The sequence below is a fragment of the Bacteroides intestinalis DSM 17393 genome (assembly GCF_000172175.1).
GTDB classification, from domain to species: domain Bacteria; phylum Bacteroidota; class Bacteroidia; order Bacteroidales; family Bacteroidaceae; genus Bacteroides; species Bacteroides intestinalis.
This window is the reverse complement of record NZ_ABJL02000008.1, coordinates 171,610-402,295: the sequence shown is the minus strand read 5'-3', so window position 1 is coordinate 402,295 and position 230,686 is coordinate 171,610. Positions and strand designations below refer to the sequence as shown.

214 protein-coding genes, 2 tRNA genes, 3 pseudogenes and 1 riboswitch (2 of these 220 running past the window's edge) are annotated in these 230,686 nt (G+C 41.7%); of the genes and pseudogenes, 114 read left to right on the top strand and 105 right to left on the bottom strand.

The window, feature by feature from the left end; all coding sequences use genetic code 11:
- The 5 genes from BACINT_RS11135 to BACINT_RS11115 all read left to right on the top strand — a co-directional run.
- Positions 1 to 345, top strand: partial view of a phenylacetate--CoA ligase family protein gene (locus BACINT_RS11135; protein ID WP_007663047.1) — the 3' portion only. Its footprint begins 954 nt before the window's first position; only the last 345 of its 1,299 coding nucleotides appear in the window; its start codon lies beyond the left edge, outside the window; the stop codon is at positions 343 to 345.
- Between the two features lie 96 nt (positions 346 to 441).
- Entirely contained in the window at positions 442 to 867 is a 426-nt protein-coding gene (locus BACINT_RS11130) for an amino acid-binding protein (RefSeq protein ID WP_007663046.1), read from the top strand.
- Positions 868 to 1,018: 151 nt separating this feature from the next.
- Positions 1,019 to 1,843, top strand: coding sequence for an outer membrane protein assembly factor BamD (locus tag BACINT_RS11125; RefSeq protein ID WP_007663045.1), 825 nt, complete (start codon positions 1,019 to 1,021; stop codon positions 1,841 to 1,843).
- 17 nt (positions 1,844 to 1,860) lie between these two features.
- Positions 1,861 to 2,196 (top strand): DNA-directed RNA polymerase subunit omega, encoded by a 336-nt coding sequence (locus BACINT_RS11120; protein ID WP_007663044.1) that lies wholly within the window; start codon positions 1,861 to 1,863, stop codon positions 2,194 to 2,196.
- Between the two features lie 77 nt (positions 2,197 to 2,273).
- Entirely contained in the window at positions 2,274 to 2,732 is a 459-nt protein-coding gene (locus BACINT_RS11115; RefSeq protein WP_007663043.1) for a DUF4293 domain-containing protein, read from the top strand.
- A gap of 78 nt (positions 2,733 to 2,810) precedes the next feature.
- On the opposite strand, the gene BACINT_RS11110 is transcribed toward BACINT_RS11115, so the two are convergent.
- Together BACINT_RS11110 and BACINT_RS11105 are read right to left on the bottom strand one after the other, a co-directional pair.
- Positions 2,811 to 3,491, bottom strand: a complete 681-nt coding sequence (locus tag BACINT_RS11110; protein WP_007663042.1) for a porin family protein — start codon at positions 3,489 to 3,491, stop codon at positions 2,811 to 2,813.
- A gap of 27 nt (positions 3,492 to 3,518) precedes the next feature.
- A complete protein-coding gene (locus tag BACINT_RS11105) occupies positions 3,519 to 5,297 on the bottom strand; it encodes a LysM peptidoglycan-binding domain-containing protein (RefSeq protein WP_007663041.1) in 1,779 nt (592 codons plus the stop codon).
- A gap of 56 nt (positions 5,298 to 5,353) precedes the next feature.
- On the opposite strand from BACINT_RS11105, the gene BACINT_RS11100 reads away from it, so the two are divergent.
- The 4 genes from BACINT_RS11100 to BACINT_RS11085 all read left to right on the top strand — a co-directional run bounded on the left by BACINT_RS11100 (position 5,354) and on the right by BACINT_RS11085 (position 11,156).
- Positions 5,354 to 6,187 (top strand): gliding motility-associated C-terminal domain-containing protein, encoded by an 834-nt coding sequence (locus tag BACINT_RS11100; protein ID WP_007663028.1) that lies wholly within the window; start codon positions 5,354 to 5,356, stop codon positions 6,185 to 6,187.
- Positions 6,188 to 9,016 (top strand): excinuclease ABC subunit UvrA, encoded by a 2,829-nt coding sequence (uvrA, locus tag BACINT_RS11095; protein ID WP_007663027.1) that lies wholly within the window; start codon positions 6,188 to 6,190, stop codon positions 9,014 to 9,016.
- Positions 9,017 to 9,019: 3 nt separating this feature from the next.
- Positions 9,020 to 9,499 (top strand): Cys-tRNA(Pro) deacylase, encoded by a 480-nt coding sequence (gene ybaK / locus BACINT_RS11090; protein ID WP_007663026.1) that lies wholly within the window; start codon positions 9,020 to 9,022, stop codon positions 9,497 to 9,499.
- A gap of 94 nt (positions 9,500 to 9,593) precedes the next feature.
- Entirely contained in the window at positions 9,594 to 11,156 is a 1,563-nt protein-coding gene (locus tag BACINT_RS11085) for a peptide MFS transporter (RefSeq protein ID WP_007663025.1), read from the top strand.
- A 71-nt stretch (positions 11,157 to 11,227) separates the two neighbouring features.
- Here the strand turns inward: BACINT_RS11085 and BACINT_RS11080 are convergent, their stop codons facing one another.
- Positions 11,228 to 11,728 (bottom strand): GNAT family N-acetyltransferase, encoded by a 501-nt coding sequence (locus BACINT_RS11080; protein WP_007663024.1) that lies wholly within the window; start codon positions 11,726 to 11,728, stop codon positions 11,228 to 11,230.
- A 246-nt stretch (positions 11,729 to 11,974) separates the two neighbouring features.
- On the opposite strand from BACINT_RS11080, the gene BACINT_RS11075 reads away from it, so the two are divergent.
- The 3 genes from BACINT_RS11075 to BACINT_RS11065 all read left to right on the top strand — a co-directional run bounded on the left by BACINT_RS11075 (position 11,975) and on the right by BACINT_RS11065 (position 14,629).
- Entirely contained in the window at positions 11,975 to 12,301 is a 327-nt protein-coding gene (locus BACINT_RS11075; RefSeq protein ID WP_007218263.1) for a PadR family transcriptional regulator, read from the top strand.
- 52 nt (positions 12,302 to 12,353) lie between these two features.
- On the top strand, positions 12,354 to 13,475 hold the full coding sequence (locus tag BACINT_RS11070) for a PspC domain-containing protein (protein ID WP_007663023.1): 1,122 nt from the start codon (positions 12,354 to 12,356) through the stop codon (positions 13,473 to 13,475).
- A gap of 86 nt (positions 13,476 to 13,561) precedes the next feature.
- Positions 13,562 to 14,629, top strand: a complete 1,068-nt coding sequence (locus BACINT_RS11065; protein WP_081450316.1) for an acyltransferase family protein — start codon at positions 13,562 to 13,564, stop codon at positions 14,627 to 14,629.
- A gap of 56 nt (positions 14,630 to 14,685) precedes the next feature.
- Here the strand turns inward: BACINT_RS11065 and BACINT_RS11060 are convergent, their stop codons facing one another.
- From BACINT_RS11060 to BACINT_RS11035, 6 genes are all read right to left on the bottom strand, one after another.
- Positions 14,686 to 15,471 carry an N-acetylmuramoyl-L-alanine amidase-like domain-containing protein gene (locus BACINT_RS11060; protein WP_007663021.1) on the bottom strand — a complete coding sequence of 262 codons (786 nt, stop codon included), beginning with the start codon at positions 15,469 to 15,471 and terminating at the stop codon, positions 14,686 to 14,688.
- An 88-nt stretch (positions 15,472 to 15,559) separates the two neighbouring features.
- The gene (locus tag BACINT_RS11055; protein WP_007663020.1) at positions 15,560 to 18,775 is read right to left on the bottom strand and encodes a glycoside hydrolase family 2 TIM barrel-domain containing protein; all 3,216 of its coding nucleotides are present in this window, start codon (positions 18,773 to 18,775) and stop codon (positions 15,560 to 15,562) included.
- An 11-nt stretch (positions 18,776 to 18,786) separates the two neighbouring features.
- Positions 18,787 to 19,659, bottom strand: coding sequence for an alpha/beta hydrolase (locus tag BACINT_RS11050; RefSeq protein ID WP_007663019.1), 873 nt, complete (start codon positions 19,657 to 19,659; stop codon positions 18,787 to 18,789).
- Between the two features lie 10 nt (positions 19,660 to 19,669).
- A complete protein-coding gene (locus BACINT_RS11045; RefSeq protein WP_007663018.1) occupies positions 19,670 to 21,661 on the bottom strand; it encodes an OPT family oligopeptide transporter in 1,992 nt (663 codons plus the stop codon).
- A gap of 135 nt (positions 21,662 to 21,796) precedes the next feature.
- Entirely contained in the window at positions 21,797 to 22,192 is a 396-nt protein-coding gene (locus tag BACINT_RS11040) for a DUF1573 domain-containing protein (protein WP_007213899.1), read from the bottom strand.
- 92 nt (positions 22,193 to 22,284) lie between these two features.
- Positions 22,285 to 22,995 (bottom strand): precorrin-2 C(20)-methyltransferase, encoded by a 711-nt coding sequence (locus tag BACINT_RS11035; RefSeq protein WP_007663014.1) that lies wholly within the window; start codon positions 22,993 to 22,995, stop codon positions 22,285 to 22,287.
- A 708-nt stretch (positions 22,996 to 23,703) separates the two neighbouring features.
- Here BACINT_RS11035 and BACINT_RS23685 point away from each other — a divergent pair.
- The 8 genes from BACINT_RS23685 to BACINT_RS11000 all read left to right on the top strand — a co-directional run bounded on the left by BACINT_RS23685 (position 23,704) and on the right by BACINT_RS11000 (position 31,717).
- Complete coding sequence (locus tag BACINT_RS23685; RefSeq protein WP_007663012.1) at positions 23,704 to 23,973, top strand: branched-chain amino acid transporter permease; 270 nt, start codon at positions 23,704 to 23,706, stop codon at positions 23,971 to 23,973.
- Between the two features lie 157 nt (positions 23,974 to 24,130).
- Positions 24,131 to 24,979 carry an AraC family transcriptional regulator gene (locus tag BACINT_RS11030; protein ID WP_171032214.1) on the top strand — a complete coding sequence of 283 codons (849 nt, stop codon included), beginning with the start codon at positions 24,131 to 24,133 and terminating at the stop codon, positions 24,977 to 24,979.
- An 86-nt stretch (positions 24,980 to 25,065) separates the two neighbouring features.
- Positions 25,066 to 25,656, top strand: a complete 591-nt coding sequence (locus BACINT_RS11025) for a DUF417 family protein (RefSeq protein ID WP_007663008.1) — start codon at positions 25,066 to 25,068, stop codon at positions 25,654 to 25,656.
- 4 nt (positions 25,657 to 25,660) lie between these two features.
- Complete coding sequence (locus BACINT_RS11020) at positions 25,661 to 27,016, top strand: FAD-dependent oxidoreductase (protein WP_007663006.1); 1,356 nt, start codon at positions 25,661 to 25,663, stop codon at positions 27,014 to 27,016.
- Between the two features lie 116 nt (positions 27,017 to 27,132).
- Positions 27,133 to 28,287: an ABC transporter substrate-binding protein gene (locus BACINT_RS11015; RefSeq protein WP_007663005.1), complete on the top strand. Its 1,155-nt coding sequence runs from the start codon at positions 27,133 to 27,135 to the stop codon at positions 28,285 to 28,287.
- The gene (locus BACINT_RS11010; RefSeq protein ID WP_007663004.1) at positions 28,284 to 29,321 is read left to right on the top strand and encodes an iron ABC transporter permease; all 1,038 of its coding nucleotides are present in this window, start codon (positions 28,284 to 28,286) and stop codon (positions 29,319 to 29,321) included. Before BACINT_RS11015 ends, BACINT_RS11010 begins: the two co-directional genes overlap by 4 nt.
- Positions 29,322 to 29,345: 24 nt before the next feature.
- Positions 29,346 to 30,359: an ABC transporter ATP-binding protein gene (locus BACINT_RS11005; RefSeq protein WP_044155208.1), complete on the top strand. Its 1,014-nt coding sequence runs from the start codon at positions 29,346 to 29,348 to the stop codon at positions 30,357 to 30,359.
- Entirely contained in the window at positions 30,356 to 31,717 is a 1,362-nt protein-coding gene (locus tag BACINT_RS11000; protein ID WP_007663002.1) for an MATE family efflux transporter, read from the top strand. Before BACINT_RS11005 ends, BACINT_RS11000 begins: the two co-directional genes overlap by 4 nt.
- Before the next feature lies 1 nt (position 31,718).
- Here BACINT_RS11000 and BACINT_RS10995 read toward each other — a convergent pair whose 3' ends face one another.
- From BACINT_RS10995 to BACINT_RS10955, 10 genes are all read right to left on the bottom strand, one after another.
- Positions 31,719 to 32,396 carry a porin family protein gene (locus BACINT_RS10995; RefSeq protein ID WP_007663001.1) on the bottom strand — a complete coding sequence of 226 codons (678 nt, stop codon included), beginning with the start codon at positions 32,394 to 32,396 and terminating at the stop codon, positions 31,719 to 31,721.
- 128 nt (positions 32,397 to 32,524) lie between these two features.
- Positions 32,525 to 32,827, bottom strand: coding sequence for a type II toxin-antitoxin system RelE/ParE family toxin (locus BACINT_RS10990; protein ID WP_007663000.1), 303 nt, complete (start codon positions 32,825 to 32,827; stop codon positions 32,525 to 32,527).
- Between the two features lie 89 nt (positions 32,828 to 32,916).
- Complete coding sequence (locus BACINT_RS10985) at positions 32,917 to 33,093, bottom strand: hypothetical protein (RefSeq protein ID WP_007662999.1); 177 nt, start codon at positions 33,091 to 33,093, stop codon at positions 32,917 to 32,919.
- 107 nt (positions 33,094 to 33,200) lie between these two features.
- Entirely contained in the window at positions 33,201 to 34,004 is an 804-nt protein-coding gene (gene kdsR / locus BACINT_RS10980; protein ID WP_007662998.1) for a 3-ketodihydrosphingosine reductase, read from the bottom strand.
- Between the two features lie 105 nt (positions 34,005 to 34,109).
- Positions 34,110 to 36,005 carry a cobalt-precorrin-5B (C(1))-methyltransferase CbiD gene (gene cbiD / locus BACINT_RS10975; RefSeq protein WP_007662997.1) on the bottom strand — a complete coding sequence of 632 codons (1,896 nt, stop codon included), beginning with the start codon at positions 36,003 to 36,005 and terminating at the stop codon, positions 34,110 to 34,112.
- A 107-nt stretch (positions 36,006 to 36,112) separates the two neighbouring features.
- On the bottom strand, positions 36,113 to 38,179 hold the full coding sequence (cobM, locus tag BACINT_RS10970) for a precorrin-4 C(11)-methyltransferase (RefSeq protein WP_007662996.1): 2,067 nt from the start codon (positions 38,177 to 38,179) through the stop codon (positions 36,113 to 36,115).
- Positions 38,176 to 39,444, bottom strand: a complete 1,269-nt coding sequence (locus tag BACINT_RS10965; protein ID WP_007662995.1) for a bifunctional cobalt-precorrin-7 (C(5))-methyltransferase/cobalt-precorrin-6B (C(15))-methyltransferase — start codon at positions 39,442 to 39,444, stop codon at positions 38,176 to 38,178. The genes cobM and BACINT_RS10965 overlap by 4 nt, the downstream gene beginning before the upstream one ends.
- 11 nt (positions 39,445 to 39,455) lie before the next feature.
- Positions 39,456 to 40,874, bottom strand: coding sequence for a precorrin-3B C(17)-methyltransferase (gene cobJ, locus BACINT_RS10960; protein ID WP_007662994.1), 1,419 nt, complete (start codon positions 40,872 to 40,874; stop codon positions 39,456 to 39,458).
- 144 nt (positions 40,875 to 41,018) lie between these two features.
- On the bottom strand, positions 41,019 to 41,267 hold the full coding sequence (locus tag BACINT_RS23680) for a sirohydrochlorin cobaltochelatase (RefSeq protein ID WP_227100593.1): 249 nt from the start codon (positions 41,265 to 41,267) through the stop codon (positions 41,019 to 41,021).
- A 13-nt stretch (positions 41,268 to 41,280) separates the two neighbouring features.
- The gene (locus BACINT_RS10955) at positions 41,281 to 43,323 is read right to left on the bottom strand and encodes a TonB-dependent receptor plug domain-containing protein (protein ID WP_007662992.1); all 2,043 of its coding nucleotides are present in this window, start codon (positions 43,321 to 43,323) and stop codon (positions 41,281 to 41,283) included.
- Positions 43,324 to 43,374: 51 nt separating this feature from the next.
- Positions 43,375 to 43,625, bottom strand: a riboswitch (cobalamin riboswitch).
- A 133-nt stretch (positions 43,626 to 43,758) separates the two neighbouring features.
- Here BACINT_RS10955 and BACINT_RS10950 point away from each other — a divergent pair.
- Positions 43,759 to 43,992: a hypothetical protein gene (locus BACINT_RS10950; RefSeq protein ID WP_007662991.1), complete on the top strand. Its 234-nt coding sequence runs from the start codon at positions 43,759 to 43,761 to the stop codon at positions 43,990 to 43,992.
- 119 nt (positions 43,993 to 44,111) lie between these two features.
- Here the strand turns inward: BACINT_RS10950 and BACINT_RS10945 are convergent, their stop codons facing one another.
- Both BACINT_RS10945 and BACINT_RS10940 read right to left on the bottom strand, forming a co-directional pair.
- Positions 44,112 to 44,690 carry a DUF4251 domain-containing protein gene (locus tag BACINT_RS10945; protein WP_007662990.1) on the bottom strand — a complete coding sequence of 193 codons (579 nt, stop codon included), beginning with the start codon at positions 44,688 to 44,690 and terminating at the stop codon, positions 44,112 to 44,114.
- Positions 44,691 to 44,896: 206 nt separating this feature from the next.
- Positions 44,897 to 46,780, bottom strand: a complete 1,884-nt coding sequence (locus tag BACINT_RS10940) for a mucoidy inhibitor MuiA family protein (protein ID WP_370807800.1) — start codon at positions 46,778 to 46,780, stop codon at positions 44,897 to 44,899.
- Positions 46,781 to 46,924: 144 nt separating this feature from the next.
- Here BACINT_RS10940 and BACINT_RS10935 point away from each other — a divergent pair, with 144 nt between their 5' ends.
- A complete protein-coding gene (locus tag BACINT_RS10935; RefSeq protein WP_007662988.1) occupies positions 46,925 to 47,914 on the top strand; it encodes a DUF4369 domain-containing protein in 990 nt (329 codons plus the stop codon).
- Here BACINT_RS10935 and BACINT_RS10930 read toward each other — a convergent pair.
- Together BACINT_RS10930 and BACINT_RS10925 are read right to left on the bottom strand one after the other, a co-directional pair.
- The gene (locus BACINT_RS10930) at positions 47,909 to 48,649 is read right to left on the bottom strand and encodes a nucleotidyltransferase family protein (protein WP_007662987.1); all 741 of its coding nucleotides are present in this window, start codon (positions 48,647 to 48,649) and stop codon (positions 47,909 to 47,911) included. The two genes, BACINT_RS10935 and BACINT_RS10930, sit on opposite strands and share 6 nt — an antisense overlap.
- Positions 48,650 to 48,709: 60 nt before the next feature.
- Positions 48,710 to 50,140: a RapZ C-terminal domain-containing protein gene (locus BACINT_RS10925; RefSeq protein ID WP_007662986.1), complete on the bottom strand. Its 1,431-nt coding sequence runs from the start codon at positions 50,138 to 50,140 to the stop codon at positions 48,710 to 48,712.
- A gap of 82 nt (positions 50,141 to 50,222) precedes the next feature.
- Here BACINT_RS10925 and BACINT_RS10920 point away from each other — a divergent pair, with 82 nt between their 5' ends.
- Together BACINT_RS10920 and BACINT_RS10915 are read left to right on the top strand one after the other, a co-directional pair.
- On the top strand, positions 50,223 to 51,560 hold the full coding sequence (locus tag BACINT_RS10920; protein WP_007662985.1) for a cobyrinate a,c-diamide synthase: 1,338 nt from the start codon (positions 50,223 to 50,225) through the stop codon (positions 51,558 to 51,560).
- Positions 51,561 to 51,586: 26 nt separating this feature from the next.
- Positions 51,587 to 52,183, top strand: a complete 597-nt coding sequence (locus tag BACINT_RS10915; RefSeq protein WP_007662984.1) for a cob(I)yrinic acid a,c-diamide adenosyltransferase — start codon at positions 51,587 to 51,589, stop codon at positions 52,181 to 52,183.
- Here the strand turns inward: BACINT_RS10915 and BACINT_RS10910 are convergent.
- The 3 genes from BACINT_RS10910 to BACINT_RS10900 are packed head-to-tail and all read right to left on the bottom strand — an operon-like array spanning position 52,165 to position 56,969.
- A complete protein-coding gene (locus tag BACINT_RS10910) occupies positions 52,165 to 54,534 on the bottom strand; it encodes an ABC transporter permease (RefSeq protein ID WP_044155207.1) in 2,370 nt (789 codons plus the stop codon). The two genes, BACINT_RS10915 and BACINT_RS10910, sit on opposite strands and share 19 nt — an antisense overlap.
- A gap of 19 nt (positions 54,535 to 54,553) precedes the next feature.
- Positions 54,554 to 55,543, bottom strand: coding sequence for an HlyD family secretion protein (locus BACINT_RS10905; protein ID WP_007662982.1), 990 nt, complete (start codon positions 55,541 to 55,543; stop codon positions 54,554 to 54,556).
- Positions 55,544 to 55,571: 28 nt separating this feature from the next.
- Positions 55,572 to 56,969 carry a TolC family protein gene (locus tag BACINT_RS10900; RefSeq protein ID WP_007662981.1) on the bottom strand — a complete coding sequence of 466 codons (1,398 nt, stop codon included), beginning with the start codon at positions 56,967 to 56,969 and terminating at the stop codon, positions 55,572 to 55,574.
- Positions 56,970 to 57,127: 158 nt separating this feature from the next.
- On the opposite strand from BACINT_RS10900, the gene BACINT_RS10895 reads away from it, so the two are divergent.
- From BACINT_RS10895 to BACINT_RS10870, 6 genes are all read left to right on the top strand, one after another.
- Entirely contained in the window at positions 57,128 to 57,529 is a 402-nt protein-coding gene (locus BACINT_RS10895) for a ribosomal maturation YjgA family protein (protein WP_007662980.1), read from the top strand.
- Entirely contained in the window at positions 57,526 to 59,019 is a 1,494-nt protein-coding gene (locus BACINT_RS10890; protein WP_007662979.1) for a cobyric acid synthase, read from the top strand. Before BACINT_RS10895 ends, BACINT_RS10890 begins: the two co-directional genes overlap by 4 nt.
- Positions 59,012 to 60,046: a threonine-phosphate decarboxylase gene (locus tag BACINT_RS10885; RefSeq protein ID WP_007662978.1), complete on the top strand. Its 1,035-nt coding sequence runs from the start codon at positions 59,012 to 59,014 to the stop codon at positions 60,044 to 60,046. Before BACINT_RS10890 ends, BACINT_RS10885 begins: the two co-directional genes overlap by 8 nt.
- 8 nt (positions 60,047 to 60,054) lie before the next feature.
- A complete protein-coding gene (gene cbiB / locus BACINT_RS10880) occupies positions 60,055 to 61,032 on the top strand; it encodes an adenosylcobinamide-phosphate synthase CbiB (RefSeq protein ID WP_007662977.1) in 978 nt (325 codons plus the stop codon).
- A 102-nt stretch (positions 61,033 to 61,134) separates the two neighbouring features.
- Positions 61,135 to 63,006 carry a sensor histidine kinase gene (locus BACINT_RS10875; protein ID WP_007662976.1) on the top strand — a complete coding sequence of 624 codons (1,872 nt, stop codon included), beginning with the start codon at positions 61,135 to 61,137 and terminating at the stop codon, positions 63,004 to 63,006.
- On the top strand, positions 63,003 to 64,967 hold the full coding sequence (locus BACINT_RS10870) for a sensor histidine kinase (protein ID WP_007662975.1): 1,965 nt from the start codon (positions 63,003 to 63,005) through the stop codon (positions 64,965 to 64,967). The genes BACINT_RS10875 and BACINT_RS10870 overlap by 4 nt, the downstream gene beginning before the upstream one ends.
- On the opposite strand, the gene cobC is transcribed toward BACINT_RS10870, so the two are convergent.
- From cobC to cobU, 4 genes are read right to left on the bottom strand one after another with little or no spacing between them, the layout of a single operon-like run.
- Positions 64,964 to 65,506, bottom strand: coding sequence for an alpha-ribazole phosphatase (gene cobC, locus BACINT_RS10865; protein ID WP_007662974.1), 543 nt, complete (start codon positions 65,504 to 65,506; stop codon positions 64,964 to 64,966). The two genes, BACINT_RS10870 and cobC, sit on opposite strands and share 4 nt — an antisense overlap.
- Before the next feature lie 7 nt (positions 65,507 to 65,513).
- Positions 65,514 to 66,302 carry an adenosylcobinamide-GDP ribazoletransferase gene (locus BACINT_RS10860; RefSeq protein WP_007662973.1) on the bottom strand — a complete coding sequence of 263 codons (789 nt, stop codon included), beginning with the start codon at positions 66,300 to 66,302 and terminating at the stop codon, positions 65,514 to 65,516.
- A 4-nt stretch (positions 66,303 to 66,306) separates the two neighbouring features.
- Entirely contained in the window at positions 66,307 to 67,344 is a 1,038-nt protein-coding gene (gene cobT / locus BACINT_RS10855; RefSeq protein ID WP_007662972.1) for a nicotinate-nucleotide--dimethylbenzimidazole phosphoribosyltransferase, read from the bottom strand.
- Between the two features lie 47 nt (positions 67,345 to 67,391).
- The gene (gene cobU, locus BACINT_RS10850; protein ID WP_044155001.1) at positions 67,392 to 67,901 is read right to left on the bottom strand and encodes a bifunctional adenosylcobinamide kinase/adenosylcobinamide-phosphate guanylyltransferase; all 510 of its coding nucleotides are present in this window, start codon (positions 67,899 to 67,901) and stop codon (positions 67,392 to 67,394) included.
- A 94-nt stretch (positions 67,902 to 67,995) separates the two neighbouring features.
- On the opposite strand from cobU, the gene BACINT_RS10845 reads away from it, so the two are divergent.
- Positions 67,996 to 68,068, top strand: a tRNA-Gly gene (locus tag BACINT_RS10845).
- 444 nt (positions 68,069 to 68,512) lie between these two features.
- Positions 68,513 to 68,857, top strand: a complete 345-nt coding sequence (locus BACINT_RS10840; protein ID WP_007662970.1) for a cupin domain-containing protein — start codon at positions 68,513 to 68,515, stop codon at positions 68,855 to 68,857.
- A gap of 156 nt (positions 68,858 to 69,013) precedes the next feature.
- Here the strand turns inward: BACINT_RS10840 and BACINT_RS23320 are convergent, their stop codons facing one another.
- From BACINT_RS23320 to BACINT_RS10825, 5 genes are all read right to left on the bottom strand, one after another.
- Positions 69,014 to 69,391 carry a phage tail sheath subtilisin-like domain-containing protein gene (locus tag BACINT_RS23320; RefSeq protein ID WP_232288759.1) on the bottom strand — a complete coding sequence of 126 codons (378 nt, stop codon included), beginning with the start codon at positions 69,389 to 69,391 and terminating at the stop codon, positions 69,014 to 69,016.
- Between the two features lie 81 nt (positions 69,392 to 69,472).
- On the bottom strand, positions 69,473 to 70,168 hold the full coding sequence (locus BACINT_RS23315; protein ID WP_007662968.1) for a hypothetical protein: 696 nt from the start codon (positions 70,166 to 70,168) through the stop codon (positions 69,473 to 69,475).
- 39 nt (positions 70,169 to 70,207) lie between these two features.
- Positions 70,208 to 70,651, bottom strand: a complete 444-nt coding sequence (locus BACINT_RS10830; RefSeq protein ID WP_007662967.1) for an N-acetylmuramoyl-L-alanine amidase — start codon at positions 70,649 to 70,651, stop codon at positions 70,208 to 70,210.
- A gap of 3 nt (positions 70,652 to 70,654) precedes the next feature.
- Entirely contained in the window at positions 70,655 to 70,759 is a 105-nt protein-coding gene (locus BACINT_RS24180; protein WP_021967359.1) for a smalltalk protein, read from the bottom strand.
- A 95-nt stretch (positions 70,760 to 70,854) separates the two neighbouring features.
- A complete protein-coding gene (locus tag BACINT_RS10825; protein ID WP_007662966.1) occupies positions 70,855 to 71,397 on the bottom strand; it encodes an HU family DNA-binding protein in 543 nt (180 codons plus the stop codon).
- Positions 71,398 to 71,640: 243 nt separating this feature from the next.
- On the opposite strand from BACINT_RS10825, the gene BACINT_RS10820 reads away from it, so the two are divergent.
- Positions 71,641 to 71,892, top strand: a complete 252-nt coding sequence (locus BACINT_RS10820) for a DUF4248 domain-containing protein (RefSeq protein ID WP_021967357.1) — start codon at positions 71,641 to 71,643, stop codon at positions 71,890 to 71,892.
- A gap of 77 nt (positions 71,893 to 71,969) precedes the next feature.
- Here the strand turns inward: BACINT_RS10820 and BACINT_RS10815 are convergent, their stop codons facing one another.
- From BACINT_RS10815 to BACINT_RS10805, 3 genes are all read right to left on the bottom strand, one after another.
- Positions 71,970 to 73,601, bottom strand: a complete 1,632-nt coding sequence (locus BACINT_RS10815) for a phospholipase B family protein (protein ID WP_007662964.1) — start codon at positions 73,599 to 73,601, stop codon at positions 71,970 to 71,972.
- Positions 73,602 to 74,046: 445 nt separating this feature from the next.
- Positions 74,047 to 76,227, bottom strand: coding sequence for a VapE domain-containing protein (locus BACINT_RS10810; protein ID WP_044155000.1), 2,181 nt, complete (start codon positions 76,225 to 76,227; stop codon positions 74,047 to 74,049).
- A gap of 115 nt (positions 76,228 to 76,342) precedes the next feature.
- Positions 76,343 to 76,702, bottom strand: a complete 360-nt coding sequence (locus BACINT_RS10805; RefSeq protein ID WP_007662962.1) for a hypothetical protein — start codon at positions 76,700 to 76,702, stop codon at positions 76,343 to 76,345.
- A gap of 761 nt (positions 76,703 to 77,463) precedes the next feature.
- On the opposite strand from BACINT_RS10805, the gene BACINT_RS10800 reads away from it, so the two are divergent.
- The 22 genes from BACINT_RS10800 to proS all read left to right on the top strand — a co-directional run bounded on the left by BACINT_RS10800 (position 77,464) and on the right by proS (position 98,940).
- Complete coding sequence (locus BACINT_RS10800) at positions 77,464 to 77,997, top strand: UpxY family transcription antiterminator (RefSeq protein WP_007662961.1); 534 nt, start codon at positions 77,464 to 77,466, stop codon at positions 77,995 to 77,997.
- A gap of 28 nt (positions 77,998 to 78,025) precedes the next feature.
- On the top strand, positions 78,026 to 78,511 hold the full coding sequence (locus tag BACINT_RS10795; RefSeq protein ID WP_007662960.1) for a UpxZ family transcription anti-terminator antagonist: 486 nt from the start codon (positions 78,026 to 78,028) through the stop codon (positions 78,509 to 78,511).
- Between the two features lie 11 nt (positions 78,512 to 78,522).
- Positions 78,523 to 79,968 carry a lipopolysaccharide biosynthesis protein gene (locus BACINT_RS10790; protein ID WP_007662959.1) on the top strand — a complete coding sequence of 482 codons (1,446 nt, stop codon included), beginning with the start codon at positions 78,523 to 78,525 and terminating at the stop codon, positions 79,966 to 79,968.
- 29 nt (positions 79,969 to 79,997) lie between these two features.
- Positions 79,998 to 81,107 (top strand): DegT/DnrJ/EryC1/StrS family aminotransferase, encoded by a 1,110-nt coding sequence (locus tag BACINT_RS10785; RefSeq protein ID WP_007662958.1) that lies wholly within the window; start codon positions 79,998 to 80,000, stop codon positions 81,105 to 81,107.
- Positions 81,104 to 82,312 (top strand): ATP-grasp domain-containing protein, encoded by a 1,209-nt coding sequence (locus BACINT_RS10780; protein ID WP_007662957.1) that lies wholly within the window; start codon positions 81,104 to 81,106, stop codon positions 82,310 to 82,312. Before BACINT_RS10785 ends, BACINT_RS10780 begins: the two co-directional genes overlap by 4 nt.
- Positions 82,313 to 82,314: 2 nt before the next feature.
- Positions 82,315 to 83,619 carry a polysaccharide pyruvyl transferase family protein gene (locus BACINT_RS10775; protein WP_007662956.1) on the top strand — a complete coding sequence of 435 codons (1,305 nt, stop codon included), beginning with the start codon at positions 82,315 to 82,317 and terminating at the stop codon, positions 83,617 to 83,619.
- 157 nt (positions 83,620 to 83,776) lie between these two features.
- Positions 83,777 to 85,135 (top strand): GNAT family N-acetyltransferase, encoded by a 1,359-nt coding sequence (locus BACINT_RS10770; RefSeq protein ID WP_181996168.1) that lies wholly within the window; start codon positions 83,777 to 83,779, stop codon positions 85,133 to 85,135.
- On the top strand, positions 85,132 to 86,430 hold the full coding sequence (locus BACINT_RS10765; RefSeq protein WP_044154998.1) for an O-antigen polymerase: 1,299 nt from the start codon (positions 85,132 to 85,134) through the stop codon (positions 86,428 to 86,430). Before BACINT_RS10770 ends, BACINT_RS10765 begins: the two co-directional genes overlap by 4 nt.
- A 3-nt stretch (positions 86,431 to 86,433) precedes the next feature.
- Complete coding sequence (locus tag BACINT_RS10760; protein WP_007662953.1) at positions 86,434 to 87,351, top strand: glycosyltransferase family 2 protein; 918 nt, start codon at positions 86,434 to 86,436, stop codon at positions 87,349 to 87,351.
- A 97-nt stretch (positions 87,352 to 87,448) separates the two neighbouring features.
- Positions 87,449 to 88,396 carry an acyltransferase family protein gene (locus BACINT_RS10755; RefSeq protein WP_007662952.1) on the top strand — a complete coding sequence of 316 codons (948 nt, stop codon included), beginning with the start codon at positions 87,449 to 87,451 and terminating at the stop codon, positions 88,394 to 88,396.
- Between the two features lie 172 nt (positions 88,397 to 88,568).
- A complete protein-coding gene (locus BACINT_RS10750; RefSeq protein WP_007662951.1) occupies positions 88,569 to 89,399 on the top strand; it encodes an alpha-1,2-fucosyltransferase in 831 nt (276 codons plus the stop codon).
- 5 nt (positions 89,400 to 89,404) lie between these two features.
- Positions 89,405 to 90,256 (top strand): glycosyltransferase family 2 protein, encoded by an 852-nt coding sequence (locus BACINT_RS10745; protein WP_007662950.1) that lies wholly within the window; start codon positions 89,405 to 89,407, stop codon positions 90,254 to 90,256.
- Positions 90,257 to 90,261: 5 nt separating this feature from the next.
- The gene (locus tag BACINT_RS10740; protein WP_007662949.1) at positions 90,262 to 91,398 is read left to right on the top strand and encodes a glycosyltransferase family 4 protein; all 1,137 of its coding nucleotides are present in this window, start codon (positions 90,262 to 90,264) and stop codon (positions 91,396 to 91,398) included.
- A 16-nt stretch (positions 91,399 to 91,414) separates the two neighbouring features.
- Positions 91,415 to 92,497: a GDP-mannose 4,6-dehydratase gene (gmd, locus tag BACINT_RS10735; RefSeq protein ID WP_007662948.1), complete on the top strand. Its 1,083-nt coding sequence runs from the start codon at positions 91,415 to 91,417 to the stop codon at positions 92,495 to 92,497.
- 52 nt (positions 92,498 to 92,549) lie between these two features.
- Positions 92,550 to 92,774, top strand: a complete 225-nt coding sequence (locus BACINT_RS10730) for a hypothetical protein (protein ID WP_021967342.1) — start codon at positions 92,550 to 92,552, stop codon at positions 92,772 to 92,774.
- A 339-nt stretch (positions 92,775 to 93,113) separates the two neighbouring features.
- The gene (locus BACINT_RS10725) at positions 93,114 to 94,094 is read left to right on the top strand and encodes an NAD-dependent epimerase/dehydratase family protein (protein WP_007662944.1); all 981 of its coding nucleotides are present in this window, start codon (positions 93,114 to 93,116) and stop codon (positions 94,092 to 94,094) included.
- Positions 94,095 to 94,130: 36 nt separating this feature from the next.
- Complete coding sequence (locus tag BACINT_RS10720) at positions 94,131 to 95,096, top strand: MraY family glycosyltransferase (RefSeq protein WP_007662943.1); 966 nt, start codon at positions 94,131 to 94,133, stop codon at positions 95,094 to 95,096.
- Positions 95,097 to 95,308: 212 nt separating this feature from the next.
- Positions 95,309 to 95,614 (top strand): hypothetical protein, encoded by a 306-nt coding sequence (locus BACINT_RS10715; protein ID WP_007662942.1) that lies wholly within the window; start codon positions 95,309 to 95,311, stop codon positions 95,612 to 95,614.
- A 529-nt stretch (positions 95,615 to 96,143) separates the two neighbouring features.
- Entirely contained in the window at positions 96,144 to 96,293 is a 150-nt protein-coding gene (locus tag BACINT_RS24365) for a hypothetical protein (protein ID WP_007662940.1), read from the top strand.
- A 285-nt stretch (positions 96,294 to 96,578) separates the two neighbouring features.
- Positions 96,579 to 96,827 carry a type II toxin-antitoxin system VapB15 family antitoxin gene (gene vap15 / locus BACINT_RS10710; protein WP_044155203.1) on the top strand — a complete coding sequence of 83 codons (249 nt, stop codon included), beginning with the start codon at positions 96,579 to 96,581 and terminating at the stop codon, positions 96,825 to 96,827.
- On the top strand, positions 96,811 to 97,278 hold the full coding sequence (locus BACINT_RS10705) for a putative toxin-antitoxin system toxin component, PIN family (protein WP_007662925.1): 468 nt from the start codon (positions 96,811 to 96,813) through the stop codon (positions 97,276 to 97,278). Before vap15 ends, BACINT_RS10705 begins: the two co-directional genes overlap by 17 nt.
- A 168-nt stretch (positions 97,279 to 97,446) precedes the next feature.
- Positions 97,447 to 98,940, top strand: coding sequence for a proline--tRNA ligase (gene proS / locus BACINT_RS10700; protein WP_007662924.1), 1,494 nt, complete (start codon positions 97,447 to 97,449; stop codon positions 98,938 to 98,940).
- A gap of 66 nt (positions 98,941 to 99,006) precedes the next feature.
- Here the strand turns inward: proS and BACINT_RS10695 are convergent, their stop codons facing one another.
- Complete coding sequence (locus BACINT_RS10695) at positions 99,007 to 99,777, bottom strand: hypothetical protein (protein ID WP_007662923.1); 771 nt, start codon at positions 99,775 to 99,777, stop codon at positions 99,007 to 99,009.
- Complete coding sequence (locus BACINT_RS10690; RefSeq protein ID WP_007662922.1) at positions 99,752 to 100,558, bottom strand: metallophosphoesterase family protein; 807 nt, start codon at positions 100,556 to 100,558, stop codon at positions 99,752 to 99,754. Before BACINT_RS10690 ends, BACINT_RS10695 begins: the two co-directional genes overlap by 26 nt.
- Before the next feature lie 333 nt (positions 100,559 to 100,891).
- On the opposite strand from BACINT_RS10690, the gene BACINT_RS10685 reads away from it, so the two are divergent.
- Genes BACINT_RS10685 through BACINT_RS10670 form a run of 4 tightly spaced genes read left to right on the top strand, consistent with a single transcriptional unit; the run spans position 100,892 to position 108,568 of the window.
- Positions 100,892 to 101,575: an ABC transporter ATP-binding protein gene (locus BACINT_RS10685; RefSeq protein WP_007662920.1), complete on the top strand. Its 684-nt coding sequence runs from the start codon at positions 100,892 to 100,894 to the stop codon at positions 101,573 to 101,575.
- 25 nt (positions 101,576 to 101,600) lie between these two features.
- Entirely contained in the window at positions 101,601 to 103,910 is a 2,310-nt protein-coding gene (locus BACINT_RS10680) for an ABC transporter permease (RefSeq protein ID WP_007662918.1), read from the top strand.
- 4 nt (positions 103,911 to 103,914) lie between these two features.
- Complete coding sequence (locus BACINT_RS10675) at positions 103,915 to 106,239, top strand: FtsX-like permease family protein (protein WP_007662916.1); 2,325 nt, start codon at positions 103,915 to 103,917, stop codon at positions 106,237 to 106,239.
- Between the two features lie 28 nt (positions 106,240 to 106,267).
- Positions 106,268 to 108,568: an ABC transporter permease gene (locus BACINT_RS10670; protein WP_044154996.1), complete on the top strand. Its 2,301-nt coding sequence runs from the start codon at positions 106,268 to 106,270 to the stop codon at positions 108,566 to 108,568.
- On the opposite strand, the gene BACINT_RS10665 is transcribed toward BACINT_RS10670, so the two are convergent.
- Positions 108,555 to 109,916, bottom strand: coding sequence for an MATE family efflux transporter (locus BACINT_RS10665; RefSeq protein ID WP_007662912.1), 1,362 nt, complete (start codon positions 109,914 to 109,916; stop codon positions 108,555 to 108,557). The two genes, BACINT_RS10670 and BACINT_RS10665, sit on opposite strands and share 14 nt — an antisense overlap.
- Before the next feature lie 174 nt (positions 109,917 to 110,090).
- On the opposite strand from BACINT_RS10665, the gene BACINT_RS10660 reads away from it, so the two are divergent.
- From BACINT_RS10660 to BACINT_RS10650, 3 genes are all read left to right on the top strand, one after another.
- The gene (locus BACINT_RS10660; RefSeq protein ID WP_007662910.1) at positions 110,091 to 110,738 is read left to right on the top strand and encodes an HAD family hydrolase; all 648 of its coding nucleotides are present in this window, start codon (positions 110,091 to 110,093) and stop codon (positions 110,736 to 110,738) included.
- A gap of 129 nt (positions 110,739 to 110,867) precedes the next feature.
- Positions 110,868 to 111,689 (top strand): 3-methyl-2-oxobutanoate hydroxymethyltransferase, encoded by an 822-nt coding sequence (gene panB, locus BACINT_RS10655; protein ID WP_007662906.1) that lies wholly within the window; start codon positions 110,868 to 110,870, stop codon positions 111,687 to 111,689.
- Positions 111,670 to 112,713 carry an MFS transporter gene (locus BACINT_RS10650; protein ID WP_007662905.1) on the top strand — a complete coding sequence of 348 codons (1,044 nt, stop codon included), beginning with the start codon at positions 111,670 to 111,672 and terminating at the stop codon, positions 112,711 to 112,713. The genes panB and BACINT_RS10650 overlap by 20 nt, the downstream gene beginning before the upstream one ends.
- Positions 112,714 to 112,720: 7 nt before the next feature.
- Here the strand turns inward: BACINT_RS10650 and BACINT_RS10645 are convergent, their stop codons facing one another.
- Together BACINT_RS10645 and BACINT_RS10640 are read right to left on the bottom strand one after the other, a co-directional pair.
- A complete protein-coding gene (locus tag BACINT_RS10645) occupies positions 112,721 to 113,080 on the bottom strand; it encodes a diacylglycerol kinase family protein (RefSeq protein ID WP_007662904.1) in 360 nt (119 codons plus the stop codon).
- Positions 113,081 to 113,082: 2 nt separating this feature from the next.
- The gene (locus BACINT_RS10640; protein ID WP_007662903.1) at positions 113,083 to 115,305 is read right to left on the bottom strand and encodes a RelA/SpoT family protein; all 2,223 of its coding nucleotides are present in this window, start codon (positions 115,303 to 115,305) and stop codon (positions 113,083 to 113,085) included.
- 104 nt (positions 115,306 to 115,409) lie between these two features.
- Between BACINT_RS10640 and BACINT_RS10635 the strand changes: the two genes are divergently transcribed.
- A complete protein-coding gene (locus BACINT_RS10635; RefSeq protein WP_007662902.1) occupies positions 115,410 to 116,927 on the top strand; it encodes a DUF4301 family protein in 1,518 nt (505 codons plus the stop codon).
- Positions 116,928 to 117,043: 116 nt separating this feature from the next.
- Here BACINT_RS10635 and BACINT_RS10630 read toward each other — a convergent pair whose 3' ends face one another.
- The 3 genes from BACINT_RS10630 to BACINT_RS10620 all read right to left on the bottom strand — a co-directional run bounded on the left by BACINT_RS10630 (position 117,044) and on the right by BACINT_RS10620 (position 120,378).
- Entirely contained in the window at positions 117,044 to 119,413 is a 2,370-nt protein-coding gene (locus BACINT_RS10630) for a TonB-dependent receptor (protein WP_232288758.1), read from the bottom strand.
- Between the two features lie 106 nt (positions 119,414 to 119,519).
- A complete protein-coding gene (locus BACINT_RS10625) occupies positions 119,520 to 119,906 on the bottom strand; it encodes an RNA recognition motif domain-containing protein (RefSeq protein WP_007662898.1) in 387 nt (128 codons plus the stop codon).
- 22 nt (positions 119,907 to 119,928) lie between these two features.
- The gene (locus tag BACINT_RS10620) at positions 119,929 to 120,378 is read right to left on the bottom strand and encodes a cold-shock protein (protein WP_007662897.1); all 450 of its coding nucleotides are present in this window, start codon (positions 120,376 to 120,378) and stop codon (positions 119,929 to 119,931) included.
- A 331-nt stretch (positions 120,379 to 120,709) separates the two neighbouring features.
- On the opposite strand from BACINT_RS10620, the gene purT reads away from it, so the two are divergent.
- Positions 120,710 to 121,876 (top strand): formate-dependent phosphoribosylglycinamide formyltransferase, encoded by a 1,167-nt coding sequence (gene purT / locus BACINT_RS10615; RefSeq protein ID WP_007662891.1) that lies wholly within the window; start codon positions 120,710 to 120,712, stop codon positions 121,874 to 121,876.
- 58 nt (positions 121,877 to 121,934) lie between these two features.
- Here purT and rpiA read toward each other — a convergent pair whose 3' ends face one another.
- From rpiA to BACINT_RS10605, 3 genes are all read right to left on the bottom strand, one after another.
- Positions 121,935 to 122,636: a ribose 5-phosphate isomerase A gene (gene rpiA / locus BACINT_RS10610; protein WP_007662889.1), complete on the bottom strand. Its 702-nt coding sequence runs from the start codon at positions 122,634 to 122,636 to the stop codon at positions 121,935 to 121,937.
- 10 nt (positions 122,637 to 122,646) lie between these two features.
- A complete protein-coding gene (locus BACINT_RS24360) occupies positions 122,647 to 122,817 on the bottom strand; it encodes a hypothetical protein (protein ID WP_007662887.1) in 171 nt (56 codons plus the stop codon).
- Positions 122,818 to 122,897: 80 nt separating this feature from the next.
- A complete protein-coding gene (locus BACINT_RS10605) occupies positions 122,898 to 123,383 on the bottom strand; it encodes a PepSY-like domain-containing protein (protein WP_007662886.1) in 486 nt (161 codons plus the stop codon).
- 146 nt (positions 123,384 to 123,529) lie between these two features.
- Between BACINT_RS10605 and BACINT_RS10600 the strand changes: the two genes are divergently transcribed.
- A complete protein-coding gene (locus BACINT_RS10600; RefSeq protein ID WP_007662884.1) occupies positions 123,530 to 124,996 on the top strand; it encodes a RimK family protein in 1,467 nt (488 codons plus the stop codon).
- A 5-nt stretch (positions 124,997 to 125,001) separates the two neighbouring features.
- On the top strand, positions 125,002 to 125,460 hold the full coding sequence (locus BACINT_RS10595; protein ID WP_007662882.1) for a GNAT family N-acetyltransferase: 459 nt from the start codon (positions 125,002 to 125,004) through the stop codon (positions 125,458 to 125,460).
- A 298-nt stretch (positions 125,461 to 125,758) separates the two neighbouring features.
- Here BACINT_RS10595 and BACINT_RS10590 read toward each other — a convergent pair whose 3' ends face one another.
- Positions 125,759 to 126,703, bottom strand: a complete 945-nt coding sequence (locus tag BACINT_RS10590) for a Dyp-type peroxidase (protein ID WP_044154995.1) — start codon at positions 126,701 to 126,703, stop codon at positions 125,759 to 125,761.
- A 379-nt stretch (positions 126,704 to 127,082) separates the two neighbouring features.
- Here BACINT_RS10590 and atpD point away from each other — a divergent pair, with 379 nt between their 5' ends.
- From atpD to BACINT_RS10540, 10 genes are all read left to right on the top strand, one after another.
- The gene (gene atpD, locus BACINT_RS10585) at positions 127,083 to 128,603 is read left to right on the top strand and encodes a F0F1 ATP synthase subunit beta (RefSeq protein WP_007662878.1); all 1,521 of its coding nucleotides are present in this window, start codon (positions 127,083 to 127,085) and stop codon (positions 128,601 to 128,603) included.
- Between the two features lie 24 nt (positions 128,604 to 128,627).
- Positions 128,628 to 128,873, top strand: coding sequence for an ATP synthase F1 subunit epsilon (atpC, locus tag BACINT_RS10580; protein ID WP_007662876.1), 246 nt, complete (start codon positions 128,628 to 128,630; stop codon positions 128,871 to 128,873).
- A gap of 50 nt (positions 128,874 to 128,923) precedes the next feature.
- Complete coding sequence (locus BACINT_RS10575) at positions 128,924 to 129,349, top strand: hypothetical protein (RefSeq protein WP_007662874.1); 426 nt, start codon at positions 128,924 to 128,926, stop codon at positions 129,347 to 129,349.
- The gene (gene atpB, locus BACINT_RS10570) at positions 129,333 to 130,484 is read left to right on the top strand and encodes a F0F1 ATP synthase subunit A (protein WP_007662872.1); all 1,152 of its coding nucleotides are present in this window, start codon (positions 129,333 to 129,335) and stop codon (positions 130,482 to 130,484) included. The genes BACINT_RS10575 and atpB overlap by 17 nt, the downstream gene beginning before the upstream one ends.
- Positions 130,485 to 130,511: 27 nt before the next feature.
- A complete protein-coding gene (gene atpE, locus BACINT_RS10565) occupies positions 130,512 to 130,769 on the top strand; it encodes an ATP synthase F0 subunit C (RefSeq protein ID WP_007662871.1) in 258 nt (85 codons plus the stop codon).
- An 18-nt stretch (positions 130,770 to 130,787) separates the two neighbouring features.
- The gene (gene atpF, locus BACINT_RS10560; protein WP_007213987.1) at positions 130,788 to 131,294 is read left to right on the top strand and encodes a F0F1 ATP synthase subunit B; all 507 of its coding nucleotides are present in this window, start codon (positions 130,788 to 130,790) and stop codon (positions 131,292 to 131,294) included.
- A 77-nt stretch (positions 131,295 to 131,371) separates the two neighbouring features.
- Positions 131,372 to 131,932, top strand: a complete 561-nt coding sequence (locus BACINT_RS10555; RefSeq protein ID WP_007662870.1) for a F0F1 ATP synthase subunit delta — start codon at positions 131,372 to 131,374, stop codon at positions 131,930 to 131,932.
- A 27-nt stretch (positions 131,933 to 131,959) separates the two neighbouring features.
- Positions 131,960 to 133,546 (top strand): F0F1 ATP synthase subunit alpha, encoded by a 1,587-nt coding sequence (atpA, locus tag BACINT_RS10550; RefSeq protein ID WP_007662869.1) that lies wholly within the window; start codon positions 131,960 to 131,962, stop codon positions 133,544 to 133,546.
- A 90-nt stretch (positions 133,547 to 133,636) separates the two neighbouring features.
- On the top strand, positions 133,637 to 134,524 hold the full coding sequence (locus BACINT_RS10545; RefSeq protein WP_007662868.1) for a F0F1 ATP synthase subunit gamma: 888 nt from the start codon (positions 133,637 to 133,639) through the stop codon (positions 134,522 to 134,524).
- A gap of 172 nt (positions 134,525 to 134,696) precedes the next feature.
- Complete coding sequence (locus BACINT_RS10540) at positions 134,697 to 136,916, top strand: HRDC domain-containing protein (protein WP_007662867.1); 2,220 nt, start codon at positions 134,697 to 134,699, stop codon at positions 136,914 to 136,916.
- Between the two features lie 53 nt (positions 136,917 to 136,969).
- Here BACINT_RS10540 and BACINT_RS10535 read toward each other — a convergent pair whose 3' ends face one another.
- The 4 genes from BACINT_RS10535 to BACINT_RS10520 form a co-directional block, all read right to left on the bottom strand.
- Positions 136,970 to 137,869, bottom strand: a complete 900-nt coding sequence (locus BACINT_RS10535) for an SDR family oxidoreductase (protein ID WP_044155201.1) — start codon at positions 137,867 to 137,869, stop codon at positions 136,970 to 136,972.
- A gap of 13 nt (positions 137,870 to 137,882) precedes the next feature.
- Entirely contained in the window at positions 137,883 to 138,428 is a 546-nt protein-coding gene (locus tag BACINT_RS10530; protein WP_007662861.1) for a hypothetical protein, read from the bottom strand.
- 244 nt (positions 138,429 to 138,672) lie between these two features.
- On the bottom strand, positions 138,673 to 139,368 hold the full coding sequence (locus tag BACINT_RS10525; protein WP_044154994.1) for a response regulator transcription factor: 696 nt from the start codon (positions 139,366 to 139,368) through the stop codon (positions 138,673 to 138,675).
- Positions 139,369 to 139,423: 55 nt separating this feature from the next.
- A complete protein-coding gene (locus BACINT_RS10520; RefSeq protein WP_007662857.1) occupies positions 139,424 to 141,061 on the bottom strand; it encodes a sensor histidine kinase in 1,638 nt (545 codons plus the stop codon).
- Between the two features lie 377 nt (positions 141,062 to 141,438).
- Between BACINT_RS10520 and BACINT_RS10515 the strand changes: the two genes are divergently transcribed.
- Positions 141,439 to 143,592 (top strand): outer membrane beta-barrel family protein, encoded by a 2,154-nt coding sequence (locus BACINT_RS10515; protein WP_044155200.1) that lies wholly within the window; start codon positions 141,439 to 141,441, stop codon positions 143,590 to 143,592.
- 343 nt (positions 143,593 to 143,935) lie between these two features.
- Here BACINT_RS10515 and BACINT_RS10510 read toward each other — a convergent pair whose 3' ends face one another.
- Positions 143,936 to 144,220, bottom strand: a complete 285-nt coding sequence (locus tag BACINT_RS10510) for a hypothetical protein (protein ID WP_007662853.1) — start codon at positions 144,218 to 144,220, stop codon at positions 143,936 to 143,938.
- A 255-nt stretch (positions 144,221 to 144,475) separates the two neighbouring features.
- On the opposite strand from BACINT_RS10510, the gene fucO reads away from it, so the two are divergent.
- Positions 144,476 to 145,630, top strand: coding sequence for a lactaldehyde reductase (gene fucO / locus BACINT_RS10505; protein WP_044155199.1), 1,155 nt, complete (start codon positions 144,476 to 144,478; stop codon positions 145,628 to 145,630).
- Between the two features lie 69 nt (positions 145,631 to 145,699).
- On the opposite strand, the gene BACINT_RS10500 is transcribed toward fucO, so the two are convergent.
- Both BACINT_RS10500 and BACINT_RS10495 read right to left on the bottom strand, forming a co-directional pair.
- Complete coding sequence (locus BACINT_RS10500; RefSeq protein ID WP_007662847.1) at positions 145,700 to 147,019, bottom strand: sensor histidine kinase; 1,320 nt, start codon at positions 147,017 to 147,019, stop codon at positions 145,700 to 145,702.
- Positions 147,016 to 148,401 (bottom strand): sigma-54-dependent transcriptional regulator, encoded by a 1,386-nt coding sequence (locus tag BACINT_RS10495; protein WP_044154992.1) that lies wholly within the window; start codon positions 148,399 to 148,401, stop codon positions 147,016 to 147,018. The genes BACINT_RS10500 and BACINT_RS10495 overlap by 4 nt, the downstream gene beginning before the upstream one ends.
- A 234-nt stretch (positions 148,402 to 148,635) precedes the next feature.
- Between BACINT_RS10495 and BACINT_RS10490 the strand changes: the two genes are divergently transcribed.
- The 4 genes from BACINT_RS10490 (at position 148,636) to BACINT_RS10475 (ending at position 155,291) form a co-directional block, all read left to right on the top strand.
- Positions 148,636 to 151,077: an FtsX-like permease family protein gene (locus BACINT_RS10490; protein ID WP_044155198.1), complete on the top strand. Its 2,442-nt coding sequence runs from the start codon at positions 148,636 to 148,638 to the stop codon at positions 151,075 to 151,077.
- 78 nt (positions 151,078 to 151,155) lie between these two features.
- Positions 151,156 to 151,848, top strand: coding sequence for an ABC transporter ATP-binding protein (locus BACINT_RS10485; RefSeq protein ID WP_044155197.1), 693 nt, complete (start codon positions 151,156 to 151,158; stop codon positions 151,846 to 151,848).
- A 111-nt stretch (positions 151,849 to 151,959) separates the two neighbouring features.
- The gene (locus tag BACINT_RS10480; RefSeq protein ID WP_007662843.1) at positions 151,960 to 153,519 is read left to right on the top strand and encodes a TlpA disulfide reductase family protein; all 1,560 of its coding nucleotides are present in this window, start codon (positions 151,960 to 151,962) and stop codon (positions 153,517 to 153,519) included.
- A 101-nt stretch (positions 153,520 to 153,620) separates the two neighbouring features.
- The gene (locus BACINT_RS10475) at positions 153,621 to 155,291 is read left to right on the top strand and encodes a formate--tetrahydrofolate ligase (protein ID WP_007662842.1); all 1,671 of its coding nucleotides are present in this window, start codon (positions 153,621 to 153,623) and stop codon (positions 155,289 to 155,291) included.
- 82 nt (positions 155,292 to 155,373) lie between these two features.
- On the opposite strand, the gene glyA is transcribed toward BACINT_RS10475, so the two are convergent.
- The 5 genes from glyA to pyrB form a co-directional block, all read right to left on the bottom strand.
- Complete coding sequence (gene glyA / locus BACINT_RS10470; protein WP_007662840.1) at positions 155,374 to 156,654, bottom strand: serine hydroxymethyltransferase; 1,281 nt, start codon at positions 156,652 to 156,654, stop codon at positions 155,374 to 155,376.
- 104 nt (positions 156,655 to 156,758) lie between these two features.
- The gene (locus BACINT_RS10465; protein WP_007662838.1) at positions 156,759 to 157,511 is read right to left on the bottom strand and encodes a porin family protein; all 753 of its coding nucleotides are present in this window, start codon (positions 157,509 to 157,511) and stop codon (positions 156,759 to 156,761) included.
- A gap of 29 nt (positions 157,512 to 157,540) precedes the next feature.
- Complete coding sequence (locus BACINT_RS10460; RefSeq protein ID WP_007662836.1) at positions 157,541 to 158,107, bottom strand: flavin reductase family protein; 567 nt, start codon at positions 158,105 to 158,107, stop codon at positions 157,541 to 157,543.
- Positions 158,108 to 158,131: 24 nt separating this feature from the next.
- Complete coding sequence (pyrI, locus tag BACINT_RS10455; protein WP_007214025.1) at positions 158,132 to 158,593, bottom strand: aspartate carbamoyltransferase regulatory subunit; 462 nt, start codon at positions 158,591 to 158,593, stop codon at positions 158,132 to 158,134.
- 37 nt (positions 158,594 to 158,630) lie between these two features.
- Positions 158,631 to 159,560 carry an aspartate carbamoyltransferase gene (pyrB, locus tag BACINT_RS10450; protein WP_007214026.1) on the bottom strand — a complete coding sequence of 310 codons (930 nt, stop codon included), beginning with the start codon at positions 159,558 to 159,560 and terminating at the stop codon, positions 158,631 to 158,633.
- 637 nt (positions 159,561 to 160,197) lie between these two features.
- Between pyrB and BACINT_RS10445 the strand changes: the two genes are divergently transcribed.
- The 5 genes from BACINT_RS10445 (at position 160,198) to BACINT_RS10425 (ending at position 166,317) form a co-directional block, all read left to right on the top strand.
- Positions 160,198 to 162,519, top strand: coding sequence for a transglycosylase domain-containing protein (locus tag BACINT_RS10445; RefSeq protein ID WP_007662831.1), 2,322 nt, complete (start codon positions 160,198 to 160,200; stop codon positions 162,517 to 162,519).
- A gap of 35 nt (positions 162,520 to 162,554) precedes the next feature.
- Complete coding sequence (locus BACINT_RS10440; protein ID WP_007662829.1) at positions 162,555 to 162,920, top strand: 2-amino-4-hydroxy-6-hydroxymethyldihydropteridine diphosphokinase; 366 nt, start codon at positions 162,555 to 162,557, stop codon at positions 162,918 to 162,920.
- Positions 162,921 to 163,001: 81 nt separating this feature from the next.
- Positions 163,002 to 163,751, top strand: coding sequence for a 3-deoxy-manno-octulosonate cytidylyltransferase (kdsB, locus tag BACINT_RS10435; protein ID WP_044155196.1), 750 nt, complete (start codon positions 163,002 to 163,004; stop codon positions 163,749 to 163,751).
- Positions 163,745 to 165,034 (top strand): M16 family metallopeptidase, encoded by a 1,290-nt coding sequence (locus tag BACINT_RS10430; protein WP_007662825.1) that lies wholly within the window; start codon positions 163,745 to 163,747, stop codon positions 165,032 to 165,034. Before kdsB ends, BACINT_RS10430 begins: the two co-directional genes overlap by 7 nt.
- A 125-nt stretch (positions 165,035 to 165,159) precedes the next feature.
- Positions 165,160 to 166,317: an MORN repeat-containing protein gene (locus BACINT_RS10425; protein ID WP_007662823.1), complete on the top strand. Its 1,158-nt coding sequence runs from the start codon at positions 165,160 to 165,162 to the stop codon at positions 166,315 to 166,317.
- Between the two features lie 88 nt (positions 166,318 to 166,405).
- Here the strand turns inward: BACINT_RS10425 and BACINT_RS10420 are convergent, their stop codons facing one another.
- Positions 166,406 to 167,344: a ribose-phosphate pyrophosphokinase gene (locus tag BACINT_RS10420; protein WP_007214035.1), complete on the bottom strand. Its 939-nt coding sequence runs from the start codon at positions 167,342 to 167,344 to the stop codon at positions 166,406 to 166,408.
- 178 nt (positions 167,345 to 167,522) lie between these two features.
- Here BACINT_RS10420 and BACINT_RS10415 point away from each other — a divergent pair, with 178 nt between their 5' ends.
- From BACINT_RS10415 to BACINT_RS10400, 4 genes are all read left to right on the top strand, one after another.
- A complete protein-coding gene (locus tag BACINT_RS10415) occupies positions 167,523 to 171,869 on the top strand; it encodes a DUF5113 domain-containing protein (protein ID WP_007662821.1) in 4,347 nt (1,448 codons plus the stop codon).
- An 11-nt stretch (positions 171,870 to 171,880) separates the two neighbouring features.
- Positions 171,881 to 172,609, top strand: coding sequence for a DUF5932 domain-containing protein (locus tag BACINT_RS10410; RefSeq protein ID WP_007214038.1), 729 nt, complete (start codon positions 171,881 to 171,883; stop codon positions 172,607 to 172,609).
- The gene (locus tag BACINT_RS10405) at positions 172,602 to 174,056 is read left to right on the top strand and encodes an AbgT family transporter (RefSeq protein WP_085930035.1); all 1,455 of its coding nucleotides are present in this window, start codon (positions 172,602 to 172,604) and stop codon (positions 174,054 to 174,056) included. Before BACINT_RS10410 ends, BACINT_RS10405 begins: the two co-directional genes overlap by 8 nt.
- A 100-nt stretch (positions 174,057 to 174,156) precedes the next feature.
- Positions 174,157 to 174,230: transfer RNA gene (locus BACINT_RS10400), tRNA-Arg, on the top strand.
- A 442-nt stretch (positions 174,231 to 174,672) separates the two neighbouring features.
- On the opposite strand, the gene BACINT_RS10395 is transcribed toward BACINT_RS10400, so the two are convergent.
- The 6 genes from BACINT_RS10395 to BACINT_RS10370 form a co-directional block, all read right to left on the bottom strand.
- Positions 174,673 to 175,071 carry a hypothetical protein gene (locus tag BACINT_RS10395; protein WP_002560348.1) on the bottom strand — a complete coding sequence of 133 codons (399 nt, stop codon included), beginning with the start codon at positions 175,069 to 175,071 and terminating at the stop codon, positions 174,673 to 174,675.
- Between the two features lie 63 nt (positions 175,072 to 175,134).
- Positions 175,135 to 175,350 carry a hypothetical protein gene (locus BACINT_RS10390; protein ID WP_002560347.1) on the bottom strand — a complete coding sequence of 72 codons (216 nt, stop codon included), beginning with the start codon at positions 175,348 to 175,350 and terminating at the stop codon, positions 175,135 to 175,137.
- Positions 175,343 to 175,480 carry a hypothetical protein gene (locus BACINT_RS24355; RefSeq protein ID WP_002560346.1) on the bottom strand — a complete coding sequence of 46 codons (138 nt, stop codon included), beginning with the start codon at positions 175,478 to 175,480 and terminating at the stop codon, positions 175,343 to 175,345. Before BACINT_RS24355 ends, BACINT_RS10390 begins: the two co-directional genes overlap by 8 nt.
- 204 nt (positions 175,481 to 175,684) lie before the next feature.
- Positions 175,685 to 175,972 carry a hypothetical protein gene (locus BACINT_RS10380; protein WP_007662813.1) on the bottom strand — a complete coding sequence of 96 codons (288 nt, stop codon included), beginning with the start codon at positions 175,970 to 175,972 and terminating at the stop codon, positions 175,685 to 175,687.
- 52 nt (positions 175,973 to 176,024) lie between these two features.
- Positions 176,025 to 176,354 (bottom strand): SH3 beta-barrel fold-containing protein, encoded by a 330-nt coding sequence (locus tag BACINT_RS10375; RefSeq protein WP_002560342.1) that lies wholly within the window; start codon positions 176,352 to 176,354, stop codon positions 176,025 to 176,027.
- A 14-nt stretch (positions 176,355 to 176,368) separates the two neighbouring features.
- Positions 176,369 to 176,533, bottom strand: coding sequence for a hypothetical protein (locus BACINT_RS10370; protein WP_002560341.1), 165 nt, complete (start codon positions 176,531 to 176,533; stop codon positions 176,369 to 176,371).
- Positions 176,534 to 176,706: 173 nt separating this feature from the next.
- Between BACINT_RS10370 and BACINT_RS10365 the strand changes: the two genes are divergently transcribed.
- The 4 genes from BACINT_RS10365 to BACINT_RS10350 are packed head-to-tail and all read left to right on the top strand — an operon-like array spanning position 176,707 to position 179,115.
- Positions 176,707 to 176,964 (top strand): helix-turn-helix domain-containing protein, encoded by a 258-nt coding sequence (locus BACINT_RS10365; protein WP_002560340.1) that lies wholly within the window; start codon positions 176,707 to 176,709, stop codon positions 176,962 to 176,964.
- 2 nt (positions 176,965 to 176,966) lie between these two features.
- The gene (gene fic / locus BACINT_RS10360; RefSeq protein WP_007662810.1) at positions 176,967 to 177,518 is read left to right on the top strand and encodes a protein adenylyltransferase Fic; all 552 of its coding nucleotides are present in this window, start codon (positions 176,967 to 176,969) and stop codon (positions 177,516 to 177,518) included.
- A gap of 35 nt (positions 177,519 to 177,553) precedes the next feature.
- Positions 177,554 to 178,288: a hypothetical protein gene (locus tag BACINT_RS10355; protein WP_007662808.1), complete on the top strand. Its 735-nt coding sequence runs from the start codon at positions 177,554 to 177,556 to the stop codon at positions 178,286 to 178,288.
- 2 nt (positions 178,289 to 178,290) lie between these two features.
- A complete protein-coding gene (locus BACINT_RS10350; RefSeq protein WP_007662806.1) occupies positions 178,291 to 179,115 on the top strand; it encodes a hypothetical protein in 825 nt (274 codons plus the stop codon).
- A 272-nt stretch (positions 179,116 to 179,387) separates the two neighbouring features.
- On the opposite strand, the gene BACINT_RS10345 is transcribed toward BACINT_RS10350, so the two are convergent.
- The 10 genes from BACINT_RS10345 to BACINT_RS10300 all read right to left on the bottom strand — a co-directional run bounded on the left by BACINT_RS10345 (position 179,388) and on the right by BACINT_RS10300 (position 187,017).
- Positions 179,388 to 179,801 (bottom strand): hypothetical protein, encoded by a 414-nt coding sequence (locus BACINT_RS10345; protein ID WP_007662804.1) that lies wholly within the window; start codon positions 179,799 to 179,801, stop codon positions 179,388 to 179,390.
- A complete protein-coding gene (locus tag BACINT_RS10340) occupies positions 179,798 to 180,097 on the bottom strand; it encodes a hypothetical protein (protein ID WP_002560337.1) in 300 nt (99 codons plus the stop codon). The genes BACINT_RS10345 and BACINT_RS10340 overlap by 4 nt, the downstream gene beginning before the upstream one ends.
- A gap of 81 nt (positions 180,098 to 180,178) precedes the next feature.
- Positions 180,179 to 180,421, bottom strand: a complete 243-nt coding sequence (locus BACINT_RS10335; RefSeq protein WP_002560336.1) for a VRR-NUC domain-containing protein — start codon at positions 180,419 to 180,421, stop codon at positions 180,179 to 180,181.
- A 2-nt stretch (positions 180,422 to 180,423) separates the two neighbouring features.
- Positions 180,424 to 181,650, bottom strand: a complete 1,227-nt coding sequence (locus tag BACINT_RS10330; protein ID WP_007662800.1) for a DEAD/DEAH box helicase — start codon at positions 181,648 to 181,650, stop codon at positions 180,424 to 180,426.
- On the bottom strand, positions 181,647 to 182,696 hold the full coding sequence (locus BACINT_RS10325; RefSeq protein ID WP_002560334.1) for a DUF6371 domain-containing protein: 1,050 nt from the start codon (positions 182,694 to 182,696) through the stop codon (positions 181,647 to 181,649). Before BACINT_RS10325 ends, BACINT_RS10330 begins: the two co-directional genes overlap by 4 nt.
- A 165-nt stretch (positions 182,697 to 182,861) precedes the next feature.
- The gene (locus BACINT_RS10320) at positions 182,862 to 183,896 is read right to left on the bottom strand and encodes an AAA family ATPase (RefSeq protein ID WP_007662798.1); all 1,035 of its coding nucleotides are present in this window, start codon (positions 183,894 to 183,896) and stop codon (positions 182,862 to 182,864) included.
- Positions 183,889 to 184,155 (bottom strand): hypothetical protein, encoded by a 267-nt coding sequence (locus BACINT_RS10315; RefSeq protein WP_007662797.1) that lies wholly within the window; start codon positions 184,153 to 184,155, stop codon positions 183,889 to 183,891. The genes BACINT_RS10320 and BACINT_RS10315 overlap by 8 nt, the downstream gene beginning before the upstream one ends.
- Positions 184,156 to 184,170: 15 nt before the next feature.
- Positions 184,171 to 184,464, bottom strand: coding sequence for a helix-turn-helix domain-containing protein (locus BACINT_RS10310; RefSeq protein WP_002560331.1), 294 nt, complete (start codon positions 184,462 to 184,464; stop codon positions 184,171 to 184,173).
- Between the two features lie 174 nt (positions 184,465 to 184,638).
- A complete protein-coding gene (locus BACINT_RS10305; protein ID WP_002560330.1) occupies positions 184,639 to 185,583 on the bottom strand; it encodes a hypothetical protein in 945 nt (314 codons plus the stop codon).
- Between the two features lie 42 nt (positions 185,584 to 185,625).
- Entirely contained in the window at positions 185,626 to 187,017 is a 1,392-nt protein-coding gene (locus tag BACINT_RS10300) for a site-specific integrase (RefSeq protein WP_002560329.1), read from the bottom strand.
- 480 nt (positions 187,018 to 187,497) lie between these two features.
- On the opposite strand from BACINT_RS10300, the gene BACINT_RS10295 reads away from it, so the two are divergent.
- Entirely contained in the window at positions 187,498 to 188,253 is a 756-nt protein-coding gene (locus BACINT_RS10295) for a tetratricopeptide repeat protein (protein ID WP_007218411.1), read from the top strand.
- 73 nt (positions 188,254 to 188,326) lie between these two features.
- Here BACINT_RS10295 and BACINT_RS10290 read toward each other — a convergent pair whose 3' ends face one another.
- Genes BACINT_RS10290 through BACINT_RS10280 form a run of 3 tightly spaced genes read right to left on the bottom strand, consistent with a single transcriptional unit; the run spans position 188,327 to position 191,517 of the window.
- Positions 188,327 to 190,336, bottom strand: a complete 2,010-nt coding sequence (locus tag BACINT_RS10290; RefSeq protein ID WP_007662791.1) for an alpha amylase C-terminal domain-containing protein — start codon at positions 190,334 to 190,336, stop codon at positions 188,327 to 188,329.
- 29 nt (positions 190,337 to 190,365) lie between these two features.
- The gene (locus BACINT_RS10285; protein WP_007214042.1) at positions 190,366 to 190,812 is read right to left on the bottom strand and encodes a YhcH/YjgK/YiaL family protein; all 447 of its coding nucleotides are present in this window, start codon (positions 190,810 to 190,812) and stop codon (positions 190,366 to 190,368) included.
- A 39-nt stretch (positions 190,813 to 190,851) separates the two neighbouring features.
- On the bottom strand, positions 190,852 to 191,517 hold the full coding sequence (locus BACINT_RS10280) for a DUF2461 domain-containing protein (RefSeq protein ID WP_021967626.1): 666 nt from the start codon (positions 191,515 to 191,517) through the stop codon (positions 190,852 to 190,854).
- A gap of 300 nt (positions 191,518 to 191,817) precedes the next feature.
- Here BACINT_RS10280 and BACINT_RS10275 point away from each other — a divergent pair, with 300 nt between their 5' ends.
- Complete coding sequence (locus BACINT_RS10275) at positions 191,818 to 192,054, top strand: DUF6965 family protein (RefSeq protein ID WP_007662788.1); 237 nt, start codon at positions 191,818 to 191,820, stop codon at positions 192,052 to 192,054.
- A gap of 26 nt (positions 192,055 to 192,080) precedes the next feature.
- Here BACINT_RS10275 and BACINT_RS10270 read toward each other — a convergent pair whose 3' ends face one another.
- The 7 genes from BACINT_RS10270 to BACINT_RS10240 all read right to left on the bottom strand — a co-directional run bounded on the left by BACINT_RS10270 (position 192,081) and on the right by BACINT_RS10240 (position 199,506).
- Complete coding sequence (locus BACINT_RS10270) at positions 192,081 to 193,778, bottom strand: alpha-amylase family protein (protein ID WP_007662785.1); 1,698 nt, start codon at positions 193,776 to 193,778, stop codon at positions 192,081 to 192,083.
- 7 nt (positions 193,779 to 193,785) lie between these two features.
- The gene (locus tag BACINT_RS10265) at positions 193,786 to 194,619 is read right to left on the bottom strand and encodes a patatin-like phospholipase family protein (RefSeq protein ID WP_007662783.1); all 834 of its coding nucleotides are present in this window, start codon (positions 194,617 to 194,619) and stop codon (positions 193,786 to 193,788) included.
- Between the two features lie 163 nt (positions 194,620 to 194,782).
- Positions 194,783 to 196,300: a 4Fe-4S dicluster domain-containing protein gene (locus BACINT_RS10260; protein ID WP_007662781.1), complete on the bottom strand. Its 1,518-nt coding sequence runs from the start codon at positions 196,298 to 196,300 to the stop codon at positions 194,783 to 194,785.
- Positions 196,301 to 196,327: 27 nt separating this feature from the next.
- A complete protein-coding gene (locus BACINT_RS10255) occupies positions 196,328 to 197,263 on the bottom strand; it encodes a DUF362 domain-containing protein (RefSeq protein ID WP_007662779.1) in 936 nt (311 codons plus the stop codon).
- Between the two features lie 39 nt (positions 197,264 to 197,302).
- Positions 197,303 to 197,698 (bottom strand): phosphoribosyltransferase, encoded by a 396-nt coding sequence (locus tag BACINT_RS10250; RefSeq protein ID WP_007662777.1) that lies wholly within the window; start codon positions 197,696 to 197,698, stop codon positions 197,303 to 197,305.
- Positions 197,699 to 197,722: 24 nt separating this feature from the next.
- Positions 197,723 to 198,232, bottom strand: coding sequence for a hypothetical protein (locus BACINT_RS10245; RefSeq protein WP_007662775.1), 510 nt, complete (start codon positions 198,230 to 198,232; stop codon positions 197,723 to 197,725).
- A 152-nt stretch (positions 198,233 to 198,384) separates the two neighbouring features.
- Positions 198,385 to 199,506 carry a DUF362 domain-containing protein gene (locus BACINT_RS10240; RefSeq protein ID WP_007662772.1) on the bottom strand — a complete coding sequence of 374 codons (1,122 nt, stop codon included), beginning with the start codon at positions 199,504 to 199,506 and terminating at the stop codon, positions 198,385 to 198,387.
- Positions 199,507 to 199,696: 190 nt separating this feature from the next.
- Here BACINT_RS10240 and BACINT_RS10235 point away from each other — a divergent pair.
- A pseudogene (locus tag BACINT_RS10235) lies at positions 199,697 to 201,354 on the top strand (IS1182 family transposase).
- 69 nt (positions 201,355 to 201,423) lie between these two features.
- Here the strand turns inward: BACINT_RS10235 and BACINT_RS10230 are convergent.
- The gene (locus BACINT_RS10230) at positions 201,424 to 201,906 is read right to left on the bottom strand and encodes an HU family DNA-binding protein (protein ID WP_007662768.1); all 483 of its coding nucleotides are present in this window, start codon (positions 201,904 to 201,906) and stop codon (positions 201,424 to 201,426) included.
- Positions 201,907 to 202,136: 230 nt separating this feature from the next.
- Positions 202,137 to 203,027 (bottom strand): EamA family transporter, encoded by an 891-nt coding sequence (locus BACINT_RS10225; protein WP_007662767.1) that lies wholly within the window; start codon positions 203,025 to 203,027, stop codon positions 202,137 to 202,139.
- A gap of 297 nt (positions 203,028 to 203,324) precedes the next feature.
- Between BACINT_RS10225 and BACINT_RS10220 the strand changes: the two genes are divergently transcribed.
- Together BACINT_RS10220 and BACINT_RS10215 are read left to right on the top strand one after the other, a co-directional pair.
- Entirely contained in the window at positions 203,325 to 204,077 is a 753-nt protein-coding gene (locus BACINT_RS10220) for a class I SAM-dependent methyltransferase (protein WP_007662766.1), read from the top strand.
- Positions 204,078 to 204,118: 41 nt separating this feature from the next.
- Positions 204,119 to 204,838, top strand: a pseudogene (locus BACINT_RS10215) (class I SAM-dependent methyltransferase); the annotation flags it as partial.
- A gap of 30 nt (positions 204,839 to 204,868) precedes the next feature.
- On the opposite strand, the gene BACINT_RS10210 reads toward BACINT_RS10215, so the two are convergent.
- The gene (locus BACINT_RS10210; RefSeq protein ID WP_044154990.1) at positions 204,869 to 205,615 is read right to left on the bottom strand and encodes a DUF1349 domain-containing protein; all 747 of its coding nucleotides are present in this window, start codon (positions 205,613 to 205,615) and stop codon (positions 204,869 to 204,871) included.
- A 297-nt stretch (positions 205,616 to 205,912) separates the two neighbouring features.
- On the opposite strand from BACINT_RS10210, the gene BACINT_RS10205 reads away from it, so the two are divergent.
- Positions 205,913 to 206,641 carry a nitroreductase family protein gene (locus BACINT_RS10205; RefSeq protein WP_044155192.1) on the top strand — a complete coding sequence of 243 codons (729 nt, stop codon included), beginning with the start codon at positions 205,913 to 205,915 and terminating at the stop codon, positions 206,639 to 206,641.
- A 302-nt stretch (positions 206,642 to 206,943) separates the two neighbouring features.
- Here BACINT_RS10205 and BACINT_RS10200 read toward each other — a convergent pair whose 3' ends face one another.
- Positions 206,944 to 207,168: a DUF4248 domain-containing protein gene (locus BACINT_RS10200; RefSeq protein ID WP_007214061.1), complete on the bottom strand. Its 225-nt coding sequence runs from the start codon at positions 207,166 to 207,168 to the stop codon at positions 206,944 to 206,946.
- Positions 207,169 to 207,376: 208 nt separating this feature from the next.
- Between BACINT_RS10200 and BACINT_RS10195 the strand changes: the two genes are divergently transcribed.
- Positions 207,377 to 208,474 carry a 6-bladed beta-propeller gene (locus BACINT_RS10195; protein ID WP_007662761.1) on the top strand — a complete coding sequence of 366 codons (1,098 nt, stop codon included), beginning with the start codon at positions 207,377 to 207,379 and terminating at the stop codon, positions 208,472 to 208,474.
- Here BACINT_RS10195 and BACINT_RS10190 read toward each other — a convergent pair.
- The 4 genes from BACINT_RS10190 to BACINT_RS10175 are packed head-to-tail and all read right to left on the bottom strand — an operon-like array spanning position 208,463 to position 210,165.
- Positions 208,463 to 208,786 (bottom strand): hypothetical protein, encoded by a 324-nt coding sequence (locus BACINT_RS10190; RefSeq protein WP_007662760.1) that lies wholly within the window; start codon positions 208,784 to 208,786, stop codon positions 208,463 to 208,465. The two genes, BACINT_RS10195 and BACINT_RS10190, sit on opposite strands and share 12 nt — an antisense overlap.
- An 8-nt stretch (positions 208,787 to 208,794) precedes the next feature.
- Positions 208,795 to 209,508, bottom strand: a complete 714-nt coding sequence (locus BACINT_RS10185) for an RNA polymerase sigma factor (protein ID WP_007662759.1) — start codon at positions 209,506 to 209,508, stop codon at positions 208,795 to 208,797.
- Positions 209,509 to 209,552: 44 nt separating this feature from the next.
- Entirely contained in the window at positions 209,553 to 209,891 is a 339-nt protein-coding gene (locus tag BACINT_RS10180) for a type II toxin-antitoxin system HicB family antitoxin (RefSeq protein ID WP_007662757.1), read from the bottom strand.
- Positions 209,892 to 209,907: 16 nt separating this feature from the next.
- The gene (locus BACINT_RS10175; RefSeq protein ID WP_007662748.1) at positions 209,908 to 210,165 is read right to left on the bottom strand and encodes a type II toxin-antitoxin system HicA family toxin; all 258 of its coding nucleotides are present in this window, start codon (positions 210,163 to 210,165) and stop codon (positions 209,908 to 209,910) included.
- Positions 210,166 to 210,393: 228 nt separating this feature from the next.
- Here BACINT_RS10175 and BACINT_RS10170 point away from each other — a divergent pair, with 228 nt between their 5' ends.
- The gene (locus BACINT_RS10170; RefSeq protein ID WP_007662747.1) at positions 210,394 to 210,930 is read left to right on the top strand and encodes a flavodoxin; all 537 of its coding nucleotides are present in this window, start codon (positions 210,394 to 210,396) and stop codon (positions 210,928 to 210,930) included.
- Between the two features lie 6 nt (positions 210,931 to 210,936).
- A complete protein-coding gene (locus tag BACINT_RS10165) occupies positions 210,937 to 211,497 on the top strand; it encodes a flavin reductase family protein (protein WP_007662745.1) in 561 nt (186 codons plus the stop codon).
- A 93-nt stretch (positions 211,498 to 211,590) separates the two neighbouring features.
- Here BACINT_RS10165 and BACINT_RS10160 read toward each other — a convergent pair whose 3' ends face one another.
- Positions 211,591 to 212,187, bottom strand: coding sequence for a sugar O-acetyltransferase (locus tag BACINT_RS10160; protein WP_007662744.1), 597 nt, complete (start codon positions 212,185 to 212,187; stop codon positions 211,591 to 211,593).
- Positions 212,188 to 212,427: 240 nt separating this feature from the next.
- Here BACINT_RS10160 and BACINT_RS10155 point away from each other — a divergent pair, with 240 nt between their 5' ends.
- A complete protein-coding gene (locus BACINT_RS10155; RefSeq protein WP_007662743.1) occupies positions 212,428 to 213,093 on the top strand; it encodes a DUF4476 domain-containing protein in 666 nt (221 codons plus the stop codon).
- A gap of 118 nt (positions 213,094 to 213,211) precedes the next feature.
- On the opposite strand, the gene BACINT_RS10150 is transcribed toward BACINT_RS10155, so the two are convergent.
- Positions 213,212 to 213,784 carry a DNA-3-methyladenine glycosylase I gene (locus BACINT_RS10150; protein ID WP_007662741.1) on the bottom strand — a complete coding sequence of 191 codons (573 nt, stop codon included), beginning with the start codon at positions 213,782 to 213,784 and terminating at the stop codon, positions 213,212 to 213,214.
- Positions 213,785 to 214,009: 225 nt separating this feature from the next.
- Between BACINT_RS10150 and BACINT_RS24550 the strand changes: the two are divergent.
- From BACINT_RS24550 to BACINT_RS10140, 3 genes and pseudogenes are all read left to right on the top strand, one after another.
- A pseudogene (locus BACINT_RS24550) lies at positions 214,010 to 214,123 on the top strand (WG repeat-containing protein); the annotation flags it as partial.
- A gap of 80 nt (positions 214,124 to 214,203) precedes the next feature.
- Positions 214,204 to 214,314 (top strand): WG repeat-containing protein, encoded by a 111-nt coding sequence (locus BACINT_RS24545; RefSeq protein WP_316929394.1) that lies wholly within the window; start codon positions 214,204 to 214,206, stop codon positions 214,312 to 214,314.
- Between the two features lie 24 nt (positions 214,315 to 214,338).
- Positions 214,339 to 214,860, top strand: a complete 522-nt coding sequence (locus tag BACINT_RS10140) for a GNAT family N-acetyltransferase (protein ID WP_007662737.1) — start codon at positions 214,339 to 214,341, stop codon at positions 214,858 to 214,860.
- Positions 214,861 to 215,704: 844 nt separating this feature from the next.
- Here BACINT_RS10140 and BACINT_RS10135 read toward each other — a convergent pair.
- Positions 215,705 to 216,232: a hypothetical protein gene (locus BACINT_RS10135; protein ID WP_044155190.1), complete on the bottom strand. Its 528-nt coding sequence runs from the start codon at positions 216,230 to 216,232 to the stop codon at positions 215,705 to 215,707.
- A 178-nt stretch (positions 216,233 to 216,410) separates the two neighbouring features.
- The gene (fabD, locus tag BACINT_RS10130; protein WP_007662734.1) at positions 216,411 to 217,298 is read right to left on the bottom strand and encodes an ACP S-malonyltransferase; all 888 of its coding nucleotides are present in this window, start codon (positions 217,296 to 217,298) and stop codon (positions 216,411 to 216,413) included.
- Positions 217,299 to 217,763: 465 nt separating this feature from the next.
- Here fabD and BACINT_RS10125 point away from each other — a divergent pair, with 465 nt between their 5' ends.
- From BACINT_RS10125 to BACINT_RS10105, 5 genes are all read left to right on the top strand, one after another.
- Positions 217,764 to 218,495 carry an NUDIX hydrolase gene (locus BACINT_RS10125; protein WP_044155189.1) on the top strand — a complete coding sequence of 244 codons (732 nt, stop codon included), beginning with the start codon at positions 217,764 to 217,766 and terminating at the stop codon, positions 218,493 to 218,495.
- 44 nt (positions 218,496 to 218,539) lie between these two features.
- Positions 218,540 to 220,030, top strand: coding sequence for a xylulokinase (locus tag BACINT_RS10120; protein WP_007662731.1), 1,491 nt, complete (start codon positions 218,540 to 218,542; stop codon positions 220,028 to 220,030).
- A 93-nt stretch (positions 220,031 to 220,123) separates the two neighbouring features.
- Entirely contained in the window at positions 220,124 to 221,440 is a 1,317-nt protein-coding gene (gene xylA / locus BACINT_RS10115; RefSeq protein WP_007214097.1) for a xylose isomerase, read from the top strand.
- Positions 221,441 to 221,564: 124 nt separating this feature from the next.
- Entirely contained in the window at positions 221,565 to 223,016 is a 1,452-nt protein-coding gene (xylE, locus tag BACINT_RS10110) for a D-xylose transporter XylE (RefSeq protein WP_007662728.1), read from the top strand.
- A gap of 153 nt (positions 223,017 to 223,169) precedes the next feature.
- Positions 223,170 to 224,831 carry an IS1182 family transposase gene (locus tag BACINT_RS10105; protein WP_007662726.1) on the top strand — a complete coding sequence of 554 codons (1,662 nt, stop codon included), beginning with the start codon at positions 223,170 to 223,172 and terminating at the stop codon, positions 224,829 to 224,831.
- 99 nt (positions 224,832 to 224,930) lie between these two features.
- Here the strand turns inward: BACINT_RS10105 and BACINT_RS10100 are convergent, their stop codons facing one another.
- Entirely contained in the window at positions 224,931 to 228,206 is a 3,276-nt protein-coding gene (locus tag BACINT_RS10100) for a TonB-dependent receptor (protein ID WP_007662725.1), read from the bottom strand.
- A 217-nt stretch (positions 228,207 to 228,423) separates the two neighbouring features.
- Between BACINT_RS10100 and BACINT_RS10095 the strand changes: the two genes are divergently transcribed.
- Positions 228,424 to 229,956, top strand: a complete 1,533-nt coding sequence (locus BACINT_RS10095; RefSeq protein WP_007662724.1) for a carbon-nitrogen hydrolase family protein — start codon at positions 228,424 to 228,426, stop codon at positions 229,954 to 229,956.
- Positions 229,957 to 229,966: 10 nt separating this feature from the next.
- On the opposite strand, the gene BACINT_RS10090 is transcribed toward BACINT_RS10095, so the two are convergent.
- From BACINT_RS10090 to BACINT_RS10080, 3 genes are all read right to left on the bottom strand, one after another.
- Positions 229,967 to 230,257, bottom strand: a complete 291-nt coding sequence (locus BACINT_RS10090; protein ID WP_007662723.1) for a type II toxin-antitoxin system RelE/ParE family toxin — start codon at positions 230,255 to 230,257, stop codon at positions 229,967 to 229,969.
- Complete coding sequence (locus BACINT_RS10085; protein WP_007662722.1) at positions 230,239 to 230,610, bottom strand: hypothetical protein; 372 nt, start codon at positions 230,608 to 230,610, stop codon at positions 230,239 to 230,241. The genes BACINT_RS10090 and BACINT_RS10085 overlap by 19 nt, the downstream gene beginning before the upstream one ends.
- Before the next feature lie 68 nt (positions 230,611 to 230,678).
- A protein-coding gene (locus tag BACINT_RS10080) for an SIMPL domain-containing protein (RefSeq protein WP_007662721.1) crosses the window boundary here: on the bottom strand, positions 230,679 to 230,686 show its end. Its footprint extends 694 nt past the window's final position; the window shows 8 of its 702 coding nt (coding positions 695-702); the start codon falls outside the window, past its right edge; the stop codon is at positions 230,679 to 230,681.

Genomic DNA, 230,686 nt, shown 5'->3' with positions numbered 1-230,686 from the left:
ATGGATCGCATCCTTGGTCGTAGTGATGATATGCTTATCATTCGTGGAGTCAATGTATTCCCGACTCAGATAGAATCCGTTATCCTTGAAATGCCGGAATTTGAGCCGCATTACCTTCTGATTGTAGACCGTAAGAACAATACTGATACTATGGAGTTGCAGGTTGAAGTACGCCCGGAATACTATTCGGATGAAATTAACAAGATGCTGGCGTTAAAGAAGAAATTAGCAGCTCGCCTGCAAAGCGTGCTTGGGCTGGGAGTAGATGTACGCCTAGTAGAACCTCGCAGCATTGAACGCAGTGTTGGTAAAGCTAAACGGGTGATTGATAATCGGAAACTTTAATTAATTATAAATTATGAATTATAAATTATTAATTTCCTGTGGGATGTCCGTAATTTATCATTCATCATTCATCATTCATCATTAATAATTAAGATCATGGTAGCAAAACAACTTTCTATTTTCCTTGAAAACAAGTCTGGCCGTCTGACCGAAGTGACTGAAGTGCTTGCGAAAGAAGGTGTCAATCTTTCCGCTCTCTGTATTGCCGAGAATGCTGATTTTGGTATTCTTCGTGGCATTGTATCTGAACCGGATAAGGCATATAAAGCATTGAAAGATAATCATTTTGCAGTGAATGTGACGGATGTGGTAGGCATTAGTTGTCCCAATATTCCGGGATCATTGTCAAAAGTCCTGCGCTTCTTGTCCGATGAAGGTGTTTTCATCGAATACATGTATTCGTTTGCTAATGGTAACACTGCTAATGTTATTATCCGTCCCAATGACATGGAGAACTGCATCCGTGTGCTGACTGAAAAGAAAGTGGACTTGCTTGCAGCAAGTGATTTGTATAAATTATAATGACCGTTATTTTCGACCGTTCATTATCCCGTTTTGTCGTGAATAGACGGGCGTTTGTCGGTCAATGTCTGGTTTTTGAAAAATTAAGGTTCGTATCGTTGCTTTATTCGATGCGAACCTTTATCTTTGCACATTATTTGAAAAGCTAAGAATGAAGAAGAATATCTTAATAACTTTGCTTGCAGCAATATTGCTCTCCTCGTGTGGAGAGTACAATAAACTGTTAAAAAGCACCGATTATGAATATAAGTATGAGGCGGCAAAGAACTACTTCGCAAAAGGGCAGTACAACCGTGCAGCAACGTTGCTTAATGAGTTAATTGCTATCCTCAAGGGTACAGACAAAGCAGAGGAATCCCTCTACATGCTGGGTATGAGCTATTATAACCAGAAAGACTACCAAACGGCAGCTCAGAGTTTTGTCCAATATTATAATGTATATCCCCGTGGTACGTTTGCAGAATTGGCACGTTTTCATGCAGGTAAGGCATTGTATCTGGATACCCCGGAACCTCGTCTCGACCAGTCTGGTACTTACAGTGCTATTCAGCAGTTGCAGATGTTCATGGAATACTTCCCACAGAGTTCAAAGAAAGATGAAGCTCAGGATATGATATTTAAATTGCAGGATAAGTTGGTAATGAAAGAGTATCTCTCAGCTAGAATGTATTACAATTTGGGTAACTATTTGGGAAATAACTATCAGTCTTGTGTGATTACTGCGCAAAATGCTTTGAAGGATTATCCTTATACGAATCTTCGCGAAGATCTGTCTATTCTTATTCTGCGTGCCAAATATGAAATGGCCATTTATAGTGTGGAAGATAAGAGAGCAGAGCGCTATCGTGAAACGGTGGATGAATATTATGCTTTCAAGAATGAGTTTCCTGAAAGTAAATATATGAAGGAAGCCGAGAAGATATTTAAGGATTCCGAGAAGATGTTGAATGAGGATAAGCAAACAGATATAGGATAATATTAATTTAGATATTTATGGATTATAAGAAGACAAATGCTCCTGGCACCACGGTTACCCGTGACATGATGGAGTTGTGTGCAGATACCGGTAACGTGTATGAAACCGTAGCTATTATAGGTAAGCGTGCAAATCAGATCAGTGTAGAGATCAAGAATGATCTTTCTAAGAAACTGGCAGAGTTTGCTTCCTATAATGACAATCTGGAAGAAGTGTTCGAGAATCGGGAGCAGATTGAAATTTCACGCTACTATGAGAAATTGCCGAAACCGACATTGATTGCAACGCAGGAGTACGTTGAAGGTAAGATCTACTATCGTAACCCGGCTAAGGAAAAAGAAAAATTACAGTAAATGAAATTACTACGGAGGTGTGTTCAGGTAAAGTTTGCTTGGGCACACCTCTGTTGTTTTAATCAAGGAAAAGAACAATGATACAACGTATTCAATCTATTTATTTATTAATAGTGACAGGCTTGCTGATAGCTGCCATGTGTTTGCCTGTAGGACAGTTTATTGCTTCAGACGGAGTGACTGCATATATTTTTAAGCCGTTGGGTGTGACGCTGACGGAAGATACCTTTCAATCTACGTGGGGCTTATTCGGAATTTTATTCTTAAGTACAGTCGTGGCATTCTGTACTATCTTTCTCTTTCGTAACCGAATGCTGCAGGTTCGTATGACGGTATTTAATAGTATTTTATTGATCGGGTATTATGCAGCATTTTTTGTATTTATGTTTATGCTGAAAGATGATTTGGATGCAATGACTTTCCAGTTAGGTTGGGCACTTTGCCTTCCTGCTATTTCTGTCATTTTAAATTATCTGTCTTTCCGTGCTATCTATCGTGATGAGGTAATGGTGAAAGCAGCTGACCGATTGAGATAAAAGATATAAATAACAGAAAGCGCCCCGGGACTTTTATATAAAAGTTCCGGGGCGCTTTCTGTTATTTATATCTTAGAATTATTTCTTGAGATCGAACAGGTAAGTTATCTTAGTCACTATAGTGCCATGTGCCGAACGTGAGAAATAGTCTTTCTTGGTACTCTTATAAAAGTCGGATAAGGCATAATAATATCTTCCTTCCACGAGGAAATTTCCGGCTTTAGTACGTAGCTCCAGTCCTGCCCCTCCCGTAATACCATAATCGAATTTATTTTCCACATCCTTATCATGCTGTTCCGGGGTTGTGAAATTTTCCCACGCATCGTTTTTCTTTCTGGTATCGCTAATAAAGAAGCCTATTTGTGGACCTGCATGGATAAAAAATTGTACTCCACGGTCTTTACCAAAAGCCAAATGTGCCAGAAGCGGGATTTCCACATAATTCATTGTACGCGTATATTCCAGTTCAGGGTGATCTTCATCAAATTCGCTCCAGCCATGTTGTGAGAAATTTAATTCCACTTGCGCACCGCAAATCATACTGAAGTACTTTTCAGAGATATAGCGCATTGTCAGACCGCCATTGATGCCCATCAGGTTTTTTTGCCGGACAGTAGGAGAGAAGCTGACGCTATTGATATTGATACCGCCGTTGAAACCTACTGCTAAGTTATGGCGTTGTTCGCCTATCTGTGCACTGCCGGGCAAAGCCCATACGGTAAGTAGCAGGACGGCTCCTATAATGCTTTTTATCTTCATTGTCTTTGAGTTTAAAACCTTCTGTTATCAATCATAATCCAGTTTCACCAATTCATAATTTTTGGTGAAGCGTACAAAGAATACTTTCTTGTTGATGAAGCCACCCCAATTGTTTACGCGTTGGAACTTGAATCCGGTTTGAATAGGCACCAGATCCATGAGTTGCATATTTTTCTCTAACTCGGAACCATAGCGTGATAAGCCTTTCAGGAAGAAATAACCGGTATCAAAGCCTAACATTCCATATTTGGGGTAACGCTCATCCATCTCTTTACCATACCATCTGCGGTAGTTCTTGGTGAAGCTGATAGCCGCAGGTAACAAATTGTTGGTATAGAATGATGAATAGAAGTAAGTATCCAGTTCAAAGAAGGTTTCTAAGTGATCCTTGGTGTAGGTTTGCCATTCCGGATAACCAAACAGATGGATGTTACTTTCCGGATTCTCACGAACCAATAGGGTGAGTTGAGGTAGTATTTTTATCAGAGTCACATTGCTTCCCGATGTAGGGATGAATATATTTTCCCGATCAGAGCGTAACACTGTTTTCAGGGATTCTACCGTTGCATCCTCTTTCAGGGATTTCATTGGGATAGAGCGATTCTTTAGTTCATCCTTTAATCCTTTGATAAATTCGGCTTTATCTTTTGTGCCTGTACTGGCCTCTATAAAGATGACATTGGCATTCGGGAATTGGCGAACGAAGTGGTCATATACTTCTGAGTAAAGATATGACTGGGGAGTGTTAATCTGATAGATGGCAGGGTTGCGGAATACACTGTTATCTTTTGATGAGAATGGTACCACGAGCCGAATATCATTTTTCTGGGCGAAATCAGCCAGTGGCTTGACTTGTTGTGGATATAACGGACCGAAAATAATATCCATATCCTTCATCTCCTTTTTGGAGAGGATCGGATTCAGAGAAGCATTTTCAGGACCGGAATTATAAGCGTACAAATCAATGGAAACTCCGCTGCGTTTCAAACTGTCTACTGCCATGAGGAAGCCTTCATAATATTCTATCACACGGGCAGCCTCGCTCTTGGAAACATCCAGGAAAGGAAGAATCAAGGCAGCTTTAATCGTACTGAAACGTTCTGTTGTTTTCTTGTTCTCACTGAATAATTGGGTGTCACTGGGCACTACCTGTGGCTGGGTAGGCTTCTCTACTTGCGCAGTAGGATAAGGAATACAGAGGAAAGTACCTTTCTTTATTTTGTTTTCACCTTTCAATTCCGGATTGGCTGCTATCAGTTCTGCTTCGGAAATACCATACTCACGACTGATACTGTAAACAGTTTCTTTCCGCTTAACTTTGTGCATATCCCGGCAACGAGATTGTACAGGTCCCTGAATTAAGGGAATTGCAGGCTCATTAACGGTTTCCGTAGTAATTATACCTGCTTCGCTGACGGAAGGTATGCGTATTACCTGTCCGATGCGAAAATTCTCAGCACTCAGTCCGGGGTTGGCATCACAAATAGCTTTGGCGGATATACCATATTTAACGGTCAGCCTATACAAGGTTTCACCTTGGGCTATAGTATGGAAAGTTTCTGTCTGAGTATTGGCAGCGGTGCGTGGAATGCGTAAAGTGCGTCCTACAAATATTTTTTCATCGCTTCCTGGATTCAACTTCACGATGTCCGACTGTGTGACACCGTACATACTGGATATGGAATAAAGGCTTTGCCCTTTTTCAATGGTATGCAGAAAATATGACTGGTTCTCTTGTGCAATTGCTCCGAGACTGCATGCACCGGCGAGCAGTAAGGAGCAGAAAATCCGGTTAATCGTTCTCATTCGATATCGTTGGTTTACGTTTACAATTTCCCAAAGTAGCTGCAAAGGTAAGGATTTTGCCTAAATTTAACGAAAGGAATGCGTTAAGAAATAATATTGTGCATTTTAAAACTGAAAAATCTTATGTATCCGCTGATATTCGCTGGGAAACCGTTATTTTTGCAGGTATTATGCGATGCGGATTGTTTTCATATATCGGTTGTGTGGCGATACTGTTGCTCGGGTATTTACCGGTGTGGGCTGACGGGGGAAGGACAGGACTCTTGGCAGTGTCTCCCGTGGCTATTTTGCTTTCCGAAAACGGAGCAGCTTCGGAAGAGAACGTTTCTATCTCTCCGGATGATACCTATACGGGTGCCGCTCCTCTTGAATTTCGTTTTATGTGGAGAGATGAAGACTCCGGGGAGCCATCGGATGAGACTGCAAACTTCCGTTATGAATGGAACTTCTCTCGCGACGCAGCTTTCAATGATATTTTCCTGACGCGCTTTGATGCTGAAACTATTTATAGTTTTCAGGAATCCGGTATGTTTTATGTCCGTTTGACTATGACGGATGTTGAGACAGAAGCAACGAATACCTCCGGTACTTTTATGATTCGTATTACTGAATCGGAGCTTAAAGTGCCGAATGCTTTTTCGCCTAATGGCGACGGAGTGAATGATGTGTTTCGTGTAAAGCACAAGTCGCTGGTTCGCTTCAATGCGTATGTTTTCAATCGCTGGGGACAGGAACTTTACCGCTGGGGATTGCAGAATATTGATGCAGGATGGGACGGTACTGCGCATGGAAAGAATGTTCCTGAAGGTGTTTATTTTATAGTGGTAGAAGCGGTGGGAGCAGATGGAGTTAATTACAAGATTAAAAGTGATATTAATATATTAAGATAAATGACAGAAGAAACAGAATACATCAATGTATATGGTGCGCGCGTGCACAATCTAAAAAATATCGATGCGGAAATTCCCCGTAACAGTCTTACCGTTATTACGGGACTAAGCGGAAGCGGCAAGTCGTCGTTGGCATTCGACACGATTTTTGCCGAAGGACAGCGTCGGTATATCGAAACATTTTCTGCGTATGCCCGCAATTTCCTGGGAAATCTGGAACGTCCCGATGTCGATAAAATTACGGGATTAAGTCCGGTTATTTCTATTGAACAAAAAACGACGAATAAGAATCCCCGTTCTACAGTCGGCACTACAACGGAAATTTATGATTATTTGCGTTTGCTTTATGCACGTGCCGGTATAGCCTATTCTTATCTTTCGGGTGAGAGAATGGTGAAATATACTGAAGAGCAAATCCTTTATTTAATCCTGAATGATTATAAAGGCAAGAAAATTTATATTTTGGCTCCATTAGTTCGTACTCGCAAGGGACATTATAAGGAACTGTTCGAACAGGTGCGTAAGAAGGGGTATCTCTATGTTCGTGTAGACGGTGAAATCAAGGAGGCATTACCCGGCATGAAGTTGGATCGTTATAAGAATCATGATATAGAAGTAGTTATTGATAAGCTGGTTGTGACGGATAAAGATGACGTGCGTCTGAAAAACAGTGTGGCTACCGCAATGCAACAAGGTGACGGGTTGTTGATGATACTTGATTTACAGTCCGAAAATGTACGTCATTATAGCAAGCGGTTAATGTGCCCTGTTACCGGGTTGTCCTACCGTGAGCCGGCACCCCACAATTTTTCATTCAACTCTCCTCAAGGTGCTTGCCCTAAATGTAAGGGATTGGGAGTTGTGAATCAGATTGATGTGGAAAAAGTGATTCCGGATCGGGAACTTTCTATATACGAAGGAGCTGTCATTCCATTAGGTAAGTACAAGAATAGCATGATTTTCTGGCAGATTGCCGCTTTATTGGAAAAATATGAAGCTACCTTGAAGACTCCTGTTAAGGAGTTGCCGGATGAAGCCATTGATGAAATTCTCTACGGTTCGGATGAACGTATTAAGATTAAAAGCTCTCTTATCGGCACTTCCTCCGATTACTTTGTAACGTTTGAGGGAGTAGTGAAGTATATTCAGATGTTACAGGAAAAGGATGCTTCCGCCACTGCACAAAAGTGGGCGGAACAGTTTGCTAAAACTACTGTATGCCCTGAATGTAAAGGAGCGAGATTGAATAAAGAAGCCCTTCATTTCCGTATCCATGATAAGAATATCTATGAACTGTCTTGTATGGATATCAATGAGCTTTACGACTGGCTGATGAATGTCGATCAGTATCTGGATAATAAACAGAAACAAATTGCTGTCGAGATATTGAAAGAAATCCGCACCCGTTTGAAATTCCTGTTGGATGTCGGATTAGATTATCTTGCTCTTGACCGTGGTTCTGTAACCCTTTCCGGTGGTGAGAGCCAGCGTATTCGTTTGGCTACCCAAATCGGTTCACAATTGGTGAATGTACTTTATATCCTTGATGAGCCTAGTATTGGCTTGCATCAGCGGGATAATCAGCGGCTTATTCATTCTCTGAAGGAGCTGAGGGATATCGGTAACTCCGTCATTGTTGTGGAGCATGATAAGGATATGATGATGGCTGCCGATTATGTGATTGATATGGGCCCGAAAGCCGGACGCTTGGGTGGTGAGGTTGTTTTTGCAGGAACTCCGAAAGAAATGTTAGAGACACATACGCTGACATCACAATATCTTAATGGTGAACGTGAGATAGAAATACCCCAAAAACGTCGTGAAGGTAATGGACATAGCCTTTGGCTACGTGGTGCACGGGGGAATAACCTGAAAGGGGTGGATGTGGAATTTCCTCTTGGTAAGTTGATTTGTGTCACCGGTGTATCCGGTAGTGGAAAATCTACGCTTATCAACGAAACATTGCAACCTATTCTTTCGCAGAAGTTCTATCGCTCGCTTCAGGATCCCCTGGAATACGATACCATCGAAGGATTGGAAAACATCGATAAGGTTGTAAATGTGGATCAGTCTCCGCTGGGACGTACGCCGCGTTCTAATCCGGCCACTTATACGGGAGTTTTTTCTGATATTCGTAATTTGTTTGTAGGATTACCGGAAGCCAAGATACGCGGTTATAAGCCGGGGCGCTTCTCCTTTAATGTGAGTGGCGGACGTTGTGAAGCATGCCAGGGAAATGGTTACAAAACAATTGAAATGAACTTCCTGCCCGATGTATATGTACCCTGTGAAGTCTGTCATGGCAAACGCTATAATCGTGAGACATTGGAAGTGCGCTTCAAGGGAAAATCTATTGCTGATGTACTGGATATGACCATTAACCGTGCAGTGGAGTTCTTTGAAAATGTGCCGCAGATTCTGAATAAGATTAAGGTGATACAGGAAGTCGGTCTGGGATATATAAAGTTGGGGCAATCTTCCACCACACTTTCCGGTGGTGAAAGCCAACGTGTGAAATTGGCCACGGAACTTTCTAAGCGAGATACAGGAAAAACCCTTTATATCCTTGATGAGCCTACTACCGGACTTCACTTTGAGGACATTCGTGTACTGATGAATGTACTTAATAAACTGGTGGACAAAGGTAACACAGTGATTGTCATCGAGCACAATCTGGATGTTATCAAGATGGCTGATTATATCATCGATATGGGACCTGATGGTGGTAAGGGTGGGGGGCAACTCCTCAGCTGCGGCACACCGGAAGAAGTGGCTAAAAGTAAGAAGGGATATACTCCTAAATTCCTGAAAGAAGAATTGAAAGGATAAATTATGAAAATTAATAAAACAAATGCAGCAAGGCTTTTGGACAAAGCCAAAATTGCATACGAACTGATTCCCTATGAAGTGGATGAAAATGATTTGAGTGCTATTCATGTGGCTGATAGCTTGGGGGAGAATATCGAGCAGGTATTCAAAACCCTTGTACTGCATGGTGACAAGAATGGTCATTTTGTTTGCGTCATTCCTGGCGAACATGAAGTGGACCTGAAGTTGGCTGCTAAGGCTTCCGGTAATAAGAAGTGTGATCTTATTCCGATGAAAGAATTACTTCCTTTGACGGGATATATTCGTGGGGGATGTACTCCTATCGGCATGAAGAAAACTTTTTCTACATACATTCATGAATCTTGTCTCAATTATCCTTATATCTACATAAGTGCAGGTCAGCGTGGCCTGCAGCTTAAACTTGATCCAAATGATTTAATTAAGGAGGTTCATGCTGAAGTTTGCATCCTTTTTCATGACTAATTTCACTTTTTTACAGGTTATTTCAGCAAAATGTATATATTTGCATTTAATAAACGAAAATCAATCTAATTACTAATTTAAAAAACTTATATCTATGTTCAAGAATCATCCTAAAGGTCTGTTGGCAGCTGCTATCTCCAATATGGGCGAAAGGTTCGGCTACTACATCATGAATGCCGTACTGGTACTGTTCCTCTGCTCCAAATTCGGCCTGAGTGACGAAACCAGTTCCATTATCTACTCAGTCTTTTATTGTGGTATCTATGTACTGAGTTTGGTAGGCGGTATTATTGCCGATAGGACGCAAAACTATAAAGGAACAATCATGTCAGGATTGATAGTGATGTCATTGGGTTATGTCATTCTATCTATTCCTGTACTGTCCACTGCTGAAAATATTGGTTGGTTGCTTCCTTTGACTTGTGTCTCTTTGTTTTTCATTGCTTTCGGTAACGGACTTTTTAAAGGAAACTTACAGGCTATCGTAGGCCAGATGTACGACAACCTTGAGAAAGAAGCTGAGAAAAAAGGACCTGAAGCCTTGAAGTTGGCTAAGAGCCGTCGTGATTCCGGCTTTCAGATATTCTATGTATTTATCAATATTGGTGGGTTGATTGCGCCTTTTGTTGCTCCCTTGCTTAGAGAATGGTGGCTGAAGGTTCATAGCATGATGTATAATGCTGATCTGCCTGCATTGTGCCATCAATATATTAAGGAAGGTGGCAATATGGCTTCTGATAATCTCTCTAATCTGAATGAACTGGTTGTCAAAGTAGGAGGTACGGTAACAAGTGATTTGAGTGTTTTCTGTACCCAATATCTTGACGTATTTAATACAGGTATCCACTATTCATTCATAGCTTCGGTAGTAGCTATGCTTATTTCTCTCTTTATTTTCATTGCTTGTCGGAAGGTATTCCCTACACCGGGCAAGAAGGAAAAACAGGAATCGGTGACTTATACACCTGCCGAGAAAGCAGCTATGGCAAAAGAGATAAAGCAACGTTTATATGCACTGTTTGCAGTATTAGGTATCGTGATTTTCTTCTGGTTCTCATTCCACCAGAACGGACAGTCGCTTTCACTTTTTGCCCGCGACTTCGTAGTAACCGATAGTATTGCACCCGAAATTTGGCAAGCTGTGAATCCGTTCTTTGTGATAGTACTTACTCCGCTCATCATGCTCTTCTTTGGTACATTGGCTCGTCGTGGTCAGCAAATCTCTACTCCTAAGAAGATTGCCATCGGTATGGGGATTGCAGGACTTGCATTCTTATTCCTTACCATTTATTCGGCAATGCAAGGTTACCCGTCAGGTACTGAATTTAAGGCAATGGCGGATTCTGCCAAAGCTGGGTTGAAAGCCGGACCATGGGTATTGATAGTGGTTTATTTCTTCTTGACTGTAGCTGAACTTTTCATTTCACCATTGGGGCTTTCATTTGTTTCTAAGGTAGCTCCCAAACATATTCAGGGCTTGTGTCAAGGCTTGTGGTTGGGTGCAACAGCAATAGGAAATCTCTTCTTATTCCTTGGTCCTATGATGTATAATAAGATTCCTATCTGGCAGTGCTGGACTGTGTTCTTTGTTATTTGTCTTGTGTCAATGGGCGTTATGTTTGGCATGGTAAAATGGTTAGAACGAGTAACGGAATAATTAGAAATTAAAAATTAAAGGCTGCGCAGTTCAAAAGAGAACCTTGCGCAGCCTTTAATTTTTTCATTCTTTCATTGAATCTCAAGCCCCATTATAAAGTCATTCATATAATATCCGTTTCCTATCGGAAAATCCCCTTCCCTCAATTTCTTCATTCCCATACGTTCATAGAAATTCAGCGCTTTATTGTTACGGTTCACATTCAACTCCATTAGGCATGGACCAGGATGTACTTCCTTGATGTATTTGACGGCTTCATGAAATAAGAAGCTACCGCAATGTGATCCTTGAAAGGAGGGGAGTACATATATTTTCTGTAAGTGAAATAGATCTTCACCTTGTTGTTGCACAGATACATAACCACACACTTCTTTGTTCTTGTATCCAATGAAATATACATGTCCTTCTTCTTCCATTTGCTTGCGGATGTTCTCTATGGAGTACATCCATTCCATCATGTAATCGTTTTGCTCCGGTGAAAGTATGTCCTTGTAAGTTTCCGGAAATATCTGCCATGCAAGTTTATGAATCAGCTCACAATCGGCTGTAGTTGCTTTTCTGATAATTAACATAGTTCGTTGTATTTATATCTTTTCCGCAAAGATACATTTTTCTCTTATATGTTATTCTCTCCCTTGGTGCTTTATTAATAAGGTGTGAATAGAGAATAATGTTAATTAAATAAAACATAAGGTACTTTGTATTACATAGTACTAAGATAATGCATATATTTGTGTCATACAAAGAAAAGCTCTATTTCAATCAGTTGCTATCTTTGCTGTAAAATAGAAAATTGTCGAATCGTAAACCAATAAGAGATGGACGTAAATAATGTAAAGTCGCAAATGCGTAAGGGCATGTTAGAGTATTGCATCATGCTACTGCTTCACAAAGAACCGGCCTACGCTTCGGATATCATCCAGAAACTAAAGGAAGCCAAGCTGATCGTAGTGGAAGGAACGCTTTACCCGCTGCTCACTCGTCTGAAGAATGACGATCTATTAAGTTACGAATGGATAGAGTCCACACAAGGACCACCACGTAAATATTACAAGCTCACTCCGAAAGGGGAAGTTTTTCTTGGAGAGTTGGAAGTCTCTTGGCGTGAGTTGAATGAAACAGTGAATCATATAGCCAACTATTAGATTCAGGATATTAAAAACCTCGTATCAGTATAAATTTTAAAAACAAATAGCAATGAAAAAGACATTAACAGTAAATTTGGGCGGAACTGTTTTCCACATTGATGAAGACGCCTATCGCCTTTTGGATAACTATCTATGCAATCTGAAACTGCACTTTAGAAGACAAGCCGGTGCTGACGAGATTGTAAATGACATCGAACTCCGCATCTCTGAACTTTTTTTAGAGAAGCTGACTGCTGGCTCTCAGGTTATCACTATAACTGATGTAGAAGAAGTAATCAATCGTATGGGGAAACCTGAAGAGATGGAAACAGGGACTGAGGAGAATGCTGCTTCCGGTTCCGGAAATACGAAGGGTGCCTCCGGTGAAAGTTATGGTTCCGGTTCCTGGAATGGTGATAATAATTCTTCTTATACTTCAACCCGTCGCCGTTTGTATCGCAATCCGGACGATAAAATGCTGGGTGGCGTGATAGGGGGACTTAGTGTTTATTTAGGTTGGGATTCTACTTGGTTCCGTTTGATTTTTGTTCTTTGTGCAATCTTTGGTTTCAAGTTTTTACTTCCTCTCTATATCATTTGCTGGATAGTGATTCCCGAAGCTCGTACAGCAGCTGAGAAGTTGAACATGCGTGGTGAAGCTGTTACGGTAGAGAACATAGGAAAGACTGTGACTGATGGTTTTGAGAGAGTTACCAATAATGTAAACGATTATATGAAGTCTGATAAACCTCGTACTTCTATGCAAAGGACTGGTGATACATTATTAATGATTGTCGGTTGGTTCCTGAAGATTTGTCTGGTTATTGTGGCTATCATTTGCAGTCCGGTACTGTTTGTTTTCGGTATTGTATTTGTGGCTTTGCTCTTTGCCGCTATTGCAGTTGCTATTGGTGGTGGTGCAGCGTTGATGTCTTGGTTCCCGGCTATTGATTTTGTATTACCTACATCTCCTTTGTCAGCCATCGTACTATATATTGCAGGTATCCTCGTAGTGGGTATTCCTCTGGTTAGCCTTGTCTTCGCAATCTTCCGTCCGGTGTTCAATTGGCAACCTATGGTTTCCGGGTTGAAGTGGACATTGCTTATTCTGTGGATTGTTAGTGCTACCATCTTCTTTATCTGCTATACCATGCAAGGATTTACATTCCCGGAATTGCTGATGCGAGGGTAACAAGTTGTTATTAAGTTTTTTGGGGGCTTGGAGATATTCTTTAAAATATCTCCAAGCTATTTTAATTAACCATAAATATAAATACTATGAATCGGACGCGTTTTTATTATCTTGACTTATTACGGGTTTTCCTGACTATGCTGGTGTTTTATCATCATTCTGCGGTTGCTTTCGGAGCTTCCGGTGGATGGTATTACATATCGAAGGAAACAACTACTGGCCTAACTCAAGGATTGCTCTCAGCATCTATGGGCATTGACCAATCCTATTTTATGAGTCTTTTCTTTTTTATCTCTGCCTATTTGATGCCCTTTTCTTTTGATCGTAAAGGAATGAAATCTTTTATATACGATCGTCTCAACCGTTTGGGTATTCCTCTTTTGATTTATAGTTTTCTAGTTAATCCTCTATTAATATATTGGATATACGGTGTATGGGGTAGACCGGGTTTTGGACCGATGTGGTTTGTATTTACACTGTTGATTTTTGAATTGAGTTATGCTGTTTATCGCCATTTTTGTACAAAGCGGTTGGCACTGAATTGGAAATATCCTGCAATAATGGGTATTCTTCTATTTATGATAGTGACAGGTGCCGCAGCATTCCTCATTCGGCTTTATGTTCCTGTAGGAAGTGAAGTTTTAGGATTGCAGCTGGGGTTCTTTCCTTTATATATAGGTATGTATTTGTTGGGAATTGTGGCGCATCGTAATCATTGGCTGGATAAAATCTGTGTGAAGAATGCACTTCCTTGGTTTCTTACAGCAATTCTTTGTGGCATTCCTTCTTTATTGATTGTAATGGGTAGTTTTTCAGAACAGATGGATTTATTCTCGGGTGGATGGAATTTGCAGGCTTTATTTTATGCTCTTTGGGAACCTGTTATGTGTGTGGGTATTTGCTATTTTCTGTTAGCATACGGGAAAGCTCATTGGAACAAACCGATGCCTTTGGTTCAGAAATTGTCCACTGATAGTTATGCGGCTTATTTTATTCATCCTGTTGTTGTGGTAGGTTGCATATTTGTTATGGAACTTTTGCTGGTCTCTCCATTGATGCGATTGGCATTGGTTTGTGTGGTGGGCATTCCGTGTTGTTTTATTGCGGCAAGAGGAATGAGGTTAGTGCTGGGAACGGTTGGCGTGAAGATGTAACAAAAAAAGGGAGTTCGAAAAAATCGGAACTCCCTTTGTGTATAATCATCTCTGATTTATTTCTTCATCCTTAGTACTCTGATTCCTGTCCAGTTATCATTATTCTGTAGCATTTGCCCTAAAGCCACTTTCGAAACAACCACTTTCTTTTCTTTAGAAGAAGCATGCAGCAGACTTAATTTGCCGTTTACATAGAAAGCAATACCCATATGAGCTACATCCAATCCCGGAGTATTCGTTGTAATAGCAATGATATCACCATTCTTTATCCAAGGCAGACCATTAAACGGTAGCTTATCCTTGGGAACATAATGAAATTCCTGACCATTCAATGACTTCTCGATCTCTTTCATTTTTGCTACATTCTCCGGAGATTTACTCAACTGCTTGTACAGTTCCGGATGAGAAGACATGTAGGAAAGAGAAACTTTCTGGGTATATGGGCTGTAAGCTGTTGTTACGTCTTCCAGGAAACCGTTACGAACACCATTGTTTACCCAGTCTGCAATGTAGTGCAGGCGTGAAGGATAACCGTTGATTTTTCCATCACGGTAACGGATCTTTTGCAGATTGGTAGCAAAATCGCCTTCAGCTACCTGTCCGTCTTCGGTAGGAGAGAGGGCCATAGCAAGAGTATATTCTACAAAGGTGGTGCAATCTACTTCATCACAATTGATGATAAGTTCTTCTTCGCCATCAGTAACGTCCAACGTATGTGCTACGTAAGGAATATCCAGAAAATTTATTCCATTGTTCAGCATGGCGTTGTCTTTTTCATCTGTCTGAGCACTGACAGTAGCTACACAAAGCGCACTGAACAGGAGGGTAATCATTGTTTTCATTGTTCTTTCGTTTATTAATATAAATAAAAAAGGATGTCGCAAAAGTACGACATCCTTTTCATAAATCCTTAATTTGGACAGATTAAATTTAATATTGATAGATTAAATTTTTGTAATCCGCCTTTTTGTCAAATGGTACGATGGAGAAGCCGTATTCAATGGTATTTTCTACACCGGGCCGAATCAGATACGGTTCGTGTGCTATAGCTCCCCAACTATTATCACCACCTACACCCATCATACGATAGTCGATAAACATATCTACCTGTTTTACAGGTTGTGGGTCGGTGAGGTGACGGTGATTCGTTTCGTTGGTACGTGGAGCACCATTGTCGATGGTTTCGCCGCTATCCAGACTTCCAAGCAGATAGTTGGAAGCATTCAGTTCAAACGTACGGTCGGCAATGAAGAGTAAACCGGCTTTTTGTTTAGTGGTGAGTGCACACCAGTAAATATCCGTATGATGCTCATTTTCTTGCGGACGGATGTACGGTTCGTACAAGTCCTTTATCGGAGTAGTATATTCTCCGATAAACTGGGAAGTGCGACGATCACGATAGTTCTCTTCCGGACCACGGCCGTAGTAAGTAAGGTCGTTTAATATTTCCGATAATTGCATGCGCAAACCTACACGGGGTATCATTGGAGTTTCCGTACCTTCGGCTACAAAGCGATTATCCACTTTGATAATGCCATTGGCAAAGACTTTATAGGTAATTTCCCACTGCGCATCTACCTGCGGAAAACGATAGGTAACTTTTACAATGGACTTGTCACCATCTTTAGAAACATTGAACGATTCTGCCTTAGGTGTCTGGTAACTGGCCTCGCGCCATGCTTTCAGGCGAGTGGGAAGCTTTGCTCCGTAATCATTATCGGTAGGTGCACGCCAGAAGAAAGGTTGCGGACCTTGACCGTTATGGATATACTCTTGTTTCTTATAGATATAAGAGGTCAGCAAGCCACTTTGTTTATCAAATGTAGCTTTGAAATCATCACCGCTGAAAACAACCTGTGAAAAGACTTCATCTACTTTAGCGGGATCCATGCGTACCACTTCTTTCTTAAAGAACGGATGAACATAAGTTTGTTCACGTGCGATTACCGTACCAACCGGTAAGAAAGGTTCTGCATTACGTATGGTTGCATAGAACTCGATGCGTACATCTCCCGTAGTATTCTTTTCTTTAGGAATACCTTGCAGGAATGCACTGGTAGCTGTCTTGCCCGGAGCAGCATTGATATTGTCCATCTGACCTTTATAAATCTCTTTTCCATGATCGCGAACGACATAATGGAAATCATATTTATTTAGATCAGTAAATGAGAAGTCATTGCGTATCTGCACCGTGCAGGTTTGCGGATCGAACTTAATGAATTTTATGTTCTGATAAACCTTACCCATTTCAATAGTCTGGGGCTTTATACTGCGGTCGGGATAAACTACACCATTGATGCAGAAGTTGCCATCGGAAGGAGTTCCGGTATCGCCATAGTCACCACCATAATTCCAATATTTGCGTCCGTCACTGGTTTTGGCGGCAAAGCCTTGATCTACCCAGTCCCAGATGCAACCACCCTGTAATATCGGATATTTCTCAATCACATCCCAATAATCCTGGAAGTTGCCAAGACTGTTACCCATAGCATGAGCATATTCACACAGGATAAGCGGACGAGTCATTTCCTTATTCTGGGCATACTTTTCAATAGATTGGGGAGAAGAGTACATCGGACAATAAATATCCGTATTCCATTCTAATCCGGCACGTTCGTACTGGATAGGACGGCTATCGAGCATCTTCAGACTATTATAGGTAACGTAGAAGTTCAGTCCGTTTCCAGCTTCATTACCCAGTGACCAGATGATTACAGATGGATGATTCTTATCACGTTCGTACATATTCATGGTACGGTCGAGGTGAGCATTCATGAATAACGGATTGTTACCTAAAGTACCACCTACATTGAGATTATAACCCATACCGTGGCTTTCAATATTTGCTTCATCAATTACGTATATACCATATTGGTCGCAAAGTTCGTAGAAACGTTCCTGTTGCGGGTAGTGGCAAGTACGTACGGTGTTCACATTATATTTTTTCCAGAGTTCGAAATCCTTGATCATAAGATCTTCCGGAACGTAATGTCCTGTGTATTCATTATGTTCATGTACATTCACACCTTTCACAAGGATAGGCACGCCATTCACAAGCAGTTGCTTATCCTTAATCTCTATCGTGCGGAAACCTACCTTGCAACTGGTGGCTTCTATTATTTCGCCATTGGTGCGCTTCAGGCTGATGACGAGTGTATAAAGATTAGGTGTTTCAGCTGTCCAATGCTTTACACCACGGAGGGTTTTCTTCGTGAATTCTACTTCGGTCTGATCACCTTCCACACGGGTAGAGGACTGGGTTACTTGCTGATCCTGGTCATCGAGTAAACGATAGGAAACTACATAAGGAGACTTTATATCACTTTCGTTCGTAAGCTTCACTTTCAGTTGCAGGATACCGTCCTTGTAATAAGGATCCAACGGAGTCTCTACCTTGAAGTCTGCAATATGGATTTTGGGTGTGGCATAAAGATAGATATCGCGCTCTATACCGCTGATGCGCCAAAAGTCCTGACATTCCAGATAATTGGCATCCGAGAAACGGTGTACCTGAATGGCAATCATATTCTTGCCTTTTTTAACCATGGCGGTAACGTTGAAGCGGGCAGGAGTTTTGGCATCCTTGCTCATACCTACAAACTTGCCATTCATGTAATAGAAAGCAGCACCGCGTACACCGTCCGCACTGAGGAAGATTTCTTTTCCATCCCAGTCATTACCTACAACGAAATCACGGCGATATGTTCCTGTCGGATTCCAGTCTTTGGGTACATAAGGCGGATTAGGCTTGTCCCAATAAGGTTCGTAACCCTTAGAACAGAACTCGTAAGGCTGGTTGACGTAGATCGGAGTACCGAAGCCCTGCAGCTCCCAGTTACCCGGCACATTGATGTCCGGCCAACGGTTCACATCAGTACGCACATTCATGAAGTCTGTGGGACGGTCGGCAAAGTTTTCCACATAGTTGAACTTCCATTTCCCGTTGAGGGATAGGCGGCTGGCTCCGTTCGTCCGGTCGTTGACGATAGCATCTTCTTCGGTGGCATAAGAAGTGAATGTACTTCGGGGAGCCTCTTTGTTGATACTGGTCAACTTCGGATTGGTCAACTGGTCGTAACGGTCTTCCTGTGCCTGAAGGGCGAGGGGTAGTAATACGAGACAGGTGATAAAAGTCAATTTTTTCATGAGTTGATATATTAGTTATTTTTCTCGAATTTCACCCCGTCACGCAACCACTTCTCCAGTTCTTCTGTCCACTGGCGTTTGTAAGTGAAGTTATCGCGAAAGCCCCAGCCATGTCCGCCAATGGGGTAGATGTGCATGGATACGGGAACTTTCTGTTGGTTGAGAGCAAGAAAGTAGCCGATACTATTCATGGGTGGCACAGCGCCATCATCAGCAGAAAGTACGATGAAAGCTTGTGGAGAGCGGGGAGATACACGACGTTCCAGAGAATACGCATCTTCCAGTTCCTTGGTCGGGTTGTCGCCAAGAAGGTTCTTGCGGGAACCTCCATGGGTGATACCCGGTACCATAGAGATTACCGGATAAAGCAATATCTGAAAGTCTGGACGCGTTTCATCGCTACTGTAAAGTGTAGAGAGAGAAGCAGCCAGATGTCCGCCTGCCGATGCACCCATAACGCCTACCTGATTCGGATTGATACCCCATTCTTTGGCATGCTGGCGAATAATGCGGATGGCCTGTTCTGCATCTGAGAGGGGCACTTCGCGATTCCCGTTCGGCATACGATATTTCAGGACGGCATACGTGATTCCCTGTGTGTTGAACCAGGATGCCATGTCATGGCCTTCGTGATTCATTGCCAGGCGGGCATATCCGCCGCCCGGACACATCAAGATAGTCATGCCGTTTGGCTTTGCCGGACGATAAACCGTGATGGTGGGATTAACAACATTGGCCACACGGCCGCCGTTCAAATCTTCCTGATCTCCTGTCAGGCCATTCGTATTAGGAGCACCGTTGGGCCACAAGGGTATCTCAACGGGCTTCTGAGCAGATAGCAGAGTTGACATAAACAATGCTGTGATAAATAAAATTGTTCTCATTGTATATCTATTATTTGGTTTTCATTGAAGCTTTAATGAAGTAAATTATCAGTAATGCGTATGCACCCAATGCTAGTACCTCGGACCATGTATTGTTTACCCAGGCGTCATTTACCAGATTGATACCTCCGAAACGCATTGCTGCACTGACTACACCCATAAGCGCACCACCGGCAATGAAACCGGATGCCAGCAACGTACCTTTTTCACCGCGTTCAGTATTAAGGGTGGCATCTTTGCTGCGGCTTGTCACATACCAGTTGATGGCACCACCCACTACAAGAGGAATGTTCAGCTGTAACGGAATGAACATACCCAGTGCAAATGCCAATGCGGGAATCTTGAATGCATTCAGCACGATAGCCAGTACTGCACCAATGCCATAAAGCAACCAGGGGGCACCCACGCCATTCATTAACGGTTCAATAACTGCCGCCATCGCATTAGCTTGCGGAGCAGCCAGTTGTCCGCTGGTAAATCCGTATGTCTTATTCAGGATAATCATTACACCACCTACGGTTGCAGCTGAAACAATCGTTCCAAGAAACTTCCAGGCTTCCTGTTTAGCGGGTGTACTACCCAACCAATAACCGATTTTCAAGTCAGTAATGAAACCACCTGCCATAGACAGTGCCGTACACACAACGCCACCCATTACCAATGCGGCTACCATTCCCTCCGGACCTTTCAAGCCAACAGATACCATCACTACCGATGCCAGAATCAATGTCATCAGCGTCATGCCGGAAACCGGATTCGTACCTACGATTGCAATGGCATTGGCAGCCACAGTCGTAAACAGGAAAGCGATACCTGCCACCAGCAGAATAGCTACCACAGTATGCAGCAAACTGCCTTGCATCACATCGAAGTAGAAGAATAAGAATACCAGCAACAGTGTTATAATAGAACCGATAGCGATAATCTTCATCGAAATATCACGTTGAGTGCGCTTCATGCTGGCTTCTACATTGGATTTTCCACCCATCTCCTTAGCTGCCAGTCCTACGGCACTTTTGATGATACCCCATGACTTGATGATACCGATGATACCTGCCATAGCAATACCGCCGATACCGATGCTCTTGGCATAATAATTAAAAATTTCTTCGGGAGCCATGCTGCCTACGGTAGCCACAATTGACGGATTCCACTGGTTCAGCACGCTGTCGCCCCAGATCATGGACATTCCCGGAATGATAATCCACCATACAGCCAGTGAACCGGCACAAATGATAGAAGCATATTTTAGTCCCACAATATAGCCCAAACCGAGTACGGCCGCACCTGTATTCACTTTGAATACCAGTTTTGCTTTATCGGCCAGCATCTCACCAAAGCCGCATACACGTGTGGTGAAGTTTTCGTTCCACCAGCCGAATGTAGCAACGATGAAGTCGTACAGACCTCCGATAATGCCGGCCAGCAATAACGGTTTTGCCTGACTTCCGCCTTTTTCGCCCGATACCAGTACCTGTGTGGTAGCTGTTGCTTCGGGGAAAGGATACTTGCCATGCATATCACTTACAAAATATTTACGGAATGGGATGAGGAAGAGAATACCCAATACGCCTCCCAGCAATGAACTGATGAATACCTGAGTAAAAGTAACCGTGATTTCCGCCGGATAAGTTTCTTGTAGAATGTATAAGGCGGGCAGGGTAAAAATGGCACCTGCCACAATAACGCCGGAACTGGCTCCGATAGATTGGATAATGACATTTTCTCCTAACGCATTCTTACGTTTGGCAGCGCCTGATACGCCTACGGCAATAATTGCAATAGGAATGGCTGCTTCGAACACTTGTCCTACTTTTAATCCCAGATAGGCTGCCGCAGCCGAAAAGAGGATAGCCATGGCGATACCCCATAATACAGACCAGAGGTTAACTTCCGGGTACTTCTTGTTAGGGCTCATCAACGGGTTGTAGACCTCGCCCGGTTTCAGTTCACGGAATGCATTTTCCGGCAGACCGGTCAATTTCTCTTCTTCTTGTTTCATAGTTTCTTAATTGCTTTTATGTTTTATAGTTATTATGCCGTCAATTAATTGTTTATTTTATCCAAATCAGCTTCAAAGAAAGCAAAAAAAAAGGAGAATTGAAAAATTCTCCTTTATTCTTATATATAAAGATGCTTATTTTGCATCTTTCGGTGTCATATCTCCTTCTACAAAGAGTCGCATCATTTCTGTTTTGGCATTCGTGCGCAAAGTGATGGACTTTTTGAAGTGTCCCGGATACTTGCCTGTTCCGTTGTAAGTAATCTTAACGGTTCCGGTTTTGCCCGGCAATACGGGTTCCTGGGTATATTCGGGAACTGTACATCCACAGGAAGCTACGGCTTGATGTATAACCAGCGGAGCATCGCCCACATTGGTGAATGTGAATACACAACTTACTACCGGATCATTTTCAGAAAACGTACCGAAGTTATGTGAGGTTTTATCAAACTTAATATCAGCTTTCCCCTGTGCCGAAACGTAACCAATGCTCAGTACGAGCATAAACATATACAATGTAAGTCTTTTCATGTCTATAAATCTTTTGTATTACACAGTGGGCAAAGGTAAGGCATTTTTGTGAAAATTAATCCAATGATGTGCGAAATAGTATTAAATGCGCCTCAGAAGGTGCTGTGGCGTATGATTAATAGTGAAAAATAAGGGAAAGAGAGTGCCGAAATCAGCTCTGTATCATGCAGGTATTTCTCTTTTTCCATGCCTATATTCTCGAAATAATGATAGTTATATTCGGGATGGAGATGGATGCAACGGTGAACTTCTTCGATACATTGAGAAAGTTTCATGATGACAATGGTAGTCTTTTCCTCCATATATTTCTCTATTTCTTCGGCGGTAATGATACCGGGAATGACGGTCAGGCGTTCCTCTTGGCTGGCAATATGAAGTCCTGCACAGGCACCTGCTGCAATGAAGGCGGGGATACCGGCAATGTGTTGCACAGGAATATTGTCGGCTTGTAGTTTTTCAAAGATATAGTGTATGGAAGAATAGAAACCTGCGTCTCCTTCGGCAACGATACAGACTTTTTTATTTTCTTTGTGAAGAAGGGAAGCTTCGCTATACACTTTATCGTAAGCTGCGAAAGCCTGTTCCCGGTTCTTACTCATAGGCAATGCAAAGCGGGAGAGGGTGGTATCCGGAATATCCAGCGCGTGCAGTATGCCGGCAGCCCGCGAGAATATCTGTCCGCTTATGGTGCGAGTTTCAGGACAAAAGATACAATCGGCATTTTGCAGGGCTTTCAAGCCTTTCAGGGTGATAAGGTCCGGTTCTCCGGGACCGAGGGATACGAATATGACGGGGTTGGACATTTTGTTAGTGATTAATGGTTAGTGTTTAGTGATAAGCACCCTCATAATAACTTTTATGGGGAGTGCAAAATTGGGGATTTTCTGAATATAAAACAAAATAAAACCCGATTTCTTGTTTATCTACCTTTTCTTGCTTACTAAAGTCAAACGCTCTGGTGCAACGGTACTTTTTAATGAACCGAATGCAATAATAGCTTGCTTGCCAACTTGATGCTATCAATATACTTGTCTGCCGTTCAATGAAGCAAAGATCTGTACGAGAAAAGGTTAGCATGTAAAGTCTGAAAACAGTTGGAAAAAACGGCTGAAAGACTTGACTTCGCCTTCCTGATGTAGTATATTTGTAGGGCTTTGAAGAGAACATAACTTTAATAGTAAACCTAAAAAACTTAGCAAATGACAAAATCTAATCTTTCTTTTCCGGACTTTGGCGGATATGTATTATTACTGCCGGTTTTCTTGTTTTTAGTAATATAATTTTATTGTTGAGAATTGGGGATATCCGTTCTTGGAATAATAACATACGAAAAACGGTAAAGGCGATACTTCCTCATAAGGATTATCGCCTTTTTTGTTTGTATTTATCGCTTTTTGCTTTTAAGTACCCCTTTTACGTTTTTAATAAACGTTGGGTACATTCTTTAAAAACGTTTCTGTTATTCTTTAAAAACGCTGTTTGTCGTTATTAATGGGGTAGTTGATTTTGTTGTGATTTTTACCCGTTGGATTCCTTTCTGGGTTTTCAGGTCTTCGGCGCATACTCCCCAATATGTAAACTATTTAGGTAGAGTACTACCTCCGGTTATATTCGGTATGTTGGTAGTTTATTGCTATAAAGATATAGATTTTCTATCACCTTCATACGGCACTCCGGAAATACTATCGGGTATCTGTGTAGTCGTTATTCAAATGCTTTTTAAGAATATGGCTTGCTCTATTTTATTAGGGACTGGATTGTATATTCTACTCATAAACTAAAATATAGTTATAACGAAATATGACCTTACATGGGGTAGGGCATTACGAAAAGCGGAGATGATGAAATAGATTGCTTCTTTTATTTGCATTAGCTTCCGGAATAGCGTATATTTGTATTTCGGCATACGACAAAGAACTCTAACTTTTTAACATCATGATAGATTATCAATTAAATACCCGCCTGAACGGGAACTTGGCAATGACCTTTTGTTTCCACGAAAATAAAGCACTGCAACAGGATACTACTTTATATAAGTTCATTTGGGTGCGGAGTGGAAACTTGACTCTGGAGATAGACCATATTCCCATACAGTTGGAACAGGACGAAATCATAAGTCTTACTCCTTTGCAACATATTGAAATTAAATCGGTGGAGGGAGAGTACCTCACTTTTCTGTTCAACAGCAATTTCTACTGTATATTCGGTCATGATGACGAAGTATCCTGTAACGGTTTCCTTTTTCATGGTTCTTCCCAAGTGATGAAACTGAAACTTTCGCCGGAACAATCCGCCAACCTGAATGACATTATTCGTATCTTCCGGCAGGAGTCCGCCGTTCGCGATAATCTGCAAGAGGAAATGCTACGTATCATTCTCAAACGTTTTATCATCACCTGTACCCGCATTGCCCGTGAAAAGTGTGGCGTCACGCCGGAACAGGAAAAAGCCTTTGATATCGTCCGCCGTTTTTATATTCTGGTTGACCAGCACTTCCGCGAAAAGAAGCAGGTACAGGATTATGCCGACCTGTTATTCCGTTCCCCAAAGACACTCTCCAATCTGTTTGCCTCCTGCGGAGTACCTTCCCCGCTGCGTATTATCCATGAACGGATAGAGTCGGAGGCCAAGAGATTATTGCTCTATACCCCTAAAAGTGCCAAGGAAATCAGCGAACTGCTGGGCTTTGAAGATTTGTCCACTTTCAGCCGTTTTTTCAAGAAAATGACCGGTGAAAGTGTATCTGATTTCCGTAAATCGAACACAACGGGAAATATTGCCAACTGATACGGTGGAATTGCCATTTCACACCCCGACATAAACCCCGATTTTTGCATCAGAAAAACAAAACAATTCATTAATGCAATAATCGTATGGAAACAAAATTAAAATCTATGTTCGTAGCAGCCCTGACACTGGCTGCATCTACTCAAAAGTTAGGTATCAATCTTATCCGTGTGGCAATTCTGGTTATTTTCGTTTGGATCGGCGGATTGAAGTTCTGGAATTATGAAGCGGAAGGCATCGTACCTTTTGTGGCAAACAGCCCTTTCATGAGCTTCTTCTATACACACGATGTTCCCGACTATAAAGAGTATAAGCTGAAAGAAGGAGAATTTGATGCCGCGAAGCATGAGTGGCACAAGGAGAATAATACGTATGGTTTTTCTCACGGATTGGGTATTCTTATTATGAGCATCGGTATCCTTACATTCCTCGGCATATTTTGGCCGAAAGTAGGACTGGTAGGTGCGGGACTTGCTATTATCATGACTCTCGGAACGCTTTCTTTCCTTGTCACCACCCCCGAAGTATGGGTGCCCAACCTGGGCAGTGGAGAGTTTGGTTTCCCTTTATTGACCGGTGCAGGAAGATTAGTTATAAAAGATACAGCCATTTTGGCCGGTGCAATTGTTATATTAGCAGACAGTGCGAAGAGTGTACTGGAACATTTAAAAAAATAAAGATATGAAAAAGTATGATGCCATTATCATTGGTTTCGGCAAGGGTGGGAAGACCCTGGCTGCCGAATTTGCAAAACGTCAGAAGACGGTTGCCATAGTAGAACGTTCAGATCGTATGTATGGAGGCACGTGTATCAATATCGGCTGTATTCCTACAAAGACGTTGGTACATCTGGCTAAGGAAACTCCGGTAAAGGCTACGTGGGAAGAGAAGAAGGATTATTATCGTCAGGCCATTGGTCGTAAAGAAGAGGTGACTTCCTTCCTGCGGAATAAGAACTATCATAATCTGGCTGATAATCCTAATGTGACGGTGTATACAGGTGTCGGATCGTTTGCTGGTCCTGATGTGGTAGAAGTGCGGACGGAGACAGAAGTAATTGAATTGCAGTCTTCTCAGATCTTTATAAATACCGGTGCGGAAACCATTGTACCACCTATTGATGGAATAAAAGAGAATCCCCGCGTATACACCAGCACTTCCATCATGGAACTGGAAGAACTTCCCGAACGGCTGGTAATCGTGGGTGGAGGTTATATCGGCTTGGAATTTGCTTCCATGTATGCTTCTTTCGGTTCGAAGGTGACGGTACTCGAAGGGTATCCCGAACTGATTGAGCGCGAAGACAGGGATATTGCCGCCAGCGTACAGACCGTATTGGAAAAGAAAGGTATTGTATTCCATCTCAACGCAAAGGTACAATCCGTGGACGGTGCAACAGTGATTTATGAGGATGCTGTAACTCATGAAATCCATCACCTGGAAGGAGATGCTATCTTATTGGCAACAGGGCGTCGTCCGAACATCTCGGGACTGAACCTGGAAGTTGCCGGCGTGAAAGTGAATGAACGGGGAGCCATTATTGTAGATGAATGGTTGCGTACTACTAATCCGGCCATCCGTGCCATTGGCGACGTAAAAGGCGGATTACAATTCACCTATATTTCATTGGACGATTACCGCATTATCCGTGAGGATTTGTTTGGTGCAGGAGAACGGCGTACGGACGACCGTGAGCCTGTGAGTTATTCGGTATTTATGGACCCTCCTTTGGCACGTGTGGGGCTGAGTGAGACGGAAGCCCGTAAGAAAGGACTGAACATAAAGGTGAATACACTTCCCGTAGCAGCCATTCCGCGGGCACGTACTTTAGGTGAGACTGACGGATTGTTTAAGGTAGTAGTGGATGCCGATACAAATAAGATTCTGGGCTGTTCCCTGTTTGGACCGGAAACAAGTGAGATCATTAATATCGTATCTATTGTAATGAAAACGGGACAGGAATATACTTTCTTGCGTGATTATATATTTACACATCCAAGTATGAGCGAAGCATTGAATGATCTGATGAATTTTTAGACATTCTTATATAAGAGGTGTTCGGGCACAAATTCGGTTAAATTACAGGACGGGTATTTGCGTATCTCCCCAAAAATGACGAATATTGTGCTCGAATTCTATACCTTTTTATTGTCATGAAACGAACTACTGCAATAACTGTCTCCCTTTTAAGTATTTTATGTGTGGCTTGTGGCCCGAAAAACAAACAAAACTCTATTGATTTACAGGCTATCACAGCCTCCGTATCAGCCACAGACTCTATTTATCCGGTTTATGCCCAAGGGTTTGAAGTGAAATATCTCCCCAATCATGTCCGCTTGGTGGACTTGCGTGATCCTCAAAATGAAAGTAGTAATACTTTCCATTATGCATTGGTGCCCCGGGGGACGAAACCCGAAAGGATTCCTTCTGATTATACGGTGATCGAAACACCGGTACGCAGTGTCATTTGCATGACTTCTTTACAATTATCCAATTTCATCAAACTGGAAGCTTGCGATAAGGTGGTGGGTATAACCAGTACACGCCACTTGTTCAACAAAGAAATGAATGAGCGCCTGAAGTCGGGTAAGACTGCCAAAATAGGAATTGAAGGTAATTTTGATAATGAAGTGATCATGAGTGTGAATCCGGATGTCATTTTTATCTCCCCTTTCAAGCGTGGCGGATATGATACGATGCGTGAAATCGGAATACTTTTGGTTCCGCACCTGGGATATAAGGAAATGACTCCGCTGGGACAGGCGGAATGGATTAAATTCATCGGCTTGTTTATTGGACAGGAAAAGGAGGCAAATGAAAAATTTGCTGCAATAGAAAAGCATTATAACGATCTGAAACAACTGGCTGCTGATGTAAAGAAGCGTCCGGTAGTATTCAGCGGTGAAATACGTGGAGGAAACTGGTATGCAGTAGGCGGTAAGAGCTTCCTGGCCGAACTGTTCCGTGATGCGGGAGCCGATTACTTCTTGAAAGACGATCCCCGTTCCGGTGGCGTTACACTAGATTTTGAAACAGTATACAGCCAGGCGGAGAGTGCCGATTACTGGCGTATTGTGAATAGTTACGACGGCACATTCTCTTATGACGCTTTGAAATCCCTTGATCCCCGTTATGCCGACTTCCGTGCATTCCGTGACAAAGGCGTTATTTATTGCAATATGCGCGAGCAACCTTTCTACGAAAGTATGCCGATGGAACCGGAAATAGTGCTGGAAGATCTGATCCATGCGTTCCACCCCGATTTATTACCTGATTACCAACCGAAATACTACGTACGTTTGCAATGAAAAGGCCGACACTGCTCCTGATGTTGGTGATACTGGCATCTATATTCCTGTTTTTCTTACTGAACCTGCTGTTAGGCTCTGTCCATATTCCTTTTCGTTCCGTCTGGAACATCTTATGGGGGAATACAGATGAGTCCATTATCTGGCAGAATATCATTTGGAAATCCCGTGTGCCGCAGGCATTGACGGCATTGGTGGCGGGAGCGGGGCTATCGGTGAGTGGTTTGCAGATGCAGACGGTTTTCCGGAATCCGCTGGCAGGACCGTCAGTGTTGGGTATCAGTTCGGGTGCCAGCCTGGGAGTAGCCTGTGTGGTATTGCTATCGGGAGCGATGGGCGGTGTGGCATTGAGCAAGCTCGGATATATGGGAGAAGTGGCGTTGTCCATTGCAGCGATTATCGGAGCACTGTCCGTGATGGCGCTTATCGTATACGTTTCACAGAAAGTAAAGGGAAATGTGACGCTGCTGATTATCGGTGTGATGATCGGTTATGTGGCAAGTGCCATTATCGGCGTATTGAAATATTTCAGTGTGGAGGAAGATATTCGTGCATACGTCATTTGGGGACTGGGTAGTTTTGCCCGTGTGTCGGGGGATCAGATGATACTGTTTGTCTGTATCATGGTGGTCTTGTTGCCACTCTCGTTTCTGCTGATAAAGACGATGAACTTGTTGCTGCTGGGCGATGGATATGCCCGGAATCTGGGGCTGAACATCAAGCGGGCACGCCTGTTGGTGATCTCCTGTTCAGGTGTACTGGTAGCGATTGTGACGGCATATTGCGGTCCGATTATGTTTATCGGTCTGGCTGTTCCCCATCTTTGCCGGGCTATATTCCATACATCCGACCATCGGATACTGATGCCTGCCACTTTGTTGGTAGGGGCTTCGTTGGCGTTGGTGTGTAACCTCATAGCCCGCATGCCGGGATTTGAAGGAGCTTTGCCGGTGAACTCGGTGACAGCTTTGGTAGGTGCTCCGGTGGTGGCATCTGTGCTCTTCAGGAAGCGTAAAGGGGAACTGGAAGAATAATTGAGAATTGAAAATAAAGAGGTCTTGAAACAGGAAACTATACATATTGAGAAACTATCCATTGGCTATCCTGGTAAAGGAGATGTGAAAGTCGTGGCAAGCGATATTTGTGCCGGAATCAATAGTGGGGAGTTGACTTGTCTGCTGGGTGCCAACGGGGTGGGGAAGTCTACATTGTTGCGTACACTTTCTGCATTTCAACCGAAGTTATCCGGTGAAATACGTATACAGGGAAAAGAGATTGGCTCTTATACGGACAAACAGCTTTCAAAAGTGATCAGTGTAGTCCTGACTGAAAAGTGCGACATCCGCAATATGACTTCTGTGGAACTTATCGGTCTGGGACGCAGTCCATATACCGGTTTCTGGGGAACACTCTCCAAAGAAGATAAAGAGGTAGTGGATCATGCTATCAACCTGGTCGGAATATCTCACTTGGCACATCGCATGGTACATACACTGAGTGATGGTGAACGACAAAAAGTGATGATTGCCAAGGCACTGGCTCAGGAAACTCCGGTGATTTTCCTGGATGAGCCCACTGCCTTTCTTGATTTCCCGAGTAAAGTGGAAATGATGCAATTGCTCCATCAGCTGAGCCGGCAGACGGATAAGACTATTTTCCTGTCTACACATGACCTGGAACTTGCCTTGCAGATTGCGGATAAAATCTGGTTGATGGATAAGGTGAACGGGGTGACTATCGGAACTCCCGAAGACCTTTCACTGGATGGAACCCTCAGTGGTTTCTTTGCCCGTAAAGGAATTGTGTTTGATCTGGAGACAGGATTATTCCGGGTGAACAATGAGTATACTTCCCATATCCGTATTGTCGGGCACGGACAAAAATACGCTATGGTGCGGAAAGCTTTGCAAAGAAATGGTATTCTGGCAAACCGAAACGTGGAGTCGGACGTTTATATTGAAACGGGAGATTTGAAAGGGGACGGTACTTTTGTACTACACTCGGTAAACGGCGAAGCGGTGACTGTGCAAACCATTGGTGAACTGCTTGCAGAGATTGTGAAAATTCTATGAGACATTCGACAAAAGATAATTATCTCTATCTGACTACCACCCCGGTGCCCCGTCTGATAGTATCATTGGCTGTACCTACGATTATCAGTATGTTGGTTACGTCATTCTATAATATGGCGGATACGTACTTTGTGGGGAAGATCAATACTCAGTCGACGGCGGCTGTAGGTATTGTGTTCTCAGTCATGTCCATTATTCAGGCGGTGGGCTTTTTCTTCGGACATGGTTCGGGGAACTATATTTCGCGGAAACTCGGTGCGCAGGAGACTGGGAATGCAGAGAAGATGGCGGCTACCGGTTTCTTCTGGGCATTGTTTATGGGTATATTTCTGGCAGTAGTGGGACTTATCTTCCTTACCCCGTTGTCGTTAGCATTGGGTTCTACACCTACTATCCTGCCTTATACGGAGAAATACCTAGGCATCATATTGCTGGGTGCCCCTTTCATGACTGCTTCGTTAGTACTGAACAATCAGATTCGTTTCCAAGGAAATGCAGCGTATGCGATGGTAGGAATCGTATCGGGTGCGGTGATTAATGTGATACTGGACCCTATCTTGATTTTTGTTTTTGATATGGGGATATCGGGTGCTGCGCTGGCTACAGTCATCAGTCAGATATGTAGCTTCTCCCTGTTGTTGTATATGGGTAGAAAGGGAGGCAATATCCGTATCCGTTTCAAGAACTTCACGCCCTCACTGGCTTTCATAAAGGAAATTATCGGTGGTGGTACTCCTTCGCTTGCCCGTCAGGGGCTGGCGAGTGTAGCTACTATTTTGCTGAATGTGGCTGCCGGGGCTTATGGAGATGCGGCTATTGCGGGCATGTCTATTGTTACCCGTATCGCAATGTTCATTAATGCATTTCTGATAGGTTTTGGGCAAGGTTTTCAGCCGGTATGCGGTTTCAATTATGGTGCAGGATTGTATGCGCGTGTTCGTCAGGGATTCTGGTTTTGTGTAAAGGTGGGATTCATTTTCTTACTGGTGTGTGCGCTGGCAGGCATGGGATTTGCAGAAGAGATTGTTTCTCTGTTCCGTAAGGGAGACCCGGATGTAATTGCAGTAGGTGCTGCTGCCTTGCGTTGGCAGTTCATTACTTTTCCGTTGGGTTCATGGATTGTGATGAGTAATATGATGTTGCAGACGATTCGTAAACCGGTAAAGGCTACCATTATTTCTTCTGCCCGCCAAGGATTGTTCTTTATTCCGCTGATTTTTATCCTGTCTCATTATCTGGGTTTGCAGGGTGTGGAAATGTGTCAGGCTGTTGCTGACCTTCTTACGTTCATTCTTGCCATACCGTTGACATGCAGTGTACTGAATGAAATGAAACGAAAGCAGGCGGAGCAGTTGTAAATCAGAAACGGTATCCTACGGTGAAGAACGAAGCGAGATTCTTGGGAGAGAATTTCTCAATGCCGGATGATTGCAATAGATTATCCAGCTGGTCGTTTACCTTGATCATTCCTAATTGAAGTTCTGCTCCGAATATGAATTTGTGATATTCGATGTTGAGGCCGAACATAAGGCCGGCGTCAAAGCGTTTGTTTCCCATTTTGTCATCTATCCGGTTACCGAAAGTATCTATACGGAATCTGTAGCTTCTGTTAGGATTGTATTCACTACTGTAATCATATTCCTCCATCTCGCCGGATGTCTTTCCGCCTACGCCATAGGCAATATACGGGCCGGCACTCAAGGAAGCACTGTAATTCTTTCCAAGGTTGAGGCGGGCGGCCATCATGATGGGGAGCTGGATATACAACTCGTTCATATTCACTTTGCCTACGTATTCCACTTCTTCACGGGCACCTATTGATACGAAGTTCAGTGATGGTTGAAACACCCATGTGCGGTTGAGCTCATAGTTCATGCCGACACCTACTTTGTAGGCGATACGTGTATCACTTTCTACATTTTCTCCATAGAAGTTGGAGGTACCGACTCCGGCTTTTACCTGAAAGGAGATAGGGGATTGGGCACTTGCTCCCAATGCTATGATTGCAAAGAAAATAGTGAGAATAGTCTGTTTCATTACTTGAACCTTGTAAGGGGTTGATGTTTATTTGCTCGCAAAGATATAAATTATATGATTACATACAATTCCTGTTGGGGGAATATTATAAGCTACGAGCTACAAGCTACGGGTTACGAGTGGTTGTGCTATATTTCGTGGGGCTCACGACGGGTATCCCATACATCTACGATATAAATTATGCCCGCAGTTTCATCTATGCGATATATTACCTTACAATATTTATGAATGAGTAATCCTCGGTAAACATACTCCCGATTTACTAATAAAGGCTCTATTGGAGCCATATAAGAATTGGAAGAAAGACGTTTTTTGTTTCTCTGATAGGTTTCAATCAACCTGTGTGCAATCTCAATGCTCCATTGCTGTTTACAAAAAGCGGCAATCTTGCGTAGCTCCTGAGTAGTTTCAGGATAAGTCTTTATTTTCATAGTGTGCGCATGAAATCTGCTAATTGGGCGTCTTCTGTTTTAGAATCAATTACATTTCCTTCGATGATCGCTTTTTCTGCTTTATCAATTCACTCATGTAATTCATCCATTGTATACGGAATCATGTCTTCATGTGCTACATCTTTTGTTGATGTAGAATTACGCAAACGACGTATATAACGACTTATACGGCGCATCGCCGCTTCATCATCCATCAATGCGTTGATATATTGTAAAATACTACGTTTTAATTCAAAAGTTGTCATACATCCTCCTTTTTGAATGGGTATGCCACAAAGGTAGTGTTTTGGAAAGAACACACAAAATGTTATTCTATAAAGTTTTGCCCAAAGGGGATGAGCTACACAGCTAATTAATAGAATTTCCTGATCAGCCAATCTACCAGACTAAACGGCAGCATAGGTTTGATGCGGGCAAAGAATACTTGCTCCCACGGACCGACCTTTGTGCGGAAAGTAGGGCGGCGGCTATTTACCAGTTTGCAGATTGCTTTGCCTAACTTTTCCGGTCGGCAACCATTGTTTTCAGACAACTCTACATTTTGCATGGCTTTTGCAAAACTCTCTTCGTATTGTGGATGGGAGAGAGTGGTCTGGCTCACTTGCCGCTGCGCTGTGAAACCAGTTTGGAAATCTCCCGGTTCGACTACGCAAACTTGTATACCCAGTGGTTTTACTTCCTGGTAAAGTGCTTCACTATATCCTTCAATCGCAAACTTTGATGCACTGTAGAAAGCCTGAAAGGGAACGGCAAGGACGCCTGCAATGGAACTGATATTTATGATTCGTCCGTGTCCGGCTTCGCGCATGAAAGGCAGTACTGCTGCACACATACGGACGGCACCCGTAAAATTCGTATTCATCTGGCGCTGTATCTCTTCCTCGGTAGTGAGTTCGATAGCTCCGCTGATACCCATCCCGGCATTGTTGACAAGTACATCAATGCTACCTTGCTCTTTCAGAATTGTCGATATGGCATTGGATACTGATGCAGGATCAGTAATATCCAATTGCAACATTGTGAAGCCGGGATTATCGGATACTGCTTTCCGACTGGAGCCATAAACGATATGCCCTTGTGCAGCCAACTGCGTAGCAATGACTCTTCCAAAACCGGAAGAAGCACCGGTGACGAGGATTATTTGAGGGTGTTTCATATTTGAGGTTTTTAATTTAAGTTTCGCATATAACCTGAAGGGCTTTTATTATATAGCGTAGGACTTTCAGTCTGATAGACTACATGTAAAACTTGTTTTTTTATTCTATGTAATTATTTTCCCTTCTTCGCTGATGAGCAGAATCGTTAGCTCTCCTTCAGGTAGCAACGGGTCACAATATTGATGACACAGTTCGAGTAAACGGGAACAAAAAGCTTGCAAATCTTCAGCAGAGAGCAATGTCCATAACTCACGGGCTAATGTTATCTTTTCGATAACAGCAAGTGTTTCCCCGCCGCATCCGGTAGAAAGTGCTACTTCACGTAGGAAATCCTTATTCATCGTCACCTGTTTGCTGTGCGTATCCAGATTGCCTTCTGCCAACTTCACGGCTTTTCCTATCATGATACCCAAAGTCACCGCTTTGATTTCCAAATCTGCGGCAATCTTTATCGTATCTCCAATGAAGTTTCCGTAATGAATAAATGCCTGTACAGGCAGTTCGGGATAATACCCTCGGACATACTTTTCACTCTTTGCACCGGAATTAAGGACGATGCGCGGGCTTCCTGTTGCTCGACCTACTTCCATAGATTTGCGGATGGAATCTATAAATGCTTCGGAAGAAAAAGGTTTCACGATACCCGAAGTTCCGATGATAGAAATACCACCCTCTATACCCAGACGGGGATTAAAAGTCCGCCGGGCTATCTCTTCGCCACCCGGCACGGAAATAGTGACGGCAAAAGGATTGGGTTGTTTGGAAATGCCAAGTCGTTGAAGGCATGCCTTTACATTGTTTTCAATCATTTTGCGGGGAGTAACGTTGATGGCAGGTCCTCCCACTTCCAGTCCTAAACCCGATAGGGTAACAATGCCTACACCTTCGCCTCCACAGACAATAACGGTATAATCATCAGCACCAAGTTCTGCGGGTGTTGGATCGTCAAAACGGAAAGGCACGGCAACATTGGCCTTGATTTGCATGCCATTGGTTACATCGGGGTCATCACCTGCATCTTTGATGACAGTGGCATCTGCCTCCAGCCTCCAGTCATCGTTTACACAGCTGGGATGCGGGTAGAGTTCTTGCTCTTCGACGGGAACATAAATGGTTTCTCCGTTAGGGAGAATAACAGGGAATTCTTCGGGTCGGGGCTGGCGTTGAACATTGAAAATATCCCAGGTTGCAGCTACAGCGGCCGCGGCTGCACAGATACCCGTAGTCAGACCACTACGCAAAGGGTAAAAATCGGGCAGATGCTTTTCAATCATCCGGCGTAGGCCATGTTCACCGTTCACTATCATAAAACTTCCGGGCATTGGCGGACGACGGATTGCAAAAATGCGGATACCTTCCTGAAGGGCAGCTTCCACTTTTTCATTGAATCCTCCGGAAAGTCCGCTTTCCTTTATCAATATGGCTTCGGGGTGAAGTCGCTGTAACAGGATGCGTTCGTCTTCGCCTGCATGGTAGTAATGCAGATATTTTTTGGGAAAACCTTCACGTTCGGCCAGGCGGCGGGAGCTCTCACGGTTAAGGATACGAAAGTAGCAACAGGCACTTTCCTGCCAGAGGGGCTTTAGCTTGGCAATGCTTTGTACCCCTGTCAGTGCCAGGAGGGTGAAGATATCTTCTTTCCTGATTTGCCGGATGGCATCTTCAAAATCATCGCACCAGGTGATGTGCTCTTCATCGCGTGGCGGATAAATACGTTCGAATCGGATGACAAGCAGGTTCAGGGTATGGGCTACTTTCTCTACGGTCTGGTGTAGTTGTATGGCAAAGGGGTGGGCAGCGTCTACCAGTAATTGAATGTTATGTTCCCGGCAACAGCGCTCCAAGTCCAGTTTATCCATGGCACCATGCAGGCGGATACCGTGGTGCATAGTTACTTCCTGCTCGTCTCCTTTGGTAGAGTAGTAGAATGGTTTTCCGGCTTCTTCAAGGGTACGGGCAGCGATGCGTCCTTCGGTGGTTCCACCTAATATTAATATCATTACTTTTAGGTTTTAGTTGAACAAAAAGTGATAGGGTGATAAAGTGATAACACTCCGTGATATATAATACAGATACTTTATCACCCTATCACCTTATCACTCCCTTCTTATTTACGGAAGAGATGTTTGAACTCATGGGCGTAGAGCCGGGAAAGGCCTTCGCGGTTGTCGATGGCTTCACCTACGACAATCATGGTGGTGAGCGTTAGGTTGTTCTCTTTCACAATCTTTGCAAGGTTCTTCAACTCTCCACGATAGATGCGCTCGTCTTTCCAGGTAAGGTGGTAGCAAACGGCAACAGGGGTGGTTTCGGGATATTCCTGTAAGAGCTCTTCCTGCACCTGTTCGGCAATGCCGGCGCTGAGGAAGATACACATGGTGCTTTGCGAGCGTGCCAGCAGGTGGAGTTGTTCGCGTTCCGGCATGGGGGTGCGTCCTTCGCCGCGGGTAAGGATGATACTCTGCACTTTCTCAGGAATGGTAAACTGAGACTTCAGCGCAGCGGCAGCAGCCTGGAAGGAAGAAATGCCCGGTGTGATGTGATAACTCATGTGATGCTGGTCGAAATAGTTCATCTGTTCCTGAATGGCACCGTAGATGCAGGGATCGCCCGTATGCAGGCGGACGATGAATTTGTCTTCATCATAGAATTTCTTCATCAGTGCAAATTGTTCTTCCAAGTCCATAGAGGCTGAGTTGCGGACGGTAGCACCCGGTTTGGCACAGAATGTCAGTTCGCGGGGGACGAGACTGCCGGCGTAGAGGATAAGATCTGCCTTCTCCAGCATTTGCCTTCCACATACGGAGATAAGGTCGGGATTACCCGGACCGGCACCGACGATTTCGATGTGCCCTTGACGCAGGTATCCGTTCTCGATGGCGATGGCGAAGGTGGATTTATTGCTGAGGCCTTTGAATTTCTCGGCATATAGCACACCGTGATGCGATGAGAGTATGGCCGCTGCTTCGCATACACTGGGCGTGCCCATGTACTTTTGTACGGTGGTGCTGGGATTGGGAACTTCTACCTGGCTCAGTTCTTCGGCCGTATAGAAGCGGACGTCGACCAGTTTCTGTAATTTTTTTATCACTTCTACGTTGCGTTTCACATCGATGGTGGCTACTTCTTTGATGGCTTGCCCGCAGATGTTTTTACCGGGTGCGCCTACAACGAGATTGACGAATAGTTCTTCGAATTCGGGGGGATCGAGTGCGAGTCCGAGGCCGACATGCAATATTTTAGGAATATACTGTATGTGGGCTATTGCGGGGTCGAAGAACATAAAGGGACTGACGATAATCAGCAGTTTGTACTGGCTGAGATCCATGTCGCTGCGATGGTAATAGACGTCGACGTGTTGGGGTCGGGTACGTTCCAGGTAGTCAGTACCTTCATCGCGGATTTCAAGTAACAGGGCGGTACGGTATTTGTTGACGAAGAGGTTAATGATGACGTTGAATTCCTTGGTTCTCTCGTTGTAATTGGTACCGTCCCTCATTTGAAGTATGATACTGTTATCATCCTCAATTTCATCCTCATCTTCATCGTACTCTTCATCCTCATCCTCATCGTACTCTTCATCCTCATCCTCGTCGTACTCTTCATCCTCATCCTCGTCGTACTCTTCATTCTCATCTTCGCCGTACTCTTCTTCTTCATTGTACTCTTCCCCCTCATCGCTTTCTTCTTCGTCGTCGAGGAGTTCTATATTTTTATAGTATGCGTGCGACATACCTACCAAAACCTCCCAACCGAACTCTTGTCCGAGGGTGTCAAGAGCCCATAATCCGCTATTGTCGCTCAAGGTACTGATGACGGGATTCGCCCCTAAAATGTGGGCGACATCTTGGGTGATTTTATTGGCTTGCCCGATGTGACCGGACAATACGGATATGGCATTGCGCCCCATACTGTCCACGCAGATCACGGCTGGGTCGGTGTGCTTATCTTTTACATGGGGGGCAATGGTGCGGACACAAATGCCCATGGCACAAATGAAGATGAATGCATCATATTCGTCGAAATTCTCTTCTATGAAATCGGAAAGGGATGAGATATAAGTGCAACCGGGAAAATGTTCGAGTGTGAATATTTCGGAGTCGTTCATTTCTTGGTGCAGTGTCTCGGCCAGGCTGAGGCTGTTGCCTGTTACTAAAAGGATAGCTGTTTTCATATCGTTGCTTTCATTATTTCTATAGGGTTAAAATTGTTGATGATGATACGCAGAGAGGAATGTAAGGTCATTCCTGCAGCATGAACTCCTTGACGAAATAGCTCCTTACTACTTTCGGACACGGAGTTGAAGACGATGCAACCGTTGGGCTGCAATACTTCTTTCAGGCGTACCAGTATATTTTCTAATTTTCCACCGTGTCCGCCGATAAAGACAGCGTCGGGGCGGGGGAGAGCTTCCAGGTCAGTTTGCAGGAAATCTCCGATTAAGGCTGTGATTCCCGGCGCACCGAAACGTCGGGAGTTGATGCGCATCAGTTCTTCTCCTTCGGGACGTATCTCGAACGAAACAATCGTAAGATGCGGGAATTGCAGGCGGGCTTCGATGGAGACAGAGCCTGTGCAGAAACCTATGTCCCAAAAAACACGGCGGCGATTCAGTTCCAATACCTGCAAGGTAAGGAGGCGGATCGGAGCTTTGGTAATCATGCGGGCACGTCCGTCCAAATGGGCAAATTGTTCGTCGGGAAGACCGAAGGGGCGGGTGAGGTGATTCCTGAACTCTGATAGATCAGTACAGGGTGTCTGCATAGATTTGTATGAGGTGTCTGCATAGAGCAGCAGGTTGTTGGGGTGCTCGAAGACCTCTTCTGAGGCTTCTTCAAGGCTCAGTTGCCGGATGCGTTCGCGTTCGGGATTACCGAGGTGCTCACCGATGTACATCGTGTAATCGGTGTATCCGTATTCCAACATCCGCGCGGCGATAGTAGCAGGGGTATGCTCCCGATCTGTCAGTACGCCTATTTTGTGGGCACGTTCTATGAGTGCTTTGTCCAGTTCCTGCCACGGACGTCCTGTCAGAGAGACGGTACGCATATCGTCGTAGGGCATCACCAGCCTGTGTGCTAATGTTTGCAGGGAATTGAAAGCCGGGTAGAGGCGTATCTTTGCATCGGGCAGTTTTCGTTTTACCGTATTGGCGAAGCCGAAAAACAGGGGATCTCCGGATGCAAATACGACAATCGATGCATCGGAAGCCTTCTTCTCAAAGTCTGCAAAAATGTTTTCGTATTGGGCAAAGACGTTATCCAGTGGAACTGTTATGGAAATCCACTCCGCACCTTCCGGAAGTAACTTCTCTACAATTTCCCGATGCCGCAAGCCACCGGAGAAAACTTTTCCTTCCCGGATATGTCGCAGCACTTCGGGCGGGAAGAAAGGTTCCCGGTTGTCGTCCATACCTATGATGATAAAGTTTCGTATCATAGCGTATTTATTTACACATCCCGTCCCGGCCTTAACTGTTCCGCATCATTGTAGCACAAGATTGCATTCACCAGCGTTGCAGCCAAATTACTTCCTCCTTTTCGTCCCTCCACTATCAATTTGGGTATTTCCATGAACGGCTTCACCATGTGTTTGGATTCCTGTACATGTACAAAACCCACAGGCGCGGCAATAATACCGCTTGGTACAGCCTTTCCTTTACGTACCAGATCACAAAGTTCCATCAAAGCCGTTGGCGCATTACCGAATACGAACAAGGCATCCGGATGTTCCTCCACCGCCAGACGTATACCGGCTTGTGTACGGGTGATCCCTTTTTCCGCTGCCATTGCTGCTACCCGTTCATCGGAAAGATAACATTTCACTTCTACCCCCAGCCGTTGTAAAGCTCCTTTACGGATACCACTGGCAGCCATCGTCACATCCGTAACAATCGTTTTCAACCGGCCGTCCGCTATTCTCTGATAAAGCTTTTCCACAGCACCTTTGTCCGTATATAGCAGCTTTTCCATTTCAAAATCAGCCGTGGTGTGGATGGCGTGCAGCAAAGCCCATTTATGATCCAGAGGAATATTCTTATTCTTTAGTTCCGACTCAATGGTCCGGAAGCTTTGTATCATGATGTTTTGACCTATCCCCTTAGTCGGTTGTTCATCCTTATCCGGACGGTTATAGTATCCCCGGGGAGTAATGAACTTGTCGTTCCACGCATAAGACTGCGAGTTACCGATCAGGATGACCGTAAACATATCCACTTCTTCGGGATTGAAATCAGCGAGTGTCGTCAGATGCACTTCCTGTTCCTCCCGTCCGGCTTGGCGTACATAACCTACCGGAGTCTCCGGAGCGCGTCCTTCTGCGAGAAACAGCTCTTTCAGTCGATAGAGTTGCCAATACCGCCCTTCGCTTTTCGGATTGTATACAGCCGTTACGAAATCAGCCATGGCTGCCGCACGGATGCGACGCTCAATCCGTTCCCACGGTGTCATCAGATCGGAAAGAGAAATCACACAGAAATCATGTCCCACAGGAGCACCCAGCAGTGAAGCCGCTTTCTGAAAAGCACTGATACCCGGAAAGGCAATCACTTCGACGTTGCTGTTCCGTTCCCGCTTCATCTCGTAAATCAGCGGAGTCATTCCATAAATCCCCGCGTCACCGGAACTGATGACACAAACCGTTTTTCCCTGTTCCGCCAATTCAAATGCCTGTTCCGCACGAGTGCGTTCCCGCTTCATGCCCGTATCTATACATTCTGTTTCAGGGTGGAGATAAGGCTGGATAAAACGGAAATAATATTTATATCCCACTACTACATCCGCTTCGCGAACCGCATTCAGAACTGCGGGCGTGATGTCTTGTTCGCTGCCCGGACCGATGCCGGCAACTATTATCTTTGGCTGTTTCATATCGCTTTTATTTCTACGGCGCAAAGATACGCTCTATTCTTTAAACTTCGGGCATAAAAGGCTGTAAAAAGGGCTACACCCTTTACCCGGAATGGTGTAGCCATCCGAGGCAAAGGGTGTAGCCCTGAGAAGGAAAGGGTGTAGCTATTTCAGCAACGCCTCAATGTGTTCCATATATAACTTCCGGATAGCGGGTTGTTCGCCCAGTCCCTGCATGCGGACATTGGCCTGATAACCTGCCTTTTCCATTTCCGGCTTCCATACTCCGACGATGTCTTCTTTCGTATGATTACCGCATACCAGCAACAACGGTATCAGTGTTACTTGTTTCGGGCGTGTCTCTTTCAACTGTGCCAGTGTAGCGTCCAGTGTAGGATAACCCTCCTCATAAATAGATATTGTGGGATTATTTTTTGAAACGTAATAAAAGGCTTACATAGAATGTGCGTCCCGGTGTAAGAGAGGCCAGATGGGATGCATCCGGACGGCGGTCGCTGTAATCGAAAATATTGCTGATTCCTACGCCCGGTTCTATGGTAAAGTATTTTAAGCCGTCAAAAGTATGTCTTGTGCTGATATTCCATAAACCAAATCCGGGAGCGGATTCGTCAATCCATTCATCACTTTTTAAAGTCTCATGGATGCGTTTGCTTTGTACACGACCATTCAGGTTGATATTTAGCCGATAGCTCTTCCAAGCATGCGCATAGTTTGCGTTTACATTACCCGAGTGGCGAACACTGCGCTCTATTTTGTGCCAGCCGGTTTCACTGTCTTTAGTTCTGGCGTCGGCAAAGGTATAATTACCGCCTAAAGAGAAACCATAACCCAGATTTGCATTCAGATTCACTTCAAATCCTTTGATTAACGCTTTATCGTTGTTAACGTAGTTTTGGATATTACCCAGCTTGGCATTGCCACCATATAATTCGTTTGCGATTTCCTGGAAAGCTGCTTGTTCAGCCTCTGAAAATTCGGATAGTTTAACGGTACGCGCTACAATCATATCGCGTAACTCGTTGATATATCCGGTTACTCCCACTGTTAACCATTTCTTATTGAACTCTAAATTGATGGAGCCATAGTTGCTTTTCTCTGCATCCAGATTCTTGTTTCCGGCACTTAATGTTCCTGCTCTGGTTCCTCTTTGAGAATAAGAGTATTTGTATAGCTCATCAAGTCCTGGGGCACGGAATCCTGCCGAATATTGTCCGCGAATGGTAAAATCGCCCAAACGATACATTACGGCAAGTTTGGGTGTAACGTTACTCTTGGCTGTTTCGTGATATACATAGCGCAATCCTGCCTGTATCTGTAAGTTCTTAAACAAAGTGATTTCTTCTTGTGCATAGGTAGCCCAAGTGTATGCGCGTTCATCAACGTTGAATGAAGGTCGATCCAGAGTTTCCTGTATATATTCCACTCCGAATATGGTACGGGTATTTTCCGTAAAGCGGAATAATGACTTCAGGTTTCCGCTATAATAGTGCTGCCGTTTCTGACGCACTTCGTCTCCAACCTTGTTATCTCCATCCTCATTGGTGTACAGATAATTGGTATCGTAATTATCATTCTTAATATCAAACTGGATATAAGAACGTTTGTTGAAATTATATTTAGCTCCTGCTCCTAAACTGTATGCATCGTATGTCAGATTGTATTTCAGGTATTCGGGCTGACGTTTAACTGTACGGTCATAATAACTACCTTCAACATACATTGACAGTTTGTCGTTCGGTGTAAATTGAAACATCTGGGTATAATTGTCCGTATAGAAAGCGTTAGCATCATGTTGGTCTCTCGCTTCACCATCTGCATCTACACGTGTGAGAGTCCAACCATCGGCCTGACGACGTTGATAAGAAGTATAAGAAGCAAACTTCTCTGTTTTGATGTCTACGTTGGCAGTCTGGGTGAATTGTCCACGCTCTTCTACCTTTGTATTGCTGGTAACTGTTATGTCATTTATCGGTTGGTTTGTAATGATATTGATTACACCACCAATAGCATCACTACCATAAAGAGCGGAACCGGCACCCTTCAGGACTTCAATACGTTTTACGTTACTCATGTCAATGCGGTTCAGGTCGATGTTGTTACTGCTGTCTCCTGTTAGCTTTTTGCCATTAATAAGTATAAGCACATACTTGTTCGACAGTCCGTTTAGCATAAGGTAGTCTCCCATTGAGTTGGTAGAGAAAGACAGCGACGGAACCAAAGCAGTCATCGCCTCACGGAAATCTGTAATTCCAGCCTTTTTAATGTCGTTCGCTGTTACTACTTCCACTGGTGTTGGGGTGTCTTTCAGTCTGTGATGCGTACCTGTACCTGTTACTACAACGGGATTAAGTTCTACACTCAGGTCTTGACTCTGTTTTGTCTCTTGTGCAGATGCACTCATTGCTACACATCCTCCCATGAGGATGAACAGCCAATTCTGTTTCTTCATTGATTGATAAATAAGAATTAATACTTGCCTTCTTGACCCCGAGACGGCGTTAATTATGTGATTACCCAGGCAGGTTTCCTGACTCAGCCTTTACGGAAAGTAACCTTCCCATCCTTGGTTTCCCATTTGTTGGACAGTGGTTTCTGGAAGTTCTTCAATGAATACTTCCCGTTTTTTGTTTCGCGTTATCTGAAACAAAATTAAGGCTTTACAGTAGCGGGCACTGTTCCGGTTTCTCACCGGATTCCCTTTTATGTGGAGTGTTGAACACACTTCACATCACCTAAGCGGGTACAAAGATAAACATATCTTTAGATAAGGAAAAGTATTTTAGGCTTTTATGTTTAGGAAAGCAGAAGTATGTATAAAAACATCGAAAGGATGAATCATAAATAAAAACTCTATATTTGTAGTATGTAATTAATACGGTACTTTATGACGACAGGAGAACGTAAACAACTTTTGTTTCAACGCCTAATGGCGGTAAACGATGAACGGCTATTAGAAGACATTGAGGCATTATTAAATAATCGTTGTCCGGATGATGTTCTATACTTTTCTTTTGAACTGCGTGATAAGATTGATAATGCTTTGGAACAGATGCAGTGTAAAGAGGTTGTGTCTACTGAAGAAGTGGAAAATAGATTAAGTCGATGGAGCGGAAAGTAAGAGTACTGTAACTCTCATAAAAAAACACTTGCGGCTGCGAGAGCCTGCGCTTGTACAAGTGTGAACATTCATTTGTACAAGCGCAGGCTCTTGCAGCCGCAAGTGTTCAATTACAATAATTAGAACGACCGTCCTTTAAATATATTCGACTCGGACAATGGAACGAGTTTACCGTCCAGTGTTAATCTATTCGAGTTGAAATTAGGATTTACTGTGGCAGATACATTGTTGCGGCCACGAGTGAGCCTGATAGAGACTTGTGCTGAGATTCCTACACCTGTCACACTAAAATTGCAAGTTACATTCCCCTTTTTGTCGGTGGTGGTTTTTACTTCACCTACAGTGCCATCCACTGTAACACCTCCAATTCCGTTAGGACCTGCAAAGGCGCCATTGAAAGCAATCTGTACGGATGCCCGGTCACCATTTAAAAGGATAAAATTGGTATTGGATGTAACAAAAGCACTACGGCCTCTTTTGAATGTTACACGATCCGCTTCCAATACAAACTTTCTCTCCTTTATGGCTTGTACTGCATCAGTGTATGCTCGTTCTTCTTCTATTTTCTCCCGAGCTTTTTCTGCATCACGTTGTGCTTTACGTTCAGCACGACGACTTTCACTTTTACTTTCCTGTGCATAGATTGTTGTAGATGCACCTATGAAAACCAACATCAATAATACGATAATCTTTTTCATAACTTCTTCTTTCTTTTGTTAGAATAAACAATCAAAAAATGAAAAGGATGCATGTGATCTATATTAATATTATATGAATTAATATTTATTATAAGTAATACACTGTTATGTTATTTCTTTCTTGAATACATTTCTGTTGCATAGACCATCTGCCTGTATGGAGCAGATGGTCTATCAACTTGTCTTTAGATTAATTAAGAAAAGCATTATTCTATTATTAAGTTTCGCCCTTTAGGGTACTTCACTTTATAACGTAAAGCTAAATCACGTTGTTCGCCGGGTTGTAAGGTTATTTGCCAGGTGATGATACCTTTCGCTTCATCCAGACTGCCGCCGCTGATTTCTTCTGCTGTTACGGTAATGTTATTGTTGCGTGATACGGGTAGTTGGTCGTAAAGCGTAAGGGTGACAGGCTCTGGACGCGTATTGCGGACAGAAAGTTTCCATGCAATGGATTGCGTCTGATAGGAACCCATAAACTTGCGTGAGGTATATTCGTTCTCTTTCGTACGCTGTATCATGATACGTTTATCACGACCTAAAGAGAAGGATAGTGTGTCGTTCTGTTGGGTGACATTCATAATGGACTTGCCAATGAAAGTATTCTCAAAATAAACATTTGCTTCGCCTTCAAGTAAGTTCAGCTTTTCCCAATCGGTTACCTGGGCAATCAGGAAAGCATCTTTATCTATCTTCGGAGTACTTTGGTAAGTATAAGAAGCGGGTAATTCGTAATGACCGATTTCAGCAACTACAGGCTTGTTATCAGAAGGAATGGTGTAGGGCACTTTTATTTCAAATTCGTAGCCCATCTGTCCCTGGCTTTGTTCAACGTCAAGGGCCATGCTGGCTTCTTCTTCGTATTGAATATCTTTTTTATGGTTTACCTTAAGACCGGAGACAGCACCTGCCATAAGAGGTTTCTTTTCAGCGCCGTAACCTACTACCACTACTTCATCCAAAGCCTGTGTATCTTCCTGAAGGGTAACATTCATAATATTCCCTTGTATATCTCTGGTCTGAGTCTGATAGCCAATATATGAAAATTGAAGTTTGTTTTGTCCATTGGGAATAGTTATAGAATACTTACCGCTTATGTCGGTTATGGCTCCTATCGTAGTCCCCGGAATGGTAACGGTAGCACCTATTACGGGCGTACGTTCATTATCAAGAACGATTCCTGAAACAGTGTTTCCATTGAGATTCAAATTGTAGCGTGGTGCTGCAAGTCCGTAATCCAACCAGTAAGTAGACAGAGTGGGGGCTACGCTTCCGGTGGAAGGATTAGAGGAGGAAAGGGATAATTCTACGTTCTTCCACTCTTCCTTGGTATTCTGAAAGATATTGGCTTTGTAGATGATGGAGATAGGCTCGGCCAAGCTACCGGAACGAACATCATAGGAAGGGAACCAACCGGCATTTTTTACATAATAGTTCAGGGTGAATGTAGCTTTGCAAGCTGCTGGCGCATTTACATTGACCTTAATTTCACTCATAGGGGTTAGAGATTTACCACTTAGTTGTGCCAGTTCAGAGCTCAGTTGCCCCTGTTTGATGGCAAGTTCGGCTATCTGTTCATTGATAGCCAGTTCTTTTGTTTTCAGAGTTTTCAATTGTCCGGAGTAATATTGATTCACTTCTTTGATAGTGGCCAGAGAAGTAGCGGTATTCTTATTGCTGACGGAGCAATTTGTTTTCAGCATTTCATATTCGGCATTGATAAGTCCAAGCTCGGCATTTTGTTCTTTCTGCTGTTTCTCTATTTTTTTAAGCTCCTTTTGCAGGCTTTGTTGTTTTTCGCTGACGGCAAGGCTGTCTATATAGTTGTATTGCCGGTTGACTGCCGTAACGGTGAGTTTTCCCTTTGCGCTGACCTGCATACTTTGTGCATCCATATAGGGAGATAATCCGGTAAAGATGAGCGTTGAATTTCCTGCCGGAATATCTACTTGTTTGGTACGCGTCACTTGGGCGCCGTCAATGAACAGCATTACCTTTTCGGCAGTAGTTTTCACCTTGTTTTGTCCCATAAGGGTGGTGGCTGCACAAAAGCAGAAACATGCCCATAGTCCTAATCTCAGTCGTTTCATAGTCAGTCTTTTTAATGTTATGTCACAAATATATGGATATTTCATTAACAATTGCTTTTATATATTGTCTTTTTTGCTTGCATCTTTACTGAAAAGATTGTTCTTTTGTACAATGTGTTTGTTTACTTAATCTATCTGGGCTTTATGAAAATCAATCAATGGATATTTTACTCTTTGTTTCTGGGACTCATCAGTTGCCAATCGCAAGAACAGACTTTTATTGTGCATTGCACCGGACTGGACGCTTACGAAGGAGATACGGTCTACCTGTGGCGATATGGTGCTGACCGTATGACGGGTGACCGTGATTATGGGAAAGCTCCCCTGGACTTCGCTATTATCAGAAACGGGGAAGTTTCATTTTCCGGAAAAGAAGATACGTTGCATATCTATGGAATGGAGCATTCCGGCAGTATGAATTTCTTTTATCCCGAGGGAGGGAAACTGACGTTGACAAATGTAGTCCCACCGGCAATGCCTGTACCGTACAAAAGTACCAATCCCCATTCACAAAACGTACGTCTTTGGAAGCTTTGGCATGAAGATCTTTTTCCGCTGGAAGCTACGCGGCAATTTGTATTCGACAATGCCCGGAACGCAATAGGATGGATGGTGTTTGATCGTTGGGCAGCAATCTATCCGGATGAACTGGAGACATTGTACCAGAAAACTCCTTTACAAATGCGAGACAGTACATCTGTATTGATAGGACTGAAACGGATGCTGGATGCTACCCGCAGCCTGAAGCCGGGAGATCGTTTTGTTGATTTCAAACAGGTGGAATATGCAGAGAAAGACAGTTTGCTCTTTTCAGACATTGCAGGGCAGGGATATCCCGTGTGTTTACTCTTTTTTCTGAAGCCCGATGAAAAAGGTACTGTTCGTGCAGAAATCAAAAATCTGCGAGAACAATATCCTGATATACGTATTATTGTTCCCACTTATAGATATCAAGATCCGGAATTCAAAGAGTTCATTCATGAATTGGAAACCGAATATCAGGCGACCATCCTGGATGACAGTCGCCGTTTTGAGAAAAGTGCCCGTTGGAAGTATCGTATTTACGGTTCCTTCAACTACGAATACTTATTTGATGCCCAAGGACAGTTGGTGAAGATGAAACCTGTTTTATAAAGACGCATAATAGGCTTCTGCCTTTGCAAGTGTCTCTGGTTTGCCCACATCAAACCAGTTTTCGCTGTCTATAGGAAATCCCTGAATGCATGCTTTCGGGCAGATATCCACATAAAATGGAATAATGGAAAATTTTCCTGTCCAGCGTTCGCCTTCCATATAGCGGAAAATAGAGGGAGAAAGAACATGGATGCAGCCAAAGGCCTGCAACTGATAATGATCGCTGGGATAATTGAGTTCTTTGGGGAGTACTTCGCCTGTAGAAAGATTTGTCCAACCACAAAGGCGGTTATCTTGATTCATCAACAAATAACGGGATGTTTTCCGGTGATTAGTGAGCAGAGTGGCATCTGCATCACTTTCCAGATGGTGGTGGTAGAAAGCATTGAGATCCAGGTCCGTCAGGATATCGGCATTATGTATAAGGAAAGGCTCATTGCTCTCCAGCAGAGGACGGGCTTTTTTAATACCACCACCGGTATCCAGCAGTTCACCCCGTTCGTCACTGATATGAATATCCACACCGAAGTTCTGGTTTGCGCGGAGGAAGTCTATAATCTGACTTCCAAAATGGTGGATGTTTATGGTGATATCATGGAAGCTGGCATCTTTTAGCTTTAAGATGACACGCTCCAGCATCGTTTTGCCTGCTACGGGGACAAGTGCTTTGGGCATATTGTCTGTCAGTGGGCGCAGGCGGGTGCCGAGGCCTGCGGCAAATATCATTGCTTTCATTCTTTTTATTTCTTGAATTATCGAAAGTTTAGACCAATATTCTTATCCTCTACTTATTCTTTAGTTTTTCGCTTTAAAAGTCTGTTCAATATTCTGTTCCCTGTGCATCAGATTTACCTGTACTCCGAATTTCTGGTTCAGATGTTCTGCCAGGTGTTGTGCTGAATAAACCGAACGGTGTTGTCCGCCAGTGCATCCGAAACAAATGGAAAGGTTCGTAAATCCACGTTCCATGTATCGTTTCACGGAAGCATCTACCAGACCGTATACATGTTCGAGGAACGTGGTTATTTCTCCATCGTCTTCTAGGAAGCGAATAACAGGTTCATCCAGTCCGGTGAAGGGTTTATAACGGTCGTACTTACCGGGGTTGTTTACGGCACGGCAGTCGAATACAAAGCCACCACCGTTGCCACTTGAATCCTCAGGTATACCCTTTTTATATGCAAAACTGGTGACTTTTACTACAAGACGGCGCTTCTGGAGGTCGTCAGTAAATTGTTTCAGCTCAGTAAGCTCTTTCAGCACATGACAGAGGTACGGATATTCGGGATAGGGTTCCTGCAATAGCTGTCGCAGGTTTTCAATAGCAAAGGGGACGCTTTGGATGAAATGGGGTTTCTTCTCGAAATAGCCACGGAAGCCATAAGCACCCAGCACTTGCATGGTACGGAACAATACGAAATGACGTAATTGAGCATAGAAATATTTCTCGTCCACAGGCTGGTATTTACACAGAGAGTCCAGATATTCCTTTAAAAGCTCTTTGCGAAGGCTCTCAGGATAATTGGCCTTGGCTTGCCACAGGAAGGAAGCCACATCATAATAAACAGGCCCCTTACGTCCGCCTTGGAAGTCGATGAGCCATGGTTCACCTTCTTTAATCATAACGTTCCGGCTCTGGAAATCACGATACATGAATGTGGCCGAACTACTGCGCATCAACACGTCTGCCATTTTCAGGAAATCATCTTCCAGACGGTCTTCCTGAAACTCCATTCCGGTAGCTTTCAGAAAACAGTATTTGAAGTAATTCAAATCCCATAAGATGCTGCGACTGTTGAATTCTGACTGTGGGTAGCAATATGAGAAGTTCATTCCGTCTGCACCGGAGAACTGTACGGCAGGCAACAGACGCATTGTCTTGCGCAGAAGTTGCTTCTCTTCTTCATCAAAAACACTGGTCTTGCGTCCTTTTTCGATGGCATTGAACAGGAGAGTGTCTCCCAAGTCTTCCTGCAGATAAAATGCATCGTTATCACTCTTTGCTACGACTTGTGGCACGGGTAGTCCTTTCTTGCGGAAATGGTCTGCCATATAGAGGAAAGCCTGATTCTCTTCGAGGGAAGTCCCGCTGACACCGATAAGGGTAGGGGTGCCCGTAAGGCGGAAGTAACGACGGTTGGAGCCGGATGAAGGAAGTTCTTCAATAGTTCCCGGCTCGTGTCCGGTATACGTACAATATAATTTCTTGAGTTCTTCAGTAATCATAGTAATTTACTTTTATTTGGGCAGCTAAGGTAAGAGTTTTAGGGAATATATACTACCTTTGCGGGAAATAAATCTGTGCGGTATGATAAGAAATATTCCCCAATTTCTGATAGCGGCGCCTACTTCGGGCATTGGAAAAACCACTGTCAGTCGATTGTTGATGACGTTATTGACGCAGAAAAAACTACGTGTACAGCCCTATAAGTGCGGGCCGGATTATATCGACACGAAGTATCATGAAAAAGCTTGCGGAATTCCATCTTACAATCTGGATCCTTTTATGGCTTCCGAACAACATATGCATGAAGTGTATGTTTCACATGCCAAAGATGCGGATGTCTGTATCGTAGAAGGTATGATGGGCATGTTCGACGGATACGACCGTAGTAAAGGTTCATCGGCAGAGATTGCAAAGATTTTGAATCTTCCTGTTGTGTTGGTGGTAAATGCTAAGTCGGCTGCTTATTCACTGGCAGCAATGATTAAAGGTTATTTGGATTTTGATCCGCAAGTGGAAGTTGCAGGCGTTATTTTCAATCAGGTGGGGAGCGACCGCCATGAGGAAATGTTGCGTGAGATTTGCGATGATCTGAATGTGCCTTGTTTGGGTTGCTTGCGGAAATTCGATGCTTTGAAAGAGGAAAGCAGGCATTTGGGACTGGATTTCAGTCGTAAAGATGAAGATGGTATCACTGAGACACTGCTGAAGCAGCTAGACGCACAATTGAATCTTGATCTCTTGTTGCAGATCACACGCCGGGAGGTGGATGTCACCACAGAAGTCAAAAAGAATGTCTCTCTATCCGGAAATATATGGGTGGCATGCAATAAGGAAAGTTTCTCCTTTATCTATGCTGAACATCTTGATTATCTGAATCAGTTTGGTACGGTTACTTTCTTCGATCCGGAAGATAACAGTGCGGTAGTACCGGATAATGTGGATTTGCTCTATCTGCCCGGAGGTTATCCGGAAAATCGTGCGCTTCAATTGAGTGCCGCCCCCCGTGTAATAGATTCAGTCAAGGCTCATATTGAGCGGGGAGGAAAAACAATTGCTGAATGTGGTGGTATGATGTATCTGGCTTCGGAACTGGTGATGTGCAAAGATCCCTATACAGCTTTCAAAATGGTAGACGCATTACCTATGAAAGTTTCCGCTTGTAAGGATGATATGCGTTTGGCAATGGGGTATAGAAGCTTTGATTTTCGTGGGGTGAAGTTGCGTGGACATGAGTTTCATTATTCACGGATCATTGAGCAGGATGAGAAGCTTGCTTCGGCTGTGCAAGTTTATAATGCTAAAGGACACCCCGTGAATACAGCCGTGTTTTGTTATAAAAACCTGATAGCGAGTTATACGCATTTGTATTGGGGAGAAACGGGAATTTGGTCATTATTTGAACAAGTTCCGGGAAAGTGAAATAATGTAAGATATACCTGTAATTTATGAGAAGGATTTATACTAAAACAGGAGATAAAGGAATGACAGGCATCCACGGTGGAGAGCGTGTTCCGAAAGATGATATCCGCATTGAAGCTAATGGTTGCATTGATGAACTGAATACGGTGATAGGAATTGTCAGGTCGTTGCTTCCGGTGAAAGATGTATGGCAGGAATTACTCCATGATATACAACGTGAGTTGATGGTGGTGATGAGCCATGTTGCAACCCCTTCCGGCTTACGGGATGCAGATCCGGAGAGGCCGGGTAGTGGCAATCCCAACGAACTTCATGCTGTGGAAATGACAGTGCGGTGCGAACAGGCTATGGACGCAATGATGCTTCAGCTTGAAGACAACGGCTATTTCCTGCTACCGGGTGGAACGCAGGTGTCGGCTCAATTACAGTTTGCCCGTGCCGTAGCCCGTCGTGCCGAACGCAGGCTTTGGACGCTGAATCGGGAAGATCTTGTACCGGAAGATATATTGCGTTTTATCAATCGACTTTCCGACCTGTTTTTTGTCATGGCCCGTATGGAAATGCAGCGCCAGGGATGGGATGAGGAACGGTGGCAATCATTTGCTTATAAACGAAAACGATAATGCTTATGCTTGAATACCCATAAACTCAGCAAGAAGTACACTACCACTTGTACCCACAGGGTGATCATTTCCGGACGGATATCTGCCATATCTCCTCCCATTGAATTCAGTTTGACGAAAGCAAGCACGGCAGGTGCTGCCGGAACTACGTAGTGTGCTGCCTGCCAATACCATGGCATCAGTTCAAGTGGATAAGAGACACCGGACAGGAAGATATAGCCTACGGAGAAGAAGGCGATCATTAGTAAAGGTGCTTCAGAGTCTGTGAAGTAACGTGATGCAGCCAGTCCGAAGAAACTCGTTCCTATCAGGAAGGGAATCATCATTGTGATAATGTCTCTGCCGTTTCCAATATTAGGGATACTGAAAAAATGGGGGAGTAAGCCTAATAAAAATAAGGCAAAGATGAAATAAAGCATAACGTAAACGAAGGTTCTTCCGGAAACATTATATAATGCTTGGCGCCAGGTAAGATTCATATTGAGTTGAGATTGTTTCGAGAAAATAGGGCGTCTGTTTCGTTCTGCCTCTTCTCCCGTCACCATTCCTATCACCATTAATAAAGTCTGAAAGATAATGATAATCATAACTGCCGGAATAAGATATGAACCATATCCTTCCGTATAATTATATAGGGCTGTGCCCGCTACATTGACAGGTGCGGATGAGGCTACTGCCAGTAATCCCTGTGGTGGCAAGAATACGGCACCCTCTGCACGGTGTGCATCGTTTACGGCAAGCATCACGCGGGAAGAAGCCTCTTGCAGATTCTTGAAATTCAGGAAAGCATCCGTTGCGGCGTAAACACTAAAGACCGATTGTTCCCCACGGCCTACACGGGCGTCGAAATCGGCGGGAAGATATAGGATACCGTCTACTTTGCTCTGTTTCAGCCACTCTTTTGCTTCAAGGTAATTGGGTGTCAGTGCGTAGACTGAGGCTTGTGGAGTTGCATTGAGTAGCCGGATATATTCGCGGCTGAGAGCCGAATGAGAATTGTCGACAACTGCAACCGGAGTTTTCCGTACAAGGTTGGGAGCATACATCAGGTTATAGAGAAGACCGTAAGCAAAGATTCCGCCTATTAATACCAGGAGGATTGCTGCATTGGTGCTGATGGCACGCCATTCCCTGAAAATGATAGTGGCTATTGAGGAGGAATATGCCGTACTGTGGATAGGGGCTGAATCTTCTTCTACTGCATCTTTCAAAATCCAGTGTCTCAATCTCGGCAGTATCAATAATGCCAGTAGTGGAAAAAGCAAAAGTATAGCTGCTGATTGCCAGTAATACCCGAAACCTGAGTCAAAATAAATCATCGACTGTGAGATTTCGGTGAAGTGCCGGACGGGAAACAGATAGGATGCTGCGTGTACCGGAGGATACATACTTGTTACGGGGAAGGTGACACCTGAAAGAGTAGCACCCAATGAACCGATCATGGATACGATACTGATAATGTATGCTATCCGTGGGAAGATGGAAAATATAAACACTGCGAGTGCTTGCGTGGCGATGATAAAAATCAGTGTCATGAGGTTCATCATCAGCAAGCTACCGTGGAAAGGAATGTGTACTACTCCATAAAGGATATAATTTGCCAATATACCGATTACTGAGAAGATGAATGTATAAGGCAATAGTTTACCGATGACGGCAGTCAGAATATTCCCTCGTGCTGTGGTCAGCCATTCCTGTGCTGTATTGAACTTGATTTCGCTGCCAATGGCATATACTGTCATCAACAGGATGAGTATCTGGAACAGGACATAGAAAAAAGGTTGGCTCAGATAAACAGAATAATCCAGGTCGGGATTATAAAGAGGGTGCATACTGGCTTGTACAGGCAGGAGGAATGTGGTTATCTGTTCCTGATTGAGCCCTAATGATATAGCTTCCATGGCAATGGGAGAGAGAGCGACAGGTGCCAGCGCGGTTTCGAAAGCTGCCATCAACTCGCTACCTACGGAGAGGAGAGCATAATGGTAGTAGTAAGAAAGCGTGGCATCCATTCCTGTCGTAGCATGCTGTTCAAAGCCGGTAGGAATAGACAGGTAACCATATATTTCTTTGCGTTGCACGGCTTGCCGGGCGGCGGCTTCGTCGGTAAAATGCCGTGTGACACTGAAAGTAGGTACGGCAGATATATTTCGTGCGATTTGCCGGGATGTGGCAGTATTGTCCTGATCGACAATGCCAATAGGAATGTTCTCCATTTGTCCGCTACCGAAAATGGTTGCCATGAAGAATAAGCAGAATAGGGGCAGTACGAGGCATACGCCGAGGTATAACCTGCGGGAGGTCATACGGCAAAGTTCGCGGTGGAGTACATTGTATAACGGACTTTTCATCATTCACACAGATTATCGGTTAATCATTAATAGTAAGCAGCACCGACATTCCCGGACGCAACCCTTCTACCGTTTGTGTGGGACGGGCATGTATTTCAAAGGTCTGCATATCATAGCTTCCCGTCTGTTTGGTTGATTTCCAAGTGGCGAAGCTACCCAGCGGACTGATGTAATAAATACGGAACTCTACGTTCTTTTTACCGATGGCAGGGACATCTGCGTGGAATATACTGTCCATCTTGAATTGTGGCATCAGGTCTTCGCGTACATTGAGTACAACATGAGCGTCATTCATAACGACAAGGTTCATGATAGGTGTGCCTGGTACAACAAGCTCTCCACGCTTGGGAAATATAGTTGAAATCTGTCCTGCCTCCGGTGCTGTCAGACGTGCATCGACAAGGAGGGCGGACACCTCATCTACTGTACTGCGTGCAGCATCTACCATGCTGCGTGCCGATGCGCGGTCTTCGCTTTGTGCTCCGTCTACGGCCATTTGGTATTGTTCGTAAGCGGCGCGCTCAGCAGCTTGTGCGGCACGGTACATGGCCTCTACTTCATCTTTCCGTTGGGAGGTGACGACACTGTCTTTATAAAGTGTCAGGATGCGCCCGTAAGTTGTTTGTGCCAGGGTCAGGTCACTCTTGGTTTTGTTCCAGAGTTGCTGGGCGGTGGCGATGATCTGCCGGCGTGTACCGGCATCGATTTTTTTGTTCTGTTCTTGGGCTACTTGCTCGAGGGCATTTACTTGCCGGTATTTGGCTTCTATCGTCGGACTGTTGATGACGACAAGTGTATCGCCTGCCTTTACCCAGTCTCCTTCACGGACAAGAAATGAATCCACTCGTCCCGGTAATTTACCACTGATACGGATTTCCGTTGTTTCTATTTGTCCCTGAAGAACGAGGGGCTGATGACTCATAAGGACCATTCCCAGGATAGAGACAAGTATGGTGATTGCCAATATGATGACAAATGTGGTGCTGATGCTTTTTTTTGTTAGTTCCATATTGCTATAAATTTATAATTGTCAACTGTCAATTGTTGAAGTTTTTAAACTGCTCCGGCGTACCACAGAGAGCCAGTAGATTCATGAGTGTTACATCGTATTCGTAATAAGCGGCCAGACGGGCTACTTTGACGGTAGCAAGCATGGTCTCGGCATCCACTACCTCGGTACTGGTTGCCATACCTTCTGCAAAGGATTTCTTGCGGATACGTACAAGTTCTTCACTCAGGGCAATGGTCGAGTTCAGTGCACGTACGTTGTCCTGGGCTTTTTGTAATCCGGTGTATAGTTTGTCTATGCCTACAGAAAGATCATCCTGTGCTTTCTCTTTACCCAATGCAAGAGTTTGCTCGGCAATTCGTGACTGGCGGATGCGTTTCTCGCGTGCCAGCCCGTCGAAAAGATTCCAGGTAAAGCCTATGCCGATCATTGTACGCGGAACAAGGTTGCTTTGTATGCCGTGGGCATATAGCGTTTGTTTACCGAACAAGGCGATGTCCGGCAGATAACCGCTTTGGTCTATCCGTAGCTGCTGCTTGGCGATACTCTGCTGAATGGATAGCTGGTTCAGCATGGGGTTGCCGGCACGCATGGTTTGCACGAATTCTTCTTTGAGCGGAAGCGTGGAGTTGATGAACAGAGGGGAGGTAGGTTCAATCTTGCAACTGTCTTCCAGATTGAGCAGGGTGCACAGGGCGCTTTCTACCACGGTGACTTCTTTCTGTGCTGCTTCCAGTGCTCTTTGTGCTTCGTCCATATTGACTTGGGCAAAAAGGCGTCCGGCTTTATCAATCATTCCGGCAGCCTCCAGTTTGAGAGCATTTTCGTAATGTTGCTTCAAACCATTATAGGTATCCCGGCGTACTGCTGCGACTTCGCGGGCAAGGCTGAGACCATAATAACTTTCGGCAAGCAGGGTTCGTTGGGTTGCGTCAGTTTGAGCACGGTTTTCACGGGCGAGGTCAATCATCCGGTTTCCGATTTTACCGGCTCGCACACGCTTACCGCCGGAGAAGACGATCCATTCGGCTGTAAGGCCTACGGTGGTGAGGTTGCGGGGAGCGAGGGGGAAGACGAGGGTATGGGCGCCTATCTGGTCCAGTATCCCGCTGATGAACTGGTCGTCGGGGATGATGTCATGTACAAAATCCTTTGCGGGATCGGTGAACTGGGATAGAGGTTGTTTTACTTCTATCTTTTCGGACATATGGACGTAGGTACCGGCTCCCTGCAGGCTGGGATACCACAGAGCATTGAGCTTGTCCCGTTCTGTGCGGGCGGCTTCAATGCCTTTGTCGGCGATCTTGAGGCTTTGATTGCCTTTCTGCAACATTTGTAAGGCGTCGTCGTAGCTGAGGGAGAGGTTCGTTTGTGCCGACACGGCTAAGTTTGCTCCCAACAGAACGATACATAAAATTAGTTTCATACGTCAAGTTGTTGGTTTAGGTTCGTTTATCTCAAACACTCTTTTTTTTCTATTGTTCAATTTAGCTGTCATTTTACTGAAAAATCATTTCTGTATAGGGAATTTGTACCGGCTATCCATTAAATTTTATAAATTTGCATCCTAAAAAATATTGCGGTGTGAAAAACGAGCGTTGTATTTATCTGGCTGTCACTTTCGCTATTATGGTGTTAGGGCTTGCTTCCCGAAAATATGATGATGTATTGCCTGAGTTTATAGCAGAGTATTCGGGTGATACGCTTTGGGCAGCTATGGTATATTGGGGAATCCGTTTTCTTTTCCCATCGATATCTATAGTTAAATCTGTTGTAATCTCTTTGTTGTTTTCTTATTGTATAGAGATCAGTCAATTATATCAGGCAGATTGGGCAAACATCGTACGAAGTACTACGCTTGGAGCATTAATTTTTGGACATGGTTTTCTCTGGTCGGATATGATATGCTATACTGTTGGAGGACTGCTATCTGCCGCTATAGATTCAAGAAAAGTTATTTTGTTTCCGCTAAAAAAATATATATGAAGAAACTTCATCCAGTTATGTTTGCCGGAACCGGTAGTGATGTAGGAAAAAGCATTATAGCCGCTGCCTTTTGCCGCATCTTCCGTCAGGATGGTTATCATCCGGCACCGTTTAAGGCACAAAATATGGCACTTAATTCCTATGCTACTCCCGAGGGGCTGGAAATAGGCCGTGCACAGGCTGTCCAAGCCGAAGCAGCAGGTGTACCCTGTCATACAGATATGAATCCGCTGTTGTTGAAACCCTCCTCTGACCATACCTCACAAGTGGTGCTCAATGGACGCCCTATCGGCAACCGCAATGCTTACGACTATTTCCGCGTGGAAGGGCGCGAAGAACTCCGTCGTGAAGTCTGCTCTGCCTATGACCGTCTTGCCACTCGTTATAATCCTATTGTATTGGAAGGTGCTGGAAGCATTTCAGAAATAAATCTCCGGGATACGGATTTGGTGAATCTGCCTATGGCTCTACATGCCGGGGCAGATGTAATCCTTGTAGGAGATATTGATCGAGGCGGAGTCTTTGCCAGTGTCTATGGCTCGTTGATGCTGCTTCGTCCTCATGAAAGGGAACGTATTAAAGGTATCCTTATCAATAAATTCCGTGGAGATATCCGTCTTTTCGAACCGGGAATCAAGATGCTCGAAGATCTTTGTGGCATACCCGTGGTAGGAGTAGTACCTTACTATCGCGATATTTATATCGAAGAAGAAGACTCCCTGGCTCTTGCCACGAAATCTGTACAGGCGGAACAAGGTAAAGTCAATATCGCTGTCATTCTCCTGCGACATCTCAGTAACTTCACTGATTTTAATGTTCTCGAACGCGATCCGCGTGTTCATCTTTTTTATACTAATAATACCGATGAAATAGCTAAAGCTGACATCATTCTGTTGCCAGGTAGTAAAAGTACGCTTGCCGACTTGCATGAACTGCGCCGTAACGGTGTAGCACAAGCCGTCATCCGGGCACACCGTGAAGGCGCCACCGTCATGGGTATCTGTGGTGGTTATCAACTGATGGGCCAGGAAGTTTGTGACCCCAATCATGTAGAAGGAGAAATAGAACGTTTACCCGGCCTCGGCCTTCTGCCCGTCAGCACCCATATGACGGGAGAAAAAGTTACCCGACAAGTCAAATTTCAATTAACAATTGACAATGGACAATTGCTAAAGGGTTATGAAATTCACATGGGCACTACCATTCCTACCCATGATGCTCCGGTTTCCCCGCTGAATCTTTTGGAAGACGGTCGTACGGATGGTTATTATGTCAACCGTACTTGTATGGGAACCTATATCCATGGTATCCTTGACAACCCTGCGTTTATAGACTTCCTTCTCGAACCTTTTGCAGATAAGCTCGCTGATACCGGAACGGCTTTTGATTATCAACAATTCAAAGAAGAACAATATGATAAACTCGCCGATCATGTGCGTCGTCACATCAATCTGCCGCTTATCTACCAAATACTGACCACTCATGATTGAAGGACACGGAGACGATGCATATAAATATAAACGCCCGATAGAGGTTAATTTCAGTTCCAATGTATATGGCCGTGTGGATTTGTCTGGCCTTCAGGCACATCTTTGCCATCATATCAGTGGAATTTCTTCTTATCCCGAACCGGAGCCTTATACATTGGAAGGTCGTTTGGCAGAGAAACACCATCTTCCTTCCGCTTCCGTTTGTGTAACGAATGGTGCCACGGAAGCCATTTACCTGATAGCGCAAACATTTAGGGGTACTAATACCGCTATTTTTCAGCCTACATTCAGTGAGTATGCAGATGCTTGCCGTATGCATGGGCATCGGGTAGCATCAATGTATAAACTTCCTACGGCTGAAGATAATTATCTCTTGCCACCTGACATCCGCATGTTTTGGCTTTGTAATCCTAACAATCCTACAGGTGCAGTAATAGAAAAAGCATATCTGAAAGAATTAATAGAACATAATCCACAAGTTTGCTTTGTAATTGACCAGTCTTATGAGTTTTTTACTCTGCAACCTCTGTTTTCATCGGTTGAAGCTGCCCATTTTTCAAATGTTCTGTTGCTTCATTCTATGACGAAGCGTTACGCAGTTCCCGGTTTGCGTCTGGGCTATATAACTGCTCATGAAGGTTTGCTTAGCCGTTTGCGTACCCACCGTATGCCTTGGTCGGTAAATCAACTGGCTATTGAAGCTGGTCTTTATTTGCTTGAATATGACGTTCCTAATCCATTGAATATATCTGCTTATTTACAGGAGACAGCTCGTTTACGCAATGCATTGGAACAGACAGGTGGTCTTGAGGTATGGGCTACGGAAACTCATTTTATGTTGGTTCACCTTCGTTTTGGTAAGGCTTCCGCATTGAAGGATTATCTTGCCAACGAACATGGTATTCTTATTCGGGACGCTTCTAACTTTGAAGGTCTGGATGAACGCTTTTTCCGTATTGCTACTCAGACACCGGAGGAGAATGACCGCCTTGTACAGGCGATAGGGCAGTGGTTTGAAACTTATTAATAACAGATATGATGGAAGATATCCTTCTCATACTGGGTACCGTTTTTACCCTTAGCCTGCCTTTGCTTACCGCCTGGCTGCTCGATCGCTGGCTTGGTGACCCCGTTTGGTTGCCCCATCCCGTCGTCGCATTCGGAAAGATGATCTCATTTTCTGAACATCTGTTGAATAAAGGACAGAACCGAAAGTTGAAAGGTGCACTTGCTGCTATCGTTCTCGTTCTTGCTATCTATTTTGTTGCTTCCTACTTGTTTCGTTGGGTAGCATCATCTTCTCCGGGGGGATTTCTGACGTTGCAGATACTTGCCATCTTTTTCTGTTTGGCGGGCACTACACTTGTTCGTGAAGTCCGTATGGTATTCGAAGCTGTAGACCGTTCGTTAGAAGAAGGAAGAAAGCAGGTGGCCCGCATTGTCGGCCGTGATACTTCGGAACTTTCTGCCCAAGAAGTACGTACTGCTGCTCTTGAAACTCTTGCAGAGAATCTGAGTGACGGAGTGATCGCGCCTTTATTCTGGTATATATTGTTGGGTGTCCCCGGTATGCTTGCCTATAAGATGGTGAATACCCTCGATTCTATGATTGGGTATCGTAACGAACGTTACCGGGACTTTGGTTGTTTTGCTGCCCGTTTGGATGATGTTGCTAATTACATACCTGCTCGTCTGACAGCTTTCCTTATGATACTTGCTTTTCCACGCGGTGGGTTCTGGAATCTATTAAAATTTGTCGGTATGTATGGTAATCAGCACGCCAGCCCTAATTCCGGGTATCCTGAAGCTGCTCTTGCCGGCATTCTGAATTGCCGTTTCGGAGGCCCGCATAATTATTTTGGTGAGGAAGTATGGAAGCCTTACATTGGAAGTAATGGTCGCCTCCTGACTACAGAAGATATGAAAATTGCAGTTAGTGTCAACCGTCGTGCAGAAGGAATAATGATAATAATCCTGATAATAACGATTACTTTGGTCTCTTTTTTCATTTAGGTATTCACAATTTTTTGCTTTTCGGAAAATATTGAATATATTTGCCAACGTATGCGGTGAATGACAACACAAACACCACACAGCACGAAACAAACAAACTTCATGAGAAACTTACTGAAATATCTGCTTCTTCATATCGTATGCTTTGGGGGCTTTTTTTCTCTATCTGCAGGAGAGAATGCACCTCACGAGGATAAATACAATATACAGGATGAAATAATATACTCCTTTCATACCAGTATGGGATTCGATTATCTCACCAAAGAAGAGAGTGATATGATTCCTACAGACAGTATACTCGACTATCTGGAAGCAAGCAAACAATACAAAACTTATTTTGAGTTAGAGCGTGTTATTATTAAATCATTTCTCTTTCGGGGAGAAATTCGTTTTGCTATTGCACAAAGTGAACAGATGTATTCTAAGGCAAGTGTATGGTCCGATCATCTGGGGATGGCTCTTGCCCTGAATGCTATGGGGGAAGTTTATTCTTATACAGGACGTATAAAAGAAGCCGGTGACACTTATGCACAAGCTTTGGAACTGTTCGACCGGTTACATGGTGAAGATATACACATCCGTATGTTGTTGGTCGAATTAGTAGAATACAATTTACGTATCCGGAATTATGCCCAGGCTGCTCGCTTCATGACCCGCCTGAATCGTTATCCGGCAGAGAGGCTATCTGTACAGGAACAGGCTGTCCGTCATATCTTCAATGCCTATTGCCAACTGCTGAATGGTTCAATAAAGATAGCCCGTCAACATTTGGATGAAGTGGAGCCGTTGCGTGAAGAACTGGTTCCCGGCATCCTGCAACATCTTTTGATAGCAGATGCCTTGTATTGGGAGAAAAAAGGTGAATATGAGAAAGCTCTGGAAGCTTATGATACATTCTTCCATACGGATTATGCTAAAATAAACAGCAGTCTGTATAAAGAAACGATGATGAATAAGGCGAATCTGCTTGTAAAGATGGGACGGAAAGAAGAAGCCTACGTACAGTATGGTGCAGTCTTTTCGTACATAAAATCATCTTTCGAGAAAAACTACCCTAAGGAAATCGACCAGTTGACTACCCATTTCCAGGCAGACCAGTTGACTTATCAGAATGAGCAAGACCGGTTGTTTTCATATCGCTTTTATCTGGGTGGCATTATTATCTGTACGCTTGCTTTGTTTCTTTTCCTTTATTTCAGTTGGAAAAAAATATTCCGTTTGAAGGAGTCGAAACGTTCACAGGAATGTATGATACAGAAGGCAGAACGGGCTATAAAAAAGAAAAATATGTTCCTCTCCAATATGAGCCATGAAGTGCGTACGCCGCTTAATGCCATAGTAGGATTCTCCGCTGTATTGTCATCAGACGATGATTCATTTGATGAAGATTCCCGCAAAGAATTCTGTGAAATCATCAAAGTCAATTCTTTCCAGTTATTGAAATTGATTAATGACATCCTTGATTTTTCTGATTTTGAAAATGATAATATCACATTCAACATACGTCCGTATGATGCGGTGAAGTTATGTAAAGAAGTGGTGGAAACAGTATCTGCTTCCCGCAAGCTTGAAGTGGAGTTACGCTTCGATACTGAACTTTCCGACTTAGTAATGGATACGGATGATGCCCGGCTTCGTCAGGTTTTGATTAACTTATTGGTGAATGCCACTAAATTTACCAAGGAAGGTTCCATTGTACTGAAGCTGGAAATGTCCGATCGTAATACAGCTTTCTTTTCTGTCACCGATACAGGATGTGGCATTCCGCTTGAAAAGCAGGATCTGATTTTTGAACGTTTTGAAAAGCTGAATGACTTTGCACAGGGAAGCGGCTTGGGACTTTCTATCTGTAAACTGATTGTTACTTACATGAAGGGACGGTTGTGGGTAGACTCTAACTATACACAAGGTGCACGTTTCTGCTTTACACATCCGTTGAAGTTTCAATCTAAAATGGAGGATACCGCTTTATGAAACATACTATAATCATATTGCTTTGTTTTTTGTGTGGACATGCTTACACGTTGCAGGCGGAAGATGCCAATGCGCAGCAGTATCAGGATAGTATTCTGAAAGTGGCGCAGGCTATGCCGAGTACGTCCGACAAGCTTGAGTATCTGCGTGATATCGTTTATAAGCACCAGTATGCACCTTATAACAAGCCTTTTTCTACGGCTTTGTATCAAGAAGCTTGTGCGCAAAAGAATGTGCCTTATGAGAATCTGGGAGCCTATTACCTTGCCGCCTGTTACGATAAATTGCATGAACCGGATACTCTGGCGTACTGGGTGGATAAACTGAAAAGTTATGTTACTGAAGTGGGCACTTATGACTATTACCTGGAACAGAAAGCCGCTATCAGTCGCGCATTAGCTTCGAAAAGGCAGATAGAAAAGGCCATATATGTGGCTAAAGAAACTTTGCAGGAATCTTTGGAACATCATTCAAATAATGGGGAAATTGCTGCCTATAACAGTCTGGCATGTGCTTATAATGTGTCCAGTAGAGGCGATGAAGCTCTGAAGATTCTCCTGAAGGCTTATCAGAATTTTACACCTCAGACTAAGCCTTTTTTGCGTATCGACATTCTTTCACGCATTGCCCAGGTATATGGTAATGCAGGTCAGGATAGTTTAAAGCGTCCTTATCTGGCACAGATGGATGAAACTTTGCGGGACGTTGTTTCCCGCGAACCTGAAACACGTAAGAATTGGAGCAATTTGAGAATTGACTGCGAGGTAAAACATGTACTTCACTTTATGAACCGTGGGAAGATGGTCGAAGCGCAAGAACATATAGATAAAGCAAAAGCACTGCTGGAAGATCATGTGGATCCGGTATTCTGGCTGAATGTCCAGCTTGTGCAATTACAATATTATTCCCGTACGAAAGAGTATGATAAGAGTATTGCTTTGATTGATGAAGTAACACCTATAGTGTTGAATCATTATGTATCCACGTTTGCCACACTCATCAATTACAAAGCATCCACTCAGATTGATAAAGGTGATGTCGACGGAGCTATTGAAACACGCCGTTATCTGATTGCAGCACAAGATTCACTGGACAATGCTTTCTCGGCCAATCAGTTGCAACAGGTGAAGGAGATTTATCATATTGATGAGCTTTTGCTGGAGAAGCAGAAAATAAAAGATACCAATTATAAGCAAGGTTTCTTATTCTTGATGACTCTATTGGTTTTGATGCTTCTGTTTTATCTATATACCCGCTATCTGTCCCGGAAAATAGCTGTGGCGGAGAAAGTAACAGCGGATGCGGCGATGCAGGCAGAAGCGGATAATGTCACTAAAGATCGCCTGCAATCGGAGATTAGTCATGATATACGTACCCCGTTGAATGTAGTGGTAGGTTTTGCCGAGCTATTGACAGAGTCGAAAGAACTGGCTCCTGAGGCTAAGGTGGAATATGGCAAGATGATACAGGAGAATGCAGAGAATTTGCTGAAGTATGTCAATAGTATCCTGGAACTTTCCCGTTTGGAATCCGGTAAAACAAAATATAAGCATGAAGGATGTGAAGTCATGTCGTTGTGCCGCAAGGGAGTTGAATTTGCCAGACAAGTAGGAAACGGACGCCTTGCCATCCGATTAGATACGAATATCCAGAGTCAGATGATATGTACGGATGAAAACTGGTTCTCTACATTGCTTTCCAGTCTGCTGGTGCCTGCAGAGAACGATAAAAACTCTTACAACATTGTTGTCCGCATCCGTTATGATAAAGAAAAAGGTATCGTAACCTTTAAAATAATCGGTACGCCTCTTGCTAAGTCACGCTTTGAAAATAAAACGACTTTGATTCGTCATGAAATCAATGCGCACTTTATTCATGCTTTCGGAGGTATTTACAAGGTACAGTCAGACACACATGAAGGACCGCTGGTCATCTTCACATGGCCGAAAACGGGTGATTAGATTTTCAGTTGAATGATTCCTCCATAAGGTGTCAGGGCACTGAATGCCTCTTCCGGTTTGACGGTTCCTGCATAGAGTTGTGCACAAATCAGTACGCCACCGTGTGCGAAGATGGCAACTTGTGCGTACTCTTTTTCTTTCAGCTCATCCAGGAAACTGGCAACACGTTGATATTGCATGGCGAATGACTCTCCGTTTGTTGCGGGTACATTCATATAATCGGTATACCACTCTTTCAATCTCGGATCACTTATTTCATCAAACTTCTGCATTTCCCAATCTCCGAAGTTTATTTCCATAATTCGTTTGTCATGTTCTGCATCCGGGTATCCACAATAGGTCGCGAGGCGTACGCAACGAGATAAAGGACTGGTATATACGTGATCGAAATCCCTGCCTTGCGGACGGTAAGTCTTCAAATTCTCAGAAGTAATGGCAGCTTCCTGCTCAAAACTGTCACGCAAGGGGACATCTGATTGTCCGTAGCATACTCCGGGAGGGACGTCGACCGAAGTGTGTCTGATAAATGTAACTTCCATAGGATGACTATTTTAAATAAGCATTGATAAAGTCTGGATTACCGTACCTGATATGTGCATATAGCAAGATAGCGGCACCCAGATAGAATGATAGTTCACAAAGCAGGAATGTAGCTCCGCAGCAGTCTCCCGTATAACCTTGAAGACGATGTTTCATCAATCGGTACAGGAAGATAAATGTGAGAATCGGGCAAATTGTAACGAGCCAGAAATCTATCGGCAGGAATAATACGATGGGGAAAAGTCCACAGATGAATCCTGTCAGCAATTCTTGCCAGGTCATACGGTCGTACACAACTTTAGCCTTGCTGTCTTCCTCTTTTCGTGCATAAGGCAAATAGTTGATAATTTGAGATGCACAGAATTTAGACCAGCAATCGCCGCAAATGACAAGGGCGCAGATTAACTTTAACGGTAGATTTTCCAAGAGTAAAAACAATAATAGGAAATAACCTATCAATCCTATGACTCCATAGCTTCCTATCTGAGAGTCTTTCATGATGGCAAGTGTGCGCTCTTTGGTTGTTCCTCCACCGAAGCCGTCGAAAAAGTCGGCCAATCCATCTTCGTGCAGGCAACCTGTGATGAGCAGACGTGATAGGATAGCGAGCAACCATGCGATAGATATGGGCAGCACCTGGGCAGTCACCCATAGAACACCGACCATGATACCGCCCGTTAACCATCCGGCTAATGGCCAGTAGGGAACGATACGCTTGAAGTACTTTGCCGGGACTTCTTTGATCCTCCAGAAAGGAAGGCGCGTGAAAAATATGAGTGCTGCGAGGATTTTCATATAGTTAAAAATACTTTGTTATGGATGCATGTGCAAAGTTATCCATTTCGTTAATCATCAGGATGGCGGATTCTACAATAGGATAGGCGCAAATAGCACCTGTTCCTTCGCCCAGACGCAATCCAAGATTCAGCAATGGTTTTACTTCCATGTTGTCGAGCAACAATTTATGTCCGGTTTCATCTCCACAATGCCCGAAGATGGCATAATTCATTACTTCGGGATATAGTTTGGCAGCAGCCAGAATACAGTTTGTCATGATGAAACCATCTACCAGGATAATTATGCCTAGTTCGGCTGCCTGTAGCATGGCACCTACTGCCATAACCATTTCCAGTCCGCCGAAGTAACGGATGATATCACGCGGTGATCCGTCTCCTTTATAGTGATCGAGCGATTGTTTCAGCACTTCGTATTTATGGCGGATACCCGCATTATCCAGTCCGCTACCTGCTCCTACACATTGTTCTAAAGGTATTCCGGTGAAACAGGTCATCCACATGGACGAAGAAGAAGTATTTCCTATACCCATTTCTCCAAAACTGAGCACATTACTGCCTTCTTCATGGCAGCGGCGTACCACTTCTGCACCGCGTTCCAAGCAAAGCTCCATTTCTTCTTCCGTCATGGCTGCCTCATACAGATAGTTCCGTGTACTTTTTCGTACTTTCATATTGATAATACCCTTGTCGTATGGTAAATCATAATCTACACCGGCATCTACTATTTTCAGGGTAAATCCATGTTGGCGACAAAGGAAGTTCACTCCTGCACCTCCATGTAGGAAGTTACTGATCTGTTGCCAGGTAATTTCTTTGGGTGAAAGGCTGACCTTTTCTTCTACTATGCCATGATCGGCAGCAAAAATAATATTCTGCGGATGTCGCAGGGTGGGGGACAGGGTTTGTTGTATCCAGCCTATCTGCAAAGCCAACTCTTCAAGAGTGCCCAATGAACCTTTCGGTTTAGTTAAATTATTGATTTTATCAATCAATGCCGGGCGGATACTCTCGTCCGGTCGTACGATTTTAAATGTTTTCATCTGTTTATTGTTTTATCACTCTATCACTTTACTACTCTATTGCTCTCTCATTTTACCTTCACCTCTATCCCTGATACCATCAGCCATACCTCGTTTGCATGTTCGGCAATATATTGGTTCATCCATCCCTGCATATCTGTAAATTTACGCTGGATTTCATTATCCGAAGTAGCTCCCATACCAATTTCATTGGTGACAAAGATAAAAGTGGCATCTTGCTTTGTAAAGCGGTCGAATTCTTCCTTGGCAGCTTCCAAGGCACTGTCAGTATCTGCATTTACATCAAAAAAGAAGTTTGTACACCATAAGGTTACGCAGTCTATCAATACAGTTCGCCCGGATAATTGATGACGGCTTAGCTGTTTTTCTTCCTCGATATTTGTCCATTCCGGTCCACGTCTTTGCTGATGGCGGATGACGCGTTGCCGGAATTCTTCGTCCCAGATGCGTGCAGTAGCAAGGTAAACAGGATTAGGAGAAAGGCTTAGTGCCAGTTTTTCTGCATGGCTACTTTTACCTGAGCGTGCCCCTCCGGTGATTAGTATGATTCGTTTCATGGATTTTTCACTTTTGTGGCTGTAAAAGTACATTTTTATTTTTGAATATAAAAAAACTTCTTTTACCTTTGCACCGTCTTTGAATGGGATAAATGCGGAAGTAGCTCAGTTGGTAGAGCATCAGCTTCCCAAGCTGAGGGTCGCGGGTTCGATCCCCGTTTTCCGCTCTTTTGAAAATCAAGCAGTTACAAGGGATGTAATTGCTTTTTTTTGTGCTATTTATATAATTCTAAATAAGGAAATGAGATACATTTTTCACCGTTTACTTTTTGGTATAATGGTATCTCATAGAGAAGACGTATATTTCAATTGTATCCTCATGAACTGAATAGATGATTCGATGTTCTGAATTTGCAACTCGCTTACACTGCCAAATCTGAATTACGTTCCGGAAGAAACAATGCGCATAAAGTGTTGTTTTCATTATTGATATAATGTTGTATTAGAGCAGAAATAGAAATGAACCATGTATTTGTTGTTTTTGTTTTGCAACATAATAGTTATCTATATTAAAAGATAAGGATATTTGTGATACCTTGTAACATTTGTTACAAATTCTATTTTAGAATAGCACTAAATTTGCATTAATCAATTTAAAAAATAAATGAGATATGAAAACTAATACAACATTTGCGTATGCAACAGTATTTAATATCGCTGGAGAGGTAGACTATGCCAGTGGTGGAATAGTTAGTAAACAGATTATTAAAAATCAGGCAGGAAATGTAACTCTATTCTCTTTCGATAAAGAACAGGGGTTAAGTGAACATACTGCACCTTTTGATGCTCTGGTACAAATTCTTGATGGGGAAGTTGAAATACATGTCGGAGGTATCCCTCACAGACTAAAGGCAGGTGAGATAATCATTATGCCGGCTAATGTCCCCCACGCATTACATGCAGTTGAACGTTTCAAGATGTTATTAACTATGATAAAAGGAGAAAACAATGAGTGAATTGATCAATAGTTCAAAAGGAAAGACTTACTCAATACCTGATCCTTTAATTGTATAATGATGAAGCGCCTGAACAAGTGAAAGAAGGCTTGAAGGAACTTTTTATAGGCACTACCCACAATTCTATGTAAATAGTAGATAGTGCCTTAACTAAATTTAGCTAGCTCTTCTGCATTTTGCATCATTAGGTTCGAATACATAGGCATGAACTGCATTTTTGACGGATTCTTCCAGGAAAATCATGGTACGGCGCACGTTAATATATCGCCAATCCAGTGAATTGCTATCCAATGTACGGGCGCTCCAGATTTTTATGCCTTCGCCGATAAAGGAACGTATTGCATTAATTGCCTTGCCATTTACAGGTACATTTAGATCCTCTTGTTCCCTGTTATTGATGTTTACCTCCGGTCTGTTAACGTAATTGACTGAAACATTTGCAGGTGCTTTCCATACACCGCGCGTATTATCCACCATGGTGTAGATACCTGCCATGGCTGCGGAAGGTGGCAGTAAATTAAGGGATGCCTTCACAGTCTTTATCATCGACTGATATATGCTCCAGTTCTGCAATAAAACTTGATGAAATTCATTCTTTTTATTATCCGGCGTTTCCTAGTTCTTTATGATTTCATCAATTGTTGCATTTGCATAATTCAAAATGCCGGAATCTTTGGGAAAGAATGCCTTGAAATCAAGCTCACTCTCAGCAGACCAAGAAAACATATCGGTTGTAATATCTTTATCTCCCAGTATTGTTGTCTCAAGCCACGGATAGTAGGCTGCTCCATATGACAGGCCATTGTTGCCGATATTGGTCTGGAACTCTTTTACTTGCTCCATCATAGTCTGATTCTCCGAACTTTTGGCTTGAACATCAAGAATAGCAAAACGATTCTGCATTTTACTGCAATGATCCAGAACCATCGTTTGAATATTTGCACAATCCGGAGAATGCACTGCTTCGGGGATCACAACCATTGTTATTTCCCGCTCTTTTTCAAGAGCATTGATCGCATTGCTCATCATATTCTTGTTCAGCAGTTGGTTGTCTTTATAGTTTCCTGCTGAAAGAACATAGCAAGTACCGCCTCCATTAGCAAAGAACATCAACATCTGATAGTAGAGAGTGAAGCGTTTTTTTTCTTTTCTCTGGGCTGTAAATATATACTTTGTGGTTGTTGTATCAGTTTTGGTATACTCCTTCTCATACGTAAACAGGCAGTCTGTAATAGTGCTATTCGACTTTTTAATACTTAGGATAAACTTTTCTTCGGGGCCTTGACCGAAATAGTTCATATATTCCGCCATAGAGGAAATTCTCCATGGTTTACCTTTAGTATCAGGAGCTTAAAGCCCCCGATATTGCCCTTTTGCATCAAAGCACGGACACGCCTTGTGTATGGAATTACTGAGCTGATAATGTCCCAATATGCTGGCTTGCGGATAATCTGTTTTCAGTTGTCGCAGCAAATCGAGTAGGGAACATTTCTGGGCATACGTCCTTGTATCCGCCGGTCGGCCGCATTCATCCAGTCCGCCTTCGTAGCAGATGCCGATGCTCTTGTCATTCCATCCTGTAGCATGTGCTCCGATCTGGTGAACCGGACGACAGATGTGTACTTCACCGTCACGTGTGATGTAGAAATGATATCCGATGCTTGCAAAGCCTCTTGCCAAATGACATCTTCGAAGAGCTTCTACGGAGAAATTCTTGTTACAGCGTGTTGCTGAACAATGAACTACCAGGAGTTTTACCTCCCGATAGTTCTGATAAAAACTTCCTGCTCTCATAGTCTATTTCATGCAGGAATTTAGTCCGAATATGCCTGCCAGGGCAGATGCCACGGCAATTACCACTTTGATGATCATACTCCAGGTTGAATTTGATTTTTTTTCCATATAACTGTTATTTAGTTATTAGTGATTTAATGATAGCGCAGCCTTTAATTATTAATTCTTTCATTATTAATTTCTAAAGGCTGCGCCTTTAGATCCTATCCCAGCGGATCATCCTCTATACCTCCGTCGCCTCCTGAATTTCCACCTCCACCGGTGTTTCCTCCATCGTCTCCTCCTGGTGTGGGCGTTTTGGAAATATCCACAGTGGTCTGTCCTGCCTTCTGTGCTTTGAGCACGGCGCGTGTGGCAGCACGGGTAGGGACCGGTGAGAACTCCATACCGGCGAAGATGTTTTTCAGATCTTCTCCGGGGATAAACTGAATATTGACTCCGGTAATGTTGGCAGCCGTGAATTTCTCCGCCGTTTCCGCCCCCCGGCTGGTTATCTGTAACCGGAATTTTCCCAGGTCTCCGAAGTCTACCTGTTCTCCTGCCCGCAGGCCGTCAATCATATTCTCGACGGTAGCGATGATAACGGCAGTCACGTCCGCCCTGCTGGCGGTGGTCTGCGATGATACTCTCTTGGCGAGTGCTTTTAGTGATAACTCTTGCGAAACCTGCGCTTTCGCATACGCTTTTTTGGCCTCTTCCTGATTCATTGGATTGCCCATCATTGCAATACTGTAATTCAATGCCATAGTTGTGAATTATGAATTAAAAATAAAAAATGAAGGATGAATTTCACCCGTGTAAGTTCAGTGAAATACTGTGCTTCCCGTGGTGAACGAAACAAAGGTACGATGTACTGAGGGGTGAATAATGAAAGAGATTATTCCTTCATGAAACTGCATGATAAAGAGTGAAAAGTATTTGCCTAAGGTGAGCTATATGTAATATAAAATGCTTATCTTTATGCTATGATAATCAATAAAATAACTCTTATGAAAACAAGTAATGAAAATGAAAAGGCCCCTGAAGAAGCCTGGCCCGTACGCCCTTACTCCAAACGTGAGCTTGCCGAGGCTTATGCTCCGAATATCTCTCCCGTGTCTGCCCTGAACCGCTTGGCACAATGGTTTAGATATAACCTGCAACTGAGCGAAGCCTTGCTTCAGACAGGCTATAAAAAGCGCCAGCAGATATTTACTTCCATGCAGGTGGAATTGATATTCAGGTATCTGGGAAGACCTTAGATCGTTGATAAATAAAAAGATAAGAAATACTATTGTCAACAATTGATAGTATCTCTTATCTTTATATCGGTTCCCCTTTATTTGAGGAACAATTTGGTTTGATGCCACTTCCCGGTCAGTTCATCCGGTACGAAGTCTTTCGCCGGATCATCTTTGTATTCTTTCCATGGTGACTGTGACCATACGAAAGGCTTGCCCTTGAACCAGGCTACCCCGTACAGCATCCAAAATGAAGTTTTCGTGCCTTCATCGGACGGTTCGTACTTTAGACCTGAAAGTAATTCAAGAACCTTGTTTGCAGAAAACGCCTTAGAGTCGACTGCTCCGTCAGGAATGGTTCTGGGGTATTCCGTTGTTCCAAATCCCAAGTCCCAACGTCCATAGATGGACAGTGGCTCATCATCTGCTATGTGGGTAATCAATGCTTTTGCGTCTTCCTCATTGTTCACATTCCCAATCATGTCAAAGAACTGCACTCGCCTGAGTGGCCTGTTGTCTGTGGAGCCTAAGTCATACGCCACTTTTTTGAATACCGGATAGTTTACTCCCAAGATATATTCATTAGTCATCAGGTGCTTATCATAATCCAAATCCGGATCGAATTCATTTTCAGGTTCATATTTCCCGGTTAAGCAACTATCCTTTCCGCACCTTAACATTGCAAAGCGTTTATAACTCATTTCTATCAATGACATTTCTTTCGTATTGGCATCAATAACCATATAACCGTTCAGATAGGTGCCCGAATTGCTGATTTTTATGTAGTTGAAGAAATCGTCAATATCTGTCGCGAACATTTCGGCAGCAGCAGAACGCCAACACAGCCATACTGCCTCTTCTTTTTGCGACTGCGACATGGGATTGTATGAATAACGGTGAGTGGTTTCATTGAAGCAAATGCCATGTTTGTTGAATCCAAAATCCATGTTGCTGCCTACTTGCCCGAAACAATACGAATTCTGTGACACAAAGTCGATCCCTCCCTCATTATTGCGGATTGTGTAGGAAATCGTGTGTGAATTCGACAGGTAGCCGCACCAACTGTTGTGCGTCCATACGATGTCTCCGTCATCTGTCCGTTTGACGAAAGCGGAACAATGGTCGGGCTTGTGCAAACCGTATGTGCTTTCCAGTGAGTTGGCCACGGCATCCATCAAGTCCATCTGAGTATTGATAAAGTAGATGTCTCCGAAAGATATTTTATCTTCCCCGTAGCCTAAACTGAATGTATCCCAATTGAAAAGGTCATTCTTCACTTCGTCAATGGAGCGTATATACCCGCAAGACAAGGCATCGTATATACCCCACATTCGATAAAATAGCCTTTCTATCGCTTTCACATACTTGCCAATAGCCGGTTCTTCCCGATTGTCTCTTATCCATTTTGTAGTAAAAAGGTAGTTGCTTTTCAGCGAATTTTCCGCTTTCTTCAAGTCTTTCGGTTCCGGAGGGCACGTATGGGGAAATGTATGGCTTGTGTCACACAAGTAGGAGTTCTTCCAAGTATTGTTGCGTGATGCGCGTATCATATCCTTGCCCTGTAATTCTCCCTGTATGAACCCGGCAACATACTCGTTGGTAAGGACATCCGAATGCTCGTGCGTGGAAATTATAGAAAAATTCCAGCAATTGTCCTTAAACTCTGCATATCCTACGCAGGATTTCCCCTTCTGAATCCTGTTGAATTTTCTGTCTTCTTGTTGTGTCATATCATTCTAATTTTAGTGGATTTAAATATTGTTCCCTTCCTTGATTTCAGTCGAGTTAAATATTTCCAGTTCATGTTACATTTTGATGTGGAAAATGCAATTTTTATATAGGCTGAAATGGACTAAGACAAAAATAACGGGAAACGATCATATATAGATTCTAAAATCAATAAATTTTAAAGAAAAATCGTATAGCGTTGGTATTTAGAATGTTAATTCTGAAATGGCATTCTTTATTTTACGATTTCAAACTTTTTTTGACGATATCGAGTGGGGGTAAGCGAGCTTTATCTCAGGGGGAATAATCCTATAATGCGCAAACCGAACGCTTATATCTGCGTTGGCTTGCGCACTTATCTGTATCGGCCAACGCTTATATCTGCGATGGTCTTCTCACTTATCTGCATCGGGCGATGCACTTATGTCTGGCAATACCCGGCTCCACTTATTTGAATCCCTTGTCCACTTCATCGTTTTGTATGTCCACCACTTCATATTCCGTACTTCCCTGTTCATTCCTTCTTGTCCGGAAACCGTACTTTTCCAGTGACATTACCAATGTCTGTATGGTCTGCCTGTTCACCTGTATCTTTCCGTAAATGGCGATCTTGCTGAGTATGGCTGCCGCCGGCATCCATTTTATGCAGTAATCCTGCGGTTGCGGCTTGCGGAAGTATACGAGCAGGTTCTCCTCCACGGGATCTTTCATGCGGTGCAGTTCATTGTGCCGGTTCAGCTCGTTTATTTCCTCTCCTTCATACCAGTACCGGTATCCTTCCTTTATCAACGCGTAGGCCTGCGCATATATCCCCTCATAATTGACCGGTGTGCGATAATCCAGTGTAATGATGGAGGAGGGGAGGAAACGCCGGTTTCCGCCTATGTCCTGCAGGCATTGGCGATTGTTCGTACTGGCAATGAAGGATGCATGCCGTATGAAATTGTATGCCTGCATGTCGTATGCTTTCCGCTTCGTCACGCTTTCCTGTGTGATGACCCGTTTCAATCCGGCCAGATCACCTATCCTGGCCCCTTCAAATTCTTCCATATTGATGATGAGGTGCGTGCTGAGCAGCAGCTGGTGGTCCTTGTTGTCCGGGTTCACCATTCCGTTCCGGTAATACTCCCTCCACTGGGGAGGTAAGAGCCTGCGTATCCAGGTACTTTTTCCTTTTCCTTGTTCGGAGTACAGGATGATCACAAGATGGTTGACCTGCTCGTCCTGCAGTGCACATGCCAGCATTCCCACGAACCACCTGCGGAAACTTTCTTTCCAGAACTCCTGGTCTTCCGCCTGTACCGTATTCGCCAGCCGGCCGATATAATCTGTCTCTCCATCCCAGGGTTCCAGTTTTTCTACGTAGTCTGTGAACGGGTTGAAATCCCTGGCATAGGTGGAGTCAATGACCGCCTGCAGATAATTCCTGAAACACTTGATGCCTGCCAGTTGCAGGGCCAGGAATATGGAGTTGTAGCTTCTTGCCCTCATAGGTCGGAACCCGCCTTTCCATCTCTCTTCTTTCTCATCGAAGTTTAGGTATTCCAGCCTGTCTAGTATTACATTCCTTCGGATATCATAATGTGCCTTCAGGAAGTCGAGTACTTGGTTGATAATGTCCGGCTTCTCTTCCTTATGATAGATGGCTGCTTCCTCCGTCTTGTCGGTATAGATGTATGCATTGTGTATGGGCACAGCCACATCGAACCCTTCACCGCCGAAATTTTCCTGAGCCAAACGAATTGCCACGCCCTCTTCCAATGCTTTTGCATAACATTTGTTTCCCAGAGCGAATATGAAGCTGTCCCTGCTTCCCGGTTCGAATTTAGCAATCCTCTTTACTGCGAGTACCGCCTTGTTGAATTCCATCCTTTCCCACGGCTCAGCTTCCGCCTTATCACTTATCACCCTATCACTTACCGCCTTATCACTTACCACCTTATCACTCTCACTCATCGCCTTCCCACTCTTCTTTCTCCCCGTCTGCGGTTTTTCAGGCGGCACAATACCGGTCAGTATCTCATCGACCTCTTTCATAAGTTCTTCATTCAGATATGCCTTTTCATCGAAAGAAGTGAAGAATCCTCTTGATATATCCTTTCCGCTTCCGTCCACCTCCACGTCCAGCAGCTTTTCATAGTATTCTTTGCAGGTATCATACATCATCCTGTGATATTTTTCCAACGCAGCAAAGTCCTTTTCTCCGTTAGAGAATGTCTCCCTGAGAGTGGTGGCATCTTCCGTCTGCAGGAACACGAATATCTTGAATCCATGTGCCTTTGGAGTGAGGAAACTGCCCAGCGTGTTAGGATCCTTGTTGATTTTCTCCCTCAAGTCTTCCAACTTCTCTTCGGGCTGGTCGTCAATGTCCAACAGGATGACATGCGTGTACCTTGTGATGCTGTAAGCTTGTCTTTTTTCGCTGTATCCTGCCGTGACGGTGTAGAATGGCAATTGCTTCTTCACATTGTTTGCCTCTTCTGTCTTTCCCTGGCTGACGAGCAGTCTTATTTTGAATACAAGTTTTGCGTGTACTCCCTTTGTGATGTTTTCAATTACTTTTCTCAGGGTTATCTCTCCCCGAACGTTGCTGAATCCGCTGTATGCGGTAACCGGAATATTTTCCATTTCTTTGTTAGTTGTTTTAGTCTGCCTTGTTGGCGGTGCGAAGTAGGGTATAATATCCGGAATGACAAAAACGCCTTTTCGGTTGAAAAAGGCGTTTTTGCACAATTTTGAATTCCTACATCTTTTCCTTCTTCTTTTCCATTCCCGCTTTCTCTTCCCTGATTTCTTTCCTTAAGCTAATGATTTCGGTATTAATGCTTTCCAACGTCAGAAATCCTTCCTCATGCTTTCCTTTTTCGAACCTTGCCATGCGGTACAGCTTCCTTGCCAGATGCTTTGTTCCTTTGAGTCCCGCCTCTTTTTTATGATGGATAAGCATGTTTATCCAGGGAGTGAGGAACTCTATTCTTTCTTCCGCCCTGACTATGACCTGCTGGTCAACCGGTTCATTTTCAACCAACAGGATGTCGATCCTGTTTCCTTTTCTCTCGATCTCGATGCCGCAGGCATCTTTACTTATGAGCTCAATGCTCAAGATTGTGTTTTTTTAATCATAAAACCACAATTTTAGATGTTAGTAATTTATTTTAAATTTGCATTCGAAAGCAAAATTAACGGTTATTCTCGTGAAATCTGTCATAATGGTATAGAAAAATGAAACTTTTCTGTTCTGTGTGTGATACACAAAACGATGTAATAGGTGGTAGCCCTACCTACCTATTAATATAAAGTGTGTGTAACAAGGTCTAAAGAAAAAGTAGGGAAATACGCGCCTGTGCGTATGTATACGTGCGTACATTATTATAAAAGAGAAATATGATGTTAGGAAACTGTCGGGATGAGGTTGCGATAGTTGAAATAGATACATGAAACGGAATGAAAGCTGATGTTTCAAGAAAAATTGTAATGGATGTGGGGTGTTTTTTAATCGTTCGTTTAATATGCGCAAAGATAATGCCTTGAAATGAAATAACAAAATATTCTGATAGATAAAATCGATTTTCTCTTTAATAAATGTCATATGTTACTAATCCATAGTGAGTTATCCCTGAAATAAAATTGTGATTTTAAACTTGTTTTTTTATCGAAAGAATCTTAGGGAAGATACAGGTTAAAATGCCATCTTTTAAACGAACGATTAAAAGACGTTTTTCTTTATTAATCCATTCGTCTTCAATATATTAAAAGTAGATAACGACTTGATTTATCTATTTCGGCTTGAAAGAGGAAATGTCTTGCTCAAGCCGCGAAGCGTATCCATACCTAAAGTAATATCCTCGATTTTATTTATTGCAAGTGGTTGAAACTCAGAAATATTGGTTTGCAGCTCGTACACGTGATAAGCAAGAATTTGCAATCGGCAAGTTTCTTGAGAAGCTGAAATCAAACGAAAATTTGGATATTGACTATTATCTGCCGACTAAAATTGTAATATCTCAGTTGAAACACCGTCGGAAGCGTAGTGTAGTCCCTGTTATCCGCAATTTGATTTTCGTTTGTGCCACCAAGCAAACAGCCTGTGACATTTCTAATGTTTATGGTGTACAGCTTTTCTATATGAAGGATCTTTTCACTCACTCCATGCTTGTCGTTCCCGACAAACAGATGAAGGATTTCATGTTTGTCATGGATTTGAATCCGGACGGTGTCAGCTTTGACAATGAACCTCTCACAATAGGGAATAAAGTCAAGGTCGTTAAAGGCGATTTTCGTGGTATTGAAGGAGAAATTGCTACAGAAGCCAATAAGACATACGTCGTTATTCGTATTAATGGTATTTTGACAGCCAGTGTAAAAGTACCAAAATCCTATCTGAAGATAATAAAATAATATTTAATCATATCATACTCATATTTCAATGAATGATCTGCTTTCTTGTGCTCGTGAGCTTCAGCATTTGGCTCATAAGCTTATGTATCTTGGCATGGATGGTGAACCCATCTATTCAGATGATTTTACTCGACTGAACAAGGAGGTTCTTGTAGAATCGGATTCTCTTTTTGCCGCAAAAAGTTCCGGTATCGAAGAAGAAGCCAACCTTTGTTTAGCTCTTCTGATGGGCTATAATGCCACCATCTACGACAATGGAGATAAAAGAGAAAAGAAACAAGCTGTTTTAGACCGCATCTGCAATATTTTGAAACAGCTTCCCCCTTCTTTGCTAAAAGTCCGTTTGCTGGCTTTTTGTTATGGGGAGATTTATGAAGAATCCTTGCTTCAAGAGGCCTATGGCATTATTGATGGTTGGGACAAGGCAACTTTGAATTCTGAACAAACAGAAATCATAGAAGAGTTGAAAAATATTGCGGATAATCCTTATCCGTTTGAGGAGATAGAAGAGTAAGATTAGAAGATTTGTCTGATACGTTAAGACATAAAACTGTCCGTGGTGTTGGATGGAGCTTTATTGATAACATAGCCAGTTCCGGTATCGCCTTTTTGGTGGGATTAGTGCTTGCTCGTTTATTGACTCCTGCGGAATATGGCGTAATGGCAATGATAGCTATATTTATAGCTGTTTCCACTTCCATTATTGACAGTGGTTTTTCCAATGCACTTATCCGGAAAGTACACGTAAAACGAGTTGATTATAATACTGTTTTCTATTTTAATCTGACTGTCAGTATTCTTGTTTATGTGCTTTTGTATTTTGCTTCTCCGGCCATTAGTGTATTTTTCAAAGAACCCATCCTGGTAGAAGTTACAAGAGTTATAGGGTGGGTGTTGATTATCAATGCACTTGCCATCATCCCCCGCACCCAATTTGTGAGGGAGGTAGATTTCAAGACACAAACAAAAGTCTCTCTGATTTCCTCTATCAGTAGTGGAGTTATTGGAATAGGAATGGCATTAGGAGGTATGGGGGTGTGGAGTTTGGTTGGTCAGCAACTTTCCCGTCAATTTCTGAATACACTATTTTTATGGATATATAGCAAATGGCATCCGGTATGGGAATTCTCTACGAAGAGTTTTAAAGAACTCTTTGGTTTTGGATCCAAACTATTACTCTCGGGCTTGTTGGACACTATTTATAAAAATATCTATTATATCATCATCGGGCGTTTCTATACTTCTGCGCAATTGGGCCAATATACCCGTGCCGAGCAATTCAATACGATATTTTCCAGTAATTTGACCACCGTTGTCCAACGTGTCAGTTATCCGGTTTTAAGTTCTATTCAGGAGGAGCCGGAACGCTTGCGTGAAGCTTATCGGAAGGTGATAAAGATTACCATGCTGATAACCTTTGCCTGCATGTTGGGATTGGCTGCTGTAGCGAAACCTTTGATTATTATCTTGATAGGCGAAAAGTGGTTGCCTGCCGTTTACTTTTTGCAAATCATCTGTTTTAGCGGCATGCTTTATCCTCTTCATGCCATAAATCTGAATATTCTTCAGGTGAAAGGACGTTCGGACCTATTCTTGAAGTTAGAAATTATAAAGAAAATAATAGCTGTTGGTCCCATTGTTATTGGTATCTTTTGCGGTATTGAATATATGCTTTGGGGAAGTGTGATAACTTCGTTTATAGCTTATTTTCTGAATAGCTATTATTCGGCAAGCTTAATAGATTATCCGACAGGAAAACAGATAAAAGACATACTTCCCACTTTTGTAGTTTCTTTAGTGGTAGCATTTGTCATGTGGGGACTTTCTCATTGGAATATTCCTGTTTATGCATTATTGTTCATTCAGATTTCGGTAGGAGTATTCTTAGCTTTAATTATTTATGAGAAACTGCATCTTGACGAATATCTTGAGATCAAGCAGTTGGTGCTTTCTGCGCTCAGACGTAAGTAGAAAATCAAAAACAAATTAATTGTAGTAAGATGGAAAATAAAGTAATTACGGTTACTTCTCCATTACTTCCTTCACTGGACGATTTCATTCCTTATCTGCAAGACATCTGGAATCGCAAGTGGCTGACCAATAATGGTCATTATCATCAGGAATTAGAGAAGGCGTTGTGTGAATATTTAAAAGTACCTTATATCAGTCTTTTTACTAACGGTACGTTACCTTTGATGTGTGCACTCCAGGCGTTACGTATAACGGGAGAAGTAATCACGACTCCTTATAGTTTTGTAGCTACTACCCATTCTTTGTGGTGGAATGGCATAAAACCTGTGTTTGTTGACATTGACCCCGAAACTTGCAATATTGATCCCGATAAGATAGAAGCAGCAATTACCCCAAAGACTACAGCTATTATGCCTGTACATGTTTATGGAAAACCTTGTGATACGGAACGCATTCAGGAGATAGCCGATAAATATGGACTGAAGGTGATTTATGATGCTGCCCATGCCTTTGGGGTGGAGGTAAATGGAAAGTCAATCCTAAACGCAGGAGATATGTCAACATTGAGCTTTCATGCTACGAAAGTTTATAATACTATAGAGGGAGGTGCGCTAATCTGTCATGATGAAAAGACAAAAAAGCGTATTGATTATTTGAAGAATTTCGGTTTTGCGGGAGAGACAGAAATAGTTGCTCCTGGTATTAATGGGAAAATGGACGAGGTTCGTTCTGCTTATGGCTTGCTTAATTTAAAGCAAGTGGATGCGGCTATTGAATCCAGGCGTCAGGTTGCTGTCAAGTATCGGGAAGCATTGAAAGATGTTGAGGGTATCAGTTTTATGGAAGATATGCCGGGTGTACGTCACAACTATTCTTATTTCCCGATTTTCGTGGATGCTGAAAAGTATGGCATGACCCGTGACGAACTTTATTTTAAGATGAAAGAGCAGAATGTGCTAGGCAGGCGATATTTCTATCCGTTGATAAGTGAATTTTCTACTTATAAGGGATTGGAAAGTTCATCTCCTCAAAAACTTTCGAATGCAATGAAGATGGCGAATTCTGTTATATGTCTCCCAATATATTACGGACTTAATAGGAAGGATATTGAGAGGATACTTAACCTTATAGTGAAATGAAACAGAAAAGAATAATGCTTCTTGGAGGACTTAGATATCTACTTCCGGTAATAGATGTTGCCCATAAGCTGGGACATTATGTTATAACTTGTGATTATCTTCCGCATAATATAGCACACAAATATTCTGATGAGTACTGTAATGTTAGTATTATAGACAGAGAAGCGGTTTTGGCTGTTGCAAGAGAAAAACAAATAGACGGAATTATGTCTTTTGCGGTTGATCCAGGAGTAACTACTGCTGCGTATGTAGCAGAACAAATGAATTTACCACAGGCAGGCCCCTATGAATCTATTTGTATCCTCCAAAATAAAGATCGCTTTAGAAAGTTTCTTGCAGAACATGGGTTCAATGTCCCGCAGGCAAGAGCGTATGTGGATTATAAGGATGCAAAAGTAGATGTGAATGCCTTTAATTTTCCAATTATAGTAAAGCCTACTGATTCAGCAGGGAGTAAAGGTGTTTCAAGAGTTGATGAAATTGAGTGTTTTGAACAAGCATTTTATTATGCAAAAGAGTATTCAATATCGGGGAAAGTAATAGTAGAAGAATTCATTGAAAAACAAGGATGTTCTTCGGATTCAGATTGTTTTTCTATTAATGGAGAATTGAGTTTTGTTTCATTTTCTGCACAAAGATTTGATGACTCAGCTTCTAATCCTTATACACCTTCTGCATTTAGCTGGCCATCTACGATGACGTTGGAACAAGAGTCTGAACTTACTTCAGAACTTCAACGGTTACTTACATTATTGCATATGAAAACTTCTATCTACAATGTTGAGACAAGAATTGGTGTAGATGGGAAGGGATATATAATGGAGGTTTCACCGCGAGGAGGAGGGAATAGATTATCTGAGATGCTTAGATATGCTACAAATATAGATCTCATAGAGAATGCAGTGAGTGCAGCAATTGGTGATGATATAGGACAAATATCTCAATGGTCATATAAGGGGCATTGGGCAGAATTTATTCTTCATTCAAATACATCGGGATTTTTTGAGCAGATAAGGATTGCACCGGATTTAAACGATTATGTTGTAGAGACTGATTTATGGTTGAATAGAGGGGATAATATATCTTCGTTTCAATGTGCTAATAATTCTATTGGAACAATTGTAATGAAATTTCCCAGTAAATCAGCATTAGATAAAGCTATGAACGAAATAAATATGAAAGTGTTAATTGATATAAAACAATAAATATGAAAATTTTAGTGATTGGGCAAGGAACCTTGCATTGGGGTAGATTGGAGTTTGGTAATATTGGTAATTATTATATCATTGAACCTTTTTTCAGAGAACTTCACCGTGTATTCCCTCATGCAGCAATACAGACAACATTTCAGATGTCAGATGAATTTCAAAGTAAGGAGCAAATAACTTCTGTTCCGATGGATGAATATTACTCATGGACAGAGAAAGATTTGCCATTAGCATATAAAGAATATGCTATAGCAAGTGTATATGAGCAGACAGGTACATTGATAGATACCACTCCTTATATAGAAGATGTTTTGAGCTCTGATTTGGTTATAGATTTTTCAGGAGATATATGGGGACAAAATGCAGATTTAGTAGGTTCCAATAGGTTTTTAATAGGTCTGTTGAAAGAACGATGTGCACAATTATTAGGTAAGCCTACTGCTATGTTAGCAGGTTCTCCTGGTCCTTTTAATAGAGACTCTACTTTGGACTTTGCACATCTGGTCTTTAATAACTTTGCTCTTGTAACTAATAGAGAGGAAATTAGTAAATCTGTATTGAGTGATTTTGGATTTGACGTTTCCAATGTATATAGTCTGGCATGTCCAGCGTTTGAATTTGAACCTGCTACATTAGCCCAAATACAGCAATATATAGAAGGTACACCATTAGCGAATAAACAGAAACCTGTTATCGGTTTTGTGCTATGTGGGTGGAATTTACTCAAGGGGCCATTTAGCAGAGAGAATTGGGAAGATCAGGAATTTGATGGTTACATAAAAATGATAAAGCAAATGGTTGAAAAATTTAATGTTGATGTTTGTTTGATGTCTCACTCAAATGGTTTCCAGGTTCCTCCTGCTGAATTCGAGTTAACAAAAGGGCGCGATTATCCCCTTATAAAAAGAATATATGAACTATTAACCAAAACAGCAATAGCAGATCGAGTTTATTTATTTAATGGAATTTATACTCCAGCAGAAACAAAAGCGATTATTGGTCAGTTTGATATGCTTATTTCTGGAAGAGTTCATGCTGCAGTTGCTGGTCTTTCTCAATCTGTACCAACTATGATTATTGATTATGGTCATGAGCCTAAAGCGCATAAATTACGAGGATTTGCACAAGTGGCTAATGTTGAAAGGTATGTAGCAGACCCACATTCTTTTAGTGATATGATATCTAAAGCATTTGAGGTATATGAAAATAGAAAGGGTATTAGACGTATGCTTATTGATAGAAATAAGGAAATAAAAGCACTTATTAAACAGAATTTTGACTTGTTAAAGACTATTGTAAAATAATATTTAAAATAGGACGAATTTTAAGAACTACTTGCTTGTAAAAAATATATAAAATAAAGTTTTACATGAGAAACTGATAATAGTAGCTGTGAATTTATAGGCTATACTAAATCATATATAGTTATCGGTATAGATTTTAGCCTTTATGCTCATTAATATGGATATACAATATTTACATAATTTTTCGACCTTTAATGACATCTATAAACATCTGAAAGAAGTGTCTCCATTTTTTCTTCCTCCTTTAGAAGAAAGGGTTGATATTGAAGAATATGCAAATAAACTTTTCAAATATGCCCAAAGAGAAGAAGCTTATTATGATGGGGAGCTGGTGGGGCTTGTTGCATATTATTGTACTGAAGGAGAAAAGGAGGCTTTTATAAGCAATGTGAGTGTACAACAATGTTTTTCACATAAAGGGATAGCCACATTATTATTAAATAATACGAAGAATTATCTTTGTAAAATAAATGTGCATAAAGTAAAAATGGAGGTTGCTAATGATAAGAATATAATTGAATTTTATAGGAAGAATGACTTTTATTTGGATAGGGAAATAGATTATACAAAGTTTATGATGGTATCATACTTGGATTGTCCTAAACCTCTAGTTAGTATAATTTGTTTAGTTTTCAATCATAAAGCTTATATAAGACAATGTTTGGATGGTTTCATAATGCAGAAGGTGGACTTTCCGATAGAGGTGTTGATCCATGACGATGCTTCTACAGATGGTTCTAAAAAAATACTTTGCGAATATGAAGAGAAATATCCAAAATTGTTTAAACCAATATATCAAACAATAAATCAGTATTCTAAAGGGATACCTGTTTCATATACTTATCAGTATCCACGATGTCTGGGAAAGTATGTGGCTGTATGTGAAGGTGATGATTATTGGACTGATCCTCTAAAATTGCAGAAGCAGGTGAATATACTTGAGTCAGACAAAAATATAGGCTTTGTTTATTCAAAATTCCAATTAGTCAATTTAGACAATATGCTTATTGAAAACTCTTCAACTGTGTCAAATCAATTATCCCACTCCAAAACAGGATATTTATTACCCTCTTTACTGCGCAATAATTTTCCACAAACTCTCACTGTTATGTTTAAGAAAGAACTGTTGGCTAATTTCGACAAATATTATAGTTATGGCTATGATTGGCCTCTCTTCATTCACATATGTGGAAAGTGCAAATCGGTCTTCTTAAAAGATGTAACCGGATGTTATCGGATAAATCCTAATGGAATGATGGCTTCCGGTACATTGAAAGATGTGGATAATGGTGGTTTTACCACTTTAAATGGAGCTTTTAGAGCGTATTTGTGCGGGGAATATAAAGCTGCTTCTATTTTGGATAAACTGAAAATTAATGTGTATATGTATTATCGCCTTTCTAAAGGTGATATCAAAGACTCTGTAGAGTTGGAGAACTGTGTCAAAAGTCGTTTGCTGTATCAACTAATGCGAAGGATGACATTTGTTTGGGCTTTTCTTCTAAAAAAGAAATGATGAGCGTTTTTGTTGTAATGCCATTAAATTTTTTGCTGTATTTTGGTACCTTCATTTTTTCTTATAGAAAATCTGGGTTCACTATATATTCCTTTGTATGGTTGATGTATTCTATATTTGCGGCTTTCAGTGTTTATCTCTGTTTGTCCGGATTATATTGGAGTGTTATGTATACATCATCTTATGAATACGAACCACTTTCTCCAATACCATTTTTTATCAATTATTTTTGTGTTTATTTGATATTAATGCCTCTGAATAAAATCAAGGTTGAGAAAATGAATTTCTCAACCTTACTCTATTCCCGGAGAAATTGGAATATAGTTTATGTCTTATTTGCTATTGATATTATATATGCATTGATTAAACTAACACAGCTGAAAACAGCCATTTCTTTCGGTTTTGGGAATATACATAGCATGGGAGGAGATAATATTTCAGATTTGTATTATAGTGGGAATCCATTAGCTAGACTTTTTAATTCTATAGGACGTTTTTCACATGTGATGATTGTTCCTTTTGTTTTATTATATATTTTCAGGGGTTATAAATGTGCTGAATGCTCTAAAAAGTTCTTAGTGTCTTATTTGATAGTATTTTTATTTAATGCTCTATCAATAGGTTTGACTACAGGGTCAAGAGCAAATTTGTTTTTTGGCATACTAAATCTATCTTTTTTCTTCATTCTTTTCTGGAATACTATGTCTTACAGATTCAGAAGAAAAGTTTTGTGGGTGGCAGTTGCTGTTGTCGCAATACTGTTTGTTGTCGTTGCTCAAATTACCGAAGAACGTTTTGGGGAGAATGTAAAGAGGACAGCAGTGGATTCAATCTATGAATATCTTGGAGAAACATTTCCTGTTCTAGGTTATGAATATTGGGACAAAGTGAATTTTACTGGAGGAAAAAGATTGTTTTCTGAGTTTTTTAGCTTATTTGATAGTAGTTTTAAAGCTGGAGATAAAAGTGATTGGTATCATTATACAGGGGTAAGAGTGGATTGGTTCAAAACGGTGTATGGTGATTTATATATAGAGTTTGGTCCCGTATTGCCAGTAATAATTCTATTTATTATAGCTTTTTCCTTTACTATATACTTACGAAAGGGGAGTGGAGTATCCTGCTATAGGATAAGTGTTATTTATAAATATTATTCTTTTTCTGTAGGAGGAATATTTGGCTTCCTTAATATGTGTTCTATTTTTGATATAGTGGTAATCTTTTTGACTTTCTTGATGCCTTATTTTTTGCAAAAACAATTCTGCTCCAAATCAATCGTTAACACGTTAGACTGAAAAATGACTAAAAAAAGATATGCTGTAATATTGTTGAATTACAATACAGTTGAAGATGCAGTAATTGCAGCATCAAGTATTGTAGAGAACGCTATATCTGATGATTATGTGATATGCTTCGTAGATGGCTGTTCAACTAAAAATAATCAGGTCGAAATATTTATTTCTGCCAACATTCACAATACTTGTGTTTTAAAATTAGATGAGAATGTCGGATATGCAAGAGGAAATAATGCCGGGGTTCGGTATCTGTTAGAGAAGTATGAGATTGACTATTTGGTAATAATGAATCCGGATGTTGAAATTAGGACAAAGGGGTTAGTTGATAATCTTATTGATACCTTGTCTGAATTAGGTGAGCATTATTGTGGAATTCAGCCGTTAGTATGGACGCCTCACATTAGTAATGAAGCAAACAGACAAATTTGTATTAGAAAGGTTTATAGCTATTTTGATTGCATAATGGATAGCTTTTATCCTATTCGTAAACTATTTACCAGAAAATACCAAGAAATGGTATACTATAAAGAACGTCCATATGAGAGATTAATCGATTTTGAAGTTCCATCTGGATGCTTTTTCATAATAAAAACAGATGCATTCATGAAGGTTGGCATGTTTGATGAGAGAACGTTCTTGTATGCAGAAGAAATAATTCTAGGTTATAAATTAAAGAAAGAGCATTATAAGTTTATTCTGGATCCATCTTGGTTAGTGATACATGAAGGTGGAAAATCTACAGGATCTCATCATGGTACAGTTTCTAGTAGCTTTGTTGCTAAAGAAGAAATTAGATCTTTAGAAACATATATGAAATATTGTTTAAATTGTGGAAAGATAAAAATTCTTTTGGTGAAACTCCTTTTTATGTTCAATTATTATGTAAAGAAGGCATGTACTCTTGGATACTATAAACAATGAATATGGACAACGAGGAACGTAACAAAATATAAATATACGCAAAGTAACTCAAGGCACGGGAGCTTTCTTCTGAAAGCTTGGGCAGATTATATATTTTATGAGACGCAAAGATATTGATGGAATTTCAGGACTGATGATTGTTTATATGATATTTGTTCATATAGTAAACTTTACTCATACAGGGAATTTCTTTGTGGTTCTAATGCGACCACTTTTCTTTTTCATGCCGTGGTTCTTTTTTAAAAGCGGAATGTTCTTTTTCCATAAAAGTAATAATCAGATGTTTTTAGAGGGTAAAAAACTATTGTATCCTTATGTTAAATACTCGCTTTATGGCATAATAGTTTGGTCGGTAATTTTGTTTTTTTATGGAGAAACTTCTTGGGTAAAATATATATTGTCTCCGTTTTATCAGATATTGAAAGAAGGGGCTGTTATGGGTAATTTACCTCTTTGGTTTCTCGCTTCATTATTTGTTGCTAAATTAATGTACAATGCAATATGCAGTCAAAAATATTATTTGACACTTCTGTTTTTATGTATTATAGCTGCATATATACTTGATGTTATAAATTGTAATTATATTGTTTGGTTTGGCAATATTTTGTCTGGACTATTCTTTTTGGGAATGGGACATTTATTAAAAGATGTCCAGTATAAAAAAATAGTGTTTATTATATCTACGCTATTTTATGTGGCATACTTATCAATACCTTCGCTATTCTCTAATGTAGATATGAGAGCTAATCATTGTAATCATGGTTACTATTTACTATATGTATTAGGTTCTTTGAGTGGAATAATTATGATAAATAATATATTTTATTATTTGCCTCAAAATACATCCATATTGCATGCTATTGGTAGTAAATCGATGAATTATTATGTCATCCACTATTTGCTACTAGAGGTTGTTATATTGTTTTCTAATAAAATTTTTCATGTTGATATTGATTCACTATTGATGGTCTTTATTCTATCTCTGAACAGTTTCATTGTGTTACCAATAATTGCTAAATATGTAAATACTTCTAGGTTTATATAATGTTTGAGGTATATCTATTTCTGTGTAATATTGAGTATTTATTTTCTAGTGCGAATCAGTGGTTGAGGTTATAATTGAAGATACTCAGTAAATCATCATTATTGAAATCCGCTTCATCATGAGTTTAACTTAATCCCTGATTCATATTTCTAATTAGTTTAATGATAATTTTATGATTATAGTACGATTATGGGGAGGTTTAGGTAATCAACTTTTTCAGTATTCATTTGGACAATATCTCGAAATTGAAACTGATAAAAAAGTATTCTATGATGTTGCTTCGTTTGGAACATCAGATCAACTGAGAAAGTTGGAATTGTGTTCTTTTATACCTGACATACCGCTTTATAATGCATACTTTACTCGATATACAGGTGTCAAGAATCGTTTGTTTAAAGCTCTATTCCAATGGTCGAATACCTATTTATCAGAAAGCATGTTTGATATTTGTTTGTTAGAAAAAGCAAGAGGAAAAATCTTTCTACAAGGCTATTGGCAAGAGGAAAAATATGCGACATATTTTCCAATGCAAAAAGTACTTAGTGAGTGGAAAAATCCTAATGTTTTATCTGAAATAGAAGAAAACATCCGTTCTGCTAAAATCTCAGTTTCTTTGCATGTACGAAGAGGAGATTATTTTTCACCTAAGAACATTAATGTTTATGGGGTTTGTACAGAGAAATACTATGAGCAGGCTATAGATCGAGCTAATTCCGAAATTGAAGAGGATAAACAGTTCTTTGTTTTTTCAGATGATATATTGTGGGTGAAAAATCATGTATCCTTGCCAGAATCTACAGTTTTTGTTCCTAATCATGAAATATCACAATTTGCATATATCTATTTGATGTCTTTGTGTAAAGTAAATATCATTTCCAATAGTACATTCTCTTGGTGGGGAGCCTATCTTAATCAGCATAAGAATCAACTTGTTATTGCTCCTTCGCGCTGGACTTTTACTTCCAATAAAACTCTTGCTTTGGATAGCTGGACTAAAATTTGATAAGTATGAATCTTGTATACGTAGGTATTCCCTTCTATAATGCCGAAAAATATTTGGATTATGCCATACGATCTGTACTAAATCAGACTTATACCAACTGGAAAATGACTTTGATAGATGATGGAAGTACAGATTCATCATTGGCATTGGCTCGTAAATATACAAGTGATACACGAGTCAAAGTTATTTCAGATGGGCGGAATAAAGGACTCGTTTATCGTCTGAACGAACTCGTTAAACTAAGTGATTGTAAATATTTTGTTCGTATGGATGCCGATGATATTATGCACCCGCAAAGACTGGAAAAACAACTTAGATATTTGGAAGAGCATCCACAGGCAGATGTTGTTGGTAGCTGGGCATATTCGATTGATACTGGAAATCGAGTTGTTGGCATTTTGAAAAACAAGGTAAATCCGTCTGTAATAGGGGATGTATTTGCTCATGCATGCTTCATACATCCATCAGTAATGGGGAAAAGAGACTGGTTTAGTAATAATCCGTATGACTCAAGATATATTAGAGTTGAAGATATGGAACTTTGGTGTCGCACTATAGAGAAATCTAACTTTTATAATTTGTCTGAACCACTATTATTTTATCGTGAGATAGGTGTTCCGTATTTGTATAAATATCTTTTGTCAATGAAGGGGGTTAGGACTTTAATTATAAAGTATTATAGCGCTAATCTCTTAAAAAGATATGGAATGCTTATTATTAACTATGTAAAATGCTTATTATATGCCTTGTTTACTGTTTTTGGACTACAAAATATCTTGATAAAAAGACGCTCAAATAGTATATCATTTAAGTTGAAAACGGAGGCTTCAAGCAAATTGATGGCTGTTATAAAATAATTATTATGAATATTCTTCATGTTGTGAATATCTCTTTTGTAATTCCCTATTTTTTGGGTAATCAACTTTCATATTTTAATAAAAAAGGCTATAAAGAGTATATTGTATGCAGTAGTTCGCCTGAATTGGAATCTTTTTCCAGAATATATGGTTTTGAATATAAAGAGGTTGAAATCCTGAGAAAAATTTCTGTTATGAAAGATTTTGTGGCAATCTCTAAAACCATGCAATATATTAAATCTAAGCAAATAGATATTGTTGTTGGGCATACTCCTAAAGGGGCGTTAATTGCTATGATTGCAGCTTTCATTTTACGCGTTCCAGTTAGAATCTATTTTAGGCATGGTCTGGTCTATGAGACTTCGATGGGATTCAAAAGGAAGTTGTTAATATCAATAGATAAACTTGTCGCAGCTTTAGCAACTAAAATAGTGTGTGTAAGCCCTTCTCTATATAAGAAAAGTATTGATGATAAATTGAACTTAGTATCGAAACAAGTACTACTGTCTAAGGGTACTTGCAATGGCATTGATGTCGGTCGCTTCAATAAGGAGAACTTAGATTTAAAACGCTTAAAAGATTTGAAGGATAGTTTAGGAATAGCTGATTCTAGTTTTGTAGTGGGTTATACAGGTCGTTTAGTTCGTGATAAAGGTATTGTAGAATTGGTTAAGGCTTTTCAGATTCTTACCCAAAGGCATGATAATATGGTTCTGTTATTGGTTGGGATGATGGAAGAAAGAGATTCTTTACCTATAGAAATTAAACGATTTATACAAGATACTTCTAGCATAATAAATACAGGATATGTTTTAAATTCAATTATAGAATATTATTATGCCCTAATGAATGTTTTTGTTTTTCCTTCATATAGAGAAGGCTTTGGAATGTCAACATTAGAAGCTTCTTCAATGGAATTACCTATAATAACAGCTCGTGTAACAGGGTGTGTTGATTCAATAATTGAAGAACAGACAGGAGTGTTTGTAGAGCATACCCCTGAATGCATAATAAACGCTATTGAAAGGTTTTATTCTAATGAAAAACTTCGACTGAATTTTGGAAAGAATGGACGGAATTTTGTTGTTGATAATTTTGAACAGCATGTAATTTGGACGGAAATAGAGAAATTGTATCAATAATAAATTTAGATTCATAATGAAAAAAATAGCATTGCTTACAGGTATTACTGGACAAGATGGTTCATTTCTTGCCGAATTTTTAATAGAAAAAGGTTATGAAGTTCATGGTATCCTCCGTCGTTCTTCTTCATTTAATACAGGACGTATAGAGCATCTATATCTGGATGAATGGGTACGTGACATGAGGCAACAGCGACTAGTTAATCTTCATTATGGTGACATGACGGATAGTAGTTCATTGATTCGTATTATTCAGCAGGTACAACCTGATGAAATCTACAATCTTGCGGCACAAAGTCACGTAAAAGTGTCTTTTGATGTTCCGGAATATACGGCTGAAGCTGATGCTGTAGGAACGCTTCGCATGCTTGAAGCTGTCCGTATTTTGGGTTTAGAGAAAAAGACGAAGATTTATCAGGCTTCCACTTCGGAACTTTATGGTAAGGTACAGGAAATTCCCCAGAAAGAAACAACACCTTTCTATCCTCGTAGTCCATACGGTGTAGCAAAACAGTATGGTTTCTGGATTACGAAGAATTATCGTGAGAGTTATGGCATGTTTTCTGTAAATGGTATTCTGTTCAATCATGAAAGTGAGCGTCGGGGAGAGACTTTTGTAACCCGTAAGATAACTCTTGCCGCTGCTCGTATTGCACAAGGTTTTCAGGATAAGTTATATCTGGGTAATCTGGATGCCCGTCGTGACTGGGGGTATGCGAAGGATTATGTGGAGTGTATGTGGTTGATGCTACAACATGATACGCCGGAAGATTTTGTGATAGCTACCGGTGAGATGCATACAGTTCGCGAATTTGCTACTTTAGCTTTTCGTGAGGTTGGCATTGAACTGTACTGGGAAGGTGAGGGTGTTGATGAAAAAGGAATTGATGTGAATACAGGCAAAGTGCTTGTTGAAGTTGACTCGAAATATTTCCGTCCTTGCGAGGTTGAACAATTATTAGGTGATCCTACCAAAGCCAAAACAGTACTTGGTTGGAATCCTACGAAAACTAGTTTTCCTGAGCTTGTGAGGATAATGGTGGCACATGATATGAAGTTTGTGAAGAAATTATATCTTAAGTCGCAAGTTATAGAATAATAATTAGGATATTCCGATATTGCAAATTACCTTTGTAGAAAATGTTGAGATAATGAGTAAGTCTAAGGCATATAAAAAGCAGGAACTAATAGAGCAGACCGTCAATGAGCCTGTAATGGAATACCGTTCACCTTCTACGATAGGAGAAATAGAATTATTGTCGGACGAAATTATTATTGGGGCAGTAAAATATGCTCAAATAGCTCGTGAAAAAGGCCGGATGATACCTAATAGTGAGGTATATGGATTGTTAGCTGATAGATTGGGATGGAAGTAGTCTGGTCTGATTTGGCTATAGAGTCTCTTTATGATATACTATCATACATACAGGGTTTCTTTGGGAAAAAACGGCAAATAATATTGCTGTTAAAATTATATCTTTTATAGAGTCATTGGGAAGTTCTCCTTACGTAGGTAAGCGACTGTTGCATTTGTCTCAATATGGAGAATTAGATGCATTTTTTATAAACAAGACCATATTTATTATCAGATTTATGAGGATAGAATTGAAGTGATAATTATATGGGATGGACGACAAGATCCTTGTCGACTACAAAATCTTCTTATTGATTTTCTTACTAAACAGTAAGTATTCGTTTTTTATTTCTGCGATTTTATGAATATTCTTATTACCGGAGTTCACGGTTTCGTGGGTTCCAATTTTGTTATGGCTTTAAAGGAATATCATACTCTTTATGGCTTAGATATTGTTGCACCTGAAAAAGAGGGAGTAGTGAAAACTTTTGCTTGGGAAGATATTGAAACGATCTCTTTCCCTATGCAGAATTTACCCCAGTTTGATGCTATCATTCATCTTGCAGGCAAGGCACATGATACAAAGAATCAGTCTGCTGCACAGACATATTTTGATATCAATACAGGACTGACACAAAAAATCTTTGATTTCTTTCTGGAATCTACAGCAAAGAGGTTCATATTCTTCAGTTCTGTGAAAGCTGCTGCTGATAGTGTAGTGGGGGATATGTTGAGGGAGGATGTGATACCTGCACCAGTGGGACCTTATGGAGAGAGTAAGATAGCAGCCGAGAATTATATTCTTAGTAAGTTGAGAGTTGAGAATGGAGATTTGAGAGTTGCTATGCAGCGTGATAAACTGGTGTATATTCTTCGGCCCTGTATGATTCATGGCCCGGGTAACAAGGGGAACTTGAATCTACTTTATAATGTGGTAAAGAAAGGTATTCCTTGGCCTTTGGGAGATTTTGAAAATAAGCGTTCGTTCACTTCTATAGATAACCTTTGCTATGTGGTGGAAGGTTTGCTGACAAAGAATGTAACGAGTGGTATTTATCACATGGGTGATGATGAAGCTCTGTCTACCAATGAATTGATTGCTCTCATGTGTGAAGCTATGGGCAAGGAACCTCACATCTGGAAGATGAACAAGAAAATGATGGAAAGTTGTGCTGGTTTGGGAACATTGCTTCATTTGCCGTTGAATACTGAACGTCTTCGGAAGTTGACAGAGAATTACGTGGTGAGTAATGAGAAGATTAAAGCAGCACTTGGCATTGAACGAATGCCTGTTCGTGCTGCTGATGGGATTATGAAAACGATCTTATCGTTTTCAAATTAATAATAAACAATTCAAATTAAAGGGGCAAGTACGGTTATGTATTACCTGATTATACTAGTTCTGCTATTTTTGGCAGAACTTTTTTATTTTAGAATAGCTGATAAGTGCAATATCATCGATAAGCCGAATGAGAGAAGTTCCCATACCCGGATTACTTTGCGTGGTGGCGGAATCATCTTCTATTTTGGAGCTTTGGGCTATTTCCTGAGTAATGACTGGGGATATCTTTGGTTTATATTGGCATTGACTCTAATCACATTTATTAGTTTTGTGGATGATATCCGTTCCATTTCCCAAGGTTTGCGATTGGTGTTTCACTTCACTGCTATGGCTTTGATGTTTTACCAATGGGGCTTGTTTTCTCTTTCGTGGTGGTGGATTATTATAGCTTTGATTGTTTGTACAGGCATCATCAATGCCTATAATTTTATGGATGGTATCAATGGGATAACGGGTGGTTATTCGTTGGTTATCCTTGGTGCATTGGCTTATATCAATGCTGAAGTAACTCAGTTTGTAGAGCCTGCTCTAATCTATACCGTTTTCTGCTCCGTCCTGGTCTTCTGCTTCTTTAACTTCCGTAAGAAAGCGAGGTGTTTTGCCGGTGATGTCGGTTCTGTGAGTATTGCTTTTATTCTTCTTTTTCTGATAGGAAAACTTATAATTAAGACTGAAGATTTCAGTTGGATTATCTTATTGTCTGTCTATGGTGTCGACAGTGTTCTGACTATCATTCATCGCCTGATGCTTCATGAGAATATCGGTTTGCCCCATCGTAAACATATGTATCAATTGATGGCGAATGAATTGAAGATGCCTCATGTAGTGGTATCGCTGATTTATATGGCTATGCAGGTAATTGTAATAATAGGATATATATATTTCTTGGACCATGGCTATTTATATTTATCGTGTACTATTTTATTGCTTAGTATTATTTATATTGGATTTATGAAGAATTTCTTCTGTTTACATAGTCCTAATGGTAGGAGTGAAAAATAGAAAGGTGATAGTTTATAAAGTGTATATTACTGTGGACGGATATCCACATAGTTGTAGAAAAAATACTCAAATTAGGAAAATGTCTTTTATATGGTTTTGGCTTAAGTAGTTGATATATAGCGTGATACTTGTTTGGAAATAGTTTTGGCATGCGTCTTGTACTATATTATGTGAGAGCTAACAAGAAATGTTTAACTTAAACAATTAGAATTATGAAAAAGTTATTTTTAGCAGTAGCATTGGTAATGGGATTGGGTACTTCAGTAGCATTTGCTAACAACATGGTATCGGATGTTGAAATCGTAACGATGATCAACGAGTTTAAACCGATTGATGTAAAAGAACTCCCGCAGGCAGTTCAGGATGCCATCAAGGAAAACTACTCGGAAGCAACCATCAAAGAGGCAGCCGTTGAAGTTGCTGAAGATGGAACTAAGACTTACAAGGTAACATTGGTGGATGCAGCCGGTACCGAGAATCCGGTTCTTTTCAATGAAAAAGGGGAAGTTCAGAAATAAGTTATACACACAATTAAAAAGGTACTCTATCACAGGGTACCTTTTTTATAGAAACTAATGTAATCGCATTTAGGTAAGATAGAAGATGTTATTCGCAAAAAATTAAGTCTTTACTTTGATTTGATGATTATTAATAATCTGAAGAAAAAAATAGGAAAAGAATTGTTTATAGATAAAGAATCTGTAACTTTGTAATAAATAAAGACAGAAAATATGGAGAGTCAGAAAAAAGATACTAAACAGAAACATAAACGTAGTTCGAAGTTTACAACTCGAACCGTGAACGGGAAGGTGAGCAAACCTCGTTGTTCATTACGGCTTGTGGAAGTGCCTGATGATGAACTAAATCGTCTCCGTATAGATGTGTATCCTTATTTAATGTGATAGTGGAGTTAAAGTGCTATCCATATCATCTTGTGCAACGGGTTGACGACCCTTCAATTTCTCAAAATTCTTTTCTGAAATATAAGTTACTTTATAGCTTTAAATCTCCAAAGTCTCATCGGGATAGCCGTAACAGTATTCTATTATGACCGGATTGAATGAACCACGTGCCGTTGTGAATACTTGTGTGGCTTGTGGCCGATATGGAACCTACGATCGGCTGTTTACAATACCTTTATTGAAACCTGCAAGCAGGCGGGAATCAGTTTCCGATCTTTCTTCTGCAAGTACATGACGGAGATCCGGAAGGGTCGAACGGATTATGAGAACCTGCTTCCTATGACGATATGTCTAACCAATTAGTGAAAACAATTTAAAACTTAATATCCAAGACAAGTGACGAGTACCTACTGGCACTCGCCTGAAAGGTGTATACCATGTTTTGGACGCTTACGGCTGATAGGCTGGGTATAGATAAATAAGAGAGGATGTCAATCTTTAGAAAAATAATCATTTCTTTGTTTGATTGTTGCCCAAATAGTTGTACTTTTGTTTATGGGTAATATCAATGTATAATCGTATGGCAACAGTATCATTGAAAATACGTCTGAATTATAATCAGATATTAGAGTTAACTCAACAACTTTCTGATGATGATAAGTTGGAATTGAGCCGTGCACTTGCTGCTGAAACGAGAGGCATTAAGTTGAGACGATTATTAGAAACTTTTAAGACAGATGAAATTTCCCAAAAGGAGATAGATGCAGAAGTGGAAGCTGTTAGGCAAGAGGCGTATGAAAAGCGATTGCGAAATGAGAATAATTATTGATACAAATCTTTGGATTAGCTTTCTTATAGGCAAGAAGCTGTCTTGCTTGTTGGAACTCATATCTAATGGAAATGTAGAACTTGTAGTTTCTAAAGAACTTTTAGATGAGATTGAAAGCGTTGCTTCACGTCCTAAATTTGTAAAATATTTCTCCAAAGAGCATTTAGATATGCTATGGGATTTTTGGGCTCAAGAGACATTGTACTACGAAATAGGTAATATTTCTTCCCGTTGTCGGGATCCTAAGGATGATTATTTATTAGAACTTGCATTAGTGTCAAGAGCTGATTATCTGATAACTGGGGATAGAGATTTATTGATTGTGAAAGAAGTCGGTTCTTGCCAGATAATTACTGTCATGGAGTTTGACGCATTAACTTCTTCATTAGGGTGTTCTGCTCTCCTTCATGAAGATCTAGAAGATTATTACGCTATTGTTATTGGAGAATAGAGTAAATGTATAGTAACAACATAAAATGAAAGCCGCTATCCCTAAATCATCCGGATAGCGGCTTTTTTAAAATAGTGTGTTTATCAAACGCACTATTCACGCAATTTTTTGTATTTTTGCCGACTGTTTAATAGACACATCCGAAAAAACTTTAAAAAACGAAATAAAATGGCAGTAGAATTAAAAGACCTGACCAAACGCAGCGAGAATTATTCGCAGTGGTATAATGAGTTGGTGGTGAAGGCCGATCTGGCGGAACAATCGGCTGTGCGTGGCTGTATGGTGATCAAACCTTACGGATACGCTATCTGGGAGAAAATGCAGCGTCAGCTGGATGATATGTTTAAGGAAACAGGACACGTGAATGCCTATTTCCCTTTGCTGATTCCGAAGTCTTTCCTCAGCCGTGAAGCGGAACATGTGGAAGGTTTTGCAAAGGAGTGTGCAGTAGTAACACACCATCGTCTGAAAAATGCTCCTGACGGTAGCGGAGTAATTGTAGACCCGGAAGCTAAACTGGAAGAAGAACTGATTATCCGTCCTACTTCTGAAACCATCATCTGGAATACTTATAAGAACTGGATTAATTCTTATCGCGATCTGCCTATTTTGTGTAATCAATGGGCGAACGTGATGCGTTGGGAAATGCGTACCCGCCTCTTCCTGCGTACTGCAGAATTCCTGTGGCAGGAGGGACATACAGCACACGCTACTCGTGAAGAAGCTGAAGAAGAAGCAGTACGTATGCTGAACGTATATGCCGAATTTGCCGAAAAATATATGGCTGTTCCTGTAGTGAAAGGTGTGAAATCTGCCAATGAACGTTTTGCCGGTGCACTGGATACTTACACTATCGAAGCCATGATGCAGGACGGAAAAGCTCTGCAAAGTGGTACGTCTCACTTCCTTGGACAGAATTTTGCCAAGGCATTTGATGTGCAGTTCGTGAACAAGGAAAATAAAATGGAATATGTTTGGGCTACTTCATGGGGGGTATCTACCCGCTTGATGGGAGCACTGATCATGACTCACTCTGATGATAACGGACTTGTACTGCCTCCTCATTTGGCTCCGATACAGGTGGTTATCGTGCCTATCTATAAAAATGCAGAGATGCTGCAGAAGATTGATGAGAAGGTAGCCGGTATCGTTGCTAAACTGAAATCTATGGGTGTTTCGGTGAAATATGATAATGCCGATAACAAACGTCCGGGCTTCAAATTTGCAGACTATGAATTGAAAGGTGTACCTGTACGTCTTGTGATGGGTGGTCGTGATCTGGAAAACAATACAATGGAAGTAATGCGCCGCGATACGCTGGAAAAAGAAACCCGTTCTTGCGATGGTATCGAGGAATACGTAAAAGATCTGTTGGAAGAAATTCAAGCAAATATTTACCAGAAGGCTCTCAACTATCGTAACTCTCACATCACGAAAGTGGATAGTTACGACGAATTCAAGGAAAAGATTGAAGAAGGTGGCTTTATCCTTGCCCACTGGGATGGTACTACCGAAACTGAGGAGAAGATCAAGGAAGATACAAAGGCTACTATCCGTTGTATTCCTTTTGAAACTTTCTTGGATGATGATAAAGAACCGGGTATCTGTATGGTGACCGGTAAACCGTCGGCTTGCCGAGCTTTGTTTGCTCGTTCTTATTAATAGGATCTCAGTAAGATTATAGGAGAGGGCTGCACTTCCGTATAGGAGGATGCAGCCCTTTTAGGTTTAGAACAACTGTGTTTTTAGGCCGAATGATAAACTGAGGTAATCTTTAGGTTTCAGGTATTTGTTAAGGAATGCACTTACTATATACAAGTCGCATGTACTTATTTCGTAGTAGAAAGTAATGGCTCTTGCTCCCAAGCGCCAGCGTGGAGGTATGTTGTAAGTTAACCGTTGACCCAGGAAAGCGTGTATGCGTACTTTGGACGAAAAGCCATAGTAACCTTTCGGATAACGGTCTGGTTCATGTGTCCAGAATTCGCCTCCAAACACCGTATTAAAATACATGCCACAGGCAAGAGGTTCAACCGCAAAATCTTTTCCCAGTGAGATGCTCCAAGGCATATAGTTCTGCTTTAGGGTCATGGTGATTTTGGTGCGTTTGGAATCATATTTAGGCAGAATACCAAAGAGAATATCCGTTTCCCACTGGTTTCGTTTGCCATAATCCCATCCGGTACCAAGTGACAGCAATCCCATATTACCGGCAAATTGCAGTTTGGTATGAGTCGGTATCAGACTTTCCCAATGTTTCCGGTAACGATGGACACGCTTGTCATAACGACTGGAACGCTTTTTGCTAATATCGGCACTATCTATCTGTGTCGTTTCTTTTTCTATCCATATCGTATCATGTTTCACAATAATAATAGTATCCCTGAACACTTGGGCCGGCTCTGTATTTATTGTTTTCACTTCCTGTGCATAGCCGGTTGACGAATAGACAAGAAGGAAGCATGTCAATGCTTTAATAATAGACCACTTCGCGCTCATATCTGTCAGGAGTTACAGTGAATATATAGTAGCAACGGTTTTTCATGCAATCACTCATGTAGTACATCACGCCGTCATCAAAAAGATCCTCTTCGAATACATGATGTTCGTGAGCTGCCGTACAGAATAATAAATCGGGAAACCTCTTAATGCTATATTGGAAAACCTGAGCTACATTATTATTGAACTCGAAGCAGAATGGACGTATATGCATGGAGAAGATGGTACGGTCGTACTCCTCGCGGCGATCTTCCAACTGAGCATTGATGAAGTCAAAGTCAGGAATAGGACGGGAGTAATCGAACTCGAGAGCATTGGTATTCAGACAAACGAATTTGATGCGGCCGGCAATAAATGAGAAATTGGGATCACCGAAAATGGCGCGATAAGTTTCTTCACCTGTGCCGAGACAGTCATGATTACCAATGAGACCAACATAAGGAACTTTCAGCTTATTCATGATATCACGTTGCCACAGGAACTCGTCTGTGACACCAAAATCACTGAAATCTCCGCCATGGATGACGAAATCAATGTCATCTCGTTTATTGAGGTGATTGACAAAATCCTGGGTTTCATCATACCAACGTTGTGAATCACCCATGGTAACAAAACGGATTGTCGTCTTGTCTTTACAATTGGCTTCTATTTTTGCTATATTGCGGTTGTTGATATCCGTCGGACCACTGATACGCACATCATAAGGATGGTAGTCTATCATGTCGCAACCGCCCATAAACAGACCTATGAGCGGGATGAATAAGAGTTTAGATAGTTTCATGTGAATGATATTAATAGTATATATAATCTCTATATTGAAAACTGGATGCAAAGATAGAGTTTTCTTTTTGATTAATGATTGTCTTATATTCCTTTTTTCTGTCCTTTCATGCTACACTAATTATTCGATAGTTGTCTATTTTTTAGACGGAGTTGTCTAATTATTAGACACTTGATGGCTGGGCTTGGAAAGCTAATTCCTTGATAATAAACGGATTTTAAGTTTTGGCACGCTTTCTGCATTTATATAGTTAAAGTATTGCGTGTATTAATCTTAATATGCTAAAGAGTAGATTAAGAGAAATAACTAATAACTCATAATTTGAAGAACATCATGATTGAAATTAATGACATCAGTAAAGTATTCCGTACATCGGAAGTGGAAACAGTAGCATTGAACCACGTGAACCTTGAAGTGAAAGAGGGAGAGTTTGCAGCTATTATGGGACCGTCAGGTTGCGGAAAATCAACCCTGTTGAATATTCTGGGATTACTGGATAATCCGACGGAAGGTTCATATAAACTTCTGGGACAGGAAGTAGGGAATCTGAAAGAAAAAGAGCGTACACGCGTTCGTAAAGGTAAACTGGGTTTTGTATTCCAAAGCTTCAATCTGATAGACGAACTGAATGTGTATGAAAATGTGGAATTGCCTTTGACTTACCTGGGCATCAGAGCTTCCGAACGTCGCCGGATGGTGGAAGATATACTGAAACGAATGAATATCAGTCATCGTGCCAAACACTTCCCGCAACAGCTTTCCGGTGGTCAGCAGCAACGTGTAGCCATTGCTCGTGCTGTGGTTACTAATCCTAAGTTGATACTTGCCGATGAGCCGACCGGTAATCTGGATTCTAAGAATGGTACAGAAGTGATGAATTTGCTGACAGAGTTGAACCGGGAAGGAACTACTATTATCATGGTGACACACTCTCAGCACGATGCTTCTTTCGCCCATCGTACGATTCATTTGTTCGATGGCAGTATAGTGGCAAGTGTTGCAGCACAGGAAATGTAAGTTACGATTATTACAATAGTAAAGTATGAAACAAATCTATTATGTCATAAGGACTTTATTACGTGGACGCGGTTCGAATATTATCAAAGTCATTTCCCTTGGATTGGGATTGACGATGAGTATTTTGCTGTTTTCTCGTGTGGCTTTTGAACAAAGTTACGACACCTTCTACAAAGACTATGACAATTTATATCAGATATTCTCTATTTTTTCAGCTGATGGTGAACAGTTTGAGCCTCAAAAGCAAAACTGTGGCCCCGTGGCAGGTGCCATATTGGAAAACTTCCCGAAAGAAGTGGAAGCAGCCACCAGTATCGCCTATTTTCTCGGTGGTCCGTTGTATAATGGCAGTGTTCGTTTCGATGACGAGATACTGTTGGCAGACTCACTTTTTTTCCGAACTATGGGTATTGAGGTGCTGAGCGGAAATCCGGAGAATGAACTGGTACAACCGGATGTTATTTTTCTGAGCGACCGCTTGGCACAGAAAATCTTCGGCGGCGAAAATCCTATTGGAAAAGTGCTGAGCTACAATAAAGAAATAGCATTTACAGTGAAGGGGACTTATGCCGCTTTACCGGAAAATACTACGATGCGTCCCGAGGGAGTTGTATCTATGCCCACAGCTTGGAGTCGCAGTTGGGGTAACTATTCCTGGCGTGGGGGAGACAGTTACTACGAATATATCCGTTTCCGTCCGGGAGCTGACAAAGAGATTATCAATGCCCGACTGGATGACATGATACAGAAATATCGACCGGAAGAGGATAAGAAAGCTTATGGCTATACAGCTTTTGTGAAACCTATCCGTGATGTATATCGAAACGAAGACCAAGTGAAACGGATGGATAGCATTATGAGTATCCTAGCTCTTGCAATTCTTTTTGTTGCAGCACTAAACTATGTATTGATATCCATCTCCTCGCTTACTTACCGCGCGAAAGCGGTGGGAGTACATAAGTGTAGTGGTGCAAGTGGAGGTACTGTATTCTCAATGTTTCTTCTGGAGACAGGTATTATCATTGTACTGGCTCTGGTGTTAATGGGACTGATATTGCTTAACTTTCAGGAGTTTATAGAAGATACTACCGCAGCCAAGCTGAGTGTACTTTTTGCACCCGATCGTATTTGGGTACCGCTTGCTGTAGTGTTGGTTCTTTTTGTTGTGGGGGGAGTATTGCCAGGTAGATTATTTGCGCGGATACCGGTGTCGCAGGTTTTTCGTCGCTATACGGAAGGTAAGAAAGGGTGGAAACGTCCATTACTTTTTATCCAGTTCGCAGGTGTGGCCTTTATCTGTGGACTGATGTATGTAGTGATGGCGCAGTACAATTATGTGAAAGATAAAGATATGGGATATAATCCGCAGCGTGTAGCGGTGGGGAATGCTTATTTTGGTAGTGAGGAGGAGAGTGGACCGGCATTGCAGTTTTTCCGTGGTCTGCCTTATGTCGAAGAAGTTTCTTCTGCGGTCAGTACCCCTATCTGGAGCTATAGTGGCTCAATGATTGAAGGCGAAAGTGGACAGTCCCTCTTCTCAACACGCTACAGTTTTGCTCTTGAAGATTACTTTAAAATGATGGGTATGACAATGAAGGAAGGTCGTGCTCCGCGTGCAGCAGATGAAATAGTAGTGAATGAGGCTTTTGCGGAGAGGATGCGTTGGGGAGACAAGGCTTTGAACCACCCGTTACGTACAGAAGGCAAGAATTTTAAAGTCGTGGGTATATTGAAAAATTTTCATATAGGTTCCTATTACCAGCCACAGGATGTCATAATGTTCGGATATACCCGTACTTTCGGTAATACTGTCCATGTGCGTCTCAAAGAACCTTTTGCTGAGAATTTGCGGCGTCTGAACAAAGACGTAAGCGAAGCTTATCCGGACAAAACGATTGATTTTGCCGGATTGGAACAACGAATATTGGAACGGTATAATCCGGTTCGTGTCTTTAGCAATGCTACCATATTGGCGGCGGTAACCATGTTCTTTGTCATGCTGATGGGCCTGATAGGTTATACTACGGATGAAGTGCGCCGTCGTTCCAAAGAAATTGCCATTCGTAAAGTGAATGGGGCGGAATCTTCGGGGATATTGGAGTTACTTTCAAAGGATGTCCTTTATGTAGCGGGACCGGCTGTCATTATCGGTATTATTGCCTCGGCGTACGTCAATGAGATGTGGATGGATCAGTTTGCTGCACAGGTGCCGCTTTCGTGGCCGGTATATGTGCTGATAGCATTGGTTATCCTGTTACTTATTGTTGCTTGCGTCATCTGGAAGTCATGGCGGATAGCGAATGAAAATCCGGTGAATAGTATTAAAAGCGAATAAACGTATGAAGCAGATATACTATGTAATTCAAACACTGCTCCGTGGGCGCGGCAGCAATATCATCAAAGTTCTCTCTCTGGGCTTGGCACTGACGATGAGCATTCTGCTTTTTGTTCGTGTTGTTTTCGAGCAAAGTTATGATACTTGCTACCGTGATCCGGACCGCATCTATCAGCTCTTCTCTATCTTCACTATCAACGGTGAACAGGGGGAACCGGGTGAACTGAACCTGCCTCCTGTAGCAGGTGCCGTCTTGGAGAACTTTCCCCAAGAAGTGGAAGCGGCTGTCAGTGTTTGCAAATACATGGCTTTTGGACCGCTTTATAATGGTAGTGTACGTTTTAAGGATTACGCTGTAATGGCAGACTCACTCTTTTTCCAGACATTGGGCATCGAAGTCCTTAGAGGTGATCCGTTGCATGAACTTCAACAGAAGGATGTGGTCTTTCTGAGTGATCGTCTGGCACAGAAAATGTTTGGTGATGAAGACCCCGTGGGTAAAGTGATAAACTATGATAAACAACTGCAGCTCACTGTAAAGGGTATTTATGCTGCTTTGCCAGAGAACTCCACCATGAACCCTGAAGCTGTCATTTCTATTGTCAGTGCATGGAGTCGTGACTGGGCGGAATATTCATGGGAAGGAGGTGATTCTTTCTTTCAATATATCCGCTTTCGTCCGGGTGTGAAGGTAGATATTGAGAAGTTCAATGCACGCCTAGAGACTGTGATTCATAATTATCTTCCTCAGAATGGGAAAGATAATTCGAGTTATACCTCTATTGTGAAGCCTTTGCGTGATGTATATCGCAGTGGTGACATGGTAAAGCGTATGAATGCCATTACACTTATCCTCGGTCTGGCCATCCTCTTCATTGCAGCAATGAATTATGTACTTATTTCTATTTCTTCACTCTCGTATCGTGCTAAGGCGGTGGGAGTACATAAGTGTAATGGTGCATCAGGCGGTACCGTATTTTCAATGTTCCTGCTGGAGACAGGTATTGTTATCTTATTGTCATTGATACTGATGGTATTGCTGTTGCTGAATTTCCGTGAGATGATAGAGGAGACGATGGAAGTCCGGTTGACATCCCTGTTTGTGTTTGGACGTATCTGGGTACCATTGGTGGTAGTGCTAGGTTTGTTTATTGTGGGCGGTGTGCTACCGGGACGAATGTTTTCGCGAATACCGGTGTCACAGGTTTTTCGTCACTACACGGAAGGGAAGAAAGGGTGGAAGCGTCCGTTGCTTTTTATTCAGTTTTTGGGTGTGGCTTTTATCTGTGGACTGATGTGTGTCATCATGGCCCAGTATCACTATGTGTTGAATAAAAATACTGGATATGATGCCCGGAGTATAGCTACGTCCGATATCTATTTTGATAGTGACTCCGAACGCGATGCTGCCCGTCAGTTCTTTTGCGGACTCCCTTATGTGGAGGATGTGGAATCTGCCAGTTATCCACCCTGTATCGGCATGAGTGGTATGAGGATAATGGATGAAAGCGGGCAGTCACTTTTCTCATCACGCTACTGTGTAGAGACAGAAAACTACCCTAAAATGATGGGTATGGTGATAAAGGAAGGTCGTATGGCACGGGAACGCAATGAGGCTGTGGTGAATGAAACATTTGCCAAGACTATGCGCTGGGGAGATGATATCGTGGGACGTATAGTGCATCAAGGAAATACAAGTCTGGGAGATCTGCGTGTTGTGGGAGTGCTCAAAGATTTTCATACAGCATCATTTTATGTGCCGCAGCAGCCACTTATTGTACGATGCGGACGGTTTGGTGCTTGTATCCATGTACGCCTGAAAGAGCCTTTTGCGGAGAACCTGAGGCGGCTGAATAGTGAGGCATCCGCTGCTTTCCCTACGAAAACAGTAGATTTCTGCTCTCTGGAACAGGATATGGCGGAGAATTATAATATCGTCCGTGTCTTTCGTAATGCTACTGTACTGGCAGCGGTAGTCATGTTTTTTGTCATGCTGATGGGCTTGATCGGTTATACTACCGACGAGGTACGCCGTCGTTCCAAAGAAATTGCTATCCGCAAGGTGAACGGTGCAGAGTCGTCTACCATCTTAGAAATGTTGTCGCGTGATGTACTTTGGGTAGCGGTGCCGGCAGTCATCATGGGTACTGTGGGGGCGTGGTATGTAAATGGAATATGGATGGATCTCTTTGCAATACAAGTACCTCTGGGAGGATCAGTGTATGTATTGGTAGCTATTGCTAATTTAATGATCATTACGGCATGTGTTGTATGGAAAGCATGGAGCATTGCAAATGAAAATCCGGTGAAGAGTATTAAGAGCGAATAAATTATTATAATAGATAAAAGTTATCATTATGAGACACCTTTATTATACCCTGCAAACTTTGCTTCGCGGACGCGGATCAAATATCATTAAAGTTATTTCTTTGTCATTAGGGCTACTGATGTCTGTTTTCCTTTTTGCACGTATTGTTTTCGAGTTGAGTTTTGATAATTTCTATCATGAACCGGAGAATCTTTACATTGTCAAGACCGGTTGGATGAATAAGGGAGTGTTGAGTGGTGGAGAGGGGTATAATACCATCCAAACTATTCCTGCTGCCATTGCAGAGGAGTTTCCTGATGAGGTACAGAGTGCTACTACCAGCTGTTCTCTTTTTGGTAAGGAGTATCGCTTGGGAGAACATAAGTTCATGTTACCTACAGTGATGGCAGATACTCTTTACTTTGCCACCCTCGGTATCGAAGTATTGGAGGGAAATCCACAGGAATTGGCAAATCCGGATGCAATATTCTTGTCCCATACATCGGCACGCACTATTTTCGGCAGTGAGTCACCATTAGGGAAGACATTGAATTACTCAATTGGTGGTACTACGGTACCTATGCTCGTAAAAGGTGTCTATGCTGATGTGCCACTGAATACAGAATTATATACCCGTCCTGAAGCTATTGTCTCTTTTCCCAGCATCGAACGGCATACCCGTTGGTCTTTAGGCTGGAACAGTGGTGGTAATTACGACGGATACGTACGTTTACGAAATCCTACTGATGCTAATAAATTGAATAAGCATCTCTCAGTTGCTATTGCCCGTCATATTCCGGAAGAGAGCGGGTTGGAACTGAAAGTTACTGTGTATCCTATGCGTAGTCTGCACCTTGCCAAGCCGACGGTACGGAAAATGATCTGGATCATGGCATTGCTCGGCGTAGTGTTACTTTTCACAACAACACTAAATTATGTGTTGATATCAATAGCTTCACTGACGCAACGTGCAAAATCCATTGGTGTACACAAGTGCAGTGGAGCATCCGAACGTAGCATTTTCTCCATGTTTCTGATGGAGACAGCGGTAGTGATTCTACTGGCACTATTATTGATAGGAGTGTTGGTGTATGTTTTCCATGAAAAAATGGAAGAACTGGCATCTATTCCGTTGAGTGTTCTCTTTGCCTGGCAGAACTTGTGGGCACCTTTGTCTGTAGTTGCTCTCTTATTTCTGTTGGGAGGATGTTTGCCTGGTATTTTGTTTTCGCGTATACCGGTGACGCAAGTGTTCCATCGCTATACTTCCGGACGTCGTGGTTGGAAGCGGGTACTATTATTCATACAGTTTGGAGGTGCGGCATTCATACTGGGCATGATGCTGGTGGTATTTATACAATATAATTATGCAATCGGACGTGATCGTGGTTTCCGTCCTGAACGCGTTGCATACGTTTACCACCGATTAGAAAATCCGGATAACTTGCGTAGTGTTCTTTTAGGATTACCCTATGTAGAGTCTGTGGCTTCTGCCAGTGCATCGCTACTGGGATTTTATGCTCCTCACATGGTGACTGATAATCAAGGAAACCGGCTTTTTTCTCCTCGCTTTTCTATATTCGATACGGATTATCTGGATTTTATCGGCTTACGACTTAAAGCAGGTAAAAACTTATCGGGTAGTGGACAATTACTTGTAAACCGCACTTTTGTAGAAAAGATGAAATGGGAGGGTACCGGTATAGGTGAACACGTAAATGATCTGGGTACAGTAGTAGGTATTTTGGATTCGTTCAGTTTTCCTCTTGCACCGGATGATAGTGATCCGGTTATGATAGCTTGGACGGAAGGCATAGAAAGCACTCTACATGTGCGCCTGAAGAAGCCTTTTGACGATAATCTTATCCGGCTGAATGAAGAGATGCAGCATGTGTATCCGCAGAATGAGTTACTGTTTCGTTCAATGGAAAAAGAGATGCGAAGTTATTCGGAATCCGTTCGCATATTCCGTGATGTCACTTTATTGGCATCTGTTACAATCTTGTTTATCATTCTTATGGGGCTCATTGGCTATGTAAATGATGAAATTCGTTTGCGCTCCAAGGAAATAGCTATTCGTAAGGTGAATGGAGCAGAAGTGAGCGGTGTGCTGCGCCTACTGACGCGTGATGTCTTGTGGTTGGCAATTCCGGCTGTAACGATTGGTACAATCGGAGCATTCAAAGCCGGTGAAGTTTGGATCAGTCAGTTTAGGGATGCTATTTCCCTGCCTGTAATGGGGTATATGGGTGTTGCTGTGACTCTGCTTATGTTTATTATCATGTGTGTCATAATTAAGGCATGGCACATTGCTAATGAGAATCCGGTGAAGAGTATTAAGAGTGAGTAACTGTTTCCTGTGTTCGGGTAACCTTTCGTATATACATACACAGTACTGTGAGTGCTGTTAGGAAAGCAAAGAAATCGGCAACGGGCATACTGGTCCAAATTCCATCCAGTCCCATGAAACGGGGAAAGAAAATTAGACTGGGAAGCAGATATAAAAGTTGCCGGGTGAGCGAAAGGAATATACTGATTTTAGCTTTTCCGATACTTTGGAAGAAATTACCGATTACAATCTGTGCGCCCACCAATGGGAACATCAGCACGCAGATGCGGACACCGCGAGAAGCAATGTCAATCAGTTCTTGATCGTTCGTGAAGATAACGGATACTGCATGTGGAAAAAGTTCGCAAATGAGGAAACCACTGCTTGTGATACACACACCGGTCAGGATGCTCAGTTTCAACGTTTGCTTCACACGGTCGTGTTTCTGTGCTCCAAAGTTATATCCAACAATTGGTTGCATACCCATAGTCAGACCTAATACAATCATTATATAGAGTGTAAGCAGGCGATTGATGATACCGTAAGCTCCGATGGCCATATCGCCTCCGTGACGTTGTAACGTATTGTTAATGATAATCACAATGACACAGGCACATACATTCATGAGGAAAGGAGACATGCCGATTGAAAAGATGCTACTGATGATGCGTTTCTTCAGTTTCCAAAAGTCCGGACGGAAACGAACGAAACTATCCTTATCAAGGAAATGCTTCACAACCCATACCATACCGATGAACTGTGAAATAACGGTTGCCGTAGCTGCTCCACGAATTCCCCAGTCAAAATGGAAAATGAAGATAGGAGCAAGGATGATGTTACAGACCACTGTTACCATGGAAGTCAACATCGCCTTTTTAGGATATCCTGTGGCACGCATAATATTGTTTAGCCCGATCATTGTATAAGTAATTGGGGTGCCTGCCAGGATAATTTGCATGAAGTCACGTGCATAAGGTAATGTTTCGGAACTGGCACCGAAGAATCTTAATATATCATCCAGAAATAGAAAAGCAAGTCCACCGAATACTACTGCATTAATCAGACAAAACATCAGCGTATTTCCCAGTACTTCAGTTGCTCCGTCTAAATCTTTTTGCCCCAGACGGATGGATGAAATGGTAGAACCGCCTGCTGATACCAGCGTACAGAATGCTACCACAAGGTTCATCAAGGGGAATGTAATAGCCAATCCGGCAATACCCATTGCACCTACACCATGACCAATGAAGATACTGTCGATAATGTTGTATAGGGAAGTTATTGTCATGCCGATAATAGCGGGTATGGAATACTGCAACAGCAGTTTTCCGATGCTCTCGGTACCTAATATGTGAGGGTTATTATCCATAACTATTTATCTAAAGAAAGTGATGAGTCCGCGTTCGTCCGCTCCGGTCCATGTCGTCCGCGTATCTGGTATTCGCAGCAAAGTTACTCATTTATTTGCTCGGTTCAAGGATTATTCTGACCTTTGTATCGTAATAGATAAGGTATTAACATTATAAGGTAAAAGAAAGTTTATATGGCTGAAACTAAAAACATCGCCGTTCTCTTCGATTTCGACGGTGTCGTTGTCGACACAGAGACGCAGTACAGCGTTTTTTGGCATAAAATGGGAGTAGATTACTTAGGTATGGAAGATCTGGAAAGTCGTGTAAAGGGGCAGACCCTGATGTATATCTACGATACCTTCTTTCCCGGTATGACAAAAGAGAGAGAGGAAATCACTGCAGGTCTCGACCGCTTCGAACAGGATATGTCATACGATTTTATTCCTGGAGTGGAGGAATTTATTGCCGATCTTCACCGTAATGGTGTGAAAATGGCTGTAGTTACCAGTTCCAATGATAAGAAAATGGAAGCTGTATACCGTGCTAGACCTGAAATCAAAAGTATGTTCGACCGTATTCTCACGGCAGAAATGTTCACTGCTTCTAAACCTGCACCCGATTGTTTTCTGCTTGGTATGGAAGTATTTGACACTACGCCTGAAACAACTTATGTTTTTGAGGATTCCTTTAATGGGCTGAAAGCCGGAATGGCTTCCGGAGCTACAGTTATTGGTCTGGCTACCACTAACTCACGGGAAGAAATTACCCCGTTGTGCCACTATGTTCTGGATGATTTCCAGGGATTCACTTACGATAAATTAACTGAATTGCACAAGTAAAGGGAAAAAGGATTACCTTTGCGGCGATAAATAAAAGTACGAACTACAATTTACGATATATGATTTGCAACGTGTATCTGTACACAGTCAAAATTGTACATTGTAAATGATTAAATTGTAAATGAAACTATGGCTGGATATATTTCAGATGACACTCGTAAAGTGACTACTCATCGCCTTGTTGAAATGAAGCAAAGAGGCGAAAAAATTTCTATGTTGACATCCTATGATTACACTATGGCACAGATTGTGGATGGTGCAGGTATGGATGTAATCCTTGTGGGTGATTCTGCCAGTAATGTAATGGCTGGTAATGTGACGACACTTCCGATCACCCTTGATCAGATGATCTATCATGCTAAGTCTGTAGTTCGCGGAGTAAAACGTGCTATGGTTGTAGTGGATATGCCTTTCGGTTCTTACCAGGGCAATGAGATGGAAGGGCTTGCTTCTGCCATCCGCATTATGAAAGAGAGTCATGCAGATGCTTTGAAACTGGAAGGTGGCGAAGAAATAATAGGTACTGTAAAGCGCATTCTGAGTGCAGGTATTCCTATTATGGGACATCTGGGACTGATGCCGCAATCTATCAATAAGTATGGTACTTACACTGTTCGTGCCAAGGATGATACCGAAGCTGAGAAACTGGTACGTGATGCCCATCTGCTGGAAGAGGCAGGATGCTTTGCCATTGTGTTAGAGAAAATCCCGGCGGAATTGGCAGAACGTGTGGCCAGCGAACTTACTATTCCTATTATCGGTATTGGTGCCGGCGGTGGAGTAGATGGACAGGTGCTGGTAATTCAGGATATGCTGGGTATGAATAATGGTTTCCGTCCCCGTTTCTTACGTCGTTATGCCGATTTGCATACGATAATGACTGACGCTATAAGCCGTTATATATCTGATGTGAAGAACTTAGACTTCCCGAATGAGAAAGAGCAATATTGATAATCTTTGGTCGCTGGGATTTATGCGGATATGCATGGCTAATTTCCTGCTTTTTGCATCCCTATATATGCTATTCCCAGTACTGCCTGCGGTGATGGTGTCACGCTTAGGCATTTCTACTGTACAGGTGGGTAGTATGTTTTTGGTGTTTGCGGTGGGTATGTTCCTTGTAGGACCATTTCACGCATATCTGGGAGATGCGTATAAGCGAAAGCACGTGCTTGTCTACTCCACATTTATAATGTTAGCAGCGACGGTGGGTTATCTATTTGCTGATACTTTAACGAAATTGCTGTTACTTGCCGTTGTGCAGGGAGGAGCTTTCGGATTAGCGGCCACAGCGGGAATTACAGTTGCTATTGATATTACAAATTCTCCGCACCGTAGCGCAGGGAATATGACATATGCTTTGGCGGCTCGTCTGGGTATGTTGGTAGGAGTGGGAGTAGGAATATGGATGCTCCAGCTCAAAGGCTTCAGCATGGTAGTGTATCTTTCCGCATTGTGCGGTATATTTAGTATACTGTTTGCATTGCGGGTGTATGTTGCTTTCCGTGCACCTATAGGTATAGGACGTTTTAATATCGACCGTTTTTTACTGTCACGGGCTTGGTTGCCTGCTCTCAATGTAGTGCTGATAGCTTTTGTGTCGGGGATAGTAATACCTATAATAAAGGATGGGGATTACAGTGCGACTTTCTTCCTGGTTGTTTTGGTGATACTTACAGTACCTCTTACGAAGATATTCGTCAAGCTTTCGCAGCATTGCCAGCGTGGAACAGCAAATACAACTTGCCATTTGGCTATGGAAACGGGAATTTTAATAGGTATTGCAGTTTGCTGCTTCCTGTCAAACAACATAGAACTGTATTCTATGTTTGAAGATGGTTCAAGCATTGAAAAACCACACTTTTATGTAGATTTTCAATTGATCTATAAAATTATAGGTGTGGGAATCATTGTAGCACTACTATTTTATTTCCTGCTGACACGTCCCTATTATAAGAGAAGACGAGTGAGATAAACCCGTGTCAAAACAAATATGGGATAAAAATAATCCCTCCAATGATTGCCGCCGCAACAGCGCATACCAGTACTGCACCGGCGGCAATATCTTTTACTTGTCCTGCAATGGGATGACGCTCCGGTGATACCAGATCCACCAATCTTTCAATTGCCGTATTGAAGAGCTCCGCAGCTACGACCATACCAATACAAAGGATAATGATCATCCATTCCGTACGTGTAATGTCGAAAAGGATCCCTGCACCTATCACGATTATTGTAGTAATCAGGTGGAAACTAAGATTCTGTTCTTTCCCAATACATTGCCGGAGGCCTTTCCAGGCGTATCCAAAGCTTCTGATTTGTTTCTTAAAATCGTATTTCATATTCAATTTCTTGAAACTTGTTTCACTCCTTTTACTGTTCTCAGCTTCTTTATAAGTGTTTCCAAACGTCCCGTATCGCCTACCATAATTGTCATAGTGCCGGAGAATAGTCCGTCATGAGAGTCTATACCGATGGAGCGTAGAGAAATATCATTTTCTTTAGATATGATCGAGGTGATGTTAGTTACAATACCAATATCATCATGGCCTACCACACGAAGCGTTATAGGATATTGTGTACCTTGCGATTTACCTGCCCAACGTGCTTTTACAATCCGGTATCCGAATCGTTCGCGTAGTTGAGTGGCATTGGGACAATCGCTACGATGTATCTTAATACCACCGGTCACACTCACAAAGCCAAATACATCATCTCCATAAATCGGGTTACAGCAACGTGCTAACTTGAAGTCCAACCCTTTCAGATCCTGATCGATTACCAGTACATCTTCTTTTGAACGAGTGATTTCATCATTCTGCGTTTGTTGTAGGTTATATCCTTCAGCACTACGGTATATAATGTCGTCATGCGTATCATTTTCCCGTCTCTGTTGTTCCAGATATTTGTCGATAATTTCGTTTACATCCAATGTTTCATCGGCAATGTTTTGATAGAAGTCAGTCACAGTCTTGAAACCGAGGCGTTTAATGAGGCGCATCATGACAGCTTCATCATATTCTATTTTCCGGTTTTTGAATTTCCTTTCAATAGTTTCTTTGGCAAAGGCATGCTGGCGGGCAACCATCTCTTTCAAAGCTTGGCGTATCTTGGTACGTGCTTTGGAGGTAGTCACGATGTTCAGCCAGTCCTGCTTCGGTGTCTGGGTATTCGAAGTCATAATCTCCACTTGGTCACCACTGTTCAGTACCTGACGAAGTTGCGCATTCTTGCCATTAACTTTTGCACCGATACATTTGCATCCCAATTTACTATGGATATGAAAAGCAAAATCCAGCACTGTTGCACCTTTACCTAACTTAAACAGATCACCTTTCGGGGTGAACACAAAGACTTCATCCTCATACAAATCCAGTTTGAACTGGTCCATAGCTTCCAATCCATTGCTATCTGAATTTTCCAAAGCCTCACGTACCGTAGTCAGCCATTCATCCAATCCTGTTTCACCCTTCACACCTTTATAGCGCCAGTGGGCGGCCAAGCCTCGTTCGGCAATATCGTCCATGCGTTCAGTACGTATCTGTACTTCTACCCATTTACCTTCAGGGCCCATCACGGTGATGTGCAATGATTCGTAGCCATTACTTTTGGGCACGGATAACCAGTCGCGCAGACGTTTGGGATTGGGTTGATACATATCTGTTACAATGGAATAGGCTTGCCAGCATTCCTGTTTCTCCTTCTCCACAGGTGAGTCCAGAATGATACGTATGGCAAAAAGGTCATACACTCCTTCGAAAGGGCATTTCTGCTTCTTCATTTTTTGATAGATGGAGTGGATGGACTTTGTACGTCCTTTGATGTGGAAATGTAGTCCGGCCTCTTCCAGCTTTTTCTGCATCGGGGTGATAAAAGCTGCAATATACTTATCGCGGGATGCCTTTGTTTCGTTTAGTTTATCCTTAATATGGTAATAGACCTCTTTTTCTGTATATTTCAGGGAGAGGTCTTCCAGTTCCGATTTCAGCTTATATAACCCCAATTTATGGGCGAGGGGAGCATAGAGATATGCAGCCTCGTTGGCCACTTGTCGGCGGGCTTCGTCGTTCTTACTATCTTTAATCTGCCGCATGATATTCACACGGTCAGCAATCATTATCAGGATTACGCGCATATCTTCCGCAAAAGAGAGCAACAGATTGCGAAAGTTTTCCGATTCGATAGTCGGGCTTTTGGAATAAAGTTCATTTACGCGTATCAGTCCACGGATAATGCCGGCCACATCTTCACCGAAAGCAGCCTGCACCTCTTCGGGAGTACAAGCTCCGTTTCTCACACTTTCGTGCAACATAATACCCAGAATCGACGCCCGCTTCATTCCGATTTCTTCGGCAACGATAACGGCAGTCTGCATATCCTTAACCAGTGGATTTAATCCGAAAGTGTCGCGTTGAACCCGGTTATCCTTTATAGAGTTGATAAGATGTGTTTTCAGTTTTCTGCAGTCGCCCTTCTGTAATGTCTCACCGGTCAACTGTAATAATTTTCGGTAGAGAGAGAAGAGCAATTTCTTCTCTTCAGTAGTGAAAAATTCATCTCTTTCCATAATCGTCCATTTTTGTGGTGTAAAGGTAGTTTTTTTCTTCTTTTTCTTGATAGGGCTTGCAGTTTTTTTGTATTTTTGGCAATCAATTAATAAAAATAGATAATATGATAACACCGCAAGACAAAGAGTTGCTTATGCAAAAAGGTATCTCAGAAGAACAGATAGCCGAACAACTGGCTTGTTTCGAGAAAGGTTTTCCATATTTGAAGCTGGCTGCTGCCGCTTCTCTGGAAAAAGGAATTCTGGCTCCTGCAGCAGATGAGCAAAAGCTCTATCTCGATGCATGGGACGCTTATACCCGGACAGATAAGGTTGTAGTGAAGTTTGTTCCTGCATCAGGTGCAGCGAGCCGTATGTTCAAGAATTTGTTCGAATTTCTCGGAGCTGATTATGATGCCCCCGAAACTAAATTTGAAAAGACATTCTTTGAACAGATTGAAAAATTCGCTTTCTATGATGATTTGAATGCTGCCTGTGAGAAGATGTCTGGAAAAGATATTTCTGCGTTGGTGTCTGAAGGAAACTATAAAGCCGTAGTTGCTGCACTGCTTGAAGCAGCAGGATTGAATTACGGTGCATTGCCGAAAGGTCTGCTGAAATTCCACAGATATGAAGACGGTAACCGTACACCGCTGGAAGAACATCTTGTAGAGGGTGCGCTCTATGCAGCTAATAAGAATGGTAAAGTAAATGTGCATTTTACAGTTTCTCCCGAACACCGCCGTTTGTTTGAAGCATTGGTAGCAGATAAAGCGGCTGTTTATGCAAAGAAATACGGAGTAGATTATAATGTAACTTTCTCTGAGCAGAAACCGAGTACGGATACAATTGCTGCCGATATGGATAATCAACCTTTCCGTGATAATGGTAAGTTGCTGTTCCGTCCGGGCGGCCATGGTGCATTGATCGAAAATTTGAATGACCTGGATGCAGATGTGATCTTTATTAAGAATATCGATAATGTGGTGCCCGATAAGCTGAAAGGTGATACTGTGCTCTACAAAAAGTTGATTGCCGGAGTATTGGTTGCTTTGCAACAAAAGGCATTTGCTTATCTGGAACTTTTGGACAGTGGCAGATATACTCATGAACAGGTGATTGAAATACTGCAATTCCTGCAAAAGAAACTCTTCTGTAAGAACCCTGAAACCAAGAATCTGGAAGATGCCGAACTTGTACTTTATCTGAAAGAGAAGTTGAACCGTCCGATGCGTGTATGCGGTATGGTGAAGAATGTAGGCGAACCGGGTGGTGGTCCGTTCCTGGCATATAACAGTGACGGAACTATTTCTTTGCAAATTCTTGAAAGCTCTCAAATTGATATGGATGATCCGGAGAAAAAAGAAATGTTTGAGAAAGGAACGCACTTCAATCCTGTAGATCTGGTTTGTGCCGTACGTGATTATAAAGGCCGTAAGTTTGACCTTGTAAACTTCGTAGATAAAGCTACCGGTTTTATTTCTTACAAATCGAAGAATGGTAAGGATCTTAAAGCACTGGAACTTCCCGGTTTGTGGAACGGTGCAATGAGTGACTGGAATACAGTATTTGTAGAGGTGCCTCTAGGTACATTCAATCCGGTGAAGACGGTGAATGATTTGCTGAGAGATCAACATCAATAAATGATACTTGCGGCTGCGTAGGTCGACGCTTATAGCTGCGTTGCCCCTCACTTATATAAGCGCAAGCTTATGCTTATATAAGTGAGGGGCAACGCAGCTATAAGTGTTTTTTTTTATTAGAACTCCACCGTAAGTCCGATTGACGGTAAAACTGTTCCACTTTCCTGTTTTAAATACTTCATTTTATATCTTTGTTCTCCAATGGGAGCAGAAGGATTTTCAATAACTCCTGTACTCATAATCACATCCTGCTGTTTCAGTTTGCTTCCTGTTATATTCTGTATATCAATGTAAAAGCCTACCATGCAACGATGGAAATAGAAAGACTTATCTATACGAACATCGAATTGGGCAAAGTTGGGAAGTCGTTCCGTATTATACTTTGAATAATCATAATAGGGACGTCCTTGCGCATTCCATGCTTCAACCAATGAAGACTTATCTTCATCATAAGGAGTATAAGGAGCACCACCGATATAACTGAGTTTGCCTCCAATGCTCCAACGGCGAGGCAGATTGTAGGTGCCACTGACGTTGAGGATAAAACGATTATCCCACGCAGAGGGGATATCACGGAATTCACTACGAAATAACGTGAGTGAAGATACAAAATTAAATTGTCCCGGTACTTGCCAACGCAACATGGTTTCTATGCCATAAGCTCGTCCACGCTCTGTAGGAATCAGTACTTCGTTACCTACAGTACCATAATCATCTCCTTTACATGCCAATGGGATATTATCCCGTACGGAAAGGGGCATGCGCCCATATCGTTTGAAGAATCCTTCCGCCGAGATCATCAACCTGTCTTCCAAATGCCAGTCAAGCCCAAGACTGGTTTCTATAACCTGCATGTATTTAAGGTTCTTATTTATATAGATGCCGTCATTGTCTTTAAATCCTAAAGCTGTATATGGAGGGAGTTGATAATACAAACCTGCACTTCCACTTAATGCCCATTGCTTGGTAAGATCATAGGATAATGAAAAACGGGGAGAAAGTTGCTTCCATAACTCTTTCATTTCCTGATTGTAATTATTGCCATCTGTCCGGATACCTGCTGATGCGGAGAACCGTTTATTCGTGCTGATATAGTCTGTGGAGAAGAAACCGCCCCAGCTGAATATGTTCAAATCAGTATGGTAAATAGAACTGGAACTGAGTATCCGTTGTTTGGTGCGGTTGGTATAATTAGAATAATTTACTTCGGCACCTTCTTTCAAAGTCCATTGCCCCAGTCTTGTTCGATTTTCGAAACGAAAGGTAGTCTTTTGCTCTACAGATCGCAGACGGAGGGTTAGATTATCTTCGGAAGAATCATCGTTATTCAGATATTTCACATTACGGTTATTCAGATAATTATGACTTAGCGTGAGTGTCTGTACGTGTTTTCCTGCATAATGGCGATAAGATGCTCCTATGGTGAATGTTTCCTGATGAATGGTAGGGAGATAACTTAATATATATTCCGCATCTTCTCCTTTCTCGTCCGTGTTCAGTTTCATTTTATCAATTCCTACCAGACCCAGTACAGTCAGTTCATCATGTGCTGATAATTTTGTCTTTAGTTTGAATTGCCCGTCAATGAAATTAGGCAGGAAAGGTAGGCCCAATGCCTTGAATAATAATTGCAGATACGATTGTCGGATAGAGAACAGGTACGTCGTTTTATCACTCAGGTGTCCGTTACCACTGAAGGATACTTCGGAAGCTCCCAAGGTTGCTTTATAAGTCTGTTTATCCGGATTACCATCTCTCAAACGGAAATCTAATACAGAACTCATTGCTCCGGAACGATCCGCAGGAAATGCTCCGGTATAGAAACTGATTTCCCGTATCAAATCTGCATTAACGATGCTAACCGGGCCACCTGATGCTCCTTGTGTAGCAAAGTGATTGATATTCGGGATTTCTATTCCATCCATATAGAAACGATTTTCCGAAGGTGATCCACCCCGTACAATCAAATCGTTTCTGTATCCGATAGGTGAGAACGATACACCTGGATATGCCCGCACAATTCGCGAAATATCCCGGTTTCCACCCGGACTTTTTTCTATCTCTTGTAGCCCAATAATACGCATACTTACCGGACTCTCCACCGTTTTCCTGAAAGGAGAGGGGGTAACCACAATTGCAGCCAGCATATTTTCATCTTCTTCCATCTCAATCTCAATGAAAGGTGTAGAGGCAGAAACCAGATACTCGGAAGTTACAGCACTTTTATATCCTATCAGCGTTGCTTCGAAACGATAAATCCCAGGTGGTACTTGTTCTATATGGAATATACCCAGTGAATCTGTGGATGCTCCTTTTCCTGGGATACCTGTAACCACTACATTGGCGTATGCTACCGGTTGCCGGGATTGTTTATCAATGACTTTTCCGCGCACGGAGTAGTTGACTGTAGCAGCGTAGATGCACACATTGCACAGTAGCAGTGAAAGTGTCAGTATAATCAGTATAATATGTTTGCTTGTTGTCATATATGCAAATATAGATATTATTGATATATAATAGATGGAATGGGGGTATAAAAAAACTGTCCGGAAATTATTCCGAACAGTTCTCATTTGTTGTTTAGCTGTAAGATTAATATCTTCCACCGCGGTCGCCGCCATAGCCACCACCACGATTGCCGCCGCCGTAACCACCGCCACGGTTGCCACCGCCGTAACCGCCACCACGGTTACCGCCGCCGTAACCACCACCACGGTTGCCGCCTGCGGGTCTTTCTGTTCTGGGGCGAGCTACGCTTACTGCGATATTCTTGCCTTCAAATTCTGTTTCGTTAAGAGTGTCAATAGCCTTCTGACCTTCTTCATCATTCGGCATTTCTACGAAGCCGAAACCGCGTGAACGTCCCGTCTCTCTGTCGTTAATAATGTAGGCTGAAGTTACTTCGCCATACTGTGAAAATAATTCCTGTAAGCTGTCACTGTTTGTGTTCCAGCTTAAGTTTGCAACATAAATGTTCATTTCTTTTTGTAAGTTAAAATTGTTATTTATTAATGATTGAGATCCGCACGGCGTTCATACCTCGCGTACCGCGTTCAATTTCAAATGTAACGTTGTCTCCTTCTGTTATACCTTCAGGAGCAGAAGTAATATGGAAAAAATATTTTTCACCACTTCCTAAATCTTTTATAAAACCATAACCTCTGGATACATTAAAATGTTCAATGCGTCCGTTTAAAGGCAGAATTTCTTCTGCTTCGCCTTTTTTAGGAATTGATATTTCTATTTCAGAAGCATCTATTTCCTCTTTAGGCTTTACACCTTCGGGTGTAGAATGAAGAATACCGTTTTCGTCTACGTATGCCAGCATCTCTTCGAAGCTACGGCTACCACTGCTCAAGCGTTCTTCTTTTCTTTTCTGTTTTTCTTCTCGCTTACTCTGTTTCGCTTTTTCTCTGTCTCTTTTACTTGATGTTACTCTTTTTACTGCCATTCTAAAATTATTATATATTATGCAGTTTAAAAACACTGCACTTAGTTTTTCTGACTAATGGTAGCATGCAATCATTCAGGACTAGCATACAACAATTGAATCGTATAATGAACAAAGGAGCTGATTGTGAGGTCAAATTTGGAATGGAATAATTTGCGGAATCCCGCAAAGGCAAACATGCACAAAGAAGATTTCAGAATAAACCCTATTGTTTATGGTACAAAGATACAGATAAAAATGAGCTATCCATTTGTTTTTTCAATTATTTAAAGCTGTAGCTACTTATTTTTTTATGTACATTTGTGCTTCTTAATATAAACACATAGCAAAAATGAAGAAAATTTTATTGTTAGGTTCCGGTGAACTGGGTAAGGAGTTCGTTATTTCTGCCCAACGCAAAGGCCAATATATCATTGCCTGCGATTCCTATGCCGGAGCGCCTGCCATGCAAGTGGCTGATGAGTGTGAGGTGTTCAGTATGCTTGACGGCGATGCTTTGGAACGTGTAGTACGCAAACATCAGCCGGATATTATTGTACCGGAAATTGAGGCCATCCGCACAGAGCGTCTTTATGGTTTTGAAAAAGAAGGTATTCAGGTAGTACCCAGTGCGCGTGCTGTGAATTTTACTATGAATCGCAAGGCTATCCGTGATCTTGCTGCCCAGGAATTGGGCTTGAAAACTGCTAAATATTTTTATGCCAAATCTTTCGATGAGTTGAAAGCTGCTTCTGAGAAAATAGGTTTTCCTTGTGTGGTGAAACCATTGATGTCTTCTTCAGGAAAAGGACAGTCTCTTGTGAAGAGTGCGGATGAACTGGAACATGCCTGGGAATATGGTTGCAACGGTAGTCGTGGTGATATAAAGGAACTTATTATTGAAGAATTTATAAAGTTTGATAGCGAAATAACTCTGCTTACTGTAACGCAGAAGAATGGCCCTACATTATTTTGTCCTCCTATCGGTCATGTACAGAAAGGAGGAGACTATCGCGAAAGTTTCCAGCCGGCTCACATTGATCCTGCTCACTTGAAAGAAGCACAGGAAATGGCTGAAAAAGTAACACGCGCTCTGACGGGTGCCGGTCTTTGGGGAGTTGAATTTTTCTTGAGTCATGAAAATGGGGTGTATTTCTCGGAACTTTCTCCGCGTCCACATGATACGGGCATGGTGACTTTAGCCGGTACACAAAACCTGAATGAGTTTGAACTTCATTTGCGTGCAGTACTGGGCCTGCCCATTCCAAATATCAAACAGGAAAGGATAGGAGCCAGTGCTGTTGTTCTCTCAACAATTGCCAGCCAGGAACGTCCGAATTATAGAGGTGTTGAGGAGGTAACAAAGGAAGAAGATACCTATATTCGTATTTTTGGTAAGCCGACAACACGTGTTAACCGTCGTATGGGAGTAGTGTTGTGTTATGCACCGCTGAATTCAGATTTGGATGCATTACGGGACAAGGCAAAACGTATTGCTGAAAAAGTAGAGGTATATTAAGATTTACTTTCTATATAATAAGACAACAGTTGTCACATTCTTTGCGACAACTGTTGTCTTATTTTGCAACTACTATTTCAACATCATATCCGATAAAAAGTCCGCTTTCAATTACTCCGGTAATCATTTTTAGATTTTCTTCCAAAGAAGGATCAATGTAACTGAAGCGGGTATCAAGAATAAAATTACCATTTTCAGTCAGAACAGGTCCATCTTTTCCATCGGCAAGACGCAGTGTTATTTCAGAAGCTCCTAATCGCCGCATCTCACTCTCTACAAAAGTCAATGCGCTTGGGAAGACTTCTACAGGTATTGGAAAGCGGCTCCCCAAATGATCAACCAGTTTTGTGTCGTCAATAATAATGAAATTCTTACCACTACTTTTTATCAGAAGTTTTTCTTTGAACATGGCTCCACCACGTCCTTTTATCAGACTCCGTTCCGGATCTACTTCATCAGCACCATCAAAAGCCCAGTCCGGACGTTTATTCCAAAGAGTAGTTTGTGGTATACCCAGTTGTATGCAGGTCATGGAAATTTCAGCAGAGGCAGGGATAACCTCTATGTGCAGAGATTCTTTGCGAATACGTTCCGCTAATGCAAATAATGTAAGGTAGACAGTAGAGCCGGAACCAGCCCCAATCACATCACCTTCTTCCGCCATTGCAGCAATTTCCCGCGCTACGATTTCTTTTCCTTCACGATTGATAATTGCATTCGACCATTGCAAATGATTTATCAGTTGATTATCCCATTTCATAGTTAGAGCGTTAATCGTTATTGTCTTCCTCGTCGTCAGTCAGATTGTTCAACTCAACTTCGAGTTCAACTAACTCTTGTTCCCAAATTTTTCTGATGTTTGCCGGCGTATCTTTGGGAGCTTCTTTGATATGTTTTTGAGCTAATGATACTTCATGCTCCAGCTGTGAACGTCTATTCATAAGTCATGCTTTTTTATAGTTATTTTAATAGATAACACACTGTTTTGTGCAATTGTTTTCTATTTGGTAAGAATTTTATATTACCCAAATAATTCGGGATAGATTTCTCCATCACCACCGGATACATCAAGACTCTGTAGTAGTTTACCGTCAGGAGCATAGAAAAGCTGAATTTCTCTGTTAGAATTATATTCTTCTATATCAATGATTACTACGGTAGGCATTTTAGGAAAGGTAATAATCTTTATATATCTGATTTGTATGGGAGGTGTCTCTGTCTGCATGAATGCTTTAGCTATGGGAGCAGGGACTTCTTCCAGGCTTTCTACATTTGTCTCTGTCATTATCCATCGGGCATTGTTACCAAACCAGACGTTCATATCATGACTATCTGAAACAAATCCGACAATGTGGTAATCACCTTTATGCTCCCATTCCACGGTGGTCACTTTTGGATACATCTTTTTGAAAGCTTCTTGTACTTTTTCCGGAGCATTTTGTGCACATACGGATGCAGATATCAGCAATAACAAGCCTGCCAATAAATTGAATTTAAACTTTTTCATAATCAGGGACTGTTTTTAGTTGCTAATAGAAACAACCTGAAGAAGCTTTTGTTTGTAACTTTTTGACTCTATAAAATAATTATTGAGTCTGTGATATCACGTATTATTTAATTCACTACTTTCGGGCACTTTTTTAAAGAGACAAAATGAATAATGTATTGATCCTTGTAGACAGCTTGGATGATTGGAAGCCATATTCCAAAACAAACAGCATTTTAACCGTATCCGACTACCTGAAGTATAAATCATCAGGAAAGGATCGTAAGTTGGTAATTAACCTGAGTAATGATTATAGCTATAACTCCGAAGGCTATTATTGCTCACTATTAGCCCAGACGAGGGGGCATAAAGTCATTCCCGGAGTTGATATTATTAATAAGGTGGAAGCAGGTACAGGTATCCGTATGGATAGCAGTCTTCAGAAACTCTGTTACCAGTGGATTCAGAAAAATGATATAACTGATGATCTTTGGTATTTGAATGTATACTTCGGTACGTGTAAAGAGAAAGGGTTGGAGCGTATTGCCCGCTTCATCTTTGAAAACTATCCGGCCCCTTTATTGCGAGTTACGCTGAATACGCGGCATAAAAACCAGATAGAAAATATTCAGTTCTTACCATTAAGTTCATTGAATAATGAGGAAGAAGATTATTTTGCCAATGCCTTGGACTTGTTTAACAGAAAGGTATGGCGTAACCCTCAGGCTTCAAAATCTGCACGGTATAATTTGGCTATACTCTATGACCCGAATGAAAAATTCCCTCCAAGTGATAAAAAAGCACTTCACAAGTTACTTGAGTTGGCTAAAAAAATGGATATCCATGCCGAACTACTGACAGAAGAAGACGCTACACGGCTGATGGAATTTGATGCCTTATTTATTCGTACCACGACTTCATTGAATCATTATACATTCCGTCTTTCTCAATTGGCTACACAAAACGGACTGGCTGTTATTGATGATCCGCAATCTATTATCCGCTGTACTAATAAGGTTTATTTAAAAGAATTATTTGAAAAAGAAAAGATTCCAGCGCCACTCTCCATGCTGCTGTTTAAATCGAACGTCAATTCCTATGAGGAGATTACTGAACAGCTTGGTAGTCCTTTTATTTTGAAAATTCCGGATGGTTCTTTCTCCATTGGAATGAAGAAGGTGAATAATAAAGAAGAACTGGATGAAGCTCTGAAAGTCTTGTTTGATAAATCGTCCATTCTGTTGGCCCAAGAGTTCACTCCGACAGATTTCGATTGGCGTATCGGTATTTTGAACGGGGAACCTTTGTATGCATGTAAATACTATATGGCTAAAGGACATTGGCAAATCTATTGTCACTATGCTTCCGGACGAAGCCGTTGCGGACTGGTAGAGACGATTCCTATTTATCAAGTGCCGCGTAAGGTTCTGGATACAGCGTTGCGTGCAGCTTCTTTTATTGGGAAGGGATTGTATGGAGTAGACTTGAAAATGGTAAATGACCGTGCTATTGTTATTGAGATTAATGATAATCCCAGCATTGACCATGGATTGGAAGATGCGATTCTGGGAGATGAACTTTACTACCGGTTGTTGAATAACTTCTGGCGTATACTGGATATCAGACGTTTCTAATCTGTATGGAACCGAGATTTATACTCCGTCCGGCGGTAATTAATGATATTCCGTCGATTATGGAAATAGAACAGATATGTTTTGATTTGGATAGTTTTTCAAAACGGCAATTTGCTTATCTTATTTCCCAAGCAAAAGGATACTTTTATGTGGCAGAATATCAGCAAAGGGTAGGGGGATATTTTAGTGCATTGATAAATCAACGTGCCTGTAGTTTGCGTATCTACTCGATAGCTATTCATCCTGATTTTCGCGGCAGAAGAGTGGGGCAATTATTAATAGATCAGATAATAGTTATTGCTCTAAAAGAAAGCTTGAAGAAGATAATTTTAGAAGTGAATGTTTCTAATTTTCCTGCCATTTATTTATATGAAAAAAATGGATTTAAATGTACTTCTGTAAAGGATAACTATTACCATGACGGGTCTTCTGCATATTGTATGCAGAGACCTGTAACTGAGTAGTTTTTTTTCTTATACCAACTATTTTGTAAACAAACAGAGAGGTCAAAGCCTCTCTGTTTTGTATTATTCTTAATTCCTGTTTAAAATATAGCGTTATTTCCGTCTTTTTCTTGGCAAACTGTTAACAAGGTGGATGCAACTATTAAACCTTGTTGTAAAATGCAGTGAAATGACTCTGAAATTTGGAGAAATCAAGAAAAGCCGTACCTTTGCAATGTGTTTTTCATAGTATTAGATTTAAGGTTAACAAAAGATTGGCTGTCTGGGATAGATAGCCTTTTTTTATGTCTTCTTGTTACTACTCTTCTCCAAGAAAATCATAGGACGGTGCAAAGAACAGAGTTCCTGTAATTGCAGTACTGAAATCCAATAAACGATCGGTGTTACCTACCGGATTTCCAATAAACATACTTTCCAGCATCTGACGCGTAGTACTGAATGTGCTTGCATAACCTATAAAATAGGTTCCATATTCTCTTTTTGCTGTATTTGCAAATGGCATATTGGCACGTACTATTTTAAGATCATCACCAATATTAGCAACTGCATTGTGAGCATTAGCCGGCTTTTCTTCATCTGATAACTCTACATCATTGAATTTACGTCGGCCTATCACTTTTTCCTGTTCTTCTACCGAAAGGGCATTCCAGGCATCCATGTCATGAATATATTTCTGCACAAATACATAACTTCCACCGGCAAAATCAGGATCTTCTTCACCAACTACGGCAAAGTGATAAGGATTTTCGTCTACAGCCGGAGATTCTGTTCCATCTACGAACCCAATGATTGCTTTGCCATCCATATATCTAAAACCATGAGTTTCATCAATAGCTTCAACAGCGCCTTTCAGCTTTTCATCAATAATAGAGGCAAACTCGTAACATAACCCCATTTGCTTAGCGCGGATATGAAACAATATATCACCAGGGGTAGATACTGCTATTTGTTTACTTCCCTTGATTTCCTTAAAAACTTCCAGTTCTTTGGGCCTACCTTTGCCTGGGAAAATACGGTCCCATACGTCTGCACCAAAGCTTATCGTGCTACTGAACTGTGCATCGGGGAAACGGTTACGCATACTACGTATTAATGCCGAGAAATTGGCACATACATCTTTTACTTTCTCAACGGAATCAGGAGATTGATTTAATTTGTAAACAATGAAAATGGCATTTTCGCCTTGTCTTTCAGTTACATCCTGTGGGGTGTTTCCTGCGAATGGATTTTGATGTGAATTCATGCTTTTTCCTTTCATTAAATTTATACTTCAAAAGATAACTTGCTAAATGTTGTTTTGTTCATACAAAAATAACAGAATTCCTTCTTTGTATCTGTTGGTGAATGTTTAAGCAACGTTAAATGGATGTCGCTTTTTTGTTCTGATTGTAGTAATAATAGTTCAAAAGGGTATAATTTATAGAAAAAACGTTTTCATAGAGTACAATCTGAAAGTTTTTGTGTTTACATTTGCAAAGTTGCTTATGTAACTATCCCGTTAGAATTAAGATTTGAAGCTTTGAACAAAAACTATTCAATAGGTGTTAAGCTCATAGCAGCGGAATGACAAGAACGCGACTCGAAGAGTTTAGAAAAAGAGAAATTATATAAAAAGATTGCTTATGTCACAAATTATCGGACATATCTCTCAGGTCATCGGACCGGTAGTAGACGTCTATTTTGAGGGTACGGATGCCGAATTGATGCTTCCAAGTATCCATGACGCACTGGAGATAAAAAGATCAAATGGAAAAACATTAATCGTAGAAGTGCAGCAACACATCGGCGAGAACACGGTGAGAACCGTAGCCATGGATAGTACAGACGGCTTGCAGAGGGGTATGAAAGTGCATCCCACAGGCGGTCCTATTACTATGCCGGTGGGCGACCAGATTAAAGGTCGGTTAATGAATGTAGTGGGTGATTCCATCGACGGTATGAAAGAGCTAGACCGTGCCGGTGCTTATCCCATACACCGTGATCCTCCTAAGTTTGAAGATTTGACTACCGTACAAGAGGTGCTCTATACAGGTATCAAGGTTATCGACTTGCTGGAACCTTATAGCAAGGGTGGCAAGATCGGTTTGTTCGGTGGAGCTGGTGTAGGCAAAACAGTACTGATCCAGGAACTCATCAATAACATTGCCAAGAAACAACATGGTTTTTCTGTGTTTGCAGGAGTAGGAGAGCGTACCCGTGAAGGTAACGACCTCTTGCGTGAAATGATTGAATCCGGTGTGATCCGTTATGGTGAGGAGTTCAAGAAAAGTATGGAAGAAGGAAACTGGGACTTGTCTAAAGTGGATTACAATGAAGTGGAGAAATCACAGGTTTCTTTAATATTCGGTCAGATGAACGAACCTCCCGGTGCACGTCAATCTGTGGCATTATCCGGACTGACAGTAGCTGAGTCTTTCCGCGACCAGGGTGCTGAAACCGGTGGCTCGCGTGATATATTGTTCTTTATAGATAATATTTTCCGTTTTACACAAGCTGGTTCCGAAGTATCTGCTTTGCTGGGACGTATGCCTTCGGCTGTAGGTTACCAACCAACGTTGGCTACTGAAATGGGTGCGATGCAAGAACGCATCACTTCTACCCGCAATGGTTCTATCACTTCCGTGCAGGCTGTATATGTACCTGCTGATGACTTGACCGACCCGGCGCCTGCTACTACCTTTACACACTTGGATGCCACGACGGTATTGAGTCGTAAGATTACTGAGTTGGGTATTTACCCTGCTGTGGATCCTTTGGAATCCACTTCACGTATCCTTGACCCGCATGTTGTAGGAGAAGAGCATTATGAAGTGGCACAACGGGTGAAACAAATCTTGCAGCGTAACAAGGAACTACAGGATATTATTTCTATTCTTGGTATGGAAGAGCTTTCGGATGCCGACCGTACATTAGTGAATCGTGCACGCCGTGTACAACGTTTCTTGTCGCAACCGTTTGCAGTTGCCGAACAGTTTACCGGTGTACCGGGAACGATGGTGCCAATAGAAGATACCATCAAAGGCTTTAAGATGATTTTGGATGGTGAGGTGGACTATCTGCCCGAACCTGCTTTCCTGAATGTTGGTACGATTGAAGAAGCAATAGAGAAAGGCAAGAAGTTATTGGAACAAGTAAATGGTTAAAAATTAGAAGAAGGGAAAGAGGCTATGAAGAAGTTGTATTTGAACATAGTGTCTCCTGAAAAGGAAATATATAATGGAGAGATTGAAAGTGTAACGCTGCCTGGAACGATAGGAACGTTTACCATTCTTCCGCAACATGCACCCATCGTGTCCTCACTTCGTGAAGGAAAGGTGATATATGTACCGGAAGGGGGCGAAGAACAGACTCTTGATATCGAAGGTGGGTTCGTTGAGTTAAGCGGTGGAGTGGTTTCCGCCTGTGTTGACTAATGTTTCCTTTTCCGGAATTATCTTTTATTTCTAATTTTTAATTTAGTACTATGAGTATCAGCTTGACAAAACGCAATTTCTTATACCAGATCACCCTGTTAACGTTAATAGCAGGATGGGTGGGCGCAGGGATTTTACATTATCTATTACCTGGACACTATTTCGGAGGATACCCTTTTATTCCGGTGTATTTCTTCTTGTTCGGTTTTTTTGAAATATCTATGTTCGACGCGTGTCGTAAACATGCCCCGCAGAAGATGTTGCTGCTTTACATGGCGATGAAAGTGATGAAAATGTTGCTCTCCGTGATACTCTTGGTGGTGTATTGCTTTGCAGTACGTGAAGAAGCCAAGTTATTTCTGTTGACATTCATCCTTTATTACATAGTCTATTTGATATATGAGACGTGGTTCTTCTTTACTTATGAAGTAGGAAAGAAACAGAAAAAAGAAAAGAAAAATGAAACAAATGCGTAATCTATTGACTGGAATACTCCTGATGCTGGGAATGCTGTTCACCACTCTGCCCGTTGCGGCACAGGGTGTTGAAGCGGAGCTTGACAGCATAGCCAAACGGGATGATGTCACTTCTGCCGAACAGAAAGAAAATACGGTAGATGTGAAAGAAATCGTCTTCGGACATATTGGCGATGCTTACGAATGGCATATCACTACATGGGGAAAGACGCATGTTACTATTCCGTTGCCTATTATCGTATATAGTTCGCAGACTGGCTGGCATGCTTTTCTCTCTTCTCGTTTGGAAGAGAATGAAGGTTCTTACGAGGGATTCTCTATAGCTCCGGCAGGTAGTAAATACGAAGGTAAAGTAGTGGAATATGACGCAGCTGGAAATGAAATACGTCCTTGGGATATTTCGATCACCAAAGTGACGTTGTCATTGCTGATTAACAGTGTATTGCTGCTGATTATTATTTTAGCTGTTGCTCAGTGGTATCGAAAACATCCGCAAGGCAGTGCGGCTCCGGGTGGCTTCATCGGCTTTATGGAGATGTTTATTATGATGGTGAACGACGATATCATCAAGAGTTGTGTAGGGCCGAAATATCGAAAGTTTGCGCCTTACCTGCTGACAGCGTTCTTCTTCATTTTTATAAATAATATCATGGGGCTGATTCCCATCTTTCCGGGTGGAGCCAATGTGACGGGTAATATCGCTATTACGATGGTGCTGGCACTCTTTACATTTGTTGCCGTCAACCTGTTTGGAACGAAAACTTATTGGAAAGATATCTTCTGGCCGGATGTGCCCTGGTGGTTGAAAGTACCTGTGCCGATGATGCCTTTTATTGAATTCTTCGGTATCTTTACCAAGCCATTTGCTTTGATGATCCGTCTTTTTGCCAATATGTTGGCCGGGCACATGGCAATGCTGGTATTGACGTGCCTCATCTTTATTTCTGCCAGCATGGGTCCTGCATTAAATGGTACGCTGACCGTAGCCTCTGTGCTGTTCAACATCTTTATGAATGCGTTGGAGTTGCTGGTAGCATTTATCCAGGCATATGTATTCACTATGTTGTCTGCCGTATTTATCGGATTGGCTCAGGAAGAACATAAAGAAGTTAAAGTGAAAGAAAACAACAATTAATAATAAACCATTTAAAAATTAAGAATTATGTTACTATCTGTATTATTGCAAGCTACTGCAGCTGCAGCCGGAATTAGTAAATTAGGTGCAGCACTTGGCGCCGGACTTGCCGTTATTGGCGCAGGTTTAGGTATTGGTAAAATTGGTGGTTCAGCTATGGAGGCTATTGCCCGCCAGCCGGAAGCATCAGGAGACATTCGTATGAACATGATTATTGCCGCTGCATTGATTGAAGGCGTTGCCCTGTTGGCGGTAGTTGTGTGTCTGTTAGTGTTCTTCTTATAATTAAAATATAGATAAATTATGTCATTGTTATTACCCGATAGTGGTCTGCTGTTCTGGATGCTTTTGTCATTCGGCGTGGTGTTCGTGGTGTTGGCGAAGTATGGCTTTCCTGTCATTACCAAAATGGTAGAAGGTCGTAGAACCTACATTGACCAATCGCTGGAAGTGGCAAAAGAAGCTAATGCGCAACTTCAAAGGCTGAAAGCTGAGAGTGAAGCATTGGTTGCTGCTGCCAATAAGGAGCAAGGGCGCATTCTGCGGGAGGCGATGCACGAGCGTGACAAGATTATCGTCGAAGCACGCAAGCAGGCGGAAGTTGCCGCGCAGAAAGAGCTGGACGATGTGAAGAAGCAGATACAGCAAGAAAAAGAAGAGGCAATACGTGATATTCGTCGCCAGGTTGCCGTGCTTTCTGTAGATATTGCGGAGAAAGTAATCCGTAAGAATCTGGATGAAGAGCACGAACAAATGGAGATGATAGACCGGATGCTGGACGAAGTGCTGGCAGCCTCAAGAAGCAATTAAGTAGCGATAAAGCGATTGGCGATGAGTGATTAGCGTAATGCTGATTATGAATCGCTGATCACTAATAATTAAAGGAAATGGATATAGGAATTGTTTCGATGCGATATGCCAAAGCGTTGATAGAATACGCGAAAGATACGGGGGCAGAAGACCGCGTATATCATGAATTGCGTATGCTGGAACGGAGCTTTCGTAAGCATCCTGATTTACGTGAGGCGTTGGATAATCCCATTTTGAAAATCAAGGAGAAGTTTGCTCTGATTTGCACCGCTGCTGTAGGCAATGGAGAAGTGAGCCGGGAATTTTCCCGCTTTATCACCCTTGTGCTGAGAAATCGGCGGGAGTACTATTTGCAGTACATCTGTCTGACTTATCTCGACCTATACAGGAAGTTGAAGCATATTGGCGTAGGAAAACTGATTACCGCCGTATCTGTGAGCCGGGATGTCTGGGAACGCATTCGGAATAGTGCTTCTGCTCTGCTACATGCACAGATGGAGTTGCAAACTGAAGTTGATCCTTCTATTGAAGGAGGTTTCATATTTGATATTAACGATTTCCGCCTGGATGCCAGCATTGCCACGCAACTTAAGAGAGTGAAACAACAGTTCATTGATAAGAACAGAAGAATTGTATAAGCACTAATCATTAATCACTAAAGAAACATGTCTGAAAATATAAAAGTAAGCGAAGTCTCCGATATTCTCCGTCACCAGTTAGAGGGAATCGATACCCGTGTGCAGTTGGATGAAATCGGTACGGTGCTGCAAGTCAGTGACGGTGTGGCACGTATCTATGGACTGCGCAATGCCGAAGCAAACGAACTGTTGGAGTTCGATAACGGTATCAAGGCGATTGTGATGAATCTGGAAGAGGACAACGTAGGTGCTGTTTTACTGGGCTCTACAGATAAAATCAAAGAAGGCTACGTCGTAAAGCGTACCAAGCGAATTGCTTCCATTATGGCGGGAGAGGGTATGCTGGGGCGTGTTATAGATCCGCTGGGAGCACCACTGGATGGTAAAGGACTCATTGGTGGAGAACTATGTGAGATGCCTTTGGAACGTAAAGCACCGGGGGTTATCTTTCGTCAGCCTGTAAACCAGCCGTTGCAAACCGGATTGAAAGCCGTGGATGCCATGATACCTATCGGTCGCGGACAACGTGAGTTGATCATCGGTGACCGTCAGACGGGAAAGACGGCTATTGCTATCGATACGATCATCAATCAACGCGCCAATTATGAGGCAGGAAACCCTGTGTATTGTATCTATGTAGCTATTGGTCAGAAAGCTTCTACGGTCGCTACCATTGTAAACACATTGCGTGAATATGGCGCAATGGATTATACGATTGTTGTTGCTGCTACGGCAGGTGATCCGGCTGCGTTGCAGTATTATGCTCCGTTTGCAGGTGCTGCCATTGGTGAATATTTCCGTGATACCGGTCGTCATGCATTGGTAGTTTATGATGATCTTTCTAAGCAGGCCGTAGCTTATCGTGAAGTATCACTGATTTTACGCCGTCCATCAGGACGTGAAGCGTATCCGGGTGATATCTTCTATCTGCACTCCCGTTTGCTGGAGCGTGCTGCGCGTATTATTAATCAGGAAGAAGTGGCACGTGAAATGAATGATTTGCCGGAAAGCCTGAAAGGTAAAGTGAAAGGTGGCGGATCACTGACTGCATTGCCTATCATCGAAACGCAGGCAGGAGACGTATCTGCCTATATTCCGACGAATGTGATTTCTATCACCGACGGACAGATATTCCTTGATACTGATTTGTTTAACCAAGGTAACCGTCCGGCTATTAACGTAGGTATTTCCGTGAGTCGTGTGGGTGGTAATGCTCAGATTAAGGCGATGAAGAAAGTGGCCGGTACATTAAAGATAGACCAGGCGCAATATCGTGAACTGGAAGCATTTACAAAGTTCAGTGGCGATATGGATCCTGTTACAGCACTGACCATTGATAAGGGACAAAAGAATACCCGTTTGTTGGTTCAACCGCAATATAGTCCGATGCCGGTAGAGAAGCAGATTGCCATTCTTTATTGTGGTACTCATGGACTGTTGCGTAATGTTCCGTTAGATAAGGTGACTGATTTTGAACGTAGTTTTTTGGAAGCACTTGAAATGAATCATCGTGCGGATGTACTCGATGTACTAAAGAGTGGTGTCATTGATGATGATGTTTGTAAGAAGATAGAGGAAACTGCGGATCTCATGTCGAAACAATATTTGGATTAGTGATTAACGTTTAGTGACAAGTGATTAGTGGTATGCGCTCATGTGCCGCTTATCACTAATCATTAATCACTTACCACTAAAAAAGATGCTATGGGTTCTTTAAAAGAAGTAAAAAACAGAATAAACTCCGTCAAGAGTACGCGTCAGATTACATCGGCGATGAAGATGGTGGCATCCGCAAAGTTGCACAAAGCACAATCGCGGATTGAGAATATGCTGCCTTATCAACAGAAACTGAATGAAATTCTGACAAACTTCTTGTCTACAGATGCCACGTTCGAGTCGCCTTATACCGAAGTGCGTCCTGTAACGCGGGTAGCGGTCGTGGTTTTCTCATCCAACAGTTCGCTGTGCGGAGCTTTCAATGCGAATGTGGTAAAGAAGCTTGGAGAAACGCTGGAAGAATACAAATCACTTGGTAAGGAGAACATCCTGATATATCCTATAGGAAAGAAGGTGGAACAAGCTACTAAGAAGTTAGGCTATACATCGCGAGGAAATTATCAGGGAATGGCAGAGAAACCATCCTATGTGCAAGCATATGAACTTGCTGGATTGTTGATGCAAGAGTTTGTAGAAAAACAAATCGACCGTGTAGAGCTGATCTACCATCACTTCAAGTCGATGGGGGCACAGATATTAACGCGTGAGGAATATCTTCCTATTGATTTAAGTAAGGTGGAAGCAACTGCTGCAACAGAAGGATCGGGAAAACGCGGTTTTCAGAATGATTATATAGTGGAGCCATCTGTCGGACAACTTATTGCAGATTTGCTGCCAAAGGTGTTGAGCCAGAAGCTTTTTACTGTACTTCAAGATTCCAATGCCTCTGAACATGCTGCCCGTACACTTGCTATGCAGACTGCAACAGATAATGCGAATGAACTGATACAAGATTTGACGAAGCAATATAATAAAAGCAGACAGCAAGCGATTACAAACGAATTATTGGATATAATCGCGGGAAGTCTCAAGTAAGAAAGCTACGGGTTACAAGCTACAAGCTACGAGTGCCTTTCGGAATATAGTGCAGCCACTTGTAGCTCGTAGCTTGTAGCTTTTTTCATTTTTATGTAAAAAGATGTGCCGATAGGGCTTTTCCTCTTTTATTTATGTTACCTTTACACCTCCAAACAACATTTATGAAATAATGGAACAAAACCCGGAATTGTCACTTGCATGGCAATTTATAGAAAATACAGGCACTCATCTCTTCCTGACCGGTAAAGCAGGTACTGGAAAAACTACATTCTTGCGACAATTGAAGTCCGGAAGTCCTAAACGTATGGTTGTTCTTGCCCCGACAGGCATTGCAGCTATTAATGCAGGTGGTGTAACTATTCATTCTTTTTTCCAGCTACCTTTTGCCCCTTACGTACCCGATACTTCATTCAGTGCAGATGGTAAGGCACAATACCGTTTCCGTTTCGGAAAAGAGAAACTTAACATCATGCGTAGTATAGACCTGCTTGTGATTGATGAGATCAGTATGGTACGTGCCGACCTCTTGGATGCGATAGATGATGTGTTGCGTCGTTTCCGTGACCGTAGCAAGCCTTTTGGTGGTGTACAATTATTGATGATCGGAGATTTGCAGCAACTTGCTCCGGTTATCAAAGACGAAGAATGGCAGATGCTAAACCGCTATTATGATACTCCCTATTTCTTTTCCAGCCGTGCATTGAGGAAATCGGAGTACTGTACCATTGAATTGAAGAAAGTTTATCGACAGAGTGATACTCATTTTCTGGATATGTTGAACCGTATCCGGGAGAATCGTTGTGACAAAACTTTGTTGGATGAACTGAACTGTAGATACATTCCAAATTTCAATCCTGCGAAAGAGGAAGGATATATCCAACTTACCACCCATAATTACCAGGCGCAACGTATCAATGAATATGAACTGGCACAACTGCCCGGACGTTCTTTTACCTTTCGCGCCCAGATAGATGGAAAATTCCCGGAGTATTCTTATCCTACTGATGAAGTACTGGAGTTAAAACGTGGTGCGCAAATCATGTTTGTAAAGAACGATTCATCCGGTGAACACCGTTATTACAATGGCATGATCGGTGAGGTGGTAAATGTATCCGCTTTAGGCATTGAGGTACGTAGCAAAGGAAGTGAGGACGTCTTCATGTTGCAAGAAGAAGAATGGACCAATGCAAAGTACGTGCTGGATGAAGAGACAAAAGAGATTACAGAAGATATAGAGGGAGTCTTCAAACAATTCCCACTGAAACTGGCATGGGCTATAACCATTCATAAAAGTCAGGGGTTGACGTTTGAGCGTGCAATAATTGATGCCAGCGCTTCCTTTGCACATGGACAGACGTATGTGGCTCTGAGCCGTTGCAAGACGTTGGAAGGTCTGGTATTAAGTGCTCCATTATCTGCCAGGGCAGTAATCAGTGACAGTGCTGTGGATACCTTTACAGAAGATGCACGTAGAAATGAGCCTGATGAAACGCGTTACCGGAGATTGCAACAATCGTATTTTCTGGAATTGTTATCAGGATTGTTTGATTTCTTACCATTGGAACTGGCATTGAAGCGTTTTGTGAGGTTATTGGATGAACACTTGTACAAACTCTATCCTAAACTGCTGGTTGAATATAAATCAGAAACGGAACGTTTCCATGAGAAGGTTACGAAAGTTGCTCAAAAGTTTAGCTTACAATATACTCGCCTGGTTGATGGTGCAGCGGATTATGCTACAGATAAAAGTTTGCAGGAGCGCATTCACTTGGGAGCAGAATATTTCAAAGAACAATTGACGCCCTTGGATGCCATCAGAAGTAGTACAATTGTAGAGTCTGACAATAAAGAGCTAAAGAAACAGTTGAAGGCTGTCAGTGAAGAGTTGGATGATTTGCTTCTCTTGAAAGTCGATTTGCTGGAATTCGTAATTGATAAGGGATTCCATGTAGGCGAATATCTGAAACAAAAGTCCGTCCTCTCCATTGACGATGCCGCATCGGGTAAGGATAAAGGAGAAAAACGCGGCGGCAACTTCTCCGGAAGAAGAAAACGTAAAGACGAAACTGAAGACGGTGGAAGTAGTTCTGCACGTAAAAGGGCGGCAACTGTGGAAGTACCTTCGGACATCCTGCATCCCGAATTGTACAAGCGTCTGGTGGCATGGCGCAATGCAGAAGCATCCCGGTTGGGATTACCGGTATATACTGTAATTCAACAAAAGGCAATTCTCGGTATTACGAATTTATTGCCGGAAGATAAGACCACTCTTCTCCGCATTCCTTACTTTGGTAAAAAAGGAGTGGAAAAGTATGGAGATGAACTCTTGGAAATGGTACGAATGTATAAAAAAGAAAGTGGGATTGCGGAAACGTTGTTTAGTGATTAGTGGTGAGTGATTAGTAGTTGGAATGTTATACAAACTTGGCTAATCACTCATCACTAAACACTAAACATGAGTCTTATCCCTTCTTCCAGAGTGTGTGGCTGGTATCCTAATTCCCTGCGTGCTTTTTCTATGCTCAATCCACTGAAACGGGGGCGGGGAGTTGCCTCTTCCATTTGCTTGGTGGTGACTGGCAGAATTAAGGAATAGTCCAGGTTCAGGATATCTGCTACGTGGTAGGCAATATCAGCTATTGTCAGACATTCTGAGCCACAGATATGGAAGATGCCATTATTAGGATAGTTTATCAGCTTCTCTATTCCTTGCGAGACATCTCCTACATAAGTTGCTGTACGCCATTGGTCGGAAACGACTCGTATTTCTTCGTTGTTTCTTAAACGGTCGGCAACCAATTGTAGTACATTTCCATGTTGTCCCGGTAAGGCAGCGCCATAGACTACTGCTACACGGGCAATGGCGTAATTACTACATAACTCAGCTGCCCGTTTTTCACCTTTCAGCTTGGTAACACCATAATAGTTGACTGGATCAGGCGTATCTACTTCCGTATAAAGCTGCGTTGTATCTCCATTGAATACAAAGTCGGTAGAAAGATGGATAAGGCGTGCAGCGGATGCTTCACACCGGAATGCCAATTGTCCTACAGCATTGACGTTGATACTATCCGCTTCCTCATGGTGAGCTTCGCAATAATCAGGAACAGATAAGGCAGAAGTGTTGATCACTACATTAGGGCGTACTTCCCTGAACAGTGCACTTTGTTCTCCCATCTGGCAGATGTCTGCACTGATAAAACGATAATTTCCAGAACCGGGAGCAATGTCATCATGCAGGGAACAGCCCGTTACAATGTATTCGTCGTTGCGCGACAAATCATTTAATATCCGGCGTCCTGTAAACCCGTTGGCGCCTATAACCAAGATTTTTTTCTTCATATTCATATCTTCTTTAATAAGGTGCTGTTCTTCCTTGTTGCACTTCGATTCTTATGCCGAATGATCCATTCGCTGATTTCAGTTCAAAAGCGCCTTTAAAATTATTCCGTTCCCACGGTAAAGCAGAAGGATTTGGAACTTTCCATCCGTCCTTGTTGTATTCTCCATAGGTATTGATACGCATGCCATTCTTCAGTCGGAAGCTTCCCATCTGCAGGTTTTGAGGAGATGAACCAAAACCTGTCAATCCGAAAGGATTCATACTGTATAGGGTGGAACTATCCAAGCTAAACAGGTGTGAGTAGCCTTGAGAGTAGGTTATGTTCGGGTCTAGGCGAAATAAGAAACTATAATCTTTGCTGGCATCCGGAATTTCCAATTTCATTTTAGGCACTTGGGGAGCTGCCATCTTCATTAAATTCATATCCAGAAGAAAACCATCAAAATCCTTTGTTTCCGGCATATTCATACTACGCACGCTGTCAGCAGGTATTTCATTCTGAGCATTTACCCGGAAGGAGAAAAGACAGAAAAGTATGATTAGTTCTATATATTTCATTACTTAATAGCCTTTATTTAATGGCGAATATATGAAATAAGTATGAATTATGGAAATATATAGCATTTATTAAAATAAAAGTTGTATATTGTATACGGTTATTTGGAAATAGTTATTATCTTTGAGGTGTAAATAATTGAATTAGTAGATAAGCAATCTATTTTGTTCCTCTCTAACCAGTAAATGAACGGGCTGTATCTCGTGTAGAAATGCAGCCCGTTTTCTTATTTCCGTAACAGAAGTTTCAGTTGATGATAAGTTTGTATCCGATGCCTCGGACATTGACAATGCGGATACGTTCGTCCTTGGAAAGTTTATGCCGTAATTTAGTGATGAACACGTGCAGGCTGCGTGAATTGAAGAAGCTGTCGTCCCCCCAAAGATCAAGCAGGATATTCTGGGTATTCACTACCTGATTACGGTTTTCGCACAGGCGCTTCAGTATTTCGGCCTCGCGGTGGGAGAGTTCCTGCTCTATTCCGGTATGGGACAATATCTGTGTGACAGAGTTGAAATGGTAATCGCCTATCTTGAAACAAGTTTCTTCTTTCTTCGGTTCCTCTTTAAATGTAAATGCTTTGCCTACCAGCGCTTTAATGCGCACGATAAGTTCCTGCATGCCGAAAGGCTTTTTCAGATAGTCGTTGGCTCCGAGTTCAAAGCCTTCCACCACATCGTTGATGGAAGAACGGGCGGTGAGAAAAAGTACCGGAGTTCGTTTGTCGGTTTGGCGGATGTGGCGTACCATTTCAAAACCATCCATACGGGGCATCATAACATCTGCTACCAGTACATCAGGGCGTAAGTCGAAGAACATACGCAGACCTTCCTCGCCATCGGCAGCAGTATGGATGATGAAGTTCTGGCCTTCTAGTGTATCTTTGATAATCATGGCGAGGGTTTGTTCATCCTCAACCAGCAGTACCTTGATTTTGTCCATATCTTGATTCTTTTTTATAACAAGCAATGTAATGCATCATAACAAGCAACGTTATTCAGATTCTTATTGTAAAAGTACTTCCTTTTCCCGCTTCACTTCGTACAGTTACAATTCCACCGTGCTTTTCTACCATTGTCTTTACGTAGAAAAGCCCCAGCCCGTAGCCTTTGGTATTGTGGATATTTCCTGTCGGAACCCGGTAGAATTTATCGAAAATGTGAGGCTGTTTATCCGTAGGGATACCAATACCGTGGTCTGTAACCGAGATTTCCACTTGTTCCGTTTCCTTTTTCCGGCAACAGATCATTATGTCGGCTTTATCCGGAGAGTATTTGATGGCATTATCTATCAGGTTACTCAGAATATTACTGAAGTGTGTACGGTCGGCAATGATTGTCAGGTCTTCCGGTGCAATGTCGAGATTGATTTCTACAGGCTTACCTGCTTTCAGTTTATGCTGTTCGATGAGTGCCGGGAACAGATCGTGCAAACTGAGCGCCTCCGGATGCAGACGGAAGGTTTTACGGCGTTCCATACTCATGGAGAGAATTTGTTCCACCAGTCCGCTTAATCGCTGTAACTGTTCCTGGCAGATACCCAGATACTTATCCCGTTGTTGCTTGTCTTCTGCCAGATTAAAATTAAGCAAAGCATCGTTGGCGGCGTACGCCACGGCAATAGGTGTTTTCAGTTCGTGGGTGATATTGTTGGTAAAGTCGCTCTTCATCTCTTCCAGTGTTTTCTGCCGCAAAATGGTGCGGATAAGAAACCAGAAGGAGAAACCTAATATAATAAGAATAACGAATGATGTAGTAAGAATACCGCTCATCTGTCGCAATACAATCTTATAAATAGGTTCTATTGTGAGGCGGTAACTTTGATTGGAGTGAATGTCGAAAGCATAATTATATTGTTTTGCTTTTTCACTGGGCATGTATCCGGGAGTCCCGACAATGGCAAGCGTATCAGTGTAAACCAGCGTTGAGTCCGGATCGGCACCGGAATGAAGACGTTCCAATCGGTAGGGAAGTTTAAGCCCCCGTTCTTGCAGATAGGTATTGAGCAGACTGTCATAAACGGCTATATCAGGTTCTATAAAAATATCCAGTCCCGAGTGCATTCCACGCTGGATGAAAGTGGCAAGTTCCACCATACTGCTTTGGTCACGCAGCATCATGTCTATTCCACCTTCGGCTCTTAAAGAAGCCTGAGGTTCATCCTCATTAATCACTGTATCTTCCAGGACCTCTTTTACTGAATCTCTTTCTGCCCAGACTGAAATATTTGTGCCTTCCTGTCCTCGTGTGAAAAGGATATCTCTTGTCGAGTCATTCGGATAACTTACTGATACACTGTCATACTTCATAGGGATACCTTCTTTTAAAAGTGAACGACTTCCGGCACTGTCTGTTTGGTTAACAGTTGTACTGCTGCGGACAAATGATTTTCCGGAATCGGAATTGTATCCTGCTGAAACCTCTACGGAACCGTGGGCTTTATTTTCTTTTTGCATCTCCTTTACACGCAGCATCATCTCATTATAATCACTCATGCGCATGGCCTCTACGATGCTTTGTTCCAGTTCGTGCTTCATCGTTTTGTATAGCCCCGTGATCCAGTATGCCTGGTAAATAAAGATACCCAGCAGAGAGATTATGACTAATATGGCAATAGGTCTGAATGGCAGTTTCATGTAGCTCTTGTATTTATATGGACAAAGATAGGAAAGATAACCGGTACATGTATGGACGGTAAGACTAAATAACACTTCAGATAACACTAGATAAGACTACGTAAGTTCCAGATAACACAAAGTCCGGAAGATTTCACCGTACTTTGCAGTGCAAGAGCTTAAGGGATGATTCGTTTTTGCACAAGGCATCTTTTGCAAAAGGTATAGGGAGAATCTTGTGCAGTCCCTTGCATAATTGGGTGTCAACCTTGGTTAACCGGCCTGTCAACTAAGGTTAATGGATCTGTCAACCAAGCTTAATCGACCTGTCAACCAAGGTTGACACCCAATCATCTCTAAGTCTGAACACATTTATGTCGTATCTAAAACAAATGAACATGAAGTCTTATTACTATCTTTCCCTGATGCTATGTGCATTGAGTGCAGGAGTTTCCGCTCAGGAAATAACAAAGAGTACGGATGTAGAGAGCGAACGGACGCTCAGCGCGGACAGTATTATAACACAAGACAAGCAGCTGGACAGTCTTTATCAATCTCTTCCTGAAGTAATGATTACCGGGCAACGTCCCATCGTGAAAGCGGAGCAAGGTAAACTGGTGTACGATCTTCCGCGCCTTATCGGTAATCTACCCGTAGATAATGCTTATGACGCTGTGAAGGAACTGCCGGGCGTAACCGAGATGAATGGCGGGTTGATGTTGGCAGGGCAGGGGGTAACTGTAATACTGGATGGTAAAGTTACCACCATGAGTACCGAACAGCTTTATTCTTTGCTGAAAAGTATCCCCTCCAGTCGCATTGAGAAGGCGGAAGTGATGTACAATGCTCCGGCACGCTATCAGGTGCGGGGTGCACTTATCAATATCACACTGAAACAAAGCACCGGAGGCCCGTCTTCCTGGCAGGGAGAGCTTTATGGCAAATATAATCAGAAACATTACGAGGGCTTCAACGAACGTGCCAGCCTGATCTATAATGGAAATAAATTCTCAGCAGATTTTCTTTACTCACACAACCACGGACGGGGATATTCTTTAACCGATAAAGAAGCTATGCACTCTCTGGCGGACGGTTCGGTTCATCACATCACAACCGATGAGATGGGCCGGAGCCGTTCACATACCCATAGTTTCCGGGTAGGGGCGGATTACAATATTGCCAAGGATCATCAGCTGAGTTTTGTTTATAATGGAAGTTATTCGACTTACCACAGTCTGATGGATATTTACGGTACGCAGCAGTCCAACACCCGTAGCAGCAGTACCGATTGGCTGCACAATGGGCGTCTGGATTACCGTACACCTTTCGGACTGAAAGCTGGTGCTGAATTGACTTATTACCGTTCTCCATCCGATCAGTTATTGCATAGCAGCATGCAAGGTGAAGAGCTGGCCTTTTATACTGAAGACTGTCAGCGCATCAATCGCTGGAAATTCTTCCTTGCCCAGGAGCATAATCTGGGGCGTGGATGGGGATTGAATTATGGTGCCGTTTATACTACCAGTATCGACCACAGTTATCAATATTATTATGATACGGAGAAGGGTGTGGGAACAAAGGCAGGTGTAAGCACAGGTATTCCCGATAATATGCAATCCCGCCGTCGCGAACAAACTCTGAACTTCTATGCGGGTTTCAATAAAAGTTTTGGTGATAAACTTTCCCTGGATGCTTCGCTTGCCGTGGAGCATTATAAGACACCGGTATGGAATCAATGGGATTGGTATCCTACCATTAACCTGAGTTATATGCCCGCCCCCGGCTATGTTTGGCAATTGGCTTTGAGCAGTGATAAAGATTATCCTGATTATTGGGCGGTACAGGATGCTATTTCTTATCTGGGCGGTGGATATTCTGAAATACATGGGAACCCGTTCCTGAAACCGGCTCAGGAATATCAACTTCAGTTGACACATATTTTGAAGAGTAAATACATCTTCAGTGCATGGTTTAATCATACGAAAGATTACTCAGTCCAGACTCTTTATCAATCCTCCGAACGTCTGGTGGAGATCTATAAGCATTTGAATTTTAATTACCAGCAACAAGCAGGATTACAGGCTTCTATACCATTTGATATAAAGCAATTGTTAAATTCTCGTTTAACTTTGATTGGTGTATGGCATCATGAGAAAGATGAGGATTTCTGGGATATTCCTTTCAACCGGAATATTTGTTATGGTATTGCCGTACTGACAAATACTTTCACTCTTTCTAAGAAGCCTGATCTGAAACTGACACTGACGGGAATGGCTCGTAGTAAAGCGACTCAGGGAATTTATGATTTACCGTCTTCAGGGTATGTAAATGCTGCTTTGCGGTATGGCTTTGCCAAAGGAAAGGCTGTTCTGAATCTTTATTGCAATGATATCTTTGAGACGGGACAGATAAAACCACGCATCCGTTTTGGTACGCAGAACGTGACGAATGATTATACTTGTTTCAGGGAAATCGGGGTGTCGTTTACGTATAAATTCGGAGGATACAGGGAGAAGAAGAGGGAGGAAGTGGATAGGTCGAGGTTTAAATAGTGACGAGCAAATCTTAACGTATGTATTGTCCTTCCTTGTGATTGTTTGTTATATACTTAACCAGAATACGTTCGTCTTGTTTAATGAAAAAGATATACCATGTTGTACGAGGTGACTTGCTTCTTTTGAAAAAAGTGTATTGTATATTTTCTCCGTAACGGGAAAAATGGCTTTCGGCTGAAGGGCTGAGGTGGTAATGAACTGCTGTTGGAATTTCCTGAATAAAATCGATAATTTCGTCTACAAGTAGTTCTGCATTTTCATAAATATTCAGATAGCCTTCAGTTATCAGGATATTAGGAAGTTCCTCTAAAAATCTGAAACAGAAGGGTGTATAAGGATTTTAGTTGCGAGCATACATTTCTTTTAATTTGCGTTTACACTGTATGCGGAAATCCTCAACGGTTAGTCCCTGTTCCCATTCCTGTTCAAATTTATCTTTTTGTGCAATGCGTTCTTTCACAAACTCCAATACAGAATTTAATTCTTCCGGTTCGTCTATACGCATTATACGATTGACCAATTGAACCTTCATCGCATTTATATCTCCGTAGATACCTGACGGTTCGGAAGCGTTCGTTTGTTGCACTGGAATATCAGAATATTTTTTGGTCTCTTTCTTTCCCATATCTATCGTTTTTAATAATCGTTTCAATGATAGTACAAATATAGCATGTTTGCTTTATCTTTCAATGATTTGCTGCCATTTAAATGAAGAACTTATTTTTTTATGATTACTAAAAAGCATTCCGCACACTATAAAAATCAGAATCTTTTGTCCCTTCCTCCTCTATATTTCTTAATTTTGTCGGAACAAAATGAAGTATCAACCTTCCGCACACTCAATCTCAAAATGACACTGCGGAACTTAAATTATCGTATTATGATTAACAGATTCGTCTTGAACGAAGTATCCTACTTCGGACCGGGTGCCCGCGAAGTGCTCCCACAGGAAATTAAACGTCTCGGCTTGAAAAAAGCCTTTGTATCTACCGACAAAGATCTGATTAAATTTGGTGTAGCTGACAAGGTGCTTTCCGTACTGGATAAGGCAGGCATACCCTATGTTGTATTCAGCGATATTAAACCAAATCCTACGGTTAGTAATGTAAATGCAGGTGTGAAAGCGTTTGCAGAATCCGGTGCCGATTTTATTCTGGCTATTGGTGGTGGTTCTTCCATCGATACATCAAAAGCTATCGGCATTATCACTAATAACCCGGAATTCAGTGATGTGGTTTCTCTGGAAGGAGTGGCGCCGACTCAGAAGAAATCCGTGCCTATCATTGCTCTGCCTACTACAGCAGGAACGGCTGCCGAAGTGACTATCAACTACGTGATTACCGACGAAGTGAATGAAAAGAAGATGGTATGTGTAGATCCGAATGATATTCCTGCCATCGCCATTGTAGATGCCGAATTGATGTACACTTTGCCTAAAGGGCTGACCGCCTCTACGGGATTGGATGCATTGACACATGCTATTGAAGGTCTGATTACTAAGGGAGCATGGGAAATGAGCGATATGTTTGAAATTAAAGCTATCGAAATGATTACCCGTTATTTGGAAACGGCCGTGTTTGAGCCGACAAATGCAGAGGCACGTAATGGTATGGCGGTAGCGCAATATATTGCAGGTATGGCATTCTCTAATGTAGGTTTGGGCGTTGTTCATGGTATGGCACATCCATTGGGTGCTATTTTTGATATACCTCACGGTGTGGCTAATGCGTTGTTGCTGCCTATCATTATGGAATTTAATGCTCCTGCTGCACTTGATAAGTATGTGGAAATTGCTAAGGCGATGAAAGTATATAAAGAAGGTATGAGCCAGGAAGAAGCTGCACGTGCTGCCGTAGATGCAGTGAGAGCGCTGTCAGTAAGAGTAGGTATTCCGCAACACCTTTCTGAATTAGGTATTAAGGAAAGCGATCTCGACAAGCTGGCTACGGCTGCTATTGCCGATGTTTGTACACCGGGTAATCCTCGCGAGGTGACGAAGGAGATTATTCTGGATTTATACAAAAAAGCGTTGTAATAAGTGATTAGGGGTTAGTGATAAGTGATTAGTCTCCTTGCGGCATTATAGCGTAGCACTAATCACTTATTAAACTATTGGGAACAGAAGTGTAAACGTGCTTCCTTCTCCCACTTTTGATTGCACCGTAATGCTTCCATGATGCTGGTGCATGATTTGGCGCGAGATGGTTAACCCGATACCTGAACCGGTCGGTTTTGTGGTGAAAAATGGAATGAAAATACGTTCCTGAACTTCCGGATCGATGCCGGTTCCATTATCAGTAACACGCAGGAAAAGGTGATTTCTTGGAGTGATGCCCGCGGAAAGAGTGATTTGTGTCGCTTCGTTTTCGCGGGCATTCCGTATCAGGTTGATAAGTACCTGTTCTATTTGCTCTTTATCTGCAATCAGGCGCAACGGAACGTTGGGAAGAGAGAGGTGTAGATCATCTGTATCATTTTGCATCAATTGAACGACTCCTTTCAGCAGTTCTCCGGCATTATAAAGTTTTAATAAAGGGTGGGGCAGGTGCGATACTTCCCGGTAGCTATTCATAAAGCGTACTAGACCGTTCCCTCTGCGACCGATGGTTTGCAACATCTGTCTGATTTCCATTTTGGTTTCTTCGTCACCTTCCAGACTGTCGGCGTGCTTGGCAAGAAGTTCTGTAAGCGAAATGATGGGAGTAATGGAATTCATAATTTCATGTGTCAGTACACGGATTAGCTTTTGCCAGGCTTCCGTCTCACGGTTATCCAGGGCAGAATGGATATTCTTCATTCCGGCAATCAAGAGTTTCCTGCCTTGAATGACAAACTCCATACCGGAAAGAGCGAATTGCACAGTCTCTTCTTCCTGTTTGATTTGCCATACGGACAAATCGCCTGCTTTCAGTGTATGCAGCTTGGCCGGGAGATCGGGGTGAAAGTCGACCAGATCATTTATCGTATGCGGGCAATCGATATGTATCAGACGTTTGGCTGCATCATTGACCCATTCCATTTGCCCGTCGGGCGTATAAACAAGAATAGCCATGTCTATATGATTGGCAAGTGCCTGAAAATACTGCAATTTGCTTTCTTTCTTTTGCAGGTTGTTCCGGTAATGTTCAAGGGCATCCTGCATTTCAGTCAGCAGTTCTTCGGGAAGAGGCTGGGTGGCATTGAGATTGGAAGTGGGAGAAGAAAGAAATTCAGAGTAGCGCACAGCCCAGATAAACTGGGCCATGGCACGCGCAGAACGTAAGATATACCTATATATGGTATAAGCAACAAACGCCGTGAGGCAGAGTGCCACAAACAGGCTAAAATAAAAGCCGTGTACAGCCAACCAAGCTGAAACGAGGCAACATATCAATAATGCAATTGTGAGCCAAAGAGGCGTTTTTACCCAAGTTTGTCTTTTCATAATCCGAACTTTTCAATCCTTCTATAAAGTGAAGTCCTTGTGATTCCCAGCATTTCTGCTGCCAATGTAATGTTACCGCCACATATTCTCATTACCTCATTGATTGCATCCTTTTCAATCCGTTCCAGATTATACTTATCTTTTTCAGATACAGTATTCGAAGATCGGGGGCTGCGTAACATGAAATCATCTGGAGCCAGCATGGTTCCTGTAGAGAGGATGACGGCACGTTCGATGGCATGCTCCAGTTCACGCACATTGCCCGGCCAACGGTAAAGTTGTAGCATCTTTCGTGCTTCTTTGGAAATTCCCCGAAGTTCTTTCTTATACTTCTTCCGATAGCGTTGGAGAAAGAAATCGGCTAACAGGAACAGGTCGTTTCCCCGTTCCCGTAAAGGCGGAATACGAATTTCAATCGTATTGATGCGGTACAGTAAATCCTGGCGGAATTGTCCGTCGTCGATGGCACTGTATAAATCCGTATTTGTGGCACAAATCAACCTTACATCTACAGGGTAGGAGGTGGTAGAGCCGAGCCGTGAGCTCTTTCTTTGCTCTATGACCGAAAGTAACTTCGCTTGAAGCGGAAGACTCAGATTGCCGATTTCGTTCAGGAACAACGTTCCGCCTGAAGCTACTTCCACACGTCCCGGCTTATTCTTGCGGGCGTCGGTAAATGCACCTTTTTCATATCCGAACAATTCGCTTTCGAACAACGTGTCCGGAATACTTCCTAAATCGATAGGTACGTAGATCTCATTCTTGCGGGGGGACTGTTCGTAAACATAGCGGGCAATCAAGTCTTTACCTGTTCCGTTTTCTCCCAGGAGCAAAAGGTTCGCATCTGTTTCGGAAAACTTTCTTATCGTCTGAAAAATAGCTTGCATGGCGGCAGATTCACCGATGACGCGTGTAGGCTCAGGGGGAAGAGTCAAAGCTTCTGTTTGTTCTTTTAAAGTCTCCTTCTGTTGTTTCAGGGTTTCTACTTCCGTCCGGCTGAAACTGAGTTGCAGGGCGGAAGACACGGTGGCTATCAGTTTCTCGTTTTGCCAGGGTTTGGGAATGAAATCTGTGGCACCTTGTTTAATGGCTTGAACTGCCTTTTCCGTATCCGCATAGGCGGTAATGAAGATAACAACAGCTTTCTCGTCCAGCTTCAGTATCTCGTCCAACCAGTGGAATCCTTCCTTTCCACTGACGGCATCCCGACGGAAATTCATGTCAAGCAAGATGACGTTGAAGTGGGTACGAGAGATGAGCGGCAGCAATTCACGTGGATCAGTTGTCATAGTAATACTTTCTACCAAAGGACGCAGTAGCATTTTCAAGGTGAAGAGAATGTCTTCATTATCGTCTACAATGAGTATCTTTCCTCGTTTCATCATACTTAAAGTTAAGTTTAAAATGTGCGGATACAGAGCTCTTTTCCGGACATGTACAAAGATAGGTAAAGTTTTTGAAAAAGAAGTGTACGGAAGCGTGCATTTGGTGTACGATATCGTGCAATTTTGTGAAATGATATTGTGCTTAAGTAAATGAAAAACAATGTATTATTCTTTTGGTATAGTTCTTGCGAAACTTCCGTAGAAGAAAGTCTTATTCTAATAAATGCGATTATGGTAAAGCATTATATAAAAGTTGCACTCCGGTTGATCAAGCGGAGCTTCCTATTTTCTACCATCAATATGCTGGGCTTTGTATTTGGCATGACGGCAGCGTTTCTCATTTATCTCTGGGTGATAAACGAGCTGACGTATGATAATTGTTTTCCGGATGCAGACCGTATTTCCAGAGTGATAGAAGTGAGTCGGGAGACAAGTGGCGAGATAAAGGAATCTCCTGAAAGTATACGCTCACTTGTGAGAGTTTTTAAGGAAGATTTTCCACAAGTAGAAGATGCGACAGCTATCAAATATGAAGATAACCTTACACTGGAGACAGATGATGAGAAAAGAATAATTGGTAAATATGTCCATGTGGACAGTACGTTTTTTCATGTCTTTCCCTTCCCTATAATAGAAGGTAACCCCGAACAACTATGGGATAATCTTGATAATGTTGTATTATCCGAGGTTATGGCACGAAAACTATTTGGAAATGCTTCTGCCATAGGAAAAAAAGTGAAAAGAAACTATGTTGGACGGACTGATGTACACACTGTTGTTGCCGTGGTTAAGATACCTGCGAAAAGTCACATACAGTTTGATGTTGCCTTTTCGATAGATGCATACGGTCTCTTCTCCATGGGGTGGAATTGGGATAGCATGCGTCGTGGAATGCATGTTTATGTAAAAATGAAACAGGGTGACAAGGGTAAGTTGTATCGTCAGGAGCAAAGAACAATGAGGCATGCTCTCAAAAAGTTTGGTGAGAAACGAACGCTATTGCGTTTCCAGCCGATAAGAGATATTCATCTACATACAACTTTCTCTGATGAAAACGTTAAGAATCATGGTAGCCTTGCCACTATGTACCTATTTGTGGCGTTAGCCATTCTGGTCATCTTTATGGGTGCATTCAATTTCATGACACTTTCCACAGCTCGGGCGTCACTACGCTATAAAGAAATAGGGGTGCGCAAAGTAACGGGTGCCAAACGGAAAACACTTATTACACAGTTTCTCTCAGAAAGTTTAGTACAATCATTTATTTCTCTGGTATTTGCTTTAGCTCTGACGGAACTTATGCTGCCTCTGTTCAACCAAGCTATGGAAACTGCTATAACATTAAGAATGAATTGGGATATTGTTTTCTATATTCTGTTTGGTATTATAGGCATAGGTTGTTTGGCTGGTGCTTATCCAGCATTTTATCTTTCATCAGTCAATCCGTTGCTTGCTTTCAAAGGCGGACGAAAGACCGGCAAGAAAGGAGGGCTTATCAAAGGATTGGTTTGCATCCAGTTTTTCATAGCTATAGTATTGATGTTGATGACTTTCATTGTACTGAAGCAACTTCACTTCATGGAGAATAAGGATTTGGGACTTGACAGAGAGAATATTGTCTCCATCCATACAAGCTTATGGTACGAAGTTGCTGATTTCAAACAAGACTTATTGAGGAATCCCGATATTAAGAGTGTTTCGATGGGTTCGCCTATTGAAAGTTTTGGAGAAGGAAATCTGGAAAAGAAAAACGGACAAGCGGCAATCAGGTGGACAGATATAGATGGAAAGACAGATTCGTTGCAAATGATGGAGATATGGGCGGATGGTGATTTTGTAAAAACTTTCGGATTACAATTATTGAAAGGGGAGTTGATGGATTCTTATTTTGAGAATTACTGGATGCAGAGTGATTCTGATAAGCCTGTTCAGCCAACGATTGTCATCAATGAAACAGCATGGAAAGCGATGAAAGTTGCTGACCCGATAGGTATGGAAGTCTATAAAGAATTTAGTGGATGGGCCGTGAAATCCCGTATTGTTGGTGTGGTGAAAGATTTTAATTTTCAGTCATTGCGTGAGAAAATGAAACCTGCTTATATATACTATAATCCGGAGTGTCTGGGCGATATGTATATTAAGATAGCCCCCGAGCGTAAACAGGAGACTTTGAAATATATTCAGCAGAAATTTGAAGAATGGGCGGTGCGTGATGATATTTTCGTCAAAGAATTCAATTATCAGTTTTTCTCCGATACTCTGAACAAGAATTATGCCAAAGAGCAGCAACAAAGCCGAATGCTGTTATTTTTCACCATCATTGCCATTGTTATTGCTATGATGGGGGTATTCGGGCTGGTTGCTCTTTCTACCGAGCAGCGGACTAAAGAGATAGGTGTCCGCAAAGTGAATGGGGCTCATTCCGACCGCATAGTACGGATGTTCTGTTTGGAATATCTTCGCTGGATAGGCATTGCTTTCGTGATGGCTTGCCCGTTAGGATATTTCTTAATGCATCGTTGGTTGAGTGAATTTGCTTATCAAACGCCCATTAGTTGGTGGCTATTCCTGTTGGCAGGGGCAATGATAGCAGGTATTACTTCATTTACTGTCTTTGGACAGACTTGGCGGAAAGCATCACAAAATCCGGTAGAATCATTGAGGTATGAGTAAGATTCATTTCATACATAATGAAAAATAGATTTGGATATAATGATAACGAGATTTGATTATAATGAAAAAAAAATGAATATGATAAAGACTATTGGACTCAGTAAGATATTTCGTACGGAAAGCGTGCAGACCACTGCATTGAATGAAGTAAGTTTGGAAATCAATCAGGGAGAGTTTGTTGCCATTATGGGACCTTCCGGTTGTGGTAAGTCTACCTTGCTGAATATGATAGGTTTGCTTGATAGCCCCACTTCCGGTGAACTTTGGTTTCTGGATCAGGAAGTTTCCCACTACTCCGAGAATGACCGTACGGATTTGCGTAACGGAAATCTTGGTTTTGTATTCCAAAGTTTCAATCTGATAGATGAACTTACAGTCTTTGAAAACGTGGAACTTCCTTTGCTCTATGCCGGAGTATCCACGCGTGAGCGTGTGAAACGTGTCAATGAGGCTTTGGAGCGTATGCAGATAGCTCACCGCACTGAGCATTATCCGCAACAACTTTCCGGTGGGCAGCAACAGCGTGTGGCCATAGCCCGTGCCATTGTTACCAATCCCCGTATTATCCTCGCTGATGAACCTACGGGAAATCTGGATTCTACGAACGGTAATGAAGTGATGAGCCTCCTGAAAGAACTGAATCGTGATGGGGCCACTGTTGTTATGGTTACCCACTCTGAAGAGAATGCCCGCGAAGCAGAAAGAATCATACGGATGATGGACGGATATATATTGACTGAAAGTAAAAATATTCGGGTAGTAGATGCTTAATATTAAAGTAAACAGGTGATTACGAAATAATCGTAATTTTGTTTGCCGATCTCGGAGAAATCATATAGTTTTGTACGTAGATATATAATTTTATAACTAAACAGCACGTATATGAAGAAAGAGATTGTAACGCTGTTCTTAATGGCAAGCGTTTGGGCAGCACAAGCTCAAGGGACTTTTACAATAGAAGGGCAAGTGAAGAATGTAGAAGACGGAACTTTAGTCACCTTGTTTCGTTTAGATGGAAATGTGGGTAACAGTATCGGTGTTGATACGATTCGTAACGGACATTTTCGTTTTCAGGCAGAAACATTGGGAAATGAAACTGAAATAGTGGACATGATGGGAAGAAGTGACAAGTTTCCTTCTATGAGCTTAAGACTTTGGGTTCGTTCGGGAGATAATATACAGATAAGCGGTGAAAACACACTGATACGGACTTGGGATGTGAAAAGCACTGTTCCGGAACAAGTGGCTAATCAGGCTTTTATAAACGACTCACGCGAATTGTGGAATGAATATCAGCGCAATGCTTTATTGCAGCGTGCATACCGCCGGAAGTATGCAGGAAGTGCGGTGGACGAAGAAAGACAGGCGATACGTGCACAAGCTGATAGTTTGCAGAAGGTAGAGGATGAAATTAGTATCCGTATTGATGCCAACACTATAAAGCGTATGAAGCAGATTCCGGTTGACGATATTTGGCTGGAGCACTTGAAAAGGTTGGCAATGTCGGCTAAGTATACTGAAAATTATCCTTATAAAGATGAAGTGATTGCTCTCTATGAAGGACTGACTGATGAAGAAAAACAAACCTCTTGGGCAATGGATACATATACATATCTCTTTCCTCCTCAAGTAGTGGAAGTGGGTGATGAAATGGCAGATGCGGATCTGTACGACCTAGAGGGAAATGTACATCATTTGTCTGATTTTAAAGGTAAGTATATTATGCTGGATTTCTGGAGTCGTGGTTGCGGGCCTTGTATTATGGCTTTGCCTGAGATGAAAGAAGTGGCTGAGATGTATAAAGATCGCTTGACGATAGTAAGTCTGAGCATTGATACCAGGAAAGGGTGGGAAGCAGCCTCTAAAGCCCATGAAATGACTTGGCAGAATTTGAGTGATTTGAAAGGAAGCAATGGATTATATGCTAAATACGGAGTACGTGGAATTCCAAATTATGTCCTTATTTCACCAGAAGGACGCATCGTAGAAAAATGGTTCGGATACGGGAAGCAGAGTCTGAAACGAAAACTTCGTCGCCTGCTAAATGCAAATGAATACGTGATGAGCTTAGGGGAAGAGAATGGGCATAAAGTGGTGAATTTCCCGACTGTAAAGAAAAGTAATAACGATATTCCTGAAATCCGCCAGGTAGTATTGACGGATACTGCTACGGTCTTGCGGATTCGTGCCTATTATATACCCAAATATTGGATACAAATTATGAAGAATATCCAGTTGGTAGCGGACAATGGAACTGTATGTCCTGTCCTTCGCTCAGAAGGTATTCCTTTAGGGGAGAAATTCTATATGCCCGAAAGTGGAGAAACCGATTATACTCTTTATTTCGCTCCACTGCCTGAAGGAACACGTTCTTTCGATATGGTCGAACCGGGAGACTCGAATTCAGACCGTGTCGAAGGTATCGCTTTGACACTTGAATAAGACAGCAGAGGCTTTCTTATTCTAAAATCTTGCTATCTGCACTCTTTTTCGTACATTTGTAGCTTTCAAAAAGAAAGTTGTTATTTAAAAAAATACTCTGTATGAAATCAGACATTGAAATAGCTCGCAGCATAGAGCTGAAGAAAATTAAGCAGGTAGCCGAAGGTGTGGGTATTCCGCGCGAAGAAGTAGAAAACTACGGACGGTATATCGCTAAAATTCCAACGAATTTGATTGATGAAGAGAAAGTGAAGAAAAGTAACCTGATACTGGTTACCGCCATTACTGCTACCAAAGCAGGTATTGGTAAAACTACAGTTTCTATCGGTCTGGCTTTGGGATTGAATAAAATTGGTAAAAAGGCGATTGTTGCTTTGCGTGAGCCTTCATTAGGACCTTGTTTCGGCATGAAGGGTGGGGCAGCAGGTGGCGGTTATGCCCAGGTGCTTCCTATGGAAAAGATAAATCTGCACTTTACAGGAGATTTTCATGCCATCACTTCGGCGCACAATATGATATCCGCATTGCTCGACAATTATCTTTATCAGCATCAGGCGGATGGATTCGGGCTGAAAGAGATTATCTGGCAGCGTGTACTGGATGTGAACGACCGTTCTTTGCGTAGTATTGTCACGGGTTTAGGTCCCAGTACGAACGGTATTACCGAAGAATCCGGCTTTGATATTACCCCTGCATCCGAAATTATGGCTATTCTTTGTCTGGCAAAGGACATAGACGACCTGAAACGACGGATTGAGAATATTATTCTTGGTTTCCGATTTGATGGTTGTCCATTCACAGTGAAGGAGTTAGGTATTGCTGGAGCTATTACTGTCTTGTTGAAAGATGCCATTAATCCGAACTTAGTTCAAACTACCGAAGGATCGGCTGCTTTTGTTCATGGAGGTCCATTCGCCAATATTGCACATGGTTGTAACTCTATTCTGGCAACGAAAATGGCCATGACTTTCGGCGACTATGTTGTAACGGAAGCCGGCTTCGGTGCTGACCTCGGTGCGGAGAAATTTTATAATATCAAATGCCGTAAAAGTGGATTGCAACCAAAGTTGACTGTAATTGTTGCCACCGCACAAGGTTTGAAAATGCATGGAGGCGTCAGCCTTGATCGTATTAAAGAGCCCAATATGGAGGGATTGCAGCAAGGTTTCGGTAATCTTGATAAGCATATACGTAATCTGCGTTCGTTCGGTCAGACGGTGGTGGTTGCTTTTAATCGTTTTGCCAGTGATACAGACGAGGAAGTGGAAGCGATCCGTCATCACTGTGAGGAAAAATTAGGCGTTGGTTTTGCTGTCAACAATGCATTTGCAAAAGGTGGAGAAGGAGCCGTGGAACTTGCTAATCTGGTAGTGGATGCTATTGAGAAGAAACCTTCCGAACCTTTGAACTTCAGTTATAGTGAGAATGATAGTGTAGAACAAAAGATAGAGAAGATAGCTTGTAATCTATATGGTGCCAGTGTGGTGACTTATAGCATTCATTCACGCAAAATCATTAAACTGATAGAGAAGATGGGCATTGGTCATTATCCAGTTTGTATAGCTAAAACTCAATATTCTTTCTCTGCCGATCCGAAGATATATGGTGCAGTGAATAATTTTGAATTCCACATCAAAGATATTGTAATCAATAACGGTGCGGAAATGATTGTTGCCATTGCAGGAGAAATTTTACGTATGCCGGGACTTCCCAAAGAACCGCAGGCTATGCATATTGATATTGTGGATGGAAATATAGAAGGATTGAGCTGAATCAGGCTAGTAGACATAAAAAGAAATCCGCAGTCTTTCATTAGGCTGCGGATTTTTTATAACGTTTCTTATATACGTTTTCTTAGTATGCAAACAGCGGATATTTTTCCATAGTCTTATTCACGCGTGCGCGAACTTCGGCAATAACCGCTTCATTTTCTACATTGGACAGAACCGTTTCAATCATTTCTGCAATTTCCAGCATCAGATCTTCTTTAGCACCACGAGTAGTGATGGCAGGAGTACCCAGACGGATACCGGAAGTTTGGAATGCAGAGCGGCTATCAAACGGAACCATATTCTTGTTTACAGTGATATCGGCAGATACCAATGCTTTTTCAGCAACTTTACCTGTGAGATCCGGATATTTGCTACGTAGGTCAACTAGCATAGAGTGATTATCCGTACCACCTGAAACGATTGTAAAGCCACGGTCGATTAATGCTTGTGCCAGTACGGCTGCATTTTTCTTCACTTGAGCAGCATATTCTTTGAATTCAGGTTGCAGGATTTCACCGAATGCAACAGCTTTTGCTGCAATAACGTGTTCCAACGGACCGCCCTGAATACCCGGGAATACGGCTGAGTCGATCAGCTGAGACATCATCTTGATTTCACCCTTCGGTGTTGTTTTTCCCCAAGGATTAGGGAAGTCTTTGCCAATCAAGATGATACCACCGCGAGGACCACGCAAAGTCTTATGGGTAGTAGAAGTAACGATATGAGCATACTTCACAGGGTTATCCAGCAATCCGGCTGCAATCAGTCCGGCAGGGTGAGCCATATCGATCATCAGGATAGCACCTACTTTGTCTGCGATTTCGCGCATACGTTTGTAGTCCCATTCGCGGGAATATGCTGAACCGCCACCGATGATCATTTTAGGTTTTTCGCGCAAAGCAACTTCTTCCATCTGGTCATAGTCTACGCGACCGGTTTCCTTATTCAGATTATATTCACAGGGAGTATAGATAATACCGGAAGTATTTACTAAAGAGCCGTGTGAGAGGTGACCGCCGTGAGCCAGATTCAATCCCATGAATTTGTCACCCGGATTCAATACAGCGAGGAATACAGCTGCATTAGCCTGTGCGCCTGAGTGGGGTTGCACGTTAGCCCATTCTGCACCAAAGATTTCCTTTATGCGGTCGATAGCAATTTGTTCGCTCTGGTCTACTACTTCGCAACCTCCGTAGTAACGTTTGCCAGGATAACCTTCTGCATACTTGTTAGTGAGACAGGAGCCCATTGCCTCCATTACTTGGTCACTTACAAAATTCTCTGATGCAATCAGTTCAATACCTTTGAGCTGACGTTGATGTTCTTTTTCGATGATATCGAAAATTAAATCGTCTCTTTTCATTTTGCTTACTTAGATAAGTTTGATAAATCTGTGTTCTCTTATTAAGCGCACAAATTTACGGTAAAAAAATGAATAAACTGTCAGAAAAGTCAGAAATTTACTTTCTAAAAGAATACTCCAAAGGAAAAACTGAGAACATTGTCTCGCCGGTGGAAACGTATTTCGTCGGCGGGTGGATCACCTTCGACGACACCGTCATCATAAGTCACTTTGCGCGATATATTATGTAATCCTATATCATAACGGAAGTCGAAGAAAATGCGGGAAATGGTAACGGCTACTCCAAGGGTAAAACTGAGGTTCAATGGCCGCAATCTTTCGCTGATTCCCTGCTGGTCAAAATTCTCAAAAGTGACTTCGCTTTTTTTATTCCAGATATAACGGAACTTTGGACCGCCGAATACAGCCAGGCTATAAGGTCCCTCCTTGATAACATTATATCCATAGATCACAGGAATATCTATGCTGTGAATGGATGACGTAATAGATGCCATTTCCAAAGGGGCATTCTCTTCAGCAGGTTTCTCGAAAGTGATGTTGCAGCGGTTAATGTTGTAGGATATTTCCGGTTGCAGGAAGTGGCGTTCAAAGTTGATACGCATGAAGACAGAACCGAAATAACCTATCTTATAGTTATTCTGCACCTCGTCTATTGTGATACCGTTCAATGTAAGGTTGGATACAAGAAAAAGGGAAGAGGTGAAGCCACCTTTAATACCGAAGTTCACCGGACGGTCATGGTGGTGTTTGCTCAGAGGTTCTTCAACCGCCGTGCCAGGCACAAGATGAGACTGTCCCCACATCGTAGCGGGGAAAAGCAAAAGGCACAGGATAAAGCTCTTCAATACTTTGTTCATCACTTATCACTAACGGTTAATCATTCATTTTATTTCTTCTTCTCAACAGACCAGCCAAATTTACCGATCTTTTCGCCCAATTCATAGTATCCTCCATGTACATAAACCAGTGGATTAGCTTCCGCCAGTTCCAGTTTTCCGGTTTCCGTATTCAGGTTCCGGTCGTCGGCACGTACGTTTACCACATCGGCAATAAACATATCATGCGAGCCGAGTGACATGATTTCCTTTACACGGCATTCTATACACAAGGGGGATTCTTCAATAAGGGGAGCATTGACCACAGTACTTTTTCCCGGTGTCAGATGCATTTCTTCGAACTTATTGTAGTCTTTCCCGGAACGTACGCCACACCAATCCGTTGCACGCGCCATATCTTTGGTCGTGAGATTAATGACAAACTCCATATTCCGTTTTAGGATTTCGTAGGAGTGGCGTTCGGGGCGTACTGAAATATAGCACATGGGCGGGTTCGTACAAATCGTTCCCGTCCATGCAATTGTTACTATGTTATATTCTTCCGGAGTGCTTCCGCAGCTTACCAATACGGCAGGAAGCGGATAGATCATTGTTCCGGGCTTCCAGTCTTGTTTCATGACAGTTACATGAGTTACGAGCTCTTATATTATTTCAATTTCGTTCCTGTTTTGCTCTTTCTCGCAATAGTGACATCGGATCACGCAATTTTCCTTGTCTACTACATGGAATAACGTCGCCATGGGCTCGTTGTTCGTGATACATTTGGGGTTGGCACACTTTACAATGCCGCGAAGTTCTTCAGGAAGGCTAACTTCACGTTTTTCCACCACTTCATAATCCCGGATAATATTCAGCTTTACGTTAGGCGCTACCACGGCAATACGATTAATTTCATCATCGCAGAAAAATTTATCCGCAATCTTAATAATGCCTTTAGTACCCAGCTTTCCGCTTTTGAGATTAAAGCCAATGGTGATATTGTTGTTCATGTGTTCAAGTCCCAGCAAAGAGACTACGGTGAACAGATTTTCAGAGGGGATATGGTCGATAACGGTACCGTTTTCTAATGCGGCAACCTGCAATTCTTGTTTTTTTTCGCTCATCTTTCAATTTACAAATTAGCAATTTACAAAGTACAATTTAGGCTTTCACCTCATCCAGTGTGATGCCCAATACATCACAGAGAATAGCCTCACGAGCATACAGACCGTTTTGAGCTTGCTGGAAGTAGTAAGCTTTCGGATTATCGTCTACGTCGTATGCGATTTCATTGACGCGGGGCAGGGGATGCAGAATACACAGATTAGGACGGGTATGTTCCAGCATTTTGTTGCGCAGGATGTAGACGTTCTTTACCCGTTCGTACTCCATGAGGTCAGTGAAGCGTTCACGCTGCACACGAGTCATGTAGAGGATGTCGGCATCTGCTATGGTTTCTTCCGTAAAGTCCGTATGTTCCACGTACTTGATGCCATGATCGCGGCAGTAAATTTTGTATTCTTCGGGCATTCTCAATTCATCAGGAGCTATGAAGTGGAAAGTTGGGTTGAAGTGACGCATTGCCATCAGCAGTGAGTGTACGGTACGGCCATATTTGAGATCACCAACGAGGAAAATATTCAGGTTTTCCAGTGTACCCTGGGTTTTGTAGATGGAGTAGAGGTCGAGCATCGTTTGTGAAGGATGCTGGTTGGCTCCGTCTCCGGCATTGACAATAGGCACTGTGGTTACTTCGCTGGCATAGCGGGCTGCTCCTTCCAGATGATGCCGCATCACGATGATATCGGCGTAGTTGCTCACCATTTTGATGGTATCTTTCAGGGTTTCGCCTTTCGAAGAACTCGTTGCTTTTGGGTCACTAAACCCGATTACGCGGGCTCCTAAGCGGTTGGCTGCTGTTTCAAAACTGAGTCTTGTACGGGTGGACGGCTCGAAAAAGAGGGTTGCAACCACTTTCCCTTCCAGCAGCCTACGGTTGGGACGGGCTTCAAACTGCTTCGCCATCTCGATCATGTAGAGGATTTTTTCCTTGCTATGCTCGGCAATGGTGACTAAACTTCTGTTTTCCATATCGTTCGTTATTTTGTTTCTTTTCGAGAGTTCAAAGGTACGGAAAAGATGCGGAGTACGGAAGAAAGACGGGAGAAAATAATGAAAAAAAATATCTCATGAGACGAAAAAAACAATCCCATGGGATGAAACTGCTCATACGGTGAGATGGATGCCGGAATTTGTTTGGATCATTACCGGCATCAGCAGCAACTTTTCTTTTTCTTTTCTGCTGTTGTTATTATATAAAGAATATATAAGAAAGAAAAATGCACTATTTGTTTTGACTAAAGTATTGAATGATAGTAATTTGTTCTTCATTTTTTTACTTTTTTCCTAAGCGAAAACAGCATGGGAACGGTCGATTTCCAAGTGAAAATGCCTCTAAAATGCTCAATTCCCCCCCACTTTTTGGTCACCAAAATGCCATATTCTATCCCCTCAAACGCCACACTTTATCATCGGAAATGCCACACTTTGTGCTTGCTGAAGTGTGGCGTTTTACCCGTTAAAATGTAGTATTTCCGATGATAAAGTGTGGCGTTTTAAGAGTTTTCTATAGAATTTATAAGGGTGTTCCAATATAATTCCGTACCTTTGCCTTGTTATTTTTACAGGTAATCTATTTTATTGATTTAGTGAATTTACAGTAATAAACATGATAAAGAACATCATAAAAATCCTTTGGATATTCTTAGCCGTCATAGTATTGGCTTGCGTCACTGTTTTCTTCTCCATTGCTAAAGGTTGGATAGGCTATATGCCTCCTGTTGAAGATCTGGAAAACCCTAATTATAAGTTTGCTACACAAGTTTTCTCGGAAGACGGGAAGGTACTTGGTACTTATTCGTTTAGCAAAGAGAACCGTGTATATGTGGGCTATAATGATTTATCCCCCAATGTCATCAATGCATTGATTGCAACAGAAGATGTGCGTTTTGCCGAGCATTCCGGAATTGATGCAATTGCTCTGTTTCGCGCCATTGTGAAGCGTGGTTTATTGTTCCAGAAGAATGCAGGTGGGGGTAGTACGATTACCCAACAATTATCGAAACAACTCTATTCGCCCAGTGCGGACAATGTAATGGAACGTTTGTTTCAGAAACCCATTGAGTGGGTAATTGCAGTGAAATTGGAGCGTTACTATACCAAGGAAGAGATACTTACGATGTATCTTAATAAATTTGACTTTTTAAACAATGCAGTCGGTATTAAAACTGCAGCCAACACTTACTTTGGCTGTGAACCTAAAGATTTAAAAATAGAAGAAGCTGCCACTTTAGTTGGTATGTGTAAAAATCCGGCTCTTTATAATCCCGTTCGTTTCAACGAGCGTTCACGCGGACGCCGTAATGTGGTGCTCGATCAAATGCGTAAAGCAGGATATATCACTGCCGAAGAATGTGATTCACTGCAAGCACTTCCACTGACCTTGAAATATACCCGTGTTGACCATAAAGAAGGTATGGCAACCTATTTTCGCGAATATCTGCGTGGAGTATTAAATGCCAAGAAACCTGTGAAGGGAGATTATCGGGGCTGGCAGATGCAGAAATTTTATGAAGATTCTCTTGATTGGGAAAATAATCCTCTGTTCGGCTGGTGCGAAAAGAATATAAAGAAAGATGGTTCAAAGTATAACCTTTATACGGATGGTCTGAAAATCTATACGACTATTGACTCCCGTATGCAGCAATATGCAGAAGAGGCAGTAGAAGAGCACCTGAAAGAACTACAAGGCTATTTCTTTAAAGAAAAGAAGGGACGGAAACAAGCACCCTACAGTAATAGAATTACGAAGGAGCAGGTAGATGAAATCCTTGCCCGCACCATGAAACAGTCTGATCGTTATCGGACCATGAAGAAAGCCGGTGCATCGGATGCTCAAATTGAAAAGGCTTTCAATACACCTGAAGAAATGTCGGTATTCACCTGGAATGGTGAAAAGGATACGATCATGACGCCTATGGATTCTATCCGTTATTACAAACACTTCCTTCGTGCCGGTTTTATGTCAATGGATCCGCACAACGGACATGTAAAGGCGTATGTAGGCGGACCTAATTATAATTACTTCCAATACGACATGGCAATGGTAGGACGTCGGCAGATTGGTTCTACTATGAAACCTTATGTATATTCACTGGCTATGGAGAATGGATTTTCTCCTTGCGATGAGATGCGGCATGTGGAGTTTCAGGGCTTCGATGAGAATGGTAAACCTTGGGCGCCTCGTAATGCAAATAATAAGCGTTACGGAGAGATGGTGACTTTGAAATGGGGACTGGCTAATTCGGACAACTGGATTACGGCGCGATTGATGAGTAAATTAAACCCGTATGAGTTAAAACGATTGTTACATAGTTTCGGTGTGCGCAATCGTGAGATTGTACCTTCTATTGCTCTTTGTCTTGGTCCTTGCGAAATCTCGGTAGGAGAGATGGTAAGTGCATATACGGCATTCCCCAATAAAGGAATTCGTGTGGCACCTATGTTTGTAACCCGTATAGAAGATAGTGATGGCAATGTACTGGCTACGTTCTCTCCGGAAATGGAAGAAGTTGTCAGCGTTTCCAGTGCTTATAAGATGTTGGTTATGCTGCGTGCGGTAATCAATGAGGGAACCGGTGGACGTGTTCGTCGCTTAGGCGTGAAAGCCGATATGGGTGGTAAAACTGGAACAACTAATTACAATGCAGATGGCTGGTTCATGGGCTTTACCCCTTCATTGGTATCCGGATGTTGGGTAGGCGGTGAAGAACGTGACATTCACTTCGATGGTATGACGCATGGGCAAGGTGCTTCTATGGCATTGCCTATCTGGTCAAAATACATGGTAAAAGTGCTTGGAGACAAAACACTGGGATATGATGAAAGTGAGACATTCCAACTCCCTGAGGGTTTTGATCCCTGTAAGGATAACGGAGACGTTGATCTGGAACCGGCATCGGAAATCGGTTTGGATGACTTCTTTGATTAAAATTCAAGTGTCGGTCTAAATTATTGATTTCGAAAGTGGTTTATACAATCAGCATCGGTAGTAACGAGCAACGGAAAAAGAATCTTTCGTTGGCGCGGAAGCGGTTGAAAGAACTGTTTCCTGGCATTCGTTTTTCTACGGAAGAGGAGACTAAGCCGCTTTATTTCCGGCGTTCATCTTTATTTTCCAATCAGGTGGCACGTTTTATTTCCAGTAGCGATGTGGCGGAAATAACTTCTTGTTTGAAAGCTATTGAACGGGAAGCGGGGCGGATGCCTGAAGAGAAAAAACAAGAAATAGTCCGGTTGGATTTGGACTTGTTGTCGTGTGATGATACTGTCTATAAACCCGACGATTTAAAAAGAGACTACATTTGTCGGGGATTAAAAGAGATAGAGTAATTTCAAATGGGTATGCGGGCGACGCGGATAAAGCGGAAGAACGTGGATCTATTAAATTGTAAAATTGTAAATATAAACATGTTGAAGTTTTTAGGAATCATTCCCGCCCGTTATGCATCCACGCGTTTTCCTGCAAAACCGTTGGCTATGCTGGGAGGTAAAACTGTAATACAGCGAGTCTATGAACAAGTGGTAGGTATTTTGGACGATGCTTATGTGGCTACAGATGACGAACGGATTGAAGAAGCTGTAAAAGCTTTCGGAGGTAAAGTAGTGATGACTTCCGTGAATCATAAAAGTGGTACGGATCGTTGCTATGAAGCATATACTAAAATAGAGGGAGACTTTGATGTCATAGTCAACATTCAGGGTGACGAACCTTTTATTCAACCCTCCCAACTGGAAACTGTAAAAGCTTGCTTCGACGATATTGCGACCCAGATTGCTACACTGGTGAAACCTTTTACTCCTGAGAATGGATTTGAAGCTTTGGAGAATATCAATTCTCCGAAAGTAGTGCTGAATAAGAACATGAATGCACTCTATTTCAGCCGCTCCATTATTCCTTATCAGCGAAATGTGGAAAAACAGGATTGGCTGAAAAATCACACTTATTATAAGCATATAGGATTATACGCCTATCGTGCTGAAGTTTTAAAAGAGATTACTTCGTTGCCGCAATCTTCACTGGAACTGGCAGAATCGCTGGAACAACTTCGCTGGCTGGAGAATGGTTATACCATTAAAGCCGGTATTACCGAAGTAGAGACCATTGGCATTGATACTCCCCAGGATTTGGAAAAGGCTGAAGAATTCTTGAAAATATGTTAGACAGAACTATCCAGCCCCGTATTTGTGAGCCGGAACAACTGGCAGTGCCATCTCCCGAATGTCGGGTGATGAAAAATGGCATACCTTTATATATACTCAATGCCGGGGATAATGAAGTAGTCCGAATTGATCTGTTGATAGAAGGTGGACGCTGGCAACAGAGCCAACGTTTGCAGGCTTTGTTTACCAACCGGATGCTGCGCGAAGGTACCCGGCGTTATTCAGCCGCGGCCATTGCCGAAAAGTTGGATTACTATGGTGCCTGGTTGGAGCTTTCCAGCTCGTCCGAGTATGCTTATATCACCCTTTATTCTTTGAATAAATATCTGCCGGAAACTTTAGATGTTTTTGAATCTATCGTAAAAGAACCTCTTTTCCCTGAAAAAGAGTTGGGAGTGATTATCGACAGTAATATCCAGCAATTTCTTGTGAACTGCTCCAAGGTGGACTTTCTGGCCCATCGCACTTTGATAAATGCCGTATATGGCGATACGCATCCGTGCGGGCAATTAGTGCAGAAGGAAGATTATCATTTGATCAACCCTTCTGTCTTGCAATCGTTTTACGACCGATATTATCATTCCGGAAATTGCAGTATCTATCTTGCGGGGAAGGTCAGCGAAGACGCTATCCGTCGTATTGAAACTCTTTTTGGAAGTGAACCTTTCGGTAAAGATTTCCGGAAGCCGGAAAAACTGTCTTATGTTCCGGTAACTTCTTCTGAGAAACGTATTTTTACCGAGCGTGCCGATGCAATGCAAAGTGCTGTTCGCATGGGAATGCTTTCTTTGGATCGACGCCATCCTGACTATTTGAAAGTTCGCGTTCTGGTTACCTTGTTCGGAGGGTATTTCGGTAGCCGTTTGATGTCTAATATTCGTGAAGATAAAGGATATACGTATGGTATATCTGCCGGTATCATGCCTTATCCCGATAGTGGACTGTTGGTTGTCAATGCAGAGACTGCCAATGAATTTGTAGAGCCGCTTATCAAAGAAGTTTACCATGAAATAGACCGTCTACAAAATGACCTCGTACCTGTCGAAGAACTTGCCATGGTGAGAAACTATATGTTGGGCGATATGTGTCGCAGCTATGAGTCTGCCTTCTCACTGGCGGATGCCTGGATCTTTATTCATACTTCCGGCCTCCCGGACTCGTATGTGAGGGATGCCGTAGAAGCTGTGAAGACAATTACTCCTGTCGAGATACGTGAACTTGCCTCACGCTATTTGTGCAAAGAGACATTAAAAGAAATCGTATCCGGCAAAAAAATGTCATAAAAAAGGTGTGATACCCCTTCCTTTTAGCAGATTAATTGTATCTTTGTGCAAATACTATATGAGACGTGTAACAAGTTGCTGCGTTTACACGTCTTATTATTAAAATCGCTAATTTATAATTTTCAATGAAATATCTATATACTGCACTCATTCTGGTATTCATGTCCCAAGGCGGGGCGACGGCCCAGGAAAAGAAATCCGGTTTCTTCGATAAAGTAAAAACGACTTTCTCTTCTGAAATAAAGATAGGAACTCATACCTTCAAAGACGGTTCCGTATATACGGGTGAAATGAAAGGACGTAAGCCCAACGGAAAAGGTAAGACGGTTTTCAAAAATGGCAATGTCTACGAGGGTGAATATGTGAAAGGAAAACGTGAAGGATATGGTACTTATACATTTCCTGACGGCGAAAAGTACGAAGGACAATGGTTCCAAGATCAGCAACACGGTAAGGGTATCTACTATTTCATGAACAACAACCGTTATGACGGCATGTGGTTTCAGGATTATCAGCAAGGCAAAGGTACAATGTACTACTATACCGGTGATATTTACGAAGGAGACTGGGTAAATGATAAACGTGAAGGTCAAGGTACATACACTTGGAAAAACGGTTCCAAATATGAAGGTTCCTGGAAGAATGATAAGAAAGAGGGTAAAGGTACTTTTGTCTGGAATGACGGCTGTAAATACGAAGGTGATTGGAAGAATGATGTGCGTGATGGAAAAGGAACTTTCGAATATGCCAACGGAGATAAATATGTAGGCGACTGGAAAGATGATATGCAACATGGCAAAGGTATTTACTTCTTCCACACCGGTGACCGCTATGAAGGTGCGTATGTGCAGGGTGAACGTACCGGAGCCGGTATTTATTATCACGCCAACGGCAATAAATATGTAGGAAACTTTAAAGACGGCATGCAACACGGAAAAGGTGTGTTTACTTGGGCAAGTGGTGCGGTCTATGACGGCGACTGGAAAGATAACCAACGTGACGGCCGTGGAACGTATAAATGGAATGTAGGTGATTCTTACGAAGGTGAATGGAAAAATAACCAGTTCAATGGTCAGGGAACCCTGATTATGACAGACGGAACTAAATATAAAGGTGGTTTTGTGAATGGTATGGAAGAAGGTAACGGTATACAGGAGGATAAAAACGGTAATCGTTACGAAGGCTTCTTCAAGCAAGGCAAAAAGCACGGTCCTTTTGTTGAAACGGATAAAAACGGGAAAGTAATAAAAAAGGGCACGTACAAAATGGGAAGACTGGAGTAGAGATTAAGATTTGAAACTTTAAATAAAAAATGAAGGCTGCGCAGTATATTGAATTGCGCAGCCTTTGTTTTTTATATCCAATTCTCTATTAGATAATATACTGCGAACTGATAGACTCATTATTCACCACTCTCTTAATGGTTTCTGCAAACATATCAGCAATACTGAGTTGTTTTACTTTCGCGCATTTCTTAGAGTAGGGGATACTATCGGTAAATACGATTTCAGTCAGACTGGATTCCTGTACACGGAAAGATGCCGGATCGGACATTACACAGTGGCTTGCAATAGCGCGTACTGATTTAGCACCAGCATCCAACATAATGTTAGCTGCTTTAGTGATAGTACCGGCTGTATCTACGATGTCATCTACCAATACTACGTTCTTATCGGTTACATCACCGATAATCTGCATGGATGCAACTTCGTTTGCTTTCTCACGTGATTTGTTGCACAATACCAGGGGAACTCCCAAATACTTTGAGAATGTGCTGGCACGTTTGGAACCACCCACATCCGGCGTAGCGATTACAAGATCTTTCAGTTTCAAGGACTCGATATAGGGTAGGAACACTGCCGAAGCATACAAGTGATCTACCGGAATGTTGAAGAAACCTTGGATTTGATCAGCATGGAGATCCATCGTAATCAAACGATCGATACCTGCTACTGAAAGTAAATCGGCTACTAACTTTGCGCCGATAGAAACGCGAGGTTTGTCTTTTCTGTCCTGTCGTGCCCAACCGAAATATGGAATGACTGCAACAACGCTTTTAGCAGACGCTCTTTTAGCTGCGTCGATCATCAGCAGAAGTTCCATTAAATTGTCGGAATTAGGGAAGGTGGATTGAACCAGGAATACATGTGCGCCACGAATTGACTCTTCATAGGAAACAGCAAACTCACCATCAGCAAAGTGGGTGATGTTCATCTTTCCCAGAGGGCAATCAAGGCTTGCGCAGATTTTCTCTGCAAGGTATCTCGAGTTAGTTCCGGAGAATACCATTACGGGTGCTTTTTCGCTCATTTTGTAATAGATGTTACCTATTTGTTTAATACGGCTGCAAAGTTATGAATTTCCCGCTACATTCTACAAGACTTATTGTAGAAAAATCTTTTTTCTTTCCCGGATTTATTTGTAGCTTTGCTAAGTGAAACGGTTTCCTCATATACGATTGGTGGGCTTACTGTGTTTTTGCATAGTAATGATTTCTTGTGTGGGTACTGCTCCCACCAAGGAAGTACATCTTATCGATTCGCTCAACCAAGTGGCTTATTCTTATCGTTATAAAGACCTAGACTCTTCTTGTCATGCTGCCACACAAGCTTATGGAAAAGTGAATCTGTATAGTCAGGGGAAAGCGGAAGCATCCAATAATCTGGGCTTTTGCGCTTTTATGCGCATGGATTTTGAGAAAGCGGAGAAATTTCATAAAGATGTGTATAGTCTGACAAAAAATGAACTGGAACAGCTGGTTGCCGATATCGGACTGATGAAAATCTATCAGCGGACAGCCATGAATAAAGAATTTTATGACTATCGGAACAGTGCTCTCCGCCGCATGAAACGTATAGATGAAGATAACAAGCTCTTCGTAGATAAGCACGAACGGTTGAGATTGAACTATGCATACTCCGAATTTTATATTGTTTCCGCTGTCTATTACTACTATCTGCAACAACGTCCGGAAGCGGTGGCTTCCATCAATGAAATCTATCCGCAAGAAGAACTTGCGGCAGACATGAACCAGTTATTGTATTATCATTATATAAAAGGATCAGCGGCGCTTTGTGAGGGCGAAACTGCAGACGAACGTCGTTTACGTGAATTCGACGAGCTGTATACAACGTGGAAATTGGCATCCCGTGGAGGATACTTGTATTTTGAAGGTAATGGAGTGCAGGGGCTTGCTAACCTGATGGCGTCTCCCGATAATTATGATTTCTTCCAAGGCAGGCGGTCTCATGCATTGAAACAGTTTGGTGTACCTGTGGATTCCCTGTTGCCTATGCATTTAGGACAATTGGCTTTGAAGAAATTCAAGCAATATAATGATGTGTATCAGATTGCCGGTGCCTATGTCTCTATTGGGAAATATCTGAATGCGCATGATAACTATGCCGAAGCATTGGACACTCTGACGCTTGCCTTAGAATGTGTGAACAGCCATCATCGCCGTTTTTATGATTGCCATGATAGCCTGGATTGGTTGAAAACCTATGATATGCGGGATACCATTTCTTCAGAAAAAGCATGGATAGAGCGTAAGTTACGAACCGTTCCAGAATGGATTTCACGTATTCGCGAACAACTGAGTGTTACGTATGCCGGACTGGAAATGAAGCAACACTCCGATTATAATCGCAATATTTATCTGGATATTCTGGAAGATACCCGTCAGGATAAGGAGTTAGAAAGCCGCTATCAGGCTTTGGAAAGTGAAGCCCGGCAACTCAATATTTTACTCTTCTTCGTGATTGTCGGTTTTATACTGGTGGTTATATTCTTTTGGATATTCAATAAGCGGTCTAAAGAACGTAATCATGTCCATTTGCACCGTTTGAGGCAGATGTTGGACATTTGTCAGAAAATAACTGCTTCTATTCCCACGGACGCGCAGACGGAAGAAGAGATTGTAGATGCCATTCTTTCTGCTGTGCAGACAGATATAGAGGAACTTTTCAGTGTAAAAGACATCCGGATAGAAGATGGGCAGTTGGTATTACCCAAACGTCTTACAAAGGATGAGAAGGCAATACTACATGTGATTGCTCCTTATATTACATGGGCGCTTGACAACGGTATGACTTCCATCTCGCTGGGTGACGAACGTCGCCGGTTGGAGAAAGAACGGTACGTGTACGAACAGCATATAGCCGGGAATAAACGTCAGAATCTTATAAAGAAAGCGTGTATGGCCATTGTGAATGGTATTCATCCGTACATAGACCGTATTATTAATGAAGTACATAAACTGACGGAAAAGGGTTTTATCCATGACGAACACATCAAAGCTGAGAAGTATCAATATATGGACGAATTGGTGACAACCATCAATGAATACAATGATATCCTTGCTTTATGGATTAAAATGAAACAGGGTAGCCTGAGCTTAAATATAGAAACATTCGGGTTGAACGAGCTTTTCGATCTGATACGGAAAGGAGGCCGTGCCTTCGAAATGAAACAGCAACAACTGGAAGTGACGCCAACGGATACCTGTGTGAAAGCTGACAAGGCATTGACGTTGTTCATGATAAACACGCTTGCAGAAAATGCCCGTAAATATACTCCAAAGGGAGGCAAGGTAAAAGTCTATGCAAATCCGACAGAAGAATATGTGGAAATCTCAGTAGAAGATACCGGTTATGGCCTTTCAGAAGAAGATGTGACGCGTATTGTCGGTGAGAAATTGTATAATTCGCAGGAAATAGGCGTACTGGATGCTGCCGACCGGGAAGAACTACTGAAAAACAAAGGGAGCGGCTTCGGCCTGATGAATTGTAAAGGTATCATTGAGAAATACCGGAAGACGAACGAAGTATTCAGAGTCTGTTTGTTCAATGTAGAAAGTACTTTAGGGAAGGGCAGTCGTTTTTATTTCCGTTTGCCTACAGGAGTGCGTAAAACTTTGATGGTATTTCTGTGCATATTCTTTTCTATAGGCATGAGTTCATGCAATAAAGCAGTAGAGGAAGCGGTGATGCAACCGGATGAAATCTATGCGCAAACGGCTCAGGATTCTTTGTCATTAGCTGCGGAAAATGAGTTTGAAGCTCTGTTGAATGAGGCGTCCGACTATGCCAATGATGCCTATTATAGTAATGTGGAAGGAAATTTTGAACAGGCTTTGGAATATGTAGATTCTGCCATGTCTTGCCTGAATGCGCATTATAAGAGGTATGCCCAGGAGCCGCAGCGCTATATGTCATTGAGAGGAGAAGGGGAGCCGGGTGAGTTATCCTGGTGGAATGATCTTTTCAATTCGGACTTTCATGTCATTCTGGATATCCGGAATGAGGCGGCTGTCGCTTTTCTTGCGTTGAAACAATGGGATGCATACAGTTATAATAATGCCGCTTATACGACTTTGTACAAATTGCTGGGTGAAGATCAGTCTTTGGAGGAATATTGCCGTCAGTTGGAACGTTCCACCAATAATAAGATGGTGGGGGTTATCCTGTTTATCGGACTTATAGCTATGTTGCTCTTGGGATATTACATCCTGTATATTCGCAAACGTCTTGTAAACCGTTGGAATCTGGAACAGGTTTTGGAAATCAATAGACAGATCTTTGCTGCCTCCCTGATACAAGTTCCCGAAACAGAAGAGGCATTGCAACGGGAAGAAGATACCCTGAAAGCTATTCCTCAACGTATCGTTGACGAAGGCTTTGATGCCGTAAATGAGTTGCTAAGTATTGATCGGTTGGGAATCGCCGTTTATAATGAAACGACACATCAACTGGAATATGCGTCAAATTCTATAGAAAAAGAGTTGTCCTCTACGGGAGATAATGGATCATCTGCGGCAGAAGATGAACTTTGGAAGGAAGTAGTTCAACGCTGTTTTGAACAGCATACTCAACTGTCCGCACCGGGATTTGAAGCTTTGCCTTTGGTGGTGGATGCTGCGGGTGATTCGCGCTGTGTGGGTGTGTTATATCTAGAACGGCAAGAGAATGTTGATCAAGAGACAGCTCATCTATTGCTGGAATTGATTGCGCGGTATATAGCGATTGTGGTCTTCAATGCAGTTGTGAAACTGGCAACAAAATACCGCGACATCGAAGCTGCGCATGAAGAAGCACACCGGGCGTCATGGGAGGACGGTATGTTGCATGTGCAGAATATGGTGCTTGATAATTGTCTTTCCACCATCAAGCACGAGACAATTTATTATCCGAATAAGATCAAGCAACTCATTGGTAAACTCCGTTCAGGTATTCTCTCAGAAACGGAAGAAAAAGAGACGGTTTCAGCTATCAGCGAATTGATAGAATATTATAAAGGTATATTTACCATATTGAGTTCGTGCGCATCGCGACAGTTGGAAGAAGTTACGTTCCGTCGCGGGATAATTTCCGTACCGGAGTTGTTTGCTCTGGCAGAAAAGTATTTCCGTAAAGCAAATAAGGGAAAAGGGGTTGCTGTATCTTTCTCTACAAGAGCTATTGATGAAAGAGTGGTCGGAGATTTTATCCAACTCCGCTTCTTATTGGAGAATCTGATAGACGAAGCCTTGTCTGTTCCTCTGGATGGAGAAATACATTTGGCGGCAGCAGTAGACGGAGAATATATTCGTTTCCTTTTCACTGATATGCGAAGGACGAAAACCCGTGAGGAATTAAATCAACTTTTCTATCCAAACTTGGAACGTATGATGGCAACAGGAGAAAAAGGAGAGTTGCGAGGTACGGAGTATCTCGTCTGCAAGCAGATTATTCGTGACCATGACGAGTTTGCTGGAAAACGTGGCTGTCGCATCAATGCTGAACCGGCTGAGAATGGCGGATTTACAGTTTATTTTACGATACCGAGAAGAAAATAAAATTAAATAATATGGAAGACAAGAAATTCAAAGTAATTATTGTAGAAGACGTCAAGCTTGAACTGAAAGGAACGGAAGAAATCTTCCGCCATGAAATACCCAACGCGGAAGTTATCGGTACGGCCATGACCGAAAGTGAATTCTGGACATTGATAGAGGCCGGAGTTCCTGATTTGGTATTGCTGGATTTAGGGTTGGGTGGTTCTACTACTATTGGTGTGGATATCTGCCGGAATATCTTTAAGCGCTATCCGGGAGTACACGTACTCATATTTACCGGAGAAATTCTGAATGAAAAGCTTTGGGTGGATGTTCTGAATGCGGGTGCTGACGGTATTATTTTGAAAACAGGTGAGCTGCTTACGAAAACAGATGTACAGGCAGTAATGGATGGAAAGAAGCTGGTTTTTAATTATCCTATTCTGGAAAAAATTGTAGACCGTTTCAAGCAATCTGTTGCGAATGATGCTAAACGTCAGGAAGCGGTTATCAGTTATGATATTGATGAGTATGACGAACGTTTCCTACGCCATCTGGCATTGGGGTATACCAAAGATATGATTGCTAACCTGAAAGGCATGCCTTTTGGAGTTAAATCTCTGGAAAAGCGTCAGAATGATTTGGTAAACCGTCTGTTTCCACAAGGAGAGCGGGTAGGAGTGAATGCAACCCGTCTGGTTGTGCGTGCTTTGGAACTCCGTATTCTTGATATAGATAATCTGGAAGCAGATGATGAATAACAAATGGCGTCTACCGCATCCGGCAACAATGTTTCTCTTGTTGACGCTGGCTGTCATTGTCCTATCATGGATATTTGACATTTACGGCCTGAGCGTGTTTCAACCGCAAACAGGGGAGGAGATACGGGTACAAAGTTTGCTTAGTCCGGAAGGTGTTCGTTGGCTGTTGCGGCATGTGGTTACTAATTTCACGGGGTTTGCTCCGCTGGGCTTGGTAATTGTGGCTATGTTTGGTATCGGGGTGGCACAACATTCAGGTTTTATAGATGCTTGTATCCGCGGTGGGGCACGTCGTAAGCATAATCTATGGCGCATGGTGATACTGGTTATTTTCTTGGGATTGCTTTCCAATATAGTAGGTGATGCCGGATATATAATTCTTTTACCGATTGCAGCAACTTTATTCCATTCGGTCGGGCTGCATCCGGTTGCAGGTATTATTACGGCATACGTTTCTGTTTCGTGTGGGTATAGCGCTAACCTGATGCTGAGTACTTTGGATCCTATGCTTGCTGCCACTACCCAGGAAGCTGCGGACATGGCAAATGTATCACCTGGAAATACAGGGCCTTTATGCAATTACTATTTCTTGTTTGCATCTACTTTTTTGCTGGCTTTTATTATTTATCAGGTAACCCGCCGTAATCTTCTTCCGGCTTTGGGAGAATATGCCGGTCATATTCGTTTCAATGGTTATAAGCAATTATCCCATAAAGAACGTCGTGCTATGATAGGTGCAGTATCTATCGGGGTGATTTATACAACCGTGATTCTTTGGGCTACTTTCTCTTCATGGGGTATTTTGCGTAGTGTGAATGGTGGTCTGATCCGTTCTCCTTTTATAGAGGGCATTCTGTTTCTGCTTTCTTTTGGTATCGGGCTTATGGGGATGGTTTATGGCTTTGCTTCCGGTCGTTATCGTACAGATGGAGATGTGATTGAGGGGCTTACTCAACCTATGAAATTGTTGGGTGTTTACTTTGTTATCACTTTCTTTGCTGCTCAGATGTTTGCGTGTTTCGAGTATTCTCATTTGGATAAATGTATAGCCATTATGGGAGCGGACATGCTTTCGTCCATCCATCTTGGGAGTTTATGGATACTCATTCTATTTATTCTCTTTACAGCACTTGTGAACCTTATTATGGTTTCTGCCACTGCCAAGTGGACTTTCATGTCCTTCATCTTTGTTCCGTTCTTTGCCAATATGGGGATTTCTCCGGATATGGTGCAATGCGCCTTTCGTATTGGTGACAGTGCCACCAATGCCATCACTCCTTTCATGTTCTACATGCCTCTTATCCTTACTTACATGCAGCAATATGATAAGCAAGCGACCTATGGTTCATTACTGAAATATACTTGGAGATACTCTCTCTATATATTATTAGCCTGGACTTTGTTATTTATTTTATGGTATGTAACTGGTTTACCATTAGGATTATAACATCTAATCGGATATAAAAGCAGCTATTTACAAAATATTTTCTGCGTAAAATCTTTGCAAATTTCACAGAAAAGCGTACCTTTGCACCGCAATTAAGGATGGTTCCGTAGCTCAGCTGGATAGAGCAACGCCCTTCTAAGGCGTGGGTCTTGCGTTCGAATCGCAACGGAATCACAAGATAAAACCGCAAACGTTTATCTATCAAACGATTGCGGTTTTCTTATTTCTAATTTGCACAACATTTGCACAACTTGTATTGCCCATGTCTGTTAGGGATTCTTAATAGTACATTTATACTATCTGGTTTCTGTAGGATGGTATTCCTGTTGATGAAAGCCATAGGTCAAAAATGGCCATTGGTGAAAATCAATTGTTTTGCTCGTTTTTCGCTCGTTTCTCCAGTTCCACGCACGCACGTTTTTAATGGTTCAGATTCTTTAGTTCTCTTTGCGCACGTGCGTGTATGGACTGTGTAAAATGTAACATTCTCGACCATTTGCGCACATGCGTGTACATGCGCATGTGAACACATCAGATAATTCACTTAATTACGCCTATGCACACGCACGTATGACACTTGATTTAATTGCTTTAACGCAGAATAAGCGCAGAGAAATCATTTTCGATGCACCTCTATGACTTCACCCAAATGATACACTATCGTCCAGAACGCATAAAGATTGCAGCGGATTAAATGAGGTTCAAAAGAATATCCGGTAACTTCGACTGTCGCAGTATCACGTTCTTTTGCGTAACCGACTGCCAGTGCCAGGTACTTATATTTCTTTGGTATGAACGGGAAGTTGCCGTTGTTGTAGTCGTCGATGAAATATTCTTTACCCGGTTCTGTAACTTCGGGATTAAGTACATACTTGCCGTTTTCATCTTTCAGCAAATATCGGTTGGCGGTGATACCTTCTTTCACTTCTCGATACTCGGCTTTCTTCGTGCCGGCAATAATCTCATCAAAATAAACCTGTTTGATAGGCAGGTAAAGAGTTTCTTCATTCTTCATAATCGTGTGTATTAGTTCGTAAATATATGAATTTAGCCCGGCATAATGTACGCCGGGCACTAATTATTCTCCTAATGATTCTATAAACATGGCAAGATTAGTCAGTGTAAGAAGCATATCAAAGGCTACATTATCATTGATTAAATCATCAGATTGGTCTCTCACTATTTGACACATGATTCTATTAATATCGGCAAGCGTTGCCAATCTTACATCTTTATCTTGTCGTTCTCTTATCCATAGTTCAGCCGTATTGCTGACTTTGATTTCCTTACTCATAAAACATATTCAATTTGTGGCAAGCGGTATAAGCCATCGCCAGCCCGGTTATATTACTCAAACAATATTCGCTGTTAGTTGCCAGTAGCAGGATAATACCTACTACCAGCATGATAATATAGAGTTTCATTTCTCTTTTGATAATGCGGTTATCAAATCGTTATAGTTTGATAGAGTATCAATGGCATCCGCTAACATCTCTTTCTCTCTTTCCGAAGCGTGCATTTGATACATGAACATGATAATAGACATTGCGTCACATATTGAGGCTTTGTAAGTGTTTACCCCACCGTTACTGTTACCCCTCAATTCTTTAATAAGTTCTTGCGCTCTCTCATTCAGAAACATGGCTTTCAAGGTTTAGGCGGTTGTTGTTGGGGTTTAGTTTTCTCACTTCATCGAGGGCTATTTCTGTAATCATATTGCCCATTGTGTGCCCTATACGCACCATCATTTCACAAATGGTATCACTCATTTTCTCGTAGTCGTTCTTGTCATCTACGGTTTCGCCATTTTCATCAACACATACGCACTCGATAATCTTCTCTACTTCTACTTTAAATTCGGCTGCTGCTCTCATGGCACTTGCCAACTGTTCGTTAATCTCTAATGGAAAATACATAGTTATATCTTTGTGGTGGGGTGTCCGTTTGATAGACACCCCACCGGGTTAATTATCCTACTTTGATTAAATTCGCTATTTTAAAGCTTCTGAAAGCTGCTTTCTCATTATCGTAGTAAGTTATAAGGCTATCATTCTTTTTACGCTCTGTGCCCTTTGTTTCGGGTATCAGGTCCTCTTTCAAAGTACCCCAAGTACAACGGATTTCACCGTTAAGCTTTTGATAGAAGAATTTTACTACACCTTTCTTCAAAGCTGCTTTCAGTTTCAGCACCTGCCAAGCTTGCTTCATTGCATCAGCCATTGAAAAGCCGTACACTTTAACAAGCATCCAAGCCTGCTTCATTAACTCTCTCATTTGATTTTTGAAATTCGTTGCCATAATCGTATAATTTATTAGTATTTATACCCGAAATAATTTTCCCAAAAGTCGATTTCAGCCTCAAAAGAAGCGATGCACTCTGATTTGCTTTCTTCGTACATGGCGAATATTTCTTCTTCACTCATTGATAATACCTGTTGGTATTCTCTGCACATCTGGTTTAAATCTTCTTTTGTCATAAGGCTTATATCTTATTGTTTAACTTTGATGATGCAAATATAAAGTAAATGCTTTAATAATTATCGTGAATAATAAAGAAAATGCTTATATTTAACATCTGTTATTAAAGTAAATACTATAATAAACAAACTATTCACTTATATTTGCACTATAAATATTAAAGAATATACTTATGAGAATAAAAGAAGTAATCAAAGAAAAGGGTTATACTCAAAAAGAATTTGCTGAAAAATTAGGTATGACCACCGTAGGACTTGCTCAAATTATAGCAGGTAAGCCATCGTACACTACTTTAGAAAAGATTGCTGATGCTTTAGAGGTTGAGATATGGGAGTTACTAATATCAAAAGGTGAGATAGTAGGAAAGTCTAATGCTGCTTCTCTTACCTGTCCTCATTGTGGTAAGTCAATAACATTGAAAGCTGAGTGAGTATGAATACAAACGAAATAGATAAACTAAGCCTTGTCAAAGCTCATGCCTTGTTTGAGACGGGAGATATAGACAGTATCGAAGTAGGAACAATAAAGGGACTATGTGATATACACCGATATCTGTTTGACGGACTGTATATCTTTGCCGGAAAGATACGTACTTTGAATATATCAAAAGGGAATTTCCGGTTTGCTAATTGTATGTATCTTGATGTTATGCTGCCAGTAATAGAAAAGATGCCCGAAACAACATTCGATGAAATAGTAGCGAAGTACGTCGAAATGAACATAGCGCATCCTTTTATGGAAGGAAACGGTAGAACTATGCGCATTTGGTTGGATATGATATTAAAGAAGAATCTGGCAAAGGTTGTTGACTGGCGCAATGTAGACAAGCACCTGTATTTGCAAGCGATGGAGCGAAGCCCTATCAATGATTTAGAACTGCGTACTTTGTTGAATCAGGCACTTACCGACCAGATAAATGACCGGGAAGTAATATTCAAGGGTATTACACAATCTTACTATTATGAAGGTTATGAACCTGAATAATATATTTATCACCTTACTCTTATTTTAGATAAAAGATGGATAGAAATTTCAATCTCAAATACTCCGTCAAAGGTTTTTCAGATGCGAAAGTAGCTGAATACTTGGAAGAATTAAGAAATAGGATTGTAACCAATGATTACACAAGGTCGCTCATATTTATCAAATATGGGAAATTGAATGTATTGAATGGACTTAAATCTATAATATCAGAAATATGTAATTGTTTAATCATAGGTAATACACAGGCAGCTATCACTTTGACAAATCATCTTTTTGAAAATAGCTTGAAACAAACCTTGATAATATGGGATTCACAAGGCCGTCAATTTGACGATTCTAAACGGATAGATGAAACATTTAAAAATGAGGTCGAAACCTATGATGATAAGGATATTGAGCCTAATATTAATAATTGCAAGAGAAAAGGGTTAATCACCAAAGATGAAGCTAAAAAGTTAATAGAGTTGAAGAATATATACAGAAATTCTTTTTCTCATGCCTCTTATACAAAGTTGTTTAAAGATGCTTCTGCGGTTATGTACTCAGGAAGTTTGAAGAATCCAACAGAAGTAAAAGAAGAAACAACAGATATATCCAAAGTTCCATTTCTTTATCTATTAGCTCAGGAAAAATTTGCAAATAAAAATGCCCTGAGCTATTTTCTTGAAGTATATGAATTTATAGATAAAATGGATAAGAAACTGTTAGACTTATATCCAGAAGTAAAAGAGTTTGTATTACGGCAAAGTAAAAATATTAAAAGTAAGTGATTATGGGAATAGCAAAAGAACAATTATACGATAATCAACAAGAGGCGTTCTATGAAACTTTAGCTGAACGTTTAGGAATAACATGCGATGAAGTTGAAGAAATAGAACCTCAAATTAAAGAAAATACAGGCAGTGACGGAGCTGTCTATGGTTACTACTTAAGCTTTAAAGAGGATGCTCCGAGAGAAATTTTAGATAAAATCGAAGGATTAGATTCTAACGATTGTTTTTGGTTGGATATTTCCGACCTATACGATGAAGATTATGACGAAGAACAATATGAATATATTGTTAAGAAAAAAAGTCCTTATAATGATTGTATTACATCAATAGAAGAAGCGATACAATTATTGGGTCTTTCACTGAAAAAAGAGAAGAAATCAAAATATATTCTATACAGGCAGATATACGCTTCTTTGATTTCCATTCTGGAAGCCTACTTGTTTGAGAGATTATTGTTATCTATCGACAAGGATGAAAATCTATTAGCTAATTTTTTCTTATTCCATAATGGGGCGCATAATTTTGATGAACACGATGTTAAAAAGGTAAGAAAACATCTTATGGAGAATATCATATATCATAATCTCAATACCGTTTCTCAAATCTATAACGCAACATTTAAAATTAGATTTCCTTCCTGCAAAAAAATCAAGAAAGCAATTAAATTGAGACATGATATCGTACATCGTAATGGAAAAAAAACTAATGGTGATTCTTTGATTGTAAGTAGAAAAGATATAGAACATCTTTCAGATAATATAAAAGAACTTGTATCCAATCTTGAGTATAATATTTGCAATCCCTCCCTGCCTTTCAAGAATTAATATAGAGCCCCTACCTCACAATCCACGGAGTAGGGGCATTTCTCATCATCCCGAAGCAAGACCTTTAGACTTATCGCCGGAGATGTTGCGTGCATACCGGTTAGCACTTCCACGAGGTACCATTTTACCTTTTTCCATGCCTTTCAGCATTTGACCGAATGAGTTGTTTCTGGCTTGTTCAAAGGTCGGTCTTTTGACCTGTACCCTCTGGGTTGTTTGATTTCTTTTTCTGACTCAGCTAAGTTTTTAAAATTACACATCAAATATACTCATTATTTCAGAAAATCAGATATTCCCATCTCCTGAAAATCAGGTATAATAATCTCAATATTAGAAATTTCTTCTGCTGCTTGCTCTTTCATCCGTTTATAGGCTTTCTCTGTCTGGACATCCGGTTTCTTCTTACCTTGTGCTTTAGCGAGTGCCCAAAGAGCCTTATTCTTTGCTGATTTCTCCGCACGGCTGCGTTTCCACCGTTTGGAACGGTAAGCCTCATAGAGCATAACCCGAAGTAGTTCTGTATTCTCTTCCGTCAAAGTGATAAAAGAACCGTTCATTTCAATAACAATATTATCGGGTTTCTCCTGAGTAATCCGGATTCCGTCTTGTATTACTTCTGTTGGTCTCATATGTTTCCATATTGCCGGGTAGATCATCCGAAGCAGACCTACCCGGACTGTTATCATTCGTACTTCTTTTGCATATACTTCTGGACTTTCTTCTGTGCATGTTCGCCATCACAAATGCACCATGCAGATATACCAAACTGTGAGGATTTTGGATAGTATTCATAAGTCTGCCCATTTTCATCTTTTCCCAGATTTGACCGGAACACTTCAAAATACACAATACCTTCCGGTGCGGTTCTTCGGTAACAATACATCCGGTTACTTTCGTTTTTGGCTACCAGTTCAAAGGTATCACCGTACTTTTTAAATTTACCCTTTAATGGTGGGTACTTAATTGTTTGTAATCTATCCATATTCTTTTCTTGTTTTTGTATTAGCCACTTTCTCCGCAAAGACGAACATCTTATCACCTCACAAGAAAAAGTGGCTTAAATCTATTCTTTCCACACTTCACATATAAAACCTAACTCTTTTAACTCATTCATTCGGTATTCTTGTAATGGTCGAGGTTTTTCACCTGGCCGCTTCACTTCTACAAAAAAGGCTTTACCATCCTTCAGTACCAATAAATCGGGAATCCCGTTTTTATTCGTGAGAATCAGCTTCACTACGTAATAGCCTTGCGCTTCCAGCCGCTTTATGATACGAGCCTGTATTTTACTTTCCAGTTCTGCCATGGCTATCTCGCTTTCTTATTGAACCATGAAAGGGTAAAGTCCTGCTTTCCGTGTACCGCATCCAATATCTTGCTTTCAATACCACAATCAGAGCAGAGGAAATAAACATCTGCAGGTGCAGTACGTTCTTTCGATACAAGCCTATTTCGTCCCTGCTCGTATGACAGGAAACTGAACTCCAGATTGAAGAATATCAAAGCATCAGCCGTATCAAGTCGAACTCCTTCACGTGCCCGGCGAACCTGTGAGATAAAAACCTTATCCGTTGATAATTGAAACACTTCTGGGCTATCCGTCCAGTTCTGGAAAACAGACTGCAATAACTCCGCTTCCGATTGGTACACATAGAATAGTGCAACCTTCTTCCCTGCGAACTGCTTACGGACAAATTCAGCCTTACTTTTGTCAAATGTCAAATGAAGCCCATTTTCAGCAATTACCGTACCGGATGATAACTGATGCAGCTTGGTGAGTAATTTAGCCGGAGTGTCGCCCAAAATGGCATTACCATCTATTTCTACCATCAGGTTATCACGCATGGATTTTATGTATCGCCCGGTCCGCTCATTCATTGGTACTGATAGTATATGCTCGTTTATGTTCACCTCAAATCCAGCTTGTTCCTGTGAGTAACTGATGAACAAGTCTTTTGTGTCCCTGTCTATCTTCGCTTTGTCCGCATGGCTGTAGTCGTTGATGAAATAACCGTTCACCTTCTTCTGCTTTACGTTTACATAGACCTTTGCCCACTTGTAGAAAGTCTTGTATTCCTTCCACGGAGAGGATGAACATACCCAGAATTGGTGATATAATTGGCTGTAACTTTCCGGTGATGGTGTGCCGGACAAATACAGGACGGGCAACCCTTCGCAAATGGTCTTTATCTCATGCGTGCGCTTGCTTGGCTTGGGATATGCGCCCAGTGAGTGGGCTTCGTCAATAATCACAAGGTCATACTTTCCTTTTGCCTTGTGCGCACTCTCGTAATTGATAACGTCCAGTTGGAAGTTTACAGGTTTCAACGCCTCATAATCCGCTTTGATGGATGGGATAGCTTTCAGCTTGGTAATAAACAGTACACTTTGCGCATCGAAGTTGTCGGCAGCAGATAGTGCGGTAATGGTTTTTCCGGTCCTGCATTCCATAGACAGGTAACAGCAGCCGAATGCCACCAGTTTATAGGCGGCTTGTATGGCTATATTGTTTTGGTATTTTCTTAATTGAATCATACGTTTACATGGATTTGGTTAATAACTCCTATCTCGGTGGCATAAGCAAGAACTTCGCCAACGGTCATTCCTCTTTTTGCGTGGCGTTCTCTGAGAAGTACATCGGCGACATCCCAGTTGTGCGGCAAACCTTCACACGCCCGACTGACTGTCGCATCTACACCGCCATTTCGTAGTATTGCCGCTTTTTCTTCCCATTTTGCGAACATTCCGGCATCGGGGTATAAAACTACCCTTTTTCCGGCCAACGACTGAAAAATGACTGATTCCGTCCATTTGCAACCATTGCAGCCTCCTGTTGCTATCCAAGTAATTTCAGGCATCAAAATAGAGCATATAAGAGCTGACTTCTCGCTCTCTACAATTCCCACACGAGAAGCTTCTTTAACCAAGTGGCAACCGAAGAAAGTTTGCTGCAGGTTGGCTTCATAGTTTTTGAGAAGCGTTTTGCCTGCAAACCAAATTTTATCCATCGGTCGAGTGTCGGGCATATACTTTTGAGCTTTGTCGCTCCATAACTCCGCCTGGTCCTGCTTCTTCATCCGCTTACCAGTGGCGGGATGATACGCCATTACTTTCAATTGGCATAGCCGACCTTTATCGTCAATCTGAGGAAAGGTCGTTGCCAACCCATCGTTATTTCTCCAGTGCCGGGATGTACCTACGTGATAAGCACCAAAGACACGGTTTGCCTCATCATTTCCAAATTCTTTAGCCATGAAACGGAACAGGTTATTGCTGGCCCGGTGAGTGTCAGTAATCAATAACGAGGAAGGAAGATAAGATACGGGGATAACTTTAGTCGGTTCCGGCTGCTTCCATCCTGTAAAGTCCGTCCGGTCATTGGTTGGATGTGCCTTGAAATATTCCGCAGGTGTCAAATGATAACCGCAACGCTCCCGATTACAACGGCCGCATGATTCATCAATAGGAACATTTCTTTCATCAACGTAAAGGGTGAACTCCTTTTTGTGTCCACACTGCGGGCAGGTGTGCCGGGAGTTCATTCCGGTGTATTTTTGGAGGTGATATTTAGGTTCATTCATATATCAAAAAGTAGGTGTATTTCACCTGTTTTTTTGTCAAGTGTAAAATACACTATAAAACAGGTGTATATTAGGTGTAAATTCAGTGTATATATGGTGTATTTGGTGTAAGTGTATGGGGCTATATATATAGATAGCCCCGTACACCTGCGTACATTACACCACCTAAAAAGGTAAATCTGAAGGTCTATCATCAATGGTTGGAAGATGGTACATACCTACTTCGTTTTTGATAATTAACTTCTTCTCAGTAGCAACAGAGACCTTTTTCTTGGCGGCATCAATCTTGATATTTGCTATCTCCATAATCTTAGCACACAGGTCTGAATAAGAAACCGTATTCGGAAGCTTTGGCATTGAATCGGCGATAATCTGTTTCAGCTTATCCACTTTTGACTGTTTACCTGTGTATGTTGTCGCCGTTGGCAAACCCTCCACAACAGCAAACGCAAACTCATCCGGCCGCATATCTCTTGTTTTAGCCCATTTGCATACGGTTATATCTCCATCTGCTTCGGCAAAGATGGCAGTCTCACATTTTCGCAAGGCTTCCGCCCCAAGATGGCCCCGGGCTTTCTCACTTCCGACATTAGCATGTATGACTGTTAGTATATGGCAATCATATTTCTTGGTGAGTGCCATCAGGTCGTTTATTACCGATGTGGATTGCTCGGAGCTATTCGGGTCGGCTATGAGGTCGCTCACTCCATCAAGGACAATGAAATCCGGATGATATAGATTCATGCACGCATCAAAAATCTTATGCCGCATAGGTGGCTGAAATTCTCTTAACATGTGGATGATAATATTCTCCGAGTTGATATTGATTGGAAATCCAGCGATGCGATGAAGCCTCCTGCCAATCTTCGCAACATGTCCCGGCGCTTGTTCTGTATCAATCCAAAGTAATTTGCCGGTCCCGTTAGGATTATCCAGTCCCATACATCCATCTTCATTCAGGAATGCGCCGGCGATACCAGAACAGAGAAAACTTTTCCTTGCACCAGGCAGACCAATGACAAACGAAAAGTTTCCTCGTGTGCATACAGGCAAGTCTCCTTTTGACACAAGCATCTGAGGGTTAGGAATGTTTAAAGACAAGTCCAGACGACTGTTTTTGATTGCATCCATAACATCAGAAGGAATGTCGGCAATCGGCTTCTCAAACTCACCGACAATCTGCTTTATAGCCTCACTCATTGCAACCTCCTTTCAGCCAATAGAGCTTACATCCGTTCGATAATCGACAATCCTCTATCTTCCAGCCTTCATCATTACGAAGCCGGGAAATAGTCTTGCGTGCATCATTGAAACCTACAAGTTCATTCAACTGTCGGGCGGTAAACTTGCCACCGGATAAGAAAAGTTTGCGTACTGATTGGATAAGTCGTGCGGAATCAGTACTTTTGTCTGTATAATCGTGCCCAAGATATTTGGAGTTGTTCTGTTGATTTTTCATAGGGCAACTCCTTTCTTATTTGTTAAGGATAATATCAATATCCGACTGTTTGTATAGTCTTTTACCTCCGACCTCTACCGGAATCAGATATCCGGTTTTACTCCATCTCCATAAGGTCGAACGATCCACATGCAACTGCTTGCTCGCTTCATCTGGAGTTACATACGTTTCGTTCTTCTTGGCAAGAATAGTGCTTTCTAATTCTTCTTTGGTGGAACGAATTAGATGATTTGCGAATTGCATTAGGTCATTTGTACCAATCGTTATCGATACATTCACACCGCTTTGGATAATTTCTTGTAAACTCATAACTTTTGCTCTTATGATTCGCCTTTCCCCGATAGGTAGCTACTGCTATTGGTTGTTTGACGATAGCAAAGTTATGTAGGTTAAATTAGCAATACAACGAAATGAAAAATCCATATTATCCACGAACTGAATATGGATAATATGGACAATATGGATGTATGAATGATATTGTTTTTATTTGAATTTGTTGGGTATTAGTGGGGGCTTATATGCCAAATTAAATTCATTCTCTATAGTTTTCCTATTAGTAGCTGTATCTTCAATCTGAAATGCAGCCTTAGCCAAATTCCAGAGACCACCGCCTTTTTTACTCGGAATCTTGCATAATATTTTTTCTGTATAACTTTGAGCAATGAACTTTGCGAGCTCTTTTACTGTGTCGCACTGCATACCCTGATAGAGCCATTTTTTCTTTTGATTGCTGTCAAGGTTAAGGTAGGTAGTAATATCTTCCTGCTCCCTATCTTTTTTCGTTGCTTCTGAAGCATCTTCGGGTGTTTCCTTTTTCTCTGGAGTTGACTTCTCTGCGTATTTCTTAGCACGAAAATCATTATAATCTCCAAATTCTTGTTCAAAATCACTGTCTTTTTTCAAATACTCTACAAGGTTTATATTAAACTCTGCAAATGTTTCAAGAACAGCATCCATATATGCTGTTATACTGTGCTCTAATGGATATGTTATATAACCTTTCTCATAGATGTAATCAATTACGTCAAATTCGCAATACAGTTTTGAATCAAATTCTCGTGCAAATATTCCCGCATAAATATCACGATCTATTGGAGATAAAGAGAATAATTTATTACGAAGCAAAGAAATACATTCATTCTCTAATTCAAAGCCAACATCTGGTAACATAAATATAGAAAATAGGTCTTGTGGACTAATCGCTTCAAATGCTTTAGCAATACTATCTGGAATTACTAATTTCTCAGCGAATCGTTCTATGTCGCTTATTTGAATTTCACTTCCTGCTTTTATCTTTTCTGTTAATTCAATAAAATCTTTATTCTCTTTTGCTTGATTAAATACAGATGGCATTTCGCATTTTTCTTTTTGCGAATATTCATTTGTTATTTTATTAACTTCTTTGAAAAATATATTTAAGGCTTCCATATCATTCTATCATATTTACAAGTTTCTTTTTAATATCATCATCTATCTCTCTATGGTCAGTTCTGGATTAACTTTATATTCTTCACATCCAAATGCTGCACACATAAGTATAAAGCGTTCTTTGATTCCCATATTGGTATATCTATCCACTGCACCGCTATTTTTAGCATGAAGCCCAGCAGCATATTTATTAACTTGCACCTTGTTCATCAAATCAACATGAGTTTTGCGAGCGAGTTTGCTGCTTGCGACTTCATAGATAGATTTATATTCGTTAGTTCCCAATGCCGTACTGAACATTGCTACTTTCCGGCTTATCTCACAGTATTCAAGTAGTTTTTTTATCTGATAATTGTACCCAGTCTCACCATTGCCATCAGGGTAATAGGGTAACAAAGCACTGTTTGACAGTTCACCTTTATATTTCATAATAATATCATAAGCAATGCGAATAATAGGAGTTTTTATCTCAGTACGTATAAGTCCATCCTTGTGTGTTTTTTGAGGTAAGTAATGAATGTAAGGTATTCCTTCTTCAATGCCAATATTATCAAAAGTAAACCGTCTAAAGTCTCCAACACGACATCCGAAACAGCATTGCACTATAAATAAGTCTTTTACTCGTTGCAATGATTCCGGACAATCTTTAGTCAAGACTGCATTAAATTCTGCTTTAGTCAGGAAAATCGGTTCATCGTATTGCTGCTTCATTATGGCCTCTTTCTCCTTTCCAATTTTGCGAAATGGAGACACAGGGATAATATCATTACTCTCAAGCTCTACCATGAATGCTTGAAGTAATAGGAGTTTTTCAGCTATTGTATTTTGACTTCTCTCTTTTGATGGTCTATTTCTGCTGTTCATGTCCACATATAACCCCGGATATTTATCCACTAATTTATATTCAGTGCGCAGGAACTCACGAAATTTAAGAATAGTATCTTTATTAAAATCTTCCACTGAACAACCATCAATGCCATTAATGATAAAGAATCGTGTTAGTTCCCGGATAATTACATCATAGTGCTTCTTTCTGCCAGCACCTATAACGCCAGTATCTAACCAACCATTAACATAACGCTGGAACATTTCGCATAGTGATTCTTTTTCGTGCGTGATATTATACTTTTCTGGATGGAGATGTTTATCAATTAGTTCCTCTAACTTCTCACTTGTTAATTCTTTATTTCCCCCATATAGTGACAGGACAAGATTCTTTCTTTCATTGATGGAAGCATTGAATTGAGTTCTTTCCTCTAATTTAATGACACTTTTTGCTTTGTATTGTTCGTTCTTTGCGTCCCAAATATTTGGTAATACCATTATTTCGGATTTATGGAACAATTGTACATTGCGCCCATCGGACAAACGGAATCTTACGTTTACTTCTTTGTCTTTTTTTCCAGTTCTAATAAAGGCTTTTACAGTGGTCATATATTTGCAATTATCGGTTGTGCAAATATACTAATATTGCACAACATATCTGCAATATTGCACAACTAAATAAAATGATATGCAACACTAATTTATTATTTTATGCTGATTATCAGTTGTATTAGTTATAATATTATTTTTTCATATTTCAAAAATCGAATCGCAACGGAATCACAGAAGAAAAGTCGCAAATCGCTAATAAATAAGCATTTGCGACTTTCCTATTTCATTAATTAGGGTAATTCTGTAGAATACGGGGATTTTTCTGTATGATTTATTTTCATTCTGAATATAATCTATTTTGATTATGTGCACAATTTGTTTTTCTCATGCTGTTTGTCTCTAGATAGTTCCCCTTGAAATTTACGTAAAATAACATTTGTTACAGCTGTCCTAAAAACTACAAAAAAGTTAAAATGGTTTTGCTTCTATAGCTATGAACACTAATTTTGGAATATCAACTTTTAAAATTTAAAGCACATGAAAAAATTTTTGTTATCCATTGCGCTGTGTTGTGCAGCAACTAACTTTTTTGCGCAAACTACAGAACCTGGAAATCTAATTAACGAAGGAAAGGCAGCACTCGAAGCCAAAAATTACCAGGAAGCATTTACAAAATTCAGTACCTACCTGACACAGACAAACAATCAGGACTCTGTTATCGCTTACAACTGCGGCGTTTGTGCCGATAAAATCAAAAAACCGGAAGAAGCTCTCAAGTATTTTGATATTGCTATTCAAAAGAAATATAATCTGGGAAATGCATATGTAGGTAAAGCCGGTGCATTGAAGGATTTGAAAAAAGACAGTGAGTATCTTGCCACTCTGAAAGAGGGTATAGAAGCAGCTCCGGAAAACAAGACATTGAAAAGACTTCATGCTAATTATTATCTGAATGCCGGTATTAAAGCACAAAAGGCTAATAAACTGGATGATGCTGAAGAAGCTTTCAAACAAGTACTTGCTGACGATGAAAAGAATACCAACGCATTGTACAGCTTGGGGACACTTTCTTATAATAAGGCAGCTTTAGTTCTGAAGAATGCAGCACCATTGGCTAATTCAGATAAAGCTAAGTACGATGCACAGAAAGAAATCGCTGACAAAAACTTCCAGAATGCTAAAACGTATCTGGAACGCGCACTCCCTTTACTCTCGGCAGACAAACCTCGTGAAAAAAGTATGATAGATAATATTAAGAAACTATTGCCGCAAATTGAAGCGCAATTGAAATAATCTATCGGAAAGAAGAATAAAAAAGCCGTGTTGGAATTTCCCGACACGGCTTTTTTTATTTATAGTATGTTATTTATTTCGTTTTCTTCAATACTACTGCTGTACGGGCAGGAATATATAACTTCAACCATTCCTTCTTCTCTTTTTCATAAAGAGGATCAGCAATAGTGAAATGTTTTACAGTGTCATCAGTCAATCCATTACCGCCATAAGCAGGATTATCCGTATTCAATACTACTTCATATGTGCCCGGAGAAACCAGGAAGCCATAATCGGTAAATGACTGTTTGGGATTGAAATTGAACACAAAGACATAATCCTTACGCATATATGCCAATACCTGATCGCCGTCATTGTGCCAGATTTCTTGAACAGCTGTTGCCTGGAACGCTTTCACGCTCTTAATGATTTTGAGCATACCAGCATCAAAGTCAGCCATATAGTGGTAAGTAAGATTCTTGTTATCTACCAGATCCCACTGACGGCGGGCATACTTGCATGACCATCCATTACCTTCACGTGGAAAATCAATCCATTCGGGGTGACCGAATTCGTTGCCCATGAAGTTAAGATAACCACCATTGATAGTACTTGAAGTCAGTAAACGTATCATCTTGTGAAGAGCAATACCACGATTTACTGTGTAGTTTTCATCGCCTTTCTGCATATGCCAGTACATATCGGCATCTATCAGACGGAAGATAATCGTCTTATCACCCACTAATGCCTGGTCGTGACTTTCTGCATAAGATATGGTCTTTTCATCTTTACGACGATTGGTTACTTCCCAGAACATGCTGGACGGTTTCCAGTCTTCGTCTATTTTTTCTTTGATGGTCTTGATCCAATAATCGGGGATATTCATCGCCATACGGTAGTCGAAACCATAGCCGCCGTCTTCAACTTTAGCTGCAAGACCGGGCATTCCCGATACTTCTTCGGCGATCGTTATTGCTTTGGAATTTACTTCGTGGATAAGTTTGTTGGCAAGTGTCAGGTAGCAAATGGCATTGTCATCCTGATGGCCATTGAAATAGTCTCCATAATTACAGAAGGCTTCACCCAGTCCGTGACTATAATAGAGCATAGATGTTACACCATCGAACCGGAAGCCGTCGAATCCGTATTCCTCAAGCCAGTACTTACAGTTGGAGAGAAGAAAATGGATAACTTCATTCTTTCCATAGTCGAAACAAAGTGAGTCCCAAGCCGGATGTTCACGTCGTGCGCCGGGGTAGAAGTATTGATTCGGATCACCGGCAAAATTGCCCAAGCCTTCCACTTCATTCTTTACTGCATGAGAATGAACGATGTCCATAATCACTGCAATACCCAATCCGTGTGCGGTATCGATCAACTCCTTCAATTCTTCCGGAGTACCGAAACGGGAAGAAGCGGCAAAGAAACTGGATACATGGTAACCGAAACTACCGTAGTAGGGATGTTCCTGAATTGCCATGATTTGAATGCAATTGTATCCGGCTTTAGCTATGCGCGGAAGAGTTTTTTCACGGAACTCGTTGTAAGTTCCTACTTTATCTTCCTGTTGCGCCATACCGATGTGGCATTCGTAGATAAGCAAAGGATCCGTATTAGGTTTAAATGTACGCTTCTTTACTTTATATGGCTTTTCCGGTGACCAGACCTGCGCACTGAAAATCTTGGTTTGCTCGTCTTGTACCACCCGTGTTGCCCAGGCAGGAATACGTTCTCCGCAACCGCCTTCCCAATGTACAATGAGTTTGTATAAATCACCGTGTCTCATGGCATCTGCCGGAAGTTTGATTTCCCAAACACCATAATCCTTACGTTTCAGACTGTACTTCTTCAGTTCTTTCCATTCATTGAATGTGCCCACCATAAATATTTCTGTGGCGTTGGGTGCCCATTCACGGAAAATCCAGCCGTCAGCAGTACGGTGAAGTCCGAAATATAAATATCCCGAGGCAAAATCAGACAAAGTCTGTTTCCCTTTGTTCGTCAGTTCAGCCTCTTTGTCTAATACATGCTGATGACGGCCTTTGATGGCATCTTCGAAAGGTTCCAGCCAGGGGTCGTTTTTGATCAAATTCAATGTTTCCATAAAGGATGAGTTTTTGATTGATTGGATTATTATGCTTTCACTTTCACAATGACTTTCTTCACACCGTCAGGAGAAATGCCGGGAGCATGTCCGTCTTGAGGGAAGAATATAGCAAACATTCCAGGTTTTACAGTGATATAAGTTTCAGCCAGTCCTTCGAAGAAAGTAATATCTTTCTCTGCATTGTAGGGAGCATCAGCCGGTACGCAATCTTTTCCTGCGGTATAGCCCATTACTTCCGCACCGGAGAGAGGAATCTGGATATCTATAAATTCATTGTGTGTTTCCAGTTTGGCTTGTTCTTTAGCTTTAGGGGTAGTTTGAGCTACGTTTACAACCAGGTCTTTACCTTTCAGTTCGGTTTTGCCAACTTCCATTGCGTTCAAGTCATGCGATTGCAAGAATTCAATAGCTTGGGCGAACAAGGGGTTCAACGATGCATATTTTTCTAAATTTTCTAATCTATCTACTACCATAGCTTTAATGTTTTAAGTTAGTTATATTATTATCAAATTTTATTCAAAGTCGTCAATCGTGTAGTTCAGGAAATCAGCAAAAGGTTTCATTTGCTTGAAGATTTCCGCCGTACGATCCACGCAATCAGATGCCAGAAAGAAGCTGTCCGGTTGATTGCAGTAACAGGTGTATTCCTTGCATTTCAGATATTGTACATATTCAAAATCCTTTGGAAACCCTTTGGGAACTGTTTTCAGGAAGTCTTCGCCTATCACCGGGAAGTATTGCTTGAAATCCGGATTTTCAACTATACCGCGAAATTCGTCTATGTTATCATACACTGCCTGTCGCACGGCTTTCAGCGTCTTAGGAGGCAGACAATAGCTACCACCTGCCAACAGGCAGTTGCCCGGTTCAATGTGAACATAGTAACCGCAGTGGTCTGATTTCTTACCGCGGGCGTTGATGTATCCGCCCAAATGAGTTTTATACGGGGTCTTGTCCTGCGAAAAGCGCGTATCACGATAAATCCGGTAAGTACAGTCTTTGACTTGAACGCCACGAATACTTTCATCGAAAAGCGAGATACGGGTAATTATAGCCGATAACAGGTTCTCAAATTCCCCACGGGCTTCTTCATATAAGTCCTTATGAGCATTGAACCATTCGCGGTTATTGTTAGCGGACACTTCTTTTAAGAATTGAAAAATAACAGGGATGTTCATATTGGTATTTTCCTTATTATCTGACAAAATTACGCATAATTTTCCTAACATGCTACAAAGAGGGACAAAAAAAGCATCGGCTCTGGTAAACCGATGCTCCTTACACATTTATCAATCAAACAGACGCTTCTGTTTTTGATGTACTTACTTATCACAAGCGGGTACAGTCTCCTTTAATTAATCTTATATCTAATACTATGAAAAACACAATAATATAACACGCCTCCACAGAAAAAGTTCGAAGGGGTATGTGTATTTTTATCATTTGTTTATATCTTTGTAGAAAAATTATACGAACATATGGAATATAAGTATGATGAGGAAAGTGTGAATGCCCTGATGAAGTGGGCTGAGAACGCACAGTTACCCAAAGAGTTACAACTAAGTGAGGCCGAAAAGATTGTGAATCTTAGACAATACGTAGTGGCAAATATAAACGATATCAAAGCGCATTATCCGGATGAGTTTTACAATCCAGCCATTACGCGTCTGTACAGACTGAAGGAAAAACTGGAAGGAGAAAGCACCACGGAGTAGAACAGAACTCCGTGGTAGAAATCTTATTATAGCTTGATTTTCAACATCTTTCCACTGTATCCCTCTACTGAGATTTCCGTAGCCTTATAAGGCAGCAAACTAATACTTTCCGTCTTTCCGGTTAACAAATCTACTGCCGGATAAATATCCATCTGCGGTATTTGCAGGAAGTCAAAGGCATGAGAAGGCACATTGATAGCTACATCTACTGAAATGTGGTCAAAGTTCACGATAATGAACAACAATTCTTTTCCAGCTTTGCGCAAGAATGTGTATTGCTTATGCTCATTGAAGCGCCAGCCATTTGTGTTGGCATACATCAGATCGAAGAATTCTCCTTCAGTGATTGCTTTTTCTTTGTTGCAAAGCGTCAGGATGCGTTGGTAGATACTATAGATGTGTTTTTGGTCTTCCGTCAGCATCTTGCCATCGAACTTCCCACCATTCCGCCAGCGACGAATGGTATCCACGCTCCAATAATCAAAAATAGTGGTACGCCCGTCTCTGCCACTGAAACCTTCACTATCCATGCCCAGTTCACCGAATTCTTGCCCGAAATAAATCATCATCGGATTGGTATTCATACAAGCTGAAACAATCAATCCCGGAATGGCTTTACGCGGATTTCCGGCGAAGAAATCAGAAGCAATGCGCTGTTCGTCATGGTTCTCCAGGAAATTCATCATCCGTTTCTCGATGCCACCCAGACTTTGCCAGGAACGGGTAATGGCCATAGCCGAATCATAGCCGCAAATCACATTGCGAAGCGTATCATAAAGCCCTACCTTATCATATAGATAATCAAATTTTCCGCGGAATAAGTAATTCTGATATTCTGCCGGATTATAAACCTCTGCAATGAATAACAAATCAGGATGCTTCTCTTTCACTTGTGGAATCACCCATTCCCAGAACTCAACCGGAACCATTTCCGCCATATCACAACGAAAACCGTCAATATTCTTGTCTGCCCAGAAAAGAAGGATATCCAGCATCTTTGTCCAGGTGTCCGGAGTGGGATTGAAGTGACAGGTTCCACCATTCTGATAGTCCACTCCATAATTCAGTTTCACGGTTTCGTACCAGTCGGTGATATTGGGATAAGCATCGAAACGATTGTTCCCCGTAGCCTTGGCAGGACATTCTTTATAAGGTTCCGCAGCCGATCCTTTCATATCAAACTGACCGTGCAATTCGGATTGAGGGATATAGTAAAAATTATTATATGGGCTGAAAGCGTAATTAGGATCATCATTTGCACCCAACTGTGAAGTTCCGTCAGGTTGTGCATCCGAATGATATTGGCGGGCAACATGATTCGGAACAAAATCAATAATGACTTTCAGACCGCTACGATGAGTACGTTGTACCAGATTTTCAAATTCCTTCATACGTTCCTGTACATCGTTTGCCAAGTCCGGATCCACGTCATAATAATCCTTGATGGCATAAGGAGAGCCTGCTTTTCCCTTAACAATAGCCGGATGATCGGGACGTATGTTGTAACGGCGATAATCCGTTTGCGTGGCATGTTCTATGATACCGGTATACCAAATATGGGTGGCTCCCAACTTCTTTATTTCATTGAGTGCCTTGGCTGTAAAGTCCGCCATTTTACCGCATCCGTTTTCCGTTATGTTCCCGTTATTGATGCAGTGATTATGATTGTTACCAAACAAGCGCGTAAACACTTGATAGATAATCATTTTTTCATCTTTCCCCATTCTATTTTTATTTTATGATTTGATAATTATTTTCATCTTTCCAGATGGTTCCCTGATCCGCTTTCAACTGATCCAGAAGAGTGTTAGCGGCATTGTATCCCTGCATAAAGATCTCTTCTGCTTTTTCCAGTTCAGTATTGCTGTATCCCTCCAGGTTATACGGTTCTATTAATAAGTCCGCTTTTTCCCGTTCAGGGAATGTATTGGCACGGAACATGAAGTGGTAGGAACGCATGGCAATACTTACAATATTCATCTTATATTTGTGCGCCAGTAGCGGACTAACATTTACTGCCACCACTTTGCTGCAAACACGCCGGATGGTAGATACAGGTAAGTTCATAAATACCCCACCATCTACATAATGTGTTCCTTCTATTTTTACAGGAGAGAAGAGGACAGGCATACAGCAGGAAGCTGCCACACGTTCGGCAATATTCCCTTTGTGGAAATGCACCACACGTCCGTGATCAAGGTCGGTTGCAGTGATGATGAGAGGTATTTGCAATTCTTCCATCGTCTTTGCTTTCAAATTGGTTTTCAGGAAATCAATAAATTCGCCTAACTCAAACAATCCCACTTTCGGTATGACTAATTTGGTCAGGTCCTGGAATTTATGCCCGGAGAAATAATCCAGCACTTTATGCGGTTCGTTACCGTCTGCATAAAACACACCTGCCAAAGCCCCTGCGCTTACTCCCGAAAGGATATTAGGTTTGATGTCATGTTCCAACAATGACTGCATCACGCCCAGATGCGCGAAACCCTTGATAAAACCACCGCTCAAAGCATATCCTATAGGATATTTGTTCGTAAACCAATTATTTGATGTTGCCTCCATGTAAAAAATCTACCATATATTTGTTCGCCACGAAATTAGTGATTTTATTGTAGGTTGAAAGTAAAAAGGGAGAAAAATGTGCTAAGTATAGAGAAAAAGCAACGCCTGCCCCCAATTTATACAATCGAAGACAGGCGTCAGTGGGAATCGGGAAAATATTCAATCAAAAGCCGAAATCATCTACCTGAATTTCTTCCTGATGATTATCGGTGAAGGGTTTAGCATCTTGCTGTACGACATTTCCTTCGATGTATACGGCGCGGAAAGGGCGGGCAGGGCAGACGTATTCACAACCGCCACAACCTACACAAATTTCCGTATCAATATGAGGAATTGTCAACCCGTCCTTGAAAGGAATCATAGACAGAGCTTGCGTAGGGCAATGCTCCGAACAAGCCCCGCAACTGGTACCGTCCCGATAGACGATGCAATTCTCTTTGATGAAAACAACTTTGCCCATCTGTGTTAGGTGTTTTTGCGCTTTCGTCAGTGGCAGGATAGCTCCATTGGGACAGACATCCCCGCATACAGTACAATCAAAATTGCAGAAACCTTTTTCAAAGAAGACGGTCGGCTGCATCATTCCTCCTAAACCATACTCCATAAAAGCAGGTTTCAATACATGAGAGGGACATTTACTGACACACAGGTGGCACGAAGTGCAATGTGCCTGAAAATGTTCCTGACTGACAGATCCCGGCGGCGTTATAGGTGTCTGGCGTTTATCACTTTTCATTCCGGCTGCAGCCGCAGCTACATTCTGAGCTTGCGCCATTACTTTGGGAGTTGCGGCGGCAGTTGTCAGCCCGGCAAGCAAAAAGCGGCGTTTGGAAGCGTCAGTCACCTGTTTCTTGGTTTTAAAGGAAATGGTATAGCTAAGTGCATTCTGGCGACACTCACCCAAACAATCAAAGCAATCTATGCAACGGCTGTAGTCAATGGTTTGTTCCGGGCTATTGATACATGAGGCTTTGCATTTAGTGGCACACAATCCGCAATGATTGCATTTTTCTGCATCGATACGTACTTTAAACAGTGAGTAGCGGCTCAGAAAGCCGAGTAACGTGCCTACCGGGCATATTGTGTTGCACCAGGTACGCCCGTATTTCCATGCCAGAAAACCAATTACCAAAAACGTCAACAGTCCGATAATAAAGGACGAGATACTCAGGAGAGAAGCATCCACCTGATAGAAGGTATAGTTATTGAAACTTGAAAATATACTTTCCAGCAAATTGTTTCCTAACATATACACGGGTTTAAACACATTGACCGTCATACGTCCGAAAGCGCTGTAAGGATCGAGCAGACCTAAAATGACCGTAAATCCAAAAAGAAAAGCTATTGCTGTTACACCCAATACTCCCCAACGCAGCATATTCTTGGCAGGCGAATAGCGGAAACGTTTCTTTTTCTTTGCCGTTTTTTTAGAAATCCAGGTCACTATGTCCTGAAAGATACCCATTGGGCAAATTGTAGAGCAATAGATACGTCCCAATAACAAGGTAATCAGTACCAGTACTACCAGGATGATAAAACTGAGTGACATCAATGCCGGTACAAACTGTATATGCGCCAGTCTGTGGAAACTATTTGGCAATATTTCCGCAAAATCCAGAAAATAAAAAGTTATCAGCCCGAAGATGACAACGGACAGTATAATACGTGCTTTTCTCAACATAAGTGTGTATACTTTATATAGCCTGAATTAAAGCCTGATACGCTTCACATTCAACTTATCCAAATCCATCGTTCCAATTTTCAATGCCTGCCCGTTAGCAAGGTGAGCCACGCTTTCAAGCGGCATTTCGCGAACTTGGTTAAAGAATTTGGTGGCAGCTGTATCTACAGCCACGATATCTTGTGAAATAAATAATCCTTTGGTCAATACCACATCCGAAGCAGAACGTCCGCGCGGGCCATTCGTTTTCAAAATGCGATAGGCATCCACTACATTCAGCACTGCTTTCTTATCCATTGTACAGATATCGGCAATACATTGTTGTAAGTCGTTGGAATGGAAGAAACCGCGATCCCAGACAATACCCATGTGATTCTTCATGGAAATCGTCAAATTGGCACCTCCATGGTTTTTCAGAATGGGTACATTGATCCATACATCACTATTCAGAATGGCTTCGTGTACCTTGGCACTTTTCATGCGTACACCTTTGGGCAATGAGACTGGTTTGTAGTAGCTTTCCAGATGAGCCGGCATAACCTTGGCACCCGCAGCTTTGGCAGCTTCTTCAATGCCGCTGTTTTTGTAACACTTCTGCCAGTCATCACAGGTATGATCAAATACCGTAACCTCCTTGGCGCCTGCGGCAAGACATTGCTTTACAATTTCCGCAACCAGCTTCGGATTTGTATTACCAGCCAGTTCAGGTACTTTGTCCCAACCGATATTGGGTTTAACCACTACCTTTTGTCCCGGTTTGATAAACTGCTTCATACCACCCATTTCTGTGATAGCACGCCGGAACATCGCTTCCGGTTCTCCACCCATCACAGCTACCAGATCCACCTTACCACCGCCAGCATTTGTCAACTTTTGCGCCAGTATGTCCATTGCTTCGGAACGCTGTACGGTCACCACCGCACCCGTTACCGCCAGAGTCTTTAAGAAATCCCTTCTATCCATAGGTCCTTTTCAAATTATTAATTGCTAATTATTAATTACTTATAGTATCCACGGGAACTTAAAACACGTCTCGTCAAACAAGGCATAATCTGCCGTACCATTGACTGCGAATGTTTTTATCAGACGTGCCTCCTTCAGTAATTCGCACGCCAGACGAATGGTAGATCCTGTCTTAATACGGTCATCTACCAATAAAATACTTTTATCTTTAAAATCAAAGTCAACCGGAGCGAGCAACTGGGGTACATCGTACTTCGGATGCTGGTATTCATCCCGTAAATTGATACGTAACAGATGCACTTCTTTTTGCAATCGCTGGTTGATGATACCTGCGGGAACGATACCGCCATTAGCAATAGCCACGATCATATCAAAGTCATCGTGGAATTCAATTGTGCGGAAGCGTTCCAGCACTTCTTCCATTGTTTTTGCCATATTGTTATGGGAGATAGTCTATTATTAAAGTTTGGAAATAGCTTTCAGCAGAGCGTAACCACCGAACCACTGGATCAGCATACCCGGAATACCGATACGGAAATCTTGTACAGCGAGGAAAAAGTTACCACATATCGCCCATTCAAAAGCAGTGCCTATCACCTGGTAAGCAAGAATCACACTAAGCAATGCAACTAAGGATATTTTCTTTGTATATCGTGCGGCAAATGCAGCAGCTCCTGCAAGCAAACCGGATTTTATAAGCAACACAGGCAATGCGGCAGCAGCGGGCATGCCAAACAGTAAATGATTAATCACCGGAGAAAGTAAAGCCGTAAGCAGTCCTACACGAAAACCGAATTTATAGGCGGCAATCAGTGTAAAGAAATAGATAGGCAGCAAAGTCGGTCCACCCGCGGGAACCAGATGACAAAGCTGCGGCAATGCTATATTTCCTGCAATAAATAAGAATGCAAACAAATAGGTCTTCACGTTACTGAACGACAAAGAGTAGAGTTTAGCAGATGTTTCCATTATTCAATGATTAGATTTTAATTTGTTATTATTATGTTTCTTCAAGATACAAAAGTAGGAGATGAACGCTCATTTTGTTTGAAGATTTGTCCCAATCCTTACAAGTTTTGTATCGGTATGTTTGTATTAAGACTCTTTTGGACGGAAAAGGTTTAAATCTTCACCAATTCATATTGCATATTGCCCAATCCGATCTTTTCCGCATGGCGCAATCCAGCCAGCCAGTCCGTATCCGGGTGCATCATGTGGAACTTGTCATGACCGCACAAATCATCGTGCTCATGTCCGGCAGAAAGGCGGTTACCCGTGTGCAATATGGGAGCTTGGATGACCATATCCGCGCATGCTTTATCCAGAGCCACCGGGTCTGTAGAAGCCAGAATACCAAGGTCAGGGACAATGGCGGCGTCATTATGATTCCAACAGTCACATTCCGGAGATACATTCATTATAAAACTGATGTGGAAATTGGGCTTATCTTTCACTACGGCCAGTGAATATTCGGCGATTTTGTAGTTTAAGCGTTCGGACGTATCTTCGTCGCCCATGATGGCGCCATCATACTGGCACAAAGCGACACACTGTCCGCAACCTACGCATTTCGCATAATCTATTTCCGCTTTGCGTCCTGCATTCAGATGTACGGCGTCGTGTGCACAGTGCTTCACGCAGATATTGCAGCCGATGCAATTTTCTGTATCTATTTTGGGTTGAGAGGCCGAATGCAGTTCCAGTTTTCCGGCTACGCTGGCACAACCCATGCCCAGATTCTTTAAAGCTCCGCCAAAGCCGGCTTGTTCGTGTCCCTTAAAGTGGTTCATGCTGATGATGATATCCGCATCGGCTATGGCAGTGCCAATCTTAGGGGCGGCACAATATTCACCGTTTAAGGGAATTTCCCGGCAATCCGTACCTTTCAAACCATCTCCGATGATGACCTGACATTGGGCGGATATAGGATTATAACCATTTTCCATTGCACTTTGCAGATGATCGACGGCATTGGCACGACGGCCTGAATATAGTGTGTTACAGTCCGTCAAGAAAGGTTTCGCACCATTGTTCCGCAATAGATTTGCCATGCGAGCCGCATAGTTCGGGCGAAGATAAGCAAGGTTTCCCGGTTCACCGAAGTGAATCTTGATAGCGACAAAACTGTCTTTTAAGGGTAGTTGTTCAATACCTGCCCGCTTTACCAGGCGCTCCATCTTATCCAGAAGATTGGAAGTAGGAGAGGTACGCAGGTCTGTGTAGTAGACTTTTGATGTTTCCATATTACCTATTTATAGTTATAATATGTGCAAAAATAAGAGATATTATCCATATAAATAGGTATAGAAACAAAAAAGTAAATGTGTCAAAACTCTGGCACAACCTTTTTTATGCACAAAGCCCAGACTTTCGCAAGCCCGGGCTTTGCTATTCCCCAAAGTTTTTGTATCTTTAGGCATAAAGTATTTCGTTATGGCAAAGTTACATTTTCGTCCTTACATTCCCAACCAAACCGTTCTTTTTCCTCAAAGAATTGATGAAAACATTGCGTCGAACGACCCGGTTCGCATAGTTAACACAGTTGTTGATACTCTCCATCTTGAAGGTTTCAATAAACTTTATAAAGAAACCGGCCGCTGTCCTTATCATCCTAAAATGATGCTTAAGGTAATTATCTACGCCTACATGAATAATATCTATTCGTGCCGTAAAATAGAGAAGCTTCTCTTGCGTGACATTCATTATATCTGGCTTGCCGGTAATGAGCATCCGGATTTTATCACCATCAATCGTTTTCGTAACCGTGTAAAGGAGGAGATAAATAATGTATTCACCCAGTTAGTTCTTGTCCTTGCCGACAAAGGTTTCATCAGTCTTGAGGTGGAGTATATCGACGGCACTAAGATTGAATCCAAAGCCAACAAATATACTTTTGTCTGGCGCAAGAGTGTTGAAAAGCACCGCACGAAGTTGCTGGACAAGATTCGTATCCTTCTGGAACAGGTGGACGAAGCCATTGCACAAGAGAACTCCGTAAAAGACACACCCGCCCAATTCACTCCCGCCATGCTCTCTGACATAGTGGATGAACTTAAAGAAGTCCTAGAACACCAGCCTGCGACAAAGGATAAGGAACAAAAGAAAGCCCTGCGCGAAAAGAAGAAACAGCTCAAGGAACTTGAAGGGTATCGTGACAAGCTGATGGAATACGACAATCATCTTGACACTCTTGGAGAACGTAATTCCTATTCCAAGACTGATCCTGATGCCACATTCATGCGTATGAAAGAGACGCCATGAGACGGGCAGACCAGCCCGGATATAATTTGCAAATAGGTACTGAAAAACAATTTCTCATAGACTTCCGACTGTTTCCCAACCCTACCGATACACTGACGCTCATTCCTTTCTTCCACTCCTTCCAACATCGCTATAACCGCTTACCCGCTGTCGGGGTGGCAGACTCCGGTTACGGCTCAGAAGAAAATTACCGGTTCATGCAGGAGAACGGGATAGAAGCCTTTGTCAAGTATAACTTCTTCCATAAAGAACAGCGTCCCCGTTATACTCCCAATCCGTTCCATGCGGAAAGTCTCCATTACAATACAGAAGAGGATTATTACGTTTGCCCTATGGGGCAGCGCATGAACCGTATAGGGACCAGACGTGACAAAACTGCAAGCGGATACATCACCGAAAGTGCACGTTATAAAGCACAAAATTGCGAGGGTTGTCCTTTGCGTGGCAGTTGCTTTAAAGCCCAGGGAAATCGTATTATAGAAGTCAATCACCGGTTAAACCAATACAAACGGCAGGCACGGGAAAAATTGCTCTCAGAGGAAGGTATCAAGCATAGAGGCAGGAGGTGTATAGAACCGGAAGCTGTGTTTGGACAAATGAAATACAACATGGCATACCGCCGGTTCAGACATAAAGGAGAAGACAAGGTTACGATGGACTTTGCTTTCTTTGCTATAGCTTTTAATATCAAAAAAATGTGTGCTAAACTACTAAAAGCAGGAAAGGGAGGGACTGCACGCATTATATGTATTCTTATCAGAACAATTATGACGCAATATACGAGGAATATAGCCGCGTATTACCAAATTAGTGAAAAAAGAGTCGCATAGAGAAAAAAAACATTTAAATATAAAAAAAGGAGATGTGCCTTAGTTTTGACACATCTCCTTAATTTGGCATTATCCTAACGGATCATCCTCTATACCACCGTCACCTCCTTGGCTACCGCCGCTACCGTTACCACCGGAACTGCTTCCATCCGTATAATCTGTATCGATGGGAATGGCGCGGGTTACGCTCATTTCTCCCAAAGTACGTTGGAAAATCTTTCCCGGAGTAAAAACAATACGCTTACGTACTATATTGCTTGCCGTAACACCTTCTGCGGTATCCGCACTTTTGGCCTTAATGGTGGGGCGAAAGATGCCGAACTCTCCCAATTGAACGCTCTTTCCGTCATCAATATCCTCCGCCATCATATCAACCAGACCGCTGACTACCAAGTCTACCACTTTTCGATGGACTCCGCAAAGTCGACTGACCTTTGCACACGTTTTACTAAAACTCATCTGTCCCGAACGTACAGATTTTGCTACATACTTCTCAGTCTTTGTGTCGTCAAAGCCAAACACTCTCTTGGTCACTACATACTCTAAAGCCATAATAATTAAAGTTTAATAGGTTGAAAAAATAAGGTTTACTGTTGTCATTTGTTTCAGATGACTTTGCAAAGGTACTATACGGCACAAGGGAGATTGTCCCCTTTCGGTACCTTTAAACAAATAATTCGGAGGAAAATATTAATATACATTTCTATCTAAATAAGAACCAATACTTTACCCCAAATACCGTGCGATTCTTTTTTTATCTTTTTATCGTAAAACCTATATATTCACCTTTTAGATTTATAAACTTTATAATAATTCATTATGCAAATAGATGCAAGCATAATCACTATTCCAACAATTTGCAGGGAACCTATTTGCTCTTTCAACACTATTCTTGCACAAATAATGGCAACGGGAAGCTCTACAGTCATTAGTATAGAACTGATACCGACACCAATCTTTGAAATGCCGGAGGCAAACAAGGCTGTCGGAACAGTCGTACCCACAACGGCAAGAAATATAGCCCAACAGAAGAATTTGTCATTTAGATAATCACTTGACAGAATTATTTCACTGTTTATTGAAAATAGACACAATGAAGATCCCATCATTATAACCATGCTTTTAGTTTGCCAACGAACACTCTTGCTAACCCGACTGTTGGCTATGATATACACGGTATAAGTGAGTGAAGAGCTTAATGCAAACAGGACGCCTTTCATCGAAAACTCCCATGCTTTTGCCCCAAGGATATTTCCAGCCATTATCGTTCCGACCAAGATAAATGAAACAGTAATCAATTCAGGTTTGGACGGTTTGCTTTTAAATATAAGCCATTCCAACAACAGGCTGAACCATGTGAACTGCATAAGGATGACGATAGCCAATGATGCCGAGATGTAACTTACGGATTCATAATAAAAGAAATTTGTTAGTCCGATAGCACTGCCTGTAAAAAGTAAGAATATAAAATTGCCGAAGGTCAACTTACCCTTGATATTCTTTCTTGTGAAAAAAGCATATATTGCAAGTAATAAGGCGGCGATAAAAGCCTGCCAAAAAGATATTTCAGCGGCATTGAAGCCTTTTGTGTACGATAGTTTCACAAAGGAAGACATCGTACCATACATGGTTCCACCGAGCAGAACCATGAAAATATATTTCAGATTTTTCATTTCAAAGTTGTTTTTATATTAATAAAACCAAAAGATTTGGCTGAACAACCTTGAATAAGGAATAGGTATAATCCTTCTATTCCAATACCCTTGAAAGGTAGGAAAATGATATAAATGGAATCCGGTTGCTCAGCTTTTAGACTGCTACCGGGGGATTGTTTGTAGTAAACAGGTTATTGTAATACATCTGTAGTTCTCTTAAGAATATCTGCAAAGATAGGAAAAAACACGATAAATAGTACTACCTTTGTATGTTTAACAGTAAATACTAGTACTCACCAGATATTGAAGAATCAGATGAATAGCAATTATAAAGTTGGGGATTTAATTTATGATGCGAATATTTATGATGGAATGAATACCCATATAGATGATTTGCTATTTTACAAGCGATGGCTGCCTAAAAACAAGTCTGCCTGTATACTTGAACTTTGTTGCGGTACAGGCAGACTTACTATTCCGATAGCACAGGAAGGATATGATATCAGCGGGGTAGACTACACTGCTTCTATGCTTGAACAAGCGAAAGTAAAAGCTGCCGGAGCAGGATTAGAAATAGAATTTATTGAGGCTGACATCAGAATTCTCGATTTAAAGAAGAAATATGACCTTGTCTTTATTCCTTTCAATTCGATCCATCATTTATATCAAAATGAAGATTTGTTTAAAGCATTACGTGTGGTTAAAAATCATCTCAAAGCAGGAGGCATATTTTTGTTAGATTGTTTTAATCCCAATATCCAATACATTGTAGAACATGAAAAAGAGCCAATAGAAATTGCTGAATATACCACCAAAGATGGGAGAGAAGTATTGATAAAGCAGATGATGCGATACGAGAGCAAAACTCAGATAAATCGCATAGAATGGCACTATTTCATTAATGGTGAGTTTGATTCTGTTCAAAATTTGGATATGAGGCTATTCTTTCCTCAAGAGTTAGATTCATACCTGGAATGGAACGGTTTTGAAATTCTTCATAAGTTTGGCAGTTTTGAAGAAGAAGCATTTTGTGATTATTCGGAAAAACAGATTTTTGTTTGCCAATGAGCTATTAATGAATAATATGAAAGAACTATCTACAAGAAAGCATGAGAATCATAGATCATAAACCTGTTTTATTTGAAAAGTCCGCTCATAACATTTGGACCGACCCGTATATTCAGCAGCAGATATTAAAAGATCACCTTGATCCGCAATCTGATGGTGCCAGCCGAAAGCGGGAATCAGTTCTGAAGATAGTGGATTTCATACTCCAGCACACAAAGCCCCAAAGTCATTTGCTTGATTTAGGTTGCGGTCCGGGACTGTACACATCGCTTTTAGCAGATAAGGATTATATGGTGACGGGCATTGATTTTAATAAAGCTTCTATAGAATATGCCATTGGAAAACGGGAGGAAATCAACTATATTTTGGGTGACTACATCAATAATTATCCTATGGGTAAGTACGATGCAATCACCATGATCTATTGTGATATGGGAACCCATCCGGATAGTGATCGCGACCAATTGCTGGACAATATATATCTTTCGCTGACTGATGGAGGTATTCTCATTTTTGATGTTTTCTCGGAAGGGATTATTGATGACAGACAGGAAAGCCGGGATTGGAAATATGCCCCTTGCGGTGGGTTCTGGAATGAAAGTGAATATTTACTTCTAAGCCAAACATTCCATTATCCGGAGAACAAAGTTTTTGCATATCAATATAACCTGATACTTGAAGACACAGCCAAACATTTCATCATTTGGGAAAGGTATTATTCGGAGGAAGAAATAACAAGTATATTGAGAAAGGTAGGATTCCGCAAAATTACACTTTCAATATATAATGGTTTATTCTCCCAAGCGGAAATCGCTAACATTATCGTGAGACAAAGAAATTTCTTCAAAACGACTTGTGCAGCTGCCTTTTTGAGGACACTGGCTACTGATGCCCAAATAGATGTTCTTTGGATAACAATTCTTGTATAGACGAACCATGTTCCATCTTTTCTTGTCGATGGAATAATAGCTGGCAATGGTTTTTGTATCAGATGAAATCTTCAAGTAAACAGATGAAACATCTAATTTATCATGATTATTATCATCGGATGTTCCTTGTGTTCTTACTGTAACAATACGGTGGTTACCGTATTCATCCTGTTCAAATGCCAGTTTCTGCCAGAGTGAATCACAAGAATATACAAAAAGGTCAGCTGCATTATACAATCCCTCCGTTGTGAATTCCGGAGTAACCTTGGCTATTAACGTAAAAGGTTTCGTGTTCTCAACGGGGACAAGCAGAATAGGAAGCGTTGTATTTGACAGTTTTCCATTCGGGTCACTGAAGAAATCCAGTCCTCCGGCACAATGGAATTCCAATGCGCCATCATCAAGCAGTTTCACGCAATTTTCAGCTCCATTGATGGCATTAGTGAAAGTGATGTTTCCCGCACTGATTTTGCAATCTGTAACTTTGTTCATAACTGTTTCGTTCATTGTTTGTTGAGACTCATCTTGCTTAGCAGAATTGTTAGATTGGCAAGAAGCCAATATGATGCTTCCTGCAAGAATTACTTGACAAATAGTATTACTTTTCATTGCTTAATAGATTATGAATGATTAATTTTTTGCAAAAATAGTCTGTTTCGGCCATTCACACAATGGTGAAAAATAACCAAATTCATAACGGGACAATAAACCGGTTTTGGAAAGCATCACGAATTAGTGATATACAGCACATCGATATTCTGATTACACGAAAAGTCTGGTTAGTTGAGGAACAATTAGCTTATGGAGATGTTTTTAATCTTATACTATAGAATTAATTCTATGGGTATCCTGAAGTTTTTTAGCTCTAAGGAAAAGTATAATAGTATTATAACATTTTACAGCATTATGAATTTAGACGAAGTCCTCCATTATCGTCGCTCTGTGCGAGCGTATGACAGAACAAAACTGATAGATCCGGAACGAATAAAACATTGTCTGGAATTGGCAACATTAGCTCCCAACAGCTCGGATATGCAGTTGTGGGAGTTCTATCATATCACTCAGCCCGAATTACTGGCAAAGGTTTCAAGAGCTTGTCTCGATCAGAAAGCCACTTCTACAGCTTCACAAATAGTCGTTTTCGTGGTGCGGCGTGATTGGTACAGGAAACATGCGCGGTTTGTACTTGACTTCGAGCGGGAGAATATCCGGCGTTACAGTCCGAAAGAACGTCAGGCCAAACGCATCAAAGACCGGGAATTATACTATGGCAAATTGATGCCGTTTGTTTATGCCCGTTTCTTTGGAATTTTGGGATTATTCAGAAAACTACTGGTTAATATCATCAGCATTTTCCGCCCGATGATGCTCGAAGTCTCCGAAAATGATATGCGCGTGACTGCCCATAAATCTTGTGCACTCGCTGCCCAAACGTTTATGATTGCTATGGCAAACGAAGGGTATGACACTTGTCCTCTGGAAGGTTTAGATAGCCGTCGGCTAAAAAGGATACTGAAATTGCCTCATGGTGCTGAAATAAATATGGTTATCCCCTGTGAAATACGGGACGGAAATAAAGGAATCTGGGGAGAACGGTGCAGAGTACCATTTGATGAAGTTTATCGTAGAATTTAAAGTCGTTTTTTGATTATCAGTTCATGCTATATGTCAGGTATTGTAAAAATGTAAAGTTCGTTTATGCTAAGTAAAATAGAATATATCATAGTCTCAAATATAGACAAATTATAGGCGTTTTTCTGCCTTGTTCAGCTTCCTGTTATTCGTTTTTTAAGAATAACGGGAACGTTTTTAAAGAATGTGCTCAACGTTTATTAAAAACGTAAAAAGCCTCTTTTAGGCCTAAACTTGATAAATATCAACAAAAAAGGCGGTGATTCTTATGAAGAACAACCGCCTTTCCTATTTATTGTCTATTATTATTCCGGGAATGGATCACCCAGATTCTCTATTATCAGCCCGTATTGCTTGGGAGAGAGCCAACGATGATTATAAGGCTGATAGCCCGTTTCAACTAAAGCAGTCGCCAGATTTGTACACCTTTTAATGCTTCGTTGTAAAGATCTTACTGCATTTTTCGGAGTGGAACAACCGGGGAAATACATACCGGCCAATTCGGAGAAAGAAAGAATCAGTTTTGCCATTTGCTAAGGTTTTAGGTTTAATATTAAAATTCAGTTTTTTAAAGCTCTACAAAGATACTACATCAGAAAGGCGAAGTCAAGTATTTGGGTTGGTTTTTCCGACTTTTATTTTTTCTTTTTTTATTCTTCTCATTTTTCTGAGATAACATCTTGTATATTCGTTTTTTTTTTATAAATTTGCCCAACTTACAACATAACAAAAAACAATATGCGACACTCTTGTATTTCCTTTCTCAGCATCTCTCTTTTTCTTCTCACGGCTTGTTCCGGAGAAAAAGGTTCACATGATCAGGTTTCTACAGTCAGTATTGATAAAGGCGTCGAACACTTTGATGCGGACTACACTTCGGCACAATATCAATCTCTTTTCAAAAATCCGAAAACGATCCGGTTGGAAACGAATGATAAATGCCTGTTGAGTGCTAATGCGTACCTGCTTAATGTGACTCCAAAGTACATAGTTATCGGAGATAAGACGAGTTTTTATTTCTTTAATGCCGAAAACGGTTCTTTTCTTTCTGTGATGGACAGGAAAGGAAATGGACCTGAAGAATATGCCGACATCTTTTCCCGCTTTTTTGATGAAGAAAAAGAGTTGATTTATGTTGCTACTCCTAATAAGACTAAATTATATAAGCCGGACGGGACTTTCGTCAGCGAATACCCCAAAGATAGTATATCCAACTTTATTGGTGTATCCAACGGATATTGGGGAACCTACAAAAGAGAATATCAGAAATCGCACTTAGTAGCCTTCTTTGATAAGGACTGGAACATGAAACAATCTTTCTTTCCTTTCGATGTTGAATCGGTGACGGGCTTTTCGGGTGGCTACATCGTGCCCAGATTCAGAGACGGAAACGACCAAGTGTGTATTGTGATTAATGATACGCTGTATGCCAGCAGAAAGGAAAAACTCATTCCCGCTGTGGCCATCAATCAGGGCAAACTAAAGATGCCGACAGATTTGAATGGCGATCTTGAACGTATGCTTACGGAAGGGAAGTATTGCATCAAAGCGGAAAATGCTTTATTGGTGAATGACCTGTTGTTTTATGATTTCTTCTGGAATGAGAGCAGGCATTATACACTATGGGATACAAATAGCGGGGAATTGTTGACTCATTCGGAAAAAGGATATGTCATGCCTTATAATGAGAAAGCAATTGTAAATACTCCCGTTTCCCTTATCCGGAACAACAAGGCATATACATTGCTTTCTATTGATAAATTGGCTCAATATGGTTTAGCTAATGAGGAGGATGACTCAAATCCTACATTGCTCTGTGTGGATTTAGGAAACTGAAATATAGTGTCCAGCAAGTCCAACCAATGTTCCCAATATTACAGCATTGAATGCTATTATTGGCAAAGATTTCTTATCCGAATGTCCTACTTGAATAAGCATCGGGATAGTTAGTGCCAAGCCTACAACACCTCCTTCCAGCCACCAGGGAATATGAGGTATGTCTACATTGAGAATAATGATTGAAACAAAGAAGTAATGGAAAAACGCCAAAACGGTGGAGTAGCGGGGAAGTTTCTGCATAATCATAGGAATGATGTCTATGACTCCGGCAATCAATCCGATAATTGCCGAGAAAAATAATTTGTCCATGTCAGATATTATTTAGTTAGTGATGAAAAATCATCTGTTTTAAGCAGATTGAAAAGATATTCTTTGGCTTGCTGTTTAGAAGAGTGTCTGAGTAAGTTTGAATACAGAGCTGTCGCGGCATCAATGTTTTCCATGGCAGACTTCGATGTGGAGATTCTCTCCGGTACCAATGATGATGAGTAAGGCAGGGCAGGATCGATACGATGTTGGCTGAGGGCATAATTTACCCGGTTCATACAGTTACATTTCTTGCCTCCTGCGTGCTCGCAATATTCTGACAGGAAAGAACTCATTACTTTTCTGGAGCGTGACAGCCGTTGCCTGAAGTTGTCAGCCGACAATCCTGTAATCTCACTTCCCAGCCGGCTGTCTACATCAAACATGGTTCCCAGAATGAAGATTAACCTGTCAAATGGATTTAAGCATTGAAGCAAAACGTTGGTGCATGACAGTTTCAGCTCTTCCGAGAAAATCTTTTTCTCAGCCAGATTCGTTTGGTCAACTGAAGAGGCGACATATCTGTCTATATCACTCCCGAAGATTTCAAAAGACAAAGGATGATTTGCGAAGTCTTTATTCTTCTCATTGATTAAATGGTTTACGGCTATTTTATACACCCATGTCGAAAATAAACTTTTTCCTTTATAAGAAGAAAGGCTTGTGATGACCTTTATCAGAATGTCTTGCTTTGCGTCTTCGGCATCTTCAATCCGCCCGAGCATGCGCAATGACAAATATAGTGATTATAATAGAATGAATTTCTATTCTATAACATAGCTGTAATTTGCTTCTCCAGTGCTTGTTTGATGAAAGCATTGATAGAGATACCTGCACGCTGTGCCAGCATTGCGATATGGCTATGTATCTCAGGAGTCAGACGAACATTTAATGATCCTGAATAGCTTTTGTGCGGTTGTACCCCTTCTTCTTCACAATAAGCCAGATAATCATCGACTGCTCCATGAAATGCTTCTGTCAGTTCTTGAACACTCTGTCCTTCGAAATTAACCATTCCATTTATTCCTTCTATTTTACCGAAAAAAACGCTGTCTTCTTCACTGAAGTTGACAGACCCAATGAAACCTTTGTACCTTAATGTATTCATAATAATACTCCTTTCTTCATTTTATAAAACCTGCATCCATCAAATCATTTAATACTTGTTTCATTGCATACCCTTTGATAAGGTTGCCGGGATGAGGTTTGTGAATCATTATAGGGCGTTTGTCTCCATTCTTAAAGATAACTCTCAAACCGGAAGTTTTACCTTTATTCGATTTTTCATAACCAAATATCGACAACAAGCGTTCCATTTCTTCAAATGTAAAATTTGCTGGTAACGACTTGAAACGTTCGATAAGTTTTTCTTTTGTTCCCATTCATTTATAAGTTTAGCAAATGTAACTACAAAATAGTTACAATCCAATAATAGGGGGTATAAAGTATGTCAAAAGGAGATACATCCGTAATATTGGTTATATATTCCGTAATTTATATACCTGCATACTGGATAATACTCCGTAATTTTGTATCATTGCAATATGCTTCCCGAATCGAAGCGTTTGCTACGGAAAAGTAATCTATGTTTGAACTAAATAATATATCATATGAAAAGACTTACATTCTTTATGGTAGCGATTATGGCGTTATGTTTGACCGCAATCGCACAGAAACAAAGTTCTAAGACATTGGTTGCCTATTTCTCGGCAACGGGAACAACAGAAAAAGCAGCCAAGGTCGTTGCTGAAGTCACAAGTGGTACTCTCTACGAAATACAGCCTGCGAAGAAGTACACCTCTGCTGATCTGGATTGGCACGACAAGTCCTCACGCAGCAGTGTGGAGATGGCGGATGCTAAATCACGTCCTGCCTTAAGCTCCAAAGCGGAAAACCTGGCGGACTATGATACTATTTATATTGGTTTTCCCATCTGGTGGAATTTAGCTCCGAGAATCATTAATACTTTTATAGAAAGTGGTGATTTTTCAGGTAAGACAGTGATTCTGTTTGCCACGTCGGGCGGAAGCAGTATCTCCAATTCCGAAAAGGAATTGCAGAAAACTTATTCCAATTTGAAGTGGCAGAAAGGCAAACTGCTGAACGGTGCAACCAAAGAAGACATTAAACAATGGACTCAAAAATAAATTAGTATGAGAAAGAATTACGGAGCAAAACCCTTTTCCTATCCGCAGCCGGTGTTTATCATCGCTGCTTATGATGAAAATGGACTCCCCAACGCTATGAATGCGGCTTGGGGTGGTATCAGTGAAATGAAAGAGATCAGTATTTGCATCAGCGAAGGACACAAGACCACTGCGAATATCCTGAAGCGCAAAGCATTTACAGTAAGTATGGCGGAAGTGGGGCAGGTTGTTGCATGCGATTATGTAGGTATCGTTTCCGGCAATAAGGTAACGGATAAATTCGCCCGTGCAGGCTTCCATGCCACCCGTTCGGAGTTCGTGGACGCTCCGTTGATTGACGAACTGTCCGTAGCGATGGAGTGCAAACTGAAAGATTATAATCCCGAAACCTGCATCTTGCGTGGAGAGATCGTAAATGTGAGTGTAGACGAGCGTGTACTTGATGAAAACGGGAAAGTAGATGCTTCCAAAGTAGCTCCTATCATCTTCGATCCGTTCAACAATGATTATCTGAAGGTGGGCGAAAAGGTGGGTAAGGCTTTTTCGGATGGTAAGGCATTGAAATGATTCTAAAATCAGGTCTTCACAAAAAAATATTCCTCAAAGTATAGCTTAAATACTTTGAGGAATACAGATCAATGATACATTGTGATAGTTCTGTTAAACTACTTCATTATCAATTTGTTTAATCACCCTGCAAGGATTTCCTACGGCTACACAGTTGTCAGGAATAGAGCGAGTTACTATACTGCCGGCACCTATGACACTGTTTTTTCCAATTGTCACTCCTGGTAGGATTATCGCACCACCACCAATCCACGCTCCATCATTTATTCTTACGGGGAGTGCATAGGTTTTGCAAATACCTTCTCCTGCTTCCCAATCCGCTACGACTCTTTCTTGCAATTTGGTAGAGTGGGTGGCGGTGTATATCTGTACATTGGACGCTATCAACACATTGTCGCCTATCTCAATGATGTTATTGTCTACAAACGTACAGTTCATATTGATGATAACCTGATCACCGATGAAAATATGCTTCCCGTATTCACAATGGAAATCAATATCAATATGGACATGTTCTCCCATTTTGCCAAACAAATCATGAAAGATTCGCTTTCTCTGTTCCGTGTCGGCATAATCCGTTTCATTTAGCTGTTTCAATAATCTTTTAGCATTCAGCGTCATATCTGCCAATACTTTGTCACCACCGTTAAACAGCTCTCCGGCTAAGCACTTTTCCAATTCTGTTTTCATATATTGCAATCTACTAATTTTTAGAGCATTCCAATTACTATGGAGGTGAATTACTCGTCACATTATGTGACAAAGATAGGAAAAAGATGTTTCCCTCCATAGCTTTATCTTTTTTATTGAAATCCATAACTCTATATATGAATAGGGAAATCCTCCTAAATAATAGGGAAAAAGATAATATTATATGTTTTTCTCCACTTATATTTGTAGCAACATAAAAAGTAAAAAACAATATATGCAATGAAAACAATAAAACTGACATTAGCACTACTGGCATTTATGATTGGCATAAATAGCTGCGCCAGCATTATCGGATCGAGTAAAGACATCATGATGAGTGTCCAAAAAGGGATGACCCAAAAAGAAGTTTCTTCCATACTTGGAAAACCACAATATCGCCGTTTTGACCAAGAAACAGAGCAGTGGGAGTATGTGAAACTTGTTGCCGGTGGCAATTTATCTACTGTGACTACATCGATTGTCATAGATTTCGTAAACGGGCGTGTTGTAGGGATGAATTCTTTTAACACAGCTCCTCATCCGCCTGTTGCTGTATATCCTGCTATTGAAGTAGGTGATGGAACTGCTTCCTCCCGTCCGCACGTTAGTGGTGGAAGAGGGATGAATGAGAGGGATTTCCAGTCGCTTTACAACAAAGTGAAGAGCAAACCTTTCAAGGACGACCAACTGGAATTATTGGAAGCCGGAATCGGTAACAGAGGATTGAGTTGCAAACAGTGTGTGCGGATGATGTCGATATATCGGTTTGATGACGACAAACTGGAAGTTCTGAAAATTATAGCTCCGAATATCTCCGACCGGGAGAATTATGACGAGATAATCAATGCACTCGATTTTATCTCCAGTGAAGAGAAAGCAAGAAGTATTTTGGGAATAAAGAAGTAAAATGATACTTGGTTCTATAAGCGAACTCAAAAACTAAACTTCATATATTTCAACGGAAAGGCGGTAAATCCATGCGAGGAAATACCGCCTTTTACTTTGTATGAAGTTATACTGTCATTTATCCTTTTCGACAGATACAGTCCGCCAGATGATCGTTGACGAATCCCGCAGCCTGCAAATGGGCGTAGCAGATCGTAGATCCGAAGAACTTGAATCCTCGTTTTTTCATATCCTTGCTCATGGCATCAGATTCGGGAGATGATACCGGAATCTCACTCAAGGATTGAAAGGTATTGATAATCGGTTTTCTATCAGGAAAGAACGACAGTGTATATTCATAGAAACTGCCGAACTCCTTTTGTATGGCGAGGAATAGCCTTGCATTTGTGATGGTAGATTTGATTTTCAGACGATTCTTCACGATACCATCAAAATGCATCAGCCGCTCGACATCTTCATCGGTCATTTGTGCTACTTGTTCGGCATCGAAATCACAAAAGGCTTTGCGATATCCCTCACGTTTTTTGAGGATGGTTATCCAACTTAATCCGGCCTGGGCGCTCTCCAGCACAAGAAACTCAAACAGTGTCTTGTCGTCGGTCACTAAATTTCCCCACTCTTGATCATGGTATTTCACATACAGTTCGTCAGTTCCGCACCAACCACAGCGTCCGTTTACAAAATCTTGCATAATTATAGTACTTATAATGAATGTACAAATATAGTTTATTCACAATGGCGTGCCAAATTTTAATAAGTTATTCTATTTCAGCTTCTTCCTTTTCTTGGATAAACTGCTATTCATCAGCCTTATTACTGAGTTCTGCGCTCAGTCTCAATTTAATTCCTATCTTTACAGCAGAAAGCAGGCTTGAACTATTTCTTATTTATCAATTCAATAACGGATTATACTATTATGGATACTCAAAAAATGAAAGTACAAAAATTAGTGCCAACGGAATACAATGGTAGATGGGGCTTTTTAGATACTGCAACAGGCGAAGAAGTCGTGCCGTTTATCTATGACTATGCCCATGCTTTTTCTGTAGGATTGGCATTAGTTCGGCAGAATGGTTGGTGGGGATATGTAGATAAAACGGGAAAGAAGTTATTTCTTTTATATATGATGACGCCCGCTATTTTAATAAAGATGGCAAAGCAAAGGTGAAGCTGAACGGTGAAACGTTCTTTATTGATGTGAAAGGAAATTGGGTTGAATAAACATGAAATGACATACATGAATTTATGATTGATACAGACGAAATAGTATTAAAGCCTCTGCTTGGCGAAGATATATTGTGGTTTGATAGATGGTTGAGAAAAGATTATATTTACAAATGGCTATGTCCGGATGGGGAAGAACAGAAGGAGGCTTGGTTGGACGAAGTCAATAATAGAGATGGTAAATATGACTTTATGAAACATTTTATTGTTTACTATAAGGATAAGAAGATCGGATATTGTCTTTATGCTGATTGCTTTTTCTTGAAAGACTTGGAGGAAGAAGGGCACGACTTTGAGAGTTTGTATGGAGACATATCTGAAAAGAATCATACGTACGAGATCGGATATTTGATTGGCGAAGAAGAGTATCTGAATAGAGGTATTGGTAAAATGATTATCAGGAAGTTGGAAGAAAAGATCATTGAATTGGGAGGACGTGAAATAGCGGCGGACCCTTCCGAAGAAAATGTGGCTTCAATAAAGGTGCTGCTAAGCAATGGGTTTAAGAAGAAAAGTGATGGGGATTACAGAAAAATAATTTAGGGTACACTACCTGTAAATTTGGAGTGGAAAACAGTACTTACGAAACTTAACTTCTTAACTTTTGCTGAAGTGATAAATTATCCGCGAACGCATGTTGCGCTTTTTCTTTTGACAATCAGAAAGACGGTTCTTACTTTCTTCTAAAACAGCGTGTATGAAGTGAACTCATGGACAAAATGATTCTCTGACGATTAATGATTGTATATCAATCTTTTATGCCTCAAAAAAAAAACAAAAAGTGTACTGTTTAGGGGTCAAAATAGGTTCAGGGTCACTTATACCCCCAATTCCTGCTTAAATGAATAAGATATTTAAAATGGATGTAAATAAAACATACTATAATAGTGCTAAACTACTAAGGAATAAAGATTTTATTATTCACTCTTTATCACTTCCGCTTTATTGTTTTACTTTTTGTATTAAATATTTATCTATTTAAGGTTTGTTCAGATTGCAATATTCCAAATCTACTGAAATACGTTTTTTGCAAAAGTCTAAAAAAGTCAACTGTCTGTATATTAGCATTATATTGGCTGATATAAATAAAAATGGCCTATAAATGGGGTTATAAGTGACCCTGAACCTATTTTGACCCCTAATAAGGCTTTTATTGGTCTTAATATTGTTATACTTTTTCAAGAATAGTCTGCGAAAAATAATACGGTAACCCACCCAGAAGCCTTAAACGGAACATAACAAGCAATGTCATGATGCAAAACTAAGCAATATTCCGCATTACAAGATTGCTAGTTTTGCATCATGACATTGCTTGTTATAGTTATTGGATTTAATTTGTTTTATAGCTGATTTTAACTCCTAAATATCATAACTTGCGAAACCTCAATTATTTATTTATCTTTTTCAGGATATTCCGTATGGTAGTCTTAACGCCTGTGGAGTAATATTCGGTATCTGCATTCTCTAATATGAGTTGCAGTTCTTTCAAAAGTTCCGGCTCAGACTTGCAAAGCTGGTAAGCCATTCTGATAGATAATGCCTGCACACCGATACTTTCTTGTGGAGCCAACATGTGATCCAGACAATAATTTAGCAAATCGACAGAGACAGGATCAGATGCAGGTACATTATATAATATAGACAGCAACAACCGTTTGGAACCATCATGTTGGCAGACCAATAATCGCTGAATAATATCATCCAGCAATGGAACAAACCAGCCGGGATGCTTCTCACTTACTTTCTCACATGCCCATATAGCCCGCCATGAAACGACGATTTTATCATCGGAAATCAATTGGTATATATCTTTAAGGTATTCCGGATGCAGGCATATTTCCTGCACCAACTTATCTATTGATAGTTTGCAAAGAGGCATTGCAAGGGTGTTTTTGTATTCGTCGATTTTCTCCATATCATGCATGTTTTTGCAAAGATAATGCAAAGCGAACGCAGAACTTTCATGCTTGCATGAAAAAGTTTTGTTGAGATGCTGTTTATCTTCCTATTCTGAATGCGGATAGTATGATTACAAAATAGAGGGCTGTCTTTAGTTAAAAAGACAGCCCTTACAAATATGTTGTATTTAAGGATTATGCAATACCGTGAGCAGATACCTCCGGTGCAATCTTCTTGATCAGACCTTGCAGTACAGCACCCGGGCCACATTCTGTGAAGTCGGTAGCACCATCAGTAACCATATTCTTAACAGTCTGCGTCCAGCGTACAGAAGCTGTCAGCTGAGCAACGAGATTCTTCTTGATTTCTTCCGGATCAGTATGAGGCAATGCATCTACATTCTGATAAACCGGACATTTGGGAGCGTGGATTTCAGTAGCGTTGATGGCTGCTTCCAATTCAACTTTTGCAGGATTCATCAGCGGAGAGTGGAAAGCGCCGCCTACCTTCAAAGGCAAAGCACGTTTTGCTCCGGCAGCTTTCATCAGTTCGCATGCCTTGTTGATGCCTTCGATAGAACCGGAAATTACGATCTGTCCCGGACAGTTATAGTTGGCTGCAACGCAAACTTCACCTTCAGCGGTTACTTGCTCGCAGATTTCTTCTACTTTTTCATCGGAGAGGGCAATGATAGCCGCCATTGTAGAGGGCTGTATCTCGCAAGCTTTCTGCATAGCCATAGCACGGGCATAAACCAGCTTCAATCCATCTTCGAAACTCAATGCACTGGCAGCAACCAGAGCAGAGAATTCACCCAATGAGTGACCGGCAGTCATCTCAGGTTTAAAATCATCACCCATACAAAGTGCGGAGATAACGGAGTGAAGGAATACGGCAGGCTGAGTAACCTTCGTCTGACGCAGGTCTTCGTCCGTACCGTTGAACATAATATCCGTAATGCGATATCCTAGGATATCATTGGCTTTTTCAAACAATTCTTTTGCTAAAGCGGAGTTTTCATACAAGTCTTTTCCCATTCCTACGAATTGGGCACCTTGACCCGGAAATACAAATGCTTTCATACTGTTCTTGTTTTAGTAGTTAATTAAAAAAGTGGTGCAAAGGTATAGCTTTTTCTGATATTGACCGCACAAACGAAGGTTTTTTGTGCAATAAGCTATTTTAACTTCCTCCGTTCGGAGAAGGGGGTTTTGGGGGAAGTAGAGGGATAGATGAGAAAAAAATCTTTTTATGGCACTTCAACTAAAATACAATAAGAGGTACTTGTCTTTTTAATCTTCCGATATACTAAAATCCTTAAAAATAAAGCACTTCACTCTTATTGTACTTCCTACAATTACCTGATTCTTCCGTTTATCAATAATACATATTGTACTTTCAACGATAAGGATGTGTTCTGATATTGTAAAATATAAGATATGTATTCTATTGAAAAATAGTGCTTTATAACATGATAAAAATTAAGTTTTTCACGCTTGTGTATTCAAAAAACCTGTTTATATTTGCAGCGCTTAAACATGGATATTATGCAAAACATGGAACATAAAACCCCATTAGCGAACAATCATATATCAGTAGACTGTGTAGTGATTGGCTTTGACGGAGAACAATTAAAAGTTCTGTTGATAAAACGTGTAGGTGAGGAGCAAGGTGAAATTTTCCACGATATGAAGCTTCCCGGAAGTCTGATCTATATGGATGAAGATTTGGACGAAGCTGCCCAGCGTGTGTTGAACGAACTGACAGGTTTGAAGAACGTCAATCTGATGCAATTCAAGGCATTCGGTTCTAAGAATAGGACAAAAGACCCGAAAGACATTCATTGGCTGGAACGCGCCATGCAATCAAGAGTGGAACGTATCGTTACGATTGCTTACCTGTCACTGGTGAAGATAGATCGGGCACTGAGTCGAAATCTGGCTGATTTCGAAGCATATTGGGTGGCATTGCAAGATATTAAGGCATTGGCTTTCGACCATAATCTGATTATTAAAGAAGCACTGGTGTATATCCGCCAGTATGTGGAAATTAATCCGTCAGCCTTGTTTGATCTGCTTCCCCGTAAGTTTACAGCATCACAACTGCGTACTTTATATGAATTGATATATGGCAAACCTATTGATGTACGGAACTTCCACAAGAAAATAGCGATGATGGAATACGTTGTTCCATTGGAGGAAAAACAACAGGGAGTTGCCCACCGTGCCGCACGCTATTATCGATTCGATAAGAAGATATATAATAAGGTAAGAAGATAAGTATTAATAAAATAATTCATAAATCAAAACTCATAATTAATACCATGTATTTATTAGGCTATGACATTGGAAGCTCGTCCGTAAAAGCGAGCCTGGTAAACGCCGAAACCGGCAAATGTGTATCTTCTGCTTTCTTCCCGAAGACAGAAGCGGCAATCATTGCAGTTAAACCGGGTTGGGCGGAACAAAATCCCGAAAGTTGGTGGGAAAATCTAAAGCTTGCCACACAGGCTGTCATGAATGAATCGGGTGCAAACGCAGGTGAAATCAAGGCAATCGGTATCTCTTATCAGATGCATGGATTGGTATGTGTGGACAAAGACCAGAATGTGCTGCGTCCTTCCATAATCTGGTGTGACTCGCGTGCTGTGCCTTACGGACAGAAAGCTTTCGAAACGCTGGGAGAAGGGAAATGTCTCTCACATCTGTTGAACTCTCCGGGTAACTTCACTGCCTCTAAACTGGCATGGATAAAGGAAAACGAACCGGCCATCTACGAACGGATTTATAAGATTATGTTGCCGGGTGATTACATCGCCATGAAGTTGAGCGGTGAAATCTGTACCACTGTTTCCGGACTTTCGGAAGGTATGTTCTGGGATTTCAAAAACAATCGTGTAGCCGACTTCCTGATGGATTATTATGGTTTCGATAACTCTCTGATTGCGGACATCAAACCCACATTCTCCGAACAAGGCCGTGTGAATGCTGCCGCAGCAAAAGAATTGGGATTAAAGGAAGGTACACCGATCACATATCGTGCAGGTGACCAACCGAATAACGCTCTTTCACTGAATGTATTCAATCCGGGAGAAATCGCCTCTACGGCAGGCACTTCAGGCGTTGTATATGGTGTGAACGGTGAAGTGAACTATGATCCGAAATCACGCGTAAATACATTCGCTCACGTAAACCATACGGACGAACAAACCCGTCTGGGTGTGTTGCTTTGCATCAATGGTACGGGTATTCTTAATTCTTGGGTGAAACGTACGATTGCTCCCGAAGGCATCTCTTACAATGAAATGAATGTATTGGCATCACAAGCTCCTATCGGCAGTGCAGGTATCAGTATTCTGCCCTTTGGTAACGGTGCGGAACGCATGCTCGAAAATAAAGAGATCAACTGCTCTATCCGTGGCTTGAACTTCAATCTGCATAGCAAACAACACATTGTGCGTGCAGCTCAGGAAGGCATTGTATTCTCATTCAAGTATGGTATAGATATTATGGAAGGTATGGGTATCCCTGTACAGAAAATCCATGCAGGTCATGCAAATATGTTCCTTAGCTCCATCTTCCGCGATACGCTGGCAGGTGTGACGGGAGCTGTAATCGAACTGTACGATACAGATGGTTCGGTAGGTGCAGCCAAGGGAGCGGGTATCGGCGCAGGTATCTATAAAGATAATAACGAGGCATTCGCAACACTGGAAAAACTGGATGTTATCGAGCCTAATCAGGCTAAGCGCCAGGAATATGCAGATGCATATGCACGCTGGAAACATCGTTTGGAAAAATCAATGGCAAAATAATGCTAACTTAACTCTCCTCTGAAAACGAAGGGAATTAGAATAGTACAGTTAATAATTAAAACATAATTAACCCTTTAAAATTCAATTAAAATTATGGCAACAAAAGAGTATTTTCCCGGAATAGGAAAGATTAAATTCGAAGGTAAAGAGAGTATGAACCCGATGGCATATCGTTACTACGATGCTGAGAAGGTAATCATGGGTAAGAAGATGAAAGATTGGTTGAAGTTTGCTATGGCTTGGTGGCACACTCTCTGCGCAGAAGGTGGTGACCAATTCGGTGGCGGAACGAAACAATTCCCTTGGAATGGTGACTCTGACGCTTTGCAAGCAGCTAAAAATAAATTGGATGCAGGTTTCGAATTCATGCAGAAGATGGGTATCGAATACTATTGCTTCCACGATGTAGACCTGATTTCTGAAGGTGCAAGCATCGAAGAATATGAAGCTAATCTGAAAGCTATCGTAGCTTATGCAAAAGAAAAACAAGCTGAAACTGGTATCAAGCTGTTGTGGGGTACTGCTAACGTATTCGGTCATGCACGTTATATGAACGGTGCTGCTACCAATCCTGATTTCGACGTTGTAGCACGCGCTGCTGTTCAGATCAAGAACGCTATTGACGCTACTATCGAATTGGGTGGTTCAAACTATGTGTTCTGGGGCGGTCGCGAAGGTTACATGTCTTTGCTGAACACTGACCAGAAACGTGAAAAAGAACACCTTGCAAAGATGTTGACTATCGCTCGTGACTATGCGCGTGCTCGTGGCTTCAAAGGTACTTTCCTGATTGAGCCGAAACCAATGGAACCGACAAAACATCAGTATGACGTAGATACTGAAACAGTTATCGGCTTCCTAAAAGCTCACGGTTTGGATAAGGATTTCAAAGTAAACATCGAGGTTAATCACGCAACTTTGGCTGGCCATACTTTCGAACACGAACTGGCTGTAGCTGTTGACAACGGTATGTTAGGTTCTATCGACGCTAACCGTGGTGACTACCAGAACGGTTGGGATACTGACCAATTCCCTATCGATAACTACGAACTGACTCAGGCTATGATGCAGATTATCCGTAACGGTGGTTTGGGCAATGGCGGTACTAACTTCGACGCTAAGACCCGTCGTAACTCTACCGACCTGGAAGATATCTTCATCGCTCACATTGCAGGTATGGATGCTATGGCACGTGCTCTGGAAAGTGCAGCTAAATTACTGGAAGAATCTCCTTATAAGAAAATGTTGGCTGACCGTTACGCATCATTCGACGGTGGCAAGGGTAAGGAATTCGAAGAAGGCAAATTGTCTTTGGAAGATGTTGTAGCTTATGCGAAAGCTAACGGCGAACCGAAGCAAACCAGCGGTAAGCAAGAATTGTATGAAGCAATCGTGAATATGTATTGCTAATATAATAAGGTGGTAGGGTGATAGAGTGATAAGTGGTAAAGTAATATCACTCTATCACCTTTATCACCCTACCACTTATTTCTTTATCACTTTTTACTCATTTATCAACCTAATCTTTTTTATCATGAATGATGCTAACAATGGTAGTAAACTCTACCTATATTCTATTACAACCGTTGCCATTTTGGGAGGCCTGCTGTTCGGTTACGATACGGCGGTAATCTCGGGTGCGGAGAAGGGCTTGGAAGCTTTCTTCCTGATGGCTACAGATTTCCAATATGACAAGGTGATGCACGGTATCACTTCTTCCAGCGCACTTATCGGCTGTGTGATCGGTGGTGCTCTTTCCGGTTTCTTCGCTTCCCGCTTGGGACGACGCAATTCGCTGAGACTGGCATCCGTGCTGTTCTTCCTGTCTGCATTGGGGTCTTACTATCCCGAATTTTTATTCTTCAACTACGGTGAGCCAAACATGGAATTGCTCATCGCATTCAATTTGTATCGCGTATTGGGCGGTATCGGTGTAGGTCTTGCCTCTGCCGTATGTCCGATGTACATCGCAGAAATTGCACCCTCTAATATTCGTGGAACGCTGGTATCTTGTAACCAGTTTGCCATTATCTTCGGTATGTTGGTGGTTTACTTCGTCAACTTCCTGATTATGGGCAACCACACAAATCCTATTATCGACAAGAGTGCTGAAGGTATATTGTCAGTGAACGCCGCTTCGGATATGTGGAGTGTACAAACCGGCTGGCGTTATATGTTCGGCTCGGAAGCATTCCCGGCTGCATTATTTGGTTTCCTTCTTTTCTTCGTACCGAAGACCCCGCGTTATCTAGTGCTGGTACATCAGGACGAAAAGGCATACTCTATCTTGGAGAAGGTGAATGGTGCAAACAAAGCAAAAGAAATTCTGGCAGAAATCAAGGCTACTTCCAAGGAAAAGACGGAGAAGTTGTTCTCTTATGGTGTGGCAGTTATTGTTATCGGTATCATGCTTTCCGTATTCCAGCAGGCTATTGGTATTAATGCAGTATTATACTATGCTCCGCGTATTTTCGAAAGTGCAGGTGCTGAAGGCGGTGGCATGATGCAAACTGTTATCATGGGTATTGTAAACATTGTATTTACGCTTGTAGCTATCTTTACTGTAGACCGTTTCGGACGCAAGCCGTTGCTGATTATCGGTTCTATCGGTATGGCGGTAGGTGCATTTGCAGTGGCAATGTGCGACAGCATGGGAGTTAAGGGTATCGTTCCGGTACTTTCCGTAATTGTATACGCAGCATTCTTCATGATGTCATGGGGACCGATTTGCTGGGTATTGATTTCTGAAATCTTCCCGAATACCATTCGTGGTAAAGCTGTGGCCATTGCGGTAGCTTTCCAATGGATATTCAATTATATTGTATCATCTACGTTCCCGGCACTGTACGACTTCAGTCCGATGTTCGCATACAGCTTGTATGGCATCATCTGCGTTGCAGCCGCCTTCTTTGTTTGGCGTTGGGTACCCGAAACGAAGGGCAAGACTCTGGAAGACATGAGTAAAATCTGGAGAAAAAACAAATAAAATTCTCTCTCCTTTAATATCTTATAAATCTAAAAGAGGTTGTGTCAAAATGCTGGCACAACCTTTTTTTTATGCGCAAAGCCCGGACTTTCCCAAGCCCAGGCTTTGTTATTACCCAAAGTTTATGTAACTTTAGGCATCATTTTTTTCGTTATGGCAAAGTTACATTTTCGTCCTTACATTCCCAACCAAACCGTTCTTTTTCCACAAAGAATTGATGAAAACATAGCTGCGGACGACCCTGTCCGCATAGTCAATGCAGTTGTTGATAATCTCAATCTTGATAATTTCAAGAAGCTTTATAAAGAAACGGGGCGCTCAGCTTATCATCCTAAAATGATGCTCAAGGTAATTATCTACGCTTACATGAATAATATCTATTCCTGTCGTAAAATAGAGAAGCTTCTTTTGCGTGACATTCATTATATCTGGCTTGCCGGTCATGAGCATCCGGATTTCATAACCATCAACCGTTTCCGTAACCGTGTAAAGGAGGAGATAAACAACGTTTTCACGCAGTTGGTTCTTGTCCTTGCCGATAAGGGTTTCATCAGTCTTGACGTGGAGTATATCGACGGTACCAAGATTGAGTCCAAGGCCAACAAATATACTTTTGTCTGGCGCAAGAGTGTTGAAAAGCACCGCACGAAGTTGCTGGACAAGATTCGTATCCTTCTGGAACAGGTGGACGAAGCCATTGCACAAGAGAACTCCGTAAAAGACACACCCGCCCAATTCACTCCCGCCATGCTCTCTGACATAGTGGATGAACTTAAAGAAGTCCTAGAACACCAGCCTGCGACAAAGGATAAGGAACAAAAGAAAGCCCTGCGCGAAAAGAAGAAACAGGTCAGGGAACTTGAAGGGTATCGTGACAAGCTGATGGAATACGACAATCACCTTGAAGTCCTTGGAGAACGTAATTCCTATTCCAAGACCGATCCTGATGCTACATTCATGCGTATGAAAGAAGACGCCATGAAGAACGGGCAGACCAAGCCCGGGTATAATTTACAAACAGGTACTGAAAACCAATTCATCATAGACTTCCGGCTGTTTCCCAACCCCACCGATACGCTGACCCTGATCCCTTTCTTCCACTCCTTCCAGCACCGCTATAACCGCTTACCGGGTATCGGTGTGGCAGACTCCGGTTACGGCTCGGAAGAAAATTACCGGTTCATGCAGGAAAACGGGATAGAGGCCTTTGTCAAGTACAACTACTTCCATAAAGAGCAGCGTCCCCGTTATACTCCCAACCCGTTCCATGCGGAAAGTCTCCATTACAATGCGGGGGAGGATTATTACGTTTGTCCGATGGGGCAACACATGAACCGCATAGGAACCAGACATGACAAAACAGCGAGCGGATACATCACCGAAAGTGCCCGGTACAAAGCACAAAGATGCGAAGGTTGTCCTTTGCATGGAAGTTGTTTTAAAGCACGGGGGAACCGTATTATAGAAGTCAACCACCGGTTAAACCAATACAAACGGCAGGCACGGGAAAGGTTAGTCTCAGAAGAAGGAGTCAGGCATAGGGGCAGGCGGTGTATAGAACCGGAAGCTGTGTTCGGACAAATGAAATACAACATGGCATACAGGAGGTTCCGGCATGTGGGAGAAGACAAGGTGACAATGGACTTTGCCTTCTTTGCCATAGCTTTTAATATCAAAAAGATGTGTGCAAAACTGAGAAAAACAGGAAAGGAGCTCATTACACTTACTAAATCTATATTTATTGGACTATTTATAACCCGATACAACGGGAATATAGCAACTTGTTACCAAATGAATGAGAAAAAAGCGGCGTAGACAAAAGAAAAGATAACAGGACGATAAATTATAGAAAAAGGTTGTGCCAACGTTTTGACACAACCTCTTTCTTTTTTGATAAATATAAGTTCGGAATCTTTAATTGAATACGTATCGCAGACCGATCTGAAGCTTCCAGCATTCGCTGTAATTTAGGTTTCGGGTGAAGCTTTCAGTAGGATAATTACCGTCACTGTCTTTGTACATAGAGAAAATAGGAGTGTTGCTCTCATCCTTACCCTTATAGGTCAGAATTCGTCCACCATTAGCACCGGACATGTTTTTCGTTACACCCCATTTGCTGTTCAGCAAGTTACCTATGTTCAGGATATCTAGGCTGAGTTGCAGCGTATTCTTAGTTTTGCCAATCTTCACGAAGAAGTCACGACTCCAACGGAAATCAAAGCGATGTACCCAGGGAGCACGTGCAGAATAAGCTTCGGCATATTCGCCTTTATGCTTCTTCAGATAAGGATCTTGATTCACAAACTTCCAGAAAGCATCTGCATCTTCGGTACTCGTGAACTTGATTTCATCTTTAGTCTTCGGAATGTAAATAAGGTCATTGGTTACGCCATTGCCATTCATATCATTAGAGTACATAAAGCTATAGCCACTGGATGAATATCCGCTATAAAAGAGGCTGAAATTCGAAGATGTTTTCTTATTCAAATGTACGCGCCAGTTAATGGAAGCAACTACACGGTTGGGAGTGACATATTGCGAGCGCATGAGTCCCGAGCTGTTCGGTCCGTTGATGGATGGAACGTTTGTCCAGGCGGAATTAGCATCCGAACCGGGCATACCACTGATTTCCTTTGATTCGGTATGAGTATAGGCTGCCATAATATTTACATTCTTGGCGGGTTCTGCCATTACGGTAATGTTACCTGTCCATCCCCAACCTTTAGAAGTGTTTGTTAATACATTCGCGCTACTAATATTCGTGTGTTGCAGGAAGTTTTCGGGATAGATGTAACGATCATCCGGTCCGTTAAAACGTGACCATGTATCTTTATCCGGAGCCTGCACATTGTAGTTGTATTGGCGTACCGCATTGATATCCTTAGAGAACATTCCTTCCAGTGTAACCGTCAGCGGGAAAGATACAGGCAGCTGGTAATCCAAAGCTAATGAGGTTTTCCAGACTTGCGGCATCTTGAAGTCCGGATCTATACCCACTACGGAGCTTGGTAACACACCTTCTTCCGGACTGATAGAGGTAGGAAGCCCCAATGTGGAAATCATCTGGTTTACGTCCGTTATCATATTACCTTTCAGCAATTCCAGGCGGGGATCACGACTGGTTACAACACCATCCTTATATCTGGTTGTAATACTTACTAGGTTTTGAATCATACCCGAGTTGGTAGGCATATTTGTAAAGAACACCAGAGGAATACGTCCGGTGAAGAATCCTGATCCACCACGCACTTTTAAAGTCTTATCATTGAACACATCCCAGGTGAAACCCACACGCGGTGAGAATTGCAGTTTGCTATCAGGCCATGCCCCCGTATCAATATGCATACCGTTGAAGTCCAGATCGTAGATAGCCTGATTGCGCATAATATCATTCAGGAAGCTGAGATTATCCATACGTATACCGGCGGTCAATTTAAAGTTATCGCGTATGTTCCATTCATCTTGCAGATAAACACCCAACTGACCGAATTTCACGTCCGCAGAAGGTTTTGTATTACCATTGTACCCATAAGCCAAGGCAAACGATTCAGGTGCAGCTCCATTCTTGAAATCCTCGAAGCTGGAATAGCGATAATATCCGGTTCCGTTACGCATATACGAGTTCCCCGCTTTCTGACGTTCGTAGCTGATACCTGCCGTCAGTTTATGAGCTCCCAGGTAATAGGTGAAGTTATCCACAATAGTCATAACCGTATTTTTCACCAGGTTGTTATAGGTAAACAACTCGTAACCGGCAGTCATGTAAGGCTCTAATATCTGATTACCGTTTTCGTAGTATCCGGCCATAATATCAATGAAAGGGAAAGGGCTGGAGTTCGTACCGCGTTCATCTTTCATGTCACTATATGTAAACAATAGTTGATTGGAAACGTTGGAAGAGAAACGGCTGTTCAATTCGGCAGTAGCCGAGTTTACAATGTTCTGCAAAGAATAGCAAGAGTTTGCATAGGACATGGAATATGCCGAAACACGGTTGTATGCCAGCCGATACCCGGTATTTCCCGAACTTCCATTGGGTGCTTCCCAGGTTTTGTTATTGGTAAAGTTATAGCGTACACTCAACTTATTTCCCTGATTGATATTCCAGTCAATACGTCCCAGCAATTTCAGGTTGGTGACATCGGCAGGGAAATCTGTAAACGAACCAGTATTGTATCTGTATTTGTCTTTCAGAATCTGGGAGAATTCCGCCAGATCAGCTTCCGTAGTTCGTGAAATCGTAGAGTTATTCGGAGTTTCTCCTTCTTTTGCCGCACGCCATGTAATTACTTGCTGCGGACTCTTTTCATACTCTACATTTGCAAAGAAGAACAGCTTGTCTTTAATGATAGGACCGCCAAATGTAGCACCGTAAACAGTCTTGGACTCTTCGGCACGCACACCGAAATCAGTATCTCCAATTTTGTTACCGCGCATCACTTCATTGTTGAAGTACATATAAGCGCTACCTCTATAAGCGTTTGTACCCGATTTCGTAATAGCATTGATACCTGCACCGATAAAGTTTGCCTGACGCACGTCGTATGGGGCAATCACAACCTGTACTTCATCAATGGCATCCAATGAAATCGGATTTCCACCGCCTGGCAAACCAGACGACAGACCGAAGTTGTTATTCAGGTTCGCACCGTCTACCGTGAACGTATTGGAACGTCCGTCGCGGCCTCCAAAACTGTTTCCTGACGCATATGGAGAGATGCGGGTAAAATCGCTGATACTGCGGTTAATGCTGGGCAATGTGGTGAGTTGTTCAGAAGAAATATTAGTAGTAGCTCCCGTCTTTTCAGCACTGAACTTTGACTTACTGGCCGTAATAGTGATTTCTCCCAATAATTCCGAAGCTTCGTGCAGAGTTACATTCAATGAATAAGTTTCACCCAGTTGCAGCTGGATACCTGTATAGATTGCCGTCTGATAACCGATGTAAGATACCGTCACCTTGTAAGGACCACCGGAGCGCATACCTTGCAGACTGAAACGTCCGTCTACATTGGTAACAGTACCGTAACTGGTTCCGGAAGGTTCGTGTACGGCTACAACCGTAGCGCCGATGACAGATTCTTCGTCAGCCATCACTTTACCACTCATTCCGGCAGTAGTTACCTGTGCCTTGAGCATTCCTGTAAGGGAAAGCAAAAGCACAAACAGGAATAACATCTTTTTAGCCATGATTTTTAAAATTTAAATAAGAAATAAACTGAAAGTTGTAGAAAACGATGCAAAAGTATAAAAAAAGCAAAATACTCTTATCCCTAAAGTGTTAAATCCTCATTTCTTTTTATTGCAAAATCAGTCTCTCACAAAAATATGCATTCCGGGAGACAATGTATAAGTTTAAACCGTACCTTTGCAGCGGATTTAACTTTTGGTATAAAAAAGAGACATTATGGACTCATTGAAAATCAACAAAGTACAGTTGCGTAATTTACAGATAGAAGACTACGAGCAACTGGCGCAATCATTTACCCGTGTATATACGGATGGCAGCGATGTGTTTTGGACACACAAACAAATTGAAAAACTCATCCGAATTTTCCCCGAAGGACAGATTGTAACCGTGGTAGACGAAAAGATTGTCGGCTGCGCACTTTCCATCATTGTGAATTACGATGATGTGAAGAACGATCATACTTATGCACAGGTGACGGGTAAAGAAACCTTTAATACCCATAATCCTAAAGGCAATATATTATATGGCATTGAAGTCTTTATTCATCCCCAATACCGTGGGCTTCGCCTGGCACGCCGTATGTACGAATACCGCAAGGAGCTTTGCGAAACTCTGAATCTGAAAGCTATTATGTTCGGTGGGCGTATTCCCAACTATTATAAATACTCGGATCAACTCCGCCCGAAAGAGTATATAGATAAGGTAAAGCAGAAAGAAATTTTCGACCCCGTATTGACCTTTCAGCTTTCCAATGATTTCCACGTACGCAAGGTGATGCGCAATTACCTGCCTAATGATGAAGAGTCCAAGCATTATGCTTGTCTGTTGCAATGGGATAACATTTACTATCAGGAACCTACGGAAGAATATATTGCACCGAAAACCACCGTGCGCGTAGGATTGGTGCAGTGGCAGATGCGTAGTTATCAAACACTGGATGACCTGTTTGAACAGGTAGAATTCTTTGTGGATGCTGTATCCGATTATAAGAGTGACTTCATTCTTTTCCCCGAATACTTCAATGCTCCGCTGATGGCAAAATTCAATAATGAAGGGGAGTCACAGGCCATTCGCGGACTGGCGGCTTATACTGAGGAGATTAGAGAACGATTTGTAAAGTTGGCTATCAGTTACAATATCAATATCATTACGGGTAGCATGCCGCTTATTAAAGAAGATGGACTTTTGTATAATGTCGGTTTCCTTTGTCGTCGTGATGGTAGTTTTGAGATGTATGAGAAGTTGCACGTCACCCCCGATGAAATAAAAAGCTGGGGATTAAGTGGCGGAAAGGCTTTGCAGACATTCGATACGGACTGTGCTAAGATCGGCGTACTGATTTGCTACGATGTGGAATTTCCGGAATTATCCCGTATTATGGCAGACCAGGGTATGCAGATTTTATTCGTTCCTTTCCTGACAGATACGCAAAATGCTTACTCACGTGTAAAGGTATGCGCTCATGCCCGTGCTATCGAAAATGAATGTTTCGTAGTCATTGCTGGTAGTGTAGGTAATCTTCCGCGCGTGCACAATATGGATATTCAGTATGCACAGTCAGGTGTATTTACTCCCTGCGACTTTGCATTTCCGACGGATGGGAAGCGTGCAGAAGCCACACCGAATACAGAAATGATACTGGTATCCGATGTGGATCTGGATTTATTGAATGAATTGCATACTTACGGCAGTGTACGCAATCTGAAAGACAGAAGAAGCGACTTGTATGAGGTAAGGATGAAGAAATAAAACAATCGGATTATTTATTCATTTTATTGAAACGTAGCCAGACAATATGTATTTCCGTATTATTGTACCAATAATAAATTCTACATAGAGGATGAGATAGAATAGACCTATATTTCTTGTCTTTTCCACGTTTTTCGAGCTGGCCAACAGTGGGCATTAATAAAATCTTGCACATCGCTTCATCTACATTCTTTGCAAAGGTGACAGCGAATTGTATTCCCAGATTTGCAGCATACCAATATACAGTCTTTTGAAATACGGCAAGTGCCCGATTTGTCCAGATTACTTTAAGTTCAGCCATAAATTGAAAGCGACTTTTACTTCTTCATCAGTAGCAATACCGCTGGCTTCTGACTGTTTTGATTCTTTTTCAAATTCCTCATCAGTATATTGGCAGGGTATAGGTTTGCCTATCAGAAAATTCTCTTTTTCAAGTTCTTCTGCAAATTCCCTGTCAAGATGTGTATATGCAAATTCTTTGGCACGTTGATAACGCTCCTCAAAGCTTTCCTCATCTTTATCGAGCATGCTGCTGATTTTAGACAATAGCACGGCATCGTCCATTTGTTCTATTCTGTCTTTTATGTGATTGCGCAAGGCATTCAGCATCGGACGGCTATAGTAAGTTGCAGCTGGCTCTTTTACTTTTCCCATAACATTACGTTTTGTACAAACGTTACACTTTAATGCCACAGTAACAAAAGAAATAAATCTTTTTATTTCTACTTTA

What these genes read in the sequence shown, in the direction of transcription:
- BACINT_RS10985 (WP_007662999.1), bottom strand. Translation starts at nt 33,093, where the DNA reads ATGACAACTTTTGAATTAAAACGTAGTATTTTACAATATATCAACGCA.
- BACINT_RS10545 (WP_007662868.1), top strand. Translation starts at nt 133,637, where the DNA reads ATGGGTTCTTTAAAAGAAGTAAAAAACAGAATAAACTCCGTCAAGAGT.
- BACINT_RS10820 (WP_021967357.1), top strand. Translation starts at nt 71,641, where the DNA reads ATGAAAACAAGTAATGAAAATGAAAAGGCCCCTGAAGAAGCCTGGCCC.
- BACINT_RS10345 (WP_007662804.1), bottom strand. Translation starts at nt 179,801, where the DNA reads ATGATAACAGTCCGGGTAGGTCTGCTTCGGATGATCTACCCGGCAATA.
- ybaK (WP_007663026.1), top strand. Translation starts at nt 9,020, where the DNA reads ATGAAAATTAATAAAACAAATGCAGCAAGGCTTTTGGACAAAGCCAAA.
- vap15 (WP_044155203.1), top strand. Translation starts at nt 96,579, where the DNA reads ATGGCAACAGTATCATTGAAAATACGTCTGAATTATAATCAGATATTA.
- glyA (WP_007662840.1), bottom strand. Translation starts at nt 156,654, where the DNA reads ATGAAAAGAGACGATTTAATTTTCGATATCATCGAAAAAGAACATCAA.
- BACINT_RS10475 (WP_007662842.1), top strand. Translation starts at nt 153,621, where the DNA reads ATGAAATCAGACATTGAAATAGCTCGCAGCATAGAGCTGAAGAAAATT.
- BACINT_RS11000 (WP_007663002.1), top strand. Translation starts at nt 30,356, where the DNA reads ATGAGACATTCGACAAAAGATAATTATCTCTATCTGACTACCACCCCG.
- BACINT_RS10920 (WP_007662985.1), top strand. Translation starts at nt 50,223, where the DNA reads ATGATAAGAAATATTCCCCAATTTCTGATAGCGGCGCCTACTTCGGGC.
- cbiD (WP_007662997.1), bottom strand. Translation starts at nt 36,005, where the DNA reads ATGATATTAATATTAGGTGGAACCACCGAAGGACGCATCGCTGCCCGT.
- BACINT_RS10395 (WP_002560348.1), bottom strand. Translation starts at nt 175,071, where the DNA reads ATGAAGAATGAAGAAACTCTTTACCTGCCTATCAAACAGGTTTATTTT.
- cobC (WP_007662974.1), bottom strand. Translation starts at nt 65,506, where the DNA reads ATGGAAGTTACATTTATCAGACACACTTCGGTCGACGTCCCTCCCGGA.
- BACINT_RS10090 (WP_007662723.1), bottom strand. Translation starts at nt 230,257, where the DNA reads ATGGCTGAACTTAAAGTAATCTGGACAAATCGGGCACTTGCCGTATTT.
- BACINT_RS10935 (WP_007662988.1), top strand. Translation starts at nt 46,925, where the DNA reads ATGAAAATCAATCAATGGATATTTTACTCTTTGTTTCTGGGACTCATC.
- BACINT_RS10785 (WP_007662958.1), top strand. Translation starts at nt 79,998, where the DNA reads ATGGAAAATAAAGTAATTACGGTTACTTCTCCATTACTTCCTTCACTG.
- BACINT_RS10330 (WP_007662800.1), bottom strand. Translation starts at nt 181,650, where the DNA reads ATGATTCAATTAAGAAAATACCAAAACAATATAGCCATACAAGCCGCC.
- BACINT_RS10625 (WP_007662898.1), bottom strand. Translation starts at nt 119,906, where the DNA reads ATGAACATTTATGTTGCAAACTTAAGCTGGAACACAAACAGTGACAGC.
- BACINT_RS11125 (WP_007663045.1), top strand. Translation starts at nt 1,019, where the DNA reads ATGAAGAAGAATATCTTAATAACTTTGCTTGCAGCAATATTGCTCTCC.
- BACINT_RS10155 (WP_007662743.1), top strand. Translation starts at nt 212,428, where the DNA reads ATGAAAACAATAAAACTGACATTAGCACTACTGGCATTTATGATTGGC.
- BACINT_RS10390 (WP_002560347.1), bottom strand. Translation starts at nt 175,350, where the DNA reads ATGAGTAAGGAAATCAAAGTCAGCAATACGGCTGAACTATGGATAAGA.
- BACINT_RS10575 (WP_007662874.1), top strand. Translation starts at nt 128,924, where the DNA reads ATGAGTATCAGCTTGACAAAACGCAATTTCTTATACCAGATCACCCTG.
- BACINT_RS10210 (WP_044154990.1), bottom strand. Translation starts at nt 205,615, where the DNA reads ATGAAAAGTAATACTATTTGTCAAGTAATTCTTGCAGGAAGCATCATA.
- BACINT_RS10120 (WP_007662731.1), top strand. Translation starts at nt 218,540, where the DNA reads ATGTATTTATTAGGCTATGACATTGGAAGCTCGTCCGTAAAAGCGAGC.
- BACINT_RS10280 (WP_021967626.1), bottom strand. Translation starts at nt 191,517, where the DNA reads ATGAACATCCCTGTTATTTTTCAATTCTTAAAAGAAGTGTCCGCTAAC.
- cbiB (WP_007662977.1), top strand. Translation starts at nt 60,055, where the DNA reads ATGATGGAAGATATCCTTCTCATACTGGGTACCGTTTTTACCCTTAGC.
- BACINT_RS10500 (WP_007662847.1), bottom strand. Translation starts at nt 147,019, where the DNA reads ATGAAAAGACAAACTTGGGTAAAAACGCCTCTTTGGCTCACAATTGCA.
- BACINT_RS10715 (WP_007662942.1), top strand. Translation starts at nt 95,309, where the DNA reads ATGAAAAAGTTATTTTTAGCAGTAGCATTGGTAATGGGATTGGGTACT.
- BACINT_RS10995 (WP_007663001.1), bottom strand. Translation starts at nt 32,396, where the DNA reads ATGAAACAGACTATTCTCACTATTTTCTTTGCAATCATAGCATTGGGA.
- BACINT_RS10175 (WP_007662748.1), bottom strand. Translation starts at nt 210,165, where the DNA reads ATGGGAACAAAAGAAAAACTTATCGAACGTTTCAAGTCGTTACCAGCA.
- BACINT_RS10515 (WP_044155200.1), top strand. Translation starts at nt 141,439, where the DNA reads ATGAAGTCTTATTACTATCTTTCCCTGATGCTATGTGCATTGAGTGCA.
- BACINT_RS10900 (WP_007662981.1), bottom strand. Translation starts at nt 56,969, where the DNA reads ATGAAACTAATTTTATGTATCGTTCTGTTGGGAGCAAACTTAGCCGTG.
- BACINT_RS11025 (WP_007663008.1), top strand. Translation starts at nt 25,066, where the DNA reads ATGGAAACAAAATTAAAATCTATGTTCGTAGCAGCCCTGACACTGGCT.
- BACINT_RS10220 (WP_007662766.1), top strand. Translation starts at nt 203,325, where the DNA reads ATGAATAGCAATTATAAAGTTGGGGATTTAATTTATGATGCGAATATT.
- BACINT_RS10420 (WP_007214035.1), bottom strand. Translation starts at nt 167,344, where the DNA reads ATGAGCGAAAAAGCACCCGTAATGGTATTCTCCGGAACTAACTCGAGA.
- BACINT_RS10430 (WP_007662825.1), top strand. Translation starts at nt 163,745, where the DNA reads ATGTTAGACAGAACTATCCAGCCCCGTATTTGTGAGCCGGAACAACTG.
- BACINT_RS10620 (WP_007662897.1), bottom strand. Translation starts at nt 120,378, where the DNA reads ATGGCAGTAAAAAGAGTAACATCAAGTAAAAGAGACAGAGAAAAAGCG.
- BACINT_RS10730 (WP_021967342.1), top strand. Translation starts at nt 92,550, where the DNA reads ATGAGTAAGTCTAAGGCATATAAAAAGCAGGAACTAATAGAGCAGACC.
- BACINT_RS10600 (WP_007662884.1), top strand. Translation starts at nt 123,530, where the DNA reads ATGAATAATGTATTGATCCTTGTAGACAGCTTGGATGATTGGAAGCCA.
- BACINT_RS11020 (WP_007663006.1), top strand. Translation starts at nt 25,661, where the DNA reads ATGAAAAAGTATGATGCCATTATCATTGGTTTCGGCAAGGGTGGGAAG.
- BACINT_RS10810 (WP_044155000.1), bottom strand. Translation starts at nt 76,227, where the DNA reads ATGGAAAATATTCCGGTTACCGCATACAGCGGATTCAGCAACGTTCGG.
- BACINT_RS10485 (WP_044155197.1), top strand. Translation starts at nt 151,156, where the DNA reads ATGATAAAGACTATTGGACTCAGTAAGATATTTCGTACGGAAAGCGTG.
- BACINT_RS10660 (WP_007662910.1), top strand. Translation starts at nt 110,091, where the DNA reads ATGGCTGAAACTAAAAACATCGCCGTTCTCTTCGATTTCGACGGTGTC.
- proS (WP_007662924.1), top strand. Translation starts at nt 97,447, where the DNA reads ATGGCAGTAGAATTAAAAGACCTGACCAAACGCAGCGAGAATTATTCG.
- BACINT_RS10760 (WP_007662953.1), top strand. Translation starts at nt 86,434, where the DNA reads ATGACTAAAAAAAGATATGCTGTAATATTGTTGAATTACAATACAGTT.
- BACINT_RS10085 (WP_007662722.1), bottom strand. Translation starts at nt 230,610, where the DNA reads ATGGGAAAAGTAAAAGAGCCAGCTGCAACTTACTATAGCCGTCCGATG.
- BACINT_RS10595 (WP_007662882.1), top strand. Translation starts at nt 125,002, where the DNA reads ATGGAACCGAGATTTATACTCCGTCCGGCGGTAATTAATGATATTCCG.
- BACINT_RS11110 (WP_007663042.1), bottom strand. Translation starts at nt 3,491, where the DNA reads ATGAAGATAAAAAGCATTATAGGAGCCGTCCTGCTACTTACCGTATGG.
- atpE (WP_007662871.1), top strand. Translation starts at nt 130,512, where the DNA reads ATGTTACTATCTGTATTATTGCAAGCTACTGCAGCTGCAGCCGGAATT.
- BACINT_RS10405 (WP_085930035.1), top strand. Translation starts at nt 172,602, where the DNA reads ATGAATAACAAATGGCGTCTACCGCATCCGGCAACAATGTTTCTCTTG.
- BACINT_RS10955 (WP_007662992.1), bottom strand. Translation starts at nt 43,323, where the DNA reads ATGAAGAAACAGAATTGGCTGTTCATCCTCATGGGAGGATGTGTAGCA.
- BACINT_RS10105 (WP_007662726.1), top strand. Translation starts at nt 223,170, where the DNA reads ATGGCAAAGTTACATTTTCGTCCTTACATTCCCAACCAAACCGTTCTT.
- BACINT_RS10255 (WP_007662779.1), bottom strand. Translation starts at nt 197,263, where the DNA reads ATGGATAGAAGGGATTTCTTAAAGACTCTGGCGGTAACGGGTGCGGTG.
- BACINT_RS10225 (WP_007662767.1), bottom strand. Translation starts at nt 203,027, where the DNA reads ATGAAAAATCTGAAATATATTTTCATGGTTCTGCTCGGTGGAACCATG.
- BACINT_RS10510 (WP_007662853.1), bottom strand. Translation starts at nt 144,220, where the DNA reads ATGGGAAAGAAAGAGACCAAAAAATATTCTGATATTCCAGTGCAACAA.
- BACINT_RS10480 (WP_007662843.1), top strand. Translation starts at nt 151,960, where the DNA reads ATGAAGAAAGAGATTGTAACGCTGTTCTTAATGGCAAGCGTTTGGGCA.
- BACINT_RS10285 (WP_007214042.1), bottom strand. Translation starts at nt 190,812, where the DNA reads ATGGTAGTAGATAGATTAGAAAATTTAGAAAAATATGCATCGTTGAAC.
- BACINT_RS10690 (WP_007662922.1), bottom strand. Translation starts at nt 100,558, where the DNA reads ATGAAACTATCTAAACTCTTATTCATCCCGCTCATAGGTCTGTTTATG.
- BACINT_RS10775 (WP_007662956.1), top strand. Translation starts at nt 82,315, where the DNA reads ATGAAAATTTTAGTGATTGGGCAAGGAACCTTGCATTGGGGTAGATTG.
- cobM (WP_007662996.1), bottom strand. Translation starts at nt 38,179, where the DNA reads ATGAAAACAGCTATCCTTTTAGTAACAGGCAACAGCCTCAGCCTGGCC.
- BACINT_RS10265 (WP_007662783.1), bottom strand. Translation starts at nt 194,619, where the DNA reads ATGGAGGCAACATCAAATAATTGGTTTACGAACAAATATCCTATAGGA.
- BACINT_RS10945 (WP_007662990.1), bottom strand. Translation starts at nt 44,690, where the DNA reads ATGAAAAAGATTATCGTATTATTGATGTTGGTTTTCATAGGTGCATCT.
- BACINT_RS10165 (WP_007662745.1), top strand. Translation starts at nt 210,937, where the DNA reads ATGAGAAAGAATTACGGAGCAAAACCCTTTTCCTATCCGCAGCCGGTG.
- BACINT_RS10240 (WP_007662772.1), bottom strand. Translation starts at nt 199,506, where the DNA reads ATGGAAACATCAAAAGTCTACTACACAGACCTGCGTACCTCTCCTACT.
- BACINT_RS10460 (WP_007662836.1), bottom strand. Translation starts at nt 158,107, where the DNA reads ATGAAACAAGACTGGAAGCCCGGAACAATGATCTATCCGCTTCCTGCC.
- BACINT_RS10325 (WP_002560334.1), bottom strand. Translation starts at nt 182,696, where the DNA reads ATGAATGAACCTAAATATCACCTCCAAAAATACACCGGAATGAACTCC.
- BACINT_RS10930 (WP_007662987.1), bottom strand. Translation starts at nt 48,649, where the DNA reads ATGAAAGCAATGATATTTGCCGCAGGCCTCGGCACCCGCCTGCGCCCA.
- BACINT_RS10190 (WP_007662760.1), bottom strand. Translation starts at nt 208,786, where the DNA reads ATGGACAAATTATTTTTCTCGGCAATTATCGGATTGATTGCCGGAGTC.
- BACINT_RS10745 (WP_007662950.1), top strand. Translation starts at nt 89,405, where the DNA reads ATGAATCTTGTATACGTAGGTATTCCCTTCTATAATGCCGAAAAATAT.
- BACINT_RS10590 (WP_044154995.1), bottom strand. Translation starts at nt 126,703, where the DNA reads ATGAATTCACATCAAAATCCATTCGCAGGAAACACCCCACAGGATGTA.
- BACINT_RS10555 (WP_007662870.1), top strand. Translation starts at nt 131,372, where the DNA reads ATGGATATAGGAATTGTTTCGATGCGATATGCCAAAGCGTTGATAGAA.
- BACINT_RS10180 (WP_007662757.1), bottom strand. Translation starts at nt 209,891, where the DNA reads ATGAATACATTAAGGTACAAAGGTTTCATTGGGTCTGTCAACTTCAGT.
- BACINT_RS11085 (WP_007663025.1), top strand. Translation starts at nt 9,594, where the DNA reads ATGTTCAAGAATCATCCTAAAGGTCTGTTGGCAGCTGCTATCTCCAAT.
- BACINT_RS11050 (WP_007663019.1), bottom strand. Translation starts at nt 19,659, where the DNA reads ATGAGAACAATTTTATTTATCACAGCATTGTTTATGTCAACTCTGCTA.
- BACINT_RS10830 (WP_007662967.1), bottom strand. Translation starts at nt 70,651, where the DNA reads ATGAGAGCAGGAAGTTTTTATCAGAACTATCGGGAGGTAAAACTCCTG.
- BACINT_RS10905 (WP_007662982.1), bottom strand. Translation starts at nt 55,543, where the DNA reads ATGGAACTAACAAAAAAAAGCATCAGCACCACATTTGTCATCATATTG.
- BACINT_RS10170 (WP_007662747.1), top strand. Translation starts at nt 210,394, where the DNA reads ATGAAAAGACTTACATTCTTTATGGTAGCGATTATGGCGTTATGTTTG.
- BACINT_RS10250 (WP_007662777.1), bottom strand. Translation starts at nt 197,698, where the DNA reads ATGGCAAAAACAATGGAAGAAGTGCTGGAACGCTTCCGCACAATTGAA.
- BACINT_RS11115 (WP_007663043.1), top strand. Translation starts at nt 2,274, where the DNA reads ATGATACAACGTATTCAATCTATTTATTTATTAATAGTGACAGGCTTG.
- BACINT_RS10370 (WP_002560341.1), bottom strand. Translation starts at nt 176,533, where the DNA reads ATGACAAAAGAAGATTTAAACCAGATGTGCAGAGAATACCAACAGGTA.
- BACINT_RS10965 (WP_007662995.1), bottom strand. Translation starts at nt 39,444, where the DNA reads ATGATACGAAACTTTATCATCATAGGTATGGACGACAACCGGGAACCT.
- BACINT_RS10755 (WP_007662952.1), top strand. Translation starts at nt 87,449, where the DNA reads ATGAGACGCAAAGATATTGATGGAATTTCAGGACTGATGATTGTTTAT.
- BACINT_RS11105 (WP_007663041.1), bottom strand. Translation starts at nt 5,297, where the DNA reads ATGAGAACGATTAACCGGATTTTCTGCTCCTTACTGCTCGCCGGTGCA.
- BACINT_RS10200 (WP_007214061.1), bottom strand. Translation starts at nt 207,168, where the DNA reads ATGGCAAAACTGATTCTTTCTTTCTCCGAATTGGCCGGTATGTATTTC.
- BACINT_RS10860 (WP_007662973.1), bottom strand. Translation starts at nt 66,302, where the DNA reads ATGAAAATCCTCGCAGCACTCATATTTTTCACGCGCCTTCCTTTCTGG.
- rpiA (WP_007662889.1), bottom strand. Translation starts at nt 122,636, where the DNA reads ATGAAATGGGATAATCAACTGATAAATCATTTGCAATGGTCGAATGCA.
- BACINT_RS10825 (WP_007662966.1), bottom strand. Translation starts at nt 71,397, where the DNA reads ATGGCATTGAATTACAGTATTGCAATGATGGGCAATCCAATGAATCAG.
- BACINT_RS10205 (WP_044155192.1), top strand. Translation starts at nt 205,913, where the DNA reads ATGAATTTAGACGAAGTCCTCCATTATCGTCGCTCTGTGCGAGCGTAT.
- BACINT_RS11065 (WP_081450316.1), top strand. Translation starts at nt 13,562, where the DNA reads ATGAATCGGACGCGTTTTTATTATCTTGACTTATTACGGGTTTTCCTG.
- BACINT_RS10680 (WP_007662918.1), top strand. Translation starts at nt 101,601, where the DNA reads ATGAAACAAATCTATTATGTCATAAGGACTTTATTACGTGGACGCGGT.
- BACINT_RS10315 (WP_007662797.1), bottom strand. Translation starts at nt 184,155, where the DNA reads ATGAAAAATCAACAGAACAACTCCAAATATCTTGGGCACGATTATACA.
- BACINT_RS11070 (WP_007663023.1), top strand. Translation starts at nt 12,354, where the DNA reads ATGAAAAAGACATTAACAGTAAATTTGGGCGGAACTGTTTTCCACATT.
- BACINT_RS10665 (WP_007662912.1), bottom strand. Translation starts at nt 109,916, where the DNA reads ATGGATAATAACCCTCACATATTAGGTACCGAGAGCATCGGAAAACTG.
- BACINT_RS10310 (WP_002560331.1), bottom strand. Translation starts at nt 184,464, where the DNA reads ATGAGTTTACAAGAAATTATCCAAAGCGGTGTGAATGTATCGATAACG.
- BACINT_RS10725 (WP_007662944.1), top strand. Translation starts at nt 93,114, where the DNA reads ATGAATATTCTTATTACCGGAGTTCACGGTTTCGTGGGTTCCAATTTT.
- panB (WP_007662906.1), top strand. Translation starts at nt 110,868, where the DNA reads ATGGCTGGATATATTTCAGATGACACTCGTAAAGTGACTACTCATCGC.
- BACINT_RS10640 (WP_007662903.1), bottom strand. Translation starts at nt 115,305, where the DNA reads ATGGAAAGAGATGAATTTTTCACTACTGAAGAGAAGAAATTGCTCTTC.
- BACINT_RS10525 (WP_044154994.1), bottom strand. Translation starts at nt 139,368, where the DNA reads ATGGACAAAATCAAGGTACTGCTGGTTGAGGATGAACAAACCCTCGCC.
- BACINT_RS11120 (WP_007663044.1), top strand. Translation starts at nt 1,861, where the DNA reads ATGGATTATAAGAAGACAAATGCTCCTGGCACCACGGTTACCCGTGAC.
- BACINT_RS11060 (WP_007663021.1), bottom strand. Translation starts at nt 15,471, where the DNA reads ATGAAAACAATGATTACCCTCCTGTTCAGTGCGCTTTGTGTAGCTACT.
- BACINT_RS10705 (WP_007662925.1), top strand. Translation starts at nt 96,811, where the DNA reads ATGAGAATAATTATTGATACAAATCTTTGGATTAGCTTTCTTATAGGC.
- BACINT_RS10135 (WP_044155190.1), bottom strand. Translation starts at nt 216,232, where the DNA reads ATGGAGAAAATCGACGAATACAAAAACACCCTTGCAATGCCTCTTTGC.
- BACINT_RS10300 (WP_002560329.1), bottom strand. Translation starts at nt 187,017, where the DNA reads ATGACCACTGTAAAAGCCTTTATTAGAACTGGAAAAAAAGACAAAGAA.
- fabD (WP_007662734.1), bottom strand. Translation starts at nt 217,298, where the DNA reads ATGAAAGCATTTGTATTTCCGGGTCAAGGTGCCCAATTCGTAGGAATG.
- BACINT_RS10140 (WP_007662737.1), top strand. Translation starts at nt 214,339, where the DNA reads ATGATTGATACAGACGAAATAGTATTAAAGCCTCTGCTTGGCGAAGAT.
- pyrB (WP_007214026.1), bottom strand. Translation starts at nt 159,560, where the DNA reads ATGGAAAACAGAAGTTTAGTCACCATTGCCGAGCATAGCAAGGAAAAA.
- BACINT_RS10290 (WP_007662791.1), bottom strand. Translation starts at nt 190,336, where the DNA reads ATGGAAACATTGAATTTGATCAAAAACGACCCCTGGCTGGAACCTTTC.
- BACINT_RS11010 (WP_007663004.1), top strand. Translation starts at nt 28,284, where the DNA reads ATGAAAAGGCCGACACTGCTCCTGATGTTGGTGATACTGGCATCTATA.
- BACINT_RS10815 (WP_007662964.1), bottom strand. Translation starts at nt 73,601, where the DNA reads ATGACACAACAAGAAGACAGAAAATTCAACAGGATTCAGAAGGGGAAA.
- BACINT_RS11130 (WP_007663046.1), top strand. Translation starts at nt 442, where the DNA reads ATGGTAGCAAAACAACTTTCTATTTTCCTTGAAAACAAGTCTGGCCGT.
- BACINT_RS10445 (WP_007662831.1), top strand. Translation starts at nt 160,198, where the DNA reads ATGATAAAGAACATCATAAAAATCCTTTGGATATTCTTAGCCGTCATA.
- BACINT_RS10795 (WP_007662960.1), top strand. Translation starts at nt 78,026, where the DNA reads ATGAATGATCTGCTTTCTTGTGCTCGTGAGCTTCAGCATTTGGCTCAT.
- BACINT_RS24365 (WP_007662940.1), top strand. Translation starts at nt 96,144, where the DNA reads ATGACCGGATTGAATGAACCACGTGCCGTTGTGAATACTTGTGTGGCT.
- BACINT_RS10335 (WP_002560336.1), bottom strand. Translation starts at nt 180,421, where the DNA reads ATGGCAGAACTGGAAAGTAAAATACAGGCTCGTATCATAAAGCGGCTG.
- BACINT_RS10195 (WP_007662761.1), top strand. Translation starts at nt 207,377, where the DNA reads ATGCGACACTCTTGTATTTCCTTTCTCAGCATCTCTCTTTTTCTTCTC.
- BACINT_RS10355 (WP_007662808.1), top strand. Translation starts at nt 177,554, where the DNA reads ATGGATAGAAATTTCAATCTCAAATACTCCGTCAAAGGTTTTTCAGAT.
- BACINT_RS10125 (WP_044155189.1), top strand. Translation starts at nt 217,764, where the DNA reads ATGCAAAACATGGAACATAAAACCCCATTAGCGAACAATCATATATCA.
- BACINT_RS10520 (WP_007662857.1), bottom strand. Translation starts at nt 141,061, where the DNA reads ATGAAACTGCCATTCAGACCTATTGCCATATTAGTCATAATCTCTCTG.
- BACINT_RS10765 (WP_044154998.1), top strand. Translation starts at nt 85,132, where the DNA reads ATGATGAGCGTTTTTGTTGTAATGCCATTAAATTTTTTGCTGTATTTT.
- xylA (WP_007214097.1), top strand. Translation starts at nt 220,124, where the DNA reads ATGGCAACAAAAGAGTATTTTCCCGGAATAGGAAAGATTAAATTCGAA.
- BACINT_RS10150 (WP_007662741.1), bottom strand. Translation starts at nt 213,784, where the DNA reads ATGCAAGATTTTGTAAACGGACGCTGTGGTTGGTGCGGAACTGACGAA.
- BACINT_RS10870 (WP_007662975.1), top strand. Translation starts at nt 63,003, where the DNA reads ATGAAACATACTATAATCATATTGCTTTGTTTTTTGTGTGGACATGCT.
- BACINT_RS10185 (WP_007662759.1), bottom strand. Translation starts at nt 209,508, where the DNA reads ATGCTCGGGCGGATTGAAGATGCCGAAGACGCAAAGCAAGACATTCTG.
- uvrA (WP_007663027.1), top strand. Translation starts at nt 6,188, where the DNA reads ATGACAGAAGAAACAGAATACATCAATGTATATGGTGCGCGCGTGCAC.
- atpB (WP_007662872.1), top strand. Translation starts at nt 129,333, where the DNA reads ATGAAACAAATGCGTAATCTATTGACTGGAATACTCCTGATGCTGGGA.
- BACINT_RS10270 (WP_007662785.1), bottom strand. Translation starts at nt 193,778, where the DNA reads ATGGGGAAAGATGAAAAAATGATTATCTATCAAGTGTTTACGCGCTTG.
- purT (WP_007662891.1), top strand. Translation starts at nt 120,710, where the DNA reads ATGAAGAAAATTTTATTGTTAGGTTCCGGTGAACTGGGTAAGGAGTTC.
- BACINT_RS10245 (WP_007662775.1), bottom strand. Translation starts at nt 198,232, where the DNA reads ATGGAAACATCTGCTAAACTCTACTCTTTGTCGTTCAGTAACGTGAAG.
- BACINT_RS10375 (WP_002560342.1), bottom strand. Translation starts at nt 176,354, where the DNA reads ATGGCAACGAATTTCAAAAATCAAATGAGAGAGTTAATGAAGCAGGCT.
- BACINT_RS11015 (WP_007663005.1), top strand. Translation starts at nt 27,133, where the DNA reads ATGAAACGAACTACTGCAATAACTGTCTCCCTTTTAAGTATTTTATGT.
- BACINT_RS23315 (WP_007662968.1), bottom strand. Translation starts at nt 70,168, where the DNA reads ATGGCGGAATATATGAACTATTTCGGTCAAGGCCCCGAAGAAAAGTTT.
- BACINT_RS10650 (WP_007662905.1), top strand. Translation starts at nt 111,670, where the DNA reads ATGAGAAAGAGCAATATTGATAATCTTTGGTCGCTGGGATTTATGCGG.
- gmd (WP_007662948.1), top strand. Translation starts at nt 91,415, where the DNA reads ATGAAAAAAATAGCATTGCTTACAGGTATTACTGGACAAGATGGTTCA.
- BACINT_RS11035 (WP_007663014.1), bottom strand. Translation starts at nt 22,995, where the DNA reads ATGTCCAACCCCGTCATATTCGTATCCCTCGGTCCCGGAGAACCGGAC.
- atpA (WP_007662869.1), top strand. Translation starts at nt 131,960, where the DNA reads ATGTCTGAAAATATAAAAGTAAGCGAAGTCTCCGATATTCTCCGTCAC.
- BACINT_RS11075 (WP_007218263.1), top strand. Translation starts at nt 11,975, where the DNA reads ATGGACGTAAATAATGTAAAGTCGCAAATGCGTAAGGGCATGTTAGAG.
- BACINT_RS10890 (WP_007662979.1), top strand. Translation starts at nt 57,526, where the DNA reads ATGAAGAAACTTCATCCAGTTATGTTTGCCGGAACCGGTAGTGATGTA.
- BACINT_RS10770 (WP_181996168.1), top strand. Translation starts at nt 83,777, where the DNA reads ATGGATATACAATATTTACATAATTTTTCGACCTTTAATGACATCTAT.
- cobU (WP_044155001.1), bottom strand. Translation starts at nt 67,901, where the DNA reads ATGAAACGAATCATACTAATCACCGGAGGGGCACGCTCAGGTAAAAGT.
- BACINT_RS10675 (WP_007662916.1), top strand. Translation starts at nt 103,915, where the DNA reads ATGAAGCAGATATACTATGTAATTCAAACACTGCTCCGTGGGCGCGGC.
- fucO (WP_044155199.1), top strand. Translation starts at nt 144,476, where the DNA reads ATGATTAACAGATTCGTCTTGAACGAAGTATCCTACTTCGGACCGGGT.
- pyrI (WP_007214025.1), bottom strand. Translation starts at nt 158,593, where the DNA reads ATGAGCGAAAAAAAACAAGAATTGCAGGTTGCCGCATTAGAAAACGGT.
- BACINT_RS10840 (WP_007662970.1), top strand. Translation starts at nt 68,513, where the DNA reads ATGAAAACTAATACAACATTTGCGTATGCAACAGTATTTAATATCGCT.
- BACINT_RS11040 (WP_007213899.1), bottom strand. Translation starts at nt 22,192, where the DNA reads ATGAAAAGACTTACATTGTATATGTTTATGCTCGTACTGAGCATTGGT.
- BACINT_RS10925 (WP_007662986.1), bottom strand. Translation starts at nt 50,140, where the DNA reads ATGATTACTGAAGAACTCAAGAAATTATATTGTACGTATACCGGACAC.
- atpF (WP_007213987.1), top strand. Translation starts at nt 130,788, where the DNA reads ATGTCATTGTTATTACCCGATAGTGGTCTGCTGTTCTGGATGCTTTTG.
- BACINT_RS10540 (WP_007662867.1), top strand. Translation starts at nt 134,697, where the DNA reads ATGGAACAAAACCCGGAATTGTCACTTGCATGGCAATTTATAGAAAAT.
- BACINT_RS10095 (WP_007662724.1), top strand. Translation starts at nt 228,424, where the DNA reads ATGGACTCATTGAAAATCAACAAAGTACAGTTGCGTAATTTACAGATA.
- xylE (WP_007662728.1), top strand. Translation starts at nt 221,565, where the DNA reads ATGAATGATGCTAACAATGGTAGTAAACTCTACCTATATTCTATTACA.
- BACINT_RS10950 (WP_007662991.1), top strand. Translation starts at nt 43,759, where the DNA reads ATGACGACAGGAGAACGTAAACAACTTTTGTTTCAACGCCTAATGGCG.
- BACINT_RS24360 (WP_007662887.1), bottom strand. Translation starts at nt 122,817, where the DNA reads ATGAATAGACGTTCACAGCTGGAGCATGAAGTATCATTAGCTCAAAAA.
- cobT (WP_007662972.1), bottom strand. Translation starts at nt 67,344, where the DNA reads ATGAAAACATTTAAAATCGTACGACCGGACGAGAGTATCCGCCCGGCA.
- BACINT_RS11045 (WP_007663018.1), bottom strand. Translation starts at nt 21,661, where the DNA reads ATGAAACAAGAAGAAGAGAAATTGACCGGTCTGCCGGAAAATGCATTC.
- BACINT_RS10100 (WP_007662725.1), bottom strand. Translation starts at nt 228,206, where the DNA reads ATGGCTAAAAAGATGTTATTCCTGTTTGTGCTTTTGCTTTCCCTTACA.
- atpC (WP_007662876.1), top strand. Translation starts at nt 128,628, where the DNA reads ATGAAGAAGTTGTATTTGAACATAGTGTCTCCTGAAAAGGAAATATAT.
- BACINT_RS10275 (WP_007662788.1), top strand. Translation starts at nt 191,818, where the DNA reads ATGGAATATAAGTATGATGAGGAAAGTGTGAATGCCCTGATGAAGTGG.
- BACINT_RS10305 (WP_002560330.1), bottom strand. Translation starts at nt 185,583, where the DNA reads ATGGAAGCCTTAAATATATTTTTCAAAGAAGTTAATAAAATAACAAAT.
- BACINT_RS10875 (WP_007662976.1), top strand. Translation starts at nt 61,135, where the DNA reads ATGAGAAACTTACTGAAATATCTGCTTCTTCATATCGTATGCTTTGGG.
- fic (WP_007662810.1), top strand. Translation starts at nt 176,967, where the DNA reads ATGAATACAAACGAAATAGATAAACTAAGCCTTGTCAAAGCTCATGCC.
- BACINT_RS10490 (WP_044155198.1), top strand. Translation starts at nt 148,636, where the DNA reads ATGGTAAAGCATTATATAAAAGTTGCACTCCGGTTGATCAAGCGGAGC.
- BACINT_RS10465 (WP_007662838.1), bottom strand. Translation starts at nt 157,511, where the DNA reads ATGAACAAAGTATTGAAGAGCTTTATCCTGTGCCTTTTGCTTTTCCCC.
- BACINT_RS10645 (WP_007662904.1), bottom strand. Translation starts at nt 113,080, where the DNA reads ATGAAATACGATTTTAAGAAACAAATCAGAAGCTTTGGATACGCCTGG.
- cobJ (WP_007662994.1), bottom strand. Translation starts at nt 40,874, where the DNA reads ATGAAACAGCCAAAGATAATAGTTGCCGGCATCGGTCCGGGCAGCGAA.
- BACINT_RS10670 (WP_044154996.1), top strand. Translation starts at nt 106,268, where the DNA reads ATGAGACACCTTTATTATACCCTGCAAACTTTGCTTCGCGGACGCGGA.
- BACINT_RS24180 (WP_021967359.1), bottom strand. Translation starts at nt 70,759, where the DNA reads ATGGAAAAAAAATCAAATTCAACCTGGAGTATGATCATCAAAGTGGTA.
- BACINT_RS10230 (WP_007662768.1), bottom strand. Translation starts at nt 201,906, where the DNA reads ATGGCTTTAGAGTATGTAGTGACCAAGAGAGTGTTTGGCTTTGACGAC.
- BACINT_RS10720 (WP_007662943.1), top strand. Translation starts at nt 94,131, where the DNA reads ATGTATTACCTGATTATACTAGTTCTGCTATTTTTGGCAGAACTTTTT.
- BACINT_RS10990 (WP_007663000.1), bottom strand. Translation starts at nt 32,827, where the DNA reads ATGAAAATAAAGACTTATCCTGAAACTACTCAGGAGCTACGCAAGATT.
- BACINT_RS10780 (WP_007662957.1), top strand. Translation starts at nt 81,104, where the DNA reads ATGAAACAGAAAAGAATAATGCTTCTTGGAGGACTTAGATATCTACTT.
- BACINT_RS10320 (WP_007662798.1), bottom strand. Translation starts at nt 183,896, where the DNA reads ATGAGTGAGGCTATAAAGCAGATTGTCGGTGAGTTTGAGAAGCCGATT.
- BACINT_RS10635 (WP_007662902.1), top strand. Translation starts at nt 115,410, where the DNA reads ATGATAACACCGCAAGACAAAGAGTTGCTTATGCAAAAAGGTATCTCA.
- BACINT_RS10495 (WP_044154992.1), bottom strand. Translation starts at nt 148,401, where the DNA reads ATGAAACGAGGAAAGATACTCATTGTAGACGATAATGAAGACATTCTC.
- BACINT_RS24355 (WP_002560346.1), bottom strand. Translation starts at nt 175,480, where the DNA reads ATGAAACTCTATATTATCATGCTGGTAGTAGGTATTATCCTGCTACTG.
- BACINT_RS10940 (WP_370807800.1), bottom strand. Translation starts at nt 46,780, where the DNA reads ATGAAACGACTGAGATTAGGACTATGGGCATGTTTCTGCTTTTGTGCA.
- BACINT_RS10350 (WP_007662806.1), top strand. Translation starts at nt 178,291, where the DNA reads ATGGGAATAGCAAAAGAACAATTATACGATAATCAACAAGAGGCGTTC.
- atpD (WP_007662878.1), top strand. Translation starts at nt 127,083, where the DNA reads ATGTCACAAATTATCGGACATATCTCTCAGGTCATCGGACCGGTAGTA.
- kdsR (WP_007662998.1), bottom strand. Translation starts at nt 34,004, where the DNA reads ATGAAACACCCTCAAATAATCCTCGTCACCGGTGCTTCTTCCGGTTTT.
- BACINT_RS10915 (WP_007662984.1), top strand. Translation starts at nt 51,587, where the DNA reads ATGAGAAGGATTTATACTAAAACAGGAGATAAAGGAATGACAGGCATC.
- BACINT_RS10750 (WP_007662951.1), top strand. Translation starts at nt 88,569, where the DNA reads ATGATTATAGTACGATTATGGGGAGGTTTAGGTAATCAACTTTTTCAG.
- BACINT_RS10340 (WP_002560337.1), bottom strand. Translation starts at nt 180,097, where the DNA reads ATGGATAGATTACAAACAATTAAGTACCCACCATTAAAGGGTAAATTT.
- BACINT_RS10885 (WP_007662978.1), top strand. Translation starts at nt 59,012, where the DNA reads ATGATTGAAGGACACGGAGACGATGCATATAAATATAAACGCCCGATA.
- BACINT_RS10695 (WP_007662923.1), bottom strand. Translation starts at nt 99,777, where the DNA reads ATGAGCGCGAAGTGGTCTATTATTAAAGCATTGACATGCTTCCTTCTT.
- BACINT_RS11055 (WP_007663020.1), bottom strand. Translation starts at nt 18,775, where the DNA reads ATGAAAAAATTGACTTTTATCACCTGTCTCGTATTACTACCCCTCGCC.
- BACINT_RS11080 (WP_007663024.1), bottom strand. Translation starts at nt 11,728, where the DNA reads ATGTTAATTATCAGAAAAGCAACTACAGCCGATTGTGAGCTGATTCAT.
- BACINT_RS10260 (WP_007662781.1), bottom strand. Translation starts at nt 196,300, where the DNA reads ATGTTGAGAAAAGCACGTATTATACTGTCCGTTGTCATCTTCGGGCTG.
- BACINT_RS10415 (WP_007662821.1), top strand. Translation starts at nt 167,523, where the DNA reads ATGATTTCTTGTGTGGGTACTGCTCCCACCAAGGAAGTACATCTTATC.
- BACINT_RS10425 (WP_007662823.1), top strand. Translation starts at nt 165,160, where the DNA reads ATGAAATATCTATATACTGCACTCATTCTGGTATTCATGTCCCAAGGC.
- BACINT_RS10530 (WP_007662861.1), bottom strand. Translation starts at nt 138,428, where the DNA reads ATGAAATATATAGAACTAATCATACTTTTCTGTCTTTTCTCCTTCCGG.
- BACINT_RS10295 (WP_007218411.1), top strand. Translation starts at nt 187,498, where the DNA reads ATGAAAAAATTTTTGTTATCCATTGCGCTGTGTTGTGCAGCAACTAAC.
- BACINT_RS10740 (WP_007662949.1), top strand. Translation starts at nt 90,262, where the DNA reads ATGAATATTCTTCATGTTGTGAATATCTCTTTTGTAATTCCCTATTTT.
- BACINT_RS10685 (WP_007662920.1), top strand. Translation starts at nt 100,892, where the DNA reads ATGATTGAAATTAATGACATCAGTAAAGTATTCCGTACATCGGAAGTG.
- BACINT_RS10365 (WP_002560340.1), top strand. Translation starts at nt 176,707, where the DNA reads ATGAGAATAAAAGAAGTAATCAAAGAAAAGGGTTATACTCAAAAAGAA.
- BACINT_RS10630 (WP_232288758.1), bottom strand. Translation starts at nt 119,413, where the DNA reads ATGACAACAAGCAAACATATTATACTGATTATACTGACACTTTCACTG.
- BACINT_RS10605 (WP_007662886.1), bottom strand. Translation starts at nt 123,383, where the DNA reads ATGAAAAAGTTTAAATTCAATTTATTGGCAGGCTTGTTATTGCTGATA.
- BACINT_RS10160 (WP_007662744.1), bottom strand. Translation starts at nt 212,187, where the DNA reads ATGAAAACAGAATTGGAAAAGTGCTTAGCCGGAGAGCTGTTTAACGGT.
- BACINT_RS10535 (WP_044155201.1), bottom strand. Translation starts at nt 137,869, where the DNA reads ATGAAGAAAAAAATCTTGGTTATAGGCGCCAACGGGTTTACAGGACGC.
- BACINT_RS10410 (WP_007214038.1), top strand. Translation starts at nt 171,881, where the DNA reads ATGGAAGACAAGAAATTCAAAGTAATTATTGTAGAAGACGTCAAGCTT.
- BACINT_RS10910 (WP_044155207.1), bottom strand. Translation starts at nt 54,534, where the DNA reads ATGAAAAGTCCGTTATACAATGTACTCCACCGCGAACTTTGCCGTATG.
- BACINT_RS10380 (WP_007662813.1), bottom strand. Translation starts at nt 175,972, where the DNA reads ATGTATTTTCCATTAGAGATTAACGAACAGTTGGCAAGTGCCATGAGA.